This is a genomic window from Gloeotrichia echinulata CP02, from assembly GCA_038087035.1.
Taxonomy (GTDB): Bacteria; Cyanobacteriota; Cyanobacteriia; order Cyanobacteriales; family Nostocaceae; genus Gloeotrichia; species Gloeotrichia echinulata.
This window is the reverse complement of record CP051187.1, coordinates 3,558,854-3,789,539: the sequence shown is the minus strand read 5'-3', so window position 1 is coordinate 3,789,539 and position 230,686 is coordinate 3,558,854. Positions and strand designations below refer to the sequence as shown.

Genomic DNA, 230,686 nt, shown 5'->3' with positions numbered 1-230,686 from the left:
CTTGCTAGAACATGTCCCCAAGACTGTAAAGCGGATTCTGGATTTGGGAACCGGAGATGGTCGCTTACTCGGATTACTGAAAATTGACCGTCCCCAAGTTGAAAGCGTGGCTGTGGATTTTTCCCAAACCATGCTCGATGCGGTAAAAACTCGCTTTGCACAGGATGCAACGGTGCAAGTATTAGCACATAACTTTGATGAACCCTTACCTGAATTAGGTTTTTTTGATACCGTTGTCTCTAGCTTTGCTATCCACCATGTTAGCCACCATCGCAAACTTTCACTATATACTGAAATCTTCCAAATACTAGAACCTGGGGGAATTTTCTGCAATTTGGAACACGTTGCTTCCCCAACTCCCGCGCTACACGAGCATTTTTTGCAGCAACTCGGTATTGTACCGGAAAATGATGACCCCTCGAATCAACTTTTAGACGTAGAAACACAACTGGGTTGGCTACGACAAATTGGCTTTAATGATGTGGACTGCTACTGGAAGTGGTTAGAATTGGCGCTATTGATTGGGATAAAACCTAGCTCAGGGAACTCCAAAAAATAACTAAATTATCCGCAGGTGCGATAGGGTAGGGTGCGTCAGTACCAATAATTTCTGGCGTTGTCTTGGATTTCTCGCTCCTGACGCACCCTACATATGGAATATTTGTTTATTTAAAAGTGCCGAAATTTCTCCCATAATATTTTGTCATAGGGTAGTATTTGATACGACCATAAAACAAATTTCTATGATAGCGGTGCTTGCTAGTAAATTTCGCCAAATCATTGCCAGACTGAAAAGACCAATTGTTAACTATTGCTTTTATGACAGCAAACATCTAAGCTGGCGTTTCCCTGTATTGCATATCTTTCTGGGTTTAGTCAGCTTGATGCTAGTGCTGTTACTGCTGGAGTCTCCAGGGATTAGCCAACAACAGCCACCAACGCCATTAGTGCAAGTAGGGACACGAGTCATACCACCCTTCGTGATTGAGGATAAAGGCGAACTGTCGGGATTTAGTATTGACCTCTGGCGTAACATTGCCCGTGAAATTGGGGTTTCATCTAAGTTTATTGTACATCCAACAGTGGTAGATTTGCTCTCTGCGGTTGAGCAAGGTAAGACAGACTTCGGGATTGCAGCTATTTCCATCACAGCCGAACGAGAACAGAAATTTGATTTTTCCTACCCCATGTTTGCAGGGGGGTTGCAGATTTTGGTACCAACTCAAAACAAAAGCGGTAGTGTTTTCCCCAATCTGCTGCAGATGTTTTTCTCACCTACCCTGTTGCAGGTAATTGGTATTGCCTTAGTGCTAATTTTAATCGCCGCCCACATTATTTGGTGGTTTGAGCGTGGTCACGCAGACGGAATGATTCCTCAATCATACTTTCCCGGCATTTTCAAAGCCTCTTGGTGGGCGGCTTCGACCCTAGCCACCCAAGCTGATGAGATGCCAAAGGGGCCTATGGGACGGGTAATAGCAGTCATCTGGATGTTTATCGGAGTGCTGTTTGTTGCCTACTTTACAGCTACTATTACCACCTCATTGACAGTGCAACAGCTTCAGGGAGATATCAAAGGTATAGAGGATCTCGCTGGTAAAAAGGTGATGACAACTGCGGGTAGCACGGCGGCGGAATATCTGCGTGAGCAGAAAATCAAGGTATTAGAAGTCCCGAAGATTGAGCAGGCATACGAAGCTTTACTGACGAAAAAAGCTGAGGCTGTAGTGTTTGATGCACCAGTATTGCTTTACTACGCCGCCAATGCTGGCAAGGGTAAAGTAGAGGTGGTTGGCAGTATGTTCCACGAAGAGAACTATGGTATTGTTTTGCCTAATAACAGTCTCTACCGCAAGCGCATCAATAGTGCGCTGCTGACTCTGAAAGAAAAGGGCATCTATCAAGCCCTGTATGACAAATGGTTCAATGGCAAAAAAGACGATGTAGTTAGTATGCCAGAATCAAGGGTCAAAAGTCCAGAGTCCAAAACATAAATATGGGGACTTCAAGCTGATCTAATTTTCTCGCCAAGTCTTGACTCCATCCCAACATTCCCCTGCAAGCCACCGGTATGTATCAACAGCAGGCGATCGCCTCTGGGAAAAAATCCCTGCTGTAGCAAATCCATCACACCATAAAACATTTTTGCGGTATATACGTAATCAAGGGGTATGCCGTGTTCCTCTTGGAATTGCTGGCTGAACAATAGCAGCTCATTGTTGACCTTAGCATAACCGCCCATGTGGTAATCACACACCAGTTCCCAGGGTGCGGGCAAACCTGATTTGGGGTAATTTGTCAGCAGGCTGTGAATTTCCTGTTCCAGAAATGCCCCGCCTTTCAACACCCCAAAGCCGATAACTCGCTGGCTTTGATGTAATGAAAGTGCGATACCTGCTAGGGTTGTACCTGTGCCACAGGCTAAACATATAGTATCAAATAAACTAGCATGTGTAACTATCTCTGTGCAACCACGCACACCATTAAGATTACTGCCACCTTCAGGAATCACAAACACTTCACCGAAGCGTTGCTGCAAGTCTTGCTGTAAGGCTGTTGTGTGCCGCTGTCGGTAGGTCTGGCGGTCGAGGTACACAAGCTGCATACCCTGTTGAACAGCAAAACTCAATGTGGGGTTGAGGGGTAGTCTCTCTTCGCCACGAATCAAGCCGATGGTGCCCAAACCGAAAAGATTGCCGGCGGCTGCAGTGGCAAAGATATGGTTAGAATAAGCACCCCCAAAGGTAAGTAAAGTTGTGAAATTTTGCTGTTTGGCTTCTAAGAGGTTGTACTTTAGCTTGAACCATTTGTTACCGTTCACCCACGGATGCATGAGGTCAAGGCGCAGTACGTAAATTTCTACACCAGCACGGCGGGCGATTTCGCTGTTTATTTGCTGTATGGGTGGAGGTTGAAAGGTTGAGGAGTGAATCAAATCACCTTCATTTTTTGGGCGTTGCATATTTGTGGTATAGCAGGGGACTGGGTTACAAGTCTGATTGTGTCTAGGTTTTATCATCAGTTAATGTCCTAAGCACTTTGGCGGTTGCTATAAAAACCTGCAAGAAGGGGTGAGATATAAAAATGTGGTTCATTTACAGGAAGGTGCTGTAAATCATCTTGGCGGTTGCTATAACCCACATTCCGCACTTCAAATTTAAATCTTCGGCTTTTATTCCTGAGCCTAATAAATATTCTATGGCTTTATCTTTAAAGAATTGAGGAAATAAATATAATGGTCTTGATACAAAACCGAGTCCATTCAGAATGATTGCTTTGACTAATTCTCCTGTATTTACTTTCTCTCTGATATCTACTAAGAATATCTCATTAATTTTTTCTACTATTCCTATTTCATCTATTATTCCTGCTATTATTCCTAAGTGATCTAAGTTTTTACTCTCAATTTCTTCTTTTTGGTAATTCATATTTCTGGGGATTTTTATTTAATTCAGATTCATTTTCTCATTTTTGCTCCTGAATTTATTGTCAATACCTGATGAATTTCAATTTGTTGGCAATTTTATATTACTGCCTATATTTATTACTCACCTAATTAAGTATTTGTGCTTAAGTATTTTTTGCTATTTATTACACTTGTATTTGTACTACAAAATGAAGTGCGGAATGTGGGATGAAAAAACTGCCATTGATGGTAGTTCAGAAGTCCGTTAATGACAATAGGATTGCACATTGAGTAGCCGTGTGCGGTCAAAGTCGCAAGCACGGTTTCGGAAGAGAGAGGTGGAATGGCACCCCTCGACTCTAACTCTCGGCGGCCACCCTTGTAGCCGTTCTTGTGTCATTGCTTTTGTTGCAGAAGGGAAATCAACCTATCTCTTTGGCGATTTACCAGTTGACGGCTGTGCATCTGCTGTACTGAATTGTGCAACTGAATATTATACTAACCCTGATGGTTCATTACCTTGGTCGGAACGCCCCGAACCTCTAAAAAAGGGTATTTTGGCAAGTATTCCACCACTGAGCAAGTGGACAAAATTACACTTACATAGTTGTTAATTGCTCAGTGGGTAGCATCAAAACTATCTTGTTGCCGGAAAAATTTCATAATTTAGCAAGCTGTGTAATAATAATTATTATTATCATATAAACCGCTACGGCTTTCTTCTAAAGTCGCCATCATTCCTCCGCCCTTGCACAAACGGAGGCAAGTTTCACTATACTTGTCCTCCTTTTGCTGAATTAAAATCAGCTTTTGTTTTAGTTATACAGGTTGTTTAAATTACCAATGTCTAGTAATTCTGCTTCAAAATGGGGACTTAAAATTGTTGTGTCTAGCTTGATATTTACCCAGGGGATACTATGGGAAAATCAAAGTACCAAAGCCATAGAAATTCTAAAAATATCAGAATTTTCCCAACAGGAAGATTCAGCCAAAGACTTACAACCAATATCTCAAAATACAACAGAAACAGAACCAGATATTGAACTGACAGTCATCGACAAGCTATTAAATGAACCTGTATTTTCACCCTTTCGCCGCGAAGGGACAGTGAAAGATTCCACCCGTCCCGTTTACGTGATTACAGGTGAAGAAATGGAAGCGCAAGGTGCAAGAACTGTCAAAGAATCACTGCGATTTCTTCCTGGTATCTTGGGTGATGGTACAGTTGGCACAGAAGTTAATGCCTTGAGTGGTCAATTTATTCGCGGTTCTAATACCGGTCAAGTATTAATATTGCTTGATGGTAGACCGATTAATAATCTTGGTGGCGGTGGTTTTGACCTCTCAGAATTTACCACTAATAATATTGAAAGAGTCGAAGTATTACCAGGAGGAGGTTCAACTCTTTATGGTTCTGATGCGATAGGAGGGGTAATTAATATTGTCACCCGTCGTCCCACAGAAAAAATTACAACAGAAGCCAAAATCAATATTGGTGCTTATGGACTAAACCAACAAAGTATTCAAAATAGTGGGAAAGCAGGTGTAATTTCTTGGGTTGTAGGTTACAACCGTACCCAAGCAGAAAATAATTATCCTTTCACAATTACTGAAGCCAATTTTACGGGAACTAGAACAAATAATGATGCTCTATTTAACAACTTTAATGTCAAACTAGAGGCAGATTTAGGAACACGCAATACCTTAACTCTCTCAAGCCTATACTTAAGCAAAGAACAGGGAGTACCAGGAGGTGTTCCAATTCCTGAACCACAGTTTGGGCAAGGTTTTTTCAATTCTATCACCGAGAATAATCGTAAATACACAGACCAAGTTCTCACTGATTTAACCTGGAATTCCAAATTAGGGAATGGTAATGATTCACTTTTAACAGCCAGAGTTTATACTGATTTTCTCAATACTCGTTTTGATAACCGTAGTGGCGCACTTTCATCTCAAAATCGGTTTGATTCTAACCAAGTTTCTTACGGTATTCAAACCACACATAGTTGGAATCTTACCAAAAATCAGATTTTGGTTTACGGCTTTGATTACCGGAATGTAAATGTGCGTAATACAACGTTTAATTATGGTAGTAATATCAATAGAGAAAATTACGACAACGGTATTAGTCAAGGAGCCATTTTCGCTAAATATGAAAATAATTTTACTTCTAGTTTCAGTATCAATTTAGGAGTACGCCAAGATTTCAGTAGCTTGGTAAATGGTTCATTTACATCACCATCTGTAGGTACAAAATTAGCAATCTCTGACTCCACAACACTCAGAGCTAACTATATCAGAAATTTCCGAGCGCCAACCATTGCTAATTTATTTAACAATAATCCTACTAATATTGGTAATCCTGAACTTAAACCAGAAAAGGGTGATAGTTTTGATATTGGCATTGACCAAAAGTTAGGCAATTTAGGCTTATTACGCTTGACGTTCTTTAGTAATACAGTATCAGATACAATTGCTTTTAAGCGGTTGACACCACCCGTGAATGGCAATACAGGTACTTGGGAAAATATCGGACTGGTAAAAACTACGGGAATTGAAGCTTCTTTAAACTTACAACTAGCGAAAAACTTCTATGCTTTTGCTAATTATACAGCTAATGATCCGCGGATTTTAGAAAGTTATAATCCGGCGGAAGTTGATAAAGAGTTGCGTTTTGCAGGTGCGGATAAATTAAATTTGGGTGTTTCTTATGAAAATCCTCAAGGTTGGTATTTAGGATTGCTTATGAATTCTTTGAATGGGTATCCAACGAATAACGATAATACAGAGTTTTTGTCTGGTTACACTACTTTAGATTTCAAACTTCGCGTCCCTTTAAGTGATAGTTTGATACTGACAAGTAGTGTAGATAATATCTTTAACCAGCGTTATCAGTTGTTTCCGGGTTTTCCTGATGGGGGGAGGGTTTTTCAGGTTGGGTTGAGTTCTAGGTTTTAAGGTTAAGAGTTTTTTCACGCACAGGAGAATTGAAGATGAGTGAATTTAATTGTTTGGTTACACCAGTAAATCAAGTTTTGACTGAGGCGTTGTCTACAGGTGGAACAATTGAGTATGAATATTTTGATTGTGGAAGTGATGTTTTGTCATCGTTACTTTACACCTTATTTGAGCAAAATTGGCAACAGGTAGGTGTGGGGCATATTGTTCAAGGTAGTGTTTTGGAATTAGAATTTAATGCTGCACCAAAACTTTGTATTCTCTACGATGGATATTTGACGGTAGCGACTGAAGGTTGGCATTTACATTTGTGTATTGATACTAATTTTGGTGGGCCTCTTTGTAGAACCCCTGTAGAAGTCAGGAAGCAGCGTCAAGTTAGTCGTGCGGCTTTTTATCGTCGGTTGAATGCAGAAGGCCATCCCAGAAGTTGGGGAATTCAATTTTGGAATGGTGCAGATGAACAATTAATGACGATTTTATTACCTAATCCTTTCGTTGATGGTGAAAATTTATTACCAGAAGGTAAACCTGATTTATCAAAGTTAGCTTTGTATCAGGAATTAAGAGATATTTATGTATTGGGTATTCAACCAATCCCGTTTACCAAAAATCCTCTGAAGCATTCTTATATCTCAGTTTGTACTTCTACTCGCTGTCTTCCTTCGCGCAAATGGCAACCCACATTTGATGCTTTAAAATCAGCAGTTGAAAATGCAGGCTTAGACATAGAAGTGAGAACATCTGGCTGCTTGGAAGTTTGCCAACAAGGTCCCGTAGTATTTTATTCTGATGATAGAACTTGGTACACTCGCGTTAACTCAAATATAGCTGAAACTATTGTCAATGAACATTTGCTAAAAGGTAACAAAGTTATTGAACATTGCTATCCACCAAATTCCCCATAAATTCTATATTTTAAAAATCTCACGCGAAGACATAAACCAGATTTTATATAGTTCATCTTCTTTTCCTTTCTTCTCTAACTCTCTGCGCCTTTGCGTCTCTGTGTGAGAAAAATTATCTTTCCTCAAACCCCATGAAATTGGTAAAACTGACTCACTCAAAACCCATTATTTTTCTATGTCAATTCTTCTTAATTACCATCTTAATAATTGCTTGCAATAATACACCGATTAACATACCTACCAATAATAACGCCTGTATTCAAAAATATGACCCCAATACTGATTACTTCCCTAATAAAATCAAGATTACTCACGCAACAGGCTTCGCAGTAGAGTATCATAAACACTACAAAATCGTCACTATAAAAAATCCTTGGCAGAATGCCAACACGAAGTTTCAATATGTTTTAGTCCAATGTGGAACTCCCACGCCAAAAGGATTTAATAAAGCGCAGGTAATTACAGTTCCCATTAACTCCATAGTTTCTCTATCTACTACTCATTTACCCCACCTAGCCAAATTAAGTGTAGTTGATAAACTGATTGGTATTAGTAATACTAAACAAGTCAATACTCCTGATGTAGTCGAGAAAATTAAAGCCGGGAAGATAGCACAAGTAGGGAATAATTCTAATGTGGATATAGAAAAATTATTAGAATTAAATCCTGACTTAGTGACAACTTTTGGTACTGGAAATTCCCAAACTGATAGTTATGCCAAACTCACGGAGGCGGGTTTGAAAGTGGGGATAAATTCTGAATATATGGAAGACACACCACTGGGAAGAAGCGAATGGTTAAAATTTACTGCTCTGTTTTTTAATAAAGATGAGCAAGCAGAAAAAATATTTAGTGAAATTGCCAATAAATATGCACGAGTAGCTGAAAAAGCTAAATCTGTAAAAAATCGTCCAACTATATTTGTTGGGTTCAATCTTAAAGGTACTTGGTATATGCCTGGAGGTAAAAGTTACGTAGCTAAATATCTGGCTGACGCAGGAGCAAACTATCTCTGGAGTGATGATAAATCCTCTGGTAGTTTACCTTTATCTTTTGAAGTTGTTTTGGAACGTGCAGCCAATGCTGACTACTGGTTAAATTTTAGCCAATCTTGGAAGAATTTAAAGGATTTAGTCGCAGAAGATAATCGCTATGCTGATTTTAAGGCTGTGAAAACAGGCAATCTTTACAATAATAATGCTCGTGTTAATGAAAGTGGAGGTAATGATTACTGGGAAGGCGGAATTAGTAACCCAGATATGGTTTTATCTGATTTGATTAAAATACTACATCCAGAGATATTACCTAATCATAAGTTATTTTATTACCACAAAGTTAATTAATAATGTTAAGCAAAAAATATAAATTTAAAATTCCCCTACTAACCCAAAAAGCTCCGCTTTTCAAAACCATTATTTTCTTAATTATACTTATAAGTTTAATCTTGGCTTTTTTATTAGACTTGGCTTTAGGTTCAGTTGATATCCCTATTCATGAAGTAGTCAAAATTTTGCTCGGACAAGAAGCAGAAAAAGTAACATGGATTCATATTATTCTCAAATTTCGCCTACCTAAAGCTTTAACTGCAACTTTAGCAGGTGCAGCTTTAGGTGTGAGTGGCTTACAAATGCAAACCCTATTTAAAAATCCCTTAGCGGGGCCTTTTGTATTGGGTATTAGTTCTGGTGCAAGTTTAGGTGTAGGGTTAGTTGTGTTAACAGCAAGTGCTACGACACCAACATTATTAGCAGATTTGGGAATCATTAGCGATTTTGGTTTAGTCATAGCAGCAAGTCTCGGCGCAGCATCAGTTTTAGGGATGATGTTAGTTGTTTCTCGCCGAGTGCAAGATACTATGACGTTACTAATTTTAGGTTTATTGTTTGGCTATGCTACTAGTGCAATTGTTAGTATTTTGTTGCAGTTTAGCTCAAAAGAACGCATTCAAAGTTATATTATGTGGACATTTGGAAGTTTTGCTGGGGTGACTTGGAAACAGTTAGTTGTTTTAATTCCAGTGATACTTTTGAGTTTATTGGGAGCAGTGCTGCAATCAAAATCGTTGAATGCACTTTTACTAGGTGAATCTTATGCACGTAGTCTAGGTTTAACTGTACAGAAAACTAGATTTTCTATTATTACTAGTGCATCTATATTAGCTGGAGCAATTACCGCTTTTTGTGGTCCCATCGCATTTTTAGGTGTAGCAATTCCTCATCTTTGTCGTAGTCTTTTTAATACTTCCGACCATCGGATATTAATCCCTAGTGTAACAATGATGGGTGCAATTTTAGCATTGTTTGCAGATTTGTTTTCTCAACTTGCGGTAAGTCAGATGGTTTTACCTTTAAATGCTGTTACTGCTTTAATTGGAACTCCTGTTGTTACTTGGGTAATTCTGCGACGTAATTCTCGGAAGTCTTTTTAAGATTTTTGAAACGCAGAGGTACGCGAAGGTAAGCGCAGAGGTACGCAAAGTGTTTTTAAGGTGAAGTTTCTCATGAGTAACTCGATTTTAACAACTCATAACTTGACTATCGGTTACAAGACATCCCGAAAAACTGTTCGGTGTGTTGCATCGGATATTTCTGTATCTCTGCAAGCTGGGGAACTGGTTTGCTTACTTGGCCCTAATGGTGCGGGTAAATCTACATTACTGCGATCGCTCGCCGGAATGCAACCCCCAATCGCGGGTGAAGTGCGACTCTTAGGCGAAAATATTTACAAGTTAGCACCACAGGAATTAGCCAAACGTCTGAGTTTGGTACTTACCGAGAAAGTTGATGTCAGAATGCTATCAGCTTACACCTTGGTGAGTTTGGGGCGATATCCTTACACTGATTGGTGGGGAAATTTGACACCCGAAGATGAAGCAATAGTACATTGGGCAATAAAATCTGTAGGAGCAGTACACTTAGCACAACGTCAAGTTAGCGAATTAAGTGACGGTGAACGCCAAAAAATCATGATTGCGCGTGCTTTGGCTCAGTCGCCTATTGTGATGTTACTTGATGAGCCAACAGCATTTTTAGATTTACCGCGACGGGTAGAAATTATGCAGTTATTGCGTCAGTTAGCACGAGAAACCAATCAAGCGATTCTCCTTTCTACCCACGATTTAGATTTAGCTTTGCGTCTTGCTGATAAGGTTTGGCTATTAACAGCTAATGGTATTTTACACGTTGGCGCACCAGAAGATTTAGTGTTAAGTGGTACTTTTGCTGATAGCTTCCGCAGTGAAGGTGTGGAGTTTGATATGTTTTCTGGTGAATTTAATCTCCATACATCCCACAGGGGAGACATTAACTTAATAGGTGAGGGTATCGCCTCCGTGTGGACTACTCGTGCTTTAAAACGTGTAGGATTTCAAGTTTATCAAAGTAAAAATGACTTACCAACTTCAATAGAAGTAATATCAAATTCAAAACAATTTCTGTGGAAAATTACCAACAACCATAATATATATACTTATAATTCATTGTCCGAAATAATTAAATTTTTAAATTTATTATACAGCACTTCCGGCAGCTATGAGGTACATCCTAAAAGCTGAAAGCGATGATAGGAGAGGGTAAGGAGAAAACTATATTACCCACATTCCGCACTTCAACAAGTAGCATAAATAAACTACATTGGCGAGCAATTCAAAACTATAGTTTTCAAAAATAAAATAACCATCCAAAAATAAATTATGCACACCAAAATTCGGCTCTTGCGTGTATAGCGTGCTTAATTATTAATGAAAGTCGATTAAATTGCTTTAATAACAAGGCTTATAGGCGTTTATAATTTGATTTTTAGTAACAGTAGCTCAAATACAAAAAATAATGGCTTTTATCGGAGCCAGGCAAGGGTTTCAAACTTATTTTTTAACAAATTCAGCACGCTAAGTACGCAAGAACCGTTTTTACTCTCAATTTCTTCTTTTTGGTAATTCATATTACTGGGGATTTTTATTTAATTCAGATTCATTTTCTCATTTTTGCTCCTGAATTTATTGTCAATACCTGATGAATTTCAATTTGTTGGCAATTTTATATTACTGTCTATATTTATTACTCATTTAATTAAGTATTTCTGCTTAAATATTTTTTGCTATTTATTACACTTGTGCTTGCACTACAAAATGAAGTGCGGAATGTGGGCTATAAGTTATTGACACGTCATAATGGTACAATTATACTATTGAATTGCAGAATTCAATGCTTGATCCGGTCAGGCGATGGTGACGAACAGCGTCCCAAAGGATGTTGTTTACTGCCTTCGCTTGATTTTTATGTTACAATTGACTCAAAATAGTATCTGTACGTAGAGCATTGCCGACCATAGCCAAGATTTGGTGGGCATACCCCTAACTAAATGTAATTTAAAAATCAAATAGTAGTCTTATTATATTGATTGGCACTCATTAAAAATCCATCTTTTCCCACTCAGCACTCAGCACTATTTTCGATTTAGGAGTAATATTATGAACAGCTGCGTTTTGATGGCAGAAATCATTCAAGAGCCACAACTACGCTTTACAGCGGATAATCTGGAAGTTACGGAAATGCTAGTGCAGTTTCCCAATTCCCAGAAACCAGAGGATACACCAGCGACCTTAAAAGTTGTCAGCTGGGGGAATCTGGCGAAAGAAATTCAACAAAACTACCACCAAGGCGATCGCGTGATTCTGGTAGGACGTTTAGGTATGAATACCATTGAGCGTCCAGAAGGATTCAAGGAAAAACGTGCTGAATTGACCATACAACAAATTCAGTCTGTAGGAAATGGTTTCAATCTGACTTCATCAGCATCAGCAACTAGAACTCCCACAGAGACTAACTCACGCCAATCGCCTCCACCTGTAGCATCCCGTCCCCCTGAGACCAATATTCCCAGTTATCAGTCATCCCGTCCCCCAGCTACCCCACCTACAACTAATAACGTCATTCCCCTGGGGACAAACCCCCAACCCGTACCCCAACCAAGCAATTTTGAACGCACTACCTATCAGCCAGTGCAGGAAGAAGAACCGAATATAGATGATATTCCGTTTTAATGGTCATTGGTCATTGGTCATTGGTCATTTGTCATTTGTCATTGGTCATTGGTCATTGGTCATTAACCGCTGATTCCACGGAAAAATCAGCGTTTTTGGCGTCGTTAAATGAACTTTCGGGGCGCAACGCCTTGCGCCCCGAACGACTGTTAAAATTCAGATAATTTTCCCTAAACATCTAACCCCGATTCCTATGAGAGAAACTGTCCTAGAAGTTCGCAATCTTCAAGTAGAATTTTCCAGTGATGGCAACATAGTCAAGGCTGTAGATGGTATTTCTTTTGGACTGTATGGAGGCGAAACGCTAGGAATAGTAGGAGAGTCTGGGAGTGGTAAATCGGTCACAGCCTTAGCGGTGATGGGTTTGTTACAGAGTCCTGGTAGAGTTAGTGGCGGGGAAATTTGGTTTCGCCCCCAGGAGAATGGTACACCCATCAATTTATTGGCGTTACCCCCTGAGGAAATGCAGTTATACCGAGGTGGCGATATCGCCATGATTTTTCAAGAACCGATGAGTTCCCTCAATCCGGTTTATAACATTGGGTTTCAGCTAACAGAAGCGATCATGCGACATCAGAATGTGTCAGCGGCCCAAGCTCGAAGAATTGCGATCGCTGGTTTGCAAGAAGTCAAACTCCTCCCTAGCGATGAGCAGATACAACAACAGTATCTCGAAACTGAGAAGCAACAAAATGGGCAAAAACTGGTACAGTGGGTGCAGCAGCAAAAGGAAGCTATGCTGGAGCGTTACCCCCATGAGCTTTCTGGTGGTCAGTTACAGCGGGTGATGATCGCAATGGCGATTTCTTGTAATCCATCGCTGTTAATTGCTGATGAACCAACTACAGCTTTAGATGTGACGGTACAGGCAACAATTCTCAAGTTGATGGCAGAATTGCAGCAAGGCCGCGATATGGCAATGATTTTTATCACCCACGATTTGGGATTAATTTCGGAAATTGCTGACAATGTAGCGGTGATGTATCGTGGTGAAGTTGTAGAATATGGCACGGTGGAGCAAATTTTTAGTAACCCCCAACATCCCTATACTAAGGGTTTGGTAGCTTGCCGTCCCACACTCACCCGTCATCCACAAAAATTACTCACGGTTTCTGACTACATGAGTGTGGATGAGAATGCAACTGGAAAGCCGGTAATTCAGGCGAAACAACCGCTACAACCGCCGGAAATTACCAGTGAGGAAATAGTTGTAAGATTAGTAAACCTCAGCAGAAAGACACCTCTGTTAGAAATTCGCCACCTCAAGGTAGGCTTCCCAGTGCGGGGCATATTGGGTGGTACAAAACGCTATAATATGGCAGTTAATAATGTTTCCTTTGATGTCAAACCAGGGGAAACACTCGGATTGGTGGGAGAATCTGGTTGCGGTAAAACCACTCTTGGGAGAACCTTGCTGCGATTAATTGAACCGATGAGTGGTCAAATTATCTTCGATGGGCAAGATATTACCACACTCAAAGGAGAACCGTTGCAAAAACTGCGGCGAGAAATGCAAATAGTCTTCCAAAATCCCTTTAGTTCCCTCGACCCACGCATGAAGGTTGGGGATGCGGTGATGGAACCCTTGGTAATTCACTCAGTTGGTAAGACGCCACGACAACGCCGAGAACGGGTAGCCGAACTTTTAGAACGGGTGGGATTGACTGCAGATGCGATGAACCGCTATCCCCACCAGTTTTCTGGCGGTCAACGTCAGCGGATTTGTATTGCGCGTTCTTTGGCATTAAATCCTAAATTTATTATATGCGATGAATCGGTTTCCGCGCTAGATGTTTCTGTACAGGCGCAGGTATTGAATCTATTGAAAGAATTGCAGTCAGATTTTCAATTGACTTATATCTTTATTTCCCACGATTTAAGTGTAGTCAAATTTATGAGCGATCGCATTCTAGTTATGAATCGCGGTCAAATTGTTGAAGAAGGTACAGCAGAAAGTATTTATCGCGAACCCAAAGAAGAATATACTCAGAAATTAATTGCTTCGATTCCTACTGGTAGTCCCGAACGCAGGAAAAACGGACTAGGACAAAGCTCAATTAATGATTAACCTTTGGAAACCAAACTTCTAGCTTTACGGTAATGGGGATGTAGAAACCCCATCTTCAACGTTCGCGTAGCGTCACGAAGTGAAGTAAGATGGGGTAGTTCATAGCAGCGTGGGTTTGCTTGAGGGTTTAACTTCCCTATCCCACCCCTGGGAATTGACTTGTCTTGGTAATTCGACGCAGAAAGTGGAACCTTCACCGAGTTTGCTGGTAATATTGATGGTGCCTTGCATGATTTCAACTAATGATTTGGTAATTGCTAGCCCCAAACCAATACCGCCATACTTGCGGGTATTACTTTGATCAACTTGCCGGAATTGCTCAAATATTGTATATTCTAGGTCAGATTCGGCGATGCCGATGCCAGTATCTTGAACTGCGATCGCAATTCTCTCACTGGAGATTTCCCATACTTTGACTTTGACGCTACCAGTTTCTGTAAACTTAATAGCATTTAATAATAGCTTGACTAAAACCTGTTTGACGCGGGCGCTGTCATTGACTACGAAGGGACTAGTAAGATTGACTTCTACTTGCAAATCTAATAACTTGTCCTCCGCTAGGGAACGGTGTTCAGCTACGGTTGTTAAGATTAAAGTAGTTAAATTAAATTCCTCAACTTGAAATGACAGCCGACCTGCTTCGACGTTACCAAAGTAAAGCATATCGTCAATGATTGTTAACAGGTGATTGCCATTATTGAGAATTCGTTGCACCATATCTACTTGTGACTCAGATAAGGTGGAGAGTCGTTGGCGCAACAACACTTGTGATAAGCCTAAAATCACATTGAGGGGGGTGCGGAGTTCATGGGATGTAGTGGCTAAAAATTGGGATTTTAGCGTCGCTGCTTCTAAAAGTTGCAGGTTCTGTAGTTGAATTTGGTGTCGGTTTTTTTCTAGTTCACGATTTTGCTCTAGCAGAATTTCGTTTTGTTTGGCTAAGAGTTCTTCTCGCTCTTCCAAGGCTTTGATCATTCTAGCATTATTAATGGCGATCGCCGCCACTTCCCCCACTGCATCCAAAAGGTTCTGCGTAGTACTATTAAAAGCATCGGTATTTTCCCAGTTACCAATTGCGATTACTCCCAATCGTCCTGCTTGTGCAGACTCTATGGCTACAACATACGCTGACGAGGGGGTAAACCCACTACATATCTGGACAGAGGGAGATGGGGACGATGGTAATTCCTCTACCACAGAATCTGTTTCTTGTCTAGTCCCATGAAACATCTGGGAAACACCTGTGGTAAATACCTGGGCTAGTAAATCTGTATCGGTGTGGAGCGATATTGATTCTTCTGACCAACGCCAGAGGGGATCTCTAGCTTCCAAATTACCATTCAGGTTGAGGAAAGGTAATTTTTCGACATCTAGTCCCGCTGTGGCGGTTAATTCTAACTTTTGGGTTTGGGGATGAGATAAGGCTATCAGACAAAATTCTGTACTTTCAATACCATCGCAAATCTCCTCTACCATCACTTTTAACAAGTCGGGTAAATTCGTCAGACGCTGGTTGGTCAGGTTAGTTAGCCGTTGGAGTATCCCCAGTTGTTGAGGTAGATGGGGGGAGATTGATTGTTCTCCCATATTGCTGTGCTGTTGTTGAGTTACAATCATGATTGCCTGACGGCGATTTTCTCCAATATCAGTTGTGCCTTGTTGTCCATTGCTGATATTCAAAAAGCTGTCTTGAAAATAAGGACTAGGAACTGGGGATAGGGGACTAGTAGTTAGTCACACCAACTTTTCTGAGTATCGGGATTGTGTCTACTTCATTAGAGTATACCCATTGAATTTTGTCAGTTTGTGATCTCCCGCTCATTTTATCAATATTCTTGCTATGCATACCTTAGATTTTTCTGCGTATAACTACTGGATATTTATATAAGGTTTCTTTATTACTTCTCAATGTTCAGTTTATAATTTTTCTGTAGCTCAATCCACAAGGGGATGGAGTTTTGTTTTCAAGCTAGGTCGGCTATTAAAGCATACTGGCTTTGTTTGTCATTTGTCATTTGTCAGACGGTTGACGGTTGACGGTTGACAGTCAACCGTCAACCGTCAACACCCACCAATAAGTATTTTTACAACTTTATCAAGGGTATTTACTTACATTTTGCCAAGGCTGGACATCTGGTGATGGGAGAGTTTCCAAAGTTGGTGAATCAGGCGATCGCAAATTGGTTAAAAGTCGAAGTTTATAATTAAGATCCATGAACTACAAACAATCTCAAATTCTAGTGTTGGCTTCCCTACTGACCTTAATTAGCTATAATTATTCCCAAGGTGTAGTCGCCAAACCGCCACAAGCGACGCCAACGGTTTCTCCTGTAACCCCTACTGACCTCACCTACAAGTTAGAAATCTACAACAGTCAAGTTATGGGTGGAGAACGTACCTATGGAGTTTCCTTACCCCCTGGCTATGAGAAAAATCCGGTTCTTGCGTACTTAGCGTGCTTAATTATTAATTAAAGTCTATAAATTTGCTTTAAAAGTAAGGCTTACAGGCGTTCATAATTTAATTTTTAGCAATATGATATAAAATACAGAAAATAATGGCTATTATCTTAGCTCTGCAAGGGTTTCAAGCTGATTTTTTAATAAATTCAGCACGCTAAGTACGGAATATCCCAATAAATCGGTTGACGAAGCTAGGATATCAGGCAGAATTTTACAAACCCCCAATCGCCGATGAATTGTTGCGCCAACTCAAACCTGTGAGTGATGAATGGCTCAAAATGGTAGAAGGTTCAGAAAAGAAATTTTCTTTGGGTTGGTTTGATGAAGTATATCTGCGAGAGAGTGAAATCGCGGTAGTGCATAATCCTGAAGGTCAAGTCATCGCCTTTGCAAATATTTTGTCAGAATACCAGCTTAACGAAGTTACCAACGACATGATGCGCCATCGTCAATCAATTGAGAATGGGACGATGGACTTTTTATTTACTTCCTTGTTACAGCACTATAAAGAACTTGGGTACGACAGCTTTAATTTTGGACTCTCAGCCCTAGCTGGCGTTGGTGAAACCCCAGAATCACGTCGCTTAGAAAAAGTATTGCATTATCTTTACGAACATTTGAATCGTTTCTACAACTTCCAAGGCGTACACGCATACAAAGAAAAGTTTCGCCCTAGTTGGGAACCACGCTATCTAGTTTACCCCAGTTTCACCGCCTTACCAGAAGTAATTGTCGCTTTGATTCGCGCAGATTCAGGCGATCGCCTCCTCGACTATTTTAAACCAGGAGCGTAAGGGGTCAGGGGTCAAGCGTCAAGCGTCAAGGGTCAAGGGTCAAGCGTCAAAGGTCAAGGGTCATATCCTTGTCTCCCCTGGGATAGTTGACAATTTACTAGTACTAATGTACTATATAAGTATAAACATTCGATGAGTGGTAAAGCAAATGGCCAAGGGATGCACCTTATTTGCAATTGTTAAACGCCCTTAGCACTGACTGCGTGAATGCAAATATCTCTACCCAAAATGTGTGAATCCTATGCCAATTTTAACATTGATTTGGCATTAATTGTAATGCTAATTTTTGAGGCATCGCAGAATATGAATTATTACAACTTCGTCACTCAAAGCTAACTCTCCTCTTACTCTTTGCGCCTCTGGTTACTGAGCGCAGTCGAAGTATGCGCCTCTGCGTGAAATCTTCATCCATTTATTCAGCAACACCAGTTCGTGTATAATTACCCTCAAATTTTCCGAGGGGATACAGATGAGTCGTGACCTTGATTAGTGAAGGTGGAAATATGTTCAATCAAGTAAAAAATCAGCCTGTAAAGACTTCTGTCAAATCTACCTTTAATAATAGAACAAAATTCACCCTTTACAACTTAGCAGGTAAAGAAAAAGCTCACTATTTAGTCGAAGGATTTAATGTAGAAATCCTTGAGGGTGAAGTTCCCCAAAAACAGGTAGCTCATAGCATCATTATCATCGACCGTTCCGGCTCGATGTATTATGATATCGCCGCCTTAAAGGACACATTAATCAAGCTTTTGACCCTAGATGAATATCTTAACTTCCAATTAGTTATCAGCCTGATATCCTATTCTTCTCTTGGCGATGTCACCTGTCACTTCCAGAGAGTTCCAATTCAGGAAGTGATGCAGCAAAATTCTCCATATTTGGCAGAAATTAAAGCGATTCAAGCGAGCTATCTTACCTGCATATCGCAGTCACTAAAGCTAGCAAAATCCTTAATTCAAGCGGGAGAACTAACAGCCATAACTTTGCACAGTGATGGCTATGCTAATGATAGCAGCCCTAGTGCAGAAGCGAGAGCGATTGAAAATATCTGTGAAGAATTAAAGCAGATGGATGTTTTTGTCAACACCATCGCCTATTCCAATGCTTCTGATTTTAAACTGCTGGCTAAAATTGCTAATACCGTCTCTGGTTGCTGCATCAAAGCTGGTAACGTAAAAGAAGTTTATGACGCTATTTACAGCACGGCTAAATTGTTAGGTGCTGCTGTGGCTTTAGCAATAGAAGAACCTTTAGCGGCTGATTACAGTTATCAATTGTTCTTTTCGCGGAGTGGTAAGAAAATTAATGGGACAAATCAGACTCTGAAAATCTTTGGACTACAGCCAGAGGATGAAGGAATTATCTATAAATATAAGCAAATTAGTCCAGAGGTTTATGAGCAAATGAAAGATGTAGGTGTTGCACAGAATGATGAATCTGTGTACGCCTTTGCTAAAGCTAATTTAGCTGAGGGAAATTTGAATACTTCTAAGTATGCCATAGCCAGCACATTTGATGTAACTTTGACTGAAAAACATGCTAAAGCGTTGACGAATCAGGACATAGCTAACTTTGCTCAAGATATTGATATTGCCCTCTTTTATCCTAATGTATTGCAGGAGCATGAAATTAGCGAACAAGTGAAGGTCAATAACAAAATTTCTCTTTTGGAACTAATTAAAATCTTTGAGGAATATCGCCACAGCATCATCATTAATATCAAACACCTGCAAGATAATTATCAGAGAAAAGGTATCAAACGAGTTAAAGGGGTTAGAGATGAGAATGGTGAACTCGTCAGACCTTGGTTGAGGACAGAATATATTGATATTGGTGAATATGTGGGAATGGGTGGATTTGAAATTAATCGCAACACCGCTACCATCAATATGCTTGTCACCCGCAAAGTTAAGCTGATTAAAGCTGAAGATAAAACCCCAATTATTGAAGTTGCAGGTTTATTGGTCAATGACTTAGCTACCTTTAATAATTACACGATTGTCAGTGATGGTGAAATCAATGTCAAATCTTTACAAGTCAAAATCAGCAATAAAAAAGCCTTTGATTTGCTCAAGCAAACAGGTGTGTTGTCAGGCGATGAGTTTGACTTTCATGCTGAATATACCATCGAGTTAGATAATTTGCCCTTAGTACCGTTTGATGGAAGTTATAGCAGTATTGATGGCTTGTTCAATGAACTTGCGGAAATCAAAGTACTTACTAGTATTATTTCCGCACATTTACGAGAAGAATCTGATGTGTTTATCGCGGCTCAGTTAGATGAGTTGAAAAAACACTATCTGTCCAAAAACCTTTACCTGAATTTCCCGACAACCAACGAATATACTGACATCAAAGAAGCTCTAATTAATGGTACACTTGACTCACGAGTGAGCTATAAAATCGACATTGGCAGTCAAGATATTCTCAACCTCAGCAAGTTACCTTCTGCTAATAAATTCCTGGACAGAATGTATCAGGTTTATGACAAAGAAACTGGGGAAATTTTCACCAAGCCTAGCTTTGATATGGCTTTGAATGAAAATTACGCCTTTAGACACAAAGCCCTTTCCTCCAGAATCAAGATTACCAAAGTTGATGATTTGATGAAACCAATTTTTGATGATTTTCTGGGATTAGAAAAAAATGGCATTGTTGTCAAAATTCTTGCCAAAGTCGGTGCTGAAAGTTTGGCGCGGTTGTTGGATGATCAACAAACTGGTAAGCCTGTCAGCAAAGAAGAAATGGTGACAGCTTTGACGATAGCGAATACCAAACTAGAGCGATATGCAGAGAGAATTTACCAAGAAAATATTTCTCCTTTAGTATTCTACATCGGTGCCACTGGACTTTTACCAGATGAAATGGCAACGCCTGCTATGACTGCTGAGGAACTTGCTGCTAAATGTCCGAATTTGCAGTTTTCTAAATATGAGCAAGAAGGTACATTTTTTGTAGTTGGTGATAGCATTATCAGCGTGTATGCACAAACTGAATATTACAGCAAAAAGGTAGCTGTGGGCGTGGAAGATTAGTATTTATATATAGCGGTTCTCAGTGACGTACAATCGACCACCCCCAACCCCCTAAGCGCAAGCGAGGAGCTTGCGCTGACAATACGGTATATTACCTCACTAGACCGGGAAACGCTATAGACGCAGCGGTATTAATTTATTGCTACAGGTTCTTGAGTATTTGTTGACTCTGTGCTGACTTTGCCTATTTCTTCTTCTAAAATTTGAATTGCTCCACTAATTCGCAATAAGGTATCACGCAGATTTGCTTGTTTCGCCTCTAAATCAGCCATAACTTTTTGTCCTGATGCAAATTCGGCTTTGAGTTCGGCGAGGCGCTTTTCGAGTTGTTCTTTCATTTAGGTTCCTTTGACTTTTAAATTCACGGAAATAAATGTACCATTACCGGAATATTGGGGGGTATTATCAGGAATAGGACTGGGTGCAGAAGGTTGTTGTGCGGGAACTAATACTGTAAATTTTGCCTTGAATTGCCCTCCTTTGAGGGTTCTTGCGTACTTAGCGTGCTTAATTATTAATTAAAGTCTATAAATTTGCTTTAAAAGTAAGGCTTACAGGCGTTCATAATTTAATTTTTAGCAATATGATATAAAATACAGAAAATAATGGCTATTATCTTAGCTCTGCAAGGGTTTCAAGCTGATTTTTTAATAAATTCAGCACGCTAAGTACGGAAGAGCCCAATTTGTTGAATAAACTGTCTTTTAACCTCTACCGCCCAATCGTCCCGTAAACTCAAGGATACCCAACCTGCTAACCAAGGTAAAAATTCTTCTGGAGTGTCTTGAGGATTGAAATAAAGATGAATATCATCAATAATTTCTTCTAAACCTGGTACATTTTCAGTCTTGGCTGTTTCCGCCGGTTAACGGATGGAGAAAGGCTTCTAAGCGTTGTCTAACGTTGTTTCTCACAATGTCCGCGTTTTCGAGGGACACCGGAGTTATGGTTGCAGTAACGGTGATTTTTTGCCATTTTGGGGCTGTCACTACTAAATCTATCGTCGCTTCACAACGCGAACGGATGTAGGTTTCGACTTGCTCGATTAAAGCTAAACTAGGGGTTGGTTGGCGATCGCTACTATAGGGCAAGTTTAACTTGTCCTGCACGCTTGTTAATTTCCTCGATTTTTTTGCTAATTTCTGGCGATTCAGCTGCAAATGATACATCTGCTTTGGTAGGATCGGTTCTTGCGTACTTAGCGTGCTAAATATGTTGAAAAATAAGCTTGAACTCCTTGCTGGGATAAGATGACAGCCATTATTTACTGCCTTTTAGGTCTGATGATTAAAATTTTGGCTATAAGCGCCTGTAAGCCTTGATTTTAAAACAAAGTTATCGACTGTAATTAAAAATTTAGCACGTTAAGTACGCAAGAACCGAAATTCCTTGATGCACCAGCTCAATTTTCTCCACAGCAATTTCGTCACTACTAGCATTCAATTGTGGACCTTCCCATTTGACGGGATATGCTTTTTTAAACGTCCACCACATCACCGGAATTTGCTGACTATTAAGTAAGAGAATCGTACCGTTTAATTGTTGAATCCACCCTTGACTAGTTGCTTTATACCAGATATAAAACAAATCGATGGCGTTCATAATTTAATTTTTAGCAATATGATATAAAATACAGAAAATAATGGCTATTATCTTAGCTCTGCAAGGGGTTCAAGCTGATTATTTAATAAATTCAGCACGCTAAGTACGGAAGAGCCGCAAAACTTTACCCGCGATCGCTATTTGTTGGTTAACTATAGATAATTCGAGCATCGCTACTCCTAAAATTAAGACTTCGGTTTATTATAAAATCCCACCAATGGCACTTCTTCCCCTACTTCATCTACAGGAACAGAAATAGTCACAGTACAATGCAAGACAACCTTGGGTCTAGTCCCTTCCTTCCCCCCCATTGCTTGCCAAAATTCCCCAAAACTTTTTAAATTACTCGGACGTAAACTAATTAGCTTCAGCGGGAGTTCTTGTCCTGCAAAATTATCCGCCACAAAATCTTCGGGAAGTTTTCGATAGCGCAGTAACACCTTCATGACTTCTCCTAAAAGTTGGTGTTCTGTTTTCACATCATCCTCATTTTGCGGCCAAGCAGTAATTAGATATGAACAATCCACCCTCGCCGGCGGACGTTTTCTCATGGCTTTACCATTACTTTGGCGTTCTACTGACGAAGTACTGCTGCGTAAATCCAGATTCTCCTGTACATCATACAAAAATAAATTAATCGCTGGCTTTTTTTTAATTGCTCCTTGATAAGGCGTGTCAAAACTGATAGAAACTTCCGTCTCTGTTGAAGGAATATCAGGTGGAAGTTCTCGCTTCAGTAGCAATTCTAAGGTAGTGTCTAGACCATCTAACATAAATCTAATTAATGGATTGTCTATTTTGTGACACAGTACATCTTGATAGCTTTTAGAGCATAGACCTCTTGCAAAAGTCCCCTAACACCCCACTCCTAACACCTTGCGCTTAGGGGAGACTTTGACGTAAGTCGAAGGCGCAGTGGGGTTCTTTGGTTTGATTTATGCAAGAGGTCTCATGTTTGAAAAGTTCTCGGCGATTAGAAATCACTACTACACAAACATAGGCGCAGCCTTAGAGTTGGCGTAGCCTCTCCTAGAGAAGGGTAGTCCACCTGCGTGGACTAACACAAAATCAAGGTTTTTCTAACCTGAGTCGGCAGGTTTTGTTTGTCTAGCCGCGATTTCTAATCGCCAGGGCACATGAACGCGGACTTTTCAAACACCCTCTTAGAAAGAGACATAACTGTTTGTTCAAAACACAACAAACACTGTAGTATGTTTTCACGCTTTTAATACATTAACTATTGTAAATAAATATTGCGATGTGGAAGGAAAATTCTCAAGATGCACTTAAGTTGGTTGGGATTTTTGGTGTGGTTGCCAAAATATGCAACAATACAGCACTTTCCTGAATCATGAAGTACAGTAGCAGCAGTTAGCAAACCAATTTCGCAGATGCATAGGATTGATTAGATTTAAAGCAATTGCAATCAATACATCTACCATTTGAGTAGTTTTTGGAGAAAATGTTTTGATAAAAGCTTTAAGCTGTGACCACCAATGTTCAATGGGATTAAAATCTGGTGAATAAGAAGATAGATTGATGACACTGGCACCAACAGATTCAATTATGGGCGTAATTTCATCGATCTTATGGGCAAATAGGTTATCCATTATGACAACTGCACCTTTCCATAATTGAGGCACTAACAACTTTTCTATAAACACGCGAAAAGCATTACTATCCATTGAACCATCTAGTGTCATCACAGCCAATACTTTATCCATACTGATTGCGCCGATAATAGTGACTTTTTTACCTCGATAAAATGGTTTTACATCATATACTCTACTTCCTTTTTCACTACGAGCTTTTGGACGCATTAACCCAAGCAGTAAGCCTGCTTCATCCAAAAAAACCAGATTTTTCGGCTCTATATCTCTGACTTTCTCTCTGTATTCACACCTGAGCAATTGAACTCTATCGGTAGCTGCCTGACTGCTGCGAACCGTTTTTTTTTACGAGTTAGATTTAATTTTTGCAATTCTCTACACATCATGCTGGAACTCACTAGTTGCCCCTCAGTTAAGAGCCAATATTCACAATATTCAGAGAGAGTTGCATCTGGATACTTTTTTACCAATGCAACAAGTTGAGCCGCAGAATCTGCTAATACCGCTTTTTTTCTTGTCCCTTGCTTACCAGGATTAACATGTCCTTTCTCTTTATACTGTCTCAACATTTTTTGTACAAAAGCTTTACCAACACCAAAGTTTACAGCTAACTTTCTAACTGAAATATTTCCTAACTGATAAGCATTGACTATTTTTTCTCTCAGATCGACGGAATATGGTTTCATAATAATAATTTATCTATCTTACATATTGTACTTCACATTGCTGGAAAGTGCTGTAATAATGTAGGTGATGTATACAATATACACGCGAAATTTTTAAGCATCTTACAGGAATAAGTATATATTTAAGCACCATTTTTTATTCAAATTCCACCTTGTCAAAAGGAGATGACCCATGTATTTCCAGCAAATATCTCAAAAAGCTTCACCATCAATTCGGTCGAGGTTATTCAGTTTGCTAATCCACATTATACAGATCATTGGCAGCAACGACATCACGGAGGAGATCAAGAATGGGTTGAAGCATATGCTCAACAAATAGCAGACTTCATCGAAGGTCATGCAAGACGTAACAACATTGGCAATGATACCAAGTACGTCGTCAATTATTCATTGGGTCAAAATAGATATTTTGTCGTAATTGTGTTTTATCGAAGTAACGGAGATGTTCGTTTTCACTCCTGTCGTCGTAGCCCAAACAGAGGCATAAGGGAGGCAGAAACAGATGTGGTCTTAACTAGAAACTGGCCGGCACAATGGAATTGAAAAGTCGGTTCAATTCTGGGACGACGATCATTCTGAAGCAGATATGACCTTACTAAACTGAAAAGTGCAATCGCCTGATCTTGTAGGATGCGTTAACAGGTATGGCACCATCTATATGCTAATTTTCCGTGCCGTACTCTCAGAGCTAACATACCCTACGTTTATCATTGTGCGATCGCCTCCTATTGTAGTGCGATGCCTGGGTTGGGCGTCGCCATCGCGGTTTGGGAAAAACTGGAAGGGCGATCGCTTAATGCAACGAGCTATCCAACACAAATTTTTGGATATTCCCCAGTCGCTTTCCCTACTGCATTTTTTCAAGCAATGCTATATCCTGCCTCAACACATCATTAAGCAATTCACTCAACTCAACCCCCTTCGCTTCTGCCCGCTTGGCAAAAAACTCCACCACCTCATCAGCCAAATAAATAGGCACCTTAAATATCACATCCTCACGGTAAAACTTTCCTCGCTCCGCTCTCGAAAAATCATACTCAGGCTGCATCATACTCCTCCCTCATACTGTTGAATTTCTTGTCGAGTCGCTTTCCGCACGGAAATAATCCGAATCTCTACTCTGTTCTCCTCTACTTGATCAAACGTATGCACCACCACTAAATATTGCCCACCTGCTGTCTGTCCCAAAGTAATCCAGCGATCCTCATCCAAACTGTGCGCCTCATCAAACACTGTCATCATCGCCGGGTCTTTGAATATCTGAGTTGCTGATTGGAAACTGATGCCATGCTTACCCTGATTTGATCTTGCCTTATTCGGATCCCATTGAAAATCGTACTCCATACTTCAACAACAAAGGTGTTGCCCTCTAGTATAATGCGATCGCCGCTCTTGTAGTGCGGTGCCTGCTTGGGCTACGCCATCGCCTCCTATTGTAGGGTGCGTTAACAGGTACGGCACCATCTATATGCTAATTTTCGGTGCCGTACTCTCACAGCTAACACACCCTACGTTGATCATGGTGCTATCTTGTAGAGTGCGTTAACGGAAAGTAGGGCACCAGCCATCTTATTCTTATTGATTCGGTATAATTAAAAAACAACTAACTATGAAAAACAATGAAAACCTTCAGTCAAAATCATTTAAATAATCTTTACGAAATTGATGAACATCTTTGGCTAGAAGAAACGATAAAAATCCTCAAAGAAAATCGATTAGATGAATTGGATCTAGAAAATTTAATTGAGGAATTAGAGAGCTTGAGTAAAAAGGATAAAAACCGAGTTAGCAGTTTTTTAGAACAAATCATTAGACATTTGCTATTGCTTCAATATTGGACAATAGAACAGGAAAGAAACAAGAATCATTGGCGAGCAGAAATTCTAGGCTTTCGGACTCAATTAAAAAAATACCTGACGACTAATTTGCATAACTATTTAGCTGATGAATTAAATGTTATCTATCAAGATGCTTTAGAATATGTTCGGGAAAAAACAGGATTCTCTGTAGATTTTCCTAAAGAATGCCCTTACACTTTAGAGCAACTATTGGATAAAAAATGGTTAAATGGTTAAATGGTGAAAATTTACCTTGAAGTATGCTTTACCAAAATACTTCAATTGCCAGTGCGATCGCGATCTTGCAGGGTGAGCTAAGGCACCCTACGAGCTACGAGTGATATCAATTTGGCATGAATAATGTGTATTTTAAGACAACCAACTCAGCAATGAATACCCATGCCCAATTACCGCCGAGCCAAATGTGATCGCACAGTGCGTAAGTTGGGTTGAAACATGAAACCCAACACCCATAAGCTTTTCGGAACAACCGAAATACAAATGTAATCGTGGTTCTTGCGTACTTAGCGTGCTAAATATGTTGAAAAATAAGCTTGAACTCCTTGCTGGGATAAGATGACAGCCATTATTTACTGCCTTTTAGGTCTGATGATTAAAATTTTGGCTATAAGCGCCTGTAAGCCTTGATTTTAAAACAAAGTTATCGACTGTAATTAAAAATTTAGCACGTTAAGTACGCAAGAACCGCAATAATATGGACAAAGCCTTTGAGCGGCGACTGCGATTTATAATTGAGTTTTCCTTACCGGATAAAAACAATCGTCAGCTAATTTGGCAGAGAATTTTCCCCAAAAATGCCCCCTGTAGCCCCGAATTAGATTTACAATTTCTGGCACAAAATTTTGAGATTACAGGGGCTAATATTCGCAATATTGCACTGACAGCAGCTTTTTTCGCCGCCGATGATAGGGGAATAATTGAGATGGTACACTTAATCCGCGCCATGCGTCGAGAGTATCAGAAAATGGGAAAAATTCTTCGGGATAATGATTTAGGTCAATATGTAGATTTGCGTTGACGTTTTTTGAATTGGAGCGAAGCGACTTGACTCTTGGAAAACCTGAACATATCAAGGTGTTAAAAAATCTAAATGTTCACCTGGTTGCGATCGCAACTCTTCTGGTGTACCCATCATCTTTAATTTACCTTTATCCAAGAACACAATCAAATCTGCACGTTCGATAACTCTGGGACGGTGGCTAATCATAATAGTAGTTTTTTCTTGTCTGTAAAATAATAATTTATCTAAAACCTCTGCTTCTCGTTGCGGGTCCAGGGCGCCTGTGGATTCATCTAATATTAATATGGGTGGATCGGTGACAATTCCTCTAGCAATTGCTAATCTTTGCTTTTGACCCCCAGAAATATTCGCACCAAATTCTCCTAAAACTGTTTGATATTTATCTGGTAATTCGGTAATAAATTCATCCGCACCAGCTATTTGACAAGCTTTGACAATTTGCTCAAAATTTACTTGGGGATAACTAAAGTGAAAATTTTCGATAATGGAACGACTCCAAAAATGTGGTTCTTGGGGAACTAGAACTACTTGCTGTCTTAGACAATCGAGCGCCAGGTCTTGTTGATTATAAATTCCCAGGCGAATATTCCCAGATTGAAGAGTATATAATTGGGCAATTAGTTTTGCAAGGGTGCTTTTACCACAGCCAGATTTACCAATCAACGCAATTACCTTACCACCAGGAAGGGTGACAGAAAAATCTTTCAACAGGTCAGACCTACCTGTGTGATGAAAGTTCAGATTTGTGCAAATAATATCAGCATCCCCAGGAATCTCAGCCCAAGGCTTTTTTTCACCGTTTTTCTCTTCTGGGGTAGTATCAAGAACTTCCGACAGACGTTGAATCACAATTTGGGCTGTGATAAATTCATCAATTAACCCAATTACTGAACTAAGAAATCCGATAAAATTACCACTCATACTTTGAAAAGCCAGCAACTGTCCGATAGTTAATGTCCGATCAATTACTAAATAACTACCCAACCAAAGTAAGCCAATATTTGTAAAATTAGAAAGAATACTGGTAATTGTACCGCTATATAACCCCAACTTCATCGTACTCCAACCCAGCTTTGCCAAGCGACCAAAATTTCTCTGATATTCATCCCAAGCTTGGGGAATGGCTGGAGTAGTTTTCAGGACTTGAACACCGCGAAATGTTTCTACCAGAAAGCCTTGATTTTCTGTACCTAAAACAATACTGGCGCGAGTTTTTTGGCGTAAAGCTGGTAAGAAAATTAAATTAACCAGGGTGACAATTACAAAAGCGACGAGAGAAGCAATAGTGAGTTGGTAACTATAAAAAAGCATAAAACCCAAGGAAACTAGAGCAATAAAAAATTGACTGGGTAATCCTAAAATAATTTGGTGAACTAGTCCATTAATAGTTTTAACATCACCTAATCGACTGACTACTTCTCCACTGCGGCGAGATTCAAAATATGATAGAGGTAAACGCAAAAGTTGTTGACCATATTCCAGGATCAATCCTAATTCCAATCGTTGACCAAAGTAACCTAAAAGATGAGATTGTACCAGCCCAATCAGACTATTAAATAAATTCATCGCCACTACCCCAATAGCAACAGCTGTGAGGAGTTGGGTATCTCCCCGCACTAACACATCATCCGTGAGGATTTGAGTTAGGAAAGGGGAAGTCAAAGAGAGTAACCCCACCGCCAAATTAATGGCTAAGGCTTCCGCTAAAATCCAGCGATAGGGCAAAACTCGCACCAAAAACCGACCAAATCCGCCGATTTTTTCCGATTCTTGGGCATAAAACCGATTTTCGTCAGGTTGTAACAGCAACATCACACCATTTACCCAACCTGCGATTAATTCCTCACGGGTGAGATAACGGATACCTACCCCAGGGTCAGCAACTACATATTTTTTACCCCTTTTACCATACAAAACTACCCAGTGATAGCCTTTCCAGTGAATGATTGCGGGTAGGGGAGTTTGATTAATTTTGCTGAAGAAATCTTCAGATAGTTTAACACCTCTGGCATGAAAACCGAAAGCTTCTGCCCCCCGTTTTAAGCCTAGTAAAGTCGTTCCTGTTTTTCCTGTACCAACAGTTTCGCGAATACGGCTAATAGTGAAGTTGCGCCCATAATATTTAGCAATGGTGGCTAGGCTTGCTGCGCCACAGTCTTCTTCACTGTGCTGGAGAACGTAGGGGTATTTCTTCATATTATGCGAACCAAGTTATCTTTGTACCTATGGTTCCCAATTAAGAGTACTGAGTTAAAACGGAAAATCTATATAAAATGTTTTGATGTTTCTACTAACGCTCAAGCGTGACTTTACCTTTTTTTTAATTGAATTAGACATGAAACTCTGATTACAGAAATTTTCAGGTAAATAGACCACTCGTCCGGGGCGCAAGGCCTTCCGCCCCTACTCAGTAAATATATTGTGTCCTCAGCAAAAATTAATAAATTATTCCGTTGAATTTCTTAATATTTCTGTCCCATGAGAAAATCTAAATAGTTTCATGTTTTAACCTTATTCTGCCAGCATAAAATTCACATTTTATTCCGGGTTTTTGCTGATGAAGAATAGGAATAAATGCGAATAATATGAGATGCTAAGAAACAAAGAAAGGTTTTAATAAATGAGCTTTAAAAATTCTAACTTACTGATGACAGTGGAAGCAACTGACCTGAATGAATATGAAATGGAAGCTATTGTTGGGGGTGTAGTTGTTCCCTGGACACAAATGATTCCAAAAATTTTCCCAGGTGCAATTTTAATTTATGCACAGGATTACTCCGGAGCAGTTAATCTGATAAATGACACATTTAAGGGCGTCAATTGGGCAACAGAAGCAGGAAAACAACAAAAGGAATTTAATACATTTTATAGCAAAACAAAATCTTACCTGCAATTTGTCTGGACACAATATAAAAATTATCCTCAATTAACTGGATTAAATTCAAATATCAAATCTATGATTAGCAAAGTAATCATCTAATCATCATTAGGTTTTAATGTGCTGGCTTGATAAGCTTTTAAACCTATTTGAGGCAACTTAAGACGACCAAATTTTAGCATTGTTATAACATTAAAGCATAAGGGTGATTTAGCATTTTCTAAATCACCCTTTTTCCAATTTAATTACCAAAATTTTTCCTGGCTGTTTTTTCTGCATAAAAACTGGGAATTATATATAAATGCTGCGTATATCTTAATTCTCATGTTCAACGAACCGAATCTAGAATTTCTCCACTCAGCCACTACTGAAGAATTTCTCCCCCCGCTTGGTGCTTGGACAACTATCGGCGGACTTGTTCTTCTTAGCACATTTGGTGCAGCTTTTGCTATTGCGTCTGTCACTCAATACAAAATTGTAGTGAAATCTTCAGCTACAGTTCGTCCTGCTGGTGAAATTAGGTTAGTCCAAGCCGCTACTGAAGGCACAATTCAAAGTATTCTAGTCAAAGAAAATCAGCTAGTCAAACAGGGAGATGTTATCGCCCATATCAATGATTCACAACTACAAACTAAAAAAAGCCAACTGCAAGGAAATATCCAGCAAAATCAGTTACAAATAGCACAAATTGATGCCCAAATTCAGGCTTTAAATGGGCAAATTGCAGCGGAAACTGACCGCAGCAACCGGGCTGTTGCTTCAGCAAAAGCAGATATGAAACGCACTCAACGGGATTATCAAGATAGAAATATAACTGCTAATAGCGATGTTCAAGAAGCTGAGGCAAATATTAAAATCGCTCAGGATGATCTACAAAAAGCGCAAGCTGATTTTAAGTCTACCCAGGCAAATGTTAGAGCCACTGATGCGGCATTTAAGACAGCTATTGTTAAACGCGATCGCTATAAAAATATAGCCGAATCTGGCTCAATTTCCCAAAACCAATTAGAAGAAGCACAATTAGCCGCAGCACAGCAAGAACAAGCCCTTGAATCGCAAAAAGCAGCGCTAGAAAGTCAAAAACAATTAATTGAAAGACAACAGCAAGCAGTAGCTGCAGCAATTGCGAGAAAAAACCGCACCTTAGCCTCTCTAAATCCTACTAATGCGATAGTCGCAATGGCGACAGAAAAAATTGCCGAAGAACGCGCTACTGGTGCAGTTAGTTTAGCGAGATTGCAGCAGGAACAAAAAAGCCTATTCCAACGTAAAATAGAAATAAAAAATCAAATTAACAGCGCCCAAAAAGATATTAAGCAAGTAGAAAAAGAACTACAAAATACTGTAATTCGCGCTGCGGAGACAGGTACAATTTTAAAACTAGAACTGCGAAATTCTGGGCAAGTGGTACGTTCTGGAGAACCCATAGCCCAAATTGCTCCTAGTAATGCTGCTTTGGTAGTTAAAGCCCGGATTGGCGCTGTGGATATTAGTAAAGTCCAAGTCTGTAAAACCGCAAAAATTGCCGATTGTCAACAGGGTAAAGTACAGATGCGGGTTTCAGCCTATCCTTACCCAGATTATGGTACTCTTAAAGGTGCCGTGAGGACAATAACTGCTGATGCTATTATACCACAAAATAATAATAGTAATACATCAGTTGCACCATATTATGAACTAACAATAGAACCGGAAAAATTAGATTTACAAAAAGCCAATCAATCCTATCCCATTCAAGCGGGAATGGAAATTACAGCCGACATTATTTGTCAAGAAGAAAGTGTATTGACATTTATTTTGCGAAAAGCCCGATTGTTAACGGATTTATAGCATAATACAGTTGAGTTAAGTTGACTACCGACCCACAAGACTATCCCGGAAGTTGCTTTTTTAGAGCTTCAAGAGTTGCCCAACGACTATCAACAGACGACTGTGAACTATCAGCAGCATCACTGAGAATACCTGGACAATTGAGATCACATAGTTGGCGCTGGGGCATTTCTAAGCACATCTGTTCATACAGCCATTCAGTGGGATGAAAATAACCATCGGGTGGTAAACTTTCTACCAAATCTTCCATAAAAACTTCCCGTTCTAGAGGATAGTCTTGCGGTTGATTAATTGATTCATCTAACCAGATAATTTCCTTAGTATCAACCACCAAACGCTGATTATATTGTTGTAAGCACCGGTTACAAGTACAGGTAATAATAGCTTCTGCCTGAGCAGAAATTTCTAGATAATTCCCTTGATGCTGCACACGAATAAGACCGCGAACTGGTGTCAAGGTTTCCAGTCCAGGCAAAAAATCCTTAACTTGAACTTCCTCTGTCCGCTCCGGTGCTTTAGTGATCTGCGGAATATAAATTGCGTCCATCAGTTATCAGCTATCAGTTATTAATTATCACTTATCAGTTATTAATTATCAGTTAATTCCCAACTCCTCACTTCTGACTCCCAACTCCTAACTCCTAATTCCTAACTCCTAACTTATTCCCTAAAAGCTGGACGCACAACCAGATGACGGTGTGGTTCTATACCGCGACTAAAGGTTTCTAAATCACCAAATTCCTTCAAGAAGGTGTGAATTTGTCGCCGTTCTGCCGAACTGAGAGATTTGATTTCTACTTCTCTACCCGTAATTCGGACTTCTTGAGATGCTGCTTCTGCCAGAGCCTGAATTTCTGCCTGTCTTTTGACGCGGTAGCCATCCAATTCTATGGTATAAGAAGCTTGTTGATCTGGTGGTTGGTTCAAGTTCAAAACAGAATTAGCTAGATACTGAATAGCATCTAGCACAGAACCATCCGCACCAATTAACAGATGAATCTGTTCTGAACTCAAGTTTATTTCATCAATCGTCAACCAGTAATTATCTGGTTCTTGGGAGTCGCCATCTTGAGGTGGGGCGATTTCTAAGTCGCCCTTAACCTCAGTAGATATCCCAGTAAGCTGCAGCAGTGTTTTTAACCACTGCTGCCCTCGTTGCATGGGATTGTTGCTCATGATCAACTTGTAGCCTTCTTCTTAGAACTTTTTGGCTCAAAGGGCAATGCTTTTTGTTCTGGGCTTGCTGCTTCTTTTTCTTGGGTCTCTACAATTTTTTGTAGTTCCTCTGGCAGGGGTTCGCGTGAGAGAATATAGGTTTGGGCAGTTTGGAAAATATTACCAATCACCATATACATCAACACCCCAGCTGGCAAGGGAAAGAACAAAAACATCCCCGAGAAAATTACCGGGGTAATTTTGTTGACTGTCTCCTGCTGTGGATTACCACCGCTGGAATTTTGCCCGGAAAGGATTTGGCTAACGTAGAGACTGATCCCAAAGAAGATAATCATCGCTACGATATCCCAGTGGATTGTACCGTCTGGATCAATCGCGCCGACTCTACCTAAAGCATCAATGAAGAGAAATCCTTTATCTGCTGCTAATCCGGGAATAGAGCCTTGAATAGTGACATCTCCTGGCTGCAAGGCTTCTATATTGCCCTGAGCATCGATTTTGATCCGGTCTTCCCCTTTAGTGATTTTCCATTCAGGAGTCAACTTATTTTCTGGGTGTTCCGCCAGAAGCACTTGAAATGGTTTGCCTTCAAGAGTCTGATATTCAATCTTGGTTTTTTCTCCCACCGCTAATTTATCGCCTCCGGGGAGGATAGCAGTAATGCGACTGTGTTCCCCATCAGCAATGTAAATGTTTTGGGGAGCAGTAGCAAAGGCTTGTGGTTGAATTCGTTCGATTTGTTCAGCAGGAAAGATTTGCAGGTTAACGCTGTAATTCACCCCAGCAAACGGCGAACCCCGCAAAGTCGCAAACAGCGCCAATAAAACTGGCATTTGCAACACCAATGGTAAACAACCCGCCAATGGGTTCCCCAATTCTTTTTGGGTGTTGACCATTTCCTCCTGCTGCTTTTGCGGATCGTCTTTATAACGCTCTTTGATTTCTGCCATCCGCTTTTGCATCAAAGGCTGAACAATCCGCATCCGTCGCATATTGCGAATGGAACCAGCACTCAGGGGATAGAGCGCGAAGCGGATTATCAATGTCAAGGCAACGATCGCCAACCCATAGCTAGGAACTATACCATAGAAGAAGTCTATGATTGGCAGCATCACGTTGTTCGAGAGAAACCCGATACCAAAATCCATTATTCTGAATTCAACCTGAGGTACTTTGACACACTCCCTGATCTGAAAGTTCAGGGATTCTGGATTTAAACAGCAATAGCAGGCATAGCCCGTCTTACATCACCTAGGCCGACAGACAATGCCCTGCCTGTTGCCACTATTTTACCAAAAAGCCGTCCTAGAAGAACGGGGCTTTAGACCCAAACTTTCGGTAAACTGAATCTACTTTATCTAAAACATAATTTGTCTGGGACTATCCTCAACTACGGATAGCCGCACATTAACACATTAAGACTGTTAAGTGTTGAGTTTGCTGATATGTTACACCACTGCAGTTTTTTCATGTTTCCTGGTCTACGCCGGGAATGATGGCTACTTAGCGACACTGCTATATTCGGGATTTTTGGCAGTGACTCTTTCATTAATGTAGTCATAAACTGCCCGAAAATTGGGAACCGCCCGCAGTTCGAGACGAGTACCATTTTTCAGAGTAATGACCATATCACCCCACAACCCTATTCCACGGGGAACCTTGACGATTTTGACAATTTCTGAGTAAATCACGTCATTGCGATCGCGTCCTTGCCAACCTCCTGTCACAGTTATCCGGCGGTCAGTAATCCGAAAACGCAGCCACAAAGCCCTGACAATTGCCCCTACTGTCAATGGTATACCCACAACTGTTAGCCCAATCAGCAAGTTGAGAATCAAATCGCCAACGTGGGGACCGCCTTCATAATAAATTTCTTCACGAATGCCCATCAAACACCTCGGCTTGTGCCAACAACTGCTCTAATTCTTGCAGAAATTCTTGGCTTCCGCACTCCCGTTCTGCAGCTGTTGCTTTGACAACAACCACTAACCGCCATCCTGGTAATAATTTGGGCAACAACTGATACAAGGATGCTGCTATCTGCCGTTTAATTCGGTTGCGGACTACTGCTCGCTTACTAACTTTTGTGCTAATAGAAATACCAATGCGCGTGCAGGTCAGTGGTATCGAGTCAGTTGCTTGTGTAGTCTTGGTGGCAGTATCCAAAGAAGGCTTTTTAGGATATGACGGTTTTAGCGCCCTCAACGTCAAAAGAGAACTTTGTCGCCGAATTCCTTCCCGGAAAACTGCCTGAAAATCCTTACGCGATTTTAGTCTATTTGCCTTGGGCAAAGCCACATTTGTTCTTTTAGCTGAATTTGCCCTACACGCTCAGACGATGGCGTCCCCTTTTTCTCCTGGCTCTGATCACGTTTCTGCCGGTTGGTGTCTGCATCCGAGCGCGAAAACCAGAAGTTCTTTTTCTCTTGCGATTAGTGCCGCCTAGGGTTCTTTGCATATCCTTCTCCTCTGAGGGGATTTTTTATTTAAAAAGTCACAATCTATTATTGTATCATATGATTGGGGAATAGGGAATAGGGCATGGGGCATGGGGCATGGGGCATGGGGCATGGGGCATGGGGCATGGGGCATGGGGCATAATAACTAGCAGATTGCACCCAACTCCCAACTCCCAACTCCCAACTCCTAACTGGGCGCCTCCTGTACGGGCGGGTTTATGAAGAATGTAGTCTACCCACAGATTTACTCGTTAAACCCGCCCCTACACACTCCGCGCCTCCTAACTCCTAATTGATGCTCAAAATCCAAGTTCCCAGGGAACGTAGTAATGGCACATCGCCAGGGGAGAGAATTTGGCATCTAAAATAGTAAGTACCGCCAAAAGCAGGGTTTTTGACGTTAGATAACACTAACTCAACTCTGCTACCTGCTGGAACTGGGTCTTGGGGAAAGATTTCGATCACGCGGCCTTCTTTATCCCACTTCACCTCAGAAACGGCGACTTGTTTGTCTTTGACCCTGACTTGAATCTTTTTGGGGTCAAAAGTTCCCTTGTAATAATCAGGGTAGGAAATGGTAAATTGAGCAACTGCCAATTTCATTTTTTGGGCGGGAATTCTCAGTATATAACGATCCCAGCTATCGGCTTGTCCACCAAAATCTAATCGGAAGGGTAGCTGATCTTCAGATTTGACACCACTAAACAGTGTAAATCCATTCTGCGCCCAGGTCATGACTGGGAACGCTGTCAGTAAAAAGCCACTTACGGCTAATGTAGAAAGTAATCGTCGCATATTCGGGCTTCCTCCACCAGATAGTAGGTCTTTATATTTGAATAACTCAAAGCTGGTAATCTTAAACTAAACTTTACTACTGACTTCCTGACAATGGACGTTAAATGGCGACAAAAGGTGCCATTTATTCTATATTTTTCTGCTATCAGTAATACTACTTAGCAAAATGTCGTGCATTTGTTGCTGGTACTAAATTACCTTTGTGGGCTAAAGATTTGGTCAACAAATGGCTCTAATAACTACATGGAAGCACCGTCAAGATGAGATTGTGTTTCTAAATATGTATAAATGTATATGAATTGTAAAAAATTTGTTATAAAAATTGAGCAATGGAGTCAGCGATCCCCAGTGAACTTGGGCTAGATTGATGAAAACAAGCGTAAATCTCAAAGTCACAATCATTAAAAATTAATTTGGGAATCGTCCATCTTGGAAAAATTGTTGGATATTGCAGTATGTAATGTAGGAATACCAAAAATTCTCAATCCCTAAAACAAGCTGAAGATAAGGATGCAATATTTAGGAATCAACATAAGATCTGCAATGGCGTAATCCTATTTGCAAGTATCGAGAATTTCGATATGAGTAAGCGGCAAACTTAGGCTTTGTCAACAGAAGTGGAGTCAGGAACCCCACGCCTAAAGGCGGGGGCGCAGAAATTGCCTTAACCTGACCCAACTCACGTTCTTAACTGAACTACGTTAGAGGCAAGAGTTAAAGACCTACCAAGGAGAGTGCGTTCGCGTAAGCGTGTCGTCAGACAAGTTCCTTGCTCTAGAACTGAACGATTAAACAGGCTTAAAGGGGTTAAACCAGTGTCGTTTGGATAGTTACCGACCTCTAACATTGTCTTTCGCGCAGCGTCTCCTCTTAGGAGAAGCTCACATTACCCCGTAAGGGAGGCTCTTGGCTGCGCCACGCTGCGCGAATGGAGCAAAACATTATGCGTACATGGTTGTCAAATTTGAAACGGTAATTGTCCCGTTGAAAGTACAAAACAAAGGTACACCGAATGCAGCAACCCCCGTATAATGTGACTGCGATTGAAATCGCCTGCGCCTTACCCCCATGCATGAATGCAGGGGCTTCCACGGCGCGTTCGCGTAGCGTCACGAAGTGAGGACTTTGGTGAGAGAGAAAAATTAAAAGTTCAATCTACAAGGAAAAGCAAGGGCTGATAGTCCGCGCCCATAGACAATGAGTGCGGGGAATCCCTGCTCAAAAAAATTGCTGAATTGGCACAAATTAGGTATTTATATTTAGGAGAGTTCATGAGAATAGCAGTTCCCAAGGAAATTGAAGTTTGTGAACGTCGTGTAGCTTTAATTCCTGACACCGTAGCCCGATTAGTCAAACAAGGTTTAGAAGTGTCGGTAGAATCAGGTGCAGGAGAGCGATCCTTTTTCAGTGATTCGGCTTATGAAGCAGCAGGAGCCAAAATTATCGCAGATACTGCCACATTATGGGGTGAAGCAGATATTTTACTCAAAGTTAGCCCACCACAAGAGAGAGACAATGGACGTTCAGAAATTGACTTGCTCAAAGCAGGGGCTGTACTAATCAGCTTTCTCAATCCCTTGGGAAATCCCTTAATAGCACAGCAATTAGCAAATCGCCAAGTAACAGCCTTGAGTATGGAATTGATCCCCCGTACTACCAGGGCGCAAAGCATGGATGCTTTATCCTCCCAAGCCTCACTAGCAGGTTATAAAGCAGTATTAATTGCCGCAGCTGCATTACCAAAATACTTCCCTATGTTAACCACAGCCGCAGGGACAATTGCCCCAGCGAAAGTATTTATTATGGGTGCTGGTGTCGCCGGACTGCAAGCGATCGCCACCGCCAGACGCCTAGGTGCAGTAGTAGAAGCCTTTGATATCCGTCCCGCAGTCAAAGAAGAAGTGCAAAGCTTAGGGGCGAAATTCGTCGAAGTTAAACTAGATGAAGAAACTACCGCAGCTGGTGGTTACGCCAAAGAAATTTCCGAAGCCAGCAAACAGCGCACCCAAGAACTTGTCGCCGAACACGTCAAAAATTCCGACGTGGTGATTACCACCGCCCAAGTTCCCGGTAGAAAAGCACCAAGACTCGTAACAGAGGAAATGGTAGCGCAAATGAAACCCGGTTCCGTCATTGTAGACTTAGCCGCCGAACAAGGTGGAAACTGCGCCTGCACCGATCCCGGTAAAGACATTGTGTGGAACGGCGTCACCATTATCGGACCGATCAATCTACCATCATCAATGCCAGTCCACGCCAGCCAACTGTATGCGAAGAATTTAACATCCTTGATGCAACTGTTGATTAATAAAGACAAAGCTTTACAGGTGAACTTTGGCGATGACATCGTTGATGCGGCTACCATTACCCACGCCGGTGAAATTCGCAATCAACGAGTCAAGGAAGCTTTAGCAGCTTTGAACACTCAACAATCACCAGTTAGTTAGGGACTGGGGACTGGGGGAGTGTGAAGTTTCGTGTTCCAAGCTCGAAGTTTCGTGTTCCAAGCTCGAAGTTTCCTGTTCCAAGCTCGAAGTTTCCTGTTCCAAGCTCGAAGTTTCCTGTTCCAAGCTCGAAGTTTCCTGTTCCAAGCTCGAAGTTTCCTGTTCCAAGCTCGAAGTTTCGTGTTCCAAGCTCGAAGTTTCCTGTTCCAAGCTCGAAGTTTCCTGTTCCAAGCTCGAAGTTTCGTGTTTTGAAGTCGAAGTTTCGTGTTTTGAAGTCGAAGTTTCGTGTTCTGAAGCTAAAACTCCTCCCCCAATGCCCAATGCCCAATGCCCAATGCCCAATGCCCCATGCCCCATGCCCCATGCCCCATGCCCCATGCCCCATGCCCCATAATATCGTAAGGAGTTTTCATTTCATGACAGAAGCATTACTTGCTGCTTTATTTGTATTTGTGTTGGCGTCGTTTATTGGTTTTGAAGTCATCAACAAAATTCCGCCTACCCTACACACCCCCTTAATGTCGGGATCAAACGCAATTTCTGGTATTGCGGTACTGGGTGCAATTGTCGCTGCTGGTGAGAGAAACACAAATCTATCAGTAATCCTCGGTTTAATTGGTGTGGTTTTAGCAACCGTCAACGTCGTTGGTGGCTTTTTAGTTACAGACAGAATGCTGCAAATGTTCAAGAAAAAGGAGATTAAGGCGTGAGCGATTTTTTACCAACTGGAATTCAGCTGACGTATCTAGTTGCTTCATCCTTATTCATTTTGGGGCTGAAAAAGCTAGGTTCACCCGCCACAGCCCGGAATGGTAATGTGGTAGCGGCTGTGGGGATGCTGCTGGCGATTGTTGCCACACTGCTAGATCGGCATGTGTTGAACTACGAGATGATATTGTTAGGCTTGGCGATTGGTTCTGCTATTGGGGCGATCGCCGCTTACAAAGTGCAAATGACCGAAATGCCCCAAATGGTGGGTTTACTCAACGGTTTAGGTGGTGCGGCTTCTGCATTAGTCGCCGTTGCAGAATTCTGGCGCTTATTGGATGCTGGCGCCCCCGTACCCCTAGATGTCAACATTTCCATGCTGCTGGATGTGTTAATCGGTGGTGTTACCTTCACAGGTAGTTTTCTCGCCTTTGCCAAATTGCAAGGTTTAATTAGCGGTTCCCCGATTACATTTCCTTTCCAGCAACCATTTAACCTGTTACTGCTGGGTAGTTATTTAGTGGGTAGTGCCTACTTAATCATCACACCCGATAGCTTACCTGTATTTTTAGCAGTAGTTACGGTTTCTTTAATACTGGGTGTCATGTTCGTCATCCCCATTGGTGGCGGTGATATGCCCGTGGTAATTTCACTGTTGAACTCATTGTCAGGTATAGCCGCAGCCGCTGCAGGTTTCGTGGTAATGAACAATATGTTAATCATCGCCGGCGCATTGGTGGGTGCTTCTGGGATTATCCTTACCGAAATTATGTGTAAGGCGATGAACCGTTCTCTATTTAGTGTACTGTTCAGCGCCTTTGGTACTGGTTCTAGTTCTGGCGGTGGTGCTGCTGCTAGTGGTGGTGCAATAGATCAAACAGTCCGCAGCATCGATGCTGAAGAAGGGGCGATGATGTTGGGTTATGCCCGCTCTGTGGTTATTGTACCAGGTTACGGGATGGCAGTAGCGCAAGCACAACATAGCGTCCGGGAATTGTCAGATCAACTAGAACGGATGGGCGTTGATGTCAAGTACGCAATTCATCCCGTAGCTGGTAGAATGCCAGGACACATGAACGTATTGCTGGCTGAGGCAAATGTGCCTTATACCCAGTTGTATGATATGGATGATATTAATCCGCAATTTGAACAAGCGGATGTGGCTTTAGTCATTGGCGCCAACGATGTAGTAAATCCAGCGGCGCGGAGTGATGTTAATAGTCCGATTTATGGTATGCCGATTTTGGAAGTAGATCGGGCGAAGCAGACAATTGTGATTAAGCGCGGGATGAGTACAGGTTTTGCCGGTGTAGATAATGAGTTGTTCTACAAGGATAAAACTACGATGCTGTTTGGTAGCGCGAAGGATATGGTGGCGAAGTTGGTTTCTGAGGTGAAGCAACTTTAGCTTAACCCGGCAGAAGCCCCACACCATACCCGAAGTTGGTGTGGGATGAATGACGGGATAAAAACGAGACGCCCTCTAATTGTTTTTTACCCCAGGTAAAACAGATTAGAGGGCAGTTGAGTTTTTATCAATATCTTGAGATAGGTAATCACTTCTTGCTATTGTATCAGTGACGACAAAGCCTAAAATGCTGGTCTAACATAGTACCTTCTCCCAAAGAACTGTACAAAGATGGATAAAATCAAATCGTCTTAAAGCTACAAAAGTAGACCCAAGAATTTGGCGGAGCAGAAAAAAAGACTTAGATGATTTTTTAAAAGAAAAAAAGTAAAAAGCAATTAAACAGAAATATTAATCGAAATGGCAACAGGAATACCTAGAAATAACGGACGTAATCAGAAAAAACAACATATAATCCCCTTCCGTCTTGAATATGAAGGTAAAATGCCTATAGAAGATATATTAAAAATTAAACCAGCCCAGTTAAATCAGGTGATAAGTGTTGAAGGTTATCCAAGAAATAAACTGATATATGGAGACAATTTAACAGTTCTGAGTTCCTTGTTAAATGATGATAATGTTGCAGGTAAAGTTAGTTTAGTTTATATTGATCCACCCTACGCAACTGGCAGTAGTTTTGAGTCTCGTAATCAAGATCATGCTTACCATGATATAATGGAAGGTGCGGAATATTTAGAATTTTTGCGTCAACGTCTTGTCTTACTAAGAGAAATTTTATCAGATGAGGGTTCTATATATGTACATTTAGATGAAAAAATGGCTTTTGCAGTCAAAATTATAATGGATGAAATTTTTGGAACCAAAAATTTTCGTAATTTAATTACTAGAAAAAAGTGTAATCCTAAAAACTATACACGCAAACAATACGGTAACGTAGCCGATTACATTCTTTTTTATACAAAAACTGATAATTACTTCTGGAATCAGCAATTTGAACCTTGGAATGAGAATTCTATTAAGAAAGAATATCAATATATTGAAGCAGAAACTGGAAGACTCTATAAAAAAGTTCCCATTCATGCTCCAGGGGTAAGAAAAGGAGCAACAGGTCAACCTTGGAGAGGTATGCTACCACCTCCAGGTAAGCACTGGCAATATACTCCAGAAACTTTAGATGAAATGGATGCGCGGGGGGAAATTTACTGGTCTGGAACAGGTAATCCCAGGAGAAAACTCTACTTTGATAATAGTCAGGGGATTACCGTTCAAGATATTTGGCTTGATTTTAAGGATGCTCACAATCAAAATATTAAAATTACAGGCTATCCCACAGAAAAAAATTCAGATATGATTAAGCGAATAATTCTCGCTTCATCTAACGAGGGAGGTATTGTACTAGATGGCTTTGCAGGGAGTGGAACTACTATAGCTGTAGCTGAAGAATTAGGGAGAAAATGGATAGCTATTGATAATTCTCAACTGGCTATTGATACTATGGTTCTGCGTTTAGTTAAAGGAACTGAAGCAATGGGTGACTTTGTGAATGGAATAAATGCTAGTACCAAATACAGACAAATCAATCTAATAGAGATAAATAGAATTTTAAGAACTGGCTTGGATTTGTACATCGAACAATCACCTAGTTTAGACTTTATTCCTGATAAAACTATCAAAGATTGGGCTAACCAACTTAACTCTCCAACCAGTCTTTTGTAAACCTGTTATCTAGCATTTTTAGAGTACAAACCATGACTTTACCTTGTCCATAGTTTTCTAAATTAGCGTAATCATCCCACATAGATCCTAGAAGTAATCCTGGACCATCATTGAGCATAAATACTTTTAACGGCAAATTATAGGTGCTAGCGTAACTCAGAATTTCTGTTATTTTATCTCGATTTCCTCCTGTTCTATCATCTTCCTGAGATCCTCCTCTGTCAGAGTCATAACGAGCAAATCCAACTACCAATGGAGTACCATCTAACCTGGATATCAAAATATCTGCAGGAGTTTTGTTATTCCAGTTATGCAAAACCTCATTCAGCATTACATCTCTTCCTGCACGAACTGGCCCTCGAATTAAATAATTATTGCTAAACACTTTGTTAAACCATAAGAAAAAACTTTCTGTTAAGTCATAACCTTTTTGTCCTCGGTTGCTTTGCTCTAAAAGAATTGCCATCAGAGTTTCATCAGGGATGGGACGGCTTTTCACATTTCTTTTAACTTCTTCTATCTGACGAAATCTATAGCCAAAGTCTCTGATTATATCAGGTATTTTACCTTTCCTCTTGGTCATTTCAACGGATGTATCTGGTGATACATATCTACGAAACACTCTCAGAAGCTGAATTCGCAGAGGATCAGGCTCTTGTGTAATAATTTCAAGTAAATGTGTAGAGCTTGTTGCTGCCTCTACAATTTCTGTAAATCGTACTAATACTTTTTCATAGAGAATATGAGCTTCATCCAAGGAATCTGGATAAAAAGGTGAGTCAAATATAGTAATCCAACTAGATGCAGCTGTTTTGTAAATAGCAAATTTAGTCAACATTAAGTCTTTAGGTTGTAACCACAATACTTTTTAAGTATAAACAACAAAAGTATATAATAAAAGAAACTCAATAATTTTCCCAGATTGGCCGTAAGTGCGATATTTTAGGATTAATGATGAGCAAATTTAAATATCAAATGCTAATTCAATGGTCTGATGAAGATAACTGCTTTTTAGTCGGATTTCCCGATTTCCCTGGACAGCCTTTTCGGACGCATGGTGATACTTATGAGGAAGCTGTGATTGTTACCCAAACCAGTTTGCTGGACGTGATCGACCCGCTACAAATGTATGGGGTAGTGGAAGCTTTGCAACGCAGAACCGGCGAGTTAGAAGCTGAAAAAATACAACTGTTGAAAAACCGCAATATCCAACTAGAGCAGCAAGTCCAGCAACGCACGGCTTCACTCCAGTTAACAATGCATAGAGAAAAATTAGTGGCTGGGATTTCGGCTCTTGCGTGTATAGCGTGCTTAATTATTAATGAAAGTCGATTAAATTGCTTTAATAACAAGGCTTATAGGCGTTTATAATTTGATTTTTAGTAACAGTAGCTCAAATACAAAAAATAATGGCTTTTATCGGAGCCAGGCAAGGGTTTCAAACTTATTTTTTAACAAATTCAGCACGCTAAGTACGGAAGAGCCGATGCTATCATCAAAGTTTCAGAACAAGACCTGAAGAAAGTTGTCCAAGAAATCGTTGATAATGCCTTCAAATTTTCCCAATTTGGTCATCAAGTACGTTTGATTAGCAATACAAATGATCATTTTTTAACATTGTATATTATTAATAACGGTCGGGGTATGACAGCCGCACAAATTTCCCATATCGGCGCCTACATGCAGTTTGATCGTAAACTGTATGAACAACAAGGTTCGGGATTGGGATTAATCATCGCTAAACGCATCACCGAACTATATGGAGGAGAATTTTTCATTAAAAGTATACCCAATATCCAAACAATTGTGCGTATGACTTTTCCTGCTTGGAGCTAATCTTTTCTGGCAAATTTGGAGAATTTGGCATTAGGGACTACCAAAAAATAAATTACCCAATAATATTTGAGTCTTTAGGGTGTGTCAGTACCATTAATATATTGCATAACCCAAGTGTTCTCACACTTGATGCACTGTACCAGTTGGAGATTTTTATTCCTTTAGATATAAAACCATCAATCATAAGCAAAACTAGCGATAGATATATCATCATTTGAATTTTGGTTAAACTAATTTTTAAACTTACAGCAGTTTTCAGGTATTTAGACCACACCTCGATATCTGTATTTCTTTCTTCCTTTGCGCCTTCTCTACGTTCGCGAAGCGTGTCGGAGACAGACGCTACGCGAATGCGCCTTCTCTGCGTTCGCGTAGCGTGTCGAAGACAGACGCTGCGCGAATGCGTGAGATATAAAAATGTGGTTCATTTACCTGAAAATCGCTGTAAAACTTCAAGCCAGTAACTTTTGAAAAGCTAATGAGAGATTGTTTTAATGGCTTCTTATGACGGAGCGGCGCAGGCTATGAGTATAGCTCATAGCTAAAGTAGGGGCGCAAGGCCTTGCGCCCCTACCCAGATACAGTTCAGTTAAGGAAAATTGTCGTAGGGGCACGGCACGAATAAAATTGTCGTTAGAAGAAAAAATTGTGGATGCCGTGCCCCTACAGTGTATATCATTCGAGCCTAACTGAACTGTATTGGCCCATACCCAGGCCTTGCGCCCCTACAAAGCTTACTGAGGAGTCTTTTAACCTATTTCAATGGGTTGAAGCTAAAAGCTAGAAAACAACTACGGCTCTTAACCGAACCGTATTGGGTGGTTAGGATATTCTAAATTGCTAAAACCCTTGATGTGATTCCCCTAACCCCTAGTCCCTAACCCCTAGTCCCTAGTTATAATTACGAATTACGAATTACGAATTATGAATCACATGCGGCTAAAAAATGTAGTAACAGGTACTAATTATCATCAAGTAACCCAGCATGAAGTCCAACAGGGGACAAAAGCCCAAACGGATGGATTAAATATTCCCGATGTCGCGATAGGTTTGACACCAATTGGCTTGATGTTCGGTTGGGTAATTTTTTTTCTAATGTGGCGAAAGCTGAGAACAGCAGTAGACAACAAGATGGTTTTTACCATTAAAAAATTACATAAAGTTCCCTGTAAAAACTGTAAATACTACTCCAGCAACCATTATCTCAAGTGTGCAGTAGAACCTTCTCTTGTGATGAGCGAAGAAGCTAAGAATTGCTCTGAATACTCACCCGAAAATGGCAAGTTTTCTCCTAAAAATCTCTTTGGTAAAGACAGTAACCCCCATTAAGGGACCATTGGTGACAGGTTAAGGTTGTGATGCATTTGTCTATCTATCTATAGGATGAAAAATTTGCCAAATACCCCAATAGAAAACACTGTTTTTGGTTAGCAATTGCCTAATTTTTGTGTTCTCCATTTATTTTTGTGCTGAAACATCAGTAAAAAGCTGGTTTTGATACCGTCTTTTTCCCTAAATTATCAGCATAAATTCTAATTGACAAAAGCAATGTTATCTTAACCTGTCACGAATGGTCCCCAATCCCCAGTCCCCAGTCCCCAGTCCCCAGTCCCCAGCGATGCACTGAGCTTGTCGAAGTGTCCCCAGTCCCCAGCGATGCACTGAGCTTGTCGAAGTGTCCCCAGTCCCCAGTCCCCAGCGATGCACTGAGCTTGTCGAAGTGTCCCCAGTCCCCAATCCTGATTTTCATTTGCTCTAAAACTCAACCTTCATCTATTCTGATCAGAATATGAGGAAAGATGAAGAAAAATGGAGAAGAGCAAAACATGATCCAGATGTTAGCGGAGAGCTTGACTGAGATTGAGGCAAGATTACAGATTAATTGGGTTCTGGTAAATACCTGCTTACAGTTTACCAGTTGGGGATTCTTCTCACTTTTGCTCGCTGAGGTATTAAGAGACAGCTATCATGTTTTGTGTCACCAGGTGAGTTGGCTGTCTAAATGGCATAATAAGCACCATATGGCTTACCGCCGAGATTTATCGATCACATCTTTGAAAATTTACCAAGAGTCGCAGCTTTACCACGACATTGTAGAGTCGAGTCTCTTGGTGCTAATCTTGATGATAATTGCCTTAGTTGTGCAGCAAATGGGTTTGTGGCTGGGAGTCGTCTATGGGTTTACCTTCTTGTATGGTGCGTCCCTACGATATTTCCAGGGGTCAATTGACACAGATATTAACCACCTACCAGGGCCTTTACAGACAACACCATCGGTTTGGTTTGTGAATCGGTCTTACCATTGGCGTCATCATTTCGATGATGTTAATGCCTATTACAGCGGTGTCTTTTCCTTAGTGGATAAAATATTGGGAACAGGACTTTCCCTCAAAGGTAAAACCGTCGCTTTAACTGGAGCATCAGGAACCTTAGGGCAAGCATTAATCGCTGAATTTATCAAGTATAATGTCAAAGTGGTAGCATTGACAACTAATCCAGAGAAATTACCGACACAAGCCGGGGTGACAGTGCTGGGGTGGGAGTTGGGGAATGAAGCCGAACTGAGGTCAAGTTTAGAGAAAGTGGATATTTTGATCATCAACCACGGCATCAATGTCTATGGTAGCCGCACACCAGAGGCTATCAACTCCTCATATCAGGTGAATACCTTTTCGGCGTTACAGTTGATGGATATATTTCTGACAACTGTTACAGGACCACAAGCAAAAGCTACAAAGGAAATCTGGGTCAACACTTCTGAAGCGGAGGTTTCCCCAGCTTTCAGTCCACTGTACGAACTCAGCAAACAAGCGCTAGGAAATATTGTCACCCTCAAGCGCTTGGATGGAAGTTGTGTAATTCGTAAGTTAATCCTAGGTCCGTTTAAAAGTCAACTCAATCCTTATGGGGTGATGTCAGCAGCACAAGTTGCTCGTGGGATTTTGTTTTTGGCAAAGCGAGACTTCCGAGATATTATTGTGACAATCAATCCTCTGACTTATCTGCTTTTTCCCTTGAAGGAAATTAGTACCCATCTGTACTATCGGATTTTTACTAAGTCAGCTTAAGTGAGTTTTCACGCTATGTGAGAACGATTGTGGTTTGGGGCGCAAGGCCTTGCGCCCCTACAGATCATACAACTAGTCCCTTCCCGCTGGAAGATTACCGTTCGCGGAGCGTCCCGTAGGGAAATAATTTTTAGCTCACGCAAAGGCGCAAAGGCGCATTCGCGCAGCGTCTGTCTTCGACACGCTACGCGAACGCAGAGAAGAAGGAAAATTATAGGTAATCTTAGACCGGGAAGGGAGTAGTCCAAAAAACCCGATTTTCCCATACGATGAGCGGTTAAATGTCAGACCTAAAATATGCAAAACACATCATTTGTCTGGTTCACTGATGCACCCTATAAATTGAAGAAAATTGCCGATTTTTTTACATTTCAAATGTCAGTCCCTTAGACACTAGAAGCCAGAGGCGATTTGAGTTTCAGTTTGACTTTTGTGCCTTTTTTCAGAACTACTTCACCACCAGGACTAGACAATACATAAGCAGTGGCCGCAGCACCCCCAGCTAGTCCACCATGTTTTATATTGGCTTTTTTACCGACAAAATGACCTGCAACTGTTCCACCTAAAATAATGCCAGCATTTTGGAGAAATTTGCCTTTAGTTTTTGTCTCTAATTCGGTGTTAACTAAAGCAGCATCAATGGGATAAGTTGTACCATCTTTGAGAGCAATTTCATCAAATACTAGATGCAAACTAGCTTTTTTACCTTTAGCTGCTTTGACTACATCTTCCAAATGTCCTTGAATTTGGGCATCTTTGAAATTGATATTTCCACCCTTGACAGAGTTTTTGACGCGCATAATAAAGCGCTCATCATTAGTGTTTTTACCTGTAGATAACTCTTGTTGGAGAACAGTTTCAAAGGTGGTTCCTGTTGGTAGAATTGCTTGCTGAGTTGTCAGACTACTGGATTGAGTCTGACTAGAATTGTTGCTGGTTTTATCGTTTGGCTTACTACAAGCAACAGCGTTAGTGAGTAAGACTACACTCAATAGTACGGGAATAATTTTCTTCATGACTGGGGTTATTTGTAAAACTAAGTAGACTATATCATTCCTGTTTTATTTGTAAATGATCGCTGATACTTTTAAGATTTTTTTAATAACAAATTATGTCCAAATATTCGCCTAATGTACCAAATTATCTAGTGATGCGTTAGGCGATTACTCCGACTAAATTTAACGTTTTGTAGGGTGCGTCAGATTTGAAAAATTGGTGATTAACAAGAAAAATTGTTCGTAGAGAAGCGCATCTACGAACAACCCATCAAAGTTGCTGTGACAGACAGAGTACTAGCAAATTGGGAATCAGGTTTTACCGGATGGAAGACAGTGATTTAAGCGATTTGTTGATATTCAATACCTTTGGCACCAAAGCCTGTCTCTGTTGGCTCAATATTTTTAGCAGTGTCGCTGCTAGTAATTATCAACTGGGTGGCACCACGGTTAATGAAGAAGGCTTGGTAGGTACGTCCATCCTTGGTTGCAAGATATCCTTCCCAGGCGGTTTTCAGGTCTTTGGTTAATTTCGTCGCCGAAACGCCGCTGAGTTCGGTTTGGTTCGTTTTTTTGTTATACACATTCATGTATATCTTGGCACCCTCCTCATAAACTCTGACTAACCGCTTGTCAGTTTCAAAATATAGCCGCGTGTCTTCGTTGTCGGGATTTTGGCTAGGCTTGGAGGGATTTGGGGGCAATAATTTAATCACGTCTTCCCGTACCCAACCGACATCCTTCTGCTGTTTACCATAACTGACTTTATACCAAGTCCGACCTTCAGCAGATGTTTTATCCAGAATTTTAACGCGAGTCCCCAAAGGTTGCTTACTGACAATATTTGTCTCAGCTTTTGTCGAAGGCGTTGAGCGAATATTGGCTGGGCCTTTACCGTCGGTGACGTTACTTTTGAGTTCGCCGAATTGTTCAGTTATACTAGTCATGAGATATGTTCCTGCACCTAAAGTATAATTCCGGACTGAGTTAATTTATATAATTATTTACCCAAAATCATATTTTGACATACTCCCCGCCCTAAAAGGGCCCAGATTCTGGAGTCAAACAGCAATTGCTGGCTCTTGCCAGTCTAACATCACCTAACCCAATGGTTGATGCCCCAACCATTTTAACAGTGAACAGTTATCAGTAAACAGTTATCAGTTAAATACGAAGGCGAAACACCACACTTTGAAGGTGGAAGGCGTTGGTGGCGGGTCTTAACAGTAAACAGTGAGCAGTAAACAGTTATCAGTTAAATCCTTCATGGGACTGATAACTGATAACTGATAACTGATTTAAATCCCCCACCATACGCCGTCAGGACTGATAACTGATAACTGATAACTGATAACTGATAACTGATAACTGATAACTGATAACTGATAACTGATAACTGATAACTGATAACTGATAACTGATAACTGATTTAAAACCCGGTGGTCTGACTCCTTTCTTATTATGTTTAAAAAATAATTGGTAGGCTTTCTCTATGCGTTGACAGATATCTTGCACTGCTTGAGAACCTATTGATTGCCAAAATTGATGACGTTTTCTCAATTTGGCAATATGAGACTGGAGTTTTGCACAGTTTAAGTGTTTGCCCCACATCCGATAGTACCGTTTATGTAGAGCAATACAATGGTTATAGATCACCCCTGCGGCGTTGATCATCCGTTTCAGGTGTCTATTCCTTTTGTGTTCGTACAGCTTAAACTTTAGTGTAATCATGGGAATATTATATCAAAGTCGCCCTAGAAGGGCGAGGCTTTAAACCCATTTCTTTGGTAAAATTTCGGAATATTCTCAAAATTTTTGCACTAATATAAGTAAAATTCCTAGGCTATAGTCACTAATAATACTGTAATATCTGTTGTTAGGGCTGGGTAGAAATTTTTAACCCCATCTAACCTCATCTAACTCCATCTAACCCCATACTCTGGGCGCACATTAATAATCGTAGGGTGCGTGGCGCTTCGGTAAATATTGTACGCAGCTTACTTGACTTGTGGCTTCACGCACCATTATTTAAATGTAACACTAGCGTAAGTCTTGTTAAAATAAGGAAAATGTCACCGAGCGGAAATTGTCTATAAATGTAATTTATTCTATGTGTACTAGGACTTACGCAACCGGCACTATACCCGGATTTCTCACCAGATTTTTGTGACCGTTGCTTTCTCTACGTCCGAAGTCGTAAGGCCGGGTTCAGCGATATCCTCGTTAATAGTTGATGATCCTGATGAAACCGCCCCTACTTGTGAGAAATGCGGGTATAGCACAATACAGTTCAGTTAAGGAAAATTGTCGTAGGGGCACGGCACGAATAAAATTGTCATTAGAACAAAAAATTTTGGATGCCGTGCCCCTACAGTGTATATCATTCGAGCCTAACTGAACTGTATTGGGGTATAGCAGGGTGGGTCAGATTTGAGTTTTGCGTAATTCTCAACATATTTTTGGCATCTGACGCACCCTACAATATATGTTGATTGTAACGCTTGTGTAAGTTCTGTCTACAAAGACTACAGGTACAGAGCTAGTCCCAGCAGTCTTAATATATTGTAATGCGCCCTTATAAGTGCTTGAACAACTGACAATTAATTTATGAACGCTACACAAGAACAACTAAAAGTGAAATTTGAGCAGGCTTTAATCGCGGCTTTTGGCGCTGAGTACGCTGGAGTCGATCCGATTTTGGTGACTGCGAGTAATCCTAAATTTGGTGATTATCAGGCAAATTTGGCATTATCTTTGAGCAAACGCCAAGGAATGCAACCAAGGGCGATCGCTGCTGCTATCGTGGAAAAATTAGATGTATCAGAAATCTGTGAACCACCGGATATTGCAGGTCCTGGGTTTATCAATCTGAAACTGAAGACAGCATACCTGGAAGCACAACTAAACGCAATTATTCCAGATCCTCGCTTAGGTGTCCCCACGACAAAAACACCACAGCGGGAAATTGTGGATTTTTCCAGTCCCAATATTGCTAAAGAAATGCACGTAGGGCACTTGCGCTCAACTATTATTGGTGATAGCATCGCCAGAATTTTGGAATTTCGCGGTCATAATGTGCTAAGGCTCAATCATGTGGGTGATTGGGGTACGCAATTTGGGATGTTAATCGCCTATTTGCGGTTGGTTTACCCAGAAGCCCTCACCACCGCCAATGCTTTGGATATTGGCGATTTAGTCAGCTTTTACCGCCAAGCCAAGCAGCGGTTTGATGAAGATGAAGCTTTTCAAGAAACCGCACGCCAAGAGGTCGTAAGACTACAAGCAGGTGCAGAAGATACCATCCATGCTTGGAATCTGCTGTGTCAACAGTCAAGGCGAGAGTTTCAGGTAATTTATGATTTGTTGGACATCCAGTTGATTGAACGAGGTGAATCTTTTTACAATCCCTTGCTAGCAGCAGTTGTGGAAGATTTACAACAATCTGGCTTACTGGTAGAAAACCAAGGCGCAAAATGCGTTTTCTTGGACGGGTTTACCAACAGAGAAGGTGAGCCTCTACCCTTGATTGTACAGAAATCTGATGGCGGTTATAACTACGCCACTACAGATTTAGCGGCTATCCGCTACCGGATGCAAAAAGATGAGGCCAAGCGGATAATTTGTGTAACAGATGCTGGACAAGCAAACCATTTTGCCCAATTTATTCAGGTAGCACGCAAAGCCGGGTGGGTTCCCGATGACGTGGAACTGGTCCATGTACCTTTTGGTTTAGTGCTAGGGGAAGATGGGAAAAAATTCAAAACCCGTTCTGGGGATACAGTGCGGTTGCGGGATTTGTTAGATGAAGCGATCGCCCGTGCCCGTCAAGATGTAGAATCGAGATTACAAGCCGAAGAACGCACAGAAACGGCAGAATTCATTAACAAAGTTGCCGAAATCATTGGCATTAGTGCAGTTAAATATGCTGACTTAAGCCAAAACCGCACCAGTAATTACATTTTCAGCTACGACAAAATGCTGGATCTCAAAGGCAATACTGCACCCTATATGCTTTATGCTTATGCACGGGTTCAGGGGATTAGCCGCAAGGGTGAAATTAACTTTGCAGCTTTGGGTGATAATGCTAAAGTTATCTTGCAGCATGAAACTGAATTGAGTCTGGCAAAATCTTTACTTCAGCTAGGTGAAGTTATTACTACTTTAGAGCAAGATTTATTGCCAAATCGTCTGTGTGAGTATTTATTTCAACTGAGTCAAAAGTTTAATCAATTTTATGACCGCAATCTTGGGGTTCCGGTGTTAAATGCAGAAGAACCACTGCGGACATCTCGCTTAGTTTTGTGTGATTTAACGGCGAGAACGCTAAAGTTAGGATTATCTTTGTTAGGGATTGAGGTGTTGGAAAGAATGTAGGAGGTAGGATTTTTTAAACGCAGAGGTACGCAAAGGTAACGCAGAGGAACGCAGAGGAGTAAGTTACAGCCATTTTCAGGTAAATAGACCACGCTTTTGGGGCGCAAGGCCTTGCGCCCCTACGAAGGTCTGTGGTTATTGCCTATTTCTTTGACTATTGTATACCTACAGGACGATGTGGTAGGGGCGCAAGGCCTTGCGCCCCTACGAAGATCTGTGGTTATTGCCTATTTCTTTGACTACTGTATACCTACAGATTGATTTGAGGTTTAAAGTAAATAATAGACTGTGTGCGATCACTATAACTTCCAAGGTTTCCCCAGGAATACTGGAAAACTTTGTCAGGGGTATGATGACACTCATGCCGTAGACCACTAAACTTGCATACTGATGAATTCGTCATTATCTTTTGGTCATGGAGTTTGATATGACTTTAGCTGCTACGCCACAAACAAAGCCTTTAACCGATGAAGATCTGCAGAAAATCCACGCCTACTGGCGTGCTGCTAATTATCTTTCAGTGGGACAAATATATCTCCTCGATAATCCACTTTTAAGAGAACCCCTCAAGCAAGAACATGTTAAACCCCGGCTTCTGGGACATTGGGGAACTACACCAGGGCTGAATTTTATTTATGCTCACCTGAATCGAGTCATTAAAAAGTATGATCTGAATACGATTTACATTGCAGGCCCTGGTCATGGTGGCCCTGGACTGGTTGCTAATACCTATCTCGAAGGAACGTACAGCGAATATTACCCGAATATATCTGCAGATATTGAGGGAATACAAAAACTCTTCAAACAGTTCTCTTTCCCTGGTGGTATTCCTAGCCACGTTGCGCCGGAAACTCCCGGTTCTATCCATGAAGGGGGGGAACTGGGTTACGCGCTAGTCCATGCATACGGTGCGGCTTTTGACAACCCTGATTTAATCGTTGCTGCTGTTGTCGGTGACGGGGAAGCGGAAACTGGGCCTTTAGCCACAAGTTGGCATTCTAACAAGTTTCTTAACCCTGTGCATGATGGTGCTGTGTTGCCGATTCTCCATCTCAATGGGTATAAAATTGCTAACCCGACGGTGTTAGCGCGAATAAGTAATGAGGAGTTAGAAAGCCTATTTATTGGCTATGGCTACAAACCATACTTTGTGGAAGGTTCAGATCCCGCGATTATACATCAGGAAATGGCGGCAACTTTAGATACGATCATTGCCGAAATTCAAGCCATTCAAAGAGAAGCCCGTGTACATGGCTTTACTGAGCGTCCCCAATGGCCGATGATTATTCTGAGAACCCCCAAAGGTTGGACAGGACCCAAGGAAGTAGATGGGAAGAAAACGGAAGGTTCTTGGCGATCGCACCAAGTCCCCTTTAGCAATATTATCGGTAATCCAGAACACCTGAAATTACTGGAAGAATGGCTGAAGAGTTACAAACCAGAGGAACTATTTGACGCTAACGGTAAACTAATTCCAGCATTAGCAGAATTGGCGCCCCAAGGTAAGCGCCGCATGGGAGATAACCCCCACGCCAATGGTGGTATCTTGTTGCGTGACTTGAAAATGCCTGATTTTCGGAAATACGCCGTGGAAGTTCCCCATCCAGGTACGGTGAATGCGGAAGCTACCAAAGTTACCGGCAAATTCCTGCGGGATATCATGAAACTCAATCAGGAAAGCCGCAATTTCCGTATTGTCGGTCCTGACGAAACTGCCTCAAATCGCCTAGACCCAGTATTTGAAGTCACAGACCGCGCCTGGGTAGCTGAACACATCCCCGAAGATGATCACCTTTCACCTGATGGTCGGGTTATGGAAATTCTCAGTGAAACTACCTGTCAAGGATGGCTAGAAGGATACCTGCTCACAGGTCGTCATGGCTTCTTCTCTTGCTACGAGGCGTTCATCCATATTATTGATTCGATGTTCAACCAGCACGCCAAGTGGTTAAAAACAACCCGTCACATTTCTTGGCGTCGTCCCATTGCTTCCCTCAACTACTTACTCACTTCCCACGTTTGGCGACAAGACCACAATGGTTTCTCTCACCAAGACCCTGGTTTTATTGACCATGTAATCAACAAGAAATCAGAAATTATTCGCGTGTATCTCCCCCCCGACGCCAATACGCTACTGTCTGTAACTGACCATTGCTTAAAAAGCCGCAACTATGTTAACGTGATTGTGGCTGGTAAACAACCGGCGTTACAATATCTTGATATAGATGCTGCCATCAAGCATTGTACCAAAGGCATCAGTATTTGGGAATGGGCTAGTAATGACCGAGATAGTGAACCTGATGTAGTCTTAGGTTGTGCTGGGGATATTCCCACCTTAGAAACCTTAGCCGCTGTGGATATTCTCCGCCAACACTTCCCAGAGTTAAAGGTGCGGGTGGTGAATGTGGTGAATTTAATGACACTACAGCCACAAAGCGAACATCCTCACGGTTTAACCAGCAAAGATTTTGACACCATTTTCACCACCGATAAACCGATTATCTTTGCTTTTCATGGCTATCCTTGGTTAATTCATCGCCTCACCTATCGCCATACCAACCATAAAAACCTGCATGTGCGCGGTTACAAAGAAGAGGGAACTACTACCACTCCCTTTGATATGGTTGTCCTCAACGATCTTGATCGTTTCCACCTAGTCATGGACGTGATTGATCGCGTACCCAAATTAGGATATAAAGCCGCTTATGTTAAGCAGCAACTGCAAGATAAGTTGATTGAACACAAGCAGTATATATCCGAACATGGCGAGGATATGCCAGAAATTCGCGATTGGAAGTGGCCGTATTAGTATACACTGAACTACCCCACGGATGAATCCGGGGGCTAAAGTTGCAATATCGGTGTAGGGGCACGGCATCCAAAATCTTTTCTTCTAATGACAATTTTATTCGTGCCGTGCCCCTACGACAATTTTCCTTAACTGAACTTTATTGAAACAAGACCTACGCATCCGTCATACAGCAGATTGCAGGTAAATGAGGTACAGATATTACAATGATTTTTTGGTAAATAGACCATGTGGTAGGGGCGCAAGGCCTTGCGCCCCTACAGATTATCGATGTGTTGCAAACCTGAGTTCGACGTAAAAAAAGACTGAAAAGTAGACAGAGTAAACTTTGTAGCAATATACGGCTGTGTAATTTAATGTCAATAATCTGACAAAAACGAGAATAAGTGCAAATTAAGACACACTCAGTACTTAAAGAGAGGATACTGAATTTGTGATTTAATCAAACCTCCCCAATAATGAAATAATCACACAATGTAAATTAATGAATGTTACAGCTTTGAAGTCTTTCTGCCCAATATGGTACACCAAATGGGTAAACGCGAGAAGTGACTTTAAAAGGAAGTTGTCCTGCAGGCGCAGAAAGTTTATAAGAAATATTGGTTCTTGCGTACTTAGCGTGCTTAATTATTAATTAAAGTCTATAAATTTGCTTTAAAAGTAAGGCTTACAGGCGTTCATAATTTAATTTTTAGCAATATGATATAAAATACAGAAAATAATGGCTATTATCTTAGCTCTGCAAGGGTTTCAAGCGGATTATTTAATAAATTCAGCACGCTAAGTACGGAAGAGCCGTATTTACCATTTTGTAAAGTTTGACCTCGGTTGAAAATCATGGTGCAAATAAAAACCTATATAATTATGGCTTCATGCGGAACGACAAAATAATAGGACTTAAAGTTACCATAATTGACAAGAACAAAAGCATTACTTTTTGTCCTAACGTCGTATTTTCCCATACAAATGTAAAGTCTATACTTATGCCAAGACCTCTGTTTTCTTGAAGCACAATGCTTTGTGCAGTTCCTAAAAAAGAACTATAGAAATCATAAGCTATTGACATCACATGAACTGGTCTTAACCATTTATAATCATCACTTGCATTGGTATCCCAAATTTCGGCTGCATTGAAACTTAAACCTACTATCAGAAGACTACCTACAACAGCAGTTATGTAAACAACTATATTTTGCAGTTGGAAATCAGTGACTCCAAACAGACCAATTATTCCTAACAGACTTGTTACAAAATCCCAAATAGTACCAAGAAAAAATATCCAAGTTAAATAATCTTTCACTTTTTATCTCCTTTAATGTTATCTTAAAATCAGAATGATGAATACAATAATTACTGCTATTACAAAAGCTAATAGTGTCAGATTTTGCGACGAAGATAGCCATGATAAAGATAATTTACGGGGAGAATTAGGTTTGTTTGTCTCTGTGAGAATTCTAGTTTCAATTACATATTTTTGAATTTGCCAATGCTTCAAAAATTGCTGTAAATTTGGTTCTGATATCAGCAAATTTAAGTCTGGCTGTGGAATGTTGGATGAATCAATAATAAATTCATACTCAACATCAATCAACACATCAATCAACAATTGTGGGTGCGAATTAAGTTCTTGGTTCCATTTGCTGGAAAAATTAAGCAATTTTTTTTCTTTTGTGGATATAATTAATCCTTTGATGACCTGATTTAACTCGTCTACAAAATTTCTCTCATTCTGTGGTTGCACTAGCACCGGACCTATCTGTAAAATAATTTTTTTACGCATCAATTTCATACCTCTGGTTCACTACAATTTTGAGATTGTGATTTAGAGTGGAATATATTGCTACTTTAGCAGGCATGTATAAATTTTTAATCTAAAAACAGTAATAAGAAGGTAATAACCTTGTAATATAAAGGTATTTATATAAGTAGTACGCATTACTTAGTAATATGAGATGCATTTTTTGAGGTTAATTCAGATGTTGCACCTTCTCAATCAAGGTAGGCATTGCTTACTATATACAGGATCTAGTGGGCATAGCCCAGCCTACGAGGATTTCACAAATCACATAGGAATTTTTTAGTAGTAAAAGCTGATGAATTGTGCTAAAATCCACCTTGTTCGCTATGCTCTAGGCAAAAATTTAAACTTCATTATCGAGGTAATGTAACGAATGACAGTTGACGAAGCTCTAGAAATTGTGGAAGCGGCTCTAGATTATGAAAGCTTAAACAAAGTTCAAGAGCTTGTGTTTCGACAATCTTGGGAAGGTTTGTCTTATATAGAAATTGCTAGAGCTAGCGGATATGAACCAGATTATATTAAAGATGCAGCTTCTAAATTATGGAAACTGCTCTCAAAAGTATTAGAAGAGAAAGTAAAAAAAGATAATTTGCGGTCAGTTTTCAAGCGACATTTACGGCGACATCAACTGAATTTACAGCGAAATTTGGTTATTGAAGTAAACCTGAGTGGTGCAAATCTTAGTGGTGCAAATCTTAGTGGTGCTAGACTATTTGCTAATTTAAGTGAAGCTGATTTAGTGCAGTCAGATTTAGAGAAGAATACTGAATTAAATAAAGAAAATATCTTGACTGAAGAGGAAGATAATCAGGGTAGCAAGTCTAATTCAAAAGAAAAGATATATGATTGGAATGGCTTGCATTTCTCTTCAGAATCAGAAGTAAAAATTGCCCAAGCGCTGGAAAATGCAGGTGTTCTCTTTTTTGCAAATTCTAAAGTGCGGCTGACAACCCCAGAAGGTAGAAAAAATGAAGAACCTGATTTTCTAATTTTTCACCAAGGTAAGTGGGGGATAATAGAAGTTTTGCACGAAGATGTAGCCAGTAATCAAGAACGCGATCGCATTCTGCAAACTCATGGTATTTCTCTTATAGAATATTATGATGCTACCAGATGCTGTGAAGAATCATATACCATAGTGCAGGAGTTTTTGCAAAAATTACAGCAATTTTACGGTTGATGCATAACATCGTCGGGGTCTTTCCGTCCTTACAGATGAAGCTTAATATTTATTTAATCTCTACAAAAAGCTTCTTTCCTAAAGCCTGGGCATATTTTTCTAAAGTAACAATCCCGACATCTTCAGCATTATCTTCAATATTGACAATAATAGATTCATCTAAATTTAAGCGACGTGCTAATTCTGCTTGGGTAATTCCAGCCGCAATTCTTGCCTGCGCTAATATTACCCCAATTTTAAAACTGACATAACCAGATTCAAAATCTTCAGCAAATTCAGGATCAGTCTGCTTGCGTTTGGTAATATATTTTTCTACGTCACTCATATTTCCTCTACTTTACTTTCGGTTCAAATAATCTCGTTTTCGCTGTTCTGCTAGTTCAATCTGTTGGGATGGAGTTTTTTGTGTCTTTTTGGCAAAGCCGTTAGTTACAATAACCAAATTATCATCATCGAAAAAACCAAGTAACCGAAATGCATTATTGCCAACCTGAACTCTTACTTCCCAAATGTCATCCGTATTGACCAATTTTTTTAAATATTGATTTGGTACTTTATCAAGTTCCTGTATCAACCGTAAAACCCAAAGCACTTTTTGTGCTTGTTTTCCAGATAAAGAATCTATAAATTCTTCAACGGGGCATTTGTCCGTATCTGTGCGATAAAAGATAATTTCTCTCATGCTGGAGAATTTTACTTACTCCTCAGATTAATGAGTTTACGGCCTTCCCATTGTATAGCAAACTTACTCATCGTCAAAAATTTAAGGTGCGTTTACTCTCTGTGACAACGCACCCTACATTGATACATCATATCGCCGGGGCGGGGTCTCCCCGCCCGATCTCTACCGATAATCTTGGCTTTGAATACTCCTTAATCGCGCCGCATCACGCATGTTGTAATCAGCGCGAGTAAAGCGATTTAACTGGCCTTCAAAAAACTCGCGATTCGCTTGTAAATGATGGGTATTTTGGTCATCTAAGGGATATAAAAGTGCAGTTCTTAATGCTTGAATGACCGCTGAAGTTACGTTGTACATTGACCTTTGGAAACTAATTCCCAATTGAATCAACATATCTTCTTCGCCACGACAATATTGTTTGTAGTAATCAACAAGATATTGTGGTAAGAAGTGCAACATATCTTGCATTAATAATGTTGGGGGAATCCCTGCAGTACCTACAGGGAAAACGTCAGCATAAAGAATTCCATAGTGGAAGTCTTTTTGCTCATCAGGTACTTGACCTGCTTGTGCATTATAAGATTTTGTGCCTCTGAAGGGTGCGGTGCGATAAAAAACGGCTTCTACGTAGGGTAATGCTGCTTCATATAGCCAGGTGAACCCTTTGGATTTGGGGATGATTTCGTAACATTTACCGCGAATATAAACATGGTGGTAAATGGGACGACCAGCTATGGCAAATATACCATTGACTAGGAAATTCATGGCATCGGGAACGCCTTTAAATCCACCTTCATCATATATATCTGACATTTCAAAGAATACGGGTGCCATGACTTCCCAGAACAAGCCCAGGTTAGAATAATAAGACATCTGCCGACACTGTTCTAAAAACATTTCTGGGAACATTTTATGCAGCGCCAACATTGCTGGATTGCCTTGGAAATAAGCTTTAATTGCTATATCGGCATTAGCTTTATATTCTTCCGAATCTAGGTAAGCGTCAAATTGATTTACTGGCGCGTACATATGACGGTGCCAAAGCATCGCCCGCATACAAGCTTCAGCAAATTCCATGTTGATGCGATCATGTAATAAATGATGAAATAATCTGGATAATTTGCCTGTTTCACCTTTTTCGATAAATGCCAAAAGTTCTGGATGGGCTGTAGCTTCACCACGCCAAATCCTTAAATCGGCGTCGTCGCCTGCATAATGATTATGTCTGTCTAAATACTCTTTGGGCAAGAAGTATTTAAAGAAGGGAAAGGGGTTTAAAAATTCGCGTTCGGCGATATAAAGTAGGTCGCGCCAGTAGAAATCCATCGGCACGGCGTAAGCTTTATATAAGCCGATGATTTGCATCAGATTTTCTGGCGTATCTGGTAACATCGAACCGCCTGCTTCTAATCGATGAATTACTTCAGCAAATTCATGTGTAGAAGGAGGTAATTTAGTTGCTATTTTCTCTGGAGTTTGTACCATTTTAATTTCCTGAGTAGTGGTAACAGTATTTATTTTGTTTTTTGTAGTTATCCCTGCTGTAAAAATAATGTAGTCAGGACTTTAATTCTGAAAATATCAGGACTAAAGTCTTTACTAAACTACAAGGTAGTTACCTATGTTTACGGCTTCAAGGCTACTTCAGAAGTGATGGTTTTTTCTAAGGCGGGAATTGTCGCTACTATGGCTGTAGTTGTGGGTTCAGTCCAACGTACTAACCAAGTGGGTTGGATTCCTAAAAAGATGATTAAAGCTGCCAAAATCAAAGCTGGGGTTTTCTCAGACGATAGCACTTTGGGATAGTAGGCTAAATTGTTGTCGAGTCTCCCAAAACAGGTGCGGTTGAGCAGGATGACAAAATATACTGCGGTTAGCGCACTCGATAAGACACACAAAAGTGTTGGTATGGGAAAGACGGAGAAACTGCCCTGAAAAACCAGAAATTCGGCGACAAATCCTGTTAAACCGGGAATACCAGCGCTAGCCATTCCACTTAAAACTAGTAGGGCGCTAATGAGGGGTAAACCACGGATGGGACTCATTAAACCATTGAGTTTATCTAACTCACGGGTGCCCACTTTATCTTCCACGATTCCCACTAACAGGAAGAGAATAGCGAGGATGATACCGTGGCTAAACATTTGAGCGACTGCGCCGACAAGTCCTAGAGCGGTGGTGGCTGCACTAGCTAGTAATATATAGCCCATGTGACCAATCGAACTATATGCTACCATCCGCTTGATGTCTTTTTGGGCGATCGCCACTAATGCCCCATAAATAGCACTAACTGCTCCCCAAATTGCTAATGTTGGTGCAAAAATACTCCAAGCTTCGGGGAACATACTCATACCAAACCGCAAAAGTCCATAGGTTCCCAGCTTCGCCAACACGCCACCAAGTAACATCGCCACTGGTGCGGAAGCTTCAACGTAAGCATCAGGTAACCAAGTATGGAAGGGAACTAGGGGAATTTTGATGCCAAAACCCAGGATTATTCCTATAAGTAGGATAATCTGCATTCCCGTTGAGAGGGTTTGAGTCGAGATGGCGTCTAAAGCAAAACTAGAAGAACCAGTTAGCCATACCATACCCAAGAATGTCGCCAGAATTAATGCTCCGGAAACTGCTGTATAAATCAGAAATTTGATGCCAGCATAAGCCCGTTTTTCGCCCCCCCAAATGGAAATTAGCAGATAAAAAGGGATTAATTCTAGTTCGTAAAACAGGAAGAATAGCAGTAAATTTTCTGCTAGAAATGCACCTGCAACTCCACCACTCACTAATAACATCATGGAGTAGAAAAAACGGGGGCGTTCAGTTTCTTTACTGCTGCTGTAAATAGCAATCCAGGTGATTAGACCATTTAAAACCAACATCAATATTGATAGTCCATCAACCCCTAATTGATAACTTAAACCAAGGGTTTCATTCCAAGGAATATATTCTCGAAACTGCATCCCCGGATTGCTAATATCAAATTTCACCAGGATGAAAAGATTCCACAACAGAACTAACCCAGCTAGGGTTAAAGCTGCTAAACGTACTCGACTTGCTTTGACGACGCTACCTGGCCAAAACCCGATAATTGCAGCGCCAATAATTGGTGCCCAGATTAAAATACTCAGCATATTAATTTCGGTTTGGGGAATGGGGATTGGGGATTAGGGATTGGGGATTAGGGATTGGGGATTGGGGATTGGGGCTCAGGGATTAGGGATTGGGGAGTAATGACCAATGACAAATGACAAATGACCAATGACCAATGACCAATGACAAATGACAAATGACCAATGACCAATGACAAATGACAAATGACAAATGACCAATGACCAATGACCAATGATCAATGACAAATGACAAACTTAAAACATCATCTGTAAAAATTGGACTCCCCAGAATGGCCAAGCTACCCACATTCCTAAAACGCTGATTCCTAGAAGGATGGTGAACGCATAAAACTGGGTTTGTCCACTGGTACTGTATTTGAGGCCTTGTCCACCTAACAGTGAGAACAAACCGACAAAGTTAACGATTCCATCGATAACTAAGCGGTCAAGCATATCGGTAAATTTGGAAATTTGCCCAACGCCGGCAACAATTGTGAGGCGGTAGATTTGGGCTGTGTAAAAGTCGTAAGCGAACAAATCTCTTAAACCTTTCCAGGGTAAGCGGATTGGGTTTTGCCATTTTCCTAAATAAATGACACCACTGATGCTGACACCAAAAATACTCGACCAAATTAGCAGGAGTGCAACATCTTTATTCAGGTTTACCCAACTTGGCAGCAATGATAAACTTTGTAATATTAAAGGTAGATGCAGGACGAAGCCGAGTAAAATTACCATTGGTAGTACCATCGGCCAATGTACTTCAGGCGATCGCTCGCTCATCTGTTTGGGTTTACCGCCAAAAATTAGGCTAAATTCTCTACTTAAACTAAAGGCTGTTAAAGCGTTGACTGCAATAACCACTGCTACTAACAACGGTTGAGTTTTCCAAAGTGCATTTGCTAATTCAGCCAAAGCCCAAAAGCCGCCTAAAGGTGGAAAAGCAATTAATCCCAAACCACCGACGATAAAGGCTAATGCTGATATCGGACGACGTGATAATAGTCCACCCAGTTGGTTGATGTCTTGGGTGATGCTGTTCCAGACAATTCCACCAGTACTCATAACTAACAGCGCTGATGATAGCGCATGGGTGAGTACCAACAACAGCGCCACTTCATCTTGTTTCACGCCTACGGCAATGAAAATCAAACCCATGTAGGCACTTACAGAATAGGATTGACACCGCTTAATGTCAATTTGGGCGATCGCAATTAAAGAAGCACCCACCGCTGTCACCGCACCAATCGCAACAATAGCAGAGGAAACTACGGGTGATAGCGTTAACACAGGTTGCAATTTAATCAATACCCATGCACCAGTGGCTACTACTACCGAGTTCCGCAAAATTGTACTGGGAACAGGGCCTTCCATCGCCTCATCTAACCACAGATGTAGGGGAAATTGGGCACATTTACCCATCGGACCTGCGATTAAGGCTAAACCCACCAATGTAATCACTGTTGGGTTAACATTAGCAGTTGTTGCCCATTGCGCTAGTTCTGTATAATTCCAAGTTCCCGCTAGGGGCCATAAACCCAACACCCCCATTAGCAAAAATAAGTCTCCTACCCGTTTGGTTAAGAATGCATCTCTAGCACCAGTTACAACCAAAGGCTGACTAAACCATAAACCTACTAGTAGGTAGGTTCCCAAAGTTAGAACTTCCAAAATTACATAGCTGAAGAACAAGCTGTTACACAGGACTAAAGCGCATAAACCAGCTTCAAATAATCCCAGCAAAGAAAAGAAGCGTCCCCACCCCCAGTCCATTTCCATGTAACCAATCGCAAAAATTTGCGCTAACAAATTTAAGCCGCTAATTACAACCATCGCGCCTACACTCACCGCCGAAATTTCTATAGCGATGGTGAGGTTTAAGCCAGCAGTGGAAAGCCACGGAATAAATATTTCTGATGGTGCTTGATTCCAGGCGATTGGTAAGGCGATCGCGCTATGGACAAACGCCAAAAATGTCATTACCAAATTTACGTAACCCGCTGGTCTAGGTCCGGTACGGCGAATGACTCCCGGAGACCAAGGCACAGCTAAAAGCCCACCCATTAAGGCGTAGCACGGTACTAGCCAAACAGTATCGAGCAGAAACTGAGCCATGAACATACCTCTATATTTGCAGCATAATTTAGGGATTTTGAATTAAAAAATCTTGATCCCCGTCAACCGGTCTCTCGGATAATGGAAACTGATCCTTGATTAATTTTGTTAAATTTAGCTTACCGTTATCTCATCCAAAATGGAATTACTTCATCGAAATAAATGAGCGATATTTGCTCTAATTTATTCTTATATATGGCACGATTTGATTTATGAATGATAACTATTAGTTTTTCTCTATGTATTGATAATGCGATCCTAACTCCTACTCCCTTCCCGGTCTAAGATTACCTATAATTTTCCTTCTTCTCTGCGTTCGCGTAGCGTGTCGAAGACAGACGCTCCGCGAATGCGCCTACCCTGCGGGAACGCCTCCGGCGAATGCGCCTTCTCTGCGAGACGCTGCGCGAATGCGTGAGATCAAAATTATTTCGGTAATCTTCCACGGGGAAGGGAGTAACTATCTTGGCACCGCAACCTGATTCATTACCGACGCAATTACCGCATCAATTTGTAAACCATCCAGCATTGCTTCTGGTTTCAAAAGTAGACGATGACGCAACAACGGCGATGCGACAGCTTTAACATCATCTGGAGTCACAAAATTTCTCCCAGATAACCAGGCCGCAGCCTGTGATGTCTGCAACCAAGCACCAGCAGCGCGAGGCGAAGCACCCAAAGCTAAATCGGGATATTGACGCGATGCTCTGACCAACGCCAGGATATAATCAATAATTGCCTCAGATACTTTAACTTCTTTGACTGCTTGTCGAGCCTGCAAAATTTCGCCTACCGTTGCTATTTGTTTCAGGTGGGTAATATCCAAGCGTCGCGCCGCAAAACCCGCCTGACGATTGAGTAACATTTGTTTTTCGGCAGCTTGGTCAGGGTAATCTACTACTAGTTTAAATAAAAACCTGTCTAACTGCGCTTCTGGTAAAGGATAAGTGCCTTCAAATTCTAGGGGATTTTGTGTCGCAATCACCCAAAATAACTCTGGTAAAGGTAAAGTTTCTCCATCCAAAGTTACCTGCATTTCTTCCATTGCTTCTAGCAACGCCGCTTGTGTTTTCGGGGGAGTACGGTTAATTTCATCCGCTAGCAAAATTTCTGTAAATATCGGTCCTTTTTTCAGGGTAAAACTGCGACTATTCAAGTCAAAAATATTCGTCCCAGTAATATCTGACGGTAAAACATCTGGTGTTAGCTGAATGCGGCGAAACTCCGATTGGATCAACTGCGCCAACACTTTCACTAAAAGTGTTTTACCAGTTCCCGGTACACCTTCCAAAATTATATGTCCACCCGCTAACAGGGCGACTAGCATCTGTTGTACAAGATGGGATTGTCCCACAATTACTTGGTTAAGTCCTTGACCAAGGCGAATTAAAATAGGATGGGTTTCATTCATAATAATTAAGTTATAGGGAATAGGGAATAAGCAATTACTGCTAACAAATGACAAAGAGTAATGAGTAATGAGTAATGAGTAATGAGTAATGAGTAATGAGTAATGAGTAATGAGTAATGAGTAATGAGTAATGAGTAATGAGTAATGAGTAATGAGTAATGAGTAATGAGTAATGAGTAATGAGTAATGAGTAATGAGTAATGAGTAATGAGTAATGAGTAATGACCAATGACCAATGACAAATGACAAATGACCAATGACCAATGACAAATGACAAATGACAACCCTAACCATTACGGTTTATTTGCGCCGACCTACTCAAGCGAATAGTCCGCCATTTCCCCAACCAGCTTAACAGGTCTTGTTCACTCATAGGTTTTTTTCGCAATCGCACCTTGAACACTGCATTCAGTTCTGCGGGATTTGCACCTGTTTTCTCTACCCAAGTATTAATCAAAGCCTCTGGTTCCAGCAGGACTGTCCCTAATCCCAAAGCTTTTTGTAATTGTATTTGTTCTTCTTTACCTACCATCTCGACGACAAAATCGGTGGATTGGGCTTTTTGTAATACTCCTGCTAAGGCTTGAATATATGCCTCACTGTTGTCTACACCTGGTGTATCTAAAGCTACTGCCTTACCAAAGCGCCGATTCTGTGCCCAAATTAGCACCAATAGTAATACACCTGCCTGGAATAATGCGGGCATGATCGGTGTTTTAGTTAAATAACTTAATAAATCACCTTTACCTTCTTTCTCCCTCACATCGCTGTCTTTGTAGCCGTGGATGTATTCATCAACAAAAATTGGGTTATTTTTGTGTCTAACAAAATTAGCTAAATACTTGAAATTACTTAAATAATCTTGGTAGGCATTGGCGGCTAAATAGGGAGTAGTAGAATAAATTACTTTTCCTTGACCGTGCTTTTCTACCCAGACAACAGCACCGAAGCGATCGCCTAAATCAACTTCTGTTTGGTCAGCTTGCTGATAACGTCTTCGCGTGTCAATTTTTACCTTCCCAAAGGGAGATTTTTGCATCGTGGTAAAATTCGCCGCTGTTACTTGATGACGCACGCCCAAAATCACCAAATTATTGCCTTGTTCTACCCATTCTCGCTCTTGTCTATCGAGTGTTGGCGATCGCCAGGTGCTGTAAACTTGTAGCAGGGTGACAGGGCTTTTCTGTGCTGTAATATCACCTGCAGGCTTTTGCCAACGCTGGATAGAAATTCCTTGCTGTTGCATAAAAGCATACCAAGCACCATAGCCATCAGCACCACGGCTATAAGTGGAACCACTAGTAATTGTATTGCTGCTAGGAGCAGTTATTAAGCTCAATAATATTATCACTGCCAGGGCGATCGCTCCTAAAGCAGCCAGGCGATTTGAGCGTTTCATTTGCTTCATATTTTGACACTCCCCATTCCCCATCACTCCGGGAAAATTTCGCGATAGGCTTGCTGACACTGCTCATAATTTTCTCTGAAAATCTCAACATTGCCAAAACATAATTGTTCGTGAGTAGTAATCAAAGTTTCATAAGGCTGTATTTGATTCACAGATAACCTTAGCAATCGCAGATATTCGCCATCAGTGCGGCTGTGTTGGACTGGTGTGATCGCTTTCTCATGTAACTGTTGTAACATTGCTAAATAAATACAACGGCAGGCCTCACGATAGTTAGCCTGACGATAAAATTCTTGCGATCGCATCAACCAACGCTCGCTAGATAATTCACCAGAGCCAATTTTTAGTCCAGCACCATCAAAATTACCTCTTTGAGCTAACCAAGAATACACATAAGGTCTAAATAACCGCCACAATTGCCAAACCACCCAGACCAAGAATAAGCCTAACACCAGCCAAAACAACAAATTCAGCAACTGAGCCAGCCCAGGACTGATTGACCAATTCGGTAGATCCAAGGGAACTTGAGAAAACTGGTATTCTACCCATTCTCCCACTTGTTGCTGCAACTGAGAAAGCTGCCAACTCCAGCTAGTTTTTTCAAAAGCATCTGTGGACATTGGGGAGATGGGGGGAGGAGGAGAATAATTCATGACCGACCAACCTACGATTACCAATAAAGAAAAGAGAATATTTCTGCTTCTACTCAGCACTCACCACTCAACACTCAGCAGATAATAGAAATTGATACTGATATATAAAGAGCAATTTTGTAATGACTATTTATTTTTACAAGGTTTGGCAACCTTATGGCTGTTTTTCTAACTTTTCTCCCCACGGAATCGAAATCCAGGGTACTTACTGGTCAACGGTTGAGCATTATTATCAAGCACAAAAGTTTGTGGGCACTAAAGATGCAGTTATTATACCCGTAATCCATGCCGCTCAAACCTCCGAAGAAGCTGCTGCTTTAGGACGCTGTAATAGCCGCAAAGTCCGTTCAGATTGGGAGGTGGTCAAAACCCAGGTGATGCGAGAAGCTGTCCTCAAAAAGTTTCTCACCCATGCTGACATCAGAGAAATTCTCCTAACCACAGGTAATGAAATCCTAGTAGAAAACTCCCCAAACGATTATTTCTGGGGCTGTGGTATGAATAAAACTGGTGAAAATCATCTCGGTAAAATCCTGATGGATGTGCGTGAAGAAATCCTCAAGTTATTCACCGCTACTGAAACTCTAGAAAACTACAGTCAACTGTCCTTTGGGTAATACCAATTTAAAAAATCTTTGCAACATATCGATAATCTGTAGGGGCGCAAGGCCTTGCGCCCCTACCCTATCAGGGGCGCAAAGCCTAGATCCCTACCCTATCCCAATACTGCGTAGGATTTGCAGGGGAGGCAAAACTCTTCAAGAGCCTCCATTTCTCCCCCTGCTCCAAGAGCTTGCCTCAACCAAGAAATTCCAAAACCTACGCAGTATTTTACCCTATCCGTCCCATTCTTTTTTCAAATTGGTATAAATAATTTTTCTTTAAGGTTGATTGTCAGAAAGGTTACAACTGGTTACTCCCTTCCCGGTCTAAGATTACCTATAATTTTCTTTCTTTGCGCCTTTGCGCCTTTGCGTGAGCTAAAAATTATTTCCCTACGGGACGCTCCGCGAACGGTAATCTTCCAGCGGGAAGGGAGTATCTTGAACACAGAGGGTTAAAATTACGGAACTTTATCAACCGCCAGTGTATCTAATTAAGCAAGCTAAACCGTAGAAAAAATTGTGAGGTAATTAATGCGTCGCCTTGGATTTTGGCTATTTTTGCCCATTACCCTGATAACTAACTGTTTTCAACTACAGTTATCTAGCCAAACTGTAGCAAAGTCTACTCCATCTGTAGCTCAAAAAGCAGGTCCAACTTTGTTAGCACAAGCAAGTTACCTTTCAACGTTGGAAAAACAGGTGATTGATGAAACCAACAAGATAAGAACAAACCCTCAGTCATACATCCCGATTCTAGAAAACTATAGAAAGCGCTTCCAGGGTAAACGAGTCAAAATTTCTAATAATACCTATTTAGTGACCCAAGAAGGAGTTAAACCAGTCGATGAGGCGATCGCATTTCTCAAGTCAGTTCGTCCCGTCGGATCATTGACTGCATCTAAAGGTATGTCTTTGGGTGCTAGAGATCACGTCCAAGACCAAGGCCCCAAAGGTACAACAGGTCACAATGGTAGTGATGGTAGTAACCCCTCTACTCGCGTCAATCGCTATGGCAAATGGCAAACTACCGTGGGCGAAAACATCAGCTATGGCCCGAACACTGCTCAAGATATTATCATGCAATTAGCTTTCGCGCCTTAGCCTGGCACCATAACTGTACTCAGTTTGGTGTCGGGATATAAGGCGATTAATTACGAAACGCCCCAATTACCAATATTAGCCATAGGCTGATTCGGTAATTGGGGCAGTTGAGTAATTAATAATCTTTTGTTTTATTTTGGCTTGTCTTGGGATTCAACATAGTTGACTTTTCCTTCTCGATACTTTATAGTAATAAACGTCAACACTAAATGCAATCAAGTAGGTGATTTCCTTATACTGCTTAACTATCAGTACCGCACTTATCCAGACACCAAGCAAAAAATCCAGCTAAACAATTGGTTAAGAATTTGTCGATACTGGTACAACAGGCAGTTAGGAGACAGGTTCGACTGGTATCAGTATAATCGGACTGCAATTAATTTTTGTCCGTTAATTTGTTCAATACCAAAATTACGAGACAACCCCGACTATTACTCACAAAAAAAACAACTTCCTGTTATTAAGTCCGACTTGATAAAGGTAAGTCATTCTGGTGAACTACTAGACTTTACAAGTGTTCCATCTCAGACATTACAGGATGTATCCAAGCGTGTAGACTTGGCTTTTTCTCGCTTTATTGAAGGTGATTACAAAGGAAATCGTAGTGGCAAACCTCGTTTTAAAAATGCTGCGCGTTATCGCACAATAAAAATTGAAGGTCAAGCTATTACTGTCGAACGTGTTGAGCAAGAATGGCTATTTTTGTCATTTTCAAAATTAAAAGGCTGGGTAAAGGTGCGTTTACATCGCCCATTACCTAATGGATTTATTTTAAAAAATGCTCTTTTGACAAAAAAGGCGGATGGGTGGTACGTAACCATTTGTTTGTCAGACCCAAATATTCCTACCTTTACACCTGATGAAATTGCTCCAACTTGGGAAAACAGTCTTGGATTGGATGCAGTATTACATGAAGATGATTATTTGGCAACTTCAGAGAATACCAAGCTACCATCGCTAAAATCTTTCTCTAAGTCCGAAAAGAGACTAGCAGATATATCCAAACGTAAATCCACCAAGAAAAAGGGCAGTAAATCACGCCGTAAATTAGCTAAAAAAGAAGCAAAAGAACATCAACGTATTGCCAGAGCTAGAATTGACCATGCTTTTAAAACTGCCCATACCTTGCTCAAAACTGGGAAGAAAGTTTTTGTATATGAAGATTTAAATTTAAGAGCTTTATCAAAGAAAAATAAAGCCAAACAAGATGAAAATGGGAAATATTTACCCAACGGTCAATCAGCTAAATCAGGATTAAATAAATCCTGGAACGATGCTGCATTTGGACAATTTTTCACAATCCTAGAATACATAGCCCGAAAAGCTGGAACTAGGACAATAGCAGTCAAACCTGCATACACATCTCAATTGCTTGCGTATCGTGATGAATTTATCTTCACTGATTGCAACATTCGTAATTATTGGGACGAAAAAGAATCGCTTTTGGTTGATAGGGATATTAATGCCGCTATCAACGTAAAGCGCGTTGGGCTGGGACTGTTCCCAACGATAAAACGCCGTAAAGGGAATCCGGTAGTGGATGGTTCTACTACTAATAGTACCTCTAAGGAAGTTCTGGCAGCATTGCGAAATGTACCAGAAGCCTATACCGTATTTGGTACTCCAAATCGGTGTAGGTAGTTCACTGATTGATGATGGCGTACCGTCACGCGGTCATCGAACAAATATTTTTAACGGCGCTTTTAAAGTCACTGGTGTTGCTTATGGAACTCACAAATTATATGGCACTATTTGTGTGATTACATATGCTGGGGGTTATAAAGAAAAGTAGATAGGAAAAGCTGAATCATGGGCGATAGTCATAGGGCTGCTGGTGCTGCACATCTTAACGTCTACGTCCAAGGTCAAGGATTCCCCATCCTCGGACTACACGGTCATCCTGGTTCTGGTCGCAGTCTTTCTGTTTTCACCAATCACCTATCAAAACGTTACCAAACTTTTGCCCCTGATTTGCGAGGATACGGCAAAAGCCCAGTTAAGGGCAATTTTGAGATGCGTGACCATTTGACCGACTTGGAAGCCCTGCTAGACCGCTGTGGGATTGAAAAATGTCTAGTATTGGGATGGTCACTTGGTGGCATTCTCGCTCTGGAATTGGCATTACGTCTCCCACAGCGGGTGACTGGGTTGATTTTAGTCGCAACCGCCGCCAGACCCCGTGGTAATCATCCCCCAATTAGTTGGCAGGATAATTTTTATACTGCTGTAGCAGCGCTTTTGAATTATATTAAACCCAGTATGCAGTGGAATATTGATACTTTTGGCAAGCGATCGCTCTTTCGCTACCTCATCCAACAACATACTCCCACAGCCTATAAATACATCGCCCAAGAAGCTGTCCCAGCCTACTTAAAAACTTCTCCTGCAGCTACTCGCGCTCTCTATAATGCATTACGATTAGGCTACAATCGTATTACAGATATCCAGGAAATTGAATGCCCAACACTGGTACTCGCTGGCGCTGAAGATCGCCACATCACTGCTGATTCTAGCTTAGAAACTGCTCGCCACCTCAAAAATTGTCAGTGGCAATGCTACCCCGATACTGCTCATCTTTTCCCTTGGGAAATTCCTCAGCAGGTACTAAACGACATTGACAGTTGGTTACAAAAGCATCCGATCCAAAAAAGCTAACAAATGCTAACAAATGTCTGCTTTTTCTTCCTGCAACGACTAGGAAGTGTCGGCACTATCCAGTCCACAGGCTAACACGGTCAATCTGACCGCTTCTTTTCTTAAATTAATAGCAGCATTCAAATCTCTATTACACTCAAAACCGCAGTTATCAAATGCCGACAAATAGCCTCGCCGCGCAAGTCCTGATTCATATTGAACGCACCCCATCTAAATCGGAGATTATAGATGAGGATTCTTTCGCTATGCAGCTTTTAGACTACGCAGCGTTCCCAGAGTTACTGGCGTTCTCAGTGTGTCGTTAGAACTTTCGCTTACGTTGGCGAAGCCTGCGCTCCGCGCATACACTCTAGAAAAGGTTTTATCTCCCACAGTTAGACAATACCAATATCTAGCACCGATGTTATAAGATGCTGATAAGTCGCAATTGTATTGCTTGCCACTCTTAAACACAGCGAGAGAATAATTATTTTTATTTCGCTTAACTTTACCGCTGCCATCAAAAGCATAAGCACTGGTATATTTGGGATTAATAGCTTGAACTTGTCCCCCAAATTCAGACCATCTATCTGTGACTATCTCAACAATTTTGGCATGACACCACAGATGAAATTTCTGTTTTAGTAGAGAGCCTTTCTTACCAGCTTTTGCCTTCCAACCAGCTAAACTCTCAATCACAATTACTTTGACGTTATGAGTCTTTGCAAACTCAACAATATCTCTGGCGACTTGGCGGGAGATTTCGGCTCTTCCGTACTTAGCGTGCTAAATTTATTAAATAATCAGCTTGAAACCCTTACTGAGATACGGTAATAGCCATTATTTCCTGTATTTTTGGTCATATTGCTGAAAATTAAATTATGAACGCCTGTAAGTCTTACTTTTAAAGCAAATTTATAGACTTTAACTAATAATTAAGCACGCTAAGTACGCAAGAACCAAAGGGCTTGAGAGCCTCTGAAATACTTGATTTTCTTAAAGGCGGCACCCGGATTTGAACCGGGGGATGGAGGTTTTGCAGACCTCTGCCTTACCACTTGGCTATGCCGCCACACTTACGATTATTCATTATATCAACATTTTACCTCAAATTGCATCTTTTGTGCGGGAAAATTTTTCCCCGTTAATCCAATTAGCGGCGAATATCAAGATTTACGGCGACAACAAATATAGATATGTTGCTCAAAATTAGTATTTGCGAGGCTTTTTTGGGGTGATAAGTATAAAATTTCCCAAAAAAAATAATTTATCTCTTAAGATAGATGTAAAAATATTACTCAGCATTCATGGTATAATATATACAAAATATTGCGTATATCACGTAAAAAATTGCTAAGGTATTGGTGATCCAGTCCTTATTGCCTGATTAATTTTATCAGGGTGAATGTACTAGGTGACTGAAAAAAATAAACACTATTATGATGGTGTTCAGTCAGGAGTAAAGAGTAGAACTAAATAAGGAATACTAGCTGGTGGCGGTAATCGAGAGGATTTACCTTTAGTGATGCCGACTTATTGATCAAGCTAGTTTTGCTACTTGAATGATAAACACTTAGTTGCCCGGAAGGAGAATCAGATATTAAGACGCAAACATTGCTATCAGCAAAGATGAATCCAGTGTTTCCCGTATCTATTGCTCAGGTAACAGATATACATCTGTTTGCTGCGGAAAATCATCAGCTGCTAGGAATGCCTACTATGGAATCATTCCAAGCAGTTATAGCGCGTTTAAAGATTCTACAACCGGAACTGGATTTACTACTGCTAACGGGAGATTTGTCTGGTGATGGGACGGCTACATCCTATGAAAATCTTCAAAACCTGCTGAGTCCGCTACAAATACCAACTTACTGCATACCAGGAAATCATGACTGTGCGATCGCAATGGATGAAATCTTAAATCTGAGGATGTTTTCCCGGCGTAAGTCTTTTGAGCGTGGTGGCTGGAATTTTGTCTTACTCAGCTCGGCTGTACCTGGCTGTGTGCATGGTTATCTTTCAGCTAAAACCCTAAATTGGTTAGACTGTCAGCTAAAAATTCTGCAAAATCAACCTACTATAGTAACCCTACATCATCCACCTTTTCTGGTCAATTCTAAGTGGCTAGATAGCAGCAGTCTGCAAAATTCTGAGGAACTTTTTGCCGTTCTCGATAGACACCCACAAGTCAAATTAGTTTTGTTTGGTCACATTCACCAGGAATTTCAGTACCAGCGTCATCATGTTCACTATTTCGGTACACCCTCAACTAGCATTCAGTTCAAACCTAAAAGCACAAAATTTGCTCTCGATCAAAAACCTCCTGGGCTTCGTCTACTAAAACTTTACCCCAATGGCACTTGGGAAACCACTGTTGAACGAGTTCCTTATTTTCATACCCTGGAGTTAACAGCGACGGGATATTAGGAGATTGAGGAGTTAGGAGTTAGGAGTTAGGAGTTAGGAATTCTGACTTCATCAGCAAAACTACCCCAACGGACAAAGTTAAATGGTCCGGCGATAGACCCCCAAATATGCTCATCGGTTTCTAAATTCCGTCCCCGGTCGAGGCTGATAAATTTCTCTTCGTTAATCTCAAATTCGTTATCTAGATAGGTCTTTTGTCCTTTACGAAAAACGATGCAGCCTTTTCCCGGTTCCACCCTACCTTTGAAGCTATTACCAGTCCACTCAACAATCATGTTACAGCCTGATAATTTTTCCAAGTCATCGGCTGTTAAGGTTTTGAGGAGTTCCAGGTTACGGGATGCACCATAAAAATTTTGTTCTTCCTTGACGGTGTAATTTTCAATTAGGATGTGATCGCCCGCATTGACCAACTTTAGCACCCGCATACGATAGGGGTCATTGAGCATATAGTCATAGGCTTGCTCCAAAAATAAACTCACCCCTGATAATAATTCTACGGGCAGGGGACGCATAAACACGCGAATATGAGCGTAAAAAGGCGGGTTTTCAAAAGCTTGTGCTTGATTGCTAAAGTCAGCTGCCATCCAACGAGCTAAGGTGGCAATATCTGTAGAATGAGTCATGACAAATGATCAACTAGTTGCTTGAAAATTCTCTAGAAGTATTTTCACATACTCCCCGTGCCAAAAGAGCGCGGATTCTGGGCTGCTAACAGCAATTGCAGGCGTAGCCCGACTTACACCACCTAACCCAATAGTTGATGCCCCAACTATTTGACCCTGAGCGAAGCCGAAGGGAAGCCGAACCTTTGAATATTACGTGCGGCGTTGTCGTCCCTCCCGTTAACTATCTGACACAATGGATAACGTCATTCTCTCACTTTAGGATTGCTACATGACGCAAAGAGCAAGTTTACTTCGACGCTGCTATCAAAGCTTTGCCAACATTCCGATACGAGTGTTGCTAACTGTTCCATTTATGTTGCAATTGGTAGGAGCGGTTGGGATAGTCGGTTATTTGTCTGATCGAAGTGGACAGCAATCCGTGAGGGAACTTGCAGACAAACTCACCCAACAGGTGTTGCTGCGGATTAACGATCGCCTCACCACCTACCTACATGCACCCCAAGATGTTGTCGCCGCCAATCATCTGGCAGTAGAGCAGGGAACCTTGAAAATCAACGACTTTGAGCAACTGCGAGAGCAATTTTGGCAACAAATCACCCTGAACCCCTCCCTCCAATCTATCTTCTTTGCCAACGAGCCAGGAGAAGCGATTGGGTACGGACGCCTTCAAAGTAAGGAACTGGTCAAACAAGCCAAAAGGCTGACCCGAAAGGATGCGTCCATCAGTACCCGCTATTTTCATAGATCGAGAAGTAGCGATCCGGGTAAACGGAAATACTATTTGGTTGACGCGAAAGGCAATCCTTTCAAACTTGTCTATACCTTTCCCGTCGATAATCAAAAAACTCCCTGGTATCGCTATGCCAAAGCCACCAACCAACAAACTTGGTCGCCAATTTCTGTTTACAAGGTTGTACCCACATTAGGAATTTTCGCACTCGCTCCCATTTACGATGCTGCTGGAAAATGGCGGGGAGTTTTCGTCTCGGATTTTACCCTGGCGGGAATCAGTACCTTTCTGGAGCAGCTAAAATTCTCAGCATCTGGACAGACTTTTATTATGGAGCGTTCTGGTAATTTGGTTGCCACATCTACGCCAGAGATCCCTTTTGTGAAGAAAGGTTTGGGGGAAACGACGCGATTGTTAGCGGTAAATAGCAAGGATGCGCGAACGCGAGACATTGCTCAACAACTCGCCCACAAATTTGGCAACTTCCGCACCTTGCAAACAACCCAACCACTGACGTTGCTAAGTAACCACGAGGAGCAATTTGTGGTTCTTGCGTACTTAACGTGCTAAATTTTTAATTACAGTCGATAACTTTGTTTTAAAATCAAGGCTTACAGGCGCTTATAGCCAAAATTTTAATCATCAGACCTAAAAGGCAGTAAATAATGGCTGTCATCTTATCCCAGCAAGGAGTTCAAGCTTATTTTTCAACATATTTAGCACGCTAAGTACGCAAGAACCAGAGCTATAGCCCAGTCATTGAACCGGAAGATCGAGAACGGGTGGATCAACTGGTGCAATCCATGACTCCAGCAAATCCTATTATTATAATTGAGAATCGAGTAATTGTCAATGGTTCAGTTCGCTGGACACAGTGGGTAAACCGGATGCTGTGTGACGACCAGGGGAATATCTTGGAGCTTCAGTCAGTGGGACGAGACATAACTGAATTAAAGCACATAGAAGAAGCTTTACGCCAGAGTGAAGAACGGTTCCGCAGCGCCTTTGAAGATGCCCCAATCGGCATGGCATTAGTAACAATTGAGGCTAGATTTATTCGCGTTAATCGCTCGCTTTGTGAGATCCTTGGCTACACTCAAGACGAATTGCTGATTACAACCCTTCAAGAAATTACCCATCCTGATGATCTGGCAATTGATTTAGAGCAGGTGCAAGCAGTGCTGGCTGGTGAAATTCACAGCTACCAAGTCCAGAAACGGTATTTCCATCAACAAGGTAATGTGGTCTGGGTGTTGCTGAATGTATTGCTTGTCCGAGATAGCCGAGAAGAACCTATTTACTTCATTGCCCAAATTCAAGACATTAGCGATCGCTATGCCATCGCTCAGATGAAAGATGAATTTATCTCCATTGTTAGTCATGAACTACGAACCCCGTTGACTGCCATTCACGGTTCTCTCGGCATTTTGGAATCGGGACTCTATAACAACAATTCCGAACGGTTTAATCATCTGATTCAAATCGCCCTGAATAATAGCGATCGCCTGGTGCGATTGGTCAATGACATTCTCGATTTGGAGCGGTTAGAGTCTCGAAAAACCGAGATGGTGATGGAATCATGTGAAGTGACGGATCTGATACAGCAGGCAATTGAAGCGGTACAGGCTCTAGGCGATGCGGCTCTTGCGTGTATAGCGTGCTTAATTATTAATGAAAGTCGATTAAATTGCTTTAATAACAAGGCTTATAGGCGTTTATAATTTGATTTTTAGTAACAGTAGCTCAAATACAAAAAATAATGGCTTTTATCGGAGCCAGGCAAGGGTTTCAAACTTATTTTTTAACAAATTCAGCACGCTAAGTACGGAAGAGCCAAATCTTCTTTTAATGAATGCATTCTAGCTATTAAAGGAGAAGCTTGTTTAATTCTATTTAATTTATCTTTTTGCTTTTCGGTGAGCTTATTCTCGGCTTTTAGAATTGTAAATTTATTTCCTTTTAAACTTTCAAATACTTTTTTTCTTTCCGGGGCATTTAACTCAGATGCTATTTTATTTTCTGCTATCCTAGCTCGATTTAATTCTTCATGTACTAATTTAGTAACATGGAACCTATCTACCGTTACAAGGGCCTTTGGACAAATCTTCTCAATTAAAGATTTATAATTGCCTGTCATATCAATACTTACTTCTTCTATTTGTGACAAAACTTTTTCTCCCCACATTCTCATGGTTTTTTTGATTTCAATTTGTTTTCTTTCTTTTACTAAACCTATCAATTTACCTGAATCTATATCTACTAGCACGACAATAAATTTTCCTTGTCCTTTGACCAAACTAATTTCATCTATTCCTAATCTTCTTAAATCTTTGACATCTATTGGCATCACATTTTTAGCTACATCTTCAAGCATTGATATGACTTATTCATTAGTTAGTCCATTATTTCTTGCCACATTACTTACATTACTATTAATCACTTGTTTGATAATATATTCCGCATATCGGTATGTATACCTCTTTCTTGCTCCTAGAAAATCTAGCTTTTCATTAAATGTTTTTCGGCATTTTTTACACTTGAATCTTCGTCTATTGACATTCAGTATTACTTCAAAATCCCCCATCGGTAAATCTTTCACTAAACATTTTTGATTTTGATGTAAATGTCTTGAGTTTTGACCACAGTGTGGGCACGATGCACTTTTCGCTTTTTTACCTACTGATAGAATTAGGACTTGACCCTCTTGTAGGCTTGATTCTACTAATACTTCAGGCAAATTTAGGAGTTGAGTCATTATTCGTTTCATAATTTATTTTATTAAACATTATTAAAAAATATCTTAACATTTTAGCACGCTAAGTACCCAAGAACCAAAATTCTATTAGTTGAGGATGATCAAGCAATAGCAGCAATTCTCTACGCGAATCTCACTGCCAATCGCTATGCCGTCGATTTAGCAAGCGATGGGCAATTGGCATGGGAGTTATTAATGCATTGGGAATATGATCTGATTTTGCTCGATGTATTAATTCCCAAACTGGATGGAATTAGCCTCTGTCGTCAACTGCGGTCACTCGGTAATCAAACTCCGATTTTGATGCTGACTGCTCAAAATTCCAATGAGAATGTCATCGCAGGGTTGGATGCTGGAGCCGACGATTATGTCATCAAACCATTTAATCCCAATCAGCTCTTGGCACGGATACGGGCATTGTTGCGTCGTGGGAGTAGTGTTACTGCTCCAGTCCTGAGTTGGGGATATTTATGTTTAGATCCCACCTTGATGCATGTTACCTATAAGCAGCAGGAAATCACCTTCAGACCGAAAGAGTATGCTTTACTCGAACTATTTCTGCGAAACCGAGAGCGCATTTTTAGCCGCAATAGTATTATTGATCGGCTTTGGTCGCTCGACCAGTCGCCTTCAGAAGCAGCCGTAACAACTTTGATCAAAGACCTGCGAAGTCGGTTAAAATCAGCAGGAATTACTGAAGAAGTGATTGAGACAGTTCATGGGTTGGGATATCGGCTGAAGGCAGCACCGACGGTTGAAAAGAGCGCAGAGGTGCAAGAGAGCAAAGGGGAGAGGGACGCTCAAACGCACGAAAGAAAGAGTGTTAGTTTCACTGGGTGCTGTAGAAGAGCGATTTAGAGTGTCCTTAGATATGAGGGTTAAAATCTTGGAGGAAACTGAAGTCGCGCTACAGACACAGCAGTTAAGTCCAGAACAACAGGAGCGTGCAAGAGTTGAAGCACATAAGTTAGTAGGTGGACTGGGAACCTTTGGTTACGCGAAAGGATCAGAAATTGGACGTTTAATCGAACATCTCCTGAAAAACAATTCATTGCTAGAAGAACGGCAAGCGAGTCGCTTTTCACAACTGCTAGCTGATTTGAAGCAATAGATAGCACTGCTAGATAAAAGCTGGACAAATCCAGACATTTAATCAGCCGGATTAAACAATTCTACCAAGCAAGTTGCTCTCCTGCCGAATTGAATTCACACTGTTGATGCAACACTAACGCTCAATAACTCACGACAACGAGGGCAACATGACGAAACATATCTTGGTGATTGATGATGAAGCGGACATTCGAGACGTGATACAAATGTCGCTCGAAGGCTTTGGTGGTTGGCAAGTGATGCAGGCTGAATCTGGCAGCGAAGGCTTGGTTAAAGCGAAGGCAGAACCCTTTGATACCATCCTTCTCGATATCTCAATGCCAGATATGGACGGCTTTGAGTGCTTTGAGCAGCTTAAAGCCGATCTAAAAACTCAGATGATTCCAGTTGTTTTGCTGACAGCTAAAGCCTTGCCTAGTGATCGTCGTCGCTTTGCTGCAATGGGGGTAGCCGGCGTGATTATTAAGCCGTTCAATTCAAAACAAGTCTGGAAGCAGGTAGCTGAAATTTTAGGGTGGAACGTTTAGTGCAAATACGCTTCAAGGCATCCTGCCCACAATTCTGACCGCCGTGATGGGGCTACTGTATATGGGTGCTAGCAAATCTGGAGCAAAAAGTCGCCCTTGAAGGGTGAGGCTTTCAACCCATGTTTTCGGTAAAGCTTGGTTATGACCAATGGTTGACACTCTTTAGCCTAAAGGCTAAGGATTCTTGGTTCAACGAGTCCACTTAGCCTAGACCCCTTGCGGTATCTAAGCCAGAGGTGGTTCTCTCCGCAAGCGTTAACTTTTGGTCTGCCCGACCATAGTTGCACATAGTGCAAAATTTGTTTGCAGTTTAATGCTGTTAGTCTAGTACCTGTAAATCTTTTACCTACTTCCAGGCGATACTAGAACTACGAAGTAGAACCCCATAGATTTAGTTGTCTTGGCGTAGCCTCTCCCTTTGGGAGAAGGTGCAGCGTCTACTTATTAGGTAGCAAATGGGTTTTTTATGTGGTTGATTACCCTTCCACAAAGCCTATTATACCAAAAGCCGTCGTAGAACGACGGGGTTTTAGACCCAGATTTTTGATAATCAAGGATGGGGATAATTATCGATCCTAGATGCGTCTACCAAATTGGCAGTTACAGCATCTTCCTATAAATAGACCACGCGTCTGGGGCGCAAGGCCTTGCGCCCCTACGATAGATGTGGTTATTGCCTGAAAACTGCTGTAAGGTTGCTGGGTATAGGATAATTACCAATGCCCAATGCCCAATGCCCAAGACAACTTAGTGAATGCAAGGTAAAATTCCCATGTTACGCCGCTTAAGTCTGTTCATTGCTGCTACTATACTTTGGCAGTTTAGCAGTTCGTTGACGTTGGCAGCGAGTAATCAAGCCAAACAGCCGGATAAATATCCTCCTAGTCCGCTGGAAGTTATCACACCTGATCCACTATTACCACCAATGGTAGACAAACAGCAGTTAACCCTGGAAGAACTGCAAAGGTTAGAGGTGGAACTGGATAAGTTGAATCAAGCAGCTGCGGCTCAACTAGAAGCTGGGAATAAGGAAGCAGCTTTTGATACTTGGAACCGAGAACTGCGCTTGCGGCGCTTCTTGGGTTCATTAGTTGAGGTGGAAGCACTGTCACGAGTGGGTGCGATCGCCTCTAATCAAAATAATCGTCAAGAAGTATTGTATATTACTCAGCGATTGCAAGCAATTCAAAAGCAGAAGCCATCCCAAACCAAAGCTGATTTAGAACTATGGCGATCGCTAGGTGAAGCTTACCAAAAAGTGCGATCGCCTAAACTGGCGCTGGAAGTTTATGACCAAATTTTAGCAGCAGTGCGACAGCAACAAGATGCAACAGCCGAAGTCGCAACCCTCAAGACGATTGGTGAAGTGCATCTGAGTTGGTTTGATTATCCCCAAGCTGCTGCTACCTACCAGGAATTGTTGGGTTTAGCTTCCGCCAAGGGCGATCGCCTGAATGAGGTAGGATATCTAAAAGAGTTGGCGTATATTTATGAGCAAGGTAAAGAACACCAGCAAGCTGTAAATATACTGACTAAACTGGCAGAAATTTACCTCAGTCAAAACGATTTGACACAATTACCCGAATTAAAATTAGCGATCGCCTCAAATTACGAATCACTGGCACGGGCAAATCCCAGTTTACTACCAGAAGCATTTAAAAACTATCAAGAAGCCTATACCACAGCTTGGAAATTGGAGCAGTATCTTAATGCCAGTGAGGCTTTGCAAAAGTTAATTGCATTGTACCGTTCTCAAGGACAAATAGATGAGGCTTTGCAAACTAGCCAAATTTTGCTCCAGACAGAACAAAAAACTGGAGATTTTTATGGAATGATGAAAGTCTACGACCAAATTGGGCAAATTCATCTACAAGCTAAACAGTATTCTCAAGCTAGAGCAGCCTTTCAACAAGGTCTAGAATTAGCGCAACAAATCAAGCATGAAGAAGATTATTTTACTCAGCAAATTGAAAACCTCTCGCAACAAAATTTATAGCAGCAACTAAATTATTTAGCTGCGATTCACATTGTTGAAATACAAAATTTACTGCAGCAAAAAGTTTATCTAGCTCATAGATGGTGCAAGGATTGATATTTCTGGTAAATTTATCACCTTCTAATTTTCCGAATTGCCATGTTACACCATTAGATACAATACCAAAAATAACTATTTGATATTCGCCATTCAGTCTTTGGGCTGCAATCATTTCTGCTAAACATTGCGCCCAAGCTGTTTCAAAGTTATCTTGCTTGGCTTCTACTAAAATAAAGTAGGGCTTATCAAAAACAACTTTACCTAATGGTGAACGTTTTGCCAAAATATATTCGGGAAATCCTGATAATTTCTCGTCATAATTTAATGACTGATGACTCCATAAAATAAAATGCTGACGATAGGTTTTCCAAACTTCTTTAATAACGGGATAAATGAGATTTTCGCATATAGCAAACTCGGAGTTATCAACAACAGCATCCCGCATCATCAGTTCTAAATCTTCGCGGAAATAGTCAGAAACAGTAAAAGCAAGTTCACTAATAAAATTTGCTTCGGTGTAAGTCACTTGAAATGCTTTGAGGACTTCACCGATAGTTTTGAAACTGCTGAAAGCCATTTTTACGTCCTAATCATCATGATAAACGTTTGCCATATCTATGCTGCCAAAATTTGGTCAACTGTCAGCACCATTTCGGCAAAAGTCCGCGATACAATCTTATCAGTACCTCGGTAGGCAGTCCTTGATCATCAAGGGCCAGATGCTCAAGAACAATTCTACAGTCTAATTTACTACTCACATTGGCCCTGAGAAACCGCGTCTACACAAACCAAACCCACCGACCTAGGTTGAAAACCCTTGATTTTGTGTTAGCCCACGCCGAGAACTTTTCAAACATCCTCTAAAATAAATAATTGCGATCGCCTATTCGACACAACTATAGTATAATTTATTTCTTATAGCCTTAATTACCTAGGAAACTTACCAGATGTCTATACCAAAAATTACACAAACCCTACTAGCAGCCAAAAAAGAAAAAGGATTGAGCTTTGCTGATTTAGAAAAAATTCTGGGACGGGATGAAGTGTGGATTTCGGCTGTGTTCTATCGTCAAGCAAGTGTAACCGAGGAAGAGGCTAAGTTAATCTTAGAAACTTTGGGATTAGACCCTATCTATGCTAAAGAATTGACCGAATACCCAGTCAAAGGACTAGGGCCAGTTGTCCCTACAGATCCACTGATTTACCGCTTCTATGAGATTATGCAGGTTTATGGTTATCCCATCAAGGAAGTAATCCACGAGAAATTTGGTGACGGGATTATGAGCGCCATTGACTTTACCTTGGATGTGGAAAAAGAACCAGACCCGAAAGGCGATCGCGTTAAAATTATTATGTCTGGTAAATTTCTCCCCTACAAAAAATGGTAAGTGAGATTTGACCTCTGCGCATCACATCCGTAATCCAAAAAAGTTGATTCTTACATATCTATAAATCTTGAGCGAAGAAGTCATAAAAGTACAAAAAACAATAGATTTTACTCCATATTACACCCAAAATCACGGCGCAATATATCTAGGAGATAGCCTAGAATTAATTAAATCTATTGAAGACAATAGTATTAACATGATTCTAACCTCACCCCCATTCGCACTCACCCGCAAAAAAGAATACGGAAACGAAAGTGCAGAAAAATATATAGAATGGTTCCTACCTTTCGCTTACCAATTTAAAAGAGTTCTAGCCGATAACGGCTCATTTATATTAGATTTAGGAGGTGCTTATCTTCCTGGTAATCCTGTACGGAGTATCTATCAATATGAGTTGTTGGTGAGATTATGCAAGGAAGTCGGCTTTTTTCTCGCCCAAGAATTTTACCACTACAACCCAGCACGATTACCTACCCCCGCTGAATGGGTAACAATCAGGCGGATTCGTGTAAAAGACTCAGTGAATGTAGTTTGGTGGTTATCGAAAATACCTAATCCCAAAGCAGACAACCGAAAAGTTTTAAAAGCATATAGCCAAAGTATGAAACAATTGCTCAAAAATGGCTATAAAGCAAAGATACGTCCTAGTGGACATGACATTTCTGATAAATTCCAAAAGGATAACCAAGGTGCTATTCCGCCAAACTTGCTAGAAATGGCGAATACTGAGTCGAACACTGCTTATTTTCGCCGCTGTAAAGCAGCAGGAGTTAAACCCCATCCCGCACGGTTTCCTCAAGCTTTTGCCGAATTTTTCATCAAATTTTTAACCGATGAGGATGATCTAGTTTTAGATCCATTTGCTGGTTCAAATACCACAGGATTTATGGCTGAGACTTTGCAACGCCGATGGATATCCTTTGAAATTAATGAAGATTATGTTAGGGGAAGTCTTTATCGTTTTAGTCAATCATCAGATTCGCCTGTGAGTGAGGAGTGAAGGCTTAAGACTACAGAGTGATAGATATTCATAACTCCTAACTCTTAACTCCAATCTCCTAACTCTTAACTCCTAACTCCTAACTCCAATCTCCTAACTCCAATCTCCTAACCCCAATCTCCTAACCCCAATCTCCTAATTTTCAATCTCCTGATTTTCAATCTCCTACTTTTCAATTCAAATCTCTCCATTTACTTGCATTTTGTGTACTTGATCTGCTAGCTCTTGACGACTTTGATCATCAAGCTTATCAATTGCTAACATCCCCATAAGAATAACCTCTTTGAGGGTCAAACGTGTTGAATGTGCCTGTTTTTGCACAATCTCTTTAATAATTGGACTGACACCAATCGCTGTACTAGCTCTTGCCACAAAATCAGAAAAAAACATTAATGACTTCGGATAAATCTTAGCACTTTCAACGAGGTTATTCTATATAACTCTAGAACACAATTTAAATAGCCATGACGCATAATTACACGTTTAAGCAGATAAAGTCCTCAATTTTGAGTTTGGTTGACTGAAAAATCTTTTTAGTCCCAGGCTAAAGCGGCCTGGAATAAATTGATTTCTCATAGTATACGTCTAATTGAGTAGACTGGCTATACTTCTGTGTCTACTAAAGTAGACTGATGCGATAAAAAAAGGAATTGATTCCCAAGCAGGACTTTAGCTTCAGACAAGACCTTGAGGACTTTTGTCAATCAAAGAGGTATTAAATAAAAAAAAGTAATTTTTCATCCTCTCTTAGTAAGATGTTTCTGTAAATAGCTGACTAAAAAAAGTGCTTGACGTTGCGGCTGAGTTCTGAGTGGAGGAAATATTTTTCATCCGTTATTGGTGTATGTAGTTCATGATGACTAGCTTGAAAAAATACTGACTATGAGTGATAAATGATGAGTGGAAGCAGTAATTTTTCATGCTTCCTAGTGTCAGCAGTTGATGACGACTAGCTGGAAAATAAGGAATGGGGACACTTCTGTGCGTTCCCTACGGGAGGCTACGCATAAGCGAAGCGTGTCGTAGACAGACGCTATGCGTAGCTGGCTTCCACCTAGTGGTACAGTAAGAGTTCGGCGAGGCTCACTCCAGCACTCCCATGCTTCCGTTGAAACGTCAAGTAATGTCTGGATTTGTCCAGATTTTATGTAGCAGATTCTAAAACTTGGTTTACCCAGCAAAGTTAACTTTGCTGGGTAAAGGAGCGAATGTTGACAGCTGACTGGTAACTGTGAACTATCAACAGTTGCGATTGAATTTGACACTCTCAGGTCTAAAGACACTGAGATTCTACAGACAGAGTAAAACTCTCGCTACGACCGTCAAACGCCGTCTACCTAGTCACTCTAAGTCAAGCTTAGGTTTCTAGCTACTTTTATTTTTTCCCATGCTTTGGTGAATCCATCACTAAGCCAAGACGCGGTACGCTCCGCAACAAGCCTTTATTTGCTCTTTCCTGTCATACTGCGCCAGGACTTAAACCTAACCGTTGTTTCATAGGAGCCGGGATTTCTCCGATACTAGGATGCTTCAACACGTAGATGTTTTTTGTTCTTACTCACGATCTAATTTTAACACAAATACCACTGCGACTGAAGTCGCTCGTGCCGCTGACCACGAGCGGTCTGAAGACGCTGAGTTTCCCGCATCCCGCGTATTCCTATGATATTTTTTATTTGCAAGTCCCTAATCCCAAGTTACGTATGTTAACGGTAATTATCAATTAACTCAAGTTGCTAGTTATTAATTTTGGTGAATTTTATAGTCTGTAGCCGAGAGTAGGACAGGTTAATTTTCAACGAAGATGACTAATTTTCCGTTTCCGGGGCACCCTACTTCATATAACTAGCAACTTACATAATTAGGAAAAGTTTGTTTCTCGTTGCGCTTAAGCGCTACTACGAATCAATGACCAATGACAAGTGAGGACATTCTCCAGTACTTTCCGTGTACCGATCTAGTTAGATCAATTGATTTTCTGTTTAATAAAAGCCACAACCTGAGCTAATTGTTTCTTCAATCCATCAATTTCGGCTTGCATCTTGACAATCTTTTCATTAAGTGCGTTAATTTCTGCTGCAGAATCTGCTCCGCCATTAGAGGTTGCTACCGTAATATTACTACTAGGAGTTACTACAGTGCCATGACTAATATTAGGAGTTGCTACCGTGCCATTACTGGTATTAGGGGTTGTTACCGTGCCATTTTTAGTGGCAATGGCTCCTACGAGAACGGGTTCTGGGCGGGGCTTTTTAGCCTTCGCCATTGCTGACTTAATTGCATTAATGAGTTGTTTCTGGTCAAACGGCTTACCGAGAAATTCAAAATATTCAAGAGGTTCTGGGATTTTCTCCGTGACCTCTTCCTTACGACCAGACATGATCACCAAGGGAATCTTCCTTAGCTCCGGATTGGCTTGAATTTGTTGGAAAACCTCCCAGCCACTGATTTTAGGCAATAGGAAATCTAACATGATCAAGCTAAGTTTTTCCTGAAGGATAAAATTTAGTCCTTCCATGCCGTCTTTGGCTTCTAATACATTGAAGTTACCCGGAGGCAACATTTCTCGTACTTTTACCCTGACAACTGTAGTGTCATCGATCACTAGAATCTTGTTACTTGCCACGACTGATTACTCTAACAGAAACTGTAGGTGTAGATAGCTATTTTGCTCATAGACATTGAGAATGTTCCCACTATATCCAACATTCCTCTTGATTGGGGGAGAGTATATTTCGGTATAAGCGACAATTTTCCACGTGTTTTGCAAAACTAAAAATCATGTTGTTGGTGATTTGTGTCATGGTGATATTTGAGGCAAGGGGAATGAGGCATGGGGAATGGGGACGTACTGAAAAAATTATTCAGCATCCTTATCCTCCTGATCTCCCTCATCTTCTCCCCATCCCCCAGGTTTTGAATTTTGAATTTTGATTTATGAGTTCGCCAGAAAAAGCCCAACTGCAGTCGGAAATCATGGCAATGCCTAGTTGGCTACGTCGCCCTATTGGCAAAGCCAGTGAACTATCCACGGTACAACGCATTATTAAGCAGCGCCAAATTCATACGATTTGTGAAGAAGGGCGCTGTCCCAACCGGGGAGAGTGCTACGCCCAAAAAACTGCGACTTTCTTGCTAATGGGTCCTACATGTACACGCTCTTGTGGTTTTTGTCAAGTAGATAAAGGTCATGCGCCGATGGCGATTGATCCAGGGGAACCACAAAAGGTGGCTGAGGCGGTGCAGCTTTTGGGATTACGTTATGTGGTGTTAACTTCTGTCGCCCGTGATGACTTACCCGATCAAGGTGCTGGACACTTCGTACAGACAATGGAGACAATCCGCCAGTTGAACCCAGAAACTCAAATTGAGGTGCTGACACCAGATTTTTGGGGTGGTGCCGGTATTGGGGTAGAAGGTCAACGCCAGCGGATAGGGATGATTGTCAGGGCACAACCTGCTTGTTTCAACCACAATATAGAGACAGTGCGACGGTTAACAGGACCAGTGCGTCGGGGTGCAAAGTACGATCGCTCACTGGAGGTACTATCCATCGTCAAGGAACTTGATCGCGCCATTCCCACCAAATCTGGTTTGATGCTGGGACACGGAGAAACTACCACTGAAGTCATCCAAGCCATGAGGGATTTAAGAGCAGTAGGATGCGATCGCCTGACTATCGGTCAGTATATGCGTCCTTCCTTAGAACATCTGCCAGTTCAAAAATACTGGACACCAGAAGAATTTGATGAATTTGGCAGCATCGCCACTCAAATGGGATTCAGCCATGTTCGTTCTGGCCCTCTGGTTCGCAGTTCCTACCATGCTGGAGAAGAGGACAGGAAGATGGGGTGAGGAACTGTAACTTAATTACTACCCACATGTAGACATTACTGGACAAAAATGGGGAGTATTTGCTCACGCTAACCGTATTCTGATATTCTGAGACTAGGTAAAGCCGCCGTCAAATCGGATGGTAAGCAGTACTTTATCTATTTTTTAGCCAAGACAACTTCAACAGTTGAATCTATAGGCTTAATCCAGCTAGAAAAGTAATCCCCAATTTGTTTGAGGGGATAGAGGGATTGCCGTTTATCCCTGTAGTTTTAGGACTTTGGACTTTGATTACAAACGTAGTTGTCTAGTATTGTCTATCCTTGGGTAGCTTTGTCCAGATTTCTATGAACGGTGATGGCAATACGGTTCGGATAAGCTCTTGCTTAGAAGGTGACGGCGATAGGGATGTTGAATAATTTTTCAGTACTTCCCTCATCTCCCCCATGCTCCATGCCCCATGCCCCATGCCCCATGCCCCATGCCCCATGCCCCATGCCCCATGCCCCATGCCCCATGCCCCATGCCCTATTCTCTATAATATTTTTAAAGAATTCGTGTAATGGGTACATCAGTTTGGTATTTTGGAACTATTTCTGAAACAGTTCTGAAATTAGGAGAACACCTGATGACTGCTAAAAATGCTAAACCAACCTATACCTTCCGTGCAGGTTGGGCATTACTGTTGTTAGCTATCAACTTCTTGGTAGCTGCGTATTATTTCCACATCATCGAATAGTTAGATGTGGAATGGTGCTGCTTAAATCGTCCCCTTGAATAAACCTTTGGGACGAATGAGCAGCACCAAAATCATAATTAACAGCGCTATACCTTGTTTATACTGTGAACCCAGCCAAGGGGTGCTAATTTCTTGGACGATACCAATTATGAAAGCTGCGGCGATCGCACCGTAAGGATTACCAATCCCGCCGACAATCACGGAGGCAAATAATGGTAAAACTAAGAACCAGCCCATGTTCGGGCGGACAGCGGTAATTAACCCGTACATGCTACCTCCCAAGGATGTGAGCGTGCCAGCAATTAACCAAGTCCAGAAGATAACTTGGTCAACATTAATACCTGAAATTCTAGCCAAGTCCAAATCATCAGCAACTGCTCGCATGGCTTTGCCAATTTTGGTATTTTGCAGTAGGTAGTGTAGCCCCACAATTGCCAACACTGCTAACCCCAGTACCAACAGTTGATTTTGTGGCACTTTTAAGCCCCCGAAGTCTAACGCTGGGGTAACGGGTAGATCATAGTTTTGGTTCTTACCGCCCCAGATCAAGATAATGCCATTGCGAAGGAACAAGGCAAGTCCAATAGAGATAATAATTAGGGTCGTAGAATTAGCCCGGATAGAGCGCATTTTTGACCACAGCAACTTTTCGGACAATAACATTGCTGCTACGGTTCCCAAAGTCGCCAGAATCATTGATAGCCAAATATTGACCCCCATCGTATTTAGGAACAGGGTCAGATAGGCTCCCAAAGTCAGAAAGTCACCGTGGGCAAAATTAGACAACCGTAAAATCCCATAAGTTAGGGTAAGTCCAACTGCTGCTAGAGCAATAATGCTGCCCACAGCGATTCCATTAACAATTAATTGAGCGAATTGTGCATCCATATTGTGAAATTATTATGAAGAATTTTAGGCTGGTGATTTCATACACAATTTTTTGAGATCTGGGTCACATTCGACACTATAGGTTATGATTTACAAATAGCAAATAATTGTGCGCTAATATACATAGAATCCAGTTCGCACTTTTTTGTGCGAAACGAAATTTGTTCAGCGGTCTAGTTGACCATGCAGCAGTATTCAAGCTTACCAGAACAGAACTCACAGATAGATGCAACCCCGACACTTTTGAAAAAAATCCAGCAACTTCGCGCTGAGTTGTGGCTGGAGAGCAGTTTGAACCAGTTGCAAAGTCACCTTAATGATTACCTGCTTTCTGTTTGTACAACAGTGCCACAGCCAGAAGGCACAGAGGCAGAAGTTTGCCAAATTTTGGTAAACGCTCTCCAAAGTGCTTTGAACACCAGTAGGGTGGCGATGGTTCTGGTTCAAGCAGAAGAAAGAGTTGGTCGGGTTTGCTATCTTTCCCGCTTCCCATCCCGCATCTGTCAAGATTCATTCCTAGAAGTGAACCTAAAAACAGGTAAACAGCTAAGTTTGAGATTGCAAGAGGTAATAGCAGTGGAGGATTTGCAGCATCTGGAAAACCAACATCCACCGATTGCTTGGCGATTAGTCGATCATGCTGGTGGCTTGTTGGGCTGGCTGATTATCCCTGTGGCGTCCCTCCGGTCTGATTGCGACTTAATTAAAGCATCACCAGATCAAAGAGCCGAATTAATCACACGGGCTTCCCAGCAGTTTGCTGTAACTCTGGAACAGTTGAGGAAAATACAATCTTGCCAACAACAGTCTCAAACGTTAGCTAGCTCTAATCAAGAACTGGAGCGCACAAATCAACTAAAAAACCAGTTTTTGGCAAATACAAGTCACGAAATCCGCACACCGCTGAGTTCCATTATCGGGTTCACGCACTTGCTCTTGGCGCAAGGCTACGATCCCGCCAAAGAACGCCATCAAGAGTATTTAAATATCATTCAGTCCAGCGGTAAGCACCTGTTAGCGCTGATTAACGATATTTTGGATCTCTCGAAGATTGAAGCCAATCAGCTCGAAGTGCAGTGGGAAACAGTGAATGTGCCTGCTTTGTGTCGTAATGTTTTAGCACTGGTGAAAGAAAAGGCAGCAAATAAGGGATTGAAATTGCTCCTAGATATAGACCCGAATGTCACCAACCTGGTAGCTGACCCCTTGCGACTCAAGCAAATGCTGTTGAATCTCCTTTTTAACGCGCTAAAATTTACTAATACAGGAACTGTTGGCTTAAAGGTCTTTGGTATAGGTGAATTTGTACATTTCACAGTTTGGGATACTGGTGCTGGCATCTCCAAAGAAGACCAGGCTCAACTATTTCAACCCTATTTCCAAATTGCTAACCCCCACACTAGTCGCGAGGAAGGCACCGGTTTAGGGTTAGCGGTGACTTTGAAACTGGCTCAGATTCACGGTGGTTATGTGGAAGTGGAATCGGAAATTGATCGCGGCTCGAAGTTTATCATCGTACTTCCCCTGACGCCAATGGCCGCAGTAGGCGAAAATGAGCCAGATCAATCAGATGGCGAAGCAACTCCCTCCTCATCTTCATCACCTGTACCCATCACCCCAAGTTCGTCTAGAGAAATTTTATTACTGGAAGATGACGTACCCAACGCCAAAATGATGGAAGTTTACCTAGGTAGATTGGGCTATCAAGTGACTTTGGTAGAAAATGCTGCCAAAATGTGGGAAGTGCTGACAAAGTTAGTTCCAGCAGTAATTTTAATCGATGTACACCTGCCAGATGAAAATGGACTCGACCTAGTGCAGCAGCTGCGAGAAAATCAGCAGTATCGGATGATTCCGATAATTGCCCAAACAGCTATGGCCATGAAAGGCGATCGCGAAATTTGTCTGGCTGCTGGTGTCAATGATTATATTTGTAAGCCGATTGATTTACCGCTGTTAGGAAATTTGTTAGCAAAATATAGTCAACCAGTGACATAGGGGATTGGGGATTGGGGATTGGGGGGATAAGTAATGAGTAATGAGTAATGAGTAATGAGTAATGAGTAATGACAACTGACAACTGACAAATGACAAATGACAACTGACTACAATAGTATGTGTTGGGTGGTATAGGGTTTTGGGCAGGAATTTGGAAATGATGCTGACAGAAAAACTTGAAGGACTAAAAGCTTTATTTGGCGAAATGGAGCAGGCGTTGATTGCTTACTCTGGGGGCGTTGATAGTACTTTGGTTGCGAAGATTGCTTATGATGTGTTGGGCGATCGCGCTTTGGCTGTGACGGCTGTTTCTCCCTCGCTGTTGCCAGAAGAGTTGGAAGATGCGACAATTCAAGCCGCGACTATTGGGATTCCTCATAAAATCGTCGAGACTCATGAGATGGAAAATCCCAATTACACCTCTAACCCTGTAAATCGCTGTTATTTTTGCAAAAGCGAATTGCACGATACTCTCAAGCCTTTAGCAATGGAGTTGGGTTATCCCTATGTGGTGGATGGCGTGAATGCTGATGATTTGCACGATTATCGCCCAGGAATTCAGGCTGCGTCAGAAAGAGGTGCGCGATCGCCTTTAGCTGAAATCGGTGTTAGTAAAGCCGAAGTCCGTGAACTTTCGCAACAACTTGGTTTACCTTGGTGGGATAAACCAGCTCAACCCTGTCTCAGTTCCCGTTTCCCCTATGGAGAAGAGATTACTATCGCTAAGTTACAACGAGTTGGTCGAGCAGAAATTTTCTTGCGAAAGCTGGGTGTGAAAAATTTGCGCGTGCGATCCGTTGGCGATACAGCACGAATTGAATTACCTCCAGAACAAATTAAAGATTTTGTGTTAATGACGGATTTAACTTCCGTAGTTTCCGCATTCCAAAATTTGGGATTTATCTACGTAACTCTGGATTTAGAAGGTTATCGCAGCGGTAAATTAAATCAGGTTTTAAATCAAGAAGTTCTGACTCAACCCAATCCCCAAATTAAATAATCTCGGCTTCCACAGGAACGAGAAAGCACCCGTTAATTTTCCAGGTAGCATCGGGCTGTTTTTCCATCAAATACAATCCTCTTACGGGAACTCCATCAGGAGCAAGTAACAACACTGGCTGAGTTACAAATCCCTGAATGGTTGTGATTTCCTCAAATAATACAGACCGAGGACGATAAACCGCCGGATAGCCCAACTTTACCATCTGCAGAAAGTTTTCTGGGCTACGGAATTGCACTTGAATTTCCGGACTAGCAAAAGCAAATGCGCGTACAGAATCGTCCTGTTGAAAGGCCTGCAGTTGGCGTTCAATGACAGAACGGATGGCAATTAAATCGCTATGAGTGACTTTCATCAGAAAATTAAAGTAAGCAGAATGGTTTTACCGGAATGTTTAGAGGCTGTTTGGCACAGCCATTACGAATTAAGGTTTACTAAAGCTTTACTTTTTCAGAATTCTCTCGCCTTCAGGTAGAGGAGTGTCAAAAATCGCTCAGTTTTACCGCTTAGTTAACTTTAATTCCATTTGCTCTAGTGCCGCGCGCCAAACATCATACCCCTCTGGCGACAGATGTAATCCATCTGTGGTTAGATCAAAGCGCAAATTTCCTTCAAAGTCTGTAAACCAATTATGGATATTCAGATAATTAGCTCCTTCTTCTTTGGCGATGACGGCTAATTGTGCGTTAAGATGACGAATTCGTCTATTGGGAATTGTCGGTAGGCGAGTAGGCAAAATTGATTGGATAATAATTTCCGCTTTTGGGTGAGTCTGGCGTAAGCGGCGCATAATCTGGCGATGATTACGCAAAATTACTTCATCAGTAGTACCCTTGCGTAAGTCATTGATTCCCGCCATGATGTAGATTACATCCGGTCGAGTTGCTGAAAATGCCACTAATCTTTTGAAGATACCATTTGAAGTGTCTCCAGATATACCCTGATTCAGCCAAATTTTACCAGCAGGCAGTTTTTCTTTGGGAAACCACATGCTCAAAGAATCACCTACTAAGATGCTGAGATGATTTGCGCCTTGACCTTGGGCTAGTGCTTTGGCTTCCAAAGCTAATAAATTTTTCCAGTCCTCATAGGTTAGTTGACTCTTTTTGCCTGACTCCCATAATGATTGCAAGCTATCATCATCGACACGTTTATAAATCTGACCTGTTTTCAGAGCCGCTAATCTTTGGTAGTAAAGTTGACTACCAGATACCAGTACACGGCTAGATATTTTAGCACTGGGGTTAAGTAATGATGCTCTTGACACTGGTAATGGCTTTAGGGGTTGCAAAGCCTGATTACTCAATTGCGATAATGATATATCCACAGGGGAAATGATTCTCTCACCTATTGTTAGCTGCGAAACCTGTTGGAAATTCGACTGGATTCGAGAATTTTCTGGCAGGATAATCGACAGATGTGGAAGAGTCGATGCTGGTATTGCCCATCCTGTTAACAAACTTGCTGCCAACAGATAAAGGTCCCTCATCGTTTTATTTCTCCTCTACTCACTATTTTTACCTATGACAGTATGAACGGGCTGGATTCAGGAATTTTACTTCGCTGAGATTATTATTCTTATTTACACTATCTAGGTCTGTAAAGCAGGTTTACTGAATTACATTTGAGAATTTACAATTTCTTCAAAGCTGGTCTGGGAATTGGCTTACGTGAATACCTGGGTATTGTTAAATACTTTTAACCCTCAAAACCTACGCAGTATGGTGCGGCTTCTTCTTTTGCCTATCAAAATTGGCAGGGGGTTATAGTCCTAGTACTCTGACAAGTTAATTGTGCGTGGTTTGTGATACTTTGTTGTTAGTCAGGACTTCAGTCCTCACGAAGAACAAAGTATCACAGTTAACTTGCTAGAGTCCTAGATAAGAAATTATCTGTGTAATTACAGTTGCAAAATTATGTATCTATCTAAAGTAATAAACTGAGTAACTAAATATGCAAATAAACTTAATTACATATTTGATTGTTTTTGTCAATATATAAATCCTAGTATATTGAAACCCGCCGTAATATACCTGTAGCGCTTGAGTCGTAGCAGGTTAGGTTAATGATATCAAAGCTGGGAGAATGGGCAAACTAATGCAGGAAAAATACTATACACTTTCCCAGCAGTAGAAAACCGAAAAGCATGAAGCATCCTGGTGTTCATCATTCGCATAAATTACCTTTGCAGCTCATCCTCATTGTCCCCTTTGTCATCCAAGTATTTGGCGCGGTGGGACTAGTGGGTTATCTTTCTTGGAAAAATGGCGAAAGAGCAGTCAATGAGCTTGCTAATCAGTTAATGGTAAAAGTCAACACCCTCGTTGAACAACACCTTGATAGCTATTTAGCAACTCCGCCTCAGATTAACCAGATCAATACCCATGCTATCAAGCTAGGGCTGATAGATTTAAATAACCTGCAAAACACAGGAAATTACTTTTGGAAACAAATGCAGGTGTTTAATATTGGCTACATTAATTTTGCTAATCCTCAAGGAGAATTTATTGCCATAGAACGCCTAGATAATGGCAAACTATTAATTAATGAAGTCTCCGCCAAAAAATCTATCGGTAAACTTTATATTTATACTACAGACTCCCAAGGAAATCGCAGCCGTTTGATAGGGATAAAAAAAATATGACCCTCGTCAAGAAGCTTGGTATAAAGATGCCATAAAAATGGGCAAACCTCTATGGACTAAAATTTATCAATGGGAAGATAAACCAGAGATTTTATCTATTTCTTCTAGCTATCCGCTTTATGATGCAAATAAAAAGCCTCTTGGGGTCATTGGGATAGATTTAATTTTGTCACAAATTAGTAAATTTTTATATAAATTAAAACCTGGTGAAAATGGCAAAATATTAATTTTAGAGCGGTCTGGTTTAATAGTAGCTTCTTCCACTGGAGAACGACCATACAATGTGATTAATGGCAAAACGCAAAGGCTATCGGCATTAAATAGTAAAGATTTATTGATGAAAGAAACAGCAGAATATTTGCTGCAAAAGTTTAGTAAATTTACAGCTATTAAAGATAGCCAAGAATTGAATTTTACCTTCAAAGGTGAGCGGCAATATGTCCAAGTCAACCATTGGCAGGATAAATTTGGTCTGGATTGGTTAGTGGTTGTTGTTGTGCCAGAATCTGAGTTTATGGCAGACGTTAAAGCCAATACTCGCACCAGTATATTGCTATGTTTAATAGCATTGGTATTCGCTATTGTCATCGGCATTTTGACATCCCGCTGGATTACCAAACCCATTTTGGAATTAACAGCAGCAAGTATGGCGATCGCCTCTGGAGAACTAGGACAAAGAGTCCAGATTAAGGGGATAAATGAACTTGAAAGCTTGGCTCAATCTTTTAACAAAATGGCCGCACAGTTGGAAGCATCTTTTGACGAACTAGAAATGCGAGTTGAGGAACGCACCGCTGAGTTAAAAGCTGCGAAAGAAGTTGCTGATAGTGCCAACAAAGCCAAAAGCGAATTTTTAGCAAACATGAGCCATGAATTGCGGACACCTCTCAACGGCATTTTAGGCTACGCTCAAATTCTCCAACGCGACAAAACCGCCAGTCCTAAACAAAAAGATAGCATTCGCATTATTTATCAGTGTGGTTCTCATCTGTTGACCCTAATCAACGATATTCTCGACTTATCAAAAATCGAAGCTAGGAAACTTGATTTATCTTTCACAGATTTTCACTTTGCTACCTTTGTTAAAGGTATTGTAGAAATCTGCCGCATCAGAGCCGAAGACAAAGAAATTAGCTTCACATACCAAGAACTTAATCAACTACCGATTGCCTTATTTGCTGATGAAAAACGCTTGCGTCAAGTATTAATTAATCTGTTAGGTAATGCCATCAAATTCACAAATCAAGGTGGCGTAAATTTTCAGGTCGGCGTACTGATTAATTCCCATAATCATCATGATGATTATCATAACACAATCCCTGATGTATTAACAGGAAATAGCCAAAATCAAAAATTAGCGATAACCAGAATTAGATTTCAAATTGAAGATACAGGGGTTGGGATAAATCAAGAGCAATTAGGCAAAATATTCCTGCCATTTGAACAAGTGGGCGACAAGCAGTATATGACAGAAGGAAGCGGACTAGGGCTTGCTATTAGTCAACAAATCTTACACATGATGGATAGTGAAATCAAGGTAGAGAGTAGCTTAGGAAAAGGCAGCAAGTTTTGGTTTGATGTGGACTTACAAGAATCAGAACAATGGATTGAGTCGGGTGCTAGCAATCCCATCAATAACATTATCGGCTATGAAGGTCAGCCGAAAAAGGTTCTTGTAGTCGATGACTATTGGGAAAATCGCTCCCTCATTGTTAATCTATTAGAACCCCTAGGTTTTGAATTAATGGTAGCAGTCAACGGGCAAGAGGGATTAGAAAAAGCTCATGTTTGGCATCCTGATTTGATCATCACTGACATCGTTATGCCTATACTCAATGGTTTGGAAATGACACAAAAGTTGCGTTCTTGTCCAGAATTGGAGAATCTCATCATTATCGCCTCTTCTGCCAGTGTATTTAACTTTGACCAACAAAAAAGTTACACATCAGGCTGCAATGATTTTCTACCCAAGCCTGTGCAATCAGACATCCTGTTAGAACAAATACAGATGCACTTGGGACTCTCTTGGATTTATGAAGCAGGTAGTGCAACTATTCTAGCAGCCAAGACTGTTTTGAGTCATACTCCTTCGGACTGGATAGTTCCCCCTGCAGAAGAATTGCAAGATCTGTGGAATGCTGCCAGAATTGGCGATATTGTAGGGGTTGAGCAGGAAGCTCATCATATACAGCAGTTAAACAGCAAGTACTTGCCATTTAGTGCCAAACTTCTAGAACTAACTCAAGAATTGGATGAAGAAGCCATTGTCAAGTTAGTTAAACAGTATATTTAACAAATTTAAATATGATTACTGATAAACAAAATTTGATTATGATTGTAGATGATAACGCGAACAATGCCAAAGTCTTGTTTGATTTCTTGCAAGCATCAGGTTTTCGAGTCTTGGTTGCTAAAAGTGGGGAGAGTGCCCTGGAGAAATTACAGGTAATCACCCCTGATTTAATCTTATTAGATGTCATGATGCCGGGAATCGATGGCTTTGAAACATGTCGGCGCTTCAAAGAAAAAGAAGTTACCCAAGATATCCCAGTCATCTTTATGACCGCCCTATCGGATGTAGTGGATAAAGTTACAGGTTTAAGTCTCGGTGCAGTAGACTATATCACCAAGCCGTTTCAACAGGAAGATGTCTTAGCTCGGATCAATGTTCACCTAAAATTGCGTCACCTCAACCAAAAACTAGAACAACGCGCAGCAGAGCTTAGTTCCACCTTATACCAGTTACAACAATCCCAACTACAGTTGGTACAGAGTGAAAAAATGTCTACTCTAGGAGAATTAGTCGCCGGGGTGGCTCATGAAATTAACAATCCTGCTGGCTTTATTCGGGGGAATCTCACCTATGCTCAAAAATATGTGCAAGACCTAATCGAGCATATCCATCTCTATAAAAACCAAGCAACGCCTGTGGAAATTGCCCAACATGCAACCAAAATTGAGTTGGATTATCTCCTCAAAGACCTACCCAAAATCCTCATATCAATGGAATCGGGAGTAGACCGTATCTGTGATCTGAGTGTTTCTTTAAGAAGTTTCTCTCGTGCTGATAGCACCATTAAAATTCCTTTTAATATTCATGATAGCATCGAAAGCACTATCTTAATTCTCCAACATCGATTAAAAGCATCAGATACTCATCCCGCGATTGAAGTCATCAAAAATTACGGCGATTTACCTGAAATAAAATGCTACCCAGGACAACTGAATCAGGTATTTATGAATTTGTTAGCTAACGCCATTGATGCTTTAGAAGAGTCTAATTTAGGGCGGAGCTATCGCGAAGTTGCAGCTAATCCTAATAAAATTATAATTCAAACCTTCCTAACTGAAGATAAAAATCATATTTTAATTAAGATTAAAGATAATGGGGTGGGAATGTCAGAGGTCGTCCAAGAAAAAATATTTGAGCATTTATTCACCACCAAACCTGTAGGAAAAGGGACAGGATTGGGGTTATCAATTAGCCATCAAATTATTGTGCAAAAACATGGGGGTACTCTCGAAGTACATTCAGCAATAGGAGAGGGTTCAGAGTTTACGATTACCATTCCTATAGAGAGTTCTAATTAGCCGTCATTCGCGGCGTACACCAGGAGCCATGAAAATAGGCATAGGGCATAGGGCATAGGGCATTGGTGACTTTTCTCTATGCCCTATGCCTTATTCCCCATGCCCTAAAACTCTATCCCGTTGTGGGTGGAGTTTTTTATATACAAATTCTGTGAAATATTGCTCAACATTTGGGAACTATATTCATGTAGACCAATAATTATCCATCATAATACATGAATTTATGTTTAAAGTAGTAGTAGGTCACAGTAACGATCCAGATTCTCTCTCAGCAGTTGAAGAAGTTGTTCAGCAATGCACCTCGTCTCTAGCAGGCGATATCCCACAGGCGGGGATTTTATTTGCAGCCATTGACTTTGAGCATTCCCTAATATTGCAACAAATTAATCAGGGTTTTCCAGGAATTGAGTTGATTGGTGGAACTACGGATGGGGAAATCTCCTCAGTGTTGGAGTTTCAGCAAGACTCAATAACTTTAATGTTGTTTTGCTCAGATGAAGTGCAAATTCATGCAGGAATTGGGCGCAAAGTTTCTGTTGACCCTATAACTGCAACCAAACAAGCTGTAGAACAAGCAAAAGCAAAAAGCACAGCAGCGCCGCAGTTATGTTTAACTCATCCTGAGAGCCTAACTACTAGTGGTGTGTCCATTTTAAATGGCTTAAAGCTAGCATTGGGTCAAAATGTGCCAATATTTGGTGGTTTGGCGGCGGATCAATCAAGATATGAAAATACATATCAATTCTTTAACACAGAAGTGTTAAGTGATTCTGTACCAATATTGCTATTTTCTGGTGCTATATTGTTTTCCCACGGTATAGCCAGTGGTTGGCGTCCTATAGGTAAACGCAGCAAAGTGACCAAGGTAGATAAAAATATTGTGTATGAAATAGATGGTAAACCCGCTTTAGATTTCTATCATTATTATCTGGGTTCCCTGCCTCCGTCAATGGAATATCCTTTAGCAGTGTTTGCTGAAAATGGAGAAAGTTTTTATATGAGAGCGCCCATTTCTTATGATGAAGAGACCGGTAGTATTGCCTTTTTTGTGGATTACATCATCAAGCCCTTTCAGGAACAGGAAGTCTTAGCTCGGATTAAAACCCATCTTCAACTACGGAATTTAACAAAAACTTTAGAAAAACAAGTTGAAGAAAGAACAGCAGAACTTTCCCAGGCTTTAGAAGAACTACAAAAATCCCAGCTTCATTTAATACAGAAAGAAAAAATGTCTGCGCTTGGCCAATTAGTAGCAGGAGTGGCTCATGAAATCAATAATCCAGTTGGTTGTATTCATGGTAATCTGACCCACGCTGCAGAATATGGTTCTTGCGTACTTAGCGTGCTTAATTATCAATTAAAGTCTATAAATTTGCTTTAAAAGCAAGGCTTACAGGCGTTCATAATTTAATTTCTAGCAATATGATATAAAATACAGAAAATAATGGCTATTATCTTAGCTCTGCAAGGGTTTCAATCTGATTATTTAATAAATTCAGCACGCTAAGTACGGAAGAGCCATTAATCTGTAACTCTGTACCAGGAGAAGGTGCGGAGTTTGTGATCAAGATTCCGATCAAAGCTGAGGGTGTAGATTGAACTACTCAGACTTGCCTATGGCTGAAGTCTAAAAGGATGTTTGAAAAGTCTAATTTACTACTCACATTGGCGGTTAGAAACCGCGTCTACACAAGACTTTACCCACCGACCTGGGTTGAAAACCCTTAATTATAAGTTAATTTTATTTAACAAATGATATTATTTTAATATACTGATGAATCAAATAATAAATAATTGATTAATCATCCTGTAAGCTTATAGCTGATGGTTAAGTTGTCATGCTTCAAAAAACACAGACCTCAGAGAAGGTGACACGCAGATCATGCAACCGTTTGAACTGCCGGACTTTTACATGCCTTGGCCGGCGCGGCTCAACCCAAACCTGGAAGCAGCGCGAGTGCATTCCAAGGCATGGGCACTTGGCTCAGAAGAGGAAGCCCAAGACGAGCCTCAGCAACGCAGCGAGAAAATTCGGGAGTAATAGATATAAAATATGCTACCTTTTGAATTACCGGATTTTTATATGCCATGGCCAGCCCGCGTAAACCCCAACCTAGAGGGTGCGCGCCTACACAGCAAGGAGTGGGCATATAAGGTGGGTATCCTCGGATCGGACGACGATGCAGTATGGGATGAGAAAACTTTTGATAAGATGGATTTCGCCGCTTTTGCTGCAGCCACTCACCCAGATGCACCTGCTCCTGAGTTGGACTTGATCACTGATTGGTATATTTGGGGATGGTTTGTAGATGACTACTTCGCTCAAGCCTTTGAGGTGGGAAACAAGGATCTAGGAGAGGCTAAGGCATATCTCTCTCGACTGCTGTCCTTTATGCCCACCGTTCTAGACACACCCATACCAGAACCCCAGAACCCGACGGAGTTTGCCCTAGTTGATTTGTGGCCTCGTACCGCGCCTACTATGTCTGTGCATTGGCGACAGCGATTTGTAGAACACATACAAATCATGTCTGAGGCCAGCTTGCGAGAGCTGTTTAACAAAAACAAGAACCAGGAACGAATTCTTGATCCAGTTGAGTACATCAAGATACGCCGTATAATCAGCGGGATGATTTGGTCTGCGGATTTAGTCGAACACTCCCTGGCGGCGGAGATTCCACCAGAGATCTACGATAAGCGGCCTATCCGGGTGCTAAACGACATCTTCTGTGACACCGTAGGTCTACGTAACGACATCATTTCCTACCAGAAGGACATCGATGAAGGCAGGATCAATAACTGTGTAATCGTGGCGGAACACTTCCTAAATACCAAAATACAGGAAGCTGTGAACTTCGTCAATGACCTCGTGACCTCACGACTGTACCAGTTCGAGCATACTATGACGATGGAACTCCCTCCACTGTTGGATGAGTATGGGCTGGATGGTGCGGCGCGTCAGCGAGTGTTGCTCTATGTCAAGGCACTCCGAGACTGGATGGCTGGGGATTTGGAGTGGGAAACCCGACCTGGTGGCCGATACCTACCAGGCGAATCGGAGCAAGATGAGGCACAACTTGTCACTAAGCGTTTAAATACTGCCCTGGCGCGTGCTGGCTTATCGCCATCTGCGATGGGATTAAGGGTAAGAACCTATAATTACGTTCCTTTCCAGACTGTGGGGGCAATTACCCTACCAGAGTTTTATATGCCGTTTTCTACAGGGCTGAATCCTCACCTGGATGAAGGGCGACGGACTTCTAAGCAATGGGCTTACGAAATGGGAATGATAGGGATTCCTGGTATCAGTTTTTGGGATGAACGTAAGTTTGATGCTCTTGATACGGCGTTGGATTGTGCATTAATTTATCCGAAAGCTCCCACTGCGGTGTACGATGTGATGACAAAATGCAATGTTTGGGGTTTCTATCTCGATGGTTACTTTGAGGCACGCTACTTAGCTACCCGTGACATAGTAGGGGGAAGAGTGTTCCTTGCTCGACTGTTGGCATTGATATCTAGCGATTCTGCCCCTCTTCTGCTGCCAGCCGATCCATGCGAACGTGGCTTGGCTGATCTATGGCAGAGCATGGCTGGTTCTCTGACTGCTGACACAAAGCAGCAGGTGCGTTGCGCCCTAACAGAAACATTTGAAAGTTGGGTGTGGCAACTCGACAACCAGATACAGAATCGCATCCCAGACCCAATCGATTACATAGAGACACGCATTAAGACAATAGGTTTTGACTTCTTGGTGCTGTTGAACAACAGCGACAAAACACCCCCTGAACTTTATGACACTCCACCTATACGTAGCCTGTACAACGCGGCTGGCGATGTTTTTGGTTTAACCAACGACATCATTTCCTATCAAAAAGAAATTGAATCCGAAGGGCTACTTTCCAATGGCGTGTTGGTCACTCAGCATTTTCTTGACTGCGACTTAGCGCAAGCTGTTGAGGTTGTCAACAACCTGATTACGGCACGGGTGCGTGAGTTTGAACACATCGTCGCTACCGAATTACCAGTCCTCTGTGAGGACTTCAACCTAGACACAAGTGATCGCCAGAAGCTATTTGGATATGTCGAACAACTACAGTTCTTGATGTGTGGCTTCCTCAAATGGCAGTTGGGAACTAGTTACTATAAAGAATCTGAATTTGGACGCGATCCAAGCCCCAGGAACCTGTTCAATCTCCCTACAGCGTTAGACTCCTCAGCCCCCGCAGAAGTACAAAAACAGTTGGTTGGTGTCCTCAATGGGCTAGGTAGTTCGGCGGCAAAGATTGGCACGCCATCATCTAAGACTGATGAGAGAAGCATTCAATCCATACCCACCGAGAAGGCTATTTTGTCAAAACAGTTAATTGGTGTCCTCAATGGGCTAGGTACTTCAGCAGCAAAGATTGGCACGCCATCTATATCTAAGACTGGTGAGGACAGCATTCAGTCCATACCGACCGACAAGGCTGAGTCAATTATTTCGTCAAAACAGTTCCTTGGTGGTCCCACAGGGCTGGGCACCTCGACTGCACGTATCAGCTCGTTGATCGGTGCAGGGGATCTAGGGTCAGAATAATTGGTAATTGATAATTCGTAATTCGTAATTAACCCGGAACCTATCCTTAGCAAGTTTTATAAGCAAGCTAAGTGGCTCAGAGCAAGGAATCAATTGAGTTGTTCTGCGTTTTAATTACGAATTACGAATTACCAATTACACAAATTAGTAATTCATTTGAGATCGGTTTCTTACTAACTAGAACTTGGAGGATGAAGTTGTGACTTATTCTAGTGATTCCAATGTGAATGTTGAAGGTCAGCAGCCCCAGTTGAGTTTGAGTACAGGGGCTGCCAAAAATTTGGCGACGACGACCAAATCTGCACCGCAGATGCAGGAAATTACATCGCGGTGGTTGTTAAGACTGTTACCGTGGGTGCAAACCAAGGGTGGCGTATATCGCGTCAACCGACGGTTTACTTATACCGTGGGTGATGGGCGGATCAGTTTCACCAACGTCGGAGCGACGGTGCAGGTGATTCCCCAGGAACTGACTGAGTTACCATTGCTCAGAGGGTTTGAAGACACGCAAGTATTGACCTCGTTGGCAAACCAGTTTGTGCAGCAGGAGTTCGCCCCAGATGATGTGATTGTCGAAATTGGTCAACCGGCTGATCGCATCATCCTGATTGCTCATGGTAAAGTGAATAAGATTGGTGTTGGCAAGTATGACGAGCAAATCGTGTTGGATGTGCTGGCCGACGGCGACCATTTCGGCGATGAAACTGTGGTGCAGTCCGAGGACACCTGGCAATACACGTTCAAGGCGATTACCAGAACCATAGTCTTATCGCTACCCCAACAGGTGTTTGAAGGGCTGATCGCTCAGTCCGAAGCGTTGCGAACTCATGTTGAACAGTTTCGCGATCGCCTGAGCCAGCCACAGAATGCCCAAGGTGAAGCCGCGATTGAGCTGACAACTGATCATCCCCAAGAGACTGCATTGGCGGGAACCTTCGTTGATTACGATCTCTCACCCAGGGAATATGAGTTGAGCCTCGCCCAAACCGTGTTGCGCGTGAGTACCCGGGTCGCCGATCTCTACAACGAACCCTACAATCAGACGGAAGAACAATTGCGGCTGACTGTCGAAGCATTGCGGGAACGTCAAGAACACGAGTTGATCAACAACCGCGAATTCGGGTTGCTGCACAACGCCGACCTCAAACACCGCATCTACAGCCGTGGTGGCGCACCTACCCCCGATGACCTAGACGAATTGCTAGCGACGATATGGAAAGAACCGGCATTCTTCCTGGCTCACCCCCGGACAATCGCTGCTTTCGGTCGGGAAGCCAACCGCGTGGGTGTCTATCCTACCAGCGTAGATATTAACGGCGCTCAGGTCACAGCTTGGCGCGGTGTACCAATTTTCCCCTGCAATAAGATACCCATCACCAATAATCGCACTAGTTCTATTCTCTTGCTCCGCACTGGTCTAGAAAAACAAGGGGTAATCGGTTTACATCAAACTGGTATCCCCGATGAATACCAACCTAGCCTATCTGTCCGCTTCATGGGCATCACCGAACAGGCGATCATCTCCTACCTCGTCACCGCCTACTACTCCGCAGCTGTCCTTGTTCCTGACGCACTTGGCATTCTTGAAGATGTCGAAATTGGGCGTTAGTTAAATATTTATTCATCAGATTCATCAGAGGTTAAGGTGAATGATTTTTGTCAATGAGTAATTACGTAGAAAATTGGGCGTAATACCAATTCAAAAAATCTTTGCCATAAATCGATAATCTGTAGGGGCGCAAGGCCTTGCGCCCCTACCCAATCTATCTGTCGCATTCTTTGTTTAAATTGGTATAATTACTCATTGACAAAATGGTTATAGTCTTAACCTCTCACCTATTGGATCAGGCATTTTTATTGACATACTCCCTGATCTGAAAGTTCAGGGATTCTGGATTCAAACAGCAATAGCAGGCATAGCCCGTCTTACATCACCTAGCCCGACAGACAATGCCCTGCCTGTTGCCACTATTTTACCAAAAAGCCGTCCTAGAAGAACGGCGGCTCTAGACCCAAGCTTTCGGTAAATGAACCACATCTTTATATCTCACGCATTCGCGCAGCGTCCCGTAGGGAAGGCGCATTCGCGGAGCGTCTCGCAGAGAAGGCGCATTCGCGGAGCGTCCCGTAGGGAAGGAAGAAAGAAATACAAATATCAGCTTGTGGTCTAAATAGATGAAAACTGCTGTAAAGAGTCGTTTCCCACGAGCGGTCTAAAGACACTGAGTTTCCCACTTACCGCGAGGTTCTATGACGTATTCTAATGATTCGGGTTTGGATGTTGAGAGCAGACAACCTCAACTGAGTTTGAGTAAAGATGCTGCCCGAAATTTGTCCACGACCACCAAATCTGCACCACAGATGCAGGAAATTACCTCACGGTGGTTGTTGAAGATGTTGCCGTGGGTGCAGACGCAGGGTGGCACCTATCAGCTAAACCGTCGCTTGACCTATACCGTGGGTGATGGGCGAGTTACTTTCACCAACACCGGAACGACGGTACAGGTAATTCCCCAAGAACTTTGTGAGTTACCATTGCTGCGAGGGTTTGAGGACACTGAGGTGTTAAGCGCCTTGGCGGGTCGGTTTGTGCAACAAGAGTTCGCACCTGGTGATATTATAGTCCAATCAGGTCAACCAGCCGAGCGGCTATTCTTAATTGCTCATGGCAAGGTGAACAAGATTGGTATTGGCAAATATGACCAGCAGCCTCTGTTGGATATGCTGGCGGACGGCGACCATTTCGGTGATCAGGCGTTGGTGGAGCCAGAAGGAACTTGGAAATTCACCATCCAGGCTGTGACCCGAACCACGGTATTGGCGCTACCACAGCAGGCGTTTCGGGAACTGCTCAACCGGTCGCAGACTTTGCAGGCTCACCTTGAGGAGTTGAGGAATCGCGCCGCACAACCACAAAACAAGTACGGTGAAGCTTTAATCGCCTTTTCCTCTAATCATAGCACAGAGACGACGTTACCGGGAACATTTGTTGACTACGAACTCTCACCCCGGGAATATGAGTTGAGCATTGCTCAGACTATGTTGCGGGTAAATACTCGCGTTGCGGATCTGTACAATGAACCGTACAACCAGACGGAACAACAATTGCGGCTGACGATAGAGGCTTTGCGGGAACGTCAAGAACATGAGTTGATCAACAATCGCGAATTTGGGTTGCTGCACAATGCTGACCTCAAACAGCGTATCTACAGCCGCAGCGGTCGCCCCACTCCCGATGACCTTGATGAACTGATTACCCGTCGGCGCAAGACGAAGTTTTTTCTGGCTCATCCTCGCACTATTGCAGCCTTCGGTCGGGAGTGTAACCGTTTGGGTATCTCCACAGAAAGCATTGACATGGATGGGAGTAAGGTAATCACCTGGCGCAATGTACCTATTCTTCCTTGTAACAAAATCCCGATTACTAGAAACCAGACTAGTTCTATCCTTGCACTCCGCACCGGTGTGGAAGACCAAGGCGTGATTGGGCTACACCAAACTGGTATCCCCGACGAATACCAACCCAGCTTGTCTGTGCGATTTATGGGTATTAGTGAAAAGGCGATCATGTCCTACCTCGTCACCGCCTATTACTCCGCAGCCGTCCTTGTCCCGGATGCACTCGGTATTCTCGAAGATGTAGAAATCGGCCGTTGAGGGGGAGAAAATCAGGGGCACGGTTATTAGCCGTACCCCTAGACATTGATCAAGTTGGCGATTAAGCCTACAATTGTTCTGGCAGTTTTGTGGTAATCACGCTAGCCTGAGTACTCACAATTTTTGTTGCTTGTAAAATTGGAGTATGGGCAACGGAATTATTTACCAGGGTAAACAGCGGATTTGACAAAATACCCGCGATAGAAGTGGCAATTAAGGTCACAATTAGCCCAACTTGCAAAGGTCTAAACCCAGGCAAATTCCAATTGATGTCGGGATAATTTTGCACCACTTCCGACATTTCTTGAGGTTCTTTGACGACCATCATTTTGACTACACGAATGTAGTAGTAGATGGAGACGACACTTGTCACTAAACCTAACAAGACTAACCAGTAAAGACCGGCTTGCCAACCAGCCCAGAACAAGTAAATCTTCCCGAAAAATCCCGCTAGTGGGGGAATCCCACCCAAGGAAAGCAGGGAGATGCTCAACGCCAGGGTGAGGAGTGGGTCTTTTTGATACAAACCGGAGTATTCCGCAATCTGGTCAGTTCCCGTCCGTAGAGAGAACAGAATGATACAGGTAAAGCCGCACAGGTTCATGAACAAATAGACCAGCAGGTAAAAAATCATACTGGAATATCCCGCATTTGTACCCGCAATCAAGCCAATCATCACAAACCCAGCTTGGGCAATGGATGAATAAGCTAACATCCGTTTCATGCTGGTTTGGGCGAGGGCGACTACGTTACCCAAGATCATACTTAGCACGGCGAGGGCGGTAAAGACAAACCTCCATTCGTCAGCCACGAGGGGGAAGACTACGGTCAGTAAGCGAATCGCTAAGGCAAATCCAGCCGCTTTGGAACCGACAGATAAAAAGGCAATCACTGGAGTGGGTGCGCCTTCATAAACGTCTGGTGTCCACTGGTGGAAGGGTGCGGCGGAGATTTTAAAGCCAATACCTGCAATCACAAATACAAGGGCTATGACTAAGCCTAGGGATTGACCGACCTTAGCTGTGGCGATACCATTGGCGATCGCACTCAGTTCCGTTTGTCCACCCGATAGACCATACAACAGCGATACCCCATATAAAAATACCGCTGTACTCGAAGCCCCAATCAACAAGTATTTCAGCGCCGCTTCATTGGAGCGTGGGTCACGCTTGGTATAACCTGTCAACAAATAAGAGGAAATACTCAGTGTTTCTAGTGAGATGAAAATCATCACTAACTCACTAGCCCCAGAGAGAAACATTGCTCCCAAGGTAGCTGTGAGCAAAATCGCGATGAATTCCGCTAAAGCGGTGCCACTCTGTTCAATGTAACGAATGGACATCAATATAGTCACAGCGGCAGACAAAGCAATGATACCGCGAAAGACAATACTGAGGTCGTCACTGTTAAATTCACCGCTAAAGGAGATGGGATTAGTGCTGTCCCATTGAAAATACAGGGCGACAATCGAACTTAGTAACCCGGCGATCGCCAGATATCCAATCCAGCGTGAGGATGTACGCCCTAAAATCAAATCAACAATCAAAACCCCCAAGAGGGTGAGAATCACAATTCCCTCTGGCAAAATCGTTCCAGCATTTAACTGGGATGCAAGATTAGCAAAATCCATGAGATATGTAGGCTTTGGCGATTAGATATCAAGGCTGACTCTGTTTATTCTATCTATTGTTCTTTACCAAATTGCCATAAACCTTTCTGTCTTATGGTACAGACTGTCCCCAGCTTGAAAGCTTGTTCCATAAATGGTAGTAGCTTTTGATCATTAAAGCGCGTAGGGGCAAGGCATTGCCTTGCCCATTTTGAGCATTAAAGCGCGTAGGGGCAAGGCATTGCCTTGCCCCTACAGCTATCATATCGGGTGGATTTATGGGTATCTGAAAATTTAGGCGGCTAAACATCCTCTGTGTCTGGGTGGTTAAATAAATAACTTTTTTCACCGCAGAGTCCGCAGAGAGCGCAGAGAAAAAACAGGCTGAGGGATGATACTATATACTTAAGTAATATGTCTATCATAAGTTTTTACCTATGAAATATCTAGTCATTACAAAAAATACTTATGGCTGAATACTCTGGAATGACCCCAACTGTAGTAATTTGATAAGGGGTACATCTAAGGAAGTTTTAAGCAAAATTCGGCGACAGAAATTTCTGTAGTTCGGATAAACAATTAAAGCAAGTAAAGCTATTTTTTATGCTAAAAATTCAGAGAAGCATCCGCGCATTTATATCTTTTTTCGCTTTATTCTGTATAAGTTTATTATTTGTTGTTAGTTGCGGTAATAATTCACAAATTCCTACAACCAGTGATTCTACACCCCCAGCTATAACTAATACTGGAATTTCTATGGGTTTTAGCGCTTGGCCTGGTTGGTTTCCCTGGCAAATAGCACAAGAACAAAAGCTATTTGAAGCTCAGAAAGTTAATGTAAATTTAAAGTGGTTCGATGGCTATTTAGATTCCATCAAAGCCTTGACAGCAGGTCAACTCAATGTAAATAGCCAAACGTTGAATGATACAATTAGCTCTGTGGCTGGTGGTTCAGATCAAGTTATAGTTTTAGTGAACGATAACTCGACTGGCAACGATAAAATTATTGTTCGTGAAGGAATTAATAGCATTGCTGACCTCAAAGGGAAAACAGTTGCAGCCGAAGAAGGTACAGTTGACCATTTTCTCTTGTTACTAGGTTTAAAAAAAGCAGGTTTAACCCAAGCAGATATTAACTTCAAACCATTAGAAACAGGTGCTGCTGCTGCTGCTTTTGTGGCTGGTAAAGTTGATGCAGTCTGTGTTTTTGCACCATTCACAACCAAGGCTTTATCACGTCCTGGAAGCAAGGACTTATTCAGTTCCAAAGACTTTCCTGGAGCAATTCCTGATCATTTAGTAGTGACTCGCCAGTTGATTGATAAACAACCCGAATCTGTCCAAGCTTTGGTGGATACTTGGTTTGCTACTTTGGATTTTATCAAAAAAAATCGGGAAAAATCTCTCGAAATTTTGGCGAAACGTGCGGGCGTATCGGTTAAGGAATATCAGGAATACGACGCTGGAACGAAAATATTTACAATAGAAGAAAATTTAGAAGCTTTTCGCCCCGGTAGCAATATGAAATCTCTAAATTATGCTGCTGGCGAAATTGGTAAATTTCTAGTGGAATCTAAACTAGCAAAACAATTACCTGACACCAGCAAATTGTTTGATGATCGTTTTATCAAAGCCTATGCTGCTAAACAAAAAAAAGCTCCGTAATTCTCCTTATCAACAAAAAATGTTGCCATTCACTGTCTTTTGGCGCATTGCTGAAGATATTCCTAAAGCCTTGACTAGGACTTTAATTTTTTTGTCAATTAGTCTTCCTCTAGTCACATGGTGGATTATTTCTAATAGTAATTTAATCTCACCTTTATTACTTCCTACTCCCATTCAGGTTGGGAATGCTTTTCAGCGTCTGTGGGTCAGTGGAGATTTACAAACCGATATTACCTTTAGTTTGTTTCGGGTACTGACTGGTTTTTTATTAGTAGCAATTATTTCTATACCTTTGGGTACACTGATGGGGGCTTTTGCCAGTATTCGGGCTTTACTGGAACCAATTATTGGGATTATCCGCTATATGCCGGCGCCTGCGTTTATTCCTTTACTAATTTTATATTTTGGTTTAGATGAAACGCCAAAAATTATGCTGATTTTTATCGGCACTTTATTTTTTAATACCTTAATGGTGATGGATGCAGTGAAGTTTGTTCCTCAAGAACTAATCGAAACTACTTATACTCTAGGTGGTAGAAGATTACAAGTTTTACTACAAGTCATTTTCCCCTTTATTATCCCTAACATAATTGATGCTTGTCGCGTTAATATGGCAGCATCTTGGAACTTGGTGATTGTTGCGGAATTGGTAGCAGCGACAGAAGGTTTAGGTCGTAGGATTAGTGTTGCTCAAAGATTTCTGAAAACCGATGAAATTTTTGTGGGATTAATTGTTATTGGTTTAATCGGGTTAGCGATAGATTTACTGTTTCGGTTATTACTGCGCCTTAGCTGTAAATGGTCTATCGATTAGGAACTAAAATAAATAGCTAATGTTAATAAATATATGTATTTACAGGTTAATCAAGTATCTAAACAATTGCTAACTAAACGCGGCTCACTGATAGTCCTAGAAGATATCAATTTGCATATTGAAGAAGGAGAATTTGTCTGTGTAGTGGGGACAAGTGGTTGTGGTAAGTCAACCTTGCTGCGGTTAATTGCGGGTTTAGATCCTGTGACATCAGGAGAGATCAAGGTTGATGGGATAAGGGTTACAGGTCCTGGAGCAGACCGTGGTATTGTGTTTCAAAATTACACCCTATATCCTTGGATGAGTGTGGCAGAAAATGTGGAATTTGGCTTAAAACTGCAAGGTGTATCCAAGAGAAACCGACGACAACAGTCGGCTGATTATTTAGAAATAGTGGGTTTGTCGCGATTTGCTAAAGCCCTACCAAAAGAACTTTCTGGTGGAATGAAGCAACGGGTAGCGATCGCTCGTGCTTTGGTATCGCAACCCAAAATTTTGCTCATGGATGAACCATTTGGTGCCTTGGATGTGCAGACCAAAGAAGTGATGCATAAATTCTTGCAGGAAATTTGGCGGCGTACAAGCACTACAATTTTGATGATTACTCACGATGTTGAGGAAGCCATTTTTCTGTCTCAACGTATTTATGTTTTAAGTTCACAACCAGGTACGGTCAGGGAAGAATTCTTAATTCAACTACCGCAGAAATCTACAGAGCAAATTAAGCGTCATCCCATATTTTTAAAATACAAGGACCAGGTAATGAAACTGCTATTTTCTTAACACCAATTCACATCACTATGATGAGTTAGCCTCAACCCAACCAACCATTTTCCCAAAGCTACGCACCCAGCGGATACTGAGTAGCGAATGGTGGGTTTAACCCCTCATGGCACGGAAAAAATCAGAGTTTTTGGCGTGATTTGTAGGGGATCTAGGCCTTGCGCCCCGAACGACAATCGTCCTCACATAGCTGATCAAATGGGTCTCACCCCCGATTTGCGACTCAGCATCCGAGGGGAGTCGAGGTGTTGAAATAGGTGGACGTTTTTTCTGTCTTTATCATTTTACCAAAGAAATGGGTTTTTGGAAAACTATAGTCGCCAATTATGCCCAAGATAAGTTAAAGATTGAAATAGCTGGAAATACCACCCGGCATTATTCTACCTTATCCTCAAGAAAAGACCGCCCTCGAAGTGAGAGCGGATTTTCACTCTAGCAGCCAGGTTGTGTGAGGATGAAATCACATCTATGGGCGGACGTTGCTCTTGACATCTCGCCGAAATTGTCTCAACTTGACTGTTTAGCTTAATAGCTATTATTTCTTTTAAAATTTCCATGTCAACTCTCGTCATCGTCGAATCTCCAACCAAGGCTCGTACCATTCGCAACTACCTACCATCAGGCTATCGGGTGGAAGCGTCAATGGGTCATGTGCGTGACCTACCCCAGTCAGCTAGTGAAATTCCCGCAGCGGTCAAAGGGGAAAAATGGGCGCAGCTGGGGGTGAATGTAGACGCCGATTTTGAACCGGTGTATGTTGTCCCCAAGGACAAAAAGAAAATTGTCACTCAGCTTAAAGAAGCCCTCAAAGGGGTAGATGAACTGATTCTAGCAACTGACGAAGACCGTGAAGGCGAAAGCATTAGTTGGCACTTATACCAATTATTGAAACCGAAAGTACCGACTAAGCGGATGGTGTTTCACGAAATTACCCAAGATGCCATCAAAAAAGCGTTGAAAAACTGCCGTAATATTGATGAGCAGTTAGTTCGCGCCCAAGAAACGCGGCGAATTTTGGATCGACTCGTAGGCTATACCCTGTCTCCCTTACTGTGGAAAAAAATCGCCTGGGGATTATCCGCAGGGCGGGTACAATCGGTAGCGGTGCGGCTTTTAGTCAAAAAGGAACGCCTACGCCGTGCTTTCCATGAGGGAACTTATTGGGATTTAAAAGCCAGCTTGGTGCAAGAAAAAACGCCATTTAGCGCCCTGTTGGTGACGCTAGGAGGGACGAAAATTGCCAACGGCAGCGATTTTGACCCAGCGACGGGACAAATTGCCGCTGGTCGCAATGTCTTATTGCTCAACGAAGAACAAGCAGAAGCTCTCAAAGAACGCCTGAGCGATCAAATCTGGACTGTCTCAGACATCGAAGAACGTCCAGTCACCCGCAAACCCGCACCACCGTTTACCACCTCAACACTACAACAAGAATCCAACCGGAAATTGCGCCTTTCAGCTAGAGACACAATGCGGGTTGCCCAAAATTTGTATGAGCAAGGGTATATTACCTATATGCGTACAGATTCGGTGCATTTGTCAGAGCAGGCGATCGCCGCTGCTCGTAGCTGTGTAGAACAACTTTACGGTAAACAATATCTCAGCCCCCAACCCCGCCAATACACCACCAAATCTAAAGGTGCCCAGGAAGCACACGAAGCCATTCGTCCGGCTGGTAGCAGTTTCCGCACCCCCCAAGAAACTGGTTTAGGCGGTCGGGAACTGGCTGTGTATGATTTGATTTGGAAGCGCACCGTCGCCTCCCAAATGGCTGACTCCCGCCAAACTCAAGTTACTGTGCAGTTACAAGTTGAAGATGCTGGGTTTCGTTCCTCTGGTAAACGGATTGATTTTCCAGGGTATTTACGCGCCTATGTCGAAGGATCAGATGATCCTGAAGCCGCATTGGAAGATAAGGAAGTAATTTTGCCTAACCTGAAAGTCGGCGATCATCCCAATTGTACCGACCTAGAAGCCGTGGGACACGAAACCCAACCCCCAGCCAGGTACACCGAAGCCACTCTGGTCAAAACCCTAGAAAGCGAAGGTATTGGGCGACCCAGTACTTACGCCAGCATCATCGGCACAATTATTGATAAGGGTTACGCCCAATTAACCAATAACGCCCTCATCCCCACCTTTACCGCTTTCGCTGTCACCGACCTCCTAGAAAAATATTTTCCCGACATCGTTGATCCCAGCTTTACCTCTAAAATGGAGCAAACCCTGGATGACATCGCCGAAGGACAGGTTAATTGGCTACCTTACCTACGGGAATTTTATCTCGGCGAAAAAGGTTTAGAAACCCTGGTCAAGGAACAGGAAAATCAGATTGATGCCAATAAAGCCAGGACAGTGGAACTGGAAAATTTAGCCGCCAAAGTCCGCATTGGTAAATATGGTCCTTACATCGAAGTCGAAAATGGCGACGGTGTAGTTACAGCCTCCATTCCCAAAGACCTCACCCCAGCAGACCTCGACCCCAAACAAGTAGAAGTCCTGCTGCGCCAAAAAACCACAGGCCCTGACCAACTCGGTCGCCATCCCGAAACTGGCGAACCAATTTATGTGAAAATTGGGACTTACGGCCCCTACGTGCAATTGGGCGACAAGACAGAAGAAAACCCCAAACCTAAACAAGCTTCCCTACCCAAGGGAGTCACCCCAGAAACAGCCACCCTGGACATGGCTGTGGGTCTTTTGGCACTACCCCGAACCTTGGGAGTCCATCCTGACACTGGTGGCAAAATTCAAGCCAGCTTGGGGCGTTTTGGCCCTTATGTCGTTCATGACCAAGGTAAGGAAGGCAAAGATTACCGCTCCCTGAAAGCTACTGATAATGTATTGACAATTTCTTTGCAACGTGCATTAGAGTTATTATCCGAACCGAAAAAAGGACGCGCCGCCAATAGCAAATCGAAAGCAGCCTTACGCGAGTTGGGTATACATCCAGAAGATGATACACCAGTAAACATTTATGACGGACCATACGGGCCTTACATCAAGCATGGCAAAATTAATGTCAGCATTCCCGAAGATGAAACAGTAGAAAATATCACTTTATCTACAGCCCTGACGTTATTGGCAAGCAAAAAACCAACAGCGAAATCTACTCGCAAGACAACTAAATCAACTAATTCTCAATCGAAGTCAACTGCTAAATCTGGCAAAACTGCAGCGAAAAAAAATGAGGTTGACAGTTAACTCTTGTCTAAAAAATGGGTGCAGCAGCGACTATCTGTCATCAGTACAGCAGATGACCACTGATAACCAACTGGCAATGCAGCCCTCTAGGTTAAGAATGTGATAATCTAAGAAGTAAGGGAGATCACAACGCTAAATTTTAGAAGTGGCTCATCCCCGAAATCCGGCAGTGTGTGTCAGCCAAATGAGAAGCCAGAGGTGCGAAAGTACGCCAGTTTCTGCGTAGCTGTTAATCAAAAAATGAGGTAGTATCTCAGGAGCCGTCAGTTCAATGGACTATATAGAAAAGGTACTGGAAAAGCTTAAGGAATTGGCACGTAAGCTAATTGAAGCCCTATTAGGGCCAGAAACCGAGCCGGAACCGGAACTGATTCCGATTCCAGTAAATGACCGTTCTCGTCGTCGCTAAGAGTCTAAAGGTGCTGAACTTGACGTTACAACCTTTAAGCATTTTAGTACTGCATGGGCCAAACCTAAATTTGCTAGGACAGCGAGAACCAGGAATTTATGGTTCGTTGACACTGGCTGAAATTAACCGCCTGTTACAAGCAGAAGGACAAAAATTACAGGCGGAAGTTTTTCCCTTGCAGTCAAATCATGAAGGGGTTTTGGTAGATACTATTCATGAAGCATTCGGCAAACATCAGGGAATTTTGATTAATCCCGGGGCTTACACCCATACCAGTGTAGCCCTCCGCGATGCAATCACTGGCGTTAACTTACCTACAGTCGAAGTACACTTGAGTAACATTTACCGCCGAGAAGATTTCCGCCATCATTCTTATATCGCCCCAGTAGCTATCGGACAAATTAGTGGTTTTGGCGCCCAAAGTTACTTGTTGGGCTTACAGGCGTTGGTGCATCATTTAAGACAGTAAGGAGTAATGAGTAAGGAGTAAGGAGTAAGGAGTTAGGAGTTAGGAGTAATGAGTTAGGAGTTAGGAGTTAGGAGTTAGGAGTTAGGAGTTAGGAGTTAGGAGTTAGGAGTTAGGAGTAAGGAGTAAGGAGTAATGAGTAAGGAGTAATGAGTAAGGAGTAAGGAGTAAGGAGTAAGGAGTAAGGAGTAAGGAGTAAGGAGTTAGGAGTTAGGAGTTAGGAGTTAGGAGTAAAGAGTAAGGAGTAAGGAGTAAGGAGTAAGGAGTAAGGAGTAATGAGTAATGCTGAGGGGGTGACAACTTAGTCTCAAAGCCTTATCAAATAAGGATTATCAAAGGGTGAGCCTTGAAACGCTCAAAACAAATTGGGAACCTATCCCAACAGAAAAATCAGACTTTTGGGCTGTGATTATTGAGAATGGAATCAATAAACCCGAAAAATGATCTTGATCTTTTCATGGCACAAGCGTTCAAAACCCTTACTGCGTCTTTGGTTCAATACTGCGTAGGTTTTGAAAATCGCAAAGCGTGAAACCCTTATAAAGAGTAATCTCCTAGTTAAGTATTTGCTGGACTTCCACGGACATTTATTTACAAACCGCACCAAAAACCTTGCTCGCGTATGGTGCAGACCCTACGCGCTCTCAGGGCTTCTGTCACCACATGTTTCAAGAAAATTTACATAAACCTTCTAGACCCACCTGTACTGTTTATGTGATGATTTGAAAAGCTTGCCTTACAAGTAAATTTGTGTTACTGACTTCTATCAAAACCAAGTTAAAATTGACTGCTGACCAGAAAATTCTGATGTCAAAACATGCTGGCATATCCCGATTTACATACAATTGGGGACTTGCTACATGGCAAGCATTGTATCAATCTGGATATCAACCCAATCACTTGATTTTGAAAAAGTTCTTTAATAATCAAGTCAAGCCACTTTTGACCTGGATTAAAGAACCAGGTATTTGTCAAAAAGTCACGGAATTTGCTTTTGATAATTTAGGGAAAGCTTTTAAGAACTTCTTTTCTAAACGAGCAGAATATCCCAAGTTTAAAAGAAAAGGGAGAAATGAGAGTTTTACAATTAATGCGGGTGGTAAACCAATAAATATCGGTGGTAAACGGATTAAATTACCAACGATTGGCTGGGTTGCAAGTTATGAATCTTTACCTCACACCACAACCACAAAGGTTACTATATCTCAATCTGCGGGAGATTGGTACATTTCTTGTGCTTATGAAATAGAACCAGAAATCACTCCTAAAGAACATGATTATGTCGGTGTAGATTTAGGGATAAAAACCTTAGCTACCCTATCAACAGGAGTAATTTTTGTTAATCCGAAAGCTTTAAAAAGAGCGAGGAGGAAGTTAACAAGATTACAACGTCAACTTACAAGGAAAATCAAGGGGAGTAATCGTTATAAAAAACAAAAGTTGAGAATATCTAAACTGCATCGACGTATTACTAATATACGTATTGATGCGACTCATAAAGCAACTACATTTATCTGCAAAAACCACGCAGTAGTAGCTTTGGAGGATTTGAATACTTCAGGGATGTTGAAAAATCATAAATTAGCCGGTGCTGTCAGCGATGCTAATTTTTATGAATTCCGCAGACAAGTAGAATATAAAGTAATTAGATATGGTGGAACTGTCGTATTTGTGGATAGATTTTACCCATCTAGTAAAACTTGTGCAAATTGTGGAGAAATTCAAGAAATTAGTTTATCACAGCGGGTTTACGAGTGTAAAAGATGTCAGCATACCGAAGACCGAGATTTAAATGCGTCTAAAAATCTCGAAAAATATGCACGTCAGGCTAAAGCGTGTCTGGACGTTAAGGGATAGCCGCTCCCATGCTCCCGTTGAAACGTCAAGTAATGTCGGGATTTGTCCAGATTTTATGTAGCAGATTACATGTAACGTCTCTACATTCGTTAACCGAGCAGTTAGTCTTTATGCGCTACTCCGTTTATGATCGGTTTCGAGGTACAATGCTTGGGGCGCTGGTCGGTGAAAGTTTAGCTTCAAGTCGTGATATACAGTCGCACACTCGCACTGACTTGGACTCAATAGCAGTTATCAGTGCCCAAAGCTTGATTGAACTTGGCTTGTTAGATTTAGATGATTGGCGAAATCGTCAGCAGCAAGAATCTCTTCAATTAGATGCTAATGATACTACTTTCTCAAAAAGAATATTATCAACACTACCAGTAGCCCTGTTTTTTCACGAAAATACAATTAAGCTGCGACAAAACTTGCTAAGTGTGTTACAAATCTGGGAGGATGATCCAGTACTAAGGGATGGAACACTAGCAGTAGGGTATGCGATCGCTCAATCTCTCACTGAAAAACTCCACCCCCGAACCCTCATCCCGGATACGATCGCCTTTATTGGACAAACGCCAACATCAATACCACAACAATTATCAAAAGTCAATTCTTTGTTAGAACAAGGAGCTGGATTAGACAAGGTGCAAACCGAGTTGAGTAGAGAAGACAAGTACAGTAACGTTATGGCGATGGCGTTTTACTGTTTTCTCAGTACCTTAGAAGACTACCGTTTGGCAGTTTTACGGGCTACTCATAATGGGGATGTTTGGCGAAAAGACCCTTGGCGGTTACACTCACAGAGTATAAGTGCAATTACAGGTGCTTTATCAGGGTCTTATAATAGCACTGCGGGTATTCCTGTAGCTTGGCGGGGTTTCCACTCGCCAGCAGATTCGGCAGGATCGGGACTGACTAATTTTTCTTTGATGGTAGAATTAGCAAAACCACTTGTAGCTGTCTGGTCAGGAGTGTATAACCTTGCCCTAGATTCAAGTGAGTTAAAAGCAGGAGGGTCTGTAATGTTTGAGGAACAAGCACCGCTTTGCGTCTTCGCATCTCCTCGCGTCATCCGGTTTCGTTGATGCGATTTTGACCGAGTTATCCGCGCCGAGCAAGCCCCTAAATTCTATTTATGGGGGCTAGGCGCGGGCGATTTTAACAGTTATCAGTTATCAGTCAAGAGTGATGTGTTTATCGTTGGTGAAACACCACACAAAGAAGGTGGTCGGCGTTGGCGCATTGATAACTGTTCACTGTTCACTGTTCACTGATTTAATCGCCGTCCCCATTCCTCAACAAGTACTGGCACTAATCCCTCGGATTACAGCTTCATTTTTTATGTTATCCCAAGCTGTTGGAGTTAAAAAAACAGTCCTTTTACCTTTGATTTCATCGTGATAAACTGGTTGATTTTTCATCCTTTTTATCCCTTTTTTAGTTGTTATCATAATAACCAAATGCTATACTAGATAGAGATTAACAGATGCAAGGAGGTGATGCAAGAGTGTTGGTATTGGAATATAAAGCAGTTGTCAAAAGAGCCACATCAAAAGCCATAGATGAAGCTATTCTTACAAGTCAATTTGTCCGAAACAAAGTGCTTAGATATTGGATGGATAATAGAGGCGTTAAGCCTTCGGCATTAAAATGCGGCAAGAAAGAACTATATCAGTACAACACTCAATTAAGAGCAGAATTTAAATTTGTCAATGATTTAAACAGTCATGCTTGTCAAGCATCAGTAGAAAATGTAGAACGTGCTATCAATAGATTTTTTGATAACTGCAAGAAAAACAAACCTGGGAAAAAGGGTTATCCCCGGTTCAAAAAGCATAGCCGTTCAGTCGAATATAAGGTGTCTGGGTGGAAGTTGCACCCAACAAAGCGCCGTATAACTTTCACTGATAAAAAAGGTATTGGCGAACTCAAGCTATTAGGTAAATGGGATATTCATCAATACCCTGTTGAACTAATTAAACGAGTGAGGATTGTCCGTAGAGCGGATGGATACTATGTGCAATTTTGCGTCAAGGTTGATAACCAGCAAGAGGCATCACGAACTACATCAGAAATCGGAATTGATGTCGGACTGGAATATTTCTACTCTGATAGTAATGGCAACCATCTTCGCGTTCGCGCAGCGTCTCGCAGAGAAGCGTCTCGCAGAGAGGAGAATCCGCGATTTCTCCGCAAGGCAGAGAAAGATATTAAGCGGGTTCAGCGTAACATTTACAAGAAGAAAAAAGGGTCATCTGGTAGAAGAAAAGCGCGTGGTGTTTATGCTCGTAAACATTTAAAAGTAACAAGACAAAGGAATGAACATGCGAAAAGACTCGCACGTAACTTAACCCTGGCTAACGCTAAGGTTGTCTTGGAAGATTTAAATATTTCCGGCTTGGTAAGAAACCACAAACTAGCCTTGAGCATTTCTGATGCTTCTTGGTACAACTTCCGTCAGTGGCTCGAATACTTTGGTGCAAAATTTGGACGGGAAATCATTGCGGTTCCTCCCCACTTCACAAGCATTGAATGTAGTAATTGTGGTGCTAGAGTGCAAAAATCTCTCAGCACCCGTACCCATTCTTGTCCACATTGCGGATATATTGAACAACGTGATGTGAATGCTGCCAAAGTAATTTTAAGTCGTGCAAACGGTAGGGGTGGGCAATCCCAAACTAACGCCAGTAGAGATGTTCCCTCTACTTCTGTTGGTCACATCGCCCTTGGCGTCTCCCCGAGTGAGAAGACCTGCAAAAGCAAGGAACGTCAGTGACGCTGGAATCCCCCGCATTTATGCGTGGGGAGTGTCAAGCCCGTATTTATTATTGTATTCTACCAATCCAGGGACTAGTGATTAGTATTTAATATTGAATACTCAAGATCAGCGATAAATTACTATAAAGTACTGTTGAAAGCTAATTAATCACGGAACAATTCCTTCCCCAGTCCCCAATCCCCAATCCCCAATCCCCAATCCCCAGTCCCCAGCGATGCACTGAGCTTGCCGAAGTGTCCCCAATCCCCAATCCCCAGTCTTGTTTTGAGGATCAAAGTCAGCAACACAAGCCATAGGTAATGAAAAAACAGCGATTGTTAAAGTCCTTGATCCAGCAATTAACTCACTGGCGGCGATGGTACAAAACGCTACGTCGTAAAGGACTGTTACTGGAGGTGGTGATCAATCAAAGCGATAATAGCCACCGTGGAGGGCTGCAAAAATTTGTCCTCAGCAATATTCTTCTGTTTTTATCAAAAACCAGTCACGAAAGTGGACAGCCAAAGCCAGGAATAGCCCTCAGAACAATGACAAAATCCGTCAATAGTCCACAGGGGTTAGGTACAATCGGTATAGCTTGGATACATAAAAAACGTTCCTCTGTGGTGTTGGCGATCGCAGTAGTATCCTTAACAGGGGTGATTGGCCATAAGTTATACAACCAGCCCAAGCTAAAAGTTGGAACTATTGCGCCACAAACAATTACAGCGCCCTACACTACTAGCATCGAAGATGAGAAACAAACAGAAATCAAACGCCACCGCAAAGTTGTTAGTCAAAGTTCTAGACCCATATTAATGGTCGATACGCCAATCAATGAGAAAATCAACCGTAACTTACAACAACTTCTAGACAAAAGCAACGAAATTCGTGTCACGGCTGGCGCTTTTCCGTTTTTTGACACGTCAGTTTTGTCCGTCTCCAGCCAGAGTTATCTACGTTCTTGTACGGAGTCGGAATGGCAAACCTTGTTAGCAGGGTTAGAAAATACTAGACAACAGCAGTTAGGATTTTTGGTTCCAAAACGCAGAAGTAGAGGGTTACAACAAAATTCTACCTTCTCAACCCTCAATAATCAACCCTCAACATTCAACCGTCAACCATCAACACTCACTACTCAAAAGGTTGACTTTAGTCAAGCAGTCGCGGAATTAGAAAATTACCGAATCACAACTTCTCAACAAAACCTGTCGTCACTCATTGCTCAAATATTGCAAGCACGGCAAAAATATGTGCAAGCTAAAGCTAAACTTGTACAAATGCCGGCGGTCAAGTTGGAGATATCATATGACCAAAATATCCTCTTAGACTTGTCAGATGATGACTGGGAAAAAACACGCACGGGAATCAGTCAGAGTAGCGAGCGCATTCTGACCCAAGGTATCCCATTCGGACTGCCATCCAATATTTTACCAGATACGGTGAGGCTACAAGTGCAGACATTTGTCGCCAAAGACGCCGAACCTTTGGCAATCAACATGTTGTTGACTGTACTGGAACCGAATCTGACCAAAGATGAAGAAAAAACCCAAGAACAAGCAAAACAGGCTGCTGCTGAAATAGCACCTGTAATGGTGGATTTCCAAAAAGGTGAGGTAATTGTCACCAAAGGAGATAAAATTAGTGAGTGGAACTTTGAGGTGCTGGAGTATTATCACCTCATCAGCCGGGAGATTAACTGGAGGCAGTTGCTGAAGTTGGCAATTTTTGTCAGCGTTGCAATTGGTATATTTGTCTTTGTTGAACGGCGGATGAAAACTCCCTTACGACAACGCGATCGCCTGTTAGTCTTATTGCTAGCCCTGAGTACGCCGGGAGTGGTAACGATGGGTGTAGTATATACTACTTGGAGCGCCATTGGGTTGTTGCTGGGTAGCTTCTACGGTGGTACTTTGGGTCTTACCGTTGTCGGGTTGCTATTGGTAGTATTATCAGTAAGCGTGGAAATTAGTAAGATTTCCCTGTTAGCTGGTGCATCAGCCGGAATAGTTGGTAGTTGCATGGCCAAAAGACTGCGATCACGTGAAGAACTCGCACTTTTGGGGGTTGCTATTGCTTTAACTGAGGGTGGTATTTACCTAATTCTCAAAGTTCTCATTGGTGCAGCATTTGGTTCAGCTTGGTATCTCGTCCTCCAGGAAGCAGGGTTATTTGCTGTGTCGGGTTTAGCCTGGAGTATTGTGGCTTTAGGCTTGAGTCCTTATCTAGAAAAACTCTTTGATTTAGTCACCCCCATCCGGTTAGCAGAATTGTCAAGTCCCAACCGCCCGTTGTTAAAACGACTCGCAACCGTTGCTCCCGGTACTTTTCAGCATACCTTGTTTGTGTCTACCCTTGCCGAAGCAGCCGCCAAACAACTAGGATGCAATGTCGAGCTAGTCAGGGCTGGGACATTATACCATGATATTGGCAAAATGCATGACCCCCTTGGTTTTATAGAAAATCAAATGGGGGGACCCAATAAACACGATACAGAAATCCAAGACCCTTGGAAAAGTGCAGAACTGATCAAAAAACATGTCAGCGAAGGGTTGACGATGGCGCGGAAACACCTGTTACCCACAGCGATTCAAGCTTTTATTCCAGAGCATCAGGGAACGATGTTGATAGCCTATTTCCATCACCAAGCCCAGCAAATGGCCAAGGATGATCCTAGTTTAACAGTAAACGACGCCGATTTTCGCTACGATGGACCGATTCCCCAGTCACGGGAAACTGCGATCGTCATGTTAGCCGATTCCTGTGAAGCCGCACTGCGAAGTCTCAAAGACGCGACAGCAGAACAAGCCTTAGCAATGCTTAACAATATTCTTCGCGCCAGATGGCAAGACAATCAACTAGTTGATTCTGGACTCACGCGGGATGAAATGACCAGAATTGCCCAAATATTTGTGGAAGTTTGGCAACAATTCCATCATAAACGCATTGCTTATCCTAAGTCAAAGTGTAGTAATGAGAAAGTGCCGAAGGGGTGAGGGGAGAGTGAGGAGTTAGCACGGACATTTATTGACAAGACAAACCGCACCAAAAACCTTGCGCGCGTATGGTGCAGACCCTACTATGAAATCTCGCCCGAAATCACCAAAAAAGAACATGATTATGTCGGTGTAGATTTAGGGATAAAGATTACCTATAATTTTCCTTCTTTGCGCCTTTGCGTCTTTGCAGAAGCTCAAAATTATTTCGGTAATCTTCCAGCGGGAAGGGAGTAGTTTTGGTTTGAGAAAGTGTGAAGGTAGGTCTGGCAAGGGTTGTAGAGCTATTGTTTACATAACTTTACAACGTGTCCCATTTTGCACGTACCTCCCGGTTGTACCCCTTTTACCCTGCTCGCTCGTAATTGAGAAAAATTATGCAGCGGCTGAAAGGTATGCAGTATAAGCGTTGTAGGACTTGAGTTTTATTTTTTGGGAAAAAAAGTGCCTGTAACTCGAAAAATTCACAAATTGGGGTGGGGAAGCGTCTAAATAATAGAGACACCGTTGAGAGGGTAGTGGAAGGTGAATGTTTCCCACGCAGGTACAGCCAAGAGGAAGCAATACGGGAGGACTAGGAATGTCCTTATACCCCCACCACACCAACTTGACAACATACAAAAACAACAACAAAAAGGAAGTTAGAGTTTTGTACCTATCGTCAAACTTGATAAAATTGAAATGGAAATATAGAATTTTTTATGACTGCCTTAACTTTTAAACTATATCCCACTATCGAACTCACAGATGAGCAGTTCTTTCAAATCTGTCAGAATAATCGTGACTTGCGTCTGGAGAGGACAGCGGAGGGAGAATTAGTCATTATGCCACCAACAGGATGGGAAACCGGTAATCGCAATAGTAGACTAACACAGCGCTTAGGGAATTGGGCTGATGCTGATGGTACAGGCTTGGCTTTCGATTCTTCAACCGGTTTCAAACTCCCCAATGGTGCAGATCGGTCTCCTGATGCGTCTTGGGTAAGTCGGGAACGATTAGTTGCGCTCAATCCCGATCCTACCAAATTTCTGCCTATGGCTCCTGATTTTGCTGTGGAATTGCGATCGGCTGCTGACAATCTCCCGAAATTGCAACAAAAAATGCAGGAGTATATTAATAATGGTGTGCGTCTAGCTTGGTTGATTGACCCTCATAACCAACGTGTAGAAATTTATCGACCTGGACAGGAAGTTGAGATTCTGCAATCGCCCACTAGTTTATCAGGTGAGGATGTACTACCTGGATTTGTCTTGGATTTAGCTTAAACAGCAAGAAGCCCCGCACCATACACTTCGTGTTGGTGTCGGGATGAATTGCGCGACAAAAAGGAGACGCCATTCAATCAATTTTTACCGCAGGTGAAACAGATTGAATGGCAGTCGAGTTTTTGTCAATTTCTGGATTCGGTAGTGAATCGATAAATTCTTCTAAAACTTGTGTCATTGTTTTATCAACTTGTATTGAATATAACTGCAACTTATTATATCTACGTTCAGACATCCTTAACCCTAATCTTTTTCATGATGGCTGTACATTGTTTGTACATTCATGCTAGCATATAACAAGTTAAGTGAGAGGTCGAATCACGATGAAAACAACTTACCAGTATCAGTTTTACCCAGATACTAATCAAAAGATAGAGCTTAACGAGTGGTTAAGAATATCTCGTTATTGGTACAACCGACAATTGGGTGAGCGGTTTTCATGGTGGCAGAACAATCACTTGCAGCTAAAAGCGTTTCCTTTTTGGAAAGACACTTTCCCTGGTTTATTTGAGCGGCCAAGTTACTACTCTCAAAAGTTGCAATTACCAGAAATAAAGAAAGATTTTATCAAGGTAATGCATAGTGGAGAGTTACTAGATTTTTCTCGTGTTAATTCAACTGTTTTGCAAGATATTTGTAAGCGAGTTGATAAGGCTTTTGAAAGGTTTATAGTTGGTGATAAAAAGGGTAAGCGTTCGGGTAAGCCACGTTTTAAAACAGCAGCTAGTTTTGGCACAATGACTTTTGCAAGTGCTAAAGATGATTGGATTAAACTAGTTCGGAAAAACTGGTTATATCTAAGATTACCTAAATTGGGTGTTGTACAAGTCAGAATGCATCGACCTTTGCCCAGTGGTTTTAAACTTAAACAAATCAGCGTAACCAAAAAAGTAGATGGTTGGTATATCCAGATGTGTCTGGAAGATACCTCTGTACCTGATTTTAATCCTGATTTAATTGTTCCAGCTTGGGATAATTCAATGGGTTTGGACGCTGTTTTACATGGTGATGATTATCTGGCTACATCCGCAGGTGACAAACTACCTTCTTTAAAATCACTACGTAAAAACCAACATAAACTGGATAAAGTATCAATCAAGAGAAATAAAAGAAAACCTGGTAGTAAACCTAGAAGAAAACTAGCTAAAAAAGAAGGTAAACAGCATCAACGTATCGCTAGAAGTCGTAAGGATTTTCAATATAAGACTGCCCATAAACTTGTAAGAAGTGGTAAGAAAGTATTTTTCCATGAAAAACTTAATTTACAAGGTTTGAGTAAAAGAAATGCACCAAAGCCAGACGAAAATGGTAAGTTTTTACCCAATGGACAATCAGCAAAGTCTGGATTAAATAAATCTTGGATGGATGCAGCATTTTCACAGTTTTTTGAGATATTAGGTTACATAGCCGCAAAAGCTGGTGCCGTTGTGATACCTCAAAATCCTGCTTATACTAGTCAAATTCTCAGTTATCGGAACGAGATAGTATTTCCTAATCTTGATACTAGAGATTACTGGGATGAGATTGAATCTTTGAGAGTTGATAGAGACATTAATGCCGCTATCAATTTGAAGAGACTTGGCTTGGGCATTATGCCAAGTATAAAACGCCGTAGTAAGAAAATAGACATAGTTGGAACTATGTCTGACAGTATTACAAAGGAAATTTTGAACATCCTTAACAGGACTTCAGAAGCCTACACCATACCCGTAGGGTTGGTGTAGGAGATGTCACCACAGATTTTGAACTGAGTAAAGTATGGTGCAGCGCTAAAATCAGTTTAGTCAGCTAGAGGTCAAATATGACCACGACAACGCCGCCAAAAACCACCCTAGAAGAGTTCCTCAAACTTCCAGAAACTAAACCAGGTAGTGAATATATTAATGGTGAGATTATCCAAAAGCCCATGCCGAAGGGAAGACATAGCCGATTACAGAGTAAACTTGGTGCTGGTATTAATCAAGTAGCTGAGGAGCAGAAAATCGCCTACGCTTTTCCCGAACTGCGGTGTACTTTTGGTAATAGGTCAATTATACCTGATATAGCTGTGTTTTCGTGGCATCGTATCCCATTTAATGCCGAAGGGGAAGTTCCTGATGATTTTCTACTGCATCCAGACTGGACAATTGAGATTCTTTCCCCGGAACAGAAGCCAAATAAAGTAATTGGTAATATCCTTTATTGTTTAGAGTATGGAAGCGAATTAGGTTGGTTTATTGATCCAGGCGATCGCAGTGTACTAATATTTCTCCCAGGACAACAACCGCAACTGTTACAAGGATCTGATAATTTACCAGTGCTAGGGGAAATTGAACTACAGCTAACAGTAGAGCAAATGTTCGGCTGGTTGAAAATGGCTTTGTAGAACTCTTTTATTACAGGACTTACTTAGGTGTCACATTTAAACAATGGTGCGTGACGCCATAAGTTTTGTAACTACGTACAATATTTATCGCAGCGTCACGCACCCTACGATTTAAAAAAATATCCCATCGTAGGGGCGCAAGGCCTTGCGCCCCTACTACTGATTAAACAGCAAAAATACTGTTTGAAACAAGCCTACAACTACACCCAAAACACCACCTAAAGTAACAATAGCCTGCAATTCATTTTTGACAATTCCCTCAATCGCCGCTTCTAAATCTGCGGGTGAAGTAGCCTTTACCCGGTCAACAATCACCTGATCTATTGACAAAATGGGAATTATCTGGGCGACAATTTTTTCTAAATCTTTTTCTAAATATTTATCTAGAATTAAAGCCAATTCCTGACTGACGACTTCTAAAGAAGTACTCAAAACAGGTGAAGCGCTCAGACGATTGAGCAGCAATATAGCAATATTATCCCAATCAACAGAATCAGTTAATCCTTGTAAAAAATCGCTACCACTATTTAGCACGTAATGACGCACACTTTCGCGAGTGGTTTTTCGCAGTTGGCGCACCGTCCCAATTGGCAAGTTTTGTAAAGATAAATTTTGCAGTAATTTTTTGATGCGATCGCGCATTTGCAATTCTTGAATTAATTCTTGCAAACGAGCATTAGTAGCCTCTTTTTCATCTAAACAAAAAGTTCTCAGCCTAGTCAGAGTATTACGTAAACCAAATAAATTTGCTACTACCCAATAAGTCCCACTGGTTTTTTCACGAAATGTTTCATCAATAATTTGAATTGTCTTATCAGTCAAAAAATCAACTATCGTCTGGCGCAGCACGTCTGGGGGAAGCACTACTTCCAATAACCAATCAGCTAGCCGCTTAGACTGTTCTTCACTCAGTTGAAATTCTAGTAATATTTGATCAAAAATTTGATTAATTTGCGCTTCCAAAAAATCCTCGCGCCGCGACAAAACCTTCAGTAACCTTGGCAATGATTCCCCTAACAAATCACGCAAAATTCCTGCCACAACTTTGGCGCTTTTTTCATTTTTATCTTCTGATTTTACTTGTTCGATTGCTAACTGCAACAACCAGAGAATTGCTGATTGTACCCGCTCTGTTTCTAACAAACGGCGGGCTAATTTTTGCAATTCCTCTGGAGTCAATAACGACCCCATGATGGTATTAGAAATCCTCTGAGCCAAACGTTCCTGATTACGGGGAATCAATCCAGGAGTGAACGGTAATCTTGTACCACCGATATAAATTGCTTGGTAGGGACGAAACAACATTTTGATGGCTATATCGTTGGTGAAATAGCCAATAATTCCGCCCACTACCGGGGGAGATACATAAAGCCAGAGATGAGACCAATCCAAAGTTAGGAGTTTAAAGTTAGGAGTTAGGAGTTGGCAGTTAGGCGTTTTTCTTAACTACCAGCACTCCCATCATACCGTTAGCGATGGGATAGTGTGTGACAACTGCAAAACCAACTTGATGCGCTAACTCTACTTGTTCCCTGCCGATGGGAAAGCGGTCTAAGCTAGGACTGATGTAGGCGTATTCTTCCTTGACGCCCAAATTCGTGGCTATTGGTACAACTATACTATCAAGATACCACTGTTGAAAGGCTCGTAGCTGGGGATTGTCGGGTCGATGAAAGTCTAAAATTGCGGCTTTGGCACCTGGTTTGAGAACGCGGTATAATTCTTTGAGACTGGCGGGAATATCAGTAACGTTTCTTAAACCATAGCCCATCGTGGCAGCGTCAAATTGGTTGTTGTCAAAGGGTAAACTTAGCACATCGGCTTCTACCCAAGTGATGGGAGGTTGGGGGTACTGCTTTTGGGCGCGTTGTTTGGCAGTTTCTAGGAGGTTGCAAGAAAAATCTACCCCATACACCTGTCCAGATGCACCCACACGCCGTGCTAAACCTAAGGCGATGTCACCACTACCACAACACAAATCCAGGCAAGTATCTCCTGGACTAGCGCCACTCCATTTTATTACCATTTCCTTCCAGATGCGATGTTGTCCTAGACTTAACCAATCGTTCAACTGGTCGTAAACAGGAGCAATTCGATTAAAAATGGCGCGGATTTCGTGAGTCATGGGTCAAGGGTCAAAGGTCAAGGGTCAATAGTTAATATTGTCGCTCTTGACTTTGGACTTTGGACTCTTGACTTTGGACTCTTGACTCTTGACTAAATTTTTGCGGTATGACAGCGACTGCTAGTGAGAGCGATCGCTACCAATTGAGCTGATAAATCAATTAGCCTTAATTCATCTTCTCGCAAAGTGCAGGGTTGTTTCCACTGTAGAGACAACACCGCGATGATTTGGTGGCGGTAGATAATGGGGATAATTACTAGTGCCTGTACACCAGCTTCCTGATAGTGAGTAACACCAGCTAATTTGGAGTCTTTGGGAACATTTAATGATACTTGTATTTGCCCAGTGGCGATCGCCTCCTTTGCCAATGGGTCTTGAGATAGCCAATTTGCTATGGTATCTTTATAACTATAAGACCCTTGAGTTGCAACCAGAGTATTTCCCTCAACAAGTTGCAAAATACAGCCATCTGTCACAAAAGTGTCACTAAAAGCCTTAGCAATGGGTATCAGTGTTTCCTGTAAACTAGTTGCAGCTTGGGTTTCTTTGACCAAAATAGTTAGCAGGGACATTTGAGCATTGGCGCGGCGTAATTCTTCGGTACGTTGCTTGAGCAAGTCGTAAGTTTCAGCAGCCCTTTGCACAACCGCCTTCAGTTCCCCTGGGTCCCAAGGTTTGGTAATATATTTATAGACTTGCCCGGCATTAATCGCCTCTACTAAGTCTTCAATATCAGTAAACCCAGTGAGGATAATCCTAACTGTATCAGGAAATTGAGGTACAGTCTTACTGAGAAACTCAGTTCCTTTCATTTCCGGCATCCGTTGATCGGAAATGATCACCGCCACTTCCCCTTCCGCTGCCAACATTTCTAGGGCATTTATCCCACTATCGGCTTTGAGTACCTGAAAATCCCGGCGAAAAGTCCGATACAGCAGGTCTAGATTATCTGGCTCATCATCAACTACCAGAATTTTCAGTTTTTTCGGTCGTTCTAGAGTCATCAATTGACGATGAATTGTACTAGTTTCAACAGTGGGATTATCCATAAGATAATTCCTTTAAATATTAATCATTCTGTAATCTTCCATACTAAGCTTAGTTGATCATAGCCAACTAGCCTTGCGGGTATTTGCGGATGTCTACATCGTCAAGTTAGACATAGCTACGGTTATTGTTGGTCATTTGTCATTGGTCATTGGTCATTGGTCATTGGTCATTTGTCATTTGTCATTGGTCATTTGTCATTGGTCATTTGTCACTACTAGTCTGTCAATTTTGTTTTGAGGGATTTTTGGTAGTGTGAGCGTCTCGCTCACGCGGGCAAGATGCCCGCACTACAGTCCATCATTTTTATCTTGACAGAGTACTACTCCCAATCCCGAATCCCGAATCCCGAATCCCGAATCCCCAATCCCCAATCCCGAATCCCGAATCCCGAATCCCCAATCCCCAATCCCTGTTTTCAAGCTAGACTAGCTGATGAGGTAATAATTAACCTCTCTGGTTAAAGTAAGAATTGCATAATTGTCAGTAACCCAGCCCTAAAGGGACTGGGCTTGTAAGAGCAATCAAGCAAGCCGTACTGACCAGACCACCCTGAGCGTAGTCTTATGGTAGCCGTTATTTGAGTCACGACACCCTGGAATGCGTAGCTAGTTCCCTGCCCTGTCGCTTGTGATTAAACAGTTCTAAGGTCACTGAAACAGTGTTGCAAGCCTAACAAGCTCTGATAACTGGTCGAAGCTAACATTACCCCGAAAGGGAGGCTCCTCGGAGCAACACATTATGCGTACAGAGTTGGGAAATTTGAATCGGTAATTGTCCCGTTGAAAGTACATCACAAAAGTACCCCGAATTTCCTAACTCCAAGGCGGTAATGAAAAAATATTCAAAACGACTAAAGTCGCTCGTGTCGCTTCCCTCTCAGGGCTAAAGCCACTGAGTTTCCCGCATACCGTGAGGTTTTATGACTGATCTACCACCCAACGCTCAAAATCCTGATAACGCTGCTGCTGATGTCGCACAAGAGTTGCTGCGAAGGTTGAGGCAAAAGCAAGGTAACTGGGTGGAATGGGGAATTGCGATCGCCACTGTGCAAAAGTCTGGCTACAACCCCCAAGAGATTTTTGAAGCGACTGGATTTGAACCCATTCAACAAAATCAGGTAGTTGTTGCGTCCCAAGTTTACAATTCTTTAGAAAAGGCTGGGGCATCAGAAGCCACGCTATCCTATTACGCTGTACGTGGCAGTGATGTTTTGTACGAGCTGCGTCTACTTTCCCAAAATGACCGCGCCGCAGCTGCTGATTTGACTTGCTTACACAAACTCGATGTAGACGAGGCGCGGGAAGTCGCAAAAGCAATTAAAGAGTTCTCCTATTTTCGCAACTTGCCGCAAGGCTTCTCTGCTCATCCAGGGGACGCTGTAGCTTATTATAGTTGGAAACTGGCACGCCAAAACATAGATTTGCAACAGCGATCGCGTCTGATTGCTAAAGGTCTACGCTATGCTCATACGCCAACGGCTAGGCAACAAATCGAACAATTGTTAACAGATTTTACTGTTGCTCCTAAGCGTCTGGCTCCGCTTTTACCATTCTACAGACTGGATTCGGAAGAGGAATTGCCCCGTATTATTCCTGTAGTGGGTCAGTTACCATTGACACCTAAAGACTTGCAGGCTGTGCCCCTAGTTCCCGAAATCGAGCCATTTCGCATAGTCAAATTTAGTGGTGAGCAAGCTTGGATGCCTTTACCGGGTTGGCAAGTGCTGTTAAGTGCAGAGGACCCAGTGGGAATTTTAGCAAATAGCGATCGCCTCCCCAACCAGTCACAAAACCAACCAGGACAAGTGGTGATAGTTGTAGATCGCGCCCAGCGTCAATGGGATGATTCTAGCTACTTTGTAGTCGATAACGCCGGTGAATTAGATTTTCAGTGGTGGGAAACTAAACCAGATAGTCCTCTATTAGGAAAAATTATCATTATTGTGCGTGCTAAGAAGATTCTCGATGAAGAATTCATTAAGGATGCTTGGCAAATTGACGAATAGGTATTGGGGATTGGGGATTGGGGATTGGGGATTGGGGATTGGGGATTGGGGATTGGGGATTGGGGATTGGGGATTGGGGATTGGGGATTGGGGATTGGGGATTGGGGATTGGGGATTGGGGATTGGGGATTGGGGATTGGGGTTAGCGGTATTGACTTTGACATAATATTTACAGTAAACTTGTGTAACCCTAGGGGTTACAATTCTATTGTGATCAGAACATTTAAGCATAAGGGGATTAAAAAACTCTTTGAAGATGATGACAGAAGTGGTATTCAACCAGCACACGCAGATAAACTCTTAGATATACTTGACAGGCTTGACGCCGCAACCGAGATAAAAGATATGCAATACCCCGGATCTGGTCTTCACCAATTGCAAGGAAACAGAAAAGGGGACTGGTCTGTTACAGTCACCAAAAATTGGCGTATAACTTTTACATTTGAAGACGGGGATGCTTACGACGTAAATTATGAAGACTATCACTAGGAGCTTTATATGATCACCAGAAGACAGCCTAGACACCCAGGTGGGTTAATCAAGCGCCAGTATCTCGAACCGCTAAATATAACAATTACAGAGTTATCTGATATTCTTGGTGTATCTCGTAAAACTATGTCTGAGATAGTTAACGAACAAGCAAGTATTACTCCTAACATGGCACTGCGTTTAGCTACTGCACTACAAACTACACCTGAGCTTTGGTTAAATCTGCAGAAAAAATATGATCTTTGGTGTGCTGCCAACGAATCAGAATCTTGGCGAGAGATCACACCTATTGATTTACAGGTTGATTTACAGGCGTATTAAGTAAAATATTTGGCATTGCATAATTGCGGGATGAAATCGTTAAATTCAACTTTGAAAACTCTTCCTCTTAATCAGCAACGCCAAATATTTCTTACAGCCATTTTCAGGTAAATAGACCACAGGGTAGGGGCGCAAGGCCTTGCGCCCCTACGAAGATCTGTGGTTCAAATGAGTGAAAATTGCTGTAAGTTCCTATCGTTTAGCAATAAAATCTCTGGCATGTAGTAGCGCTACCCTTCAGAGTAGCACTACTACAAACATTAAATGTTGGTGGGTAGGGTAATCACAAAAGTAGTGCCTTGACCAACAACGCTATTAACTTCAATTTTACCCCCATGCAGATCGACACATTGCTTAACAATTGCTAGTCCCAAACCTGTACCGGGAATGTCACCGACGTTATTTGCTCGCTGGAAGGGTTCAAAAAGCTTGTCTAAGGCAGGTTGTGGAATGCCTATACCGTGGTCTTGGATTTGGAAACAAATAGTATTATCTTTCCAACTTAGCGTTAGAGATACTATACCACCTAATGGGGAATATTTAATCGCATTAGTCAGCAAATTATTCAGCAAATGCCATAGCAGTTGTTCATCGAGATAGGCTAGACCAGAGTCACCATCTACTGCAAACTTTAAGGTGTATTGCTCTGTCACACTCCATTGTAAAGATTCTACCAGTTCTTCACAGAAACTGACCACATCGATGGGTGTTGGATGGCATTCGAGTTTGCCTGCTTCGGCTTTCCCTAATGTTAGTATATCCTCTAATAGGTAGTTTAAATTCTCTGTCGCTGACTCAATCCGCTGGATATGTTGTTGTTTTTTCTCTTCTGACATCTGATTACTGTAGTGTTTGAGAATTTCGGCCCCTAGTTGAATAGTAGTTAGGGGATTACGAAACTCATGAGCTGCCATATAGAGATAATGAGATTTAAGTTGAATTTGAGATTCAGCGGCTTGTTTATCTACTTGGGCTGCAGCCAGGGCTTTTTTGACCGCAACTTCTGCTTGGTGGCGAGATAGAGCAATATCAATGGTAGTGGCTAAAATCATTTCATCAAAGGGCTTTAAAATGTAACCAAAAGGTTGAGTTCCTTTGACTCTTGCGAGGGTAGCTTTGTCAGCATTGGCTGTCAGGTAGACCACAGGGACATGAAAGCGAGACTGAATCTGATGTGAAGCTTCAATACCATCGATTTGACCTTCTAGGCAAATATCCATTAACACTAGGTCAGGTTGTAATGACTCCACCTGGAGAATGGCTTCTTCGCCGGTTGCTACCAGGGCGAGAACAGCATACCCTAAATATTCTAGAGTTTCTCTGAGGTCATCAGCAACTAGCTGTTCGTCTTCAACAATCAGGATTTTCATAGGAGTCATCATAACTTTTTGACTACAAGTCTGCTTAGTGTTTTTTTGTATTGGCAAAGGTAATGTGAAAGGTCGTACCGCGATCGCGTTCTAGGGTAATCTTTCCTTTAAGCTGTCTGGTTAAATTATGAACAATTCTTAAGCCTAGGGTGTGGCTATTTTCCCAATTTAGGGTTTCGGGAATGCCAATACCATTATCGCCAACGGTCAAGGCAACTGTATTGTCGCGAGCTAACTGGAGATTAATAATTATTTTACCCTTCTGTCCCCGACGAAAAGCGTACTTGAGGGAATTAGAAACCAATTCATTGATGATCAGTCCGCAGGGAATCGCTGTGTCTAGAGGAAGATTGATGTGATTGGTTTCAATCACAAGAGAGATTACTCGTTGGCTGATACCGTAAGACCGGAAGAGGTTGTCAGTGAGCTTGCTGATGTAGTTTTGAAAATCAATTTGGGAAAGATCTGGTGATTGGTAAAGTTGTTCATGAATCAAAGCCATCGATTGAACCCGATTTTGGGACTCTTGGAAGAGAATCGAAGTTGCTTCATCTAGGGGTCGTCGCGACTGCATTCTTAGTAAGCTGGAAATAATTTGCAAGTTATTTTTGACCCGATGGTGAATTTCCTTGAGTAGCGTCTCTTTTTCATCCAGCGATCGCCTGATTTGTTCCTCACTCCGCTTGCGATCGCTGATATCGCTTACCCGTACCAAATTCATGGCTTTAAGGGCGACACTAATCTGTTTCACTGCTAAGTTACCCCAGAATAAATTACCTTTGAGGGTGACATATTCAATTTCTCGACTCCAAAACCCTTGTCTTTTCATCTCTTGTGCAATCTCTTGTTGTTCTTCGGGAGTAAACTGATATTTTTGCAGGCGGTATCCCTCCGTATTTATCAGTTCGGTTTTGCTGACTGCTTCAAACAACTCTACTGCTTGCTGATTACAGTCGATAATCAACAGGGATTTGGGATCTACCAGGAAAATCGCATCAGCGGATTCGTTAAAAATCGCTTCTCGTAAATCCCGATTTTGAATTATCTCTAACTCAGCTTGTTTGCGATCGCTGATATCTAACCAATAACCTATAGCCTCTACAGGATTTCCCTGTTCATCGCGTACCAGGCTAGCCTGATCAAATACCCAGCGATAAATTCGATTCTTGTTTAAGAAACGATATTCTACGTTAACCCGATCTCTTTCCAGTAATTGTGTCATTTCACCCAGCACCCAATTTTTATCTTCAGGATGAACGCGATCTAGCCAGAAGCTAGCGTTGGTCGTGAATTCTGCTGCATCATAACCAAATAAAGTTTTGACATTACCACTAATAAAAGTGGTTTCGTGGTTTGTTGATATTTTACTAGTATAAATTGCGCCGGGACTGGAAAAAATTAAAAACTCTAGACGTTGCTGAAGTTGCAGGACTGTGGCTTCTATAATCTGACGTTGGGCAATTTCTTGGCGTAATTTACTATTGGCTTGCGCTAGGTCAGATGTCCGCCGTTCTACTCGTAATTCCAACTGTTGATTGAGTTTTTGTAAAGCTGCTGCCGCCTGTTTGCCTTCAGTAATATCTCGTGATTCTGCAAGCAAAAAAATCACATTACCATGATCATCTCGAATCGGTTTGATCGAAAAATCAAAAGTTTTGACAACACCAGCCAGATTTGGTAGATTGACTTCATAACGCACCAATTTACCCGCTCGCGCCTCAGCAATCGCCGTTTGTAACCGCTGCTTTAGCTGTGGAAAATGATTCCAAGTGGGGGTTTCCCAAAAGAATTTACCGATGAAATCACTGCGTTTGGCACCGACAAAATCTATAGGTGCTTGGTTGACTTCCACAAGGATACCATCTGGCATCAGCAGACTAATAAACTGGAAATTCTGCTCAAAAATGGCACGGAATTTGCGCTCACTCGCCTGTAGTTCTGTGGTACGTTCCTCTACTTTAGCCTCCAGTTGAGTATTAAGGGTTTGCAAGTTTTGGTAGAGTTCCGCCTGTTGAATAGCGATCGCCATTTGCACCGATAATTGATCTAACAGTTCAATTTCCGATTGCTCCCATTGACGGGGCGATGAACACTGGTGAGCAATCAGTAAACCCCACGGGAGACAATCAGCATTCAACCCTTCAGACTGCTGAGTATAGGAAAAAATCGGCACCACCATCTTCGCTTTCACCTGAAAGCTCTCTAGCATCTGCACATAACATTGAGATAATCCGGCTGTATGGATATTCGCTACCGCTAACCGATATTTTTGGTCATAGCCGGTGGAGAAATTTCTGATCAAGCAGATATCTTGCAGATAGAGATTAAGACAACTTGTCCATCCCGGTAACACAGATTCCGCGACAACATTACCACTCATATCTGGATGCAACTGGTAGACTAGTACCCGGTCAGCCTTGAGAAACTTTCGGACTTCATCCACAGCGGTCTTCAGGACTACTTCCAGGCTCAAAGATTGACGAATCCGCAGAGCGATCGCCCCAAGTAACCTTTGCTGCTCCTGCTGCTGCTCTAGCTGCTGCATCAATTGCATCCGCTCCCTCACCGTATTGCAAGCACGATAGAAGGCTTCACGAGTCAGTTTTCCTTTGACCAGATAATCCTGGGCACCACTTTTCATCAACTGTACGGCAATATTTTCATCTCCCTGACCAGTTAAAATAATGACTGGCATCTTTTTTGTACTGTTAGAGTTTTGTAATTGTTCCAAGAACTCCAACCCATTAGCATCAGGTAAAATAAAATCCAACAGAATCAGAGTGGGCGTCTGCTGTAGGCAATATTCCAGTCCAGCTTGAGCAGTATCAAATTCTACGATGTCATAGTGATAGCGATGATCCTGGTCTAGTAACTGACGATAGAGACTACGGTCCGCTTCATTGGGATCAATAATACAAACGCTTTGACTTTTGACTGTATGTGCAAAACTCACGGTCGGGTACGGGGTAAGGATGATTTGAATATTTTTCCCCTTTTCTATTTAATTGCTAAGTGAATTCAGGTAAAATATTAAAATCAAGCATAAAAAACTCCACCCACGGATCGGGGATTGCACTTCGGCTCCGCTCAGTGACCAGGGATTGGGGATTGCACTTCGGCTCCGCTCAGTGACCAGGGATTGGGGATTGGGGATTGGATTAATTTACTCATTACTCATTACTCATTACTCATTACTCATTACTATTGGGGATTGGGGTATAGGGCATAGCATTGCTAAAACTCCAATCCAAAATCCAAAATCGAGTCAGATACTAATTTTATCGATATAATAATGCCTCAAGAATCTCTCGAATCTCAGATGTCGCCTGTTTCTGGCGCCCGCACAGAGGCGATAGCACACATTCGTAATGGTTTACGTCCCGGACAACAGCAAATGGCTGACTGGGAATCAGGGCCATTGGCAGTTTCTGCTGTTCCTGGTGCTGGTAAATCTACAGGGATGGCGGCGGCTGCAGCAATTGCGATCGCCCGTCAATATCAGCGTTCTACCCAATCTCGCCCGACCTGGCGGCGTCAGCTGGTAGTTGTTACCTTTACACGCTCCGCTGCTGCTAATATCAAAGCCAAAATCCGTAAATATTTACGCGATGATTTATCTCTACCACAAACAGGCTTTTTTGTCTATACCCTGCATGGTCTAGCCTTGAACATCGCCAGTCGCCATCCAGACTTATCCCAATTGCAGTTAGAAAATGTCACATTAATCACGGCTAACCAAAGTCATCGCTTTATTAGAACTGCTGTAGAGCAATGGATTGCCAAGAATCCGGGACATTATTTAAAATTGCTAGAAGGTAGTCAATTTGACGGAGAAGAAACTGAAAGATTGCGTCGCCAATCAGTATTGCGAACAGAGGTATTGCCAGATTTGGCGATGAGTGTGATCCACGAAGCCAAAAGTTCTGGTTTATCGCCCGAAAACTTAAGAGAGTGGAGCCAACAAACCACAGACGCCTATGGAATTTTGACCATAGCGGCTGGATTGTATGAGCAATATCAAAACTTGATGCGATTGCGTGAGTTTATTGACTACGACGATATGATTTTAGCAGCCTTGCGCGTTCTTGACAACAATAGCGCTCGCCGCATCGAGCAAAACCAAGTTTTCGCCGTCTTTGAAGACGAAGCCCAAGATTCCAGTCCCCTACAGACGAAGTTATTAGAAATTTTGGCGAGTGATTCGCCAGATGGGGAGATCTCGGTTGATGAACAATCCCCAATCAACTTAATCCGAGTAGGCGACCCCAACCAGGCGATTAACTCCACCTTTACCCCAGCCGATCCGATTTATTTTCGGCAATTTTGCGAAGAGTGCGATCGCCTCCAAAAACTAGCGACAATGGATCAAGCTGGTCGCAGTACCCGAATGATTATCGCTGCTGCTAACTTTGCCCTAGAATGGGTCAATAGTTTCTATGGAACAAGGAAACCAGGAGACAAGCAGACAATCGCCCCCCTCCCCTTCCGTCCGCAAAAAATTCGCCCGGTTGACACAGACGACCCACAAAAAGACGCTAACCCAGCGCCAGTGGGAGGGGGATTAGAACTATATATTCCACATGATATTCATCACACAGTAGAATTGCTTTCTCAGCGAGTGGTAGAGTTATTTGCGGACGACCCAAGTAAAGTCAGTGCAGCAGTTTTGGTGCGAGAACATCGCCAAGGAAGATGGCTAGCAGAGGCGCTTGCACCTGTATGCAAAGAGAATCAAATTACACTTTATGACGTAGGAGAACGCGATCGCCGTTCTCATATTCCCCAAGAGATTTTAGCACTGTTGCAATTTTGCGATCGCCCCCATTCTCCAGATTATCTCAAAGCTGCCCTCGAAGTCTTAGTAGCGCGCCAGTTGATTCCCACCCAAGACCTCAACGCCCTGGCTAGTCTCCCTGAAGAGTTTTTGTATCCGGGGCCTTTAGCATCACTCCAATTAGAAACAATCCAAAAAGCCTCACACTTATGTCGTAGTTTACTCCGCGCTCGGTTGGAATTACCCATGTATAACATCATTTCCTTCCTCGCCTTGACGTTAAATTACGACCAAGCAGAACTAGCGACTGCAGACAAACTTGCAGAACGAGTCAACCAGCAAATAGCTGGTAATAGTTCAATGGGAGCAATGTTAGCAGCTTTAAGTGAAATTGTCAGTTCCGAACGGTTTGAAGCAGTAGAAACAGAAGATTTAGAGGCGCGTTACACCCGTACCGGTCAACTAACCATAATTACCATGCACAAAGCCAAAGGGCTAGATTGGGACTACGTTTTTCTGCCCTTTTTGCACGAAAACTTAATTCCCGGTCGGTTTTGGGTACCTCCCCAAAGCCAATTTTTAGGCGACTTTACCTTATCAGAAGTAGCTCGCGCCCAAATTCGGGCAGCCCTCCACAATCAATCTATCATACCAGATGTCACCCAAGCTTGGGAACAAGCAAAACACCTAAAAACTGCCGAAGAGTACCGCTTACTTTATGTTGCCATGACCAGGGCAAAGCGCCTATTGTGGATGTCTGCGGCGCTAAAGGCACCCTTTACTTGGAATAAACCGGAGAATTTACAAGAACAAGCGCCTTGTCCCGTGTTTAAAGCATTAAAGTCACAGTTTCCCGAATGTGTTTATTCGTAGGGGCGCAAGGCTTTGCGCCCCTCCCCTACCGTGCTAGTCCCGCGATTTCAAACTATTTGTTTAGCCGGATAAATTTTTAGATACCCCTAAATCCACACGATATGATACCAGCTGTAGGGGCACGGCAATGCCGTGCCCCCACTCGCTCCTACATGTGTCAGCGTTTTAGTGGTATTGTATCAGAATTGAATTCTATCTATAAAGATGCGTTAGGATTTGTCAACATTAAAACTCAAAATACCGTGACTTTCCCCGCAGAATGTCCTTACTCACTTGACCAATTACTTGATATGGAATGGTTGCGAGATTAGGAGATGCATAGATGCATCCCCATTTCCCTATTTAACTCCAAATGCGACCGCGACGGAAAGGCTTGTCTTGCTCAGTTTGTTGGGATTTTATTTTAGCAATTTCTTGCCACCAAAAACCATAATCTTCTAGACCAGTAGCCAAAAGATGGCTTTTAATCTCTTCTATTTTCTCCTCTTGGGCTTGGTTAGATTGTGCGGTGGCTTTCTCTTTTTTGCTCATGATTTTAGTAACTCCTAAATACATCTACAAGAAGACTTAATTTGCTGATAGCTGCGATTTTGAAATGCAGCCGGGTCATTATAGTTAGCACCGTGCAATAAATCCATGCGAATGCTGACTAAATCTTCAACTCTACCGTGAATCACATCCACAGCCCGATGGGGATAAATAATATCGGGTCTTTTGACCGGCTTTGACAGTTTAGGTAATCTCATAAGTGGTTTATTTCCGCATTTTTCATGTTGTAGGGTGCGTTACGCCGCAGGCTAACGCACCGAGATTTTCGTTTCGGTGCGTTAGGACTAAAGTCCATAACGCACCCTACTGCTAACCAAACACAAACAATTAATAAGGTGTAGACCAAGTACGCACTTCGCCTAAAGTCACCGGAATAATATCGCTAACATCAATTGTAAACCGGAATAACTTCTTAGCGCGGCGGCTATTTTCTGGGTCGAAGAATTTCAATTTCACATCCCAACAATCGCTATCTAGGCGACAGAAGGGGCTTTTCTCCACTGTAATACTATCCAATTCCATACCTGTAGCCACGGCTTCGGCGAAGGTGGAAGCAGCTTGAAAAGCATTGGTAGAGGCGAAATTCAACGCCCGATCTTGGGAAGTTGTGCCTAAATTGCGTAAGTCGTAGTAAATCCGGCTGAGGAAACTACCCAAAGTGCGGCGAATAGCATCTTCTTGGGCTTCTGTAGCTTGGGCTTGGACGGTGCGAATAGCTGCATTCACCAAGGTGTTTACCTTCCAGCCATAAAGTCCCCTGGTGTTGTGAACCTCAATTACCGGGACGACTTGACCAGAAAATAATTTGACGCTGCGTCCAGATAAAACACCAGGAATACTCACTCTCTCTACATAATCATTGCTATCTTCTGCTTGAATTTGTCCAGATAGTAATTCTTGTAAAATAGAATAGACATCTCTGGCAAAAGCGCCCCCTGGTTCAATGGCATAAATGGGGGTTAATTCTAAATTTAATGTCCAGATTAAAGACTTGGCTTCCGAAAGATTATCTCCTAAATAATCCACTATCTGCCGGGCATCATAAGGGTTAGCGGGAACTGATGTACCCTCAATTTCAATTCCCGGCATTAATTGCTTAAAGGAGTCCCGTCTGGCTTCACTACCAAAATCATAACCCAGTGTACCCAAAGCATATACTAAATTGGCTTGGGCTAGGTCGCTTGGTGCTTGGCTGGCGGTGATGTAATTTGCTGCACGATTTGGCATAACTGTAGGTCTGGGGGTTGGTTGTTGGGGAAATGATGGGAATGATGGGATAGTTGCAGTGGCTGTGGATGCTGCAGCAATTATTTCTGGAGTTTCGGTGGTTTCACTAATTGCTAATTCTGCGGTGTTGGGTTCGGTGTCACCACAGCCACAACCAGCAGCTTCTACGGATGCTAATTCCTCTGACATGGTTTCTCCTAAAATGTATGTTAAAGCATCAGAAATATTCAGCTTGCCAACCAAACAGCGACCTTGATTATTAGTATCATTTGGTACGCAAGGTATGGCAGTTGATAGCAAGGCTGTTCTGACTTGATGGGGGTCTGGTTTTGCGCCCTTTTGAGCTTGCAAACTCAACAGCAAAGCGGCAACTCCGGCGACAATGGGAGTAGCAAAGCTAGTACCACTGAGGCGTTGTGTTCCCCCTCCCGGTTTTGCGCCTAAAATGTTGTCACCAGGGGCAAGAATGCCTTGATTTTGGTAATTTTCGCCCCAGTTACTAAAGTCTATGGGGTTTCCCTCGTTATCCATTGCACCCACCGCCAAAACATTAGCTAAGGCGGCGGGAACGTGCAAGCATTCGCAACCATCGTTACCCGCAGCGGCGACAATTAAAACATTGTTGTCTTTGCACAGTTGGACAGCCTTATCTAGCCAAATTTCTGATTCACCATTATCGGTGAGTTGTCCAGCGCTGACATTGATAATGTGCGCCCCTGCATTCACCGCTTGTTCAATAGCACGGGATAAATCTAGTTGGGAAAGCTTGCGCCCTTCATTGTTAAACACTGGAATGATTAATCCCCGACATTGGGGCGCAATACCTGCAACAGGGGAATCAGGTTGACCAAAAATAATACTAGCAATATGGGTGCCGTGAGCAGACATGGAGCTATAATTGTTAGCTTCACCTTGCACCAGGGTGGGAAGTCGGGTTAAATCAGCACCTGCAAAACAGGGGTGATTTTGGTCAACTAACCCATCAAGTACGGCAATGCAAATGCTGGAATCACCTTGAGTTTCTGCCCATAGTTTTTGTAGTCCTAGTATTTGTGTAATTTTGTGCATTTCAAGCTAGGGCAACCAATATTTGGCAAGCACAAAGATGAACATACAGATAAAAGCATGTCATTTCTGGAGGATTACAGAATTTCTTAATCTTTGTGTAAAGAAAAATAACAAATATTTTCAGCAACCCCTACTTATATGAGAATAGATAACATTCAGATAGCAGCATATTGACAAGACGTGTGTTTTTAAACAATGCTTTAACCAGCCTAATCACGCTGCGCGTTCGTCAAAAGCTTGCACTACATTTCAAAGCAAAAGAATACCATGAAAAAGAGAAACTTGCGCCCCCAACAAGCTGCACCTGTAGCAAGAGAAACCACAGCCACCTCTTTCCAACAGGCTCAGGTGACAGCCTGCACATATTGTGTATTGGCGACGAGAGAATGTACTCCATTTGCAGGAGACGGGGCGGAGTAGTCGCTTCACGGGAGTCTGGGGGTGGTGTGACATGATCGCATGGACAAAACTATAGAGCGATCGCCAAACCTCAGCAGCATTGCACTAACAAAAAGTTTGGTGTGAATTGCGACTGGTGGAATTATTACCCTTCACTAATAACAGTCAAATTCACCAACAAAGTCTTCTTCAATTGTGAAGAAGTTGTCCACAAAACAAGTACAATTACAAAAGGAAAATCTCATGAAAAAGAGAAACTTGCGCCCCCAACAAGCTGCACCTGTAGCAAGAGAAACCACAGCCACCTCTGACCAACAGGGTCAAGTGACACCCCTTTTTGGCTCATGGGAATGGCAAAATGGAAATGAATTTGCTCCTTTTGCGGGTGACGGGGCGGAGTAGTCACCTCAATTCTATCACTCACCTCAAAAAAGGTCAAAAGTCTTTTTCTACATCCCTTGTAGCACAGTTCGCCTCGATGAATTGACCCTAAACCTCTGTCAGTTCGGGGGTTTCGGATACCTGGTACGGGGGGGTGAGAAAAGCGCTCATCACAATATGTTGAGCAAGAGCGATCGCTTTTTCAAAAGTATGACACGAGCGATCGCCAAACCTCAGCAGCATTGCACTAACAAAAAGTTTGGTGTGAATTGCGACTGGTGGAATTATTACCCTTCACTAATAACAGTCAAATTCACCAACAAAGTCTTCTTCAATTGTGAAGAAGTTGTCCACAAAACAAGTACAATTACAAAAGGAAAATCTCATGAAAAAGAGAAACTTGCGCCCCCAACAAGCTGCACCTGTAGCAAGAGAAACCACAGCCACCTCTGACCAACAGGGTCAGGTGACACCCCAATGGCGGCACAACACGAGCGACAGTCCTTTTGCGGGTGACGGGGCGGAGTAGTCACCTCAATTCTATCACTCACCTCAAAAAAGGTCAAAAGTCTTTTTCCACTTCCCTTGTAGCACGGTTCGTCTCGATGAATTGACCTTAAACCTCTGTCAGTTCGGGGGTTTCGGATACCTGGTACGGGGGGGTGAGAAAAGCGATCGCTCTGGCTAACAATACCTTGTTGATAGAGCGATCGCTTTTTCAAAAGTATGACAAAGTGCGATCGCACTAACTAAAAGTTTCTGGTGAATTGCGACTGCTGGAATTATTACCCTTCACTAATAACAGTCTTTTTCACCAACAAAGTCTTCTTTAATTCTGAAGAAGTTGTCCACGAAACAAGTAACATTAACTTTGCAACTGGTAGTAATGTGATAATAATATCCACGTTTGAAAGTTCGAGTTTTTCTAGGCATAATTAAAGGAATAATAATTGATAATGATTGTATCTAATCAAAATCTGAACAATGTAAATCATAATATTCGTTATATTAACGAACATAAACAAGCTTTTGATATTGAATATTTCTATCCTCTAGATATTTTTGAAAGCTTTGTAGAAAAAATTAAAGATTGTGCAATTGAGTGTTCCTGTAAATTGGAACAAGATAAAATTTATGCCGCTCGGTTTAACATATTGTTTCGGGATAACTACCAGCAGCAATTCAATCATGTGCTTAATTTTTTCCGCAAAGTAGAAGCGAGGGCTGATGTGAAGTTTGATTATGGACTAATCGAGCAATTTTTGGGCAATGACTTTGATTTTAGAAAAGTGTCAACAATTTTTACAGGAATAGATTTGCGAAATGAATTTGAAGATTCCCGATTAAAATTCTGGTTTATCATTAAAGACTATCCAGAAAAAGTTGAAACCGCAATTGCTATACATGGCGACAGTCAAGATTTGCGAGCGCTTATAGTTGGCAATTATTTATTAGTCGGTTTTGATTTTTGCTTCAATGGTCGTAGTGATATCAAGCTGTATCCTGAAATTAAGCGACATGAATTTGAACGAGTTGATGTCCAGCTTCAACTAGCAAAAGTTTTATCAACATCGGCTTTAGAATTATTGAAATATTCTTCAAATTTTACGGTTTCTTTGAGCAGAGATAAGCAAGAGAAAACTCTTCATTATCACCCGTTAGACCCGAATAACTTTATCTACAACTTAAGGAATGATATGGCAAAACGAGTTCATAATTTTTATATAAATAAACCAGTAAATCATGTAATTGTGGGTTTTCCTGAGAAAGAGTTAATTAGTGGAGCAATTACAAATTTAAGCTTGTATTACCAAATGAGTTGATTATTTCTCTTTTCACCTCTTGCACAAGGTCAATAATTTTCTCTCTAGAGTCATAGCCAGCCTCAGTCAACGCCTGTTTTAATTCCTGTGCTAATTCCTTTGACGACATGAGATGACGCTGTTGATATTCACTAATATTTTGCGAAAATTCAGTGGTATCAGCTTCTGATTCTGCAAATAAAATAATCACTCGCACTGAACTAGGTACAGTTACTTGAATGGGTTTATCTAAAGATAATTGACCTTCAGCATCGATTTTTCCTGTAGCTTGGATGGCTTTCATAAAAGTTTTTGATTTTATATGATGGAGGACTAGATGACAATTGACATATATATATCTTAACTTAGCTGTGAATCAAGATTGCCTGTAGGGTGTGTTAGGCGCATATTTTCGATATGATTTGTCACCACAGAACTATCCCAGCGCCTAACGCACCGCCAAATCATCTGGTGCGTTACGGCTAATTTTCATTTTCTCTTTGTCTCAAATATTTTCATAGCCGTAACGCACCCTACTCAAGATTGACTACTCAAGATTGACTAATTAGCAGAAGTTACCATATACATCAAAATGCCTAATATTACATCAACAGGAGGAAGTGGATAATCTGTAAAATCAATTGTCACAGTTTGTCCTGTTAATTGCAGAAATCGCCAAGCAGTACCATTGGTGACACTACCATAAATTGGAGAAATAGCTTGATTATTAATTTCATTAAATTTTTGAGCAGCAATCATTTCGGCAATACACTGTCCAATACCTGGATTCAAGTCTGATTTTTTTGCTTCCACAATCATAACTGCTGGTGCTTCAACTTCTAACTGTTCTGGTGAACGACTGAGAACAAAATCACAAACTCCATTCAATCCTAAAGCGGTATCTACAGTAAAATCAGCACCAGAGAATAGACTAATTTTTCGTTGTAAAATCTTGCGGACTTCTACTAAAACCGGACTAATGATTAACTCAGAACGTGCTTTTTCACTTCCTGTGGCTATGGCTAAGGGTAAACTTTCTTCTAAAAAATCTGTCAGAGTAGCACTAGCAGCAATTGGTTCAATTTCTGGCAGAAATCTTTTACCTTCAACGGTATTTATCCCAAAGGTTTGCTTGACTTTCCTGAGAGTAAAATCACTGTAGGACATAGGTAATTATTTCCCATAATTCTGTTAAATTCATATTTCAATTAACCAACTGCAAAACCTGTATATTGTCTCACCAAAGGTTCATGAAATGCTAACACAATATCTTCTTTCGGCACTCCTAATTTAACTAACTCATCTGCTATGCCAATTTCAGTTCCATCATGTTGTATCCAAATTTTATTATCTTTAATATCCAAATGCAAAACACAACCATAAGTACGCCTTCTGTTTTTCCACCCAACATATACCAATTGATAATGGTCATGAACCACATCAGAAATAAATTGTTTTTCGATTTCAGAATTTTCCGAACTTGGTTGAGCATATTCCGTTAACAATTGTTGGATATAACCACGATATTGTTCTAATTTATCCATTTTACAATTACCTCATTTACTGGATCATAAACGATAAGTTTCAGTTGAGAACGTTGCAGCACCATTTGAATAAATGGTAAAGTAAAAAAACTTTGATAAGTACCTAAAGGAACAGCCAAATACAAAACTCGTTCTGGTTCTTTTTCTTCAAGAGCAATCTGATAATTGAAACATTGGCCAACTGCTGTATGAAATTGAGAAATATTGGATGATCCTATAAAACTCTTAATCTCAACTGCTATCTTATTTTCCTCTCTTTCGGCTGCCAAAATCTGATCTGCACCTAAATCAATGTACATTTCAACACCACCGATTTCAATTTCAAGAGGATCATCTGTAATCACCCAACCTTCTTTTTCTAACCCTATCCTAACAGCATCATGAAAAATATCTTTAGCGGACATTAATTTAATTAAAAAATTAGACTTTTCATCCATAATTATAACACAAATTATAACACCCACAAAACCCATGCCAGACCTTACCGATATTCCCGGAATTCCCCAAATTTGGACACGCACAAAAGGCGACCACCGCATTAGAATTGCTATCCTCGACGGTCCAGCAGACTTAGAACGCAGTTGCTTTCAAGGTGCAAATTTTACTCAATTTAAACCCTACTGGGCAGAAGATATCGAACTTAACGAAGAATACTTTTATTATCTCAACTTATATTTAGAATTTAACCAACAACAAAAAGCCAAAAAATCAGACCCAGACCACGATAAAGAAGCAGCGAAAGAAGAACGAGAAGCCTTTTTTGCACCCTTCCCCGCAGCTATTAGGCGACGCATCGAATTATCTAGCCATGCTACGCACATTTCTAGCACTATCTTAGGGCAACACGGCACACCAGCCCCTGGGATTGCACCCCTGTGTACAGCAATTAATATTCCCATTTCTTTCGCTGACGATAATTTCATTTCTCCCGTCAATCTCACCCACGCCATTAACACGGCTTTGCAATGGGGTGCAAATATCATCCATATCGCCGCTTGTCACCCCACCCAAACTGGAGTAGCCCCAGATTTATTTGCCCGTGCTGTGAAACAATGCCAGGATAATAATATTCTAATTGTAGCTCCCGGTGGCAATGATAAAGGTGAATGTTGGTGTATTCCTGCGATTCTCCCTGGTGTCATCACCGTGGGTGCAATCCGCGATGATGGACAGCCGTTTAAATTTAGCAACTACGGGGGAGAGTATCAACATAAAGGTGTCATGGCTAACGGCGAAAATATCTTAGGCGCACAACCGGGAACAGAAGAACCCATCCGCGAAAAAGGGACAAGTTGCGCCGCACCTATTGTTACAGGTATTTCTGCCTTGTTGATGAGTCTGCAATTGCAACGAGGTGAACAACCCAACGCCGAAGCAGTGCGTCAAGCCATTTTAAATAGTGCCATTCCCTGCGACCCTGAAGAAGTAGAAGAACCGGAACGCTGCTTGCTGGGTAAATTAAATATTCCCGGTGCTTATGAGTTAGTCACGGGAGAGGCGTTAACATCTGTTCCTCGTTCCCTGGTTGTATCTGGGAATGCCAGTATAGAGGCAGATCCTCTAATTATATCAGAAGGCAGAGCCTTACAGAAGGCATTCCCAGCCTCTGGCTGGGAACGAGAATCTGGGGTAGCGGTTGCTACTATTGCTGTGAGTGAAACAACTGAAGCCATTACCCCCAGCGCTGCTTCAAAGCTTGTCTACGCCTTGGGTATCATAGGCTACGACTTCGGCAGTGAAGCCAGACGGGATTCCTTTAAACAACTGATGCCAGCGGTAGAAATTGATGGTATAATAGCACCCGCTAATCCTTACGATGCCCGTCAGATTGTCGATTACCTAGAACAAAACCCCGCAGAAGGTAAATCTTTAATCTGGACACTCAACCAGGAATTGACGCCCATTTATGCTATTGAAGCAGTTGGCGGCTTTGCGGCGGATGTTTACGAAACTTTGCAATTATTGTTAGCGGGACAAATTGAACCGGAAGACAGCGAAGATTATATTGAAAGAGTGAGTATTCCCGGTAAGTTAACTGACAGAACCGTGGAACTGTTTTCTGGGGAAGTTGTGCCGGTAATTACATTAATTAACACGCGAGGAATTTACGGCTGGAAAGTTAACAGCTTAGTAGATGCAGCTTTGCAAAGTGTGAGTTCCCAAGCCACGGCTGACGAAACCCAATTACGTAAATCCCTCATCAGCTTTTTGCAAAGGGTATATTATGACCTCAGCAACTTAGGGCAAACTTCCAAAGATCGGGCGCTGAATTTCGCTGCTACTAATGCTTTTCAAGCTGCTTCTAGCTTTGCCGAAGCCGTCGCCAGAGGTATGCAACTTGACAGCATTGAACTAGAAAAAAGTCCCTTCTGTCGCCTTGATAGTGATTGTTGGGATGTGAAACTGAAATTTTTTGACCCCGAAAATGGCCGCAGGGCGAAGAAAGTTTATCAATTTACAATTGATGTCAAAGATAGAATTCCTGTCACCTTGGGGAAAGTGCATTCTTGGTCGGTGCCAAAATAATATAGCAGGTAAAACCCAATACAGTTCAGTTAGGCTCGAATCATATACACTGTAGGGAACATCCAAAATTTTTTTGTTCTAATGACAATTTTATTCGTGCCGTGCCCCTACGACAATTTTCCTTAACTGAACTGTATTGAGGCAAAACCCATCATTTACCATCAAGAAAAATGAGTAAGCAAGATGCCTTTTTGCTTGCGGAAAATACCAAAATGAATACCCGATCTACTGAGTGGATTTTAAGTCATAATGGGAGGTGTAACTGAGGTATTTTTGATGCTGTAAGGGCTGGAAATTGCGGGTCTTGCGTACTTAGCGTGCTAAATTTTTTGAAAAATAAGCTTGAAACACTTGATTGGCTGAGATGACAGCCATTATTTCCTGCGTTTTAGGTCAGATGATTAAGTTTTTGGCTAGAAGCGCCTGTAAGCCTTGATTGTAAAGCAAAGTTATCGACTGTAATTAAAAATTTAGCACGTTAAGTACGCAAGAACCAAATTCGCAAGGTAACTAACTGCAGCTAAAGCTAAAAATTGACGACGATCCATAATTAATTCCTTGTTTTTATTTACAAATATGTTTATCAGTCTCGTTTACATTGGGATTATTATTGAGATAATCATCCAACCAGTTACAACCCCGATTAATTAGCTGCTGAAAATCGAGAGTTTCTGCATTCCAAAGTTCAACAAGTCCATCATCACTGACGGAAACAATTTTTTTCCCATCAGGACTAAAGCTGACATTAAAAAAAGCATAACCATACCCCTCAATAGTTTTAATTTCCTGACCATTTTTTACATTCCAAAGTCGGATTGTGCGGTCATTACTTGCAGATGCAAGAATTTTACCATCAGGACTAAAGCTAAATCTAGTAATTCCGGCAGTATGACCTTTAAAAGTTTTCAGTTCCTGACCGTCTAAACTCCAGAGTTTAATAGTTTTATCCTGACTTGCAGAGCCAATTGTTTGACCATCAGGACTGAAACGAACATTTGTAACATAACTATTATGTCCTCTTAAGGTTTTGATGTTCTTACCCTGCAAATTCCAAAGTTTAATTGTGCCGTCATTATGACCAGAGGTAATTGTCTTGCACGTTGTAATGCTAATCTTACCGATTCTTTAGTGTTAACATCTGCCCAAGTTGCTGATTTCAATTGAATGGCTGCTTTTAAGGCTGCGACTAAAGCATCAAGTTCTTTATTTGAGTTTAATAAACCATTGGAAGAGATACTCAGAAATTTGATTCTCTCCCGTTGTATATCCTTGATCATCATATTTGCCCAAATTCCAGCAACCATCGCTAAAATTATGGCGATCGCTAATATTCTCCCTCCAATCTTAATTCGTCGTTTAGCTTTTTTATTGGCTACGAATAAAACCTCGTTGGCTTCAGCCAAAATTGTTGATGCTTCTGCTTCGGCTTGCAATCGCTTTTGAACATCCCGCTTTTCTAATTCCTGACTAGCGTCTAAAAATCGTCGATCTAAATCGCTTAAACCTTTATCTGTAGCCCAATTACGAGCATCTTGCAAAGTTTGACCACGCAATAAACGCGACTCATCCTGAAAGTTGGAAGTAACCCAAGCATTTAATCCTTGTGCATATGGTCGAATATTTGTCAATACTTTATCCAGCCATGCTTGATTAAATATCTCGGCATAAATGCAATTATAAATTCGCAATTTACCTTGCTGTTTAACAATTAATCCAGTTAGCCGCAATTGCATTTGTTCAGGGCTATCATCTGCGGGTATTTCTCCCTGTTGTAAGATTTGCTGATATAATCCCAACAATCGCCCAGTCTGATTTTCCGCATTTTGTAAAAGGCGATCGCGAATTGTTCGTAAATGCTCAGGCTCATCCTGCGCTTCCCAATTTTGGATGATTTGCGTTTGTACCAATTCCTCGACACACTCCCTTTCCTGATACGCTGGGAATGACTCACCAGAAATACAAATTAATTGACAAAGCTTTTGAGTTAAAAATGGTTGTCCGCCAGTCCACTTTAACACCTCTTCAAGTATCGCTTTTGGTCTGGTAATTTTTCCTTCTAAACCATGAACCAAAGCTGCTACTTCATCTAATTGAAATCCCGTTAATTCGATAGCTCGACCTATATTAAAAGGTGTGCGATTTTTATCAGCAATTAAATTTGAGGGAGTCGCCACCCCCAACAAACAAAAAGTCAGACGCTGATATTCTGGATTATCTGCTCGTTGATTATAACAAGCACGAATAAAGGCGAAAAAATCATCTTTAAAACTGACCCTTAAAATACTGTCAACTTCATCAATAAAGATAATGATTCTTCCGGTAAATTCCGTTAATATTACATCATCAATCAATTCACTCAATCGCTGTTTTGGCGGTAAAAATTCACGTTCTCGCCACCAAGTTCCAAAATTCACTTTTTTGGATAAACCAAAACCCCGCAACAACTCAGAAACAAATCCTCCATACCATTCTGAAGGAGTTACATGGCTACCAATTCTTGTCAAGTCAACAGAAGCACATTTTATTCCTTGTTCTTTAAGCTGTTTCATGATATGTACTCGCAAGCTAGACTTACCCATCTGTCGCGAGTTTAAGACATAACATAAGTCGCCATTTTTTAACCCTTCGTATAGGTCAGAATCAGCTTGACGCACTACATAAGTCGGGTGTTGATATTCTAGGCTACCTCCGAGTTTGTAGTAGTTGAAATATGTCATAATTCTTAATGGTTTAAGTTCAATAGACTAGTTTAAAATTCTACTGCTAAAGGCAAATAAATAGATTAAACTGAGTAATTACACTTTATAGGGTTTCTCTAGAAAAAACATATATTTTGGAATTTACCTGACTTTTTATGACATTTACTAACTTTCTCATGAGAAACTGATTGTTTAGGGTTAACTTTCTTAGTTAAACTACTGATTTTTTAGGTATAGACAGCAATTAAATCAAAGAACATAATCTTAGTTAACGGTCAGTTTACTATCTCACAAAGACAAAGGAAATTTTATGAAAGTTAAAAAACTCGGTTTTGGATTAACAACACTTGCAGTCCTGTCAGTGATTCCGGTTTCAGTTGTAACGATGCCGTTAGTGCTGAACCAGCCGGTATACGCACAAGCAATCTACGGGCTTATTTTTGATAAATGGGCAAGCATGGGTGGTTCTAGAAGCCCAGTTGGTGATCCTAAAACCGATGAACTGCCTGCTGCCAGAGGAGGACGGTACAATGAGTTCCAAAATGGTTTTATTTATTGGCATCCCAACTTGGGCGCACACGCTGTCTACGGACTCATTGGTGTGAAGTGGAACCAACTTGGGCGGGAAAATGGCTTGGGCTATCCCATTACCGATGAGCTTCCTGCTGCTAATGGAGGACGATTCAATGATTTTGAGAATAACGCATCAATTTACTGGCATCCCAGCACTGGTGCTTATGCGGTGTATGGTGATATTCGGACACAATGGGTAAGCATGGGGCGTGAAAGAAGCCGCTTAGGTTATCCAATTTCCGACGAACAATCTAGTGGCTCTGCGGGACAGCGAGTTAGCTATTTTCAAGGAGGCGCAATTTACTGGAATTCAGGTTCGCGCAAGGTTACTGTTACTTACAAATAACGCAACCGTTCACGGGGATAAAGAAAATTGTAGGTTGGGTTGAGGCAATGCGTTACCCAACAAACCCGCCAAATGTTGGGTTAGCCTGTGCTTCGCCCCTGCGGGTCTACGTTCCTCAACCCAACCTACATGGGTCAAGGTTTTTGGCTCTAACTGAACCGTATTGGGTTTTGTGTGAAACATCAGGATGCACTGCATAAAACCGAAAAATCAATCATATAAGTCAATACAAAGCCCACGTAATTGATAGACCTAATTCACCCTATCCACAAATATTCACTTCTACAAAATATTGGAGATATCCCATGTCCTTGATAAAATTACGTCAGAATCGAAGCTTACTTACCAAAGGGTTATTAATTAACATTTTGACTGTTGCTGTTAGTTCGATATTATTAACAAACATTTCCATCAAACAAGGACAAGCAATATGTGCATCACCTTATAGTAATCTTGGTTTTGAACAACAGCCATCGTCTTATTGGAAAACTGAAGGACGTGCAGGTTTCGACATTAATAAAGGATACAGTTTTCAAGGTAGAAATAATGCCTGGATGCGGAATGTTTCTGGTTGGAATGGAATTCGTCAGGAAGTACGTCTCAAGCCAAATTCTAACTATATCTTGGAAGCCTATGTGCGGACATCAGGCAATGTTACAGATGGATACTTCGGGGTTCGCGATACCCAACAGAAAGTTTGGTCTGAACTCAAGTTTGGCACTCTACCACAATATACGAAGCTGACGCTACAGTTCCGAACTGGTAACGCATCAACTTATAACATTTTTACAGGTTTTTGGGCATTAGGACAAGATAGCTGGGTTCAAGTTGATAACTATTCTTTAAGCGGTCCTAGTACAGGATGTTCTGACGAAGGATAATGTTGGTGTGAAAAATCAGGATGCACTGCATAAAACCAAAAAGACAATCATATAAATCAATACAAAGCTATTGACACGGGGTTAACAAACCTCAATTACGCGCTCAACAAATTACTACTACAAAATCTCGGAGTTATGTCATGTCTAAAATTAACTTACGCCAGCGCCACACTCAACATAAATTTCCATTTTCAGCAGGAATGCTTTTAAGCGTCATAGCTACTGGTACGATTCTCCTGACTTCCCATATTTCACCAGCAACAGCACAATCAACAGATAGGGATGCACCAACAACTCTGACAACTAACGTCATTTCTGCAACTGGTTTACATACCGAACCAATGGCTTTTCGGTCATTGACTATACAGAAGAAGAATGGCAATTAGAAGTGCAAACTAGCCGAGAAATAGCTGCTAAAATTCAACCGCAATGAAGATTGTCGTTAATTCAACACCGCTTATTGCTCTATCTTTGATTAATAAATTAGAGATTTTAAATCAGTTATTTGATGAAGTAATTATTCCTGCGGCTGTCTACCAAGAAACAGAGAAATGCTATAACTATAAATGCTCCCGAAAATATTGTTGATATAACTGACAGCGTGGAACTAATTTATCGCCAACCCTCTTAACAAGTCCCATGCTGTATAACTGATATGCTGGCATAGTTGCTATACTAACTGGCTCTGTTGCCGTAACTACTTGCATAAATGCCTCAGCTAGATGAGGATTTAGTTTAAAAGTATTCAGGAACCGCCGTAAATGTTCTTCATAAATTCCCGCATTTGTGGGAGCATTTTGTAATAATTTTTCTAGTGTTTGCCCAAATGCAAGCTGATAGAGTGCCAATCTAACTAAATACGGATGTCCTCCCAGCATAGACATTAATTGCTGCACTTGGGCTTGATTGTAATCAAGTTGGTGACGCTGGGCTAAGTCTTCTATTTGCTCTTGATTGAATTCGGTTAATTCAACTACTAACCCAACATTGAAGGGTGATTGATTTATATCTAATGAACCATAATTTTCTGTGGAATGTACTACAATTAAGCGTAAATTTTCCCAAATTTCAACAGTCTTTGCTTCTTCATGCCAACTCCGCAGCATGGCAAAAAAACCTTGGGAAATTTCAGGATATTGAAAAACTCTATCTACTTCATCTAATGCCAACACTAAATTACTGTTGATTGTAGTTAAAATATTATCTTCAAAATATGTGGTACAATTAATAATACTACCCCTATATTCATCCCAAGATTCATTTAATAATGAAGGTAGTTTTAATTTATAGCTCACATAAGCACAGCACCACCGCAAAAATTTATCTAAATTACTAAACACAGTTGCTTCGGCTTGCAAGAAGTTTAAGCGCACTGTATGGTATCCCTGCTGATTTGAGTGAGCGATAATTCTATCAAGCAGGGATGTTTTACCCATTTGATTAGGGGCTTTAATGCGAATTAAAGAACCGGGTTGGAGAATTGTTTCATAACAGCGTGCGTCAATTAGCCGCTGGATGTAAAATTCCGAATTTAGAGGTACTGAACCTTCTGGATATTCTGGCACAAATTCATTTTTAACAGTGCTAGAATTTTCTGGAATCCAAGATTCTAGGTTTTGTACTTCTTCTGAAAGAGTATTTTTACTGCTCAATTGCGAGCCTTTCATAAAAACGCTGCGACAGCGCTCGACTGCTGCGCGAAAATTAGTTTTATTAACCTCTTCCCCTAATGCTTCTGAAAGTAACTTCCACAGTTTAAAACCGACATCTTGCCTAAGATACTTGGCTGCATAACCTTCATTATTGGCAATTTGATCATAACTTAAACCTTGCCATGAGCCTTTAAGGATGATTATTTCCACATCTTTGAGATGTCTTTCTATCTTGGCGAAGACAGCTGCATCTAAAACTTGCAATCCTTCATCAAAGTTCATTATAGCGGGTTCCATTCAGATGCAGTAAAACATTATATCATATTGCGAGGTGTAGGGGCACGGCACTGCCGTGCCCCTACGGGTATAGTTTTTCACGAGTTAGGACAGTGAACGTAAATAAATATACACTGAAAGTTTAGGGCATCTTTGGTGTCAGACTGAATTTCAATGTAATAATTCTCTGCAGAAATCCATCTGGGCAAAGCTCATGCGCGCAGAGCTGCTCAACCTCTTATGATGAAAATATCAGAGCAATATGAAGTCGCCAGATTTTCATCTTAAAACATGGGCAGTATTTGGGAACTCGATTTTTACTCCCGTCCGATTTTGGACGAAAAACAAAAAAAAGTTTGGGAAGTCTTGATTTGCGAGAGTCCTTTAGATATCCGCAGCGAGACTGATTCTCTGTTTCGCTATGCTAAATATTGCTCCAGTACCGAGGTAAATTCGGGTTGGTTGCGGACAGTATTACAGGAGGCGATTAATCAAGCGCCAGAAGCGCCAATCAAAATTCGCTTTTTTCGCCGCCAAATGAACAATATGATTATGAAAGCTTGCGAAGATGTGGGAATACCCGCCCAAGCTAGCCGCCGCACCTTAGTGCTGAATCAATGGCTAAAACAGCGGATGGAGGAAGTGTATCCTCTAGAACCAGGTTATCAAGGCGGAACTAATCCTTCAGTGCGTTTAGAAACACCCTTACCGCAACGCTTACCAGATGCTTTGGAAGGAAAGCAGTGGGTATTTGTCTCCTTAACGGCTGGAGATTTTGCAGAGATGCCAGAATGGGAAATTGGCTTTGGGGAAGCTTTCCCTCTAGAGGTGGCGCAGGTATCAAAAGAAACCATAATTCCTGGTGTTTTGATTTTCTCACCTAGGGCTTTACCTCTAGCAGGCTGGATGTCTGGTTTAGATTTGGCTTTCTTGAAATTTGACACAAGCATTGGGGAGAGATTGATTTTAGAAACTGGTGTGAATGAAAGCTGGATTTTGGCAAATATCAAAAACGCGCAAACCTTAGCAGAAGCCAAAGGGTTTGAAGACGCCAAGCAAAAAGCCAATGGAGTCCATTTCATTGGTGTACAGTCCGATCCTCAAGCAGAATCCTTTGCTGGGCTTTGGCTGCTACAAGAGGTCAATTTGCCATAAAGTGTTGGGGAACGGTCGAGAGTTGCTGATACAAGCCCAAGATTTGGGATAATTATCAGTGTCCATCTGGATTCATCGGCGGTTTAAAATTCTAACCGTCGATAGAGGGGGATGATTTTTGGATGATGATCAGCATCCATCAGCGTACATCTGTGGTTTAAAGTCCGCAATCCACAATTCAGCAACAGTCATGGATTCTGAAAATTACACGCAAGATACACTAGCAGAACAGCTGCTGGAACTAGCCATCAAATCGGGCGCCGAAGCAGCTGAAGTGTATCAGTCGCGATCGCTTTCTCGACCGGTGTTTTTTGAGGCTAACCGCCTCAAACAAATCGAAACCAGCCAATCTGAAGGTACCGCCCTGCGGTTGTGGCGAAACGGGCGCCCTGGACTGACGGTGGCTTATGGTTCTGTGCAAGCCCAAGCGATGGTAGAACGATCGCTAGCCTTGAGTCAACTCAATCCACCCGAACCATTAGAGTTAGGCAGTAATTTTCAGCCATTTTACCCAGATTTGGGAAAAAGTGTCCCCATAGAGGTTTTAATTAACTGGAGCAAAGAAGCGATCGCCATCATTCGCCAAGTCTATCCCGATGTACTTTGCAATGGTGACTGGGAATGTGATGTGGAAACCACCAGACTTGTCAACACTCAAGGTTTGGATTGCTACTACACTGACACTACCCTCAGCTGTTATATGTCAGCCGAATGGGTTCGAGGCGATGATTTTTTAAGTGTTGCTGATGGTCAAACCCAACGGGACAGCTTGCACCCTGATAAATTAGCTCACCAAATTTTACAACGGTTAATTTGGGCAAGAGAAAATGTCCCACCCCCTAACGGTCGCATCCCCATTTTGTTCACCTCTAAAGCTGCAGATATGCTATGGGGAACTGTCCAAGCGGCTTTAAATGGTAAGCATGTGCTAGAAAAATCTTCCCCCTGGGCAGAACGCTTAGGTAAACAAGTCATCGCCACCGATTTTACCCTTTATCAGGACCCCGAAGCAGGCCCTTACAGTTGCCCTTTTGATGATGAAGGCACCCCAACCAATTCTTTAGTATTTATCAAAAACGGTATTTTACAAAATTTTTATGGCGATCGCACTACTGGGCGTCAATTAGGTATTGGCACTACTGGTAATGGTTTTCGTCCTGATTTAGGCAGTTATCCCACCCCTGGTTTATTTAATTTCCTCATTCAGCCCAGTTCACCATCATTCCAAGATTTAATCGACGATATGCATCATGGCTTAATTGTAGACCAAATGCTTGGTGGTGCTAGCAGCATTTCTGGCGACTTTTCGATCAATGTTGACTTGGGCTACCGCGTGCAAAATGGTCAAGTCATTGGACGTGTTAAGGATACTATGGTGGCTGGTAACGTCTATACAGCCCTCAAACAATTGGTGAAATTAGGTGGCGATGCCGATTGGAATGGTTCTTGTTATACACCCTCTCTGATAGTAGAAGGACTATCCACCACGAGTAGAAATAATTAAGGGAGGGGAGTTAGGAGTAATGAGTAATGAGTAATGAGTAAGGAGTAAGGAGTAATGAGTAATGAGTAAGGAGTAATGAGTAATGAGTAAGGAGTAATGAGTAATGAGTAATGAGTAATGAGTAATGAGTAATGAGTTCTTGCGTAAGTCTTGATAACAAATAACAAATGACAAATGACAAATGACAAATGACAAATGACAAATGACAAATGACAAATGACAAATGACAAATAACAAATGACAAATGACAAATGACAAATGACAAATGACAAATGACAAAAAATTAAATTTGGCCTTTTTATGTCTCTGGCTATTCTGACTCAGCAATTTCGCAATTTATGGCAGCCTAGAAGAGGTTTAGCGATCGCCGAGGCTTGTATTATTGGTTTAGTTGCTGCCCTATCTGCCGTGTTCCTCAAGGTGGGTTCGGGATGGCTGGGGACATGGCGAGTCCATAGTACCCAAATTTTACCAGCATGGATTGCCCTACCACTTGTCGGTGTGAGTTTTGGATTTGCTGCGGGTTGGTTGGTGGAACGCTTTGCGCCCGAGGCTGCGGGTAGCGGTATTCCTCAAGTGAAAGCTACTCTTGCCAATGTGCCAATTACTTTATCTTGGCGTGTGGCTGGTGTGAAGTTATTAAGCGCTATTCTTACCCTCGGTTCGGGTATCACCCTCGGACGCCAAGGGCCTACAGTCCAAGTCGGCGCAGGTTTAGCAGCGGGGATGAGTCGTTGGGTTCCCACTTCCCCAGATCATCGACGACAGATGATCGCTGCTGGTGCCGGTGCGGGTTTGGCTGCTGCTTTTAATGCTCCCATCGCTGGTGTATTATTTATTGTAGAGGAGTTACTCCAAGATTTATCAGGACTCACCCTGGGAACTGCCATTATTGCCTCCTTCATTGGTGGCGTGATATCCAGGTTGTTGGGTGGTGGTAGTCTCGATCTTAACCTGGAATTGACCCGCTACTCTAGCCAATTCTCCCTCCCCGAAATTCCCATTTTCCTACTGTTGGGTGTCTTGGCGGGGTTACTGGGGGCGTTATTTCATCAGGGATTACTTTTTAGTATAAAAATTTATCGTCGATTGCACGTCAGCTTACCGCTGCGAGTGGCATTAGCTGGATTATTTTCGGGCTTAATCGTGGCAATGTTGCCAGAAAATTTCCGTGATAATACGGGATTAAGGGAGTATGTAATTACAGGTGAGGCAAATTCCTCCTTAGCGGCGATCGCCTTTGTGGCACAGTTCATTCTCACCTTGATAGCATTTGGTTCCGGTGCGCCTGGGGGGTTATTCGCTCCCAGTCTAATTTTGGGTTCTACCCTTGGTTACTTGGTTGGTGTAGGCGAATACCACCTTTTAGGACATGGTTCCCCCACTACCTATGCTTTAGCAGGCATGGGAGGATTTTTCAGTGCGGTTTCCAAAGTACCAATCACCGCAATTGTGATTGTATTTGAGATGACTACAGATTTCAATCTCGTGCTACCTTTGATGATGGTTTCTGTGACATCTTACCTGATTGCAGAAAAGGTAGTCCCTGGTTCACTCTATGAGAAATTGCTGCTATTAAATGGGATTACCCTCACCAAAAATCTACCTATAGATGGACTTTTGCGAAACTTAACGGCTAAAGATGTCATGCAACAACGGGTGGAAACTCTAGATGCAAACATGACCTTAGAAGAAGCAATACAAGCCTTCTCCCGTTCCCACCATCGCGGCTTTCCGGTGGTAGAAGATAGCAAATTGGTGGGAATTGTGACGCAATCAGATTTAATGAAAGTACGCGAACGGAATTTAGGAATGGATGGTGCTTTGCGGGAAGTCATGACCCCCAGTCCCATCACAGTCACACCCATTCACAACCTCAGCAATGTACTGTATTTACTGGATCGCTATCAAATCAGTCGCTTACCAGTTGTAGACGGACGAAAACTCATAGGAATCATTACCCGTGCAGATATAATTCGGGCAGAAGCCGACCATCTCAACTGCGAAAACAACACCCCAGGTCCGCAACCAGAGCCTTCTTATGTAGTTTACCAAACGCGAGCGCCCAACATTGGCAGAGGTCGATTATTGGTAACAGTAGCCAATCCCGAAACAGCAGCCACCTTATTAAAAATGGCCGCAGCAATTGCCCGCGATCGCCATTATGAAATAGAATGCGTCCAAGTTATGTTAGTTTCGCGCCACAGTTCCCCAGACGAAACCCAAGTCAGAACAGCCAAAAGTCGCCGCCTACTACGCCAAGCAGAAGTATTAGCCAAAAAATGGAAAATTCCCCTACATACACAGATTCGAGTCGCCCACGATGTCGCCCAAGCCATTTTAGAAACCATCAACGAGCGACACATCGATCTAATTTTAATGGGATGGAAAGGTAATACTTCCACCCCCGGTCGAATTTTTGGCAATGTTGTAGACACCATCATTCGCCAAGCCACCTGCGATGTCGTCCTCGTCAAACTAGCCAACACCCAGCATACCCCCCCTCCGCCCCTATCTCACTCACCTCCTATCCCACTCCCCCCCTATCCCACACCCCCCATCTCCCCATCACTGGACTTCAACCGCTGGCTAGTACCAATGGCTGGCGGTCCCAATGCGCGGATGGCGATTAAATTACTCCCCGCTTTAGTCACCTTGGGGAAAGACCCACAAATTCGCCTCACACAGGTGTTTAACCCATCTGAGTTAGAACCAGATATGACAGTTTTAGAACAAGCCATCCGCCAGCTAATGCGACGGCGTAACTTGTCTAGTACAGTATTTGCAGTTCCAGTCAAAGCTGAATCAGTCGCTGAAGGTGTAATTAACCTAGTAAAAACCGAAGGTTATGATGTAGTGGTTTTAGGCGCTTCCCGCGAAGGATTATTACAGCAGGCCATTCAAGGTAATATTCCCGAAGCGATCGCTTCTGGTGTGGATAGTACAGTAATTTTGGTGCGCGGCGCAATTAATTAAGTATGAAACCAAGCCGAAAAGCCTTGTTCATTACCCCAAACATAACGCCAAAACTACCGTGTCAAGTGGGTTTGAGATACGCTTACCCTGATTACCGTGCTTTTACTATATTTATTACTCATCATCAACTGCGTATAGCACTTCCTATTCAGATGAGGTACAAAATTGTATCACGCGATGTAGGGGCACGGCACTGCCGTGCCCTTACCGATGTACCTCACTAGGGCGAGAAACGCTATACACCAATGATGAACTTTTTCTCATGAATTATTTAAACCAGTTTCATGTAACAGTGTGACATTGATAACCGTAAACCGTGACAGAAACTTTAACCATCATGCTAAAATCAATTTCTGGTGTTGCAATTACATTGATCGGAATCAGCACTAATCTAATGTTCCCTTACTTGGCGATCGCGGAAGAAACTTCCTGCCAAGGAAATTTAGGTGCAATCACCGTTGATAATGTGAAAGTACCTCAAGGCAAAACTTGTACTCTCAATGGAACTATTGTTAAAGGAAGTATTGTTGTCGAACGAAAAGCAACCCTCAAGGCCATAGGTGCAACAGTAAATGGGAATATTCAAGCAGAGGGAGCAAGTCTAGTCGATGTAAATTCTAGTGCTACTGTGGGTGGAAGCATCCAGGTGAAGCAGGGTAGCGCTGCTAGTGTGGTTAGTACACGCATTACTGGAGATGTACAGTTCGAGTCAAATTCGGGAAGAATTGTTGCTAACCAAAACCAGATTGGTGGAAATTTACAAGCCTTTCAAAATACTGGAGGAGTGACGATTCAGCAAAATGGCATCAACGGTAATTTGCAATGTAAACAAAATGTTCCTAGTCCGACTGGTGGTAGCAATACCGTGCAAGGGAGTAAAGAAGATCAGTGTAAAAATTTATAGAAATTACTTTGATTTCTGACAACCTGATCGCGAAATATACATGTTTATTTGGGTAACAGCTTAACTCTCTGTGCCAAGGAGCGATCGCTCCTTGGTAAAATGATTGACGCTACCTTACAGCAATTTTCATTCATTTGAACCACAGATCTTCGTAGGGGCGCAAGGCCTTGCGCCCCAAAAGCGTGGTCTATTTACCTGAAAATGGCTGTAATGAGACTGACTAAGAAAGTTTGACTGACTCTGTATATACATAAATATCTGGAATTTAATTCATTACTTGAATTAACTTTATGTGGAATCACCGACGAATTAGAATTATATTAACATCTATTCGCTCAAGAATTTTTATTTATTATTTTCTTTTGTTATCTTTATTTTTACTTGTAACACTACCATTGATATTCAATTTTGTATTTGCTGCCATTGCTAATCGGGTTACTGAAGATCTTGGAGAAGAAGTAGAAATATTTGAGAAATTTCTGAAGAATGACAGGCTGATAAAATATAAATTAGCTCTCGGAAAGGAAGAAATAAAATATCCAAAAAATGTCGGACAACTGGCTAACTTGTTTAACCTTTATCTCTCACGACGCGTCCCAGAAGATGACACTTATCTCATTGGTGTCTTGAATGAAGATTTTTATGGAGCGAGTCCGGAAGCACTACCTAAGGTATTGCAGCCTGAATCATCATTCATGCAGTCTTTGATAAAAATAAGAACAGTCCAGGAAGGTATTAAACAACAACCTAATACCGACGATGGCAATATTTTATATATCGTTAAACCCATTCGCTTTCAAGAACAAATTATTGGACGGTTGATTATTGCCCATGCTGTACATGGAGAACAAGAGGAAGCTATTGATACCCTCAAAATAGTCTTTTGGGTAATGATAGGCGTCTTTATATTGTCTCTTTTTGTCACCTGGTTTGTGGCAGGAAAAGTCATTTCTCCTCTCAAGTCCATTATCTCTACAGCAATTCAAATCACTGAGAAAAACCTCAACCAGCGAATCGAGGTAAAAACAAGCGGAGAACTGGCTGAATTAAAAAATTCTTTCAACGCCATGATGAATCGGTTAGAAGCTGCTTTTGTCAGTCAACGACACTTTATCAATGATGTCAGTCATGAATTGAGAACACCGATCACGATCATTCGCGGACATTTGGAACTGATAGATATAGACCAGGCTTCTGGTATTGAACAGGAGACCATTGATTTGGTAATTGACGAGATTGACCGCATGAGTCGGCTGGTGGATGATCTGAGTTTGCTAGCAAAGTCTGAGCGTCCAGACTTTTTACTACTCGAAACCATTGATGCTGAATTCTTTTTAGATACACTTTCTGCTAAAATACAGGCTTTAGCCCATCGCAATTGGCAATTTCAGGGAAAACTAACAGGAACATTCGTGGGCGATCGCCAGCGCCTCACCCAAGCGGTGATGAATTTAGCCCAAAACGCTGTCCAACATACTCATGAATCTGACCGCATTACACTAGGTGCTTCTTTGTGTAATCGGGAGTTGAGAATATGGGTTGAGGATACCGGAGAAGGGATTGACCTGTGTGAGCAAGAACGAATTTTTGAGCGGTTTACTCGTGTCAAGAATAGTCATCGTCGTTCAGATGGTTCCGGGCTGGGATTATCGATTGTCCGAGGGATTGTAGAGGCTCACCGTGGCTTGATTCAACTCCAAAGTCAACCAGGAACCGGATCAACTTTTATGATTGTCATTCCCCTTAATCCACTTCAACAGTAATCAGTCGAAGATCAATGTCGCAAATTCTCATCGCCGAAGATGAACCCCGCATAGCATCCTTTATCGAAAAAGGTCTAAAAAGTCACGGCTTTATCACCACGGTCGCCAGTGATGCCCAAAAGACACTCTCATTAGGTCTAAGTGGTATGTTTGAACTCCTGATACTCGATTTAGGACTACCTGGTAAGGATGGCCTGGAAGTCTTGAAAGAACTGCGTGGACAAGGTGCAACTCTCCCCATCCTGATTTTGACTGCTCGTGATGACCTTCAGGATAAGGTATTGGGTTTAGAAATTGGTGCAGATGACTACATGACAAAACCCTTTCGATTTGAAGAGTTACTCGCCCGTATTCGCGCTCGCCTCAGAGTCTTCAGTCAAATTTCCACCTCAGAACAACATACCCTGAATGCTCAAAATATTGTCTTAGATCTGAGAACTAGAAAAGCGAAAGTCAATAATCAGTTGATTGAACTACCTTATCGTGAGTTTATCTTGGCGGAAACTTTTTTTCGCCATCCGGGACAGGTTCTCAGTCGCCAGCAACTGCTTGATCGAGTCTGGGGATATGATTACGATCCAGGGTCGAATATTGTCGATGTCTATGTTGGATATTTGCGAAAAAAATTGGGTAGTAACCTGATCGAAACTGTGCGGGGAGTAGGGTATCGCTTAAATCCATGATCGGAACACGAACGAACAAGTTCTGAACACGAACGAACGAGTTCTGAAGCTGAAAACTGGAGTTCTGAACCTCAATGGTGGAGATAATAAGCACAAACCATCATTAAAGTATGGCATTGCTGTGCCTCAACTCTTGTTCATTCTCCCAAATATATTGACGAATGAGTGGATTATTTTTTATTTTTCTTTCAAATTGTTGATTGAAGTTGTTATTATCTTAACGGAATCACGGAAGTCCCCACCTTCAACGAAGTAAGGTGGGGATGGACAGTGGACGATGACGAAAACATCTTGAGCCGACATCAACCGCCTGGTTGATTAGAGATCGGGATGGTTGAGGAATCGTCAATGTTTGTGAGACAATATTGATGGTCGTTGACCCACCCGAATGACTAAGAGGCCACCCTTGGGGTATAAAGTATGTACTCGGCAGAGCTCGGGGAAGCTGAAAACCTAGCTGGTTGACCATTGTCGTAAATCCAAGGCGAGTAAGACGAAAAGTAATCAAACTGTCTGCGGAAGGCGGATAGCTGCGCGGGTTCTCTCTTGAGAAGATAAAGGTAGAAATACCAGAGACGCTGTGTAAGACTTAGACCGGATTTGGTTCCGGGTACTCAGTAATGAGTACGCCCAACAGAGCAACGGCGAACGAGACGCGAAACGATGATGGTTGTTTCTTTTGAAGCTCCGGCTTCAGCGAAGCCAGCCGGAGTACTTCACTAATTCTGTCATTAACAGGACTCGGAAGCCTACACCACATTGCTTGCAATTGGTGTAGCAGTGTCACTTTGGAATATCTATCTATACTGAACTAAGGATAGTCCTAATGTCCCGTTTAGCACCGTATCAACCGTTTTGGCTGCGAATTCTTCATAGCGCCAGTGCAATTTTAGTGATTGGGGCAATTATTAGCGGATTTTTAGTTTACAACACCTTCGATGGACGATTTGGGAAGTTGACAATTCCTAAAATTCAAGATATTCAGGGTCTTCATGGTACTTTTGGACTATTTTTTTTACTGGTGCTACCAGCCTTAGCCCTCTATAGCTTTCATGCTGGACAAAAGCGTCTTCTCCAGCCTGATTTTTTGAAGCAACTGACCCAAGTTGGCAAACCAATTTGGTGGATTAGTCTGCAACGACTAGCAAACACTCTCATGCTAATTGCTTCGGTATTGGCTGTGATGTCTGGCAGAATGATGAAGGAAGAGTGGCTACCCATCGGCGAATTAGACCACATTTGGTACTACCTCCACCTGACTGCTTGGGTTGTGATGATTTGCTGTCTGGCAATACACCTATTGATGTCTATCAAGGTGGGTGGTACGCCCTTATTGCTTTCAATGTTATCATTCAAGTTTCGCCCAGAAGATAGCCCTGCTAGATGGTCTACTCGTGGTCGTGCTTGGTTGAGTAATTTCTCAGCTAATTTTAGTCAAGCAATGCACAATCATCTCTCCCTACGAATTATTGAGGTGATTGTGTTGGGTGGAATTGTGGCAGCTTTTATATTACCTGTTTTGTTCGCTGGTAATGAATAATCACAGACTTTAAATACGCTTGAGATTACTCCTTACTCCTTGAATGAGTAATGAGTAATGAGTAATGAGTAATGAGTAATGAGTAATGAAAGAATTATGGTTCTTGCGTAGATTTTATGGTAATTGAAGATTGATGACAACAAAACCTTTATGGGGTAAGCCTTCTAAACGATTATGTCCAATATTTTCAATGAAATACCGACACAATAAGGCTTTCAAAGATTTTGAACTGAGTTCTCCATAAAAAGTACCGAAGAACCAGAATTATTAATATATAAACAACTTCAATCAACAAGTTGAAAGAAAAATAAAAAATAATCCACTCCTTACTCCTTACTCATTACTCCTTACTCATTACTCCTTACTCCTTACTCCGGTAAGCCAGCAAACACCAGCGCCACCATATCCTTAGTCTTCGCTTCCAAACGCTCCCAATCGACTTCACCCAATTCATCGATTAAACTAGTATCAATATCAGCTGCGAGATTGTCGGTGGTGTAATCAAAAAAACATACTTGATAACACAGTTCCCATAAATCCACGCTGACATATTCCTCTTGACGCTGCAAACGCAGATGATATCCTGGATGGGGCATTGGCAGACCCGCAAGCGTCTCTCGAATGTCGTCTACTTCTTCTGGTGTTGCAGTAGACATGTCTTGCAACAGCCCAGTGACAATGGCTTTCGTTTCATCTGTAGTGTTAGCAGGCCAAATCAGTACATCATGGTAAGTTCCTGTCCAGGGGGATGCATCCAAGTGCTTGCGAATATTATCGACAACGCGAATGAAGGCAGGTTGCATGAGAAGTTCAGCCTGCTGCCATGCGACTGAGTTGGTTATTATAGGTGGCATTGCTAATCTACGGGGATATTGAAAGAAAAATTTAGGAACTGGGTTGATGAAAAAACTGTCTTTTATTCCAAATCTTTTCTCAAGATAGCGGATTTCATGGAGGAAAATTTGGAGATATTCATTACCATCTAAAAAAATTCGGTGTTAACACTGGGGAGAGTATATGATCGGCAAGTTACTAGACCATCGTTACCAAGTAATTAGAGTCCTTGCCACGGGGGGATTTGGTCAAACCTACATTGCCCAAGATACCAGGCGTCCAGGGAACCCCGTCTGCGTTGTCAAGCACCTCAAACCCGCTAGTTCCGACCCCAGAGTTTTTGACACGGCTAAACGTCTATTCCAGAGTGAAGCCGAAACTTTAGAACATCTGGGTAATCACGACCAGATACCGAGGCTGCTGGCTTATTTTGACGAAAACCAAGAATTCTATTTAGTCCAAGAATTTATTGCAGGCCCTACCCTGGGTGAGGAACTTGTACCAGGTCAACCCTGGGGTGAAAGCCAAGTCCTGCAATTGTTACAGGAAGTGTTGGAGATTCTCGAATTTGTCCATAGTCAAGGGGTGATTCACCGCGACATCAAGCCGGATAATATCATCCGTCGCACTGCTGACAATAAATTCGTTTTAGTAGATTTTGGCGCCGTTAAACAACTGCGAACACAGTTAGTTTCATCTGGGGGACAACCTACAGCCACGGTAGTTATTGGCACTCCCGGTTATATGCCTACGGAACAAGGACAAGGTAAACCCCGCCCCAACAGTGATATTTATTCCCTAGGGATCATTGCTATTCAAGCCCTGACGGGAGTACCTGCAGCACAATTAGAAGAAGACCCCGATACAGGAGAAATCCTCTGGGAGCATTTATTACCAGGAAACTCGCGGTTAGCTGCAGTCTTGAGTAAGATGGTGCGTTATCACTTCAAAGACCGCTACCAAACAGCCACAGAAGCACTGCGAGCCTCTGTGGAGGCGATGAATCTTGTTGCAGTATCATCTTTTTCGCCAGCATCCCCCAAGGTCAAAAATACCAACTACCAACCAGTTAAATCCCCATCTCAATTATCTCCACAGAAAACCATTGCTGTTGCACCGGCAAATCCCGCCATTACTAAACCTGGTCGTCAAGACTCTAGCAGACCCGACCCATTACCCCTATTAGTGGGAATATTATTAGCAGGTGGTGCGGCGGCTTTGGTGACAAATTTCTATCCAAATGTGCAAAATGTGGTTGCTAATATTACGGGTGAAGATCTGTCTGCAAAAAGCAAATGTTTAGCCGTTGTCGTTGGTAATTCTAATATCCGTTCTCAACCGATTTCAATTAATTCTGATAATATTGTCCAAACTGTGGGTGATGATACCAAATTTGAGGTGACAGGTAAGCGGACAAAAGGGGGTTGGGTAGAACTAAAACGTAAATCTAAAAGTTTGGCTTGGGCGCACTCAGATGTCATCACTAATAATGAAGAAGTAGTTTCTTGTTTGCGAGACAAAGGCATTGCAATTAAGATAGTAGATGATAGTAGTTTGATTGCGACTCGACCACTAACGAAAGTAAAACCAAAATCTGGCGATGTCGTCACACCAGCGCCAGAAAAACCAAATCCATTCAATACACCAGCGCCAGAAAAACCAAATCCATTCAATTTCAATCCCTTTACTTCCGATTCGGAAAAATCAAAGCCTGATGAAAATAAGGACAAGACCTTAGAAGCAGCGAAAAAGAAGTATGAATCGGGAGATTTACAAGGTGCGATCGCCCTGCTAAAATCAATTTCAGGAAATGCTGCATCTAGTTTCCAAGAAACAGCCACAACAATTGCCCAGTGGCAACAAGATTGGGCTAAAGCAGATGCTCTATTTAATGATATAAGTACTGCAGTTGAACAAGGGCAATGGGATAAAGTTTTAGATTATCAAAAACATCCTGAAAAGTTGCCGAATATTCAATATTGGCAAAAAAAATTAGAACCTTTGTTTGCACAAGCAGCCGAAAATCTAGCCAAACAAGCACTCCCTAACTTAGACAACCAAGATCATCCTCAACCCAAACTTCCTCATAGAGAGAAAATCAAGACTGAAGATACTCCCAACAGCACAGAAAATCCTGCAAAAAATTAATAATTTTTGTGAAGATATGAGAAGATATAGGAATACTATGTAAAATATAGGTAGGGTGGGCATTAGTCTGTCAATTTTGTTTTGAGGGATTTTTGGTAGTGTGAGCGTCTCGCTCACGCGGGCAAGATGCCCGCACTACAGTCCATCATTTTTATCTTGACAGAGTAGTGTGAGCGTCTCGCTCACGCGGGCAAGATGCCCGCACTACAGTCCATCATTTTTATCTTGACAGAGTAGTGTGAGCGTCTCGCTCACGCGGGCAAGATGCCCGCACTACAGTCCATCATTTTTATCTTGACAGAGTAGTGTGAGCGTCTCGCTCACGCGGGCAAGATGCCCGCACTACAGTCCATCATTTTTATCTTGACAGAGTATTGCCCACCCTATTAGAGATATTTATAGCGATTTTCCCAAGCATAAATCACACGGATAGGGGCACAACATTATTGTTGTGCCCTTAACTGGATGTATACTCTCACGCCTATTTTGCCTAACGACTACTATTAACGCATTTCGTCGTATTCTGGGGTTTCCATTCGTCTTGTTTCTGAGCGAGGGGGTAAAAACTCAGCACGACGTACAGGAACCAACGGAGGTGTTGCACCTTGATAGGGGTGAATCACCTGTACAGTACGAGTAGTACGCTGCTTGGGTGAAAACAAAGCCAATAGACCAGCAACGACAACGCCACCACCAACAGTCAGAGTCACACCTCCCACTAACCAGAGAATTGGGGAAGACCACCAGCCATTTTGCGGCTGTAAAGCTGCTTTTTGGTTACTCTGTTGGGTGAGTAGCTGGTTCTGTTGATTTTGTTGAAATTGCCACTGTAATTGTTGGTTTGCTGCCCTCAACTGTTCATTATCGCTTTTTAAGCGATCCATCTGCCCCTTAAGCGATTCCAATTCCACACGCTGTTCAGTATTGGGACTAGTGGGCGGCACATATGGTGGTATTGCTTGGCCATATGGATAGGGTGGTTGTGGTTGAATATACGGCTGTTGCACTACAGAGGGCATTTGCGGTGCCACTGCGAAGTTAGGCTGTATAGGATTACCTGTCCCCTTAAGTAATACGAGAGCCGCCAGTCCAGCAACCGCGACTCCGCCGATAAATGCCATACTCTCACTCATCGCCTGTGCCCCTCAATTGCGACGTAACTATTATCATTTGTGACTGACTCACTCTCACACTCATAATGTTAATGTCTCGCCTACTTAACTCCAGATAATACTCAAACTATAAGCAATTGTATCAGCTAGTTTTTTTACAGCCTGATATGTGCTGATAATATTCAAGGCCATATTTGTTAAATTGTCTACTAAGCACGGGCAAAAAAACTGCGCTGTTATACTTTTTAATCTACTTTCCCAGTTTTATCAACAGGAGTATTTGTACTATTGTCGTTGGTTTTGATCGCCGCCTTGAGACTTTGACAAAATTCAGCGATCGCACTTAGCCCTTGCTCTGGAGTCCCTTGTGCCAAACGGTTGACAAAAGCGCTCCCCACTATCGCTGCATCCGCTCCCCATTCTCGCACCTGACGGGCTTGAGATACGCCAGAAATGCCAAAACCAACTCCAATAGGCTTTTGAGTCACCGCACGAATTTGCTTGAGTAAATCAGAAACTCGCATTTCGATTTGCGATCGCATCCCCGTTACCCCCGTCACACTTACCAAATAGATAAATCCCTCGGAGGAGCGAGCGATCGCTTCTATACGTTCGGCAGAACTTGTAGGCGCCACTAACAAGGTTAAATCAATACCCCTATCTTTGGCTGGGTGGAGTAACCCCGCAGCCTCTTCTAAGGGCAAATCAGGAACTACCAAACCCGCTACCCCTGCAGCCGCAATTTGCGCCAGAAACTTATCTATCCCCCGGTGCAAAATTGGGTTGTAATAGGTAAACAGGATGATAGGCGATCGCAAGCTAGGTGTGGTTGCTTGCAGCATTTCCAGGACTTGATCCAATGTTGTTCCCCGTTCCAAGGCGCGGGTAGCAGCAGCTTGAATCACAGGACCATCTGCTAAAGGATCGGAGTAGGGTACACCCAGTTCAATTATGTCGGCTCCATTGCGATCGAGAACTTGCAGAGCCGCTGCTGTTGTTTCTAAATTTGGATCACCAGCAGTAATAAACGGAATTAGAGCGCACTCGCGATTCCGTCCCAAGGTTTCAAAGCAATCAGAAATGGCAGTCATTACTTACAAGCTTAGTGTCAAGTGTCAAGAGTCAAAATCTGGACTTTGGACGTTTGACTCTTGACTTACCAATGATCACTTTACAGGTATTAGAGCAGAAAGCCCACCAATAACACCCTGAAAATCCAAAAAATTTTCAGGGTGTTATGTCCTTCAGGGGTGGGGACGGGCAGTTTCCTCAAGTCGGGAAACCCGCCCACGGAACTGCCCTCATGAATGCGTTCGCGGAGCGTCTGTCTCCGACACGCTACGCGAACGAAGAGAAGCACCTTTAGGTGCAGTCAAGTTTTAAGCTATCAATCCACTCTTCAATGAGAGAAGTTATCGTCCTTTCTTTTTGGGATGCATATAAGTAAAGCTTATTTTTTCTCTTGTCTGATATCCGAATTGTCAATGTTTTTGTTTTCATGAAGCACATACATTGTTGGTGCATTCATGTTATCATAAATTTCACATCAAGAGGTCGAACGATGTTAGTCTTAGAAGCTAAGTTAAAAGGTAAACCAAGTCAGTACAATTTAATAGATGAAGCTATTAGAACTGCTTTGTTTATCCGTAACAAAGCTCTAAGACATTGGATGGATAATCAGGGCGTCGGTAAGAATGACCTTCAAAAGCTTTGTGCTGTTTTAGCCAAAGAGTTTGATTTTGCTGACAATCTTAACTCTATGGCTCGACAAGCGTCTGCTGATAGAGCATGGCTTGCAATTAAACGTTTTTATGACAATTGCAAAGCCAAGAAGCCAGGTAAAAAAGGATTCCCTAGATTTAAAAACCGGGGTCATTCTGTAGAGTACAAAACATCAGGGTGGCAGCTTTCTACTGATAGAAAATACATCACCTTCAGCGATGGTTTTAATATTGGTAAATTAAAGCTTGTTGGCACTCGTGACCTAAGTTTCTACTCTATCCAACAAATTAAACGTGTCAGAATAGTTAAACGCGCTGATGGTTATTATTGTCAATTCTGTGTTGATGTTGAGCGCAAGGAACAGCATCAGCATAGTGGAAATCAAGTAGGAATAGATTTAGGTTTAGAGTTTTTTTACACTGATTCTGACGGTAATACCATAGAGAATCCTAGAGTATTGCGAAAGTCTGAGAAGGCTTTAAAGCGCAAACAAAGGAAGGTTTCTAAATCTAAAAAAGGTTCATCTAATCGCCGTAAAGCTGTTAAGAAGTTAGCTAAAAAACACCTCAAGGTAAGTAGACAGCGTAAAGATTTTGCAGTTAAGACTGCAAGAGCGCTTGTCCAATCTAGCGATTTGGTAGTCTATGAGGACTTGCAGGTGAAGAACATGGTTAAAAACCATCATTTAGCTAAATCTATTAGCGATGCATCCTGGTCATTGTTCACTGATTGGGTGGACTACTACGCCAAAGTTTTTGACACTTGGGCGGTCGCAGTTGCACCTCACTACACCTCACAAGATTGTTCTGTTTGTGGGACGCGAGTTAAAAAATCATTGTCTACTCGTACCCACAAATGTCATTCTTGCGGGACAATTCTGCACCGTGACCACAATGCAGCGATTATGATTTTGAACAAAGGACTTAAAAGTACTGTGGGGCGCACAGAATCTAAAGCTCCTGGACAGAACAGCCTCTATCTAGGTGGGGAAACTCCTCTAGACAAGCTGACTGGGTGAAAGGAGAATCCCACCCCAACAAGAGGGGTGGGAGCGTCAAAGCTGACTTTGTTCTTCTTGTGCAATTTCAGCTTGAATTTTTGCTAATTCTTCATCCGTGAGTTCAGCCAGGCGCTTTGACAAAAACGCTTGTTCATACTCTTCTCGTTGTTGATGGTAGGTCATTTTCTGCCCCACCGCACGGAACATATAGGTAACTAACCAGCCAACCAAACCACTGACTAGCAAGACTTGGCTCCATATACCAGCTTTAACTGCATCTAAACCTACTAGCTGCAATAGAGCATATCCTAAGCCGCCAGCAACAAAAATCCCAAAGCTAATTCCAATAGCGTCAATCCGTCGCATGAGTATTCTGACCAACCAAAAATATGGGATACAAGCCCCGTCCACAACGACCGTGAAACTACAATCCCCGTACCTTCCGGTCGGGGAGTGTCAACGACAAATCTCGTTAAACAATTTGGCGCCGCTGGGGTCGAATATTGACAAACGGCGATAGAACTAACAAACCAGGAAAGAAGAAGAACACGAGAAAGTACATGAAGGTGCGCTCCACAGAGCTAACCACATACCACCGTTGCTTCAGGTAAAACAACACAGCCACGGGAATGACTAACAAATAAGCTCCAGCCAAAATCAGATACAGTAGCGCTACAATCATAATTCTTTCACTAACAAAACCATTGGGTGCATCTGTTTTCCATCATAAGCTGAATGCCTAGACTCAGTTAAAACCTTAGCTAAATTGAATGCCAAGCCAAGCCTTTGACATACTCCCCAGGTATGTGAACATCCAAAATTGGCAAATAGTCCAGCTTGGACTGGATAAAAGCTGAAATTATGGTATGATAGAAAGATAAGCTTCTAGTTAAACCAGTTTGGGCATAACCATCCTGGTGGCGAGAAGACTTTTCTCATTCCAACTCTAGGAAACGCTCGCGGAATCGATATTGTTGCTCTGGCGATAAATCTTTCCTGTGCCCACCAAAAAACCAAAATTGCCCCTTGTAGACAAGATTTTTAAAATAAATTTTAAAATTAGTTGTACAAATGACGCAATTGATGTTGGAATAGATAGAGAGGTATTTACTGCCTCTAAAAAATAAGTGGCTCCTAAGCATATTAGGGGGTGTGGCGGAATGGTAGACGCTACGGACTTAGAAAACTGAGCCTTGATAGAGAAATTTATCAAGTGGAAGCTCTCAAACTCAGGGAAACCTAAATCTGGTGACAGACATGGCAATCCTGAGCCAAGCCGAAGCCAGTAATGAGTGTTAAGGATTGAGTAGTGAGTAAATTTAAAACTCCTAACTCCGAACTTCTAACTCATAACTATTCGGAAGGTGCAGAGACCCGACGGGAGCTACCCTAACGTTAAGTCGAGGGTAAAGGGAGAGTCCAATTCTTAAAGCCTGTACTTGCTATAGTAATCAGGCAGCAGTGAAAGCTGCAGAAGAATGAAAATCCGTTGATCTTAAACGGTCGTGTGGGTTCAAGTCCCTCCACCCCCACTAAAAAATTCAAAATCTCTTGATGCCAAATCCAAACCTTGTTTTTGGGAATGTCCGGCATGTGGGGAGAATCAGCTGTGTTTCCTTAAGTAAATTCGGGACTTGCTGATTGATGGGATGGTTTTTATTATTCCTCCCCAAGCTCACCAAGAGGGTCATGAAATTTGTTGATGATGTCGATTGACACTCTCAGTGTGTTTAGACCTGAGAGTGTCAATCTAGAATTTTATTGATGCCATCGAGAAAAACTTGAAAACTACGAGATTTATTTTCAGTTAAGGATAAATAGGGCGCGATCGCTTTGGAGTGAGTACCGGGGTAATATTCTGGAACTAACTTTCTGAGTTCTTCTTTCGCGGAGTTGAGTCGATCTGGATAGCGAAACTTGTTTTGATATTGTTTTTTATTCAGACTTTGAGGCTTTAGTCCATAAGCTTTTTCGATAGCGGTGAGATCTCCGAGAAACCAAGATTCTAATTCACGGCAAATAATGCGGATCATTGCCTCTGGTTTCCCTGCTTCTTGGCAAAGTTGCAATAGATCTGCTTTCAGCTTTTTGCAGTCATGGGAATCTTGATCGTGAACGATTATAAATTTTGTGTCAGGCTTAAAGTTAAAGGCTTTGATCTTCTTAGGAATCGATTTGGTAAGATCTTGTTTACCTTGATGGGCGATACAAATATAGCTAATATACTCAGGAATTAATTTTGGAAGAATAGTCTCTAGTACAGTTTTCATAGAAGGTTCTTCTAGCAAAAAAATCAGGTCATAGCTCATCAGGGGGCGACTCCTTCAAACCAGCCTTGATTCCAGAGATATCCAGGTAAATCTCCTGCTTTCACTAAGTTGTTGAGGGTTTCATTATCGCTGGCTCGAAACATTTTAGTAATTCCTTGTTCTTTTGTCAACCAGAAAATACTTTCTAGGGGAACAGCATTAAGAAAGTCAGGAGAATGGGTAGACACAAAGACTTGTCCGCCTCTGTGGGCATAACTAGCAAATTCTTCAGCAAGTTCGTGAAGTAAACTAGGATAAAGTTGGTTTTCGGGTTCTTCGACGCATAGTAAAGGATGGGGTTGAGGATCGAAGAGCAGAATTAAATAGGCAAACATTTTCATTGTGCCATCAGAAACATAGCGATCAATGAAGGGATCTTTAAAAGCTTGGTCTTGAAATTTGAGAATTAGTCTACCGTCTTCTGTTTCTTTTGCTTCTACTTGAGAAATACCGGGGACTCTTTCTTTCATTTTGTTGAGAATAGCTTGAAAAATGTCAGAATGGTATTGATAAATATATTGAGCAACCACTGCCATATTATCGCCTGTAGGAGTAAGATGTTCGGCATAGGATACATCTTTGCTACCTCTGGCATCGCTGATATGGAAATCGGAAACATGCCAATTTTCAATTAGTGAACGAAAGGCACTAGCGGCTTTGAAGCGTTGAAATTGCCCCAGTCCTTTAATTGCTAAGATATCGCTAGATTCGAGTTGTTGTTCTTCGCGTTCTAATTCTTCGTCAGTTTGTTCAAAATTTTCTTCGTTAGTGATCGCATAACCTTTACCTTGCTGAAAGTCTAAAAAGTGGTATGGGGAACCGTATTCCCCACGCTTGTAGCGTAGTATTTCTCTTTTTACTACGGGTCGTCCTTTTTCTTCTTTTCCAACAATTAAAATATAAGTGACGAGGCGCTCTGTCTCCAGAATTTTCATGCGGAATTTTAGTTCTATTTCGATATCTTCTTGTTCTTTGCCTCTAGTGACGACTTCATTAAATCCACCTCGGATTTGAAGGGCTTGACGAATATTATTTTTTAGGGCATCACGGAGAAAACCAAAAATATCGAATAGGGTAGATTTACCTGTACCATTGGCTCCGATGATAACGCAAAATGGTGGAATTTCTTTGATTTCTAGAGATTCAAAGGCTCGATAATTTTTAATTTTTATAGAAACAATTTTCATAACTAAATTTACCTTAAAAAGAAAGAATACTACTTTTCTCCCTGCTATGCTTCTATGTGTAGGGAATTGGTGTTAATTTCCTTATTCCCTGGTTCGAGGGTTAAACCGCGATAGACTTGTTCAATGGCGAAATTGAGGTTAATGCTTTTGAGTTCGATTGTGTCGCCTGCTTTGTAGTTGATAATCAACCAATCGCCTGCGTCGTTTTTGTGATATAGGTCGATTTCGATGCTGGTGGAACTGACTAGTAGGTAATCGATTAAGGCTGGGTTTTGGCGGTACATTCTGAATTTTCCACCTCTGTCGTAGGCTTCGGTGCTGGAGGTGAGAACTTCGACGATTAAGCAGGGGTAGGTAATATATTGGGTTGTGGTTTTATCGCGATCGTCGCAGGTGACGCTGACATCTGGGTAGGTATAGTTATTTGTGCCAACAATATTAACTCTCAGGTTTGAGTTACCTGTTATGCAACTACTAGCGTCTAAATGGGTATCAAACATAGTCGTAAATCGAATTGCAGTGCGGCTATGATTAACGCTACCGCCAGTCATAGCATAAACTTGACCGTCGATTAGTTCGTGTTTTTCTAGTTGCTGTTCTTCCCAAGTGAAATATTCTTCTGGGGTGAAGTGTATGGGTTTGTCTTTGGCTGCGATCATGATGGGGTTAGCTCCTGTGTAGCGAAATTGATGGTATTACCTTAAATGTCCATATCGCTGTAGTTTAGCATTGTCCTTGAGGTTAAATGGTTTTAAAGCTGAAAGCTGTTATATTTCCTATACCCTCAAATAATTATCAATAAAATCAGTAATTTCCTGATAAAAAACATGACCCTTTTCTCGACTGCTATTTGCAGTTACTAATAATCTTAAAGTTTCCACCAATGAAGTCATAACAGCATCACAAACTAAATCAAAAAGCTGACCTAAATCATCTTGATTTTGTTGTCCATAAGCCAAAGCGTTAATATAATCATTGCGAATTTGATTATTAATTACCACAATGGGATACCCTGCACGAATTAAGAGTAAATTCATCAATAATCTAGCCGTTCTCCCATTCCCATCCCGAAAAGGATGGATCGAGACAAAACGATAATGAGCCATTGTTGCATATTCTACTGGATGGAGTTTTAAAGCAGCGTCTGAATTGAGCCAAATTGCAAAATCTGTCATTAATTGAGACAGTAAATAATGGGGAGGATAAAGATAATTTGTTCCTGCTGCCATCACATCCAGTCTACGATAACAACCTGCTTCATCAGGGTTAATTTTCCTCAGAATAAGATTGTGAATTTGTTTAATTTCCCATTCATTAATTTCTGTATCTTTTTGGGCTAAACTCTCAATATAGTCAATCGCCTCTTTATGTCCAATCACCTCTAAATGTTCATCGAGAGTTTTGCCGCCAATTGTAATCCCTTTAGTTAACACTAACTCGGTTTCACTTTGAGTTAAAGTATTCCCTTCAATGGCATTAGAGTTATAAGTAAAGCGGACATCATACAGCTTTTTGAGTTCCGCAATAATTGTTTTATCAAAAGGTCTAAAGCCATCTAACCAAGCTTTTAACTTGTCTATTTGCTCTAATTTAAGCTGATAATTCATACTCACATAGTTACTTATTAAAGCAGTCAATGAAAAGTCTTTTTCTTGACTTAAACCAATTACCTGTTCAATAAACTGCTCGTAGAGTTGAGAAGAAGACAGTAGCATGGGGTAATGGGTAATGGGTAATGTTTTTTTATTCTATTTCCTATTCCCTAAAACGGTGCATCAATCCCCAACTCCTCACAAAACCGCCGAATCAGCCGATCCGTCTCCAGCATATCGCGATCGCACCGCCTTAACTGTGCCGCTACAACCGCCAGATCAATCTCCTCCTCCTCAAACCTATCCACATAACGCGGAATGCGCTTAGGGGGCGAAAAAACAAAACTATATTACGAAACGTAAATATCCCGGAAATGCTTTCCAATGACCAATGACGACCCTAGTCAGTATGGTTTATTTACGCTGACCTACTTAAGTAAGTCGGCGTAAATAATTATCACTGGTTTGTAGTTGCGCTTTAGCGCTAAAGCGCAACTACTAGCCAAATACAGAGATTTTACTTTCCGTTACATAGTTTGGTTTTTTCTCGCCGACCTACTTACTACATTAAAGTGATTTTTAACTAGAAGATTAAGTAATATTAGTTCAATTGTTCAATAAGTGTTATTAAATACAGCAAATTGCTGTTAAGTAGCTCAACAGAAAAATTATAATTTGTTTGTGGTAGTGTTACTACGATCTCAATCAAGAGATTTTCAGTTTTATTACTTAGTAGGCCAATTTTCTGACATACTAACCTCATCAAATTTAATTCAAAAGATTACTTAATCTTTGAACAAGAGCTTCAATCTATTGTTCAGTCAGGGTAAGCTGATAACTATAGGATCAGTAAACTCTTTGGTCTTGAAAAATAACATGATCTTTAAAACTTTACAAACTACTCAGGCGCATCAGTATATTTATCCTTGGAAGTCTAAACCGATAAATTTACAAAATGTCCAGGAAAAGATTTACCAATTTTTGGTGGAAATTGTCCAAACCTTGACACCGGATGACGTTTTACGGGAATTTAAAAGTTTATTTATAGATTGCTTATATTCCGAAAATTCGGATAATCTACCCGAAATATATCGTTTTTTTGTTACAAGTCGGGAACAAGAATTTAAGCATACAATCACGCGATGCTGCTACATTATAATTAATAACTGGGAAAGGTCTAGAAAATATAAACATATCGAAAAATTAGTTAATTTATTTGAGGAATTACCGCCTTGGAACAAAACGAATAATCGCAAAATAAACATCTACAAAAAATGGTTAGATAATTTTGTTAATAGTGATGAATATACAGAGCTAAAATTATTTGCTTATAAATCTAAAACGAAAGATAACACAAAAAGTAATTGGACTAATCGGTATACAGCTTATTTGTTAGTAGCTCAATCTCTTGATACCAATCAATCACAAGAGGAACAAGAGGCGGCTATAAAACTTTCTAAAAAATTGAAGGATAAATTTAAGTTAGAATTAGCAATGTACATTGCTCGTTGTCAGTCCGCCGCCTCAACTTCAAGCCGTTACAAAAATCCCAGCATTTTGGGGGATAATGTTTTGCGGATAATCAAGATGATTATACTTAAAAAAGGTGTATTTAGTTATGAGAATGTTGCCCATATATTTATTAAACAGACTCAAGGTCAAACCTTGGAAGAATTTAAAGAAAGTATCCAAAAGTATTTATTTTTTAGTGTAGAAACCAAGGAAATAGTAAAAAACATTCAGCATTATTTAGCAGAAAAACTATCAGATTGGAAGGACGATTGTCATGATGAAATTATCGATCATAAATTATTGTTGAGAACTTGTAACCTTGTGATTGATTGTCTGATCACAGAAAATGGAAAAGAACCCTCACCATTATTCATTTTATTGCTTTCTCAGGGGCATTATTTGACATTGGTGATTGTGCTGCTGAAGATTATTCTAATTTGTAGAAACGCACGCAGTCATTTAGAAATTCGGATTGCTCATTTGATTAATTACTATGAACAATATCCTGAAAATGAATGTAAATGGTTCATTAATTTTGTGGAAATATTTAATATCACATTTGCAATTTATGCGGAAAATGTAGAATATAACCTGCTCAAAATAAATAATTTAGAAAAAGATAGTTATTTTACATCAAATTTAGATGATTATCGTGTGTTCTCTCAGTTAAAAGTAGATGCACATAAATGAGTAACAAATTTTTTAGTAAGTTAATTAAATTTTGATGTGTGTGTTACAGTGATGCTATGGCAAAAATCAGGATTTAGCCAAGTTTTCATCAAGCCAAGCCAAGACAGCAGCAGCAGTTTCAGCGACAATACTAATCAGACGATAGAGAGCGATCGCACTAATTACTATTGCAATTGGAAAACGGTATTGAAGAAGGGCGATCGCCGTTGCTTCAAACACACCCAACCCACCAGGCGCCCCCGGAACCAAAAACCCTAACAACCAGGCGAAACTAAAAGCGCCTAACAGCAAAGGAATTTTACTCATATCCAATGGACCCAGGGCAAACAGAGTTAAGATAAATCCAGTACTACGCAATCCCAAAAAGCCCAATTCTCCTAACAAAGGACGCAGGGGATAGCGTTCAAGATAGAAACCAATGCTGGAGTTGATATTAGTATCAGACTTTTTCCTTTTCAGTCTGTGCAAAAAGCGGATAACTGGATTCAAAAACCAGGGATGAACAGCACAAAGCACAATAACCAAACTGAGAAATTGTAATATTTGCAGTCCAAAACTAGTATTATAAGCCGTAAATTGGCTACCAAATACAAGAATAATGATTAAAGCCGCCGCAGCCATCAGCAGTGGTTCTAGCAAAACACTTAAAGTAGCAGCCCCAGCAGGAATCCTAGCATTTTTTGCCGCGACAATTCGCCCGTAGTGATGCCAAATATTCCCAGGTAAATACTTTGCAATGTTCGTTTTGAGGTAAACTTGGATAAACTCAAAAGTCTCCACAGGTTGATTTAACTCGTACAGAATCCAAGTCCATATCCAGCCTGCCCATGTATGTGCAAGTATTGTTACACCTGTGGCGATCGCTAAAATTGCCCATCCTACCCCATCAATGTGAATAGCCGTCACTTCCACCCAGTGATCCTTGAGGGCTTTCCCTAGGAAAAACAGAGTCCCACCCAAAATGAACCAGCGGAGAATTTTCTTGATCATATTGCTAATTTCAAAGTTATAACCACTAGGTCTGAATACCTCAAATTTTATGGTATATCAGCTATATATCCCAACATTTGCAGCAAACAATCTGACAAGTATCAATATTTTTTGTAGTTATGTTTACACTTTTTGTGATTTACTAATTCGTAATTCATTCTTGGGTTTGAGTCCCCTAGCGTAAGACCTTGCGCCCCTAGGAAGCTTAGTAAAATTTTATCTCTCCATAGTTATAAAAAAAAGATGTAATTGTCATAAAAACAATGATACCTAGGCTAGAGGAACTAATATTTGATATTTTTTACGATGTTAAATGTTTGATTCAATACGAGTATCACTATGCAAAGATTAATTGCTTGGCTCAATAATATTCGCCCCCTAAAAATATTAGCGGTGTTTTTGGCTGGAATATTTCTAGTTTTGGCACAAGCTTGTAATCGTCCAGGAATCGCAGCAGAGCCACCACAGCCTGCTTCCCAACCACCTAATGCTCAAAGTTATGATCCCACAAAAAGTGATGGTTATGATCTTTCTACCCCCTATCAACGTGGGATAAATAACTTTAGTGATGTTGATCCGAGGTCAGAAGCCGCAGAAAATGCAGCCCAAGCTAGAGCTGAATCTCTCAAGGAAAATGCTCAAAGGAATATTGATGAAAAGGGCATTGATAGTGTAGAGCAATATGTCCGCAATTATCAAGAAGGAACACCTTTAAATGAAAGAGTCAATCGCTTTGGTGAAGATGTTAGCAGTTCAGCTGAAGAATTGCGGGAAGGCTTAACTCAAGGAACGCAGCGAGGATTTGAAAATCTCCAAGAAAACACCAAAAATGCTGCTAGAGACTTGACTAAAAACATTCAACGTGCAGCAGAGGATACAAAGATAAAGGTTCAGCGTACAGTAGAAGATGCATCTGATGCTGTGACTAGATGAAGACGTTGATTGAACTTAGTCAATAAACTTCTTGCATAAATCACAAAAAACAACCCCACCCCGCTTTTGACCAAGCCAATTTTAGATTTTAGATTGTTTCGGTACCTTACAGGCTCCGCAAAATTTTAGATTTTAGATTTTAGATTTTAGATTTTAGATTTTAGATTTAATCCAAAATTCCAAATCCAAAATCTAAAATTGTTTACCCCTTGTCGTCGGGGTCAATCCAAAACTTGTACTGAGCGAAGTCGAAGTATCCAAAATCGAAAATCGGTTGACTTACGTTAAAGTCTCCCCTAAGCGTAAGCGAGGAGGGGAATAAGATTTTTTTATTCTGGTGTACGCAGTTAATCACGGCTACTTATTTTGTAAATACCAAGTGTGTAATGCTTCGCGGTGAATTTCACGCCAGGGAATATTGTATTTTTGCGCTAATTTTGCACAATCTTCATATTCAGGCTGCACATTAGCTATCACTTCTTTGTTTTTCCATGCTACTTTGACGCGCACAGTTCCATATTCGGTTTCTACTTGTTGAATTTCCCGTTGTAAAATGGCTCTTTGTTGAGTCGTGCGACGAATTCCTAAAGTAGTGGTTTCCCGGAAGATAATCGCTTCACAATTGAGTAAATTTTCTGGATGACAAATAACCGTCAGTAAAATCCCCGGACGGGATTTTTTCATGGCGATCGCTTGGGTAAAGACATCCACAGCACCCGCTGCAAATAACACTTCAAAAATATAGCCGATCGCCTGGGGATTTAAGTCATCAATTTGCGTTTCCAGCACCGATATCGTTTCTAAAGTGGGGCTGGTATCCTCAGCAGTGGTGATATTTGACTCTAAACTTGCCCTTTCACCCAACCACAGGCGTAGTATATTGGGTATGGGTAAATTTATCGTCCCTGCTCCTAGTCCCACCTGCTGAATCGTAATTGGAGGTGGTGAACCAAAATTGAGGGCTAGGGTAGTGGCGATCGCGGCGCCTGTCGGTGTCACTAATTCTCGTTCAATATCGTTGCTATAAACCGGACACCCCCGCATTTCCCACAACTTCAATACCGCTGGTACAGGTACAGCCATCTGTCCGTGTGCAGCGCGAACAGTCCCTCCACCTGTCGGGAAGGCCGAGCAGTATAGTAGAGGCAATCCATCTTGATTGCTTTCAATACCTAACCAATCTAACCCAAGACAAGTGCCGACAATATCCACAATCGCATCAACGGCACCCACTTCATGAAAATGAACTTTTTCAGGTGCAATCCCATGTACTGCCCCTTCTGCTACTGCTAGTTGTCGGAATACCGCCAAACTCCAAGCTTCTGCCCTTGATGGCAACCCCGCTTGGAGAATCATCCCCTCGATTTCTGGCAGATGGCGTCCATGATGATGACTGTGTTCATGGTCGTGGTGGTCATGATCGTGGCTTAAGTCCACATGGACTTTAGTAGCCTGTTGACCATTACGCTGAACCAGTTCCGCCCTTAATTGGTACTCTTCAGCAATTCCCAAGCTATTGACTTTTTCACTCAAATACTGTATAGGAACCCCTAGGCTTACCAAGGCTCCCAGACACATATCACCAGAAATTCCCGTCGGACATTGAAGATAAGCAATCTTATTCATATTGTTAGTTGTCATTTGTCATTTGTCATTTGTCATTTGTCATTTGTCATTTGTCATTTGTCAGTTGTCAGTTGTCATTCCCCCCCAATCCCCAATCCCCAATCCCCAATCCCCAATCCCCAATCCCCAATCCCCAATCCCCAATCCCCAATCCCCAAAATTTTATGGCAAAGATTTTCACAGTCCATCCTGATAATCCTCAAATTCGCCGAATAGAGGAAATAAAATCGGCACTTTCTAGTGGGGCAGTGATGCTCTATCCTACAGATACAGTTTACGCAATCGGTTGTGATTTGAATGCCAAGTCGGCGGTGGAACGAGTACGAAAAATTAAGCAGCTAGCAAATGATAAACCACTGACCTTTTTATGTCCCTCGCTGTCGAATGTAGCGACTTATGCCTTTGTAAGTGATACAGCTTATAGGATTATGAAGCGTCTGATACCCGGAACTTATACATTTTTGCTACCTGCTACTAAGTTGGTACCGCGACTGGTGCAAAATCCCAAACGGAATACTACTGGAATTCGAGTGCCCAATCATACCGTATGTTTAGCATTGCTTAAAGCTTTGGGAAATCCAATTATTTCAACTTCGGCACATCTGCCTCCAGATGAGGAAAATGATGGGATGGGTGAGGTAAATCCCCAATCGATTCTGTCCCAGGTGGAGCTATTTGACCGTTTAGACAATTTGGTCGATGTCATTGTAGACACTGGCGAGGAACCCACATACGATGTGTCTACGATATTAGACTTGACAGGAGACGCAGCAGTAATTACACGCCGGGGTTTAGGCTGGGAAGCTGCAGCAGCATGGGTGTAATTTTTACACTTCATCGCCTAACCTGTGAATTACGGAAAACATGATCAAAAAACTCCAGTTTTGCAATTGTCATACTCCCAAGGTTTATCGGCAAATAAATGGGGATAACTGCAAAGCTTATATAACAATGGTTTTGGCTATTTTTAGAACATGGTGGCTACCCCTGTGCCAGCGTGAATCTAGTTGCTATCTAAAAACCGACACATTGCCTTGCCCGTAACTTTATCGGATTCCTTACAGTCTTATATGTGAGCGGTGCTTGCGGCTGGTCTTGATGGATGAAAGCCAAGAGATTCTTCAGCCAAAACTGGCCTCAAGTGTTGACTCGGCGTTGTAGTTACGGTGCTATACCACTTCCAGGAAAATTCATGAAATCTAACCTCGTTAATCTACCAACTTCTACATCTGCTTTTGACTCTCAAGTTGCGACCGAAGAATTTTCAGCTAGCAATAACCTGACCTTGATGGAATTGCTGTGTCAGGAGCTGCAATCTCAAGTTAAAGCCGCACCTGGGTGTGTGGAAGCTGTAGCAAATCGTATAGCTAAAGAAGTAGAACGCATTTGCAATAAAAGCTCCCGCATCCAAACATCTGGCGAGATCCAGTCCTGGCAATTAACTTTAGCAAGGCATCGTCTGCAAAAATGTCTACGTTACTACCAATTGGGTTCCCGTCGGGGTCGCGTAGAATTGCACAGTAGCCTGGGTGCTATAGTTTACCGCCACGTCACAGTTTCCGGCTCCGATTTAGGATTTGAGGCTCGTTACAATCTGATTGAAGATTTCCTACAAGCATTTTACATCGAAGCGATCAAAGCTTTCCGCCGGGAAAATGAACTACCTGAAAATTACACGCCCCGCACTCAGTTACAATTAGCAGAATACATGGCGTTTACAGAACAATATGCCAAGCGCCGCATCAATTTACCTGGTAGTGCTAGTCAACAATTAATTATTCTGCGTGCCCAAGGTTTTGCCCGTCGTCAACCCCAAGAAACTACTGTAGATATTGAAATGGCAGTGGAGTCTGCCAAGAGTGAAGAGGGAGAAGCTTACCAGCGCAACTCGGCGGTGCAACAGCTAAGATCGCAAATGATTGCCCAAAATAACTTTGATCCATCCGAAGAGTCAGAACGCGATCGCGTCATTTCTGAGTTGATGAAATACTTAGAATCTCAAGGTCAATCTGACTGCATGAACTACTTAAGTCTCAAACTCCAAGACCTCTCAGCCCCAGAAATTGACCAAATCCTCGGACTAACCAGCCGTCAGCGTGACTATCTACAACAGCGTTTTAAATACCATGTCGAAAAATTCGCCAAGCAACACCACTGGCAATTGGTACATCAATGGTTAGGTGCTGGCTTAGAACACAAGTTAGGTCTATCCGTCCAGCAATGGGATACATTTTTGGGTCTACTATCGGAACAGCAGCAACAAATCTTAAAATTAAAAATTGCCCGCAATAGTGACCAGGCGATCGCTAAAACTATCAAATGCACCCCCAAGCAACTCCAAAAGCGCTGGACTCAACTTTTAGATCTAGCATGGGCTATCCGCAATGGTAATGCTGAAGTCAAAATAGGCTGAAGCTGTAAATGACTTGCATAACTTTTGAGAGCAAAATAGCTAACTTTCACCGGTTTTGTTCTTCGTTGTACACATGTGATTACAGACAACTGGCCTTACAAACTGCTGATGGGAGAATTAGACAGAAAGATGGGGAATTTACAGGAACTAACGCTCGTTGGTAAATTTGGCAATTTTGCAGTCAAAAAGTGAATTTTACTCTGTTTTCAGGTGTTTCCCACCCATCTCATCTGTCGTCCCAAATAGTCGGTTAAACCCCTATCAACTTAGGATCGTGGACACAATAAAATATAGAACCTCACCCCCATTCCTTGTGCTTACCGAGTCAAGGAATGGGGGTTTGGCTTTGGTCAATAGGAAGTATAATCCATATAAAATCTCATTTCCAAATTATTAATACATTTGTATTTATTTAGTACATAAGTACCATTTTGGCAAATTCTTTACCAATCAATCTAGATTAATCCATCCAAAATTGAAAATTCCGATAACCGACCATTTACTATTGCTTTTCGGGCATCATAAAATTATGAAAACTCTGAAAAAATCAGGAACAAAATGACTCAAGGTGGAAGAGCGGTTATTTCTGGCAATGTCTTGGAAAAAGCTGTAGAAGGCACTTTGCTGGGACATGGATATCTTCAAGTAGGCTCTGATTTACCAAAAAAAAAGCGCCATGCATGTCTTTTAAGCTCGAACAATATATTAAAACGATATGCAAGACAGGTTTATATAGGAAAGGGAATTTATGGTAGTGACATATATGTAGATTTTTATATTATTGGTGCTAGCTCAATTTCATCTGGTCTGATTATTGAGTGTAAATGGCAGCAAACTAGCGGTTCAGTTGATGAAAAGCTCCCTTACCTCAACTTGAATATTCAAAATTGCTATCCTGCAAAAACAGTTGTATTAATTGACGGTGGAGGAATGAAACCACAGGCTATATCTTGGTTAACCACACAGGTTGGTTACAATCAAAATTTCCTTGCACTCCATAGCTTAAGTTCATTTATTGCCTGGTCTAATAATAATCTTTAATAGGAAGTGACTAATACTTCTGTGATTTTACCCCGTTTTTTGGCGTTAGAATTAATTGCTCTCGCCGCTAGTATAATGTGAATATTAAAACCACCATAAAGCTCACGAATAAATTGACAGTCTGAATTAGATAACATGACTTTAACACCACGTTCAGCTAATTTAACAAATACATCTCTTAATTGAACTTGCTGCATTTCATCAAAACAATAGCTACTGTAACGTGTAAAATTGCTAGTTTGACTTACAGGATAGTATGGTGGATCAAAATAGACAAAATCATCACTACTAGTTCCATGATTCAACACATCTACAAAATTTGCATGTTTAATTTTGGCGTTAGCAAGTGCTACTGAAGCTGAACGCAATAAGTCCTCATGACAAATATTAGGATTTTCGTATCTGCCCAAGGGCACATTAAACTGCCCCTGAGAATTTACCCGATAAAGACCGTTAAAACAAGTTTTGTTTAGATAAATTAGACGGGCAGCTTGTTCTAAATCTGTTCTGCCAGGATTAGCTCGAACATCATAGTAATAATCTCTATTATGTCGGCTTTTATGCTCTTTAAGAAGACAGATTAATTCCTCTACTTGATCGCGAACGCAGCAATAAGTAGTAATTAATTCAGCGTTAATATCAGTTAAAATTGCCGTTGGTGGTTGCAGATAGAAAAAAACAGCCCCACCACCTAAGAATGGCTCATAGTAAGTCTTGTAATTCTTGGGTAAATAGGGAATATATTGTTGAATCAACCGACTTTTACCCCCAGCCCACTTCAAAAACGGACGTGGACAAGTTGCTTGATGAATTTGACTTACCATTTAATTGCACAGCTACCAAATCTAACCAATATAACTGACGAACCATATTTTATATTAAAATATAAAATTAATAGCACTATCGATTACAATTAAAGTAAACAAGCACATGAAAACAAACGTATAGTCTATAACAAGGCAGTCTAAATTAATGTTTGACGGATTTTGGGATAACGTATTGCGCTACCCCCGCTACCTCATTACTATCGTCTTAGGCATTTTCCTGAACACCTTTGAGCCATTGTTCCCGTTCTTGAAACGGCCAGTCACATTGATCGCCATCTTGGGTTTATTGGCGGCTAGCCTAGCCTTCATGACTTTCACCCTACGAGCGATGCTGGGCTTAAGTGCAATCTAAACTATGCCCATACCAGGGGTTGACCGCCTCGATTGAGGGCGTTCTCCCCAAATTGAATCTATTTATTTTCTATATCCTCTGTGAGGAGGGGTAATTATTATGGCTACAAATCGCCGCGTTTCCCGCGTTGCTGAATTGATCAAACGGGAAGTTAGCCAAATGCTGCTCCACGGTATCAAGGATGACCGCGTGGGCACAGGAATGGTAAGTGTCACTGATGTTGATGTTTCTGGCGACCTGCAACACGCCAAAATCTTTGTCAGCATTTATGGTAGCGAAGAAGCTAAGGCAGAGACAATGGCAGGCTTAAAATCGGCAACTGGTTACGTCCGTACCGAACTCGGTGCTAGGGTAAGGCTACGTCGCACACCAGAAGTCATATTTGTCGAAGACCGTTCCTTAGAACGCGGTACTAAGGTACTGACGCTATTGAGCAAACTCAAAGATGAGCGTCCCCAGGCAGATTTGTCAGGAGAAAATGACAACAGCCGCGATGATGATGATGATGAATTTTAGAAATAATTGAAACAATAATGTAACTTCCATAACAATTAATTTCCGAAAATTCGCCAAGCAGTTGACAGATTTCACTAGAGCGCGTCTGCTTCAATGTGAGTATGGTTAATGGAGTTTTTGGGTATGGGGAAGAATTTACCATTGCCCTATGCCCAATACCCCAAGGACACAGAGTCGCGAATAAGGGGTAACACCCATTTGATCCACTATGTGAGGATGATTGTCGGTAGGGGCGCAAGGCCTTGCGCCCCTACGAAGCTCTGTGCTGATTGCGTGAAAATTGCTGTAATAACAGCCTCACTGGCGCCTTCTCCCAATCCGATGATTGTCGGTAGGGGCGCAAGGCCTTGCGCCCCTACAAAGCTCTGTGCTGATTGCGTGAAAATTGCTGTAATAACAGCCTCACTGGCGCCTTCTCCCAGTCCCCAACCCCCTGTTTTTTAGTCAAATTATTTATGGCTTGATAGGTTTATCATCAGCACAACTCATCTATATCAAGCAAAACTCATGATTCTATACCACTGAGTTACATAACATTGTGGTGGTAAATCCCCAATATTGCGCCGCTTCAGGCGATCGCTAGTTTAAAACTACATCACCCCACCCAACTACTAACTGTTTATCCGAGGCAATCTGGTTTTATTAAGTGCCATAATTAACAAAGCAAATCAAGAGGTGTTTAAAAAATTATTAACAGATAGAACACTCCTAGCCTTTGTGGTGTACGTTAGCCCTTATATTTTGCAATAGTTTATACTCATTTATTGCCAGTCATTACTGGCTGGGTTTCCTATGGGCAACTATTAGCAACTGAGCAGCTCTTCACCACCCTAAATAGCACATTACGGTGCATGTCTTAGTATATAAAGCATCTTCAGTATGAACTATATTCGCCCACCAAATTATGGCTGAAAGCAGCCAGACGCTAATTTTATCGACTCTAAAATACAAGTCGCCAGACATTGTATACTGATTTTATTAGCTACTAAGTATTACTTCGTCAAGCAGGTTTATAGCTAATGTCAGGAAATTTTGACATTCTTAACATTTCTTTAGATATTTTGAGCATGTGTAGCGTCAAAATGTAAATAGTTCCGTATAGCAAACTACAAAACCTTAGCCACAAGTCTAAACCTTGTAATGTTTGTTCCTAAAAAATATAGGGAACACTATCTACGTGTAATTTGTGAGTAAAAACCATGAGTGTGAATACGGTGCCCTCTATCAATTACTACTCTCTGAACGTAATTCAGGACGAAGCACGCCGACTGGTGCAAAAGGGAATGATCAGCCGACAACAGCCCATATATACACTCTGCCAATACATTCCAGCGAGAGAGTGGGTTTGCGTTGAATGTGAACTAGAAAAATGTGACTTTTTGTTACGTGATCGCATTGGCGATTTGATTGGTCGTGAAGAATGGGACAACGACTAAATTAAGGCTGACTTTTAAATTTTTAATGGGGTGTATTTTGGCTTTCTGGATTTGATAACTAACGATTTAGCGCCTGATCTGAGGGATAATCTCTGATTTTAACTAGGCTTTCTCAATCTAAAATCGTCAGTTCCCGATTAATACAGAAGCATTAGAGTCTGATTTATACATTTTTTCAAGCAGTGAAATTTTCGGCGTTGTTGTTTGTATCCGGCGCCTTTGCTTGGCTATAGTATCTAGATTCCCTAACCGGGGCGGTTTCCAATCTTGGACTGCTCCGGTAATTTTTCAGGGACTTAGGAGTGAGGAGTTAGGAGTAGGGTGCGTCAGTACCAGTGATCTCTTGCTATTGCAAAGTTTTCTCGCTCTGACGCACCCTACAAATTGGACTACAAAGTCAACCTACCTGGTCTAAATACTGGTTAACATCGTCAATGAGGCGAGTGAGTTCAGCTTCTGTAGTCAAGCGGATACTGACATCGCGGACGGTAAGCAGAACTTTAGCCGCAAAGGGAGTCGGCCAGATATTCGGATTACAGAAAATTTCTAGAAATACTTCACCAGTGTAACGATATTCTACAGGACGCTGGGGAGTGGGTTTGCTGCCGCCTGGAGTGGGTTTAGCAGCGACAGCTTTTAGGCTGGCTATTAATTCATCTAATGCGGCTTTTAATTCCTGGGCTGCTTGGGGTGAAAAACTAAAAGCGACAGAACCTTCAATCAGGTTTAATGTCAGAGGAGTTGAAGACATGAGCTATTTATTATCACTTCTTGATAATTACTCATATTACCCGAATCGGTTTATTTGCGCGGACTTACTTAGTCTGCTCTAATGGTTGTAAGTAGACTAAATCAACCACAAATTGTTAAATAAAAGTGAATCTCCCGTTAATTAATCGCGCTCAAGAACATAACGAAAAAATAGCGATAGCTACAACGGACAAAGCATTTACCTATCGGGATTTGCTCCACACCTCCAGTCAAATAGCCACAGGTCTGCTTCAGGATGCAGAAGATTTACAGGAGCAGCGAGTTGCTTTTCTCATCCCACCTGGGTTTGAGTATGTAGCTACACAATGGGGGATTTGGCGTGCTGGCGGAATAGCGGTACCTCTATGTATTTCCCACCCGCGACCAGAATTGGAGTATGTCATTATAAATTCTGGAGCATCGATTATTGTTGCCCATCCCAATTTTGAGGATATACTGCGAGCGATCGCTACTCAACACAATTTGCGATTTATCCTCACCTGTGAAACCTTACCAGATCATGTTGGTTGTCTCCCAGAGGTCGATATCACCAGACGCGCCTTAATTCTCTACACCAGCGGCACAACAGGTAAACCGAAGGGTGTGGTTACAACCCATGAAAATATCCAAGCTCAAGTGACTAGCTTAATCACCGCTTGGGAATGGACATCGGATGACCACATTTTGCATGTATTACCCCTACACCATATTCATGGAATTGTCAACGTCCTGACTTGTGCTTTATGGGCTGGGGCGGAGTGCCATATGTTAAGCAAATTTGATGCCGAAACCGCTTGGAATCGAATTTGTGACGGTGACTTAACTCTATTTATGGCAGTACCGACAATTTATGTCAAGCTGATTACTGCTTGGGAAAAAGCTTCTAGGGAACGTCAAAAAATCATGTCCGCAGGCTGTGCGAAAATGCGCCTCATGGTTTCTGGTTCAGCCGCCTTACCAGTTCAGGTATTAGAAAAGTGGCAGACTATTAGCGGTCATTTTCTGCTAGAACGTTATGGAATGACGGAAATTGGTATGGCGCTATCCAACTCTTTACACGGTCAAAGATACGCCGGATATGTGGGTCAGCCTTTACCGCAAGTGGAAGTGAGATTAGTGGATCAAAGTGGCGAGTTAGTTCCACCAGAGACACCAGGCGAAATTCAAGTCAAAGGCCCCACAGTATTTTTAGAATATTGGCAAAACCCCCAAGCCACCGCTAAAAGCTTCCAAGATGGCTGGTTCCGTACTGGAGATTTGGCGGTCGTCGAGAACGGGAACTACCGGATTCTCGGACGCATGAGCGTAGATATCATCAAAACGGGAGGGTATAAAGTTTCCGCTTTAGAAATTGAAGAAGTGTTAAGAACCCATCCAGATATTCAAGAATGTGCAGTGGTTGGAGTTGCTGACTCAGAATGGGGTGAGCGAGTCTGTGCTGCTTTAGTATTGCAACCAGAACGGGTTTTGACATTAGAATCTTTGAGGAGTTGGGCAAAAGAGCAATTAGCAGTTTATAAAATACCAACTCGCATTTTGATAGTGGAAGAATTACCGCGTAATGCAATGGGGAAAGTGACTAAGCCGACAATGGTTGAGCTATTTCGCTAAAGATTGCAGACCTACAAACTCGAATATATGAGTATAAATACTTATTGACAGGATGAAGAGCGATTTTGCTATATTGTATGTGAGGCTAATTGCCGTACATGCTGACAGATGGTTAAAATTGCTCAAAGTTGCGAAAAAGTTGATGGTTTGCAGTCAATAAATAACTTGAAGACTGCAAAATCATTATACTTTGATTAAAGCCAATCATTTTTATTATCTAGAGGCTATCATGACCATCCCAGTGACTAAAGGCTCCAAAGTAAATTCAGAGCGCTCCAAAGCTGAACGTTTGGAAGCTCGTGTCACTAAAGAGCAAAAAGAATTGTTCCAGCGTGCTGCTGATATTCAGGGTCGAACACTAACGGATTTTGTGATTAGTAGTGTTTTGAATGCTGCTAAACAAGTTATTCAGGAACAGGAAATGATGATCTTAACTAAGCAAGATCAAGAGGTTTTTGTTGCAGCATTGCTAAATCCCCCAGAACCTAGTACAAAATTACGAGATGCTGCCCAACGTTATCAGCAAAAAATGGGTGTATAAGTGACGTTCTCCAATACTTCGGATACTTCGGATACTTCTGATAATTATTTAATAGAGCCGCTGGCTAAACAAGACCGGGCGGCTTTTTCTTGTGGGGTCGAGTCACTGGATATTTATTTGAAGCAACAAGCCAGTCAAGATGCTAGGAAGTATATGGCTGCTCCCTTTGTTTTGATCGAACAAAGTTCTAGTACAGTCATTGGGTATTACACTTTGTCTTCAACTAGCATTATATTTAGCGAATTACCAACCGAGATAACTAAAAAACTGCCAAAATATCCAAATGTTCCTGCAACTCTTTTAGGTCGATTAGCAGTTGATAATAAATATCGCGGAAAAGGATTAGGGGAAATGCTTTTAATGGATGCGCTATATCGAAGTTTTCAAAGTGAAATAGCTACAGTAGCTGTAGTGGTTGGTGCTAAAGATAATCAAGCTCGTTTGTTTTACCAGCATTTTGACTTCATTCAATTTCCTAATTTCCCTTATCGATTATTTCTATTGATGGAGACTATTGCCAAACTTTTTAAGTAACTTTGATGTTTGGCGAGCAGTCCGCATTGAATAGGGTTTTCTGGCAATTTTCGTGTGCAATAATCCGTTCTAGCAATAAGGGTTTTGGTAACTGATGGCTATGAAAAAGAATTAGTTTAATTCAACAAACATCTATCTGCTAATTAATCAAAGTTCTTTCAATTGGAACTCCTAATTTTTCAGATAGTTCTAATACATTATTGCTAAAGTCAGCCGCTCCAGCAACAACATGACAAAACATACTACTTATGGTTAATAAACTCATTATTCTAGTCTTGATTCTTTGGGGTTTTAGCTTCTCTGGTTTTGTAATATCTTCCTCTAAGTCTTCCAAATGTACCATAATCTCTTCACGCTTCTCTTCTGGAAAGTCTTGAGCAATTTCGCGCAGAGAAGTAATTATCTTAACAATTTCATCACTGTTTTGACCAATATTTTGTGAAAAATCACAAGATACTTGACGTGCATTATCTTTAACTTGATTAGCAAAGTTTCCTATGTTTGATCCACGCAGATCATTATTAAAGGTGTCAGAGTTTGATTGACTTTCTGATGATGAATTTTGCATCTGTGACTGAGCCTGACCTACGTTAATTTGAATAAAACTACTATAATCATGTTTACCAGCAATTTGCTTTTCTTGCTGTGTAAAATTTATTCCTTCACCTGTAATACCATGTTCTTCTAGTTTTAATGACCAGCGAAGGATTACATCTCTTACAGATTCTACAATTCTTTTTATACTTGCACTACTTATGATAATTTTAATTTGTGCATTTACAGTACCAATTAATATTGATTCTATTTTAGGTGACAGTTGCAATTGCATTTCATTTTCCCCACTATCAATTAAAGCAACTAGCTCACTAATAGATTGACGAATTGGACGACTACAAGCATTTTTATAAAGTTCGAGAGTGTATTGGTCCTGTCCCACTATTGGCTGCAATCCATGATATGGGTTCCACCCCCTTATTGTTGCTGCAACTTTTCGATAATCAGGTATTGGCTGATCTTGATAGCCTTTAAGCTCCAATTCAATCCATTCCTGAAACTCTGTAATATTCAATTTTGTCGCAACAATTAAGGCTTTGCGAAGTAAATCGAGAACAGATACAGAAGGATTATAAGCTTCCTGCTGTAACTCTTGAATTAGTGAACTCATAAATATTTGAGTGTCTTATTAACTATTGATACACTTACATTAACCCAAGTTAAAAGATCGGCAATCATTGATTATACCCAATCAAAAGTTTTACGTATCGGCTCAATAATGCGGGGTAGCAGAAAAAAATAAAAAGGTGAGCAAGATGCACAAAACGTTATTACAGGTAGGCGTAAGTAAGATACCCATCTCACAACCTAATTGTGACCATAAATTTGAGGATAGAAAATGGGTACTTTATTTACGCCGTGCGGTACTAATTTCTCATCCCTTCGGTATTTTCGGTGGGCACCAAAAGAGGTTTTTGCTCGACACCCCCAGAGATGTCAAAATTCCGCGCATCACCTCTGTGCAGTACATCCAATGTCCCAAATCATCATACATGCGATCAGGATTAAACTCGACATTATAATGTACCACATTGGTCAGGTCTAAAAACTCATCCGAGCTTTGGGCAGAAAGAAGTAGGATTTGAAATGGCTTCCCTTGGCATTGTTTTTCCAGCTTATTAACCAAGTCAATCACGCCACCGCGATCGCTAATACCTGTGCGAACAAACAGCACCTGATCGCAGTTCTCAATTGTGTACCAAAACCGCTGGGAGCGTGCTGTATATCGAACGCGCATCCGTTCATGGACGGGAGACATATCGTTAACAGGGTCGTCTGTGGTCTCAACTTCATGGGCAAAGGATAGACCCGTCCACTTACTGTGGTAGATTCTGCCTGCATCTGGATTGTAATGCAGGAAAGCAGGATTCCACATATCATAAAAACGATTTTCGATCATATCCGCGACATCTGCAATATTGGTGCTGCGCGTCAGATCAAAGGGAAAAGCTGGACCGTCGTACTCCATTTTATACAGCATCATGCGGACGGCACAGCGATCGCCCAGGGGAATGATCCCCACACGGCTGATATCTGATAATTTACACTTGTATTGTAACAGCACTGCAGACTGGGATGCTATTTTTACCCTACTTTCTAGCCCCTGCTTGCCAATCATCATGGTACGGAAGGGAATATCAGGATGCAGTGGGTCTTCATAGACACCTGCTGGCAGAGCTTTCAGTGCTTGACGTACCTCTGGCCACATCGGCTGAATGTTATACTCATGATCTGATTCGTTGATCACCCACAGGTGACGCTCGTCTTTTTGCAAAATCCCCAGATACCCATCATAAAACAAAACCTGTGCGTTGTTCGGCGCAAAGAGATTGAAGGCGGCAATATATTCTACCTCAGCACCAGGAGGAATTTCTACGGTTGTGGCGATGCCTCCGGCGAGCGAAGCTAACGCCCCATTCTCTTGCACAGCAAAAAATGGGAGTGTGTCTTTCTGGGCATTTTTGGCAACGTAGATACCTGGGATCAATCCTGCTTTACTTTGTAGTACAGTTTGCAGTTCTTGCCAATAGGGAGCAATGGTGTAGCTATATTTTGATGGATTGCTGATTCGCAACCGCTTTTCTTCGATATAAGCACAGACATAGAACCCTGCATTATCAAGATAAATGGGGATTTCATTCGGCTGCCAAAAGCGTTGCTTTTCTTTTGCTAATTCCTCTTTGTCGATTTGGAACAGCTTCAGGTCAATCGCCTGATACATGAGGTTGTGACCGATGGTGTTGGGGTGAGCTGGGTCGAAAGATATCCCCTCTTTCCAGCGTCCCTGTCCATTATCCACTGCTGCCAACCAATCTAGTATGGTCACGCCCCAATCCAACATGCGGTTGTGTGTGTCCTTGAGTAACCAGTCATGTTCCGGGGAATAGTCACCGTTGGGATAGACCCCAGCGAGAATCGGACGCGCACCCAGGGAGCGTGTCATTTTTACAAGTTGCTGTAAGCCGCTTTCAAATCGCCGCTGTACAGCCCTTCGTTCGTGAGGGGGACAGTAGGCTAACCCTTCGTTACCTAGAGACAAGGCAATAATCACAACATCTGGTTGTTCTGGCGTGACTACTGACCCAAACCGGGCAATTGTTCTGCTGACATTGGCTCCCACTTCTGATACATTTACGAGTCTATGTCCGTATTTTTGCTGTAAAGCCTGTTCTAGTAGCCACACCCAGCCTTTGAATAGCCAGGCTTTATGACCTAAAGCAACAGAACTGCCAATGACAACGATTTTTAAACCTTCAGACTCGAATGTCTTGGGCATCTTGACATCTGGCTGTTGAATGTATCCGAAGGGATAAGGCTGCAAATAACCAAATGCGCCATCATCCACAATAATAGTACCAGACTGCTTGTCAGGGTTGATCGGCACCCAACGGTTAGGTCCAGTAGCTTCCCATCGCCAACGTCCTTTAGTATCGAGACGTACATACTTGTATTCTATTCTCTGGGAATCACCTGACTTTAAAGATGGCTGAATGTCGATTTCTTTGTCTGTCCACCATAAAGGATAGCGATCGCCACTTGTACGGAGGTGAATACATCTGCTGATGTCCCACAATCCTAATTCTGGAGTTGAACCGACTAGACCAATGGATTCGCCAGTTTGCGTGTATGCACTAACCTGGAATTGATACATAGGTTGGTTTTTTGCTGATTTAGGGATACGCGGCCACACGGGAAGACTGAATCCTGCTACATAAAAGCTGGACAAATCCAGACATTACTTGACGTTTCAACGGGAGCATGGGAGCGGTTATCCCTTAACGTCCAGACACGGTTGAGCCAACCGTGCATATTTTTCGAGATTTTTAGACGCATTTAAATCTCGATCTTCAGTATGCTGACATTTTTTACACTCGTAAACCCGCTGTGATAGACTAATTTCTTGAATTGCTCCACAATTTGCACAAGTTTTACTAGATGGGTAAAATCTATCCACAAATACGACAGTTCCACCATATCTAATTACTTTATATTCTACTTGTCTGCGGAATTCATAAAAATTAGCATCGCTGACAGCACCGGCTAATTTATGATTTTTCAACATCCCTGAAGTATTCAAATCCTCCAAAGCTACTACTGCGTGGTTTTTGCAGATAAATGTAGTTGCTTTATGAGTGGCATCAATACGTATATTAGTAATACGTCGATGCAGTTTAGATATTCTCAATTTTTGTTTTTTGTAACGATTACTCCCTTTGATTTTCCTTGTAAGTTGACGTTGTAATCTTGTTAACTTCTTCCTGGCTCTTTTTAAAGCTTTCGGATTAACAAAAATCACTCCTGTTGATAAGGTAGCTAAGGTTTTTATTCCTAAATCTACACCGACATAATCATGTTCTTTTTTGGTGATGTCTGGTTCTATTTCATAAGCACAAGAAATATACCAATCTCCCGCTGATTGAGATATAGTAACCTTTGTGGTTGTGGTGTGAGGCAAAGATTCATAAGTTGAAACCCAGCCAATCGTTGGTAATTTAATGCGTTTACCACCGATATTTATTGGTTTACCACCGGCATTAATTGTAAAACTCTCATTTCTGCCTTTTCTTTTAAACTTGGGATACTCTGCACGTTTACAAAAGAAGTTCTTAAAAGCTTTCCCTAAATTATCAAAAGCAAATTCCGTGATTTTTTGACAAATACCTTTTTCTTTAATCCATGTCAAAACTGGCTTGACTTCATTATTAAAGAACTTTTTCAAAATCAAGTGATTGGGTTGATATCCTGATTGATACAATGCTTGCCATGTGGCGAGTCCCCAATTGTATGTAAATCGGGATATGCCAGCATGTTTTGACATCAGAATTTTCTGGTCGGCAGTCAATTTTAACTTGGTAATGATTGCAGTCAGTAACACAAATTTACTTGTAAGGCAAGCTTCTCAAATCATCACATAAATAGTACAGATGGGTCTAGAAGGTTTATGTAAATTTTCTTGAAATATCTGGTGACAGAAGCCCCCAGAGCGCGTAGGGTCTGCACCATACGCGCATAAGGTTTATGGTACGGTTTGTGAATAAATGTCCGTGGAAGTCCAGCAAATACTTAACGCTTGAGATTACTCTACTTTGGTTTCCATCCCAGAGGCTATCAGGCTAATCATTTGCAAAATTGCACCTCTATCACCAGTCTTACACCGCTCAAACAATAATTCGGTATCTACCAATCCGGCGTTTATTGCTGAGGTTTGCAAGGAATTCTCTTTGGCTTTTTGGTTATTATTAGCACAAGCTGTGTACAATATCATCCCTGCCATAGTGTGGAAATCTAACATCGGTTCATCATTACCGTTGAGATTCACAACTTTAGGAAATTCAGATAATGGGTGGATGAATTGGTCAAAAGTTAATTGAGTCATAGTTATGGCCGCCGAGTCGATATTTTTATTTTGTCCAAACCCTAGATAAGTTGGTATTACCTCAATCCGCTTCGATAAAAACCAAAACAAGGTAAGCTAACCGTTCTCTCTAGGGAGATGTTGGTCATCAGTCAAATGCTTTTGGGTTCTATTATTTGTGCGATCAACTCTCAACTCTGGTAAAGGTAGAGCCGGGAATTTCCATGACGATGCTCCTCAAACAACTCATATAGTTTTTTGTAATATCGTCACACATCGCATTAATTATAGTAATTACGTCGTTTTCTGTTACTTAATAGGTGCAAGCTTATATACTGAGATAAAGAGGGGCAAAACACCCTCGGATTCCTTACTTGAGGTTATCAGCTAGCTACGGGAGTGAAATGCTAGCTACTAGGGTGATCTGCCTTTCTTTATTCTTCAGCCGTTCTTTGCTCCATGTCACTATAGTAAACCTGTCATTTTTTTTTGTCAACTTGTCATTTAAATTTGACTTGAAAAAAGTCTTGATTTTCAGTTGTCATGAGAGAAAATAAATATAAGGCATAATACTAAACAGTGCAAAAATATGACCGACAGAAGACGTTCTGATGATTACAAGCAGGTTAGCGGCTACATTCCAGTCGATTTAGGGCTGGAGTTCAAAAGCATGTGCGCTCGGTTGGGGATATCCCAAAGCGATGCATTGGAAGAGATGATCCAAGAGTGGATCGGTAAGAGAACAGGTTCCGACCCTTCAGGCTCTAAGGCCGCTGCGCCAAAAACAATTGCGGATGTGGTGCGAGTGAACATGGGAAAACTCAAGCGCTCTGGGGTAAAAAACTTGCAAGCGCTGGCGAAAGGAGAAGTATTACCTACACCAGGAGACTTCGCCATTATCACATCTGCTTTAGGCATTGCGGAGGAGGAACGAAAAATGATTTGGGAAGAAACTTTTAAAATTTCTGTGTATAACGAGAGTAAGGGTGTAAAAGTATATCAAGATTCTGGAGGTATAAAATCAGATGATTGGGAGTATGCTGACAATCCTAAACCTACCGGGTTGGAACTATAAAATCTCTTACGACGGGGTTTCTATCCTTGCTCCTACAAAGCGAGATGCGACAAATCTTGCTCAAAGCTACGGAGAGGCTCTCAGTGAGACAGCATCAAAAATCAACGGTAAGGTCGGCATCAGATGGAGAGGCTGTAAACAACCAATTGAGTTTTTTGGATGGATGGCATCGACCGAATCACCTACACCCTCCGAAACAGCCGAACGGATTTTACAGTCACAGGGTAGAGTCTTTTGCAGTCAGTTGCATCTGCCAGTAGAGTTGTTGTACCGCATGGTCGTAGCTGCAGAAAACGAGCGTCCGGTGAGCATTGTCAGACAAGACAACCGCAAGCAAATCATTGTCAACCAGCCAATGGCTGACATGTTACAGACTCCCCCTGAAGTAGCGACTCAAAGAGTGATGACTAGCTTTTGGTTACCAGAAGATTTAGCAGAACTGGAACAACGATTAAAAAATGATTGGTCTTTCACTTGGACTTACGCTGCTGGACTAAACAAACAAGCCTGGGCAATTTTGACAACTCAATTCGAGGCTTTTGAGGTAGAGGGGATCTGGTATAGACAGGGAACCACCTTGTCCACCCCTCAGCTGGTACCAATTCCACCAGGAGTGTTGATGCAGGCTTAATGAGAAAATTCACCGGGTGCATCAGCCGTTTTTGGGACTACTAAGGATATCCAGCAAAATTTTTGTTTTTCGGCAAAGTTGGCGCAATTGGTTCAGTTTGTAGGGAATTAACTTCTGCATTTGATTGGGGACGGAATTCCACAACATTGCGCCTGATGGTGACATCGTAGTTGCCAAAAAAGTCGTGTCCCAGAAGTCCAGTTTCTAGATCTGATCCAGCGATCGCTACTGCGACTTGATTCACCATTACCCCAGTAACTGCCATTGAATTAACATAGCCAATAGGAAATTCCACAGCTTTAGAACTAGCAGTATTAGCCTTAGCTTTCCCCACGGGCACTACACCCAACTCCTTCGCCATATTTTGAGTTATCACCGTACCACTAGCGCCCGTATCGACAATCATCTCAAATTTCTGCTCACCATTGAAAGTCACCTCAATAATTGGCGTTCCACCAATTCGCCGTTTGATGGGGATGATAAATACATCTTTGTTTTGAGTGAGCAGTGCTGATGGAGACGAGATAGGTAATGGTACTGGTTGTTTTGTGACTAGCGGTGAGGACAGAGGGGGAGTCCGGTTTGGTTTGGCTTGTATCTGGGGGACAGTAACTACTATCCTCTTAGGTTTTACCTCTGTTGGTGGCGGAGCAATCGGATTAGCTTGTTGGATGGCATATTGGATCTGCCGCTGATATTCGGAAATTTTGATTTGAGCGACTGTAAAATTGGGACTTTGTCGCCGCACATTTTTCATCAGGGCGATCGCATCTTGGAACTGACTCACCACCAAATACCAATCATCTGGGGATTGAGCCGATTGGCTGATAGTCAGAGCGCCTGCGGCTTTGTCTAGCGCCAATTCAAAAGAATTTGGCGGGATCTGATATTGTGGTGCTGACTGTGGTTCAGGGCTTTTTTTTGGTGCTGTTGCGGCTTCAATCATCGGTGATCTTGCCAGATTGCCAATGGACACCTGCTGCTGATCACCATGAGTCGGAGTAGTCTGTTTGTTTTCACTACAGCCAACACCCAAAACCGCTAGGGCACTTGAGATCAGAATTAGCGTTGCACGGGATAAAAAAGACTCAAGCATATTAACTGCTACATAAAAGCTGGACAAATCCAGACATTACTTGACGTTTCAACGGGAGCATGGGAGCGGCTATCCCTTAACGTCCAGACACGCTTTAGCCTGACGTGCATATTTTTCGAGATTTTTAGACGCATTTAAATCTCGGTCTGAGGTATGCTGACATTTTTTACATTCGTAAACCCGCTGTGATAGACTAATTTCTTGAATTTCTCCACAATTTGCACAAGTTTTACTAGATGGGTAAAATCTATCTACAAATACGACAGTTCCACCGTATCTAATTACTTTATATTCTACTTGTCTGCGGAATTCATAAAAATTGGCATCGCTGACAGCACCGGCTAACTTATGATTTTTCAACATCCCCGAAGTATTCAAATCCTCCAAAGCAACAACTGCGTGGTTTTTGCAGATAAATGTAGTTGCTTTATGAGTGGCATCAATACGTATATTAGTAATACGTCGATGCAGTTTAGATATTCTCAACTTTTGTTTTTTGTAACGATTACTCCCTTTGATTTTCCTTGTAAGTTGACGTTGTAATCTTGTTAACTTTCTCCTGGCACTTTTTAAAGCTTTCGGATTGACAAAAATCACTCCTGTTGATAAGGTAGCTAAGGTTTTTATGCCTAAATCAACCCCGACATAATCATGTTCTTTTTTGGTGATTTCTGGTTCTATTTCATAAGAACAAGAAATGTACCAATCTCCCGCAGATTGAGATATAGTAACCTTTGTGGTTGTGGTGTGAGGTAAAGATTCATAAGTTGCAACCCAGCCAATCGTTGGTAATTTAATGCGTTTACCACCGATATTTATTGGTTTACCACCTGCATTAATTGTAAAACTCTCATTTCTGCCTTTTCTTTTAAACTTGGGATACTCTGCACGTTTACAAAAGAAGTTCTTAAAAGCTTTCCCTAAATTATCAAAAGCAAATTCCGTGATTTTTTGACAAATACCTTTTTCTTTAATCCATGTCAAAACTGGCTTGACTTCATTATTAAAGAACTTTTTCAAAATCAAGTGATTGGGTTGATATCCTGATTGATACAATGCTTGCCATGTGGCGAGTCCCCAATTGTATGTAAATCGGGATATGCCGGCATGTTTTGACATCAGAATTTTCTGGTCAGCAGTCAATTTTAACTTGGTAATGATTGCAGTCAGTAACACAAATTTACTTGTAAGGCAAGCTTTTCAAATCATCACATAAACAGTACAGGTGGGTCTAGAAGGTTTATGTAAATTTTCTTGAAACATGTGGTGACAGAAGCCCCCAGAGCGCGTAGGGTCTGCACCATACGCGAGCAAGGTTTTTGGTGCGGTTTGTCAACAAATGTCGGTGTAAGTCTGGCAAATAGTTGACGCTTGAGATTACTCTCATTTTACTTGCTCCCAGCAATGGAAATCCACTTCCGTCATCGATTCCTGGGAAAGTTTTTGCTAGGTTAATTGGAAGTCGGCGGGAAACTCCATCCCCAGGTGTCTTTCGAGGGACAGCACAACGACCGCTCAGTGACCACCGCCCGCCGACTTTGGGCATTGGGCATAGGGCATTGGGAATCTTTACCATGCCCCATGCCCCATTCCCCATGCCCTAAAACTCCATCCCCTTGCGATGCACTGAGCTTGCCGAAGTGTGGGTGGAGTTTTTTATTTTTTCAATTGATTGATGAGCCACAGCCAACATAAATCGCCAACTCATGGGATAATTGACGGTTGCAGCTTAATACTGGTTAGGCCAGTAGCGACTGGGAGCTAAAGAAAAATTTCCCTAACTTCTAACTCCTAACTCCTAACTCCTAACTCCTAACTCCTAACTCCTGTCCCTACTCACTTCTAACTCCTAAATATTTTGCTTTCGTCGCTTATGCCCTTGTCTGAAGCCATACCTGCTCTACTTGTCCTAGCCGATGGCACCGCTTATCGCGGTTGGTCTTTTGGTGCCACAGGAACCACCATTGGGGAAGTGGTGTTTAACACTGGGATGACCGGATATCAAGAAGTGCTGACCGATCCTAGTTACTGCGGTCAAATAGTTGTTTTTACCTATCCCGAATTGGGAAACACTGGTGTGAATCCCGAAGACGAGGAATCGTCAAAACCACAGGTGCAGGGTGCGATCGCTCGCAACATTTGTCACCAACCAAGTAACTGGCGAGCAACCCAATCCTTACCTGACTACCTCAAACAGCACCAAGTTCCAGGTATCTACGGCATCGATACCCGCGCCCTCACCCGGAAAATTCGGACAGTAGGCGCGATGAACGGTGGTATTTCCACCGTCATTCTCGATGAAGCTGAGTTACTAGAGCAGATACTAGCAGCTCCAGTGATGGCAGGATTAAATCTGGTGCGCGAAGTCACCACCCCAACAGTTTATGAATGGTCAGATCCCACAACCCCAGCGTGGGAATTTAATCCAGATACACTGGTAAATGGCGAAACATCGTTTACCGTTGTCGCCCTTGATTTTGGAGTCAAGCGCAATATCCTGCGGCGGTTGGCGAGTTACGGTTGTCGGGTGATTGTTGTGCCGGCAAATACACCACCAGAGCAAATTCTCAACTATAATCCAGATGGGATATTTCTTTCCAACGGACCGGGCGACCCGGCGGCGGTAACAGAAGGCATTGAAACCGCCAAAGCACTCCTTGGAAGTCAAAAACCGATCTTTGGCATTTGTATGGGACACCAAATTTTGGGTCATGCCTTGGGGGCAGAAACCTTTAAACTAAAATTTGGACATCGTGGGTTAAATCAGCCTGCTGGTTTACAACAACGGGTCGAAATCACCAGTCAAAACCACAGTTTTGCCATTGATCCAGATTCTTTACCGCAGGCAATGGTGGAAATCAGCCATCTGAACTTAAACGATCACACCGTTGCTGGGGTACGCCACAAGTCTCTGCCCATATTCTCGGTACAGTATCACCCAGAGGCCAGCCCAGGTCCTCATGATGCTGATTACTTGTTTGCACAATTTGTCCAAGCAATGCGAGCCGCACGTCAACCCCTTGACGTAAGTAAAAATTAAAGGGGACTGGGGACTGGGGACTGGGGACTGGGGACTGGGGACTGGGGACTGGGGACTGGGGACTGGGGGGGAATAATAATTTTTCATCTCCCCCAATTGCCAATCGCCAATCCCCAATCGCCAATCGCCAATCGCCAATCCCTTATTCCAGCAGGTTGTAGACAACTGACACAAAAAACATCTATACTTGAGCGTTTACTTTCACCATGAGGAGGGAGTTATTGCTGAATCACTGAATTTAACCGTGAGCCTGAGGGGTAATCGTGAAGTCCGGGATAACTCTCAGCTATTCCGCCTCACAGGTTTGTTAGACGCCTTTTCTGAGCCGACATTTCGCAAGGTACTTGGCAGCAAAATCGAAGAAGGTCCAAAGCACATTATTCTGGATCTTTCCCAGATTGACTTTGTTGATAGCTCTGGCTTAGGTGCTTTGGTGCAGTTAGCCAAGCAGGCTCAAAATGCCGACGGCACTTTGCAAATTGTCACAAATGCCCGTGTAACTCAAACGGTCAAGCTTGTTCGCTTAGAGAAGTTTCTCTCGCTGCAAACCTCAGTTGAAGCTGCTCTAAAAAACATCCCATCGCCTTGATTGGTTGAGCAGAGAGATCAATCTAGTTATCCAATGTTTGATCTAAATAGCTGAATTTTTAGAAACGCTGGCCTGAAAACCTCTCTCGGAGTGGGAGAGGGAAAAAAGCCAGCCGCTCTAAAATAAAATATTTCCAATATTTTCTTTCGCTTAGATATAAAATTACTCCCTTCCCGCTAGAAGAATTCCCATGTAATGAACCATGTAAGCTGTTGGGCGTAGCCCAAACCCCAGAGAGCAATCTCAAGCGCTTACAAAGGTAGGTATTTTGTATTTGGTCATTTTTTGACCGTTTAAGCCTTGGCTTAAACCCTGAAACAACCAAGCCACCTGAAGAAATTGAGAATTTTCTCAACTATTTTCGAGATTATAAAAAACCTACCCTGAAAGTAATTTGTAATTGATAATTCTTAATAGCCTGCGGCAAGCCACACCCTCTTCGCTTAATTACGCTATACTCACCCAAGATTTACTTTTAATCGTCAAAAAATTTCCACAGATAAAAACACTATGCCAAGACTTAAGTAAGTTGGTGGGGATAAATCCTGACTTTTCACGTTTAGTGGAAAAACCAACACCAAACCTAACCCTCTAGCCCCCTTCACTCTGAGGGCACCCAGTCGCGAATAGGGGGTAAAATCCATTTTATCGGCCATGTGAGGAGGATTGTGTGTAGGGGCGCAAGGCCTTGCAGCCCCCGAAGATCATCGAACAACGCCAACCAAAAAACAATACTTTAGGATGTAAGTATGGAGTACATAGAAAATATTGGAATGATTAACTTGTGAACTCAAGACAGGAAGAGTTATTAGGTGGAGAAGAGGAACCCCCCAAACAGGATTTATCTAAGACCACTACACTCTTGGAAACAGCAAAATTACCCCAAAAGATATCTCAGTCAGAATTGCCACAAATTTCTCCGACAGCTTTAGCCTATGTAGGAGATGCAATTTATGAATTGTATGTTAGAATGTACTATCTAATGCCATTGCAGCGACCAGATAGCTATCATCGTCTGGTAGTGGCACAGGTAAGAGCAGAAAAACAGGCGCTACATTTGCGATCGCTAATGCCGCTTCTGAGAACCAATGAGCTAGAAATTGTCCGGAGGGGTCGTAATGCCGCCACAGGACGCCCAAAGCGGGTTGATCCCGAAGTTTATCAGCAGGCTACTAGTCTAGAAACTTTAATCGGCTACCTATATCTCACCGATTCCCAGCGCTTAAACGAACTGTTGCAGCAACTCCATCTAGAGAAATAGTGGGCAATAAATCTCACGAGAGCATAATTCAGTAGATAATCGCCCCTAAATTGACAGAATCCGTGTGCCCATATACCCATATATAAGTTATTCCCAAAACCCATATGACGACGAATAAACCAAGAAAAATCAAAACTGCTGGTGAACCTAATCGTGGGCAACCAGTTAAAATTAAAAGTAACCGTGTCCTAGCTAATCCGATTCGCCATCCTAAACCTAAAAATGGAGATGGGAATCCTGTATCTAGCCGCCCACGTCAACAACCCAAATTTTCTCTTCCATCCCCAGAGATCAAGCCAGGGACAGAAGATAACGATCTCATCTACGGTCGTCATCCTGTGTTGAGTGCTTTAGAAAATGGGCGCGGTCTCAACCGCATCTGGATTACAACTCGTTTGCGCTACGATCCGCGCTTTCATCATTTGCTACTACAAGCGAAGGATAATGGCGCCGTTATTGATGAAGTTGAACCCAAGCGCTTAGACCAAGTTACTAATGGGTCCAATCATCAAGGGATCGCCGCCCAAATTGCACCATACTCCTACCTAGAACTACACGAACTACTGGAGCAAGCAAAATCTGTCAGTGATCCAGTAATTGTAGTAGCTGATGGCATCACTGATCCCCACAATTTGGGCGCAATTATTCGCACAGCCGAAGCTATCGGCGCTCAAGGATTAGTAATCCCCCAAAGAAGGGCCGCCGGGATCACTTCAACTGTGGTAAAAGTAGCAGCAGGAGCATTAGAAAACTTTCCTGTAGCTAGAGTAGTCAACCTCAGCCGCGCCTTAGAAGACTTGAAAGCCGCTGGCTTTTGGATTTACGGCACCGCTGTCACCGGTAGCGAACCCCTGCATACAGTGAATTTCTCCGGTCCGATTGTGTTGGTAGTTGGCTCCGAAGGCGAAGGGCTGAGTATGCTTACACAACGCTCTTGTGATGTTTTGGTGTCAATTCCCCTGCATGGGAAAACACCCAGCCTGAATGCCTCTGTAGCTTCTGGTATGGCGCTTTATGAAGTTTATCGCCAACGGTTCCTAAATACCCACTACCTAGATAGGTTGCCAAAACTACTTTAAAAAAGAAGACTAAAAGAGTATAAACAAATGTAAAGGAAAAAAAACAGCAAAAGCTCGTATAACATCCAGTACCTCATTTATAAACTGGCAAATACCATGAAAACCATTTGGGATAATCTCAAGGAAACGTTAATTAACACAATCGACAATCTCGGACTAGCTTGGTGGGTAGAGATTGTAACACAGAATCCTCGTTGCACCTACTACTTCGGTCCTTTTCTCAATTCTACGGAGGCCAATTTGGCCATCAAAGGTTATGTAGAGGATTTAGAGTTAGAAGGCGCACAGAGCATTATTGTGAATGTGAAGCGTTGTAAACCAGATGCTTTGACAATTGTTGATGACTTGGGGGAAAGAGTTGACCGTAAAGTAAAGCCTGTCTTTAGCGGTCAAATGTAATACACTTCCAAAGGCGTTCATCGTTTCCTGGCTCTGTCAGGGAACGATGATAAAAATCCACAGTCTCAAATTGGGCGTTGCTGCGAATTGAATTCAAAGACAGGCGATCGCTGACAGACTAACTTTCGGCTTCTATCTCCATCCGTACCGGAAAAACCCACCGTCCCCGATGACAATGTACCAATTACAACAAAGACATTCGAGCTACCAAATAGGGCAGTAGTAGCAAAAGTTTAGATGCGGTATTATCAACTAGGAATTACTTTACTCCAGCTATGTCAGATTCCCAAGCAATTACTGCAGCAGTCGCCAAACTCTACAATACCTATCCCTTCCCCCCAGAACCGTTATTAGACGAACCGCCTCCAGGTTATAATTGGCGGTGGAACTGGTTGACGGCATATAACTTTTGCACCGGACAAAAACCCTCACAGAAGAATGTCCGCGTCTTAGATGCTGGGTGTGGAACGGGGGTAGGCACAGAATATTTGGTGCATCTCAACCCTGATACAGCCGTTGTGGGTATTGATTTGAGTGCTGGCGCATTAGCTGTAGCCAAAGAACGTTGCCAAAAATCAGGAGCGACGGGGGTAGAATTTCATCACCTGAGTTTATTTGATGTCGAGCAGCTTCCAGGTGAGTTTAATTTGATTAACTGTGTGGGAGTATTACACCATACCCCTGACCCAATTCGCGGGATTCAAGCTTTGGCAAAAAAGCTATCGCCTGGTGGTATAATGCACATTTTTGTGTATGGCGAGTTGGGGCGTTGGGAAATTAAATTGATGCAAGAGGCGATCGCCCTTTTGCAAGGTGACAAACGCGGCGATTACTCTGACGGCGTATCCGTTGGGCGACAACTGTTTGCAGCCTTACCAGAAAACAATCGCCTCCGCCAGCGAGAACAGGAACGCTGGTCTTGGGAAAATCAACGGGATGCTTACTTTGCAGATATGTATGTCCATCCCCAGGAAATAGATTATAACATCAATACGGTATTTGAATTAATTGATGCATCAGGATTGGAGTTTCTCGGCTTTTCTAATCCCCAGGTTTGGAGTCTGGAGCGATTAATTAGTAAAGCCCCAGAGTTAATTGAGCGGGCGAAAACCTTGAGCGATCGCCAGCTTTATCGATTGATTGAACTACTCGATCCCTCAATGATTACCCACTACGAGTTTTTCTTGGGACGTAGCCCCATCACCAGAGAAAATTGGATATCAGATGCAAAGCTGCTATCTGCAATCCCTGAACCAAGTCCTTGCATTCAGGGATGGCGAGATAGTAAACAATTCTTTAATTACGACTATCAAATTGTCCATCTCAATGAGGCAGAATGGCAATTCCTCAAAGCCTGTGATGGGAATCAGACCACACAGAAAACAGTCAATCAAATTTTGCAGGAAATAAATGCCAATTTGGAGGATGTGCGAGTGCTTCAGCATGAGCAAATTATTCTCTTAACTGCTCCTACAATAGACCCAAACTAAGATAGGACTTACGCAACTGGCACTATAGTAGGCTGCGTCAGATTTGAGTTTTTTACGACTGACCCACGAACTACGATTTTAGGTCATTACCTATGCCTAATACCATTTCACCAAAACTCTGATACATATAGAAGCCAGTAGGGGCACGGCAATGCCGTGCCCCTACCAACGTATTTGTATCATACTTAAAGTGAAACGGTATAACGGCTCGTAGAGAGCGTAGCGACGTAATCGCACAGGCTGATTTTTCGTCATAAGTGCGTAATACCAATTTGAAAAAAAAATGGGACAGATAGGGTAAGGGCGCAAGGCCTTGCGCCCCTACAGATTATCGATGTGTTGCCAATATTTTTTGAATTGGTATAAGTCCTATTTTGAATGAGCAGGACTTACGCTAGTGTCACATTTAAAGAATGGTGCGTGACGCCACAAGTCTTGTGACTAAGTACAATATTTATCGCTGCGTCACGCACCCTACGATTATTATTGTGCCCCCAGAGTAGATCCTAATCACAATCGAACAGATTGTTGGCATCTGACCCACCCTACAATATATATTGATGATAGATATTGATAGTGACAAATAACTGCGAATTCTATTCGCGAGGTACTTTGGCAAAACCAAAATTTTTATGATTCAAATTACTGGTGTGACTATCTGTCTTGGCTATATTTTAGGGTTGCTGTTTACAGCAGTTCCTTGGGGTGGTCTGTGGATTTTGCTTCTAGGGGTCTTGGGAGCAATTGTCTTGAGAAAACGCCAGATCACTGCACGACAACTGGCTCAAAAAACCCAACCAGCTGATACAAAAACTCAACCAGTACAAAACACCTGGCAAAATCTTCCCACACCTAGGGTATGCCTAGTTGCTGGCTTGGTGGGGTTATTAGCAACTTTTTATTTTCAAGTGCGGATACCGCAACCAGATGCAAAAGACATCAGTAAATTTGTTCCCCCAGGAAATAATAGTAATCAAGAACAACTTGTGATTGTTCGTGGTGAAGTGGCCAGTAATCCCCGCTTGACTCGCTCTCAAAGAGGACAATTTTGGTTTCAAGCCAGCCAGCTCGATGAGGTCAAAAATGATAATGGTCCGGCTGGTATCAATAAAGGCGTGACGGGTAAATTATATGTCACTGTCCCTATACTTCAGGCTACGGGTTTATACCCAGGTCAACAAATTGCGATAACTGGGGTTTTATATAAACCGAAAGCCGCTTCTAACCCTGGCGCTTTTGATTTTCAGAAGTTTCTGGGGCAGGAAGGAACATTTGCAGGTTTAATGGGAAGACAGGTAAATATTCTCGATGACGAACATAAATGGGGATGGTGGCAAATTCGGGAGCGAATTGTGCGATCGCAAGTTCGCTGGTTAGGTATCCCAGAAGGTCCCCTTGTCAGTGCGATGGTTTTAGGCAGCAAGGCTGTTGATTTACCCTACGATATCCGCGACTTGTTTGTCCAGGCGGGTTTATCTCATGCTTTGGCGGCTTCTGGATTCCAAACTTCTTTAATTTTAGGTGTCATTCTACAGTTAACAAGCCGAGCAAAAAAGGCCACCCAATTTACCTTGGGATTATTTTCTTTAATTATTTTCCTCAGTTTAGCAGGTTTTCAGGCTGCGGTACTCAGAGCCGTAATTATGGGTTTTGCAGCCTTAGTTGGTTTGCTATTAAAACGAAAAGTAAAACAGTTGGGTTCTCTGTTATTGGCGGCTACGCTATTATTACTGTTTAATCCTCTGTGGATTTGGGACCTAGGCTTTCAACTCAGTTTTTTAGCCACCCTAGGATTAATCGTCACAGCACCAGCAATAATTGAGCGTTTGGATTGGGTACCACCTGCGATCGCTTCTTTGGTGGCTGTTCCGTTAGCTGCTACGATTTGGACTTTACCTCTGCAACTGTTTGTCTTTGGGGTTGTCCCAGCTTACAGCCTGTTGCTGAATATTATTACCACCCCATTTATTTCTATAATTAGCATAGGTGGCATTATCAGTGCTATCGGTGCATTGATTTGGCCCGAAGCCGGTAGCGTTTTGGCTGGGGTGTTGCATTACCCTACTGATTGGCTAATTAACCTCGTGGAATTTTTCAGCAAATTACCAGGAAATTCCCTGGCTGTTGGCAGTATATCCACTTGGCAGATGCTGACGATTTATATAATAATTTTACTGGTTGTCTTGGTGCGTTGGTGGCAGCAACGGTGGTGGTTTGCTAGTTTCATTGCCATTGGGTTGGTACTCATCCCAATTTGGCATTCTGCAAATACATTGTTTAGGATTACCGTACTCGCTGCAGGTGCTGAACCTGTTTTGGTAATTCAAGACCGAGGCACCGTCACCCTGATTAATAGTGGAGATGAAGGTACAGGGCGTTTTAGTATTTTACCATTTTTGCAACAGCAGGGTGTCAATCAAATTGATTGGGCGATCGCCACTGATTTCCAAAACAATGACAGTAATGGTTGGTTGGAAGTGTTGCAAAAGTTACCAATTAAAAATTTTTATGAATATTCACCCAAGCCAGAAAATATCATTGAAACTCAGGTGATTCAACAGGAACTGCAAAAGTTTCAGGGAATATATCAACCTTTAGCAGTTGGACAACCGGTGAATACTGGTGCGATTATTGCACAATTAATTAACGACCAATTGCCGATTTTACAATTACAAATTCAAGGTCAGAATTGGTTATTAGTGGGTAATCTCAAATCGAAGGAAATAGAACAGCTAGTGAAGACGGGCGGTTTACCTCGTCCACAGGTGCTGTGGTGTGCTGCTGAGGCTTTGAAAGATTTAGTTCTCGCACTCCAACCACAGGTGGCGATCGCTTCAGAAGCCAATCTGGATGCAAAAACCTTGTCCCAACTGAGTAAAAGCCAGACGAAACTGTTCTTTACAGGGCGAGATGGTGCTATTCAATGGACGCCTAATGGTGAGTTTGAAGCTTTTATCCAGGCGACGGAAAATAAATCTTCTGTTTTGTGATTAATTTACAATTTTATGATATGTAGGAATCATATTTGATTTCTGAAAAAATCTCAGTTTTAAAACAATACGGTTCAGTTAAGGAAAATTGTAGGTTGGGTTGCAATACTGCTCGGTTAAGGAAATAAAGTAGGCTGAAACCCTTGCAATATCGTCGTCTAGAATGCTCAAAAGAGGCTTAACCGAGCAGTGTTGGGTTGGGTTGAGGCAATGCGTTACCCAACAAACCCGCCAAATGTTGGGTTTCCCTGCGGGAAGCCCCTTCGGGTCTACGTTCCTCAACCCAACCTACATGGGTCAAGGTTTTTGGCTCTAATACCAAGCGTATTGAGTTTTAAAAAGATTTTCCAAAACCTACGCAGTCAGGACTTACGCATTGACAGGAATCCGATTATGTGCGTTCAAGCCCACCCTTTGTTCAAGATGTTCCAGAATGAAGTCACGAACCACCTGAAGAGACAAATTTCTCTGGACTTCATACCAGTTTTCAATACAGTGTATATCATTCGAGCTTAACTGAACTGTATTGCGTTATATTTCATTAACGCACCCTACGAAAGCTTGTTATGCGGCTGGTGAGGTCGTCTCAGAGGTTTGGAAATAATTGTTCTACCGCTTGTTGCTTGTCGTTGCCGTAAATCATCACAGATTGCTTTCAAATCGTAATTAAAAGCTCTTGCATGTTCCTCTCGAATTTTGTAGATTTCCTCTAAAATTTCATCTCTCCACATTTTTAATCTCCCATTAATTCGTAGGGTGTACAAATTGTAGGCAATTCGTATCCAGCATCCAAACTGATTTGAGCCAGCGTTAACTAATAAACTGGTGGATCGTCCTTTAATCTCCTTGTTGTTTCCTGAAGCTGCGTAAAACTTTCTTGGCGCGATCGCTCAATTATGAGTGTTTGTAAAATTGGTTCGAGAATGCGTTTGGCATCTTGATAACCTCGGTTTTGCAAGAGTTGAATCCGTTCGGGGCTGAAATCTAGTAATGTGTTAAGACCACCCATATCTTCAGTTGGACGAATTTCAATTATTGTTTGGTTAGGGAAATCATGACGATTCCAAAGTTCACCATTTCCTAAATGAATGACGATCGCATGGGTACAACCGCGATTTGCTAGAGCTTTGAGGGGGACATTATCACCTAGCCAACCATCAACATAATGTGTTCCATCAACTTTGCGGGACTTAAATGCTAAAGGAATAGCAGCGCTGGCGAGTAGTGTTTGATAAATTTCTTCATCAGTTTTGGCTGATTGGACGTGAATATATTCGGCGGATTGTCCAAGATTGGAGGTTATTGCATTGCCTATGGTGGGGACAATTTGACCTGCTTTGTATTGAGATGGTAGAAAATTGTGTGCTGAGGGAAACGCGGCTACCCATAGTTCGATTCCTGCTCGCAATTGTTGGGGATTGATAGCATAGCGTAAAAATTTATCAAGTGGGTTAGGGTCGCAGAAAGATGCGTCTTCCTGTGATAGATGCAAATATTGTCCCAAGGATTGCAGTGGATATTTAACTAACTGCCAGTTGATAATGTTGGCTTCGCCTAGTTCTCTCCATAGTTGCCACAGCCGATCAGCAGCTTGTGTAAATGGTAGATGAGAAGCAAGGATCGCACCATTGAGCGCACCGATACTCGTGCCTGCAATAATATGGGGTGCAAAGTCAATTTCTGCTAGGTATTTGACTACGCCTGATTGGTACGCGCCTTTAGCACCGCCACCTGCTAGTACTAATCCGATTTTGATTTTGGTATTTTCCATATAAGAACTTAAATTATTTATTCGTAGTAATTGTTTGTTGCTAACTAGTGACTATATCTTCTTTTTTGATTCCTGCCTATATGAGTGTATCAACTAATCCTTTTTCAAAGTTATCTTCTTTGATATAGACTAACAAGCTAATTATACTGCGCTGGATTGCATTTTGGAAGATTGGCTTGTGAAAATGGTTGAAATATAGCAATCCTAAATTAGTTATGAGCAATAAGATCCCCGACTCCTTAGAGCAGTCGGGAATCTGAATAAAAAATATGTTATAATAATTGCTTAGTTGCTGTAAAACCTTAAATCCTAATTCAGACAAAAAACATTAGGTAACAATCATGAATAGAGAATATTTAATCAACTTCCTGAGCTGAGGGGGCGACGAAATAAGCTAAAACATAGACTCGATAAGCTTCATAGCCCTCAATCCCTGTTGATAATACTTGCGCTTATTACGATTAATTCTCATTAATTCTGTCACTAATTCCATACAAATATCTGTGAAATTGACCCAAGTTTGACCATACAAGCCAACATAAAAACTACTATGTCTCCGCACAGAGCGACCAGACTCTTTAACACGAGCTACATATTTTTGTATTCCTTTATGTTTAATTTTTTGACCCTGAATCATGGCAGAAGTGTAAGCGAGCGTTATCAGTAAAACTAGAGAAATAAATCGGTTGCCTTCAACATTAGTCTCTTCTAAATTATAACCACCTGTTTTAAAATCTCTAAACATTTCTTCTATATCAAATCTTTGTTTATAGGCAGATATTGCCGACTCTAAGTCGTCAAAATTTGTTAAAATAAACCATCCTTCTTTCGGTGCTACTCCATTGATTTTACGTTTCCATTTAGCCGCTACATTAAAGCTCATAAAACCCCGAGTCTTTGTCACTTTAACTCCTTTGATAAAAAAAGAAACTCCCGGTACTAAACCCAGATTTTTTAACTCAACAAAAACATCTTTTTCAACTTGCAAAAACTCATTCTTTTTTAATCGCAAACAAAAATACACATCCAATCCCTGGAGATACTTTGCCAGTTTGACAGAGCAAAATTCTCTATCACCTAATACACAGATTTTATAGTTTTTAAAGATTGGTATTACTTGAGACAATATTTTTTGTTGTTCAGCGATGTTACTATTACCTAATTTTGGCAATAAAGTAAAATATATTGGTACTGCTCTTTTATCCCAAATGATACTCACCATGAATAAATTTATCCGACTCCAATTAGTTCTATCAATTGCTATATAAATAATTTTTTCATCTTTGAAGTATGTTTCCAGCCATTCTTTAATAATGGGAAACCAAACTTTCTCAATGGTGAGATTTGGTAATGATAAAAATCTTTGTATTCTCTTTCTTCTACTCTCAAATTTAACTGCCAAAGGTAGCGCATTTGCTAACTTTTCTAAAGTTACTTCTTTGATTGACTGTAATAGATGGATTAAAATTTTTAGCAGCAAGTATTCTGCTAAACTTAATTGACTTTTTAAGTGGTTTTGGTAGAATGCAGGTAACATTATCATTAGATAGGTCTTATTGACAAAAGTAGACCTATCTTTTTCTACCACAAAACGTTGCCCTCCTTACATACAAAGCTTTTGAGCTTGTTTCGTCGCCCCTTCAGCTTCCTGAGAAAAAACTTAACCACTATTAAAAGTTATGGTGTAACATCCTTAGCTTTATTTGGTTCTTATGCAAGAGATGAAGCAAAAAATACTAGCGATCTTGATTTACTGGTAGAATTTGAAGGAAAAGTTACCTTTGATCAATATATGGACTTAAAATTTTTCTTGGAAGATAATTTATCTTTATCTGTTGATTTAGTCACTAAAAAAATGTTGAAACCTCAAATTATTAGTTCTGTAGAAAAGGACGCTATTTATGTCGCGTAGCTTAAAACTTTATTGTGATGATATTTTAATTAGTTGTGATAAAATTCTCCGTTATACTCAAGGATTAGATGATAATAGTTTTTTTGCTGATGAATTAAGATTTGATGCGGTAATTAGAAATTTATCAGTGATTGGGGAAGCGGTTAAACATATTCCTCCAGAAATAAGAAATAAATATCCACATATTGAATGGCGCAAAATTGCTGGATTGAGAGATATTTTAGTTCATGCTTATTTTTCCTTAGAAGATGAGATTATTTGGGATATTATTCAAACTAAAATTAGTCCTTTAAAATCAGCAATTTTAATTATTATTTCTCAAGAATTTTAAGTTCTTAACTAAGAAATTACTAAATCAGACATTTTTTGGAAAATTAGACTAAATTTTCACGAATATTCCTCGCTTTATTCTCCCATGATTACACTAATTTTATCAAATTTAACCTATCGCTTGCAGTTTCATTCACAATGCGTTCCACAAATTCTCTTTTGCTAGTTGCAGGATAAATCATTGCATTTGGATAGCAACGACATAGCTCAAATGCAGCTTTTGCTGGGTCTTGGTGCTGCTGTTGTTGGGCTAATTCTAGGGTTTTACCAAGGGTGAACAAATAGGGCGTTTTCCCTAGTCTTTGTTCAGAAATAGATTCTACTTCCAGCAAATAACCCGCAAGTTCTTGGTTTTCTTCAGATGTTTCGCTATATGACAGGTTGAGGAGTTCGGTTAATGAAAAAGAGTTATCGGGGATTATGTTGTCGGTTGCAAGTATTCTGTTGCTTATACTCTGACGCAATTGCTTGTCTTTATCTTTGATGATTAATCGTTCGTAATCACCCAGAGCATAATCTACTATTTCACGGGTGACAAAAGCAACTTGAATCGCCCAATGAAATCCTTGATATGTCTGTTTTGACTGCCATGTTGCGATCGCATCTTCAATTCTATGCTGAACTTCTGTTCTATAAACTCGTTGTTCTAATTTCAGAATCCGATGTTCGTGATTGTCAACTCTGTGTTTCAATTGATTGACAATATCTTGAAGTAAATTAATATCCTGTCGCTGGTTGCGGATTGCTTGACGAGTTTCTATTAATTTTTCTTCAATGGTGATAATTGCGTTATTACTAACATTCAAGTTATTAGCAATATCTAACACCCAACTGTGTAGAGATTGCATTGCTATATTGACATTTTTATCTGTAGCAAGTTGACGTTTTCGATCTGCTCCTGTCAGGCTATCAAAAACCTGTCCAAATAATCCTTGCTTTTGGCGAAAACTAATTAGATCGTCATTGACTTGGATTGAATTTACCAAATCTACGAGTATTTTATCAGTAATAATAGGGATTTCAGATGCCCTTCTTTGAAGATCATCAAAGTAAATAAGTGACATTTTTGATTTTTGCTTAATGTTGTTTGAAATATTCTTGTAGATATTTTAAGTCTTTCTCTAAATTAGCCGTTTTATCTAAAAATTGATTGTACTTACTTACAAAAATTGTATAGCTATTTTGGATTTTTTTGCTTGTTTCAATTGATTGACGCAAGTATTCCTCATATTCTTTAAATAAATGATATCGATTCCAAAGAATCGTCGTAACATCCTCTACTGTTGTATCTGTCGGGGAAAAGCTATTGTCTAAATCATTGGACACATCATAATAAAGATTCATTACGGAAACAAAGGATATTTTTTTTTCTATCCACACACTACGAATGTTACTTATTCGTTCACCAAAAGAATATGGTGTTGTACTTCTCCTGACACTACTAATTTCGATGGCACCTTTCACGGATTCCACGAAATCCTTCCAATATTGACTTTGATAAGAATGATAACTATATGGATCATGGGTCTCTATTGGATCATACGATACGTAACCTGTGTATATAAAATTAGGTAAATCTTCACCCCAGTATATTTTTGCGTTTCCTACTATAGTTGAGCTAGATTCATATTTTTTAAGCCGTTCCTCATATTTACTAATATTTGCTTCATAAGCATCGCAATTTTTTTTAACTACTTCTTTGATGCCTTGAAAATAACTTGTGTATTTATCTTTATCTAATAAAATTTTTTGATTCAATTTTTTCTGCATTCTTTCTTGAATTTTATTAATAAATGAATTGTCGGAATTTAAATGATAATTAACATCTTCAATATTTTGTAATAAAAGATTTTGTAGTTTATCTACATTTTCGTCATAAATTTCATTAATTTTAATACAGCAAATTCTATTAAAGTTTACGATCTCTCGTAGCATAGATACATTCATATATATAGGATTTATGATTACTAAATAATAACGATCCATATTTTCTGTTATATTAAATTTAATTAAGCGATCCCATAAAATATCGAGATGATGATCGAAAAAATTTGGAAATTCATTTGTCAAGTTATTAAGAATTTTGTCCCGTTTTTCGATCTGCTTGTTCTCTATGCTGTTAATAGAAGAAAGAATTTTTTCTTGCCATTGAAGACTTACATAAATTGATATTACTTCTTTCAACTCTGCTTCCAAAACGTTAATTTGCTCTTCTAGCTGTTGAATATTCTGCTCAAGTATTCCCTTCTGCTTGCTGAGACAAGATAGAAAAGAAGTAAATCTCTGACTAATATCATTTAACGCACCCTTAATAGTAATCATGCTAGGTGCTGCATCCGTGACTAGAGGAGCGATCGCATTCTTTATAAATCCCACAAATCCAGAATCTTGCAAAAACTCATCAGCTACTTCCTGCATCTCTTCTATAGTAGCTGTTGTTTTTTTAGTTTTCCAATAATTTGAATAATACTTTTGTCCAAGAGCCTCAAAACTCTTCCTTCTCCGTAATTCTGTTAGCTGATAAATCTCCTTCTCACGCTGAAAATTAGTAGCTAAAAATCCTTTAATAGCCGACATTTCAAAAACTCGATTTTGAGGATCATCAATTTCATATTTAGTTTTAACCAAATTTAAAATTTGTTCAGCAGTTAAATCTTCAGGATTATTAGGATCACGAGCATCAATTTTGTTAACAATGATATAAATGCGATCGCGTCCCTTATCAGCAGCAATTTCATCCACCAACTCTTTGACCTTTGCTTGGTTCTCTGTTTGTCCAATTTTCGTATAGTCCACGACCACCAAAACAAGAGAACTCGCTATGAGTCTATCCTTGACAACATTCACTAAATTTAAAGACTTATCCTCACTAGGTCCAGGGGTATCCACCAGCGCCAAAGTCCCTAAACCCGAATCTTTTAGAGGTGATAATAGTGGCGGAAAAGGAACTTCAATCCGAGGAATTTCAGACAAAGAAGCCAAAAATCCTGTAGATATACCAAAAATACCGCACAACCGCAGAAGATCATTTATTCTGATTAATTCAGCTTGAATACCATTTGATTCCTCTACCTCAGATTGAGAAGAAACATAACTACTGTTCAAAATTTCCTTAATTACATTCTCGCGGGGAAAATCATTTTTAGTAGCCTGTTCAACAGCTTCTTTTAAACCAATTTGTTGCAATTTCTGATGTAATTGTCCCCAAACCTCTCGCAAAAGCGTCATCAAAGCTTTATCTAAAATCAACTTAGGACGAGTTACCTCACAAGAAAAAACAATCTCAGTGGGTAAAACCGTCATCGGATCATTACGACTAGGTAATAAATCCTGTCCAGCGATCGCATTAATAATAGTAGACTTACCGGCACTAGTTGGCGCAACAATCGTCATCGTCAATTCTTTACGCTTTACCCTTTTCAGATTCTCATTGACGTGCCTTATATTTTCTTCAATAGCCTTAATCTCAGCCCCCAACCGATTTCCATCCTGATTTTCCGCCAGCAACCGATCATGTTCTGTCAATATTGCACAACCTGCTGACATCACATTACCGACGTGGGTAATCACATCAATAGCAGACTGGTGTAGTGCATCTAGATCAGGCTGCAAAGGGTTGTTAGACATAGAAGCTTAACGGCGGCAGATAATATTTTAAGATTATTATAAAACCCATTTGGCATCTAAAAGGGTGCTTTTTTATACTATTATTGGAATTGTAAAAACAAAACCCCTTGCTTTCAATCTTGCACTAAGGGACTTCCAAATAAAAAAACATCCAATAATTTCTTGTGGGGTGGGCGTCTCGCCCGCCTTTGTCTACGGGCGGGCAAGATGCCCCACCCCACAAGAATGTTTGATCGCCTATTCCGGCGGTAGATCGTGCAACTAATCTAGGACTTACGCACTGTACAAATTAGCTATTATGTGCATAACGATTGGTTAAGAAAACAAGTACCTAGGTTAAGAAAACAAATACCTAGGTTAAAAAAACAAGTACCTAGGTTAAGAAAACAAGTGGTTTCGTTACCAAGACAACTACTTTCGTTACCAAGACAACTACTTTCGTTACCAAGACAACTACTTTCGTTACCAAGACAACTACTTTCGTTACCAAGACAACTACTTTCGTTACCAAGACAACTACTTTCGTTACCAAGACAACTACTTTCGTTACCAAGACAACTACTTTCGTTACCAAGACAACTACTTTCGTTACCAAGACAACTACTTTCGTTACCAAGACAACTACTTTCGTTACCAAGACAACTACTTTCGTTACCAAGACAACTACTTTCGTTACCAAGACAACTACTTTCGTTACAACATCAGGAGCAGAAAGCCCAGTGGCTTTAGCCCTGGGATGAATGCGATGCACCTTTAGGTGCAGTCAGTGTACCACTTATTCAAACTGTCCACTTTGCATCTTACCTTGACCACACGGTTAAGATAAGATGCAATAAAAGGAGGTGATGAATAAGTGTTTTCTCTGACCTATGAATTTCGGCTACAACCAACTAAGCAACAAATAGAGATTTTTCAAGACTGGCTAGAAATTAATCGTAAAGTCTATAATCACGCTCTTGCTGAACGCAAACATTGGTATAAATCGCGTTCATGTCAAATAAACGCTTGTTCATTGCATTCTGAGTACATAATCCCAGCAGACGCACCTCGTCCAACCTATGCTAGTCAGTGCAAGTCACTAACTGGTGCAAAAAAGTTATACCCAGAGTTGAAACGGGTTCAGTCACAAGTATTGCAGCAAACTCTAAAGCGGGTTGAAAGTGCTTTCACATCAATGTGGGAACGTAATTTTGGTTTCCCACGCTTTAAGAAGGTAGGACAACTACGCTCTTTCGTTTTCCCGCAACTTGGGAAAGAGTGTTTGAAATGTAAGGCTATTAAACTTCCCGTAATTGGCTGGGTTAAGTTTCGTCAATCACGAGATATTCCAACCAATGCAGCTATTAAACAAGCTCGAATTGTCAAGCGCTCATCTGGTTGGTATGTGATGTTGACGTTGCAATGGGATGTCTCTGTACCTCAGCCCACGCCTCAACATGATGCGTTAGGTGTTGATGTGGGATTAATGAGTTTTGTCGCTGCCTCTAATGGTCTTTGCGTCAAACGTCCTAAGTTTTTTGTTGACCTTCAGCGCCAGCTTAAATTGCTGCAACAACGAGTAAGTCACAAGAAATTAGGCTCAAACAATTGGCACAAAGCTCAAATGAAAGTAGCAAAACTGCATGAACATATAGCTAACACAAGAAAAGATTTTCACTGGAAAGTAGCACATCAACTTTGTGCCCAAGCCAAAACAATATTTGTTGAAGATTTAAATTTGGTTGGGTTGTCTAGGGGGATGCTGGGTAAGCATTGTCTAGACGCTGGATGGGGTCAATTTTTTCAAATTCTTGAACAGTGTTGTTTCAAGAGTGGTATCTACTTTCAAAAAGTTGATAGTAGAAAGACTTGTCAAATTTGTCCTAGCTGTGGAACAGAAACAGGAAAGAAAGATTTGTCAGAGCGTGTTCATGCTTGTAAAACTTGCGGCTATACAACCGATAGAGATGTTGCATCCGCTCAAGTCGTCCTCCAAAGAGGGTGTGCAGCCGTAGGGCATACGGTCAAGATGCTTGATGAGGGTAAATTCAGTGGAATCCCAATGAGTCAAGAATCCCACGGCTTTAAATCAAAACGAGCGTAGCGATGTTTTGATAGCCGTGGGAGTGTCAACAAGATAAGTTCCAATACGGTTCAGTTAGAGCCAAAAACCTTGACCCATGTAGGTTGGGTTGAGGCTCTGCGTACTCCTTCGGAGAACCCGCAGGGTAACCCAACATTTGGCGGGTTTGTTGGGTTAGCCTACGGCAAGCAAGCTACGTTCCTCAACCCAACCTACGATTTTCCAAAACCTACGCAGTATTGGAGTAGGTCCTGGATATGTTATAATTCCAAATGCTAAGATTAAAGTACGTTTTGGCGTGCAAGTAAGACAATTTGTTTTGGAGAGGTGTCCGAGTGGTTGATGGTGACGCACTCGAAATGCGTTTTGGGGAAACTCAACGGGGGTTCGAATCCCCCCCTCTCCGTTAGAAACCGCATCTACACAAACAAAACCCACATGACTGGGTTTCAAACCCTTATTTTGAACTTATTGGGCTTTTTTTGGTTGAATTTGTTCAATAAAAAACTCTTCTAGAGAAATACGCGACAAATTCATAGTGATGATTTGCCCTTCCATTAGGCGCAGACTAGCGAGAAAATCATAGTAATCGTCTTTGAGTGTACCTTGCCAAGTCCCATCAGGCTGAAATACTAGGTTAGGGAGCCATTTTTTGAGAATTTGCCAATCACCACCTTGACCTTTGACATGATATGTGCTGTCGCCGCCTAAGAGTTCATTGAGGGAACCAGCACAAATTAATTCACCTTGAGAGAGAATAGCCACGCGATCGCAAAGAAGCTCAACTTCACTGAGAATATGGCTATTGAAGAAAATCGTCTTACCTGCGGCTTTCAGGGATAGGATAATTTCCCGCATTTGGTAACGTCCCACAGGGTCAAGTCCAGACATCGGTTCATCCAGAAATACTAATTCTGGATCGTTAATTAGTGCCTGTGCCATACCGACACGCTGAAGCATACCTTTAGAATATCGGCGCATCTGCTTTTTGCGAGCATCCGCTTGGGATAAACCGACTAATTCCAGCAGTTGGGGAATGCGTTGGCGTTGGACGCTGTTAGGAATTTGAAATAGTCCAGCAGCTAGCTGCAAAAATTCCCAGCCAGTCAGATACTCATACAAGTAGGGATTTTCGCTGAGATAGCCAATGCTGTGCTTGACAGTGCGATCGCCTAGTGGTCTACCCAACAATAATCCCCGCCCGGAGGTGGGGCGGATAATTCCTAGCAACAGTTTTAAAAGCGTGGTTTTACCAGCACCATTTGGTCCTAGTAGCCCAAAGGTTTCCCCCTTATAAACTGCTAAAGAACAGCTTTTGAGAGATTGGACTTTTTGATTTAGCCAAAAGCCAGTGCGATAGACTTTTCGCAACTCAGAAGTGAGGACAACTGGCTCCGTGTCTGTAGTCTTGAGTTGGGAATCAGGGGTGTCTTTAACAGACTTCATTTTAGTGATGTAATTAAAATTACCCAGTGGGCTGATGTTAACTATCACGACCGGGTTTGTCAACAATAATTACCGAAAGTTTGGGTCTAGAGCCACCGTTCTTCTATAGCACTTCCTATTCAGATGAGGTACAAAATTGTATCACGCGATGTAGGGGCACGGCACTGCCGTGCCCTTACCGATGTACCTCACTTTTTGGTAAAATAGTGGCAACACGCAGGGCATTGTCTGTCGTTGCTCAGTGATGTAAGACGGGCTATGCCTGCTATTGCTGTTTGAATCCAGAATCCCTGAACTTTCAAGGGAGGATGTCAACGCGAGTAATAGCCTACAAAACTCCCTTAGAACTGGGAATCATTCCAGCCCGACGGGAGTCAATTTCCACCGCCATCCGCATTGCTCTGGCAAAGGCTTTAAATGTAGCCTCAATAATGTGATGGGAATTAATCCCATCCAGCTGACGAATATGCAGTGTCATTTGGCTATGATTCACCAGGGCTACAAAAAATTCTCGCACTAACTGAGTATCATAAGTTCCTACCCGCTGGGTGGGAATTTGCAAGCCGTAGCTGATGTGGGGGCGTCCGGAAAAGTCAAGTGCGACTTGAATTAAAGCTTCATCGAGGGGCGCAAGGAAATTACCAAAGCGGACAATGCCTTTTCTGTCGCCTAGGGCTTGGCTTAAAGCTTTTCCTATGGTAATACCCACATCTTCGTTGGTGTGGTGGTCGTCAATTTCCCAGTCTCCTTTGGCTTTGACATCCAAGTCAAATAGCCCGTGGGAGGCTATTTGATGCAACATATGATCTAAAAATGGAATTCCTGTTGCTGCCGTGCAGATGCCTGTACCATCAAGGTTAATTGTGACTTGTACGTCAGTTTCGCCCGTAGTGCGATGAACACAGGCGATGCGAGGCGTAAAGTTTGACTGGTCTTGGTGTGAGAAATTTATTTGGCGATCGCTGATTTGCATAGCTAATGGGGACTGGGGATTGGGGATTGGGGATTGGGTGAGAAGAAATAACTAATGATTCTTACCTTTTGCCTGACTACATCCCCATGATTTCATATCCTGCATCCACATACAGGACTTGCCCAGTAATTCCACTGGACAAATCACTACATAAGAAAGCTGCGGTATTGCCTACCTCTAGCTGAGTGACTGTGCGTCGCAGGGGAGCTACTTGTTCGACATGATGAATCATATCTAAAATCCCTCCCACTGCACTAGATGCTAAAGTGCGGATGGGACCTGCGGAAATAGCATTGACTCGAATATTTTGTGGACCTAGTTCCGCAGCCAGATAACGCACACTGGCTTCTAAACCTGCTTTAGCAACTCCCATGACGTTATAATTGGGAATTGCTCTGACACCGCCCAAATAAGTCAGGGTGACGATACTACCCCCCTCCGTCATCAACGGTTTAGCCGCACCACTCAACTGCGCTAAGGAGTAGGTGCTAATTTCTAAAGCGGTGTTAAACCCAGCCCTTGAGGTTTGGCTAAAATCCCCACTTAGGTCGTCTTTATTGGCAAAGGCCAGACAATGAATGAGGATATCTAGTTTTCCCCATTTCTCCCGGATCGATTCAAAGGTAGACTGGATTTGATCGTCATTTTGGACATTACAGGGGAGGAATAAGCTGGGATTTAGGGGTTCAACCAGTTCTGCGACTTTTTTCTCCATCTTACCTCGCTCATCTGGCAGGTAGGTAATGCCCAAGTTAGCGCCTGCTTGATGCAATTGTTGGGCGATTCCCCAGGCAATCGAGCGGTTATTTGCAATACCTGTAACCAGAGCGTTTTTGCCAGTCAGATTTAGCATAGCAATTGTTAATGTGATCAATCATTAGGAGCATACTAGAATCTGACCCTAGTTTGTCTTAGTTTTATCCGGGATTTGCAAAATGATTATTGGTGAGGGGGTTTACTGACAGAAAATTACTGATGATTCGTGAAGTTATTCTCAAGATATCTTAATTTTCTCTTCAAAAAAACTTTCAAATACAGCTAGTATAAGTACTTTTCAACAAAAACTAGCTAAAAATATCGTCAATTATGTATCATGATAAACAAATGACTATGAAGAATTGATTTGGAGTATAGGAAAGTACAGAAAGGTTGACGGTGTTTTATTGAATTTTCAGGTGTATTCTTAGGTAATCAGTTTTTGTTTTTTCGGCATTGGGTAGGGGAAGGTAGATGATCGTGACACAAGATAAAGCCCTAGCAAATGTTTTTCGTCAGATGGCAACCGGAGCTTTTCCGCCAGTTGTCGAAACGTTTGAACGCAATAAAACAATTTTTTTTCCTGGCGATCCTGCTGAACGAGTTTATTTCCTTTTGAAGGGTGCTGTTAAACTTTCCAGGGTCTACGAAGCGGGAGAAGAAATAACGGTAGCACTGCTCCGGGAAAATAGTGTTTTTGGTGTGTTGTCACTGCTGACGGGAAATAAGTCGGATAGGTTTTACCATGCGGTTGCATTTACCCCTGTAGAATTGCTGTCAGCGCCAATTGAACAAGTCGAGCAAGCACTTAAGGAAAATCCCGAATTATCGATGTTAATGCTGCGGGGTCTGTCTTCGCGCATTCTGCAGACAGAGATGATGATTGAAACTCTCGCTCACCGAGATATGGGTTCCAGGTTAGTGAGTTTTTTGTTGATTCTCTGTCGCGATTTTGGTGTTCCTTGTGCCGATGGAATCACAATTGATCTCAAGCTATCTCATCAGGCGATCGCTGAAGCAATTGGTTCTACTCGCGTTACCGTTACTAGGTTACTCGGTGATTTGCGTGAAAAGAAGATGATTTCTATCCACAAAAAGAAGATTACTGTGCATAAACCTGTAACTTTAAGTAGGCAATTTACTTAGGGAATTCCCAACAATAAAAACAACTGTTTGAAGTTGTTGACAGTTAACGGTTGACGGTTGACGGTTGCGTTTTTTCTCTGAAAATCCCTGAAAATCAATTGAGATTTGAAACTGTTGAATGTGAACAGTAATCTCAGAGGATGTTTGAAAAGTCTTGTTGATTACCCAACAGCTTGAATAACCTAACCCCCGTTCCCCTACAAGGATACCGCTGGTGAATGGTAGGTTTAACTCCTCATCCCACGGAAAAAATCAGGGTTATTGGGGTGATTGGATGATCTTTCGGGGCGCAAGGCCTTGCGCCCCTACCCACAATCGTCCACAGATAAGGGTAAGCGAAACCCAGAGGACGTGGTACAATACAGTTGGTACGGTAAAAGGTAAAACCCTGGAGACACGACCAAGAATATATTAGTAATTATTAGTGATTTACTATATTACTAATTTTTTTTACTAGAGTGTTCGTAGGCAAAAGTTCCAACGACACGCTGAGAACGCCAGTTTTTCTGGTAACGCTATTTTTTAGCGCAAAGTTTCCCCAACTATAACCTTCAGGTTTAGTTGGGATGCGTTCAAAGTAGTAGGCTGTATCTGGAAGCGTTTCGGTAGCAGTAGATGACCACCGGGTACATCCTTATTCTGGCAATTTTAATTTTGGGAGGTATGCTCGCCACCGTTGGTGATCGTATTGGCACACGGGTTGGCAAGGCACGCCTCTCACTGTTTAACTTGCGTCCCAAAAACACCGCTGTACTAGTGACTATTTTTACTGGTACGTTGATTTCGGCCTCAACCCTAGCGATTTTATTTACTGCCGACGAAGGATTACGAAAAGGGGTTTTTGAGCTAGAGGATATTCAACGGGACCTCAGGCACAAGCGTGAACAGCTAAAAACCACGGAAACTCAAAAAAGTCAGGTAGAGATTCAACTCAACCAAGCAAGAAAAGAACAAGCTCAGGCTCAACAAGACTTGCAAGTAATTAATCAGTCCTTACAGGCGGCGAATGCTAAACAACAAGCAACGCAAGCCCAACTGAATCGCACTATTACCCAACAAGCCCAAACTCAATCTCAACTCCAACGCACGCAAAGCCAGTTAGGTCAAGTTGTAGCTCAGTATCAAAAAGCGATAAATGAACTGCAAAGCGTTTACGATGAGAAAGATAGTTTGCTGGCGGAAATTGAACGACGGAAACTAGAACGTCAACGACTTTACGCTGAAGCTAAAAAAGCTATTGATGAAGCCAAAACAGCCATCGAAAAACGCGATCGCGAATTGGCTAACAGACAACAAGCAATTGAACAGCGGGATAAAAAAATTGCTAACCTAGATGGACTAATTCAAAAGCGCAATCTCGAAATTGCAGCGCGAGAACAAGTGATAGCTAAACGAGAATCTCGCCTTAAAGAATTAGAAAAACAACAGAACTATCTCGAACAAGAAGTAGCAAGGCTGGAAAAATATTACCAGTCATATCGTGATTTACGCTTAGGTAAGCTGGCTTTGGTTCGCGGTCAAGTCTTGGCGGCTGGTGTGGTTCAAGTTAGCCAGGCGTCCGCTGCTCGTCAGGCGATAATGCAAATTTTACAAGAAGCTAACCGCAATGCCAGCATGGAATTATCTGAACCAGGGACAAATCCCTCCAATGTCGATATCCTGCGCGTTCCCCAGGATAAAATTGAGCAATTAATCAAGCAGATTAATGATGGGCGAGAATACGTAGTGCGAATTTTCTGTGCTGGAAATTACGTCAGGGGAGAAAAGCAAATCGAATTTTTTGCTGATACAGCGCGAAATCAACTCGTCTTTTCAGGAGGACAGTTACTGGCTACAACTACTGCTGACCCCAAAAATATGACATCTTATCAGCTACGACAACGGCTGGATTTATTAATTTCAGCTTCGCAATTTCGCGCCCGAAATGCAGGCATAATTGAAAATGTGCAAATCGATGGTACTTTTCTCCGCTTTGTCGCCCAACTCAGGCAATCTGAGCAACCTTTGGAAATCAAAGCGATTGCTGCAGAAGACACTTATACAGTCGGTCCATTGAAAGTAAAACTATTGGCAATCCTAAATGGAGAAGTGATTTTTAGCATGTAAGCCAATTAGCTTGATATTAATAACTTTTTAACAGAGCTATCCATAAAAT

At 41.7% G+C, this 230,686-nt stretch carries 212 protein-coding genes, 2 tRNA genes and 6 pseudogenes (1 of these 220 only partly in view); 123 read left to right on the top strand and 97 right to left on the bottom strand.

Annotated elements, in window-relative coordinates; all coding sequences use genetic code 11:
* Both HEQ19_16680 and HEQ19_16675 read left to right on the top strand, forming a co-directional pair.
* On the top strand, positions 1 to 559 hold the 3' portion of the coding sequence (locus HEQ19_16680; protein ID WYM00888.1) for a class I SAM-dependent methyltransferase. 98 nt of this gene lie to the left of the window's left edge; the window shows 559 of its 657 coding nt (coding positions 99-657); its start codon lies beyond the left edge, outside the window; its stop codon occupies positions 557 to 559.
* Between the two features lie 184 nt (positions 560 to 743).
* A complete protein-coding gene (locus HEQ19_16675; GenBank protein WYM00887.1) occupies positions 744 to 1,994 on the top strand; it encodes a transporter substrate-binding domain-containing protein in 1,251 nt (416 codons plus the stop codon).
* 11 nt (positions 1,995 to 2,005) lie between these two features.
* On the opposite strand, the gene HEQ19_16670 is transcribed toward HEQ19_16675, so the two are convergent.
* Together HEQ19_16670 and HEQ19_16665 are read right to left on the bottom strand one after the other, a co-directional pair.
* Positions 2,006 to 2,962, bottom strand: a complete 957-nt coding sequence (locus HEQ19_16670) for a pyridoxal-phosphate dependent enzyme (GenBank protein ID WYM03460.1) — start codon at positions 2,960 to 2,962, stop codon at positions 2,006 to 2,008.
* Positions 2,963 to 3,155: 193 nt separating this feature from the next.
* Positions 3,156 to 3,428 (bottom strand): annotated as a pseudogene (locus HEQ19_16665) (DUF4277 domain-containing protein).
* A 316-nt stretch (positions 3,429 to 3,744) separates the two neighbouring features.
* Between HEQ19_16665 and HEQ19_16660 the strand changes: the two are divergent.
* The 9 genes from HEQ19_16660 (at position 3,745) to HEQ19_16620 (ending at position 14,384) form a co-directional block, all read left to right on the top strand.
* Positions 3,745 to 4,020 (top strand): DUF1636 domain-containing protein, encoded by a 276-nt coding sequence (locus HEQ19_16660; protein ID WYM00886.2) that lies wholly within the window; start codon positions 3,745 to 3,747, stop codon positions 4,018 to 4,020.
* A 229-nt stretch (positions 4,021 to 4,249) separates the two neighbouring features.
* Positions 4,250 to 6,367: a TonB-dependent receptor gene (locus HEQ19_16655; GenBank protein ID WYM00885.1), complete on the top strand. Its 2,118-nt coding sequence runs from the start codon at positions 4,250 to 4,252 to the stop codon at positions 6,365 to 6,367.
* Positions 6,368 to 6,402: 35 nt separating this feature from the next.
* Positions 6,403 to 7,275 carry a (2Fe-2S) ferredoxin domain-containing protein gene (locus HEQ19_16650; GenBank protein ID WYM00884.1) on the top strand — a complete coding sequence of 291 codons (873 nt, stop codon included), beginning with the start codon at positions 6,403 to 6,405 and terminating at the stop codon, positions 7,273 to 7,275.
* Between the two features lie 131 nt (positions 7,276 to 7,406).
* Positions 7,407 to 8,618: an ABC transporter substrate-binding protein gene (locus HEQ19_16645; GenBank protein ID WYM00883.1), complete on the top strand. Its 1,212-nt coding sequence runs from the start codon at positions 7,407 to 7,409 to the stop codon at positions 8,616 to 8,618.
* A 2-nt stretch (positions 8,619 to 8,620) separates the two neighbouring features.
* Positions 8,621 to 9,703, top strand: coding sequence for an iron ABC transporter permease (locus HEQ19_16640; GenBank protein ID WYM00882.1), 1,083 nt, complete (start codon positions 8,621 to 8,623; stop codon positions 9,701 to 9,703).
* Positions 9,704 to 9,775: 72 nt separating this feature from the next.
* Positions 9,776 to 10,828, top strand: a complete 1,053-nt coding sequence (locus tag HEQ19_16635) for an ABC transporter ATP-binding protein (GenBank protein WYM00881.1) — start codon at positions 9,776 to 9,778, stop codon at positions 10,826 to 10,828.
* A gap of 915 nt (positions 10,829 to 11,743) precedes the next feature.
* Complete coding sequence (locus tag HEQ19_16630; GenBank protein ID WYM00880.1) at positions 11,744 to 12,316, top strand: single-stranded DNA-binding protein; 573 nt, start codon at positions 11,744 to 11,746, stop codon at positions 12,314 to 12,316.
* The gene (locus HEQ19_16625; GenBank protein WYL98120.1) at positions 12,316 to 12,480 is read left to right on the top strand and encodes a hypothetical protein; all 165 of its coding nucleotides are present in this window, start codon (positions 12,316 to 12,318) and stop codon (positions 12,478 to 12,480) included. The genes HEQ19_16630 and HEQ19_16625 overlap by 1 nt, the downstream gene beginning before the upstream one ends.
* A gap of 29 nt (positions 12,481 to 12,509) precedes the next feature.
* Positions 12,510 to 14,384: an ABC transporter ATP-binding protein gene (locus HEQ19_16620; protein WYM00879.1), complete on the top strand. Its 1,875-nt coding sequence runs from the start codon at positions 12,510 to 12,512 to the stop codon at positions 14,382 to 14,384.
* A 99-nt stretch (positions 14,385 to 14,483) separates the two neighbouring features.
* Here HEQ19_16620 and HEQ19_16615 read toward each other — a convergent pair whose 3' ends face one another.
* Complete coding sequence (locus HEQ19_16615; protein ID WYM03459.2) at positions 14,484 to 16,064, bottom strand: ATP-binding protein; 1,581 nt, start codon at positions 16,062 to 16,064, stop codon at positions 14,484 to 14,486.
* Positions 16,065 to 16,424: 360 nt separating this feature from the next.
* Between HEQ19_16615 and HEQ19_16610 the strand changes: the two genes are divergently transcribed.
* The 4 genes and pseudogenes from HEQ19_16610 (at position 16,425) to HEQ19_16595 (ending at position 20,678) form a co-directional block, all read left to right on the top strand.
* A complete protein-coding gene (locus HEQ19_16610; protein WYM00878.1) occupies positions 16,425 to 16,592 on the top strand; it encodes a hypothetical protein in 168 nt (55 codons plus the stop codon).
* Between the two features lie 5 nt (positions 16,593 to 16,597).
* The gene (locus HEQ19_16605; protein WYM00877.1) at positions 16,598 to 16,858 is read left to right on the top strand and encodes a hypothetical protein; all 261 of its coding nucleotides are present in this window, start codon (positions 16,598 to 16,600) and stop codon (positions 16,856 to 16,858) included.
* A 161-nt stretch (positions 16,859 to 17,019) separates the two neighbouring features.
* Positions 17,020 to 17,640, top strand: a pseudogene (locus tag HEQ19_16600) (phosphatidylglycerol lysyltransferase domain-containing protein).
* A 503-nt stretch (positions 17,641 to 18,143) separates the two neighbouring features.
* On the top strand, positions 18,144 to 20,678 hold the full coding sequence (locus HEQ19_16595) for a vWA domain-containing protein (GenBank protein ID WYM00876.1): 2,535 nt from the start codon (positions 18,144 to 18,146) through the stop codon (positions 20,676 to 20,678).
* Between the two features lie 131 nt (positions 20,679 to 20,809).
* Here HEQ19_16595 and HEQ19_16590 read toward each other — a convergent pair whose 3' ends face one another.
* The 8 genes from HEQ19_16590 to HEQ19_16560 all read right to left on the bottom strand — a co-directional run bounded on the left by HEQ19_16590 (position 20,810) and on the right by HEQ19_16560 (position 24,576).
* Positions 20,810 to 21,016, bottom strand: a complete 207-nt coding sequence (locus HEQ19_16590) for a hypothetical protein (GenBank protein WYM00875.1) — start codon at positions 21,014 to 21,016, stop codon at positions 20,810 to 20,812.
* A complete protein-coding gene (locus tag HEQ19_31125; protein WZI67238.1) occupies positions 21,017 to 21,190 on the bottom strand; it encodes a hypothetical protein in 174 nt (57 codons plus the stop codon).
* 152 nt (positions 21,191 to 21,342) lie between these two features.
* On the bottom strand, positions 21,343 to 21,486 hold the full coding sequence (locus HEQ19_16585) for a phage tail protein (GenBank protein WZI67237.1): 144 nt from the start codon (positions 21,484 to 21,486) through the stop codon (positions 21,343 to 21,345).
* Between the two features lie 34 nt (positions 21,487 to 21,520).
* On the bottom strand, positions 21,521 to 21,847 hold the full coding sequence (locus HEQ19_16580; GenBank protein WZI66940.1) for a baseplate J/gp47 family protein: 327 nt from the start codon (positions 21,845 to 21,847) through the stop codon (positions 21,521 to 21,523).
* A gap of 187 nt (positions 21,848 to 22,034) precedes the next feature.
* A complete protein-coding gene (locus HEQ19_16575) occupies positions 22,035 to 22,280 on the bottom strand; it encodes a phage tail protein (protein ID WZI66939.1) in 246 nt (81 codons plus the stop codon).
* 185 nt (positions 22,281 to 22,465) lie between these two features.
* Positions 22,466 to 23,053, bottom strand: coding sequence for a DUF4255 domain-containing protein (locus tag HEQ19_16570; GenBank protein ID WYM00874.1), 588 nt, complete (start codon positions 23,051 to 23,053; stop codon positions 22,466 to 22,468).
* A gap of 576 nt (positions 23,054 to 23,629) precedes the next feature.
* On the bottom strand, positions 23,630 to 24,190 hold the full coding sequence (locus HEQ19_16565; protein ID WYM00873.1) for an IS630 family transposase: 561 nt from the start codon (positions 24,188 to 24,190) through the stop codon (positions 23,630 to 23,632).
* Complete coding sequence (locus HEQ19_16560; protein WYM00872.1) at positions 24,151 to 24,576, bottom strand: transposase; 426 nt, start codon at positions 24,574 to 24,576, stop codon at positions 24,151 to 24,153. Before HEQ19_16560 ends, HEQ19_16565 begins: the two co-directional genes overlap by 40 nt.
* A 165-nt stretch (positions 24,577 to 24,741) precedes the next feature.
* On the opposite strand from HEQ19_16560, the gene HEQ19_16555 reads away from it, so the two are divergent.
* Positions 24,742 to 25,119 carry a hypothetical protein gene (locus tag HEQ19_16555; GenBank protein WYM00871.1) on the top strand — a complete coding sequence of 126 codons (378 nt, stop codon included), beginning with the start codon at positions 24,742 to 24,744 and terminating at the stop codon, positions 25,117 to 25,119.
* 304 nt (positions 25,120 to 25,423) lie between these two features.
* Here the strand turns inward: HEQ19_16555 and HEQ19_16550 are convergent, their stop codons facing one another.
* Positions 25,424 to 25,627 carry a hypothetical protein gene (locus tag HEQ19_16550; protein WYM03458.2) on the bottom strand — a complete coding sequence of 68 codons (204 nt, stop codon included), beginning with the start codon at positions 25,625 to 25,627 and terminating at the stop codon, positions 25,424 to 25,426.
* Positions 25,624 to 25,920 (bottom strand): BrnT family toxin, encoded by a 297-nt coding sequence (locus HEQ19_16545; GenBank protein ID WYM00870.1) that lies wholly within the window; start codon positions 25,918 to 25,920, stop codon positions 25,624 to 25,626. Before HEQ19_16545 ends, HEQ19_16550 begins: the two co-directional genes overlap by 4 nt.
* A gap of 275 nt (positions 25,921 to 26,195) precedes the next feature.
* Between HEQ19_16545 and HEQ19_16540 the strand changes: the two genes are divergently transcribed.
* Positions 26,196 to 26,651 carry a DUF29 domain-containing protein gene (locus HEQ19_16540; protein ID WYM00869.1) on the top strand — a complete coding sequence of 152 codons (456 nt, stop codon included), beginning with the start codon at positions 26,196 to 26,198 and terminating at the stop codon, positions 26,649 to 26,651.
* A 478-nt stretch (positions 26,652 to 27,129) separates the two neighbouring features.
* Positions 27,130 to 27,453 carry a hypothetical protein gene (locus HEQ19_16535; GenBank protein ID WZI66938.1) on the top strand — a complete coding sequence of 108 codons (324 nt, stop codon included), beginning with the start codon at positions 27,130 to 27,132 and terminating at the stop codon, positions 27,451 to 27,453.
* Between the two features lie 51 nt (positions 27,454 to 27,504).
* Here the strand turns inward: HEQ19_16535 and HEQ19_16530 are convergent, their stop codons facing one another.
* Positions 27,505 to 29,652, bottom strand: coding sequence for a peptidase domain-containing ABC transporter (locus HEQ19_16530; protein WYM00868.1), 2,148 nt, complete (start codon positions 29,650 to 29,652; stop codon positions 27,505 to 27,507).
* Positions 29,653 to 30,076: 424 nt separating this feature from the next.
* Here HEQ19_16530 and HEQ19_16525 point away from each other — a divergent pair, with 424 nt between their 5' ends.
* Positions 30,077 to 30,436 (top strand): hypothetical protein, encoded by a 360-nt coding sequence (locus HEQ19_16525; GenBank protein ID WYM00867.1) that lies wholly within the window; start codon positions 30,077 to 30,079, stop codon positions 30,434 to 30,436.
* A 222-nt stretch (positions 30,437 to 30,658) separates the two neighbouring features.
* The gene (locus HEQ19_16520; protein WYM00866.1) at positions 30,659 to 32,164 is read left to right on the top strand and encodes a biotin/lipoyl-binding protein; all 1,506 of its coding nucleotides are present in this window, start codon (positions 30,659 to 30,661) and stop codon (positions 32,162 to 32,164) included.
* 40 nt (positions 32,165 to 32,204) lie between these two features.
* On the opposite strand, the gene HEQ19_16515 is transcribed toward HEQ19_16520, so the two are convergent.
* The 7 genes from HEQ19_16515 to HEQ19_16485 all read right to left on the bottom strand — a co-directional run bounded on the left by HEQ19_16515 (position 32,205) and on the right by HEQ19_16485 (position 36,594).
* The gene (locus HEQ19_16515) at positions 32,205 to 32,711 is read right to left on the bottom strand and encodes a YceD family protein (protein ID WYM00865.1); all 507 of its coding nucleotides are present in this window, start codon (positions 32,709 to 32,711) and stop codon (positions 32,205 to 32,207) included.
* Between the two features lie 113 nt (positions 32,712 to 32,824).
* Entirely contained in the window at positions 32,825 to 33,340 is a 516-nt protein-coding gene (locus tag HEQ19_16510) for a R3H domain-containing nucleic acid-binding protein (protein ID WYM00864.1), read from the bottom strand.
* Between the two features lie 2 nt (positions 33,341 to 33,342).
* Entirely contained in the window at positions 33,343 to 34,488 is a 1,146-nt protein-coding gene (yidC, locus tag HEQ19_16505) for a membrane protein insertase YidC (protein ID WYM00863.1), read from the bottom strand.
* 351 nt (positions 34,489 to 34,839) lie between these two features.
* Positions 34,840 to 35,229: a PH domain-containing protein gene (locus tag HEQ19_16500; protein ID WYM00862.1), complete on the bottom strand. Its 390-nt coding sequence runs from the start codon at positions 35,227 to 35,229 to the stop codon at positions 34,840 to 34,842.
* Positions 35,216 to 35,638 carry a ribonuclease P protein component gene (gene rnpA / locus HEQ19_16495; protein ID WYM00861.1) on the bottom strand — a complete coding sequence of 141 codons (423 nt, stop codon included), beginning with the start codon at positions 35,636 to 35,638 and terminating at the stop codon, positions 35,216 to 35,218. The genes HEQ19_16500 and rnpA overlap by 14 nt, the downstream gene beginning before the upstream one ends.
* 25 nt (positions 35,639 to 35,663) lie before the next feature.
* A complete protein-coding gene (gene rpmH, locus HEQ19_16490; GenBank protein WYM00860.1) occupies positions 35,664 to 35,798 on the bottom strand; it encodes a 50S ribosomal protein L34 in 135 nt (44 codons plus the stop codon).
* Positions 35,799 to 36,087: 289 nt separating this feature from the next.
* Positions 36,088 to 36,594, bottom strand: a complete 507-nt coding sequence (locus tag HEQ19_16485) for a DUF2808 domain-containing protein (GenBank protein WYM00859.1) — start codon at positions 36,592 to 36,594, stop codon at positions 36,088 to 36,090.
* 1,271 nt (positions 36,595 to 37,865) lie between these two features.
* Here HEQ19_16485 and HEQ19_16480 point away from each other — a divergent pair.
* Positions 37,866 to 39,041 carry a Re/Si-specific NAD(P)(+) transhydrogenase subunit alpha gene (locus tag HEQ19_16480; GenBank protein ID WYM00858.1) on the top strand — a complete coding sequence of 392 codons (1,176 nt, stop codon included), beginning with the start codon at positions 37,866 to 37,868 and terminating at the stop codon, positions 39,039 to 39,041.
* Here HEQ19_16480 and HEQ19_16475 read toward each other — a convergent pair.
* Positions 39,027 to 39,395 carry a hypothetical protein gene (locus HEQ19_16475; GenBank protein ID WYM00857.1) on the bottom strand — a complete coding sequence of 123 codons (369 nt, stop codon included), beginning with the start codon at positions 39,393 to 39,395 and terminating at the stop codon, positions 39,027 to 39,029. The genes HEQ19_16480 and HEQ19_16475 overlap by 15 nt on opposite strands.
* A 59-nt stretch (positions 39,396 to 39,454) precedes the next feature.
* Here HEQ19_16475 and HEQ19_16470 point away from each other — a divergent pair, with 59 nt between their 5' ends.
* The 4 genes from HEQ19_16470 to HEQ19_16455 all read left to right on the top strand — a co-directional run bounded on the left by HEQ19_16470 (position 39,455) and on the right by HEQ19_16455 (position 42,831).
* Positions 39,455 to 39,748, top strand: a complete 294-nt coding sequence (locus tag HEQ19_16470; protein WYM00856.1) for an NAD(P) transhydrogenase subunit alpha — start codon at positions 39,455 to 39,457, stop codon at positions 39,746 to 39,748.
* On the top strand, positions 39,745 to 41,154 hold the full coding sequence (locus tag HEQ19_16465; protein WYM00855.1) for an NAD(P)(+) transhydrogenase (Re/Si-specific) subunit beta: 1,410 nt from the start codon (positions 39,745 to 39,747) through the stop codon (positions 41,152 to 41,154). Before HEQ19_16470 ends, HEQ19_16465 begins: the two co-directional genes overlap by 4 nt.
* A 235-nt stretch (positions 41,155 to 41,389) precedes the next feature.
* Positions 41,390 to 41,485: a hypothetical protein gene (locus tag HEQ19_16460; GenBank protein WYM03457.1), complete on the top strand. Its 96-nt coding sequence runs from the start codon at positions 41,390 to 41,392 to the stop codon at positions 41,483 to 41,485.
* 29 nt (positions 41,486 to 41,514) lie between these two features.
* A complete protein-coding gene (locus HEQ19_16455; protein ID WYM00854.1) occupies positions 41,515 to 42,831 on the top strand; it encodes a site-specific DNA-methyltransferase in 1,317 nt (438 codons plus the stop codon).
* On the opposite strand, the gene HEQ19_16450 is transcribed toward HEQ19_16455, so the two are convergent.
* The gene (locus HEQ19_16450) at positions 42,806 to 43,669 is read right to left on the bottom strand and encodes a hypothetical protein (GenBank protein ID WYM00853.1); all 864 of its coding nucleotides are present in this window, start codon (positions 43,667 to 43,669) and stop codon (positions 42,806 to 42,808) included. The two genes, HEQ19_16455 and HEQ19_16450, sit on opposite strands and share 26 nt — an antisense overlap.
* A gap of 116 nt (positions 43,670 to 43,785) precedes the next feature.
* Between HEQ19_16450 and HEQ19_16445 the strand changes: the two are divergent.
* The 3 genes and pseudogenes from HEQ19_16445 (at position 43,786) to HEQ19_16435 (ending at position 45,996) form a co-directional block, all read left to right on the top strand.
* Positions 43,786 to 43,911 (top strand): annotated as a pseudogene (locus HEQ19_16445) (type II toxin-antitoxin system HicB family antitoxin).
* 378 nt (positions 43,912 to 44,289) lie between these two features.
* Positions 44,290 to 44,667: an ATP-binding protein gene (locus HEQ19_16440; protein ID WYM03456.1), complete on the top strand. Its 378-nt coding sequence runs from the start codon at positions 44,290 to 44,292 to the stop codon at positions 44,665 to 44,667.
* Positions 44,668 to 45,591: 924 nt separating this feature from the next.
* Positions 45,592 to 45,996: a hypothetical protein gene (locus HEQ19_16435; GenBank protein ID WYM00852.1), complete on the top strand. Its 405-nt coding sequence runs from the start codon at positions 45,592 to 45,594 to the stop codon at positions 45,994 to 45,996.
* 227 nt (positions 45,997 to 46,223) lie between these two features.
* Here the strand turns inward: HEQ19_16435 and HEQ19_16430 are convergent, their stop codons facing one another.
* Positions 46,224 to 46,433 (bottom strand): hypothetical protein, encoded by a 210-nt coding sequence (locus HEQ19_16430; GenBank protein ID WYM00851.1) that lies wholly within the window; start codon positions 46,431 to 46,433, stop codon positions 46,224 to 46,226.
* Positions 46,434 to 46,493: 60 nt separating this feature from the next.
* Here HEQ19_16430 and HEQ19_16425 point away from each other — a divergent pair, with 60 nt between their 5' ends.
* A complete protein-coding gene (locus HEQ19_16425) occupies positions 46,494 to 47,735 on the top strand; it encodes a bifunctional sterol desaturase/short chain dehydrogenase (GenBank protein WYM03455.1) in 1,242 nt (413 codons plus the stop codon).
* A gap of 386 nt (positions 47,736 to 48,121) precedes the next feature.
* Here the strand turns inward: HEQ19_16425 and HEQ19_16420 are convergent, their stop codons facing one another.
* From HEQ19_16420 to HEQ19_16410, 3 genes and pseudogenes are all read right to left on the bottom strand, one after another.
* Positions 48,122 to 48,751, bottom strand: a complete 630-nt coding sequence (locus tag HEQ19_16420; GenBank protein WYM00850.1) for a hypothetical protein — start codon at positions 48,749 to 48,751, stop codon at positions 48,122 to 48,124.
* Between the two features lie 320 nt (positions 48,752 to 49,071).
* A complete protein-coding gene (locus tag HEQ19_16415; GenBank protein WYM00849.1) occupies positions 49,072 to 49,677 on the bottom strand; it encodes an SH3 domain-containing protein in 606 nt (201 codons plus the stop codon).
* Between the two features lie 481 nt (positions 49,678 to 50,158).
* Positions 50,159 to 50,461, bottom strand: a pseudogene (locus HEQ19_16410) (RNA-guided endonuclease TnpB family protein).
* Between the two features lie 876 nt (positions 50,462 to 51,337).
* Between HEQ19_16410 and argS the strand changes: the two are divergent.
* Positions 51,338 to 53,104: an arginine--tRNA ligase gene (gene argS, locus HEQ19_16405; protein WYM00848.1), complete on the top strand. Its 1,767-nt coding sequence runs from the start codon at positions 51,338 to 51,340 to the stop codon at positions 53,102 to 53,104.
* Positions 53,105 to 53,531: 427 nt separating this feature from the next.
* Positions 53,532 to 55,913: a phosphoketolase family protein gene (locus tag HEQ19_16400; protein WYM00847.1), complete on the top strand. Its 2,382-nt coding sequence runs from the start codon at positions 53,532 to 53,534 to the stop codon at positions 55,911 to 55,913.
* Positions 55,914 to 56,775: 862 nt separating this feature from the next.
* On the opposite strand, the gene HEQ19_16395 is transcribed toward HEQ19_16400, so the two are convergent.
* Both HEQ19_16395 and HEQ19_16390 read right to left on the bottom strand, forming a co-directional pair.
* A complete protein-coding gene (locus tag HEQ19_16395; protein WYM00846.1) occupies positions 56,776 to 57,213 on the bottom strand; it encodes a hypothetical protein in 438 nt (145 codons plus the stop codon).
* Between the two features lie 18 nt (positions 57,214 to 57,231).
* A complete protein-coding gene (locus HEQ19_16390) occupies positions 57,232 to 57,693 on the bottom strand; it encodes a hypothetical protein (protein WYM00845.1) in 462 nt (153 codons plus the stop codon).
* A gap of 391 nt (positions 57,694 to 58,084) precedes the next feature.
* Here HEQ19_16390 and HEQ19_16385 point away from each other — a divergent pair, with 391 nt between their 5' ends.
* Complete coding sequence (locus tag HEQ19_16385) at positions 58,085 to 58,894, top strand: pentapeptide repeat-containing protein (protein WYM00844.1); 810 nt, start codon at positions 58,085 to 58,087, stop codon at positions 58,892 to 58,894.
* Positions 58,895 to 58,943: 49 nt separating this feature from the next.
* On the opposite strand, the gene HEQ19_16380 is transcribed toward HEQ19_16385, so the two are convergent.
* From HEQ19_16380 to HEQ19_16340, 9 genes are all read right to left on the bottom strand, one after another.
* Entirely contained in the window at positions 58,944 to 59,219 is a 276-nt protein-coding gene (locus HEQ19_16380) for a helix-turn-helix transcriptional regulator (protein WYM00843.1), read from the bottom strand.
* A 12-nt stretch (positions 59,220 to 59,231) separates the two neighbouring features.
* Positions 59,232 to 59,576 (bottom strand): type II toxin-antitoxin system RelE/ParE family toxin, encoded by a 345-nt coding sequence (locus tag HEQ19_16375; protein ID WYM00842.1) that lies wholly within the window; start codon positions 59,574 to 59,576, stop codon positions 59,232 to 59,234.
* Between the two features lie 162 nt (positions 59,577 to 59,738).
* Positions 59,739 to 61,061, bottom strand: coding sequence for a CO2 hydration protein (locus HEQ19_16370; GenBank protein WYM00841.1), 1,323 nt, complete (start codon positions 61,059 to 61,061; stop codon positions 59,739 to 59,741).
* A 140-nt stretch (positions 61,062 to 61,201) separates the two neighbouring features.
* Complete coding sequence (locus HEQ19_16365) at positions 61,202 to 62,707, bottom strand: NADH-quinone oxidoreductase subunit M (protein WYM00840.1); 1,506 nt, start codon at positions 62,705 to 62,707, stop codon at positions 61,202 to 61,204.
* Positions 62,708 to 62,789: 82 nt separating this feature from the next.
* Positions 62,790 to 62,939: a hypothetical protein gene (locus HEQ19_16360; GenBank protein ID WYL98119.1), complete on the bottom strand. Its 150-nt coding sequence runs from the start codon at positions 62,937 to 62,939 to the stop codon at positions 62,790 to 62,792.
* A gap of 2 nt (positions 62,940 to 62,941) precedes the next feature.
* The gene (locus tag HEQ19_16355) at positions 62,942 to 64,801 is read right to left on the bottom strand and encodes an NAD(P)H-quinone oxidoreductase subunit F (GenBank protein WYM00839.1); all 1,860 of its coding nucleotides are present in this window, start codon (positions 64,799 to 64,801) and stop codon (positions 62,942 to 62,944) included.
* 460 nt (positions 64,802 to 65,261) lie between these two features.
* Positions 65,262 to 66,212 (bottom strand): MoxR family ATPase, encoded by a 951-nt coding sequence (locus HEQ19_16350; GenBank protein WYM03454.1) that lies wholly within the window; start codon positions 66,210 to 66,212, stop codon positions 65,262 to 65,264.
* Positions 66,213 to 66,498: 286 nt separating this feature from the next.
* Positions 66,499 to 67,611, bottom strand: coding sequence for a DUF4350 domain-containing protein (locus HEQ19_16345; protein ID WYM03453.1), 1,113 nt, complete (start codon positions 67,609 to 67,611; stop codon positions 66,499 to 66,501).
* A gap of 32 nt (positions 67,612 to 67,643) precedes the next feature.
* Complete coding sequence (locus HEQ19_16340) at positions 67,644 to 68,240, bottom strand: DUF4129 domain-containing protein (protein ID WYM03452.1); 597 nt, start codon at positions 68,238 to 68,240, stop codon at positions 67,644 to 67,646.
* Between the two features lie 155 nt (positions 68,241 to 68,395).
* On the opposite strand from HEQ19_16340, the gene HEQ19_16335 reads away from it, so the two are divergent.
* The 5 genes and pseudogenes from HEQ19_16335 to HEQ19_16315 all read left to right on the top strand — a co-directional run bounded on the left by HEQ19_16335 (position 68,396) and on the right by HEQ19_16315 (position 72,634).
* Positions 68,396 to 68,890, top strand: a complete 495-nt coding sequence (locus HEQ19_16335) for an NADAR domain-containing protein (GenBank protein ID WYM00838.1) — start codon at positions 68,396 to 68,398, stop codon at positions 68,888 to 68,890.
* A gap of 519 nt (positions 68,891 to 69,409) precedes the next feature.
* A pseudogene (locus tag HEQ19_16330) lies at positions 69,410 to 69,964 on the top strand (CAP domain-containing protein).
* Positions 69,965 to 70,141: 177 nt separating this feature from the next.
* Positions 70,142 to 71,620: a transposase gene (locus HEQ19_16325; GenBank protein ID WYM03451.2), complete on the top strand. Its 1,479-nt coding sequence runs from the start codon at positions 70,142 to 70,144 to the stop codon at positions 71,618 to 71,620.
* Positions 71,595 to 71,771, top strand: a pseudogene (locus HEQ19_16320) (hypothetical protein). The gene HEQ19_16325 and the pseudogene HEQ19_16320 overlap by 26 nt, the downstream one beginning before the upstream one ends.
* Positions 71,772 to 71,788: 17 nt before the next feature.
* The gene (locus HEQ19_16315; GenBank protein ID WYM00837.1) at positions 71,789 to 72,634 is read left to right on the top strand and encodes an alpha/beta hydrolase; all 846 of its coding nucleotides are present in this window, start codon (positions 71,789 to 71,791) and stop codon (positions 72,632 to 72,634) included.
* 243 nt (positions 72,635 to 72,877) lie between these two features.
* Here HEQ19_16315 and HEQ19_16310 read toward each other — a convergent pair whose 3' ends face one another.
* Positions 72,878 to 73,351 carry an IS200/IS605 family accessory protein TnpB-related protein gene (locus HEQ19_16310; protein ID WZI67236.1) on the bottom strand — a complete coding sequence of 158 codons (474 nt, stop codon included), beginning with the start codon at positions 73,349 to 73,351 and terminating at the stop codon, positions 72,878 to 72,880.
* A gap of 262 nt (positions 73,352 to 73,613) precedes the next feature.
* Positions 73,614 to 73,685 (bottom strand) — tRNA-Cys (locus HEQ19_16305).
* Between the two features lie 557 nt (positions 73,686 to 74,242).
* On the opposite strand from HEQ19_16305, the gene cpdA reads away from it, so the two are divergent.
* Positions 74,243 to 75,040: a 3',5'-cyclic-AMP phosphodiesterase gene (gene cpdA, locus HEQ19_16300; GenBank protein WYM00836.1), complete on the top strand. Its 798-nt coding sequence runs from the start codon at positions 74,243 to 74,245 to the stop codon at positions 75,038 to 75,040.
* Between the two features lie 26 nt (positions 75,041 to 75,066).
* Here the strand turns inward: cpdA and HEQ19_16295 are convergent, their stop codons facing one another.
* Positions 75,067 to 75,666 (bottom strand): chromophore lyase CpcT/CpeT, encoded by a 600-nt coding sequence (locus HEQ19_16295; GenBank protein WYM00835.1) that lies wholly within the window; start codon positions 75,664 to 75,666, stop codon positions 75,067 to 75,069.
* A 271-nt stretch (positions 75,667 to 75,937) separates the two neighbouring features.
* Here HEQ19_16295 and HEQ19_16290 point away from each other — a divergent pair, with 271 nt between their 5' ends.
* Together HEQ19_16290 and HEQ19_16285 are read left to right on the top strand one after the other, a co-directional pair.
* The gene (locus HEQ19_16290; GenBank protein WYM00834.1) at positions 75,938 to 76,969 is read left to right on the top strand and encodes a cache domain-containing protein; all 1,032 of its coding nucleotides are present in this window, start codon (positions 75,938 to 75,940) and stop codon (positions 76,967 to 76,969) included.
* 212 nt (positions 76,970 to 77,181) lie between these two features.
* Positions 77,182 to 78,120 carry a PAS domain S-box protein gene (locus tag HEQ19_16285; protein ID WYM00833.1) on the top strand — a complete coding sequence of 313 codons (939 nt, stop codon included), beginning with the start codon at positions 77,182 to 77,184 and terminating at the stop codon, positions 78,118 to 78,120.
* A gap of 89 nt (positions 78,121 to 78,209) precedes the next feature.
* On the opposite strand, the gene HEQ19_31120 is transcribed toward HEQ19_16285, so the two are convergent.
* The gene (locus tag HEQ19_31120) at positions 78,210 to 78,773 is read right to left on the bottom strand and encodes a transposase (protein WZI66937.1); all 564 of its coding nucleotides are present in this window, start codon (positions 78,771 to 78,773) and stop codon (positions 78,210 to 78,212) included.
* Positions 78,774 to 78,782: 9 nt separating this feature from the next.
* Complete coding sequence (locus HEQ19_31115; GenBank protein WZI66936.1) at positions 78,783 to 79,154, bottom strand: transposase family protein; 372 nt, start codon at positions 79,152 to 79,154, stop codon at positions 78,783 to 78,785.
* 81 nt (positions 79,155 to 79,235) lie between these two features.
* Between HEQ19_31115 and HEQ19_16275 the strand changes: the two genes are divergently transcribed.
* The 4 genes from HEQ19_16275 (at position 79,236) to HEQ19_16265 (ending at position 82,787) form a co-directional block, all read left to right on the top strand.
* Positions 79,236 to 80,012, top strand: coding sequence for a response regulator transcription factor (locus tag HEQ19_16275; protein WZI67235.1), 777 nt, complete (start codon positions 79,236 to 79,238; stop codon positions 80,010 to 80,012).
* Positions 80,013 to 80,025: 13 nt separating this feature from the next.
* The gene (locus HEQ19_31110) at positions 80,026 to 80,265 is read left to right on the top strand and encodes an Hpt domain-containing protein (protein ID WZI66935.1); all 240 of its coding nucleotides are present in this window, start codon (positions 80,026 to 80,028) and stop codon (positions 80,263 to 80,265) included.
* Positions 80,266 to 80,413: 148 nt separating this feature from the next.
* The gene (locus HEQ19_16270; GenBank protein ID WYM00832.1) at positions 80,414 to 80,791 is read left to right on the top strand and encodes a response regulator; all 378 of its coding nucleotides are present in this window, start codon (positions 80,414 to 80,416) and stop codon (positions 80,789 to 80,791) included.
* A 772-nt stretch (positions 80,792 to 81,563) separates the two neighbouring features.
* Positions 81,564 to 82,787 (top strand): hypothetical protein, encoded by a 1,224-nt coding sequence (locus HEQ19_16265; protein ID WYM03450.1) that lies wholly within the window; start codon positions 81,564 to 81,566, stop codon positions 82,785 to 82,787.
* On the opposite strand, the gene HEQ19_16260 is transcribed toward HEQ19_16265, so the two are convergent.
* Positions 82,747 to 83,403 (bottom strand): hypothetical protein, encoded by a 657-nt coding sequence (locus HEQ19_16260; GenBank protein ID WYM00831.1) that lies wholly within the window; start codon positions 83,401 to 83,403, stop codon positions 82,747 to 82,749. The genes HEQ19_16265 and HEQ19_16260 overlap by 41 nt on opposite strands.
* Before the next feature lie 370 nt (positions 83,404 to 83,773).
* Between HEQ19_16260 and cynS the strand changes: the two genes are divergently transcribed.
* On the top strand, positions 83,774 to 84,214 hold the full coding sequence (gene cynS / locus HEQ19_16255) for a cyanase (GenBank protein ID WYM00830.1): 441 nt from the start codon (positions 83,774 to 83,776) through the stop codon (positions 84,212 to 84,214).
* A 67-nt stretch (positions 84,215 to 84,281) separates the two neighbouring features.
* Positions 84,282 to 85,214, top strand: a complete 933-nt coding sequence (locus tag HEQ19_16250; GenBank protein WYM00829.1) for a site-specific DNA-methyltransferase — start codon at positions 84,282 to 84,284, stop codon at positions 85,212 to 85,214.
* 177 nt (positions 85,215 to 85,391) lie between these two features.
* Here the strand turns inward: HEQ19_16250 and HEQ19_16245 are convergent, their stop codons facing one another.
* On the bottom strand, positions 85,392 to 85,604 hold the full coding sequence (locus tag HEQ19_16245; GenBank protein ID WYM00828.1) for a hypothetical protein: 213 nt from the start codon (positions 85,602 to 85,604) through the stop codon (positions 85,392 to 85,394).
* 1,576 nt (positions 85,605 to 87,180) lie between these two features.
* On the bottom strand, positions 87,181 to 87,840 hold the full coding sequence (locus HEQ19_16240) for a response regulator (GenBank protein WYM00827.1): 660 nt from the start codon (positions 87,838 to 87,840) through the stop codon (positions 87,181 to 87,183).
* A gap of 311 nt (positions 87,841 to 88,151) precedes the next feature.
* Here HEQ19_16240 and lipA point away from each other — a divergent pair, with 311 nt between their 5' ends.
* Both lipA and HEQ19_16230 read left to right on the top strand, forming a co-directional pair.
* Complete coding sequence (lipA, locus tag HEQ19_16235; GenBank protein ID WYM00826.1) at positions 88,152 to 89,069, top strand: lipoyl synthase; 918 nt, start codon at positions 88,152 to 88,154, stop codon at positions 89,067 to 89,069.
* A 607-nt stretch (positions 89,070 to 89,676) separates the two neighbouring features.
* Complete coding sequence (locus HEQ19_16230; GenBank protein WYM03449.1) at positions 89,677 to 89,787, top strand: photosystem I protein PsaX; 111 nt, start codon at positions 89,677 to 89,679, stop codon at positions 89,785 to 89,787.
* Positions 89,788 to 89,808: 21 nt separating this feature from the next.
* On the opposite strand, the gene HEQ19_16225 is transcribed toward HEQ19_16230, so the two are convergent.
* Positions 89,809 to 90,675 carry a branched-chain amino acid ABC transporter permease gene (locus tag HEQ19_16225; GenBank protein ID WYM00825.1) on the bottom strand — a complete coding sequence of 289 codons (867 nt, stop codon included), beginning with the start codon at positions 90,673 to 90,675 and terminating at the stop codon, positions 89,809 to 89,811.
* 183 nt (positions 90,676 to 90,858) lie between these two features.
* Here HEQ19_16225 and hrmK point away from each other — a divergent pair, with 183 nt between their 5' ends.
* Together hrmK and larE are read left to right on the top strand one after the other, a co-directional pair.
* Positions 90,859 to 92,673 (top strand): hybrid histidine kinase/response regulator HrmK, encoded by a 1,815-nt coding sequence (hrmK, locus tag HEQ19_16220; GenBank protein ID WYM00824.1) that lies wholly within the window; start codon positions 90,859 to 90,861, stop codon positions 92,671 to 92,673.
* A gap of 157 nt (positions 92,674 to 92,830) precedes the next feature.
* Positions 92,831 to 93,673 carry an ATP-dependent sacrificial sulfur transferase LarE gene (gene larE, locus HEQ19_16215; GenBank protein WYM00823.1) on the top strand — a complete coding sequence of 281 codons (843 nt, stop codon included), beginning with the start codon at positions 92,831 to 92,833 and terminating at the stop codon, positions 93,671 to 93,673.
* Here the strand turns inward: larE and HEQ19_16210 are convergent.
* On the bottom strand, positions 93,666 to 94,028 hold the full coding sequence (locus HEQ19_16210) for a DUF4864 domain-containing protein (GenBank protein WYM00822.1): 363 nt from the start codon (positions 94,026 to 94,028) through the stop codon (positions 93,666 to 93,668). The genes larE and HEQ19_16210 overlap by 8 nt on opposite strands.
* Positions 94,029 to 94,172: 144 nt before the next feature.
* Entirely contained in the window at positions 94,173 to 95,162 is a 990-nt protein-coding gene (locus tag HEQ19_16205) for an SGNH/GDSL hydrolase family protein (protein WYM00821.1), read from the bottom strand.
* A gap of 657 nt (positions 95,163 to 95,819) precedes the next feature.
* Between HEQ19_16205 and HEQ19_31105 the strand changes: the two genes are divergently transcribed.
* The 8 genes from HEQ19_31105 (at position 95,820) to HEQ19_16175 (ending at position 108,144) form a co-directional block, all read left to right on the top strand.
* Positions 95,820 to 96,317 (top strand): hypothetical protein, encoded by a 498-nt coding sequence (locus HEQ19_31105; protein WZI66934.1) that lies wholly within the window; start codon positions 95,820 to 95,822, stop codon positions 96,315 to 96,317.
* A 37-nt stretch (positions 96,318 to 96,354) separates the two neighbouring features.
* Complete coding sequence (locus HEQ19_16200; GenBank protein WZI66933.1) at positions 96,355 to 98,610, top strand: histidine kinase dimerization/phospho-acceptor domain-containing protein; 2,256 nt, start codon at positions 96,355 to 96,357, stop codon at positions 98,608 to 98,610.
* An 11-nt stretch (positions 98,611 to 98,621) separates the two neighbouring features.
* Positions 98,622 to 99,908, top strand: coding sequence for a response regulator (locus tag HEQ19_16195; protein WYM00820.1), 1,287 nt, complete (start codon positions 98,622 to 98,624; stop codon positions 99,906 to 99,908).
* A 223-nt stretch (positions 99,909 to 100,131) separates the two neighbouring features.
* Positions 100,132 to 101,289 carry an FIST N-terminal domain-containing protein gene (locus HEQ19_16190; protein ID WZI66932.1) on the top strand — a complete coding sequence of 386 codons (1,158 nt, stop codon included), beginning with the start codon at positions 100,132 to 100,134 and terminating at the stop codon, positions 101,287 to 101,289.
* Between the two features lie 531 nt (positions 101,290 to 101,820).
* Entirely contained in the window at positions 101,821 to 101,949 is a 129-nt protein-coding gene (locus HEQ19_31100; GenBank protein ID WZI66931.1) for a hypothetical protein, read from the top strand.
* A 171-nt stretch (positions 101,950 to 102,120) separates the two neighbouring features.
* Positions 102,121 to 104,487 carry a germacradienol/geosmin synthase gene (locus HEQ19_16185; protein ID WZI66930.1) on the top strand — a complete coding sequence of 789 codons (2,367 nt, stop codon included), beginning with the start codon at positions 102,121 to 102,123 and terminating at the stop codon, positions 104,485 to 104,487.
* Positions 104,488 to 104,686: 199 nt separating this feature from the next.
* Entirely contained in the window at positions 104,687 to 106,096 is a 1,410-nt protein-coding gene (locus tag HEQ19_16180; GenBank protein ID WYM00819.1) for a family 2B encapsulin nanocompartment shell protein, read from the top strand.
* Between the two features lie 641 nt (positions 106,097 to 106,737).
* Entirely contained in the window at positions 106,738 to 108,144 is a 1,407-nt protein-coding gene (locus tag HEQ19_16175; GenBank protein WYM00818.1) for a family 2B encapsulin nanocompartment shell protein, read from the top strand.
* Between the two features lie 67 nt (positions 108,145 to 108,211).
* Here the strand turns inward: HEQ19_16175 and HEQ19_16170 are convergent, their stop codons facing one another.
* Complete coding sequence (locus HEQ19_16170) at positions 108,212 to 109,774, bottom strand: NAD(P)H-quinone oxidoreductase subunit N (GenBank protein WYM00817.1); 1,563 nt, start codon at positions 109,772 to 109,774, stop codon at positions 108,212 to 108,214.
* Positions 109,775 to 110,356: 582 nt separating this feature from the next.
* Between HEQ19_16170 and HEQ19_16165 the strand changes: the two genes are divergently transcribed.
* The 9 genes from HEQ19_16165 to HEQ19_16125 all read left to right on the top strand — a co-directional run bounded on the left by HEQ19_16165 (position 110,357) and on the right by HEQ19_16125 (position 121,709).
* Positions 110,357 to 111,418, top strand: coding sequence for an ABC transporter substrate-binding protein (locus HEQ19_16165; protein ID WYM00816.1), 1,062 nt, complete (start codon positions 110,357 to 110,359; stop codon positions 111,416 to 111,418).
* Entirely contained in the window at positions 111,390 to 112,232 is an 843-nt protein-coding gene (locus HEQ19_16160) for an ABC transporter permease (protein WYM00815.1), read from the top strand. The genes HEQ19_16165 and HEQ19_16160 overlap by 29 nt, the downstream gene beginning before the upstream one ends.
* Positions 112,233 to 112,265: 33 nt before the next feature.
* Positions 112,266 to 113,015, top strand: coding sequence for an ABC transporter ATP-binding protein (locus HEQ19_16155; protein WYM00814.1), 750 nt, complete (start codon positions 112,266 to 112,268; stop codon positions 113,013 to 113,015).
* A 555-nt stretch (positions 113,016 to 113,570) separates the two neighbouring features.
* Positions 113,571 to 116,219 carry a type I DNA topoisomerase gene (topA, locus tag HEQ19_16150; GenBank protein WYM00813.1) on the top strand — a complete coding sequence of 883 codons (2,649 nt, stop codon included), beginning with the start codon at positions 113,571 to 113,573 and terminating at the stop codon, positions 116,217 to 116,219.
* Between the two features lie 271 nt (positions 116,220 to 116,490).
* A complete protein-coding gene (locus tag HEQ19_16145) occupies positions 116,491 to 116,628 on the top strand; it encodes a hypothetical protein (protein ID WYM00812.1) in 138 nt (45 codons plus the stop codon).
* Positions 116,606 to 117,097 (top strand): type II 3-dehydroquinate dehydratase, encoded by a 492-nt coding sequence (gene aroQ, locus HEQ19_16140; GenBank protein WYM00811.1) that lies wholly within the window; start codon positions 116,606 to 116,608, stop codon positions 117,095 to 117,097. The genes HEQ19_16145 and aroQ overlap by 23 nt, the downstream gene beginning before the upstream one ends.
* 747 nt (positions 117,098 to 117,844) lie before the next feature.
* On the top strand, positions 117,845 to 118,951 hold the full coding sequence (locus tag HEQ19_16135) for an RNA-guided endonuclease TnpB family protein (protein ID WYM00810.1): 1,107 nt from the start codon (positions 117,845 to 117,847) through the stop codon (positions 118,949 to 118,951).
* 110 nt (positions 118,952 to 119,061) lie between these two features.
* Positions 119,062 to 120,018, top strand: coding sequence for an ADP-ribosylglycohydrolase family protein (locus tag HEQ19_16130; GenBank protein ID WYM00809.1), 957 nt, complete (start codon positions 119,062 to 119,064; stop codon positions 120,016 to 120,018).
* A 401-nt stretch (positions 120,019 to 120,419) separates the two neighbouring features.
* Complete coding sequence (locus HEQ19_16125; GenBank protein WYM03448.2) at positions 120,420 to 121,709, top strand: transposase; 1,290 nt, start codon at positions 120,420 to 120,422, stop codon at positions 121,707 to 121,709.
* Between the two features lie 150 nt (positions 121,710 to 121,859).
* On the opposite strand, the gene HEQ19_16120 is transcribed toward HEQ19_16125, so the two are convergent.
* On the bottom strand, positions 121,860 to 122,006 hold the full coding sequence (locus HEQ19_16120) for a hypothetical protein (protein WYM00808.1): 147 nt from the start codon (positions 122,004 to 122,006) through the stop codon (positions 121,860 to 121,862).
* A gap of 5 nt (positions 122,007 to 122,011) precedes the next feature.
* Here HEQ19_16120 and HEQ19_16115 point away from each other — a divergent pair, with 5 nt between their 5' ends.
* Both HEQ19_16115 and HEQ19_16110 read left to right on the top strand, forming a co-directional pair.
* Entirely contained in the window at positions 122,012 to 124,687 is a 2,676-nt protein-coding gene (locus HEQ19_16115) for an HD family phosphohydrolase (GenBank protein ID WYM00807.1), read from the top strand.
* A 701-nt stretch (positions 124,688 to 125,388) separates the two neighbouring features.
* Positions 125,389 to 125,952 (top strand): Uma2 family endonuclease, encoded by a 564-nt coding sequence (locus HEQ19_16110; GenBank protein WYM00806.1) that lies wholly within the window; start codon positions 125,389 to 125,391, stop codon positions 125,950 to 125,952.
* A 73-nt stretch (positions 125,953 to 126,025) separates the two neighbouring features.
* Here HEQ19_16110 and HEQ19_16105 read toward each other — a convergent pair whose 3' ends face one another.
* Complete coding sequence (locus HEQ19_16105; protein ID WYM00805.1) at positions 126,026 to 126,187, bottom strand: hypothetical protein; 162 nt, start codon at positions 126,185 to 126,187, stop codon at positions 126,026 to 126,028.
* An 88-nt stretch (positions 126,188 to 126,275) separates the two neighbouring features.
* On the opposite strand from HEQ19_16105, the gene HEQ19_16100 reads away from it, so the two are divergent.
* Together HEQ19_16100 and HEQ19_16095 are read left to right on the top strand one after the other, a co-directional pair.
* A complete protein-coding gene (locus HEQ19_16100) occupies positions 126,276 to 127,676 on the top strand; it encodes a transposase (GenBank protein ID WYM00804.1) in 1,401 nt (466 codons plus the stop codon).
* Positions 127,677 to 127,753: 77 nt separating this feature from the next.
* A complete protein-coding gene (locus HEQ19_16095; protein ID WYM00803.1) occupies positions 127,754 to 128,317 on the top strand; it encodes a Uma2 family endonuclease in 564 nt (187 codons plus the stop codon).
* A gap of 156 nt (positions 128,318 to 128,473) precedes the next feature.
* On the opposite strand, the gene HEQ19_16090 is transcribed toward HEQ19_16095, so the two are convergent.
* The 3 genes from HEQ19_16090 to HEQ19_16080 all read right to left on the bottom strand — a co-directional run bounded on the left by HEQ19_16090 (position 128,474) and on the right by HEQ19_16080 (position 131,491).
* Positions 128,474 to 129,709, bottom strand: coding sequence for a DUF445 family protein (locus tag HEQ19_16090; GenBank protein ID WYM00802.1), 1,236 nt, complete (start codon positions 129,707 to 129,709; stop codon positions 128,474 to 128,476).
* A gap of 37 nt (positions 129,710 to 129,746) precedes the next feature.
* The gene (gene ubiE / locus HEQ19_16085; protein ID WYM00801.1) at positions 129,747 to 130,442 is read right to left on the bottom strand and encodes a bifunctional demethylmenaquinone methyltransferase/2-methoxy-6-polyprenyl-1,4-benzoquinol methylase UbiE; all 696 of its coding nucleotides are present in this window, start codon (positions 130,440 to 130,442) and stop codon (positions 129,747 to 129,749) included.
* A gap of 92 nt (positions 130,443 to 130,534) precedes the next feature.
* The gene (locus HEQ19_16080) at positions 130,535 to 131,491 is read right to left on the bottom strand and encodes a response regulator (protein ID WYM00800.1); all 957 of its coding nucleotides are present in this window, start codon (positions 131,489 to 131,491) and stop codon (positions 130,535 to 130,537) included.
* A 73-nt stretch (positions 131,492 to 131,564) separates the two neighbouring features.
* Between HEQ19_16080 and HEQ19_16075 the strand changes: the two genes are divergently transcribed.
* From HEQ19_16075 to HEQ19_16055, 5 genes are all read left to right on the top strand, one after another.
* Positions 131,565 to 131,729 carry a hypothetical protein gene (locus tag HEQ19_16075; protein ID WYL98118.1) on the top strand — a complete coding sequence of 55 codons (165 nt, stop codon included), beginning with the start codon at positions 131,565 to 131,567 and terminating at the stop codon, positions 131,727 to 131,729.
* Between the two features lie 41 nt (positions 131,730 to 131,770).
* Entirely contained in the window at positions 131,771 to 131,953 is a 183-nt protein-coding gene (locus tag HEQ19_16070) for a hypothetical protein (GenBank protein WYM00799.1), read from the top strand.
* A gap of 458 nt (positions 131,954 to 132,411) precedes the next feature.
* Complete coding sequence (locus HEQ19_16065; protein WYM00798.1) at positions 132,412 to 133,497, top strand: RuBisCO accumulation factor 1; 1,086 nt, start codon at positions 132,412 to 132,414, stop codon at positions 133,495 to 133,497.
* Positions 133,498 to 133,500: 3 nt separating this feature from the next.
* Complete coding sequence (locus HEQ19_31095; GenBank protein WZI66929.1) at positions 133,501 to 133,986, top strand: type II toxin-antitoxin system RelE/ParE family toxin; 486 nt, start codon at positions 133,501 to 133,503, stop codon at positions 133,984 to 133,986.
* 9 nt (positions 133,987 to 133,995) lie between these two features.
* Positions 133,996 to 134,307, top strand: coding sequence for a HigA family addiction module antitoxin (locus HEQ19_16055; GenBank protein ID WYM00797.1), 312 nt, complete (start codon positions 133,996 to 133,998; stop codon positions 134,305 to 134,307).
* A 260-nt stretch (positions 134,308 to 134,567) separates the two neighbouring features.
* On the opposite strand, the gene HEQ19_16050 is transcribed toward HEQ19_16055, so the two are convergent.
* Together HEQ19_16050 and HEQ19_16045 are read right to left on the bottom strand one after the other, a co-directional pair.
* A complete protein-coding gene (locus tag HEQ19_16050) occupies positions 134,568 to 135,677 on the bottom strand; it encodes an ATP-binding protein (protein WYM03446.2) in 1,110 nt (369 codons plus the stop codon).
* A 34-nt stretch (positions 135,678 to 135,711) separates the two neighbouring features.
* Positions 135,712 to 138,630, bottom strand: a complete 2,919-nt coding sequence (locus tag HEQ19_16045) for a PAS domain S-box protein (protein WYM00796.1) — start codon at positions 138,628 to 138,630, stop codon at positions 135,712 to 135,714.
* Between the two features lie 148 nt (positions 138,631 to 138,778).
* Here HEQ19_16045 and HEQ19_16040 point away from each other — a divergent pair, with 148 nt between their 5' ends.
* From HEQ19_16040 to HEQ19_16030, 3 genes are all read left to right on the top strand, one after another.
* Complete coding sequence (locus HEQ19_16040; GenBank protein ID WYM00795.1) at positions 138,779 to 138,967, top strand: hypothetical protein; 189 nt, start codon at positions 138,779 to 138,781, stop codon at positions 138,965 to 138,967.
* Positions 138,968 to 138,996: 29 nt separating this feature from the next.
* The gene (locus HEQ19_16035; protein ID WYM00794.2) at positions 138,997 to 141,324 is read left to right on the top strand and encodes an ATP-dependent helicase; all 2,328 of its coding nucleotides are present in this window, start codon (positions 138,997 to 138,999) and stop codon (positions 141,322 to 141,324) included.
* 101 nt (positions 141,325 to 141,425) lie between these two features.
* The gene (locus tag HEQ19_16030) at positions 141,426 to 141,635 is read left to right on the top strand and encodes a DUF29 family protein (GenBank protein ID WYM00793.1); all 210 of its coding nucleotides are present in this window, start codon (positions 141,426 to 141,428) and stop codon (positions 141,633 to 141,635) included.
* A 31-nt stretch (positions 141,636 to 141,666) separates the two neighbouring features.
* Here the strand turns inward: HEQ19_16030 and HEQ19_16025 are convergent, their stop codons facing one another.
* The 3 genes from HEQ19_16025 to HEQ19_16015 all read right to left on the bottom strand — a co-directional run bounded on the left by HEQ19_16025 (position 141,667) and on the right by HEQ19_16015 (position 144,168).
* Positions 141,667 to 141,855 (bottom strand): cyanobactin biosynthesis PatC/TenC/TruC family protein, encoded by a 189-nt coding sequence (locus tag HEQ19_16025; protein WYM00792.2) that lies wholly within the window; start codon positions 141,853 to 141,855, stop codon positions 141,667 to 141,669.
* Positions 141,856 to 141,869: 14 nt separating this feature from the next.
* The gene (locus HEQ19_16020; protein WYM00791.1) at positions 141,870 to 142,070 is read right to left on the bottom strand and encodes a cyanobactin biosynthesis system PatB/AcyB/McaB family protein; all 201 of its coding nucleotides are present in this window, start codon (positions 142,068 to 142,070) and stop codon (positions 141,870 to 141,872) included.
* A gap of 130 nt (positions 142,071 to 142,200) precedes the next feature.
* Positions 142,201 to 144,168, bottom strand: a complete 1,968-nt coding sequence (locus HEQ19_16015) for a PatA/PatG family cyanobactin maturation protease (protein WYM00790.1) — start codon at positions 144,166 to 144,168, stop codon at positions 142,201 to 142,203.
* 267 nt (positions 144,169 to 144,435) lie between these two features.
* Between HEQ19_16015 and HEQ19_16010 the strand changes: the two genes are divergently transcribed.
* Both HEQ19_16010 and HEQ19_16005 read left to right on the top strand, forming a co-directional pair.
* Entirely contained in the window at positions 144,436 to 144,588 is a 153-nt protein-coding gene (locus HEQ19_16010) for an anacyclamide/piricyclamide family prenylated cyclic peptide (protein ID WYM00789.1), read from the top strand.
* Positions 144,589 to 144,810: 222 nt separating this feature from the next.
* Positions 144,811 to 144,969, top strand: a complete 159-nt coding sequence (locus HEQ19_16005) for an anacyclamide/piricyclamide family prenylated cyclic peptide (protein WYM00788.1) — start codon at positions 144,811 to 144,813, stop codon at positions 144,967 to 144,969.
* An 87-nt stretch (positions 144,970 to 145,056) separates the two neighbouring features.
* On the opposite strand, the gene HEQ19_31090 is transcribed toward HEQ19_16005, so the two are convergent.
* Positions 145,057 to 145,191 (bottom strand): hypothetical protein, encoded by a 135-nt coding sequence (locus HEQ19_31090; protein ID WZI66928.1) that lies wholly within the window; start codon positions 145,189 to 145,191, stop codon positions 145,057 to 145,059.
* A 142-nt stretch (positions 145,192 to 145,333) separates the two neighbouring features.
* Between HEQ19_31090 and HEQ19_16000 the strand changes: the two genes are divergently transcribed.
* Both HEQ19_16000 and HEQ19_15995 read left to right on the top strand, forming a co-directional pair.
* On the top strand, positions 145,334 to 145,477 hold the full coding sequence (locus tag HEQ19_16000) for an anacyclamide/piricyclamide family prenylated cyclic peptide (protein WYM00787.1): 144 nt from the start codon (positions 145,334 to 145,336) through the stop codon (positions 145,475 to 145,477).
* 427 nt (positions 145,478 to 145,904) lie between these two features.
* Positions 145,905 to 146,771, top strand: coding sequence for a LynF/TruF/PatF family peptide O-prenyltransferase (locus tag HEQ19_15995; GenBank protein WYM00786.1), 867 nt, complete (start codon positions 145,905 to 145,907; stop codon positions 146,769 to 146,771).
* Here the strand turns inward: HEQ19_15995 and HEQ19_15990 are convergent.
* The 4 genes from HEQ19_15990 to HEQ19_15975 all read right to left on the bottom strand — a co-directional run bounded on the left by HEQ19_15990 (position 146,737) and on the right by HEQ19_15975 (position 148,698).
* Positions 146,737 to 147,054 carry a hypothetical protein gene (locus HEQ19_15990; GenBank protein ID WYM00785.1) on the bottom strand — a complete coding sequence of 106 codons (318 nt, stop codon included), beginning with the start codon at positions 147,052 to 147,054 and terminating at the stop codon, positions 146,737 to 146,739. The genes HEQ19_15995 and HEQ19_15990 overlap by 35 nt on opposite strands.
* Positions 147,055 to 147,311: 257 nt before the next feature.
* Positions 147,312 to 147,917: a hypothetical protein gene (locus HEQ19_15985; GenBank protein ID WYM00784.1), complete on the bottom strand. Its 606-nt coding sequence runs from the start codon at positions 147,915 to 147,917 to the stop codon at positions 147,312 to 147,314.
* 41 nt (positions 147,918 to 147,958) lie between these two features.
* Positions 147,959 to 148,294 carry a XisI protein gene (locus tag HEQ19_15980; protein WYM00783.1) on the bottom strand — a complete coding sequence of 112 codons (336 nt, stop codon included), beginning with the start codon at positions 148,292 to 148,294 and terminating at the stop codon, positions 147,959 to 147,961.
* On the bottom strand, positions 148,282 to 148,698 hold the full coding sequence (locus tag HEQ19_15975; GenBank protein WYM03445.1) for a XisH family protein: 417 nt from the start codon (positions 148,696 to 148,698) through the stop codon (positions 148,282 to 148,284). Before HEQ19_15975 ends, HEQ19_15980 begins: the two co-directional genes overlap by 13 nt.
* Before the next feature lie 67 nt (positions 148,699 to 148,765).
* On the opposite strand from HEQ19_15975, the gene HEQ19_15970 reads away from it, so the two are divergent.
* On the top strand, positions 148,766 to 150,820 hold the full coding sequence (locus tag HEQ19_15970) for a PatA/PatG family cyanobactin maturation protease (protein ID WYM00782.1): 2,055 nt from the start codon (positions 148,766 to 148,768) through the stop codon (positions 150,818 to 150,820).
* A 564-nt stretch (positions 150,821 to 151,384) separates the two neighbouring features.
* Here the strand turns inward: HEQ19_15970 and HEQ19_31085 are convergent.
* Both HEQ19_31085 and HEQ19_15965 read right to left on the bottom strand, forming a co-directional pair.
* Positions 151,385 to 151,867 (bottom strand): hypothetical protein, encoded by a 483-nt coding sequence (locus HEQ19_31085; GenBank protein WZI66927.1) that lies wholly within the window; start codon positions 151,865 to 151,867, stop codon positions 151,385 to 151,387.
* A complete protein-coding gene (locus HEQ19_15965) occupies positions 151,840 to 153,537 on the bottom strand; it encodes an AAA-like domain-containing protein (GenBank protein ID WZI66926.1) in 1,698 nt (565 codons plus the stop codon). The genes HEQ19_31085 and HEQ19_15965 overlap by 28 nt, the downstream gene beginning before the upstream one ends.
* Before the next feature lie 292 nt (positions 153,538 to 153,829).
* On the opposite strand from HEQ19_15965, the gene HEQ19_15960 reads away from it, so the two are divergent.
* From HEQ19_15960 to HEQ19_15950, 3 genes are all read left to right on the top strand, one after another.
* Positions 153,830 to 154,438, top strand: a complete 609-nt coding sequence (locus HEQ19_15960) for a hypothetical protein (protein WYM00781.1) — start codon at positions 153,830 to 153,832, stop codon at positions 154,436 to 154,438.
* A gap of 305 nt (positions 154,439 to 154,743) precedes the next feature.
* Complete coding sequence (locus HEQ19_15955) at positions 154,744 to 155,319, top strand: hypothetical protein (protein WYM00780.1); 576 nt, start codon at positions 154,744 to 154,746, stop codon at positions 155,317 to 155,319.
* 140 nt (positions 155,320 to 155,459) lie between these two features.
* Positions 155,460 to 155,705 (top strand): hypothetical protein, encoded by a 246-nt coding sequence (locus tag HEQ19_15950; protein WYM00779.1) that lies wholly within the window; start codon positions 155,460 to 155,462, stop codon positions 155,703 to 155,705.
* Positions 155,706 to 155,879: 174 nt separating this feature from the next.
* Here the strand turns inward: HEQ19_15950 and HEQ19_15940 are convergent, their stop codons facing one another.
* The gene (locus HEQ19_15940; GenBank protein ID WYM00778.1) at positions 155,880 to 157,253 is read right to left on the bottom strand and encodes an AAA-like domain-containing protein; all 1,374 of its coding nucleotides are present in this window, start codon (positions 157,251 to 157,253) and stop codon (positions 155,880 to 155,882) included.
* Positions 157,254 to 157,538: 285 nt separating this feature from the next.
* Here HEQ19_15940 and HEQ19_15935 point away from each other — a divergent pair, with 285 nt between their 5' ends.
* Both HEQ19_15935 and HEQ19_15930 read left to right on the top strand, forming a co-directional pair.
* A complete protein-coding gene (locus tag HEQ19_15935) occupies positions 157,539 to 158,402 on the top strand; it encodes a Tab2/Atab2 family RNA-binding protein (protein WYM00777.1) in 864 nt (287 codons plus the stop codon).
* A gap of 190 nt (positions 158,403 to 158,592) precedes the next feature.
* Positions 158,593 to 159,906, top strand: coding sequence for a TldD/PmbA family protein (locus HEQ19_15930; protein WYM00776.1), 1,314 nt, complete (start codon positions 158,593 to 158,595; stop codon positions 159,904 to 159,906).
* Here the strand turns inward: HEQ19_15930 and HEQ19_31080 are convergent.
* Positions 159,880 to 160,185, bottom strand: a complete 306-nt coding sequence (locus HEQ19_31080; protein ID WZI66925.1) for a hypothetical protein — start codon at positions 160,183 to 160,185, stop codon at positions 159,880 to 159,882. The genes HEQ19_15930 and HEQ19_31080 overlap by 27 nt on opposite strands.
* 21 nt (positions 160,186 to 160,206) lie before the next feature.
* Here HEQ19_31080 and HEQ19_15920 point away from each other — a divergent pair, with 21 nt between their 5' ends.
* From HEQ19_15920 to HEQ19_15900, 5 genes are all read left to right on the top strand, one after another.
* Entirely contained in the window at positions 160,207 to 162,882 is a 2,676-nt protein-coding gene (locus HEQ19_15920) for a chloride channel protein (GenBank protein ID WYM00775.1), read from the top strand.
* A gap of 316 nt (positions 162,883 to 163,198) precedes the next feature.
* Positions 163,199 to 163,786: a hypothetical protein gene (locus HEQ19_15915; protein ID WYM03443.2), complete on the top strand. Its 588-nt coding sequence runs from the start codon at positions 163,199 to 163,201 to the stop codon at positions 163,784 to 163,786.
* Positions 163,787 to 164,076: 290 nt separating this feature from the next.
* Complete coding sequence (locus tag HEQ19_15910) at positions 164,077 to 165,549, top strand: HAMP domain-containing sensor histidine kinase (GenBank protein WYM00774.1); 1,473 nt, start codon at positions 164,077 to 164,079, stop codon at positions 165,547 to 165,549.
* Positions 165,550 to 165,563: 14 nt separating this feature from the next.
* Complete coding sequence (locus HEQ19_15905) at positions 165,564 to 166,232, top strand: response regulator transcription factor (GenBank protein WYM00773.1); 669 nt, start codon at positions 165,564 to 165,566, stop codon at positions 166,230 to 166,232.
* Between the two features lie 826 nt (positions 166,233 to 167,058).
* Positions 167,059 to 167,772, top strand: a complete 714-nt coding sequence (locus HEQ19_15900) for a cytochrome b/b6 domain-containing protein (GenBank protein ID WYM00772.1) — start codon at positions 167,059 to 167,061, stop codon at positions 167,770 to 167,772.
* Positions 167,773 to 168,140: 368 nt separating this feature from the next.
* Here HEQ19_15900 and HEQ19_15895 read toward each other — a convergent pair whose 3' ends face one another.
* Positions 168,141 to 168,626 carry a hypothetical protein gene (locus tag HEQ19_15895; GenBank protein WYM00771.1) on the bottom strand — a complete coding sequence of 162 codons (486 nt, stop codon included), beginning with the start codon at positions 168,624 to 168,626 and terminating at the stop codon, positions 168,141 to 168,143.
* Positions 168,627 to 168,789: 163 nt separating this feature from the next.
* Here HEQ19_15895 and HEQ19_15890 point away from each other — a divergent pair, with 163 nt between their 5' ends.
* Positions 168,790 to 170,754: a protein kinase gene (locus HEQ19_15890; GenBank protein ID WYM00770.1), complete on the top strand. Its 1,965-nt coding sequence runs from the start codon at positions 168,790 to 168,792 to the stop codon at positions 170,752 to 170,754.
* Between the two features lie 503 nt (positions 170,755 to 171,257).
* Here HEQ19_15890 and HEQ19_15885 read toward each other — a convergent pair.
* Both HEQ19_15885 and trpA read right to left on the bottom strand, forming a co-directional pair.
* Positions 171,258 to 171,887: a heterocyst differentiation related protein gene (locus HEQ19_15885; protein WYM00769.1), complete on the bottom strand. Its 630-nt coding sequence runs from the start codon at positions 171,885 to 171,887 to the stop codon at positions 171,258 to 171,260.
* A 224-nt stretch (positions 171,888 to 172,111) separates the two neighbouring features.
* Positions 172,112 to 172,957, bottom strand: coding sequence for a tryptophan synthase subunit alpha (trpA, locus tag HEQ19_15880; protein ID WYM00768.1), 846 nt, complete (start codon positions 172,955 to 172,957; stop codon positions 172,112 to 172,114).
* 470 nt (positions 172,958 to 173,427) lie between these two features.
* Between trpA and HEQ19_15875 the strand changes: the two genes are divergently transcribed.
* Entirely contained in the window at positions 173,428 to 174,606 is a 1,179-nt protein-coding gene (locus tag HEQ19_15875) for a transposase (protein ID WYM00767.1), read from the top strand.
* 36 nt (positions 174,607 to 174,642) lie between these two features.
* Here the strand turns inward: HEQ19_15875 and HEQ19_15870 are convergent, their stop codons facing one another.
* The 6 genes from HEQ19_15870 to HEQ19_15845 form a co-directional block, all read right to left on the bottom strand.
* Positions 174,643 to 174,954, bottom strand: a complete 312-nt coding sequence (locus HEQ19_15870) for a DUF3007 family protein (GenBank protein ID WYM00766.1) — start codon at positions 174,952 to 174,954, stop codon at positions 174,643 to 174,645.
* A 106-nt stretch (positions 174,955 to 175,060) separates the two neighbouring features.
* Entirely contained in the window at positions 175,061 to 175,270 is a 210-nt protein-coding gene (ndhL, locus tag HEQ19_15865; protein ID WYM00765.1) for an NAD(P)H-quinone oxidoreductase subunit L, read from the bottom strand.
* 1,063 nt (positions 175,271 to 176,333) lie between these two features.
* Positions 176,334 to 176,858 (bottom strand): DUF4276 family protein, encoded by a 525-nt coding sequence (locus HEQ19_15860; protein ID WYM00764.2) that lies wholly within the window; start codon positions 176,856 to 176,858, stop codon positions 176,334 to 176,336.
* Positions 176,859 to 176,896: 38 nt separating this feature from the next.
* A complete protein-coding gene (locus tag HEQ19_15855) occupies positions 176,897 to 178,084 on the bottom strand; it encodes an AAA family ATPase (GenBank protein WYM00763.1) in 1,188 nt (395 codons plus the stop codon).
* Between the two features lie 44 nt (positions 178,085 to 178,128).
* Positions 178,129 to 178,743 carry a Uma2 family endonuclease gene (locus HEQ19_15850; protein ID WYM00762.1) on the bottom strand — a complete coding sequence of 205 codons (615 nt, stop codon included), beginning with the start codon at positions 178,741 to 178,743 and terminating at the stop codon, positions 178,129 to 178,131.
* 117 nt (positions 178,744 to 178,860) lie between these two features.
* Positions 178,861 to 179,799 (bottom strand): Fic family protein, encoded by a 939-nt coding sequence (locus HEQ19_15845; GenBank protein ID WYM00761.1) that lies wholly within the window; start codon positions 179,797 to 179,799, stop codon positions 178,861 to 178,863.
* 13 nt (positions 179,800 to 179,812) lie between these two features.
* Between HEQ19_15845 and HEQ19_15840 the strand changes: the two genes are divergently transcribed.
* On the top strand, positions 179,813 to 180,004 hold the full coding sequence (locus HEQ19_15840) for a hypothetical protein (GenBank protein ID WYM00760.1): 192 nt from the start codon (positions 179,813 to 179,815) through the stop codon (positions 180,002 to 180,004).
* Positions 180,005 to 180,552: 548 nt separating this feature from the next.
* Entirely contained in the window at positions 180,553 to 181,878 is a 1,326-nt protein-coding gene (locus HEQ19_15835; GenBank protein WYM00759.1) for a hypothetical protein, read from the top strand.
* A 66-nt stretch (positions 181,879 to 181,944) separates the two neighbouring features.
* On the opposite strand, the gene HEQ19_15830 is transcribed toward HEQ19_15835, so the two are convergent.
* Positions 181,945 to 182,868 carry a lysylphosphatidylglycerol synthase domain-containing protein gene (locus tag HEQ19_15830; protein ID WYM00758.1) on the bottom strand — a complete coding sequence of 308 codons (924 nt, stop codon included), beginning with the start codon at positions 182,866 to 182,868 and terminating at the stop codon, positions 181,945 to 181,947.
* 339 nt (positions 182,869 to 183,207) lie between these two features.
* On the opposite strand from HEQ19_15830, the gene HEQ19_15825 reads away from it, so the two are divergent.
* On the top strand, positions 183,208 to 183,801 hold the full coding sequence (locus HEQ19_15825) for a hypothetical protein (protein ID WYM00757.1): 594 nt from the start codon (positions 183,208 to 183,210) through the stop codon (positions 183,799 to 183,801).
* 357 nt (positions 183,802 to 184,158) lie between these two features.
* On the opposite strand, the gene larC is transcribed toward HEQ19_15825, so the two are convergent.
* Positions 184,159 to 185,427 (bottom strand): nickel pincer cofactor biosynthesis protein LarC, encoded by a 1,269-nt coding sequence (gene larC, locus HEQ19_15820; GenBank protein ID WYM03442.1) that lies wholly within the window; start codon positions 185,425 to 185,427, stop codon positions 184,159 to 184,161.
* Positions 185,428 to 185,591: 164 nt separating this feature from the next.
* Here larC and HEQ19_15815 point away from each other — a divergent pair, with 164 nt between their 5' ends.
* From HEQ19_15815 to HEQ19_15805, 3 genes are all read left to right on the top strand, one after another.
* Entirely contained in the window at positions 185,592 to 186,251 is a 660-nt protein-coding gene (locus HEQ19_15815; protein WYM03441.1) for an L-threonylcarbamoyladenylate synthase, read from the top strand.
* 368 nt (positions 186,252 to 186,619) lie between these two features.
* Positions 186,620 to 187,840 (top strand): HetZ-related protein, encoded by a 1,221-nt coding sequence (locus tag HEQ19_15810; GenBank protein WYM03440.1) that lies wholly within the window; start codon positions 186,620 to 186,622, stop codon positions 187,838 to 187,840.
* A gap of 558 nt (positions 187,841 to 188,398) precedes the next feature.
* The gene (locus HEQ19_15805; GenBank protein WYM00756.1) at positions 188,399 to 188,881 is read left to right on the top strand and encodes a PD-(D/E)XK nuclease superfamily protein; all 483 of its coding nucleotides are present in this window, start codon (positions 188,399 to 188,401) and stop codon (positions 188,879 to 188,881) included.
* Here HEQ19_15805 and HEQ19_15800 read toward each other — a convergent pair.
* The gene (locus HEQ19_15800) at positions 188,878 to 189,705 is read right to left on the bottom strand and encodes a DNA adenine methylase (GenBank protein ID WYM00755.1); all 828 of its coding nucleotides are present in this window, start codon (positions 189,703 to 189,705) and stop codon (positions 188,878 to 188,880) included. The genes HEQ19_15805 and HEQ19_15800 overlap by 4 nt on opposite strands.
* A gap of 148 nt (positions 189,706 to 189,853) precedes the next feature.
* Here HEQ19_15800 and HEQ19_15795 point away from each other — a divergent pair, with 148 nt between their 5' ends.
* The 3 genes from HEQ19_15795 (at position 189,854) to HEQ19_15780 (ending at position 192,012) form a co-directional block, all read left to right on the top strand.
* Positions 189,854 to 190,060, top strand: coding sequence for a DUF751 family protein (locus HEQ19_15795; protein WYM00754.1), 207 nt, complete (start codon positions 189,854 to 189,856; stop codon positions 190,058 to 190,060).
* Between the two features lie 99 nt (positions 190,061 to 190,159).
* Positions 190,160 to 190,576, top strand: coding sequence for a 30S ribosome-binding factor RbfA (rbfA, locus tag HEQ19_15790; GenBank protein ID WYM00753.1), 417 nt, complete (start codon positions 190,160 to 190,162; stop codon positions 190,574 to 190,576).
* 1,199 nt (positions 190,577 to 191,775) lie between these two features.
* Positions 191,776 to 192,012 carry a DUF4327 family protein gene (locus HEQ19_15780; protein ID WYM00752.1) on the top strand — a complete coding sequence of 79 codons (237 nt, stop codon included), beginning with the start codon at positions 191,776 to 191,778 and terminating at the stop codon, positions 192,010 to 192,012.
* A gap of 397 nt (positions 192,013 to 192,409) precedes the next feature.
* Here the strand turns inward: HEQ19_15780 and HEQ19_15775 are convergent, their stop codons facing one another.
* Positions 192,410 to 192,763, bottom strand: coding sequence for a hypothetical protein (locus tag HEQ19_15775; GenBank protein WYM00751.1), 354 nt, complete (start codon positions 192,761 to 192,763; stop codon positions 192,410 to 192,412).
* Between the two features lie 125 nt (positions 192,764 to 192,888).
* Here HEQ19_15775 and HEQ19_15770 point away from each other — a divergent pair, with 125 nt between their 5' ends.
* The 3 genes from HEQ19_15770 to HEQ19_15760 all read left to right on the top strand — a co-directional run bounded on the left by HEQ19_15770 (position 192,889) and on the right by HEQ19_15760 (position 195,448).
* The gene (locus tag HEQ19_15770; GenBank protein WYM00750.1) at positions 192,889 to 194,373 is read left to right on the top strand and encodes an acyl-CoA synthetase; all 1,485 of its coding nucleotides are present in this window, start codon (positions 192,889 to 192,891) and stop codon (positions 194,371 to 194,373) included.
* Between the two features lie 229 nt (positions 194,374 to 194,602).
* Positions 194,603 to 194,914: a DUF1778 domain-containing protein gene (locus HEQ19_15765; GenBank protein ID WYM00749.1), complete on the top strand. Its 312-nt coding sequence runs from the start codon at positions 194,603 to 194,605 to the stop codon at positions 194,912 to 194,914.
* Positions 194,915 to 195,448: a GNAT family N-acetyltransferase gene (locus HEQ19_15760; protein WYM00748.1), complete on the top strand. Its 534-nt coding sequence runs from the start codon at positions 194,915 to 194,917 to the stop codon at positions 195,446 to 195,448.
* 139 nt (positions 195,449 to 195,587) lie between these two features.
* Here HEQ19_15760 and HEQ19_15755 read toward each other — a convergent pair whose 3' ends face one another.
* The 4 genes from HEQ19_15755 to HEQ19_15740 all read right to left on the bottom strand — a co-directional run bounded on the left by HEQ19_15755 (position 195,588) and on the right by HEQ19_15740 (position 200,879).
* Positions 195,588 to 196,613, bottom strand: a complete 1,026-nt coding sequence (locus HEQ19_15755; GenBank protein ID WYM00747.1) for a hypothetical protein — start codon at positions 196,611 to 196,613, stop codon at positions 195,588 to 195,590.
* A 264-nt stretch (positions 196,614 to 196,877) separates the two neighbouring features.
* Entirely contained in the window at positions 196,878 to 199,154 is a 2,277-nt protein-coding gene (locus tag HEQ19_15750; GenBank protein WYM00746.1) for a DUF1796 family putative cysteine peptidase, read from the bottom strand.
* Positions 199,155 to 199,271: 117 nt separating this feature from the next.
* The gene (locus tag HEQ19_15745; protein ID WYM03438.2) at positions 199,272 to 200,378 is read right to left on the bottom strand and encodes an RNA-guided endonuclease TnpB family protein; all 1,107 of its coding nucleotides are present in this window, start codon (positions 200,376 to 200,378) and stop codon (positions 199,272 to 199,274) included.
* A 201-nt stretch (positions 200,379 to 200,579) separates the two neighbouring features.
* A complete protein-coding gene (locus tag HEQ19_15740) occupies positions 200,580 to 200,879 on the bottom strand; it encodes a hypothetical protein (GenBank protein ID WYM00745.1) in 300 nt (99 codons plus the stop codon).
* Between the two features lie 568 nt (positions 200,880 to 201,447).
* Between HEQ19_15740 and HEQ19_15735 the strand changes: the two genes are divergently transcribed.
* Positions 201,448 to 201,933 (top strand): hypothetical protein, encoded by a 486-nt coding sequence (locus HEQ19_15735; protein WYM00744.1) that lies wholly within the window; start codon positions 201,448 to 201,450, stop codon positions 201,931 to 201,933.
* Positions 201,884 to 202,564: a PAS domain-containing protein gene (locus HEQ19_15730; GenBank protein ID WYM00743.1), complete on the top strand. Its 681-nt coding sequence runs from the start codon at positions 201,884 to 201,886 to the stop codon at positions 202,562 to 202,564. Before HEQ19_15735 ends, HEQ19_15730 begins: the two co-directional genes overlap by 50 nt.
* 40 nt (positions 202,565 to 202,604) lie before the next feature.
* On the opposite strand, the gene HEQ19_15725 is transcribed toward HEQ19_15730, so the two are convergent.
* Positions 202,605 to 203,660, bottom strand: coding sequence for a retropepsin-like aspartic protease (locus HEQ19_15725; protein ID WYM00742.1), 1,056 nt, complete (start codon positions 203,658 to 203,660; stop codon positions 202,605 to 202,607).
* A 69-nt stretch (positions 203,661 to 203,729) separates the two neighbouring features.
* Complete coding sequence (locus tag HEQ19_15720) at positions 203,730 to 204,836, bottom strand: RNA-guided endonuclease TnpB family protein (protein ID WYM03437.2); 1,107 nt, start codon at positions 204,834 to 204,836, stop codon at positions 203,730 to 203,732.
* Between the two features lie 697 nt (positions 204,837 to 205,533).
* On the opposite strand from HEQ19_15720, the gene carA reads away from it, so the two are divergent.
* The 7 genes from carA (at position 205,534) to HEQ19_15685 (ending at position 214,508) form a co-directional block, all read left to right on the top strand.
* Positions 205,534 to 206,700, top strand: coding sequence for a glutamine-hydrolyzing carbamoyl-phosphate synthase small subunit (gene carA / locus HEQ19_15715; protein WYM00741.1), 1,167 nt, complete (start codon positions 205,534 to 205,536; stop codon positions 206,698 to 206,700).
* A gap of 187 nt (positions 206,701 to 206,887) precedes the next feature.
* A complete protein-coding gene (locus tag HEQ19_15710) occupies positions 206,888 to 207,289 on the top strand; it encodes an STAS domain-containing protein (GenBank protein WYM00740.1) in 402 nt (133 codons plus the stop codon).
* 784 nt (positions 207,290 to 208,073) lie between these two features.
* On the top strand, positions 208,074 to 208,550 hold the full coding sequence (locus HEQ19_15705) for a ribonuclease III domain-containing protein (GenBank protein WYM00739.1): 477 nt from the start codon (positions 208,074 to 208,076) through the stop codon (positions 208,548 to 208,550).
* 104 nt (positions 208,551 to 208,654) lie between these two features.
* Positions 208,655 to 209,629 (top strand): 23S rRNA (guanosine(2251)-2'-O)-methyltransferase RlmB, encoded by a 975-nt coding sequence (gene rlmB, locus HEQ19_15700; protein WYM00738.1) that lies wholly within the window; start codon positions 208,655 to 208,657, stop codon positions 209,627 to 209,629.
* Positions 209,630 to 209,725: 96 nt separating this feature from the next.
* Entirely contained in the window at positions 209,726 to 210,028 is a 303-nt protein-coding gene (locus HEQ19_15695) for a DUF1816 domain-containing protein (GenBank protein ID WYM00737.1), read from the top strand.
* Positions 210,029 to 210,303: 275 nt separating this feature from the next.
* Positions 210,304 to 211,518 carry a class I SAM-dependent methyltransferase gene (locus tag HEQ19_15690; GenBank protein WYM00736.1) on the top strand — a complete coding sequence of 405 codons (1,215 nt, stop codon included), beginning with the start codon at positions 210,304 to 210,306 and terminating at the stop codon, positions 211,516 to 211,518.
* Between the two features lie 632 nt (positions 211,519 to 212,150).
* Complete coding sequence (locus HEQ19_15685; protein WYM00735.1) at positions 212,151 to 214,508, top strand: ComEC/Rec2 family competence protein; 2,358 nt, start codon at positions 212,151 to 212,153, stop codon at positions 214,506 to 214,508.
* 551 nt (positions 214,509 to 215,059) lie between these two features.
* Here HEQ19_15685 and HEQ19_15680 read toward each other — a convergent pair.
* From HEQ19_15680 to HEQ19_15665, 3 genes are all read right to left on the bottom strand, one after another.
* Positions 215,060 to 215,239 (bottom strand): hypothetical protein, encoded by a 180-nt coding sequence (locus HEQ19_15680; protein ID WYM00734.1) that lies wholly within the window; start codon positions 215,237 to 215,239, stop codon positions 215,060 to 215,062.
* Positions 215,240 to 215,322: 83 nt separating this feature from the next.
* Positions 215,323 to 216,279 carry a patatin-like phospholipase family protein gene (locus HEQ19_15670; protein WYM00733.1) on the bottom strand — a complete coding sequence of 319 codons (957 nt, stop codon included), beginning with the start codon at positions 216,277 to 216,279 and terminating at the stop codon, positions 215,323 to 215,325.
* Positions 216,280 to 216,673: 394 nt separating this feature from the next.
* The gene (locus HEQ19_15665; GenBank protein WYM03436.1) at positions 216,674 to 217,816 is read right to left on the bottom strand and encodes an IS4 family transposase; all 1,143 of its coding nucleotides are present in this window, start codon (positions 217,814 to 217,816) and stop codon (positions 216,674 to 216,676) included.
* An 81-nt stretch (positions 217,817 to 217,897) separates the two neighbouring features.
* On the opposite strand from HEQ19_15665, the gene HEQ19_15660 reads away from it, so the two are divergent.
* Both HEQ19_15660 and HEQ19_15655 read left to right on the top strand, forming a co-directional pair.
* Positions 217,898 to 218,191 (top strand): nucleotidyltransferase family protein, encoded by a 294-nt coding sequence (locus HEQ19_15660; protein ID WYM03435.2) that lies wholly within the window; start codon positions 217,898 to 217,900, stop codon positions 218,189 to 218,191.
* A complete protein-coding gene (locus HEQ19_15655; GenBank protein WYM00732.1) occupies positions 218,181 to 218,522 on the top strand; it encodes a DUF86 domain-containing protein in 342 nt (113 codons plus the stop codon). Before HEQ19_15660 ends, HEQ19_15655 begins: the two co-directional genes overlap by 11 nt.
* A gap of 88 nt (positions 218,523 to 218,610) precedes the next feature.
* Here the strand turns inward: HEQ19_15655 and HEQ19_15650 are convergent, their stop codons facing one another.
* The 3 genes from HEQ19_15650 to HEQ19_15640 form a co-directional block, all read right to left on the bottom strand.
* Positions 218,611 to 219,585, bottom strand: coding sequence for a diguanylate cyclase regulator RdcB family protein (locus HEQ19_15650; protein ID WYM00731.1), 975 nt, complete (start codon positions 219,583 to 219,585; stop codon positions 218,611 to 218,613).
* Between the two features lie 13 nt (positions 219,586 to 219,598).
* Positions 219,599 to 222,148, bottom strand: a complete 2,550-nt coding sequence (locus tag HEQ19_15645) for a dynamin family protein (GenBank protein WYM00730.1) — start codon at positions 222,146 to 222,148, stop codon at positions 219,599 to 219,601.
* A 373-nt stretch (positions 222,149 to 222,521) separates the two neighbouring features.
* Positions 222,522 to 222,899: a hypothetical protein gene (locus HEQ19_15640; protein WYM00729.1), complete on the bottom strand. Its 378-nt coding sequence runs from the start codon at positions 222,897 to 222,899 to the stop codon at positions 222,522 to 222,524.
* Between the two features lie 102 nt (positions 222,900 to 223,001).
* Here HEQ19_15640 and HEQ19_15635 point away from each other — a divergent pair, with 102 nt between their 5' ends.
* Both HEQ19_15635 and HEQ19_15630 read left to right on the top strand, forming a co-directional pair.
* On the top strand, positions 223,002 to 224,231 hold the full coding sequence (locus tag HEQ19_15635) for a transposase (GenBank protein WYM00728.1): 1,230 nt from the start codon (positions 223,002 to 223,004) through the stop codon (positions 224,229 to 224,231).
* 300 nt (positions 224,232 to 224,531) lie between these two features.
* Positions 224,532 to 224,616, top strand: a tRNA-Ser gene (locus HEQ19_15630).
* Positions 224,617 to 224,678: 62 nt separating this feature from the next.
* On the opposite strand, the gene HEQ19_15625 is transcribed toward HEQ19_15630, so the two are convergent.
* The 3 genes from HEQ19_15625 to fabI all read right to left on the bottom strand — a co-directional run bounded on the left by HEQ19_15625 (position 224,679) and on the right by fabI (position 227,482).
* A complete protein-coding gene (locus HEQ19_15625; protein WYM00727.1) occupies positions 224,679 to 225,656 on the bottom strand; it encodes an ABC transporter ATP-binding protein in 978 nt (325 codons plus the stop codon).
* A gap of 328 nt (positions 225,657 to 225,984) precedes the next feature.
* Positions 225,985 to 226,629 (bottom strand): imidazoleglycerol-phosphate dehydratase HisB, encoded by a 645-nt coding sequence (hisB, locus tag HEQ19_15620; protein ID WYM00726.1) that lies wholly within the window; start codon positions 226,627 to 226,629, stop codon positions 225,985 to 225,987.
* Between the two features lie 76 nt (positions 226,630 to 226,705).
* Positions 226,706 to 227,482 carry an enoyl-ACP reductase FabI gene (gene fabI / locus HEQ19_15615; GenBank protein WYM00725.1) on the bottom strand — a complete coding sequence of 259 codons (777 nt, stop codon included), beginning with the start codon at positions 227,480 to 227,482 and terminating at the stop codon, positions 226,706 to 226,708.
* Between the two features lie 377 nt (positions 227,483 to 227,859).
* Here fabI and ntcA point away from each other — a divergent pair, with 377 nt between their 5' ends.
* On the top strand, positions 227,860 to 228,531 hold the full coding sequence (ntcA, locus tag HEQ19_15610) for a global nitrogen regulator NtcA (GenBank protein WYM00724.1): 672 nt from the start codon (positions 227,860 to 227,862) through the stop codon (positions 228,529 to 228,531).
* A 615-nt stretch (positions 228,532 to 229,146) separates the two neighbouring features.
* Positions 229,147 to 230,637, top strand: a complete 1,491-nt coding sequence (locus HEQ19_15605; GenBank protein WYM00723.1) for a DUF3084 domain-containing protein — start codon at positions 229,147 to 229,149, stop codon at positions 230,635 to 230,637.
* Positions 230,638 to 230,686: the final 49 nt, after the last annotated feature.

What these genes read in the sequence shown, in the direction of transcription:
- HEQ19_16350 (WYM03454.1), bottom strand. Translation starts at nt 66,212, where the DNA reads ATGAATGAAACCCATCCTATTTTAATTCGCCTTGGTCAAGGACTTAAC.
- HEQ19_16195 (WYM00820.1), top strand. Translation starts at nt 98,622, where the DNA reads ATGATTACTGATAAACAAAATTTGATTATGATTGTAGATGATAACGCG.
- HEQ19_16175 (WYM00818.1), top strand. Translation starts at nt 106,738, where the DNA reads ATGACGTATTCTAATGATTCGGGTTTGGATGTTGAGAGCAGACAACCT.
- yidC (WYM00863.1), bottom strand. Translation starts at nt 34,488, where the DNA reads ATGGATTTTGGTATCGGGTTTCTCTCGAACAACGTGATGCTGCCAATC.
- HEQ19_15835 (WYM00759.1), top strand. Translation starts at nt 180,553, where the DNA reads ATGATCTTTAAAACTTTACAAACTACTCAGGCGCATCAGTATATTTAT.
- ntcA (WYM00724.1), top strand. Translation starts at nt 227,860, where the DNA reads ATGATCGTGACACAAGATAAAGCCCTAGCAAATGTTTTTCGTCAGATG.
- HEQ19_16125 (WYM03448.2), top strand. Translation starts at nt 120,420, where the DNA reads ATGCAAGGAGGTGATGCAAGAGTGTTGGTATTGGAATATAAAGCAGTT.
- HEQ19_16480 (WYM00858.1), top strand. Translation starts at nt 37,866, where the DNA reads ATGAGAATAGCAGTTCCCAAGGAAATTGAAGTTTGTGAACGTCGTGTA.
- HEQ19_16380 (WYM00843.1), bottom strand. Translation starts at nt 59,219, where the DNA reads ATGAGTGACGTAGAAAAATATATTACCAAACGCAAGCAGACTGATCCT.
- lipA (WYM00826.1), top strand. Translation starts at nt 88,152, where the DNA reads ATGAGTTCGCCAGAAAAAGCCCAACTGCAGTCGGAAATCATGGCAATG.
- HEQ19_31120 (WZI66937.1), bottom strand. Translation starts at nt 78,773, where the DNA reads ATGCTTGAAGATGTAGCTAAAAATGTGATGCCAATAGATGTCAAAGAT.
- HEQ19_16535 (WZI66938.1), top strand. Translation starts at nt 27,130, where the DNA reads ATGGACAAAGCCTTTGAGCGGCGACTGCGATTTATAATTGAGTTTTCC.
- HEQ19_16435 (WYM00852.1), top strand. Translation starts at nt 45,592, where the DNA reads ATGAATCACATGCGGCTAAAAAATGTAGTAACAGGTACTAATTATCAT.
- HEQ19_16640 (WYM00882.1), top strand. Translation starts at nt 8,621, where the DNA reads ATGTTAAGCAAAAAATATAAATTTAAAATTCCCCTACTAACCCAAAAA.
- HEQ19_15935 (WYM00777.1), top strand. Translation starts at nt 157,539, where the DNA reads ATGGGCAGTATTTGGGAACTCGATTTTTACTCCCGTCCGATTTTGGAC.
- HEQ19_16290 (WYM00834.1), top strand. Translation starts at nt 75,938, where the DNA reads ATGACGCAAAGAGCAAGTTTACTTCGACGCTGCTATCAAAGCTTTGCC.
- HEQ19_16055 (WYM00797.1), top strand. Translation starts at nt 133,996, where the DNA reads ATGATCACCAGAAGACAGCCTAGACACCCAGGTGGGTTAATCAAGCGC.
- HEQ19_15845 (WYM00761.1), bottom strand. Translation starts at nt 179,799, where the DNA reads ATGCTACTGTCTTCTTCTCAACTCTACGAGCAGTTTATTGAACAGGTA.
- HEQ19_16450 (WYM00853.1), bottom strand. Translation starts at nt 43,669, where the DNA reads ATGTTGACTAAATTTGCTATTTACAAAACAGCTGCATCTAGTTGGATT.
- HEQ19_15645 (WYM00730.1), bottom strand. Translation starts at nt 222,148, where the DNA reads ATGTCTAACAACCCTTTGCAGCCTGATCTAGATGCACTACACCAGTCT.
- HEQ19_16100 (WYM00804.1), top strand. Translation starts at nt 126,276, where the DNA reads ATGAAAACAACTTACCAGTATCAGTTTTACCCAGATACTAATCAAAAG.
- HEQ19_16415 (WYM00849.1), bottom strand. Translation starts at nt 49,677, where the DNA reads ATGACTAGTATAACTGAACAATTCGGCGAACTCAAAAGTAACGTCACC.
- HEQ19_15900 (WYM00772.1), top strand. Translation starts at nt 167,059, where the DNA reads ATGTCCCGTTTAGCACCGTATCAACCGTTTTGGCTGCGAATTCTTCAT.
- HEQ19_31090 (WZI66928.1), bottom strand. Translation starts at nt 145,191, where the DNA reads ATGCTGCTGAGGTTTGGCGATCGCTCGTGTCATACTTTTGAAAAAGCG.
- HEQ19_16420 (WYM00850.1), bottom strand. Translation starts at nt 48,751, where the DNA reads ATGAAGAAAATTATTCCCGTACTATTGAGTGTAGTCTTACTCACTAAC.
- HEQ19_15690 (WYM00736.1), top strand. Translation starts at nt 210,304, where the DNA reads ATGTCAGATTCCCAAGCAATTACTGCAGCAGTCGCCAAACTCTACAAT.
- HEQ19_15870 (WYM00766.1), bottom strand. Translation starts at nt 174,954, where the DNA reads ATGCGACGGATTGACGCTATTGGAATTAGCTTTGGGATTTTTGTTGCT.
- rbfA (WYM00753.1), top strand. Translation starts at nt 190,160, where the DNA reads ATGGCTACAAATCGCCGCGTTTCCCGCGTTGCTGAATTGATCAAACGG.
- HEQ19_31110 (WZI66935.1), top strand. Translation starts at nt 80,026, where the DNA reads ATGAGGGTTAAAATCTTGGAGGAAACTGAAGTCGCGCTACAGACACAG.
- HEQ19_15875 (WYM00767.1), top strand. Translation starts at nt 173,428, where the DNA reads ATGTTAGTCTTAGAAGCTAAGTTAAAAGGTAAACCAAGTCAGTACAAT.
- HEQ19_16070 (WYM00799.1), top strand. Translation starts at nt 131,771, where the DNA reads ATGCCCGCACTACAGTCCATCATTTTTATCTTGACAGAGTACTACTCC.
- HEQ19_15905 (WYM00773.1), top strand. Translation starts at nt 165,564, where the DNA reads ATGTCGCAAATTCTCATCGCCGAAGATGAACCCCGCATAGCATCCTTT.
- HEQ19_15730 (WYM00743.1), top strand. Translation starts at nt 201,884, where the DNA reads ATGATTGGGAGTATGCTGACAATCCTAAACCTACCGGGTTGGAACTAT.
- HEQ19_15850 (WYM00762.1), bottom strand. Translation starts at nt 178,743, where the DNA reads ATGATCGCAGCCAAAGACAAACCCATACACTTCACCCCAGAAGAATAT.
- HEQ19_16605 (WYM00877.1), top strand. Translation starts at nt 16,598, where the DNA reads ATGAACTACAAACAATCTCAAATTCTAGTGTTGGCTTCCCTACTGACC.
- HEQ19_16365 (WYM00840.1), bottom strand. Translation starts at nt 62,707, where the DNA reads ATGCTGAGTATTTTAATCTGGGCACCAATTATTGGCGCTGCAATTATC.
- HEQ19_16080 (WYM00800.1), bottom strand. Translation starts at nt 131,491, where the DNA reads ATGGATAATCCCACTGTTGAAACTAGTACAATTCATCGTCAATTGATG.
- HEQ19_16500 (WYM00862.1), bottom strand. Translation starts at nt 35,229, where the DNA reads ATGGGCATTCGTGAAGAAATTTATTATGAAGGCGGTCCCCACGTTGGC.
- HEQ19_15960 (WYM00781.1), top strand. Translation starts at nt 153,830, where the DNA reads ATGAAAGTTAAAAAACTCGGTTTTGGATTAACAACACTTGCAGTCCTG.
- HEQ19_15735 (WYM00744.1), top strand. Translation starts at nt 201,448, where the DNA reads ATGACCGACAGAAGACGTTCTGATGATTACAAGCAGGTTAGCGGCTAC.
- HEQ19_15895 (WYM00771.1), bottom strand. Translation starts at nt 168,626, where the DNA reads ATGCCACCTATAATAACCAACTCAGTCGCATGGCAGCAGGCTGAACTT.
- HEQ19_16400 (WYM00847.1), top strand. Translation starts at nt 53,532, where the DNA reads ATGACTTTAGCTGCTACGCCACAAACAAAGCCTTTAACCGATGAAGAT.
- hisB (WYM00726.1), bottom strand. Translation starts at nt 226,629, where the DNA reads ATGCAAATCAGCGATCGCCAAATAAATTTCTCACACCAAGACCAGTCA.
- HEQ19_16425 (WYM03455.1), top strand. Translation starts at nt 46,494, where the DNA reads ATGATCCAGATGTTAGCGGAGAGCTTGACTGAGATTGAGGCAAGATTA.
- HEQ19_15750 (WYM00746.1), bottom strand. Translation starts at nt 199,154, where the DNA reads ATGTATCAATTCCAGGTTAGTGCATACACGCAAACTGGCGAATCCATT.
- HEQ19_15860 (WYM00764.2), bottom strand. Translation starts at nt 176,858, where the DNA reads ATGAAAACTGTACTAGAGACTATTCTTCCAAAATTAATTCCTGAGTAT.
- HEQ19_16270 (WYM00832.1), top strand. Translation starts at nt 80,414, where the DNA reads ATGACGAAACATATCTTGGTGATTGATGATGAAGCGGACATTCGAGAC.
- HEQ19_16370 (WYM00841.1), bottom strand. Translation starts at nt 61,061, where the DNA reads ATGGTACAAACTCCAGAGAAAATAGCAACTAAATTACCTCCTTCTACA.
- HEQ19_15975 (WYM03445.1), bottom strand. Translation starts at nt 148,698, where the DNA reads ATGTCCGCTAAAGATATTTTTCATGATGCTGTTAGGATAGGGTTAGAA.
- HEQ19_15955 (WYM00780.1), top strand. Translation starts at nt 154,744, where the DNA reads ATGTCCTTGATAAAATTACGTCAGAATCGAAGCTTACTTACCAAAGGG.
- HEQ19_16390 (WYM00845.1), bottom strand. Translation starts at nt 57,693, where the DNA reads ATGCGTAAAAAAATTATTTTACAGATAGGTCCGGTGCTAGTGCAACCA.
- HEQ19_16540 (WYM00869.1), top strand. Translation starts at nt 26,196, where the DNA reads ATGAAAACCTTCAGTCAAAATCATTTAAATAATCTTTACGAAATTGAT.
- HEQ19_16015 (WYM00790.1), bottom strand. Translation starts at nt 144,168, where the DNA reads ATGCACAAAATTACACAAATACTAGGACTACAAAAACTATGGGCAGAA.
- HEQ19_31105 (WZI66934.1), top strand. Translation starts at nt 95,820, where the DNA reads ATGAAGCATCCTGGTGTTCATCATTCGCATAAATTACCTTTGCAGCTC.
- HEQ19_16375 (WYM00842.1), bottom strand. Translation starts at nt 59,576, where the DNA reads ATGAGAGAAATTATCTTTTATCGCACAGATACGGACAAATGCCCCGTT.
- HEQ19_16555 (WYM00871.1), top strand. Translation starts at nt 24,742, where the DNA reads ATGACCCATGTATTTCCAGCAAATATCTCAAAAAGCTTCACCATCAAT.
- HEQ19_16230 (WYM03449.1), top strand. Translation starts at nt 89,677, where the DNA reads ATGACTGCTAAAAATGCTAAACCAACCTATACCTTCCGTGCAGGTTGG.
- HEQ19_16020 (WYM00791.1), bottom strand. Translation starts at nt 142,070, where the DNA reads ATGAGATTACCTAAACTGTCAAAGCCGGTCAAAAGACCCGATATTATT.
- HEQ19_15825 (WYM00757.1), top strand. Translation starts at nt 183,208, where the DNA reads ATGCAAAGATTAATTGCTTGGCTCAATAATATTCGCCCCCTAAAAATA.
- HEQ19_15985 (WYM00784.1), bottom strand. Translation starts at nt 147,917, where the DNA reads ATGTCCTACAGTGATTTTACTCTCAGGAAAGTCAAGCAAACCTTTGGG.
- HEQ19_16550 (WYM03458.2), bottom strand. Translation starts at nt 25,627, where the DNA reads ATGATGCAGCCTGAGTATGATTTTTCGAGAGCGGAGCGAGGAAAGTTT.
- HEQ19_16165 (WYM00816.1), top strand. Translation starts at nt 110,357, where the DNA reads ATGCTAAAAATTCAGAGAAGCATCCGCGCATTTATATCTTTTTTCGCT.
- HEQ19_16210 (WYM00822.1), bottom strand. Translation starts at nt 94,028, where the DNA reads ATGAAAGTCACTCATAGCGATTTAATTGCCATCCGTTCTGTCATTGAA.
- HEQ19_16170 (WYM00817.1), bottom strand. Translation starts at nt 109,774, where the DNA reads ATGGATTTTGCTAATCTTGCATCCCAGTTAAATGCTGGAACGATTTTG.
- HEQ19_15670 (WYM00733.1), bottom strand. Translation starts at nt 216,279, where the DNA reads ATGGAAAATACCAAAATCAAAATCGGATTAGTACTAGCAGGTGGCGGT.
- HEQ19_16105 (WYM00805.1), bottom strand. Translation starts at nt 126,187, where the DNA reads ATGTCTGAACGTAGATATAATAAGTTGCAGTTATATTCAATACAAGTT.
- HEQ19_16475 (WYM00857.1), bottom strand. Translation starts at nt 39,395, where the DNA reads ATGGGGCATGGGGCATTGGGCATTGGGCATTGGGCATTGGGCATTGGG.
- HEQ19_15775 (WYM00751.1), bottom strand. Translation starts at nt 192,763, where the DNA reads ATGTCTTCAACTCCTCTGACATTAAACCTGATTGAAGGTTCTGTCGCT.
- HEQ19_16525 (WYM00867.1), top strand. Translation starts at nt 30,077, where the DNA reads ATGAGCTTTAAAAATTCTAACTTACTGATGACAGTGGAAGCAACTGAC.
- HEQ19_16545 (WYM00870.1), bottom strand. Translation starts at nt 25,920, where the DNA reads ATGGAGTACGATTTTCAATGGGATCCGAATAAGGCAAGATCAAATCAG.
- HEQ19_15765 (WYM00749.1), top strand. Translation starts at nt 194,603, where the DNA reads ATGACCATCCCAGTGACTAAAGGCTCCAAAGTAAATTCAGAGCGCTCC.
- HEQ19_16145 (WYM00812.1), top strand. Translation starts at nt 116,491, where the DNA reads ATGGACTATATAGAAAAGGTACTGGAAAAGCTTAAGGAATTGGCACGT.
- cpdA (WYM00836.1), top strand. Translation starts at nt 74,243, where the DNA reads ATGAATCCAGTGTTTCCCGTATCTATTGCTCAGGTAACAGATATACAT.
- trpA (WYM00768.1), bottom strand. Translation starts at nt 172,957, where the DNA reads ATGACTGCCATTTCTGATTGCTTTGAAACCTTGGGACGGAATCGCGAG.
- HEQ19_15940 (WYM00778.1), bottom strand. Translation starts at nt 157,253, where the DNA reads ATGAACTTTGATGAAGGATTGCAAGTTTTAGATGCAGCTGTCTTCGCC.
- HEQ19_16645 (WYM00883.1), top strand. Translation starts at nt 7,407, where the DNA reads ATGAAATTGGTAAAACTGACTCACTCAAAACCCATTATTTTTCTATGT.
- HEQ19_16455 (WYM00854.1), top strand. Translation starts at nt 41,515, where the DNA reads ATGGCAACAGGAATACCTAGAAATAACGGACGTAATCAGAAAAAACAA.
- HEQ19_16190 (WZI66932.1), top strand. Translation starts at nt 100,132, where the DNA reads ATGTTTAAAGTAGTAGTAGGTCACAGTAACGATCCAGATTCTCTCTCA.
- HEQ19_15805 (WYM00756.1), top strand. Translation starts at nt 188,399, where the DNA reads ATGACTCAAGGTGGAAGAGCGGTTATTTCTGGCAATGTCTTGGAAAAA.
- rpmH (WYM00860.1), bottom strand. Translation starts at nt 35,798, where the DNA reads ATGCAAAGAACCCTAGGCGGCACTAATCGCAAGAGAAAAAGAACTTCT.
- HEQ19_16260 (WYM00831.1), bottom strand. Translation starts at nt 83,403, where the DNA reads ATGGCTTTCAGCAGTTTCAAAACTATCGGTGAAGTCCTCAAAGCATTT.
- HEQ19_15970 (WYM00782.1), top strand. Translation starts at nt 148,766, where the DNA reads ATGCCAGACCTTACCGATATTCCCGGAATTCCCCAAATTTGGACACGC.
- HEQ19_16670 (WYM03460.1), bottom strand. Translation starts at nt 2,962, where the DNA reads ATGCAACGCCCAAAAAATGAAGGTGATTTGATTCACTCCTCAACCTTT.
- ubiE (WYM00801.1), bottom strand. Translation starts at nt 130,442, where the DNA reads ATGACTCACGAAATCCGCGCCATTTTTAATCGAATTGCTCCTGTTTAC.
- HEQ19_16035 (WYM00794.2), top strand. Translation starts at nt 138,997, where the DNA reads ATGTCGCCTGTTTCTGGCGCCCGCACAGAGGCGATAGCACACATTCGT.
- HEQ19_16515 (WYM00865.1), bottom strand. Translation starts at nt 32,711, where the DNA reads ATGGACGCAATTTATATTCCGCAGATCACTAAAGCACCGGAGCGGACA.
- HEQ19_15990 (WYM00785.1), bottom strand. Translation starts at nt 147,054, where the DNA reads ATGAAAGCCATCCAAGCTACAGGAAAAATCGATGCTGAAGGTCAATTA.
- HEQ19_15800 (WYM00755.1), bottom strand. Translation starts at nt 189,705, where the DNA reads ATGGTAAGTCAAATTCATCAAGCAACTTGTCCACGTCCGTTTTTGAAG.
- HEQ19_16115 (WYM00807.1), top strand. Translation starts at nt 122,012, where the DNA reads ATGAAAAAACAGCGATTGTTAAAGTCCTTGATCCAGCAATTAACTCAC.
- larE (WYM00823.1), top strand. Translation starts at nt 92,831, where the DNA reads ATGATGCTGACAGAAAAACTTGAAGGACTAAAAGCTTTATTTGGCGAA.
- HEQ19_15605 (WYM00723.1), top strand. Translation starts at nt 229,147, where the DNA reads ATGACCACCGGGTACATCCTTATTCTGGCAATTTTAATTTTGGGAGGT.
- HEQ19_15885 (WYM00769.1), bottom strand. Translation starts at nt 171,887, where the DNA reads ATGAGTGAGAGTATGGCATTTATCGGCGGAGTCGCGGTTGCTGGACTG.
- HEQ19_16110 (WYM00806.1), top strand. Translation starts at nt 125,389, where the DNA reads ATGACTGCCTTAACTTTTAAACTATATCCCACTATCGAACTCACAGAT.
- HEQ19_16265 (WYM03450.1), top strand. Translation starts at nt 81,564, where the DNA reads ATGTTACGCCGCTTAAGTCTGTTCATTGCTGCTACTATACTTTGGCAG.
- HEQ19_16650 (WYM00884.1), top strand. Translation starts at nt 6,403, where the DNA reads ATGAGTGAATTTAATTGTTTGGTTACACCAGTAAATCAAGTTTTGACT.
- HEQ19_15920 (WYM00775.1), top strand. Translation starts at nt 160,207, where the DNA reads ATGTCTCTGGCTATTCTGACTCAGCAATTTCGCAATTTATGGCAGCCT.
- ndhL (WYM00765.1), bottom strand. Translation starts at nt 175,270, where the DNA reads ATGATTGTAGCGCTACTGTATCTGATTTTGGCTGGAGCTTATTTGTTA.
- HEQ19_16595 (WYM00876.1), top strand. Translation starts at nt 18,144, where the DNA reads ATGTTCAATCAAGTAAAAAATCAGCCTGTAAAGACTTCTGTCAAATCT.
- HEQ19_16635 (WYM00881.1), top strand. Translation starts at nt 9,776, where the DNA reads ATGAGTAACTCGATTTTAACAACTCATAACTTGACTATCGGTTACAAG.
- HEQ19_16530 (WYM00868.1), bottom strand. Translation starts at nt 29,652, where the DNA reads ATGAAGAAATACCCCTACGTTCTCCAGCACAGTGAAGAAGACTGTGGC.
- larC (WYM03442.1), bottom strand. Translation starts at nt 185,427, where the DNA reads ATGAATAAGATTGCTTATCTTCAATGTCCGACGGGAATTTCTGGTGAT.
- HEQ19_16295 (WYM00835.1), bottom strand. Translation starts at nt 75,666, where the DNA reads ATGACTCATTCTACAGATATTGCCACCTTAGCTCGTTGGATGGCAGCT.
- HEQ19_15910 (WYM00774.1), top strand. Translation starts at nt 164,077, where the DNA reads ATGTGGAATCACCGACGAATTAGAATTATATTAACATCTATTCGCTCA.
- HEQ19_16510 (WYM00864.1), bottom strand. Translation starts at nt 33,340, where the DNA reads ATGAGCAACAATCCCATGCAACGAGGGCAGCAGTGGTTAAAAACACTG.
- HEQ19_16010 (WYM00789.1), top strand. Translation starts at nt 144,436, where the DNA reads ATGAAAAAGAGAAACTTGCGCCCCCAACAAGCTGCACCTGTAGCAAGA.
- HEQ19_31115 (WZI66936.1), bottom strand. Translation starts at nt 79,154, where the DNA reads ATGACTCAACTCCTAAATTTGCCTGAAGTATTAGTAGAATCAAGCCTA.
- HEQ19_15755 (WYM00747.1), bottom strand. Translation starts at nt 196,613, where the DNA reads ATGAGTTCACTAATTCAAGAGTTACAGCAGGAAGCTTATAATCCTTCT.
- hrmK (WYM00824.1), top strand. Translation starts at nt 90,859, where the DNA reads ATGCAGCAGTATTCAAGCTTACCAGAACAGAACTCACAGATAGATGCA.
- cynS (WYM00830.1), top strand. Translation starts at nt 83,774, where the DNA reads ATGTCTATACCAAAAATTACACAAACCCTACTAGCAGCCAAAAAAGAA.
- HEQ19_16225 (WYM00825.1), bottom strand. Translation starts at nt 90,675, where the DNA reads ATGGATGCACAATTCGCTCAATTAATTGTTAATGGAATCGCTGTGGGC.
- HEQ19_16340 (WYM03452.1), bottom strand. Translation starts at nt 68,240, where the DNA reads ATGTCCACAGATGCTTTTGAAAAAACTAGCTGGAGTTGGCAGCTTTCT.
- HEQ19_15685 (WYM00735.1), top strand. Translation starts at nt 212,151, where the DNA reads ATGATTCAAATTACTGGTGTGACTATCTGTCTTGGCTATATTTTAGGG.
- HEQ19_16470 (WYM00856.1), top strand. Translation starts at nt 39,455, where the DNA reads ATGACAGAAGCATTACTTGCTGCTTTATTTGTATTTGTGTTGGCGTCG.
- HEQ19_16570 (WYM00874.1), bottom strand. Translation starts at nt 23,053, where the DNA reads ATGTTAGATGGTCTAGACACTACCTTAGAATTGCTACTGAAGCGAGAA.
- HEQ19_16050 (WYM03446.2), bottom strand. Translation starts at nt 135,677, where the DNA reads ATGAAAATCCTGATTGTTGAAGACGAACAGCTAGTTGCTGATGACCTC.
- HEQ19_16095 (WYM00803.1), top strand. Translation starts at nt 127,754, where the DNA reads ATGACCACGACAACGCCGCCAAAAACCACCCTAGAAGAGTTCCTCAAA.
- HEQ19_15655 (WYM00732.1), top strand. Translation starts at nt 218,181, where the DNA reads ATGTCGCGTAGCTTAAAACTTTATTGTGATGATATTTTAATTAGTTGT.
- HEQ19_16205 (WYM00821.1), bottom strand. Translation starts at nt 95,162, where the DNA reads ATGAGGGACCTTTATCTGTTGGCAGCAAGTTTGTTAACAGGATGGGCA.
- fabI (WYM00725.1), bottom strand. Translation starts at nt 227,482, where the DNA reads ATGCTAAATCTGACTGGCAAAAACGCTCTGGTTACAGGTATTGCAAAT.
- HEQ19_15930 (WYM00776.1), top strand. Translation starts at nt 158,593, where the DNA reads ATGGATTCTGAAAATTACACGCAAGATACACTAGCAGAACAGCTGCTG.
- HEQ19_16575 (WZI66939.1), bottom strand. Translation starts at nt 22,280, where the DNA reads ATGAACGCCATCGATTTGTTTTATATCTGGTATAAAGCAACTAGTCAA.
- HEQ19_15965 (WZI66926.1), bottom strand. Translation starts at nt 153,537, where the DNA reads ATGACATATTTCAACTACTACAAACTCGGAGGTAGCCTAGAATATCAA.
- HEQ19_15995 (WYM00786.1), top strand. Translation starts at nt 145,905, where the DNA reads ATGATTGTATCTAATCAAAATCTGAACAATGTAAATCATAATATTCGT.
- HEQ19_15810 (WYM03440.1), top strand. Translation starts at nt 186,620, where the DNA reads ATGAAATCTAACCTCGTTAATCTACCAACTTCTACATCTGCTTTTGAC.
- HEQ19_15740 (WYM00745.1), bottom strand. Translation starts at nt 200,879, where the DNA reads ATGACTCAATTAACTTTTGACCAATTCATCCACCCATTATCTGAATTT.
- HEQ19_16200 (WZI66933.1), top strand. Translation starts at nt 96,355, where the DNA reads ATGGGCAAACCTCTATGGACTAAAATTTATCAATGGGAAGATAAACCA.
- HEQ19_16655 (WYM00885.1), top strand. Translation starts at nt 4,250, where the DNA reads ATGTCTAGTAATTCTGCTTCAAAATGGGGACTTAAAATTGTTGTGTCT.
- rlmB (WYM00738.1), top strand. Translation starts at nt 208,655, where the DNA reads ATGACGACGAATAAACCAAGAAAAATCAAAACTGCTGGTGAACCTAAT.
- HEQ19_15890 (WYM00770.1), top strand. Translation starts at nt 168,790, where the DNA reads ATGATCGGCAAGTTACTAGACCATCGTTACCAAGTAATTAGAGTCCTT.
- HEQ19_16520 (WYM00866.1), top strand. Translation starts at nt 30,659, where the DNA reads ATGTTCAACGAACCGAATCTAGAATTTCTCCACTCAGCCACTACTGAA.
- HEQ19_16485 (WYM00859.1), bottom strand. Translation starts at nt 36,594, where the DNA reads ATGCGACGATTACTTTCTACATTAGCCGTAAGTGGCTTTTTACTGACA.
- HEQ19_15840 (WYM00760.1), top strand. Translation starts at nt 179,813, where the DNA reads ATGGGTAATGTTTTTTTATTCTATTTCCTATTCCCTAAAACGGTGCAT.
- HEQ19_16580 (WZI66940.1), bottom strand. Translation starts at nt 21,847, where the DNA reads ATGTATCATTTGCAGCTGAATCGCCAGAAATTAGCAAAAAAATCGAGG.
- HEQ19_16625 (WYL98120.1), top strand. Translation starts at nt 12,316, where the DNA reads ATGGTCATTGGTCATTGGTCATTGGTCATTTGTCATTTGTCATTGGTC.
- HEQ19_15625 (WYM00727.1), bottom strand. Translation starts at nt 225,656, where the DNA reads ATGAAGTCTGTTAAAGACACCCCTGATTCCCAACTCAAGACTACAGAC.
- HEQ19_16335 (WYM00838.1), top strand. Translation starts at nt 68,396, where the DNA reads ATGACTATTTATTTTTACAAGGTTTGGCAACCTTATGGCTGTTTTTCT.
- HEQ19_16245 (WYM00828.1), bottom strand. Translation starts at nt 85,604, where the DNA reads ATGTTTTTTTCTGATTTTGTGGCAAGAGCTAGTACAGCGATTGGTGTC.
- HEQ19_16025 (WYM00792.2), bottom strand. Translation starts at nt 141,855, where the DNA reads ATGAGCAAAAAAGAGAAAGCCACCGCACAATCTAACCAAGCCCAAGAG.
- HEQ19_16355 (WYM00839.1), bottom strand. Translation starts at nt 64,801, where the DNA reads ATGGCTCAGTTTCTGCTCGATACTGTTTGGCTAGTACCGTGCTACGCC.
- HEQ19_16155 (WYM00814.1), top strand. Translation starts at nt 112,266, where the DNA reads ATGTATTTACAGGTTAATCAAGTATCTAAACAATTGCTAACTAAACGC.
- HEQ19_15855 (WYM00763.1), bottom strand. Translation starts at nt 178,084, where the DNA reads ATGAAAATTGTTTCTATAAAAATTAAAAATTATCGAGCCTTTGAATCT.
- HEQ19_16005 (WYM00788.1), top strand. Translation starts at nt 144,811, where the DNA reads ATGAAAAAGAGAAACTTGCGCCCCCAACAAGCTGCACCTGTAGCAAGA.
- HEQ19_15695 (WYM00737.1), top strand. Translation starts at nt 209,726, where the DNA reads ATGAAAACCATTTGGGATAATCTCAAGGAAACGTTAATTAACACAATC.
- HEQ19_16345 (WYM03453.1), bottom strand. Translation starts at nt 67,611, where the DNA reads ATGAAACGCTCAAATCGCCTGGCTGCTTTAGGAGCGATCGCCCTGGCA.
- HEQ19_15830 (WYM00758.1), bottom strand. Translation starts at nt 182,868, where the DNA reads ATGATCAAGAAAATTCTCCGCTGGTTCATTTTGGGTGGGACTCTGTTT.
- HEQ19_16120 (WYM00808.1), bottom strand. Translation starts at nt 122,006, where the DNA reads ATGGCTTGTGTTGCTGACTTTGATCCTCAAAACAAGACTGGGGATTGG.
- HEQ19_16030 (WYM00793.1), top strand. Translation starts at nt 141,426, where the DNA reads ATGATACCAGCTGTAGGGGCACGGCAATGCCGTGCCCCCACTCGCTCC.
- HEQ19_16675 (WYM00887.1), top strand. Translation starts at nt 744, where the DNA reads ATGATAGCGGTGCTTGCTAGTAAATTTCGCCAAATCATTGCCAGACTG.
- HEQ19_16065 (WYM00798.1), top strand. Translation starts at nt 132,412, where the DNA reads ATGACTGATCTACCACCCAACGCTCAAAATCCTGATAACGCTGCTGCT.
- HEQ19_16160 (WYM00815.1), top strand. Translation starts at nt 111,390, where the DNA reads ATGCTGCTAAACAAAAAAAAGCTCCGTAATTCTCCTTATCAACAAAAA.
- topA (WYM00813.1), top strand. Translation starts at nt 113,571, where the DNA reads ATGTCAACTCTCGTCATCGTCGAATCTCCAACCAAGGCTCGTACCATT.
- HEQ19_16000 (WYM00787.1), top strand. Translation starts at nt 145,334, where the DNA reads ATGAAAAAGAGAAACTTGCGCCCCCAACAAGCTGCACCTGTAGCAAGA.
- carA (WYM00741.1), top strand. Translation starts at nt 205,534, where the DNA reads ATGCCCTTGTCTGAAGCCATACCTGCTCTACTTGTCCTAGCCGATGGC.
- HEQ19_16560 (WYM00872.1), bottom strand. Translation starts at nt 24,576, where the DNA reads ATGAAACCATATTCCGTCGATCTGAGAGAAAAAATAGTCAATGCTTAT.
- HEQ19_15780 (WYM00752.1), top strand. Translation starts at nt 191,776, where the DNA reads ATGAGTGTGAATACGGTGCCCTCTATCAATTACTACTCTCTGAACGTA.
- HEQ19_16315 (WYM00837.1), top strand. Translation starts at nt 71,789, where the DNA reads ATGGGCGATAGTCATAGGGCTGCTGGTGCTGCACATCTTAACGTCTAC.
- argS (WYM00848.1), top strand. Translation starts at nt 51,338, where the DNA reads ATGAACGCTACACAAGAACAACTAAAAGTGAAATTTGAGCAGGCTTTA.
- HEQ19_15680 (WYM00734.1), bottom strand. Translation starts at nt 215,239, where the DNA reads ATGTGGAGAGATGAAATTTTAGAGGAAATCTACAAAATTCGAGAGGAA.
- HEQ19_15665 (WYM03436.1), bottom strand. Translation starts at nt 217,816, where the DNA reads ATGTTACCTGCATTCTACCAAAACCACTTAAAAAGTCAATTAAGTTTA.
- HEQ19_16630 (WYM00880.1), top strand. Translation starts at nt 11,744, where the DNA reads ATGAACAGCTGCGTTTTGATGGCAGAAATCATTCAAGAGCCACAACTA.
- HEQ19_15980 (WYM00783.1), bottom strand. Translation starts at nt 148,294, where the DNA reads ATGGATAAATTAGAACAATATCGTGGTTATATCCAACAATTGTTAACG.
- HEQ19_15725 (WYM00742.1), bottom strand. Translation starts at nt 203,660, where the DNA reads ATGCTTGAGTCTTTTTTATCCCGTGCAACGCTAATTCTGATCTCAAGT.
- HEQ19_16185 (WZI66930.1), top strand. Translation starts at nt 102,121, where the DNA reads ATGGATTTCGCCGCTTTTGCTGCAGCCACTCACCCAGATGCACCTGCT.
- HEQ19_15815 (WYM03441.1), top strand. Translation starts at nt 185,592, where the DNA reads ATGGCAAAGATTTTCACAGTCCATCCTGATAATCCTCAAATTCGCCGA.
- HEQ19_16130 (WYM00809.1), top strand. Translation starts at nt 119,062, where the DNA reads ATGCGCTACTCCGTTTATGATCGGTTTCGAGGTACAATGCTTGGGGCG.
- HEQ19_15650 (WYM00731.1), bottom strand. Translation starts at nt 219,585, where the DNA reads ATGTCACTTATTTACTTTGATGATCTTCAAAGAAGGGCATCTGAAATC.
- aroQ (WYM00811.1), top strand. Translation starts at nt 116,606, where the DNA reads ATGACCGTTCTCGTCGTCGCTAAGAGTCTAAAGGTGCTGAACTTGACG.
- HEQ19_15950 (WYM00779.1), top strand. Translation starts at nt 155,460, where the DNA reads ATGTCTAAAATTAACTTACGCCAGCGCCACACTCAACATAAATTTCCA.
- HEQ19_15795 (WYM00754.1), top strand. Translation starts at nt 189,854, where the DNA reads ATGTTTGACGGATTTTGGGATAACGTATTGCGCTACCCCCGCTACCTC.
- HEQ19_16590 (WYM00875.1), bottom strand. Translation starts at nt 21,016, where the DNA reads ATGAAAGAACAACTCGAAAAGCGCCTCGCCGAACTCAAAGCCGAATTT.
- HEQ19_31100 (WZI66931.1), top strand. Translation starts at nt 101,821, where the DNA reads ATGCCTTGGCCGGCGCGGCTCAACCCAAACCTGGAAGCAGCGCGAGTG.
- HEQ19_16620 (WYM00879.1), top strand. Translation starts at nt 12,510, where the DNA reads ATGAGAGAAACTGTCCTAGAAGTTCGCAATCTTCAAGTAGAATTTTCC.
- HEQ19_16385 (WYM00844.1), top strand. Translation starts at nt 58,085, where the DNA reads ATGACAGTTGACGAAGCTCTAGAAATTGTGGAAGCGGCTCTAGATTAT.